At 73.4% G+C, this 226766-nt stretch carries 205 protein-coding genes, 3 tRNA genes and 1 pseudogene (2 of these 209 only partly in view); 149 read left to right on the top strand and 60 right to left on the bottom strand.

The window, feature by feature from the left end; all coding sequences use genetic code 11:
• Nucleotides 1-744, top strand: partial view of a YjiH family protein gene (locus tag ACYVAP_RS11725; protein WP_498860755.1) — the 3' portion only. It extends 642 nt beyond the left edge of the window; only the last 744 of its 1386 coding nucleotides appear in the window; its start codon lies beyond the left edge, outside the window; its stop codon occupies nt 742-744.
• Nucleotides 745-829: 85 nt separating this feature from the next.
• The gene (hutH, locus tag ACYVAP_RS11720) at nt 830-2371 is read left to right on the top strand and encodes a histidine ammonia-lyase (protein WP_498860754.1); all 1542 of its coding nucleotides are present in this window, start codon (nt 830-832) and stop codon (nt 2369-2371) included.
• A 22-nt stretch (nt 2372-2393) separates the two neighbouring features.
• Here hutH and ACYVAP_RS11715 read toward each other — a convergent pair whose 3' ends face one another.
• On the bottom strand, nt 2394-3263 hold the full coding sequence (locus tag ACYVAP_RS11715; RefSeq protein ID WP_498860753.1) for a class I SAM-dependent methyltransferase: 870 nt from the start codon (nt 3261-3263) through the stop codon (nt 2394-2396).
• Between the two features lie 40 nt (nt 3264-3303).
• On the opposite strand from ACYVAP_RS11715, the gene ACYVAP_RS11710 reads away from it, so the two are divergent.
• Entirely contained in the window at nt 3304-3888 is a 585-nt protein-coding gene (locus ACYVAP_RS11710) for a GNAT family N-acetyltransferase (RefSeq protein WP_264450892.1), read from the top strand.
• Nucleotides 3889-3945: 57 nt separating this feature from the next.
• Here ACYVAP_RS11710 and ACYVAP_RS11705 read toward each other — a convergent pair whose 3' ends face one another.
• Nucleotides 3946-6309: an excinuclease ABC subunit UvrA gene (locus ACYVAP_RS11705; protein WP_498860752.1), complete on the bottom strand. Its 2364-nt coding sequence runs from the start codon at nt 6307-6309 to the stop codon at nt 3946-3948.
• 84 nt (nt 6310-6393) lie between these two features.
• Between ACYVAP_RS11705 and ACYVAP_RS11700 the strand changes: the two genes are divergently transcribed.
• Nucleotides 6394-7836 carry an NAD(P)/FAD-dependent oxidoreductase gene (locus tag ACYVAP_RS11700; RefSeq protein WP_498860751.1) on the top strand — a complete coding sequence of 481 codons (1443 nt, stop codon included), beginning with the start codon at nt 6394-6396 and terminating at the stop codon, nt 7834-7836.
• A gap of 42 nt (nt 7837-7878) precedes the next feature.
• Here ACYVAP_RS11700 and ACYVAP_RS11695 read toward each other — a convergent pair whose 3' ends face one another.
• Entirely contained in the window at nt 7879-10167 is a 2289-nt protein-coding gene (locus tag ACYVAP_RS11695; protein ID WP_498860750.1) for an LCP family glycopolymer transferase, read from the bottom strand.
• Nucleotides 10168-10262: 95 nt separating this feature from the next.
• Between ACYVAP_RS11695 and ACYVAP_RS11690 the strand changes: the two genes are divergently transcribed.
• On the top strand, nt 10263-11723 hold the full coding sequence (locus ACYVAP_RS11690; RefSeq protein ID WP_264450035.1) for a GuaB1 family IMP dehydrogenase-related protein: 1461 nt from the start codon (nt 10263-10265) through the stop codon (nt 11721-11723).
• 59 nt (nt 11724-11782) lie between these two features.
• Nucleotides 11783-12760 carry a UDP-glucose 4-epimerase GalE gene (galE, locus tag ACYVAP_RS11685; RefSeq protein WP_264450036.1) on the top strand — a complete coding sequence of 326 codons (978 nt, stop codon included), beginning with the start codon at nt 11783-11785 and terminating at the stop codon, nt 12758-12760.
• An 85-nt stretch (nt 12761-12845) separates the two neighbouring features.
• On the opposite strand, the gene ilvA is transcribed toward galE, so the two are convergent.
• From ilvA to ACYVAP_RS11670, 3 genes are read right to left on the bottom strand one after another with little or no spacing between them, the layout of a single operon-like run.
• Nucleotides 12846-14171, bottom strand: coding sequence for a threonine ammonia-lyase IlvA (ilvA, locus tag ACYVAP_RS11680; protein WP_498860749.1), 1326 nt, complete (start codon nt 14169-14171; stop codon nt 12846-12848).
• Nucleotides 14168-14782 (bottom strand): 2-C-methyl-D-erythritol 2,4-cyclodiphosphate synthase, encoded by a 615-nt coding sequence (ispF, locus tag ACYVAP_RS11675; RefSeq protein ID WP_498860748.1) that lies wholly within the window; start codon nt 14780-14782, stop codon nt 14168-14170. Before ispF ends, ilvA begins: the two co-directional genes overlap by 4 nt.
• Nucleotides 14779-15075, bottom strand: a complete 297-nt coding sequence (locus ACYVAP_RS11670) for a PTS sugar transporter subunit IIB (RefSeq protein WP_264450039.1) — start codon at nt 15073-15075, stop codon at nt 14779-14781. Before ACYVAP_RS11670 ends, ispF begins: the two co-directional genes overlap by 4 nt.
• Before the next feature lie 112 nt (nt 15076-15187).
• Here ACYVAP_RS11670 and ACYVAP_RS11665 point away from each other — a divergent pair, with 112 nt between their 5' ends.
• Together ACYVAP_RS11665 and ACYVAP_RS11660 are read left to right on the top strand one after the other, a co-directional pair.
• Nucleotides 15188-15940 carry an IspD/TarI family cytidylyltransferase gene (locus ACYVAP_RS11665; RefSeq protein WP_259360511.1) on the top strand — a complete coding sequence of 251 codons (753 nt, stop codon included), beginning with the start codon at nt 15188-15190 and terminating at the stop codon, nt 15938-15940.
• Between the two features lie 10 nt (nt 15941-15950).
• Complete coding sequence (locus ACYVAP_RS11660; protein WP_264450040.1) at nt 15951-16262, top strand: hypothetical protein; 312 nt, start codon at nt 15951-15953, stop codon at nt 16260-16262.
• Nucleotides 16263-16296: 34 nt separating this feature from the next.
• Here the strand turns inward: ACYVAP_RS11660 and ACYVAP_RS11655 are convergent, their stop codons facing one another.
• Together ACYVAP_RS11655 and ACYVAP_RS11650 are read right to left on the bottom strand one after the other, a co-directional pair.
• Complete coding sequence (locus ACYVAP_RS11655; protein ID WP_498860747.1) at nt 16297-17028, bottom strand: 2-C-methyl-D-erythritol 4-phosphate cytidylyltransferase; 732 nt, start codon at nt 17026-17028, stop codon at nt 16297-16299.
• A 28-nt stretch (nt 17029-17056) separates the two neighbouring features.
• The gene (locus ACYVAP_RS11650) at nt 17057-17539 is read right to left on the bottom strand and encodes a CarD family transcriptional regulator (RefSeq protein ID WP_137771373.1); all 483 of its coding nucleotides are present in this window, start codon (nt 17537-17539) and stop codon (nt 17057-17059) included.
• Nucleotides 17540-17773: 234 nt separating this feature from the next.
• On the opposite strand from ACYVAP_RS11650, the gene ACYVAP_RS11645 reads away from it, so the two are divergent.
• Nucleotides 17774-18325 (top strand): hypothetical protein, encoded by a 552-nt coding sequence (locus tag ACYVAP_RS11645; protein ID WP_264450042.1) that lies wholly within the window; start codon nt 17774-17776, stop codon nt 18323-18325.
• Between the two features lie 102 nt (nt 18326-18427).
• On the opposite strand, the gene ACYVAP_RS11640 is transcribed toward ACYVAP_RS11645, so the two are convergent.
• On the bottom strand, nt 18428-19120 hold the full coding sequence (locus tag ACYVAP_RS11640; protein WP_103384793.1) for a response regulator: 693 nt from the start codon (nt 19118-19120) through the stop codon (nt 18428-18430).
• 1 nt (nt 19121) lies between these two features.
• Nucleotides 19122-20342 carry a sensor histidine kinase gene (locus tag ACYVAP_RS11635; RefSeq protein ID WP_137771370.1) on the bottom strand — a complete coding sequence of 407 codons (1221 nt, stop codon included), beginning with the start codon at nt 20340-20342 and terminating at the stop codon, nt 19122-19124.
• A gap of 194 nt (nt 20343-20536) precedes the next feature.
• Between ACYVAP_RS11635 and phoU the strand changes: the two genes are divergently transcribed.
• Complete coding sequence (phoU, locus tag ACYVAP_RS11630) at nt 20537-21217, top strand: phosphate signaling complex PhoU family protein (RefSeq protein WP_498860746.1); 681 nt, start codon at nt 20537-20539, stop codon at nt 21215-21217.
• A gap of 79 nt (nt 21218-21296) precedes the next feature.
• Here the strand turns inward: phoU and ACYVAP_RS11625 are convergent, their stop codons facing one another.
• The 8 genes from ACYVAP_RS11625 to ACYVAP_RS11590 all read right to left on the bottom strand — a co-directional run bounded on the left by ACYVAP_RS11625 (nt 21297) and on the right by ACYVAP_RS11590 (nt 29265).
• Nucleotides 21297-21662, bottom strand: coding sequence for a DUF4235 domain-containing protein (locus ACYVAP_RS11625; protein WP_137771368.1), 366 nt, complete (start codon nt 21660-21662; stop codon nt 21297-21299).
• Nucleotides 21663-21698: 36 nt separating this feature from the next.
• Nucleotides 21699-22742: an LCP family protein gene (locus ACYVAP_RS11620; RefSeq protein WP_264450051.1), complete on the bottom strand. Its 1044-nt coding sequence runs from the start codon at nt 22740-22742 to the stop codon at nt 21699-21701.
• Between the two features lie 109 nt (nt 22743-22851).
• A complete protein-coding gene (gene trmB / locus ACYVAP_RS11615; RefSeq protein ID WP_264450090.1) occupies nt 22852-23685 on the bottom strand; it encodes a tRNA (guanosine(46)-N7)-methyltransferase TrmB in 834 nt (277 codons plus the stop codon).
• A 2-nt stretch (nt 23686-23687) separates the two neighbouring features.
• Entirely contained in the window at nt 23688-24119 is a 432-nt protein-coding gene (locus tag ACYVAP_RS11610; RefSeq protein ID WP_137771366.1) for a QcrA and Rieske domain-containing protein, read from the bottom strand.
• A 38-nt stretch (nt 24120-24157) separates the two neighbouring features.
• Nucleotides 24158-24724, bottom strand: coding sequence for a peptide deformylase (gene def / locus ACYVAP_RS11605; protein ID WP_137771365.1), 567 nt, complete (start codon nt 24722-24724; stop codon nt 24158-24160).
• Nucleotides 24721-25869: a YihY/virulence factor BrkB family protein gene (locus tag ACYVAP_RS11600; protein WP_498860745.1), complete on the bottom strand. Its 1149-nt coding sequence runs from the start codon at nt 25867-25869 to the stop codon at nt 24721-24723. The genes def and ACYVAP_RS11600 overlap by 4 nt, the downstream gene beginning before the upstream one ends.
• Nucleotides 25870-25942: 73 nt before the next feature.
• Nucleotides 25943-28486, bottom strand: a complete 2544-nt coding sequence (locus ACYVAP_RS11595) for a glycoside hydrolase family 65 protein (protein WP_498860744.1) — start codon at nt 28484-28486, stop codon at nt 25943-25945.
• A complete protein-coding gene (locus ACYVAP_RS11590; RefSeq protein ID WP_498860743.1) occupies nt 28483-29265 on the bottom strand; it encodes an HAD family hydrolase in 783 nt (260 codons plus the stop codon). The genes ACYVAP_RS11595 and ACYVAP_RS11590 overlap by 4 nt, the downstream gene beginning before the upstream one ends.
• Nucleotides 29266-29455: 190 nt before the next feature.
• On the opposite strand from ACYVAP_RS11590, the gene ACYVAP_RS11585 reads away from it, so the two are divergent.
• The 6 genes from ACYVAP_RS11585 to ACYVAP_RS11560 all read left to right on the top strand — a co-directional run bounded on the left by ACYVAP_RS11585 (nt 29456) and on the right by ACYVAP_RS11560 (nt 35303).
• Entirely contained in the window at nt 29456-30229 is a 774-nt protein-coding gene (locus tag ACYVAP_RS11585; protein ID WP_498860742.1) for an SRPBCC family protein, read from the top strand.
• A gap of 79 nt (nt 30230-30308) precedes the next feature.
• A complete protein-coding gene (locus ACYVAP_RS11580) occupies nt 30309-31649 on the top strand; it encodes an MFS transporter (protein ID WP_498860741.1) in 1341 nt (446 codons plus the stop codon).
• A gap of 132 nt (nt 31650-31781) precedes the next feature.
• Nucleotides 31782-32267: a VOC family protein gene (locus ACYVAP_RS11575; RefSeq protein WP_498860740.1), complete on the top strand. Its 486-nt coding sequence runs from the start codon at nt 31782-31784 to the stop codon at nt 32265-32267.
• A 71-nt stretch (nt 32268-32338) separates the two neighbouring features.
• Nucleotides 32339-33040 carry an ABC transporter ATP-binding protein gene (locus ACYVAP_RS11570; protein ID WP_498860739.1) on the top strand — a complete coding sequence of 234 codons (702 nt, stop codon included), beginning with the start codon at nt 32339-32341 and terminating at the stop codon, nt 33038-33040.
• Entirely contained in the window at nt 33037-34548 is a 1512-nt protein-coding gene (locus tag ACYVAP_RS11565) for a hypothetical protein (RefSeq protein WP_498860738.1), read from the top strand. Before ACYVAP_RS11570 ends, ACYVAP_RS11565 begins: the two co-directional genes overlap by 4 nt.
• Nucleotides 34545-35303, top strand: coding sequence for a class I SAM-dependent methyltransferase (locus tag ACYVAP_RS11560; RefSeq protein ID WP_498860737.1), 759 nt, complete (start codon nt 34545-34547; stop codon nt 35301-35303). Before ACYVAP_RS11565 ends, ACYVAP_RS11560 begins: the two co-directional genes overlap by 4 nt.
• 21 nt (nt 35304-35324) lie before the next feature.
• On the opposite strand, the gene ACYVAP_RS11555 is transcribed toward ACYVAP_RS11560, so the two are convergent.
• Nucleotides 35325-36536 (bottom strand): aminotransferase-like domain-containing protein, encoded by a 1212-nt coding sequence (locus tag ACYVAP_RS11555; protein WP_498860736.1) that lies wholly within the window; start codon nt 36534-36536, stop codon nt 35325-35327.
• 108 nt (nt 36537-36644) lie between these two features.
• Nucleotides 36645-36715: transfer RNA gene (locus tag ACYVAP_RS11550), tRNA-Gly, on the bottom strand.
• Between the two features lie 216 nt (nt 36716-36931).
• Here ACYVAP_RS11550 and ACYVAP_RS11545 point away from each other — a divergent pair.
• The 3 genes from ACYVAP_RS11545 to ACYVAP_RS11535 all read left to right on the top strand — a co-directional run bounded on the left by ACYVAP_RS11545 (nt 36932) and on the right by ACYVAP_RS11535 (nt 39375).
• Nucleotides 36932-37005 (top strand) — tRNA-Pro (locus ACYVAP_RS11545).
• Nucleotides 37006-37096: 91 nt separating this feature from the next.
• Nucleotides 37097-38650 (top strand): trigger factor, encoded by a 1554-nt coding sequence (gene tig / locus ACYVAP_RS11540; RefSeq protein WP_498860735.1) that lies wholly within the window; start codon nt 37097-37099, stop codon nt 38648-38650.
• A gap of 134 nt (nt 38651-38784) precedes the next feature.
• Nucleotides 38785-39375, top strand: a complete 591-nt coding sequence (locus ACYVAP_RS11535; RefSeq protein WP_498860734.1) for a dihydrofolate reductase family protein — start codon at nt 38785-38787, stop codon at nt 39373-39375.
• A gap of 164 nt (nt 39376-39539) precedes the next feature.
• Here ACYVAP_RS11535 and ACYVAP_RS11530 read toward each other — a convergent pair whose 3' ends face one another.
• On the bottom strand, nt 39540-40358 hold the full coding sequence (locus tag ACYVAP_RS11530; RefSeq protein WP_498860733.1) for a C40 family peptidase: 819 nt from the start codon (nt 40356-40358) through the stop codon (nt 39540-39542).
• A 387-nt stretch (nt 40359-40745) separates the two neighbouring features.
• Here ACYVAP_RS11530 and ACYVAP_RS11525 point away from each other — a divergent pair, with 387 nt between their 5' ends.
• From ACYVAP_RS11525 to nrfD, 7 genes are all read left to right on the top strand, one after another.
• Entirely contained in the window at nt 40746-41375 is a 630-nt protein-coding gene (locus tag ACYVAP_RS11525; RefSeq protein ID WP_498860732.1) for an ATP-dependent Clp protease proteolytic subunit, read from the top strand.
• A 106-nt stretch (nt 41376-41481) separates the two neighbouring features.
• Nucleotides 41482-42111, top strand: a complete 630-nt coding sequence (locus ACYVAP_RS11520; protein ID WP_137771777.1) for an ATP-dependent Clp protease proteolytic subunit — start codon at nt 41482-41484, stop codon at nt 42109-42111.
• 160 nt (nt 42112-42271) lie between these two features.
• On the top strand, nt 42272-43648 hold the full coding sequence (gene clpX / locus ACYVAP_RS11515) for an ATP-dependent Clp protease ATP-binding subunit ClpX (RefSeq protein ID WP_498860731.1): 1377 nt from the start codon (nt 42272-42274) through the stop codon (nt 43646-43648).
• The gene (locus tag ACYVAP_RS11510) at nt 43648-44007 is read left to right on the top strand and encodes a chorismate mutase (protein ID WP_264450068.1); all 360 of its coding nucleotides are present in this window, start codon (nt 43648-43650) and stop codon (nt 44005-44007) included. Before clpX ends, ACYVAP_RS11510 begins: the two co-directional genes overlap by 1 nt.
• Before the next feature lie 75 nt (nt 44008-44082).
• Nucleotides 44083-47388, top strand: coding sequence for a formate dehydrogenase-N subunit alpha (fdnG, locus tag ACYVAP_RS11505; RefSeq protein WP_498860730.1), 3306 nt, complete (start codon nt 44083-44085; stop codon nt 47386-47388).
• Nucleotides 47385-48380 carry a 4Fe-4S dicluster domain-containing protein gene (locus ACYVAP_RS11500; protein ID WP_498860729.1) on the top strand — a complete coding sequence of 332 codons (996 nt, stop codon included), beginning with the start codon at nt 47385-47387 and terminating at the stop codon, nt 48378-48380. Before fdnG ends, ACYVAP_RS11500 begins: the two co-directional genes overlap by 4 nt.
• On the top strand, nt 48377-49555 hold the full coding sequence (gene nrfD / locus ACYVAP_RS11495) for an NrfD/PsrC family molybdoenzyme membrane anchor subunit (protein WP_498860728.1): 1179 nt from the start codon (nt 48377-48379) through the stop codon (nt 49553-49555). Before ACYVAP_RS11500 ends, nrfD begins: the two co-directional genes overlap by 4 nt.
• 36 nt (nt 49556-49591) lie before the next feature.
• Here nrfD and selD read toward each other — a convergent pair whose 3' ends face one another.
• On the bottom strand, nt 49592-50617 hold the full coding sequence (selD, locus tag ACYVAP_RS11490) for a selenide, water dikinase SelD (RefSeq protein ID WP_498860727.1): 1026 nt from the start codon (nt 50615-50617) through the stop codon (nt 49592-49594).
• A gap of 105 nt (nt 50618-50722) precedes the next feature.
• Between selD and ACYVAP_RS11485 the strand changes: the two genes are divergently transcribed.
• From ACYVAP_RS11485 to selB, 3 genes are all read left to right on the top strand, one after another.
• Nucleotides 50723-50817: transfer RNA gene (locus ACYVAP_RS11485), tRNA-Sec, on the top strand.
• 60 nt (nt 50818-50877) lie between these two features.
• The gene (gene selA, locus ACYVAP_RS11480) at nt 50878-52212 is read left to right on the top strand and encodes an L-seryl-tRNA(Sec) selenium transferase (RefSeq protein ID WP_498860726.1); all 1335 of its coding nucleotides are present in this window, start codon (nt 50878-50880) and stop codon (nt 52210-52212) included.
• Nucleotides 52212-54050, top strand: coding sequence for a selenocysteine-specific translation elongation factor (gene selB / locus ACYVAP_RS11475; RefSeq protein ID WP_498860725.1), 1839 nt, complete (start codon nt 52212-52214; stop codon nt 54048-54050). Before selA ends, selB begins: the two co-directional genes overlap by 1 nt.
• 10 nt (nt 54051-54060) lie before the next feature.
• Here selB and ACYVAP_RS11470 read toward each other — a convergent pair whose 3' ends face one another.
• A complete protein-coding gene (locus ACYVAP_RS11470; RefSeq protein ID WP_498860724.1) occupies nt 54061-54555 on the bottom strand; it encodes a hypothetical protein in 495 nt (164 codons plus the stop codon).
• 9 nt (nt 54556-54564) lie between these two features.
• Nucleotides 54565-55461, bottom strand: a pseudogene (locus ACYVAP_RS11465) (helix-turn-helix domain-containing protein).
• 223 nt (nt 55462-55684) lie between these two features.
• Between ACYVAP_RS11465 and ACYVAP_RS11460 the strand changes: the two are divergent.
• Nucleotides 55685-56944, top strand: coding sequence for a hypothetical protein (locus ACYVAP_RS11460; protein WP_498860723.1), 1260 nt, complete (start codon nt 55685-55687; stop codon nt 56942-56944).
• Between the two features lie 45 nt (nt 56945-56989).
• On the opposite strand, the gene ACYVAP_RS11455 is transcribed toward ACYVAP_RS11460, so the two are convergent.
• The 3 genes from ACYVAP_RS11455 to ACYVAP_RS11445 all read right to left on the bottom strand — a co-directional run bounded on the left by ACYVAP_RS11455 (nt 56990) and on the right by ACYVAP_RS11445 (nt 61573).
• The gene (locus ACYVAP_RS11455; protein ID WP_264450079.1) at nt 56990-57478 is read right to left on the bottom strand and encodes a PH domain-containing protein; all 489 of its coding nucleotides are present in this window, start codon (nt 57476-57478) and stop codon (nt 56990-56992) included.
• Between the two features lie 97 nt (nt 57479-57575).
• On the bottom strand, nt 57576-60242 hold the full coding sequence (gene valS, locus ACYVAP_RS11450; RefSeq protein WP_498860722.1) for a valine--tRNA ligase: 2667 nt from the start codon (nt 60240-60242) through the stop codon (nt 57576-57578).
• An 83-nt stretch (nt 60243-60325) separates the two neighbouring features.
• Nucleotides 60326-61573 (bottom strand): hypothetical protein, encoded by a 1248-nt coding sequence (locus ACYVAP_RS11445; RefSeq protein WP_498860721.1) that lies wholly within the window; start codon nt 61571-61573, stop codon nt 60326-60328.
• A 385-nt stretch (nt 61574-61958) separates the two neighbouring features.
• On the opposite strand from ACYVAP_RS11445, the gene ACYVAP_RS11440 reads away from it, so the two are divergent.
• Together ACYVAP_RS11440 and ACYVAP_RS11435 are read left to right on the top strand one after the other, a co-directional pair.
• Nucleotides 61959-62309, top strand: a complete 351-nt coding sequence (locus ACYVAP_RS11440) for a hypothetical protein (protein WP_264450082.1) — start codon at nt 61959-61961, stop codon at nt 62307-62309.
• A 65-nt stretch (nt 62310-62374) separates the two neighbouring features.
• A complete protein-coding gene (locus ACYVAP_RS11435; protein ID WP_498860720.1) occupies nt 62375-63139 on the top strand; it encodes a metallophosphoesterase family protein in 765 nt (254 codons plus the stop codon).
• 87 nt (nt 63140-63226) lie between these two features.
• Here ACYVAP_RS11435 and ACYVAP_RS11430 read toward each other — a convergent pair whose 3' ends face one another.
• From ACYVAP_RS11430 to ACYVAP_RS11405, 6 genes are all read right to left on the bottom strand, one after another.
• Nucleotides 63227-63820 (bottom strand): hypothetical protein, encoded by a 594-nt coding sequence (locus ACYVAP_RS11430; protein ID WP_498860719.1) that lies wholly within the window; start codon nt 63818-63820, stop codon nt 63227-63229.
• 70 nt (nt 63821-63890) lie between these two features.
• Entirely contained in the window at nt 63891-64976 is a 1086-nt protein-coding gene (lplAB, locus tag ACYVAP_RS11425) for a lipoate-protein ligase LplAB (RefSeq protein ID WP_498860718.1), read from the bottom strand.
• A gap of 65 nt (nt 64977-65041) precedes the next feature.
• Nucleotides 65042-66397 carry a hypothetical protein gene (locus ACYVAP_RS11420; protein WP_498860717.1) on the bottom strand — a complete coding sequence of 452 codons (1356 nt, stop codon included), beginning with the start codon at nt 66395-66397 and terminating at the stop codon, nt 65042-65044.
• 61 nt (nt 66398-66458) lie between these two features.
• Nucleotides 66459-67535: an ABC transporter ATP-binding protein gene (locus ACYVAP_RS11415; protein ID WP_498860716.1), complete on the bottom strand. Its 1077-nt coding sequence runs from the start codon at nt 67533-67535 to the stop codon at nt 66459-66461.
• 2 nt (nt 67536-67537) lie between these two features.
• A complete protein-coding gene (locus tag ACYVAP_RS11410; RefSeq protein WP_264450088.1) occupies nt 67538-68395 on the bottom strand; it encodes an ABC transporter permease in 858 nt (285 codons plus the stop codon).
• The gene (locus ACYVAP_RS11405; protein ID WP_370297010.1) at nt 68388-69191 is read right to left on the bottom strand and encodes an ABC transporter permease; all 804 of its coding nucleotides are present in this window, start codon (nt 69189-69191) and stop codon (nt 68388-68390) included. Before ACYVAP_RS11405 ends, ACYVAP_RS11410 begins: the two co-directional genes overlap by 8 nt.
• 125 nt (nt 69192-69316) lie before the next feature.
• Here ACYVAP_RS11405 and ACYVAP_RS11400 point away from each other — a divergent pair, with 125 nt between their 5' ends.
• The 9 genes from ACYVAP_RS11400 to ACYVAP_RS11360 all read left to right on the top strand — a co-directional run bounded on the left by ACYVAP_RS11400 (nt 69317) and on the right by ACYVAP_RS11360 (nt 79898).
• Nucleotides 69317-70588, top strand: a complete 1272-nt coding sequence (locus tag ACYVAP_RS11400) for a dicarboxylate/amino acid:cation symporter (protein ID WP_498860715.1) — start codon at nt 69317-69319, stop codon at nt 70586-70588.
• A gap of 117 nt (nt 70589-70705) precedes the next feature.
• Entirely contained in the window at nt 70706-72937 is a 2232-nt protein-coding gene (locus ACYVAP_RS11395; RefSeq protein WP_498860714.1) for a molybdopterin oxidoreductase family protein, read from the top strand.
• The gene (locus ACYVAP_RS11390) at nt 72934-74412 is read left to right on the top strand and encodes an FAD-dependent oxidoreductase (protein ID WP_498860713.1); all 1479 of its coding nucleotides are present in this window, start codon (nt 72934-72936) and stop codon (nt 74410-74412) included. Before ACYVAP_RS11395 ends, ACYVAP_RS11390 begins: the two co-directional genes overlap by 4 nt.
• 48 nt (nt 74413-74460) lie before the next feature.
• Nucleotides 74461-74913: an ArsR/SmtB family transcription factor gene (locus ACYVAP_RS11385; protein WP_240811147.1), complete on the top strand. Its 453-nt coding sequence runs from the start codon at nt 74461-74463 to the stop codon at nt 74911-74913.
• Nucleotides 74913-75830 carry a cation diffusion facilitator family transporter gene (locus tag ACYVAP_RS11380; protein ID WP_498860712.1) on the top strand — a complete coding sequence of 306 codons (918 nt, stop codon included), beginning with the start codon at nt 74913-74915 and terminating at the stop codon, nt 75828-75830. The genes ACYVAP_RS11385 and ACYVAP_RS11380 overlap by 1 nt, the downstream gene beginning before the upstream one ends.
• A 99-nt stretch (nt 75831-75929) precedes the next feature.
• Nucleotides 75930-76727 (top strand): SDR family oxidoreductase, encoded by a 798-nt coding sequence (locus ACYVAP_RS11375; RefSeq protein WP_498860711.1) that lies wholly within the window; start codon nt 75930-75932, stop codon nt 76725-76727.
• A 14-nt stretch (nt 76728-76741) separates the two neighbouring features.
• Nucleotides 76742-78562 carry an ABC transporter ATP-binding protein gene (locus tag ACYVAP_RS11370; RefSeq protein WP_498860937.1) on the top strand — a complete coding sequence of 607 codons (1821 nt, stop codon included), beginning with the start codon at nt 76742-76744 and terminating at the stop codon, nt 78560-78562.
• A gap of 99 nt (nt 78563-78661) precedes the next feature.
• On the top strand, nt 78662-78961 hold the full coding sequence (locus ACYVAP_RS11365) for a hypothetical protein (RefSeq protein WP_498860710.1): 300 nt from the start codon (nt 78662-78664) through the stop codon (nt 78959-78961).
• Between the two features lie 103 nt (nt 78962-79064).
• Nucleotides 79065-79898: a phosphotransferase gene (locus ACYVAP_RS11360; RefSeq protein WP_498860709.1), complete on the top strand. Its 834-nt coding sequence runs from the start codon at nt 79065-79067 to the stop codon at nt 79896-79898.
• Nucleotides 79899-80057: 159 nt separating this feature from the next.
• Here ACYVAP_RS11360 and ACYVAP_RS11355 read toward each other — a convergent pair whose 3' ends face one another.
• Nucleotides 80058-80963 (bottom strand): MurR/RpiR family transcriptional regulator, encoded by a 906-nt coding sequence (locus ACYVAP_RS11355; protein WP_498860708.1) that lies wholly within the window; start codon nt 80961-80963, stop codon nt 80058-80060.
• Nucleotides 80960-81913 carry an N-acetylmuramic acid 6-phosphate etherase gene (locus tag ACYVAP_RS11350; RefSeq protein WP_498860707.1) on the bottom strand — a complete coding sequence of 318 codons (954 nt, stop codon included), beginning with the start codon at nt 81911-81913 and terminating at the stop codon, nt 80960-80962. Before ACYVAP_RS11350 ends, ACYVAP_RS11355 begins: the two co-directional genes overlap by 4 nt.
• Before the next feature lie 349 nt (nt 81914-82262).
• On the opposite strand from ACYVAP_RS11350, the gene ACYVAP_RS11345 reads away from it, so the two are divergent.
• A complete protein-coding gene (locus ACYVAP_RS11345) occupies nt 82263-83366 on the top strand; it encodes a BadF/BadG/BcrA/BcrD ATPase family protein (RefSeq protein WP_498860706.1) in 1104 nt (367 codons plus the stop codon).
• Nucleotides 83367-83407: 41 nt separating this feature from the next.
• Here the strand turns inward: ACYVAP_RS11345 and ACYVAP_RS11340 are convergent, their stop codons facing one another.
• Both ACYVAP_RS11340 and ACYVAP_RS11335 read right to left on the bottom strand, forming a co-directional pair.
• Nucleotides 83408-83680: a 2Fe-2S iron-sulfur cluster-binding protein gene (locus ACYVAP_RS11340; protein ID WP_137771319.1), complete on the bottom strand. Its 273-nt coding sequence runs from the start codon at nt 83678-83680 to the stop codon at nt 83408-83410.
• A 124-nt stretch (nt 83681-83804) separates the two neighbouring features.
• On the bottom strand, nt 83805-84212 hold the full coding sequence (locus ACYVAP_RS11335; RefSeq protein WP_264450372.1) for a hypothetical protein: 408 nt from the start codon (nt 84210-84212) through the stop codon (nt 83805-83807).
• 179 nt (nt 84213-84391) lie between these two features.
• On the opposite strand from ACYVAP_RS11335, the gene ACYVAP_RS11330 reads away from it, so the two are divergent.
• The 5 genes from ACYVAP_RS11330 to ACYVAP_RS11310 all read left to right on the top strand — a co-directional run bounded on the left by ACYVAP_RS11330 (nt 84392) and on the right by ACYVAP_RS11310 (nt 92904).
• Nucleotides 84392-86263 (top strand): serine hydrolase domain-containing protein, encoded by a 1872-nt coding sequence (locus tag ACYVAP_RS11330; RefSeq protein ID WP_498860705.1) that lies wholly within the window; start codon nt 84392-84394, stop codon nt 86261-86263.
• 115 nt (nt 86264-86378) lie between these two features.
• Nucleotides 86379-87122: a response regulator transcription factor gene (locus tag ACYVAP_RS11325; protein WP_137771316.1), complete on the top strand. Its 744-nt coding sequence runs from the start codon at nt 86379-86381 to the stop codon at nt 87120-87122.
• Nucleotides 87119-88666 carry a sensor histidine kinase gene (locus tag ACYVAP_RS11320; protein WP_498860704.1) on the top strand — a complete coding sequence of 516 codons (1548 nt, stop codon included), beginning with the start codon at nt 87119-87121 and terminating at the stop codon, nt 88664-88666. Before ACYVAP_RS11325 ends, ACYVAP_RS11320 begins: the two co-directional genes overlap by 4 nt.
• A gap of 279 nt (nt 88667-88945) precedes the next feature.
• Nucleotides 88946-92245: an isoleucine--tRNA ligase gene (gene ileS / locus ACYVAP_RS11315; protein WP_498860703.1), complete on the top strand. Its 3300-nt coding sequence runs from the start codon at nt 88946-88948 to the stop codon at nt 92243-92245.
• 230 nt (nt 92246-92475) lie between these two features.
• Nucleotides 92476-92904: a hypothetical protein gene (locus tag ACYVAP_RS11310; RefSeq protein WP_498860702.1), complete on the top strand. Its 429-nt coding sequence runs from the start codon at nt 92476-92478 to the stop codon at nt 92902-92904.
• A gap of 82 nt (nt 92905-92986) precedes the next feature.
• Here the strand turns inward: ACYVAP_RS11310 and ACYVAP_RS11305 are convergent, their stop codons facing one another.
• The 3 genes from ACYVAP_RS11305 to ACYVAP_RS11295 are packed head-to-tail and all read right to left on the bottom strand — an operon-like array spanning nt 92987 to nt 95334.
• Nucleotides 92987-94354: a WXG100 family type VII secretion target gene (locus ACYVAP_RS11305; protein ID WP_498860701.1), complete on the bottom strand. Its 1368-nt coding sequence runs from the start codon at nt 94352-94354 to the stop codon at nt 92987-92989.
• A 6-nt stretch (nt 94355-94360) separates the two neighbouring features.
• Nucleotides 94361-94522 carry a hypothetical protein gene (locus ACYVAP_RS11300; protein ID WP_498860700.1) on the bottom strand — a complete coding sequence of 54 codons (162 nt, stop codon included), beginning with the start codon at nt 94520-94522 and terminating at the stop codon, nt 94361-94363.
• Nucleotides 94519-95334: a hypothetical protein gene (locus ACYVAP_RS11295; protein ID WP_498860699.1), complete on the bottom strand. Its 816-nt coding sequence runs from the start codon at nt 95332-95334 to the stop codon at nt 94519-94521. The genes ACYVAP_RS11300 and ACYVAP_RS11295 overlap by 4 nt, the downstream gene beginning before the upstream one ends.
• 233 nt (nt 95335-95567) lie before the next feature.
• Between ACYVAP_RS11295 and ACYVAP_RS11290 the strand changes: the two genes are divergently transcribed.
• The 5 genes from ACYVAP_RS11290 (at nt 95568) to ftsY (ending at nt 99765) form a co-directional block, all read left to right on the top strand.
• On the top strand, nt 95568-96938 hold the full coding sequence (locus ACYVAP_RS11290; RefSeq protein WP_498860698.1) for a bifunctional folylpolyglutamate synthase/dihydrofolate synthase: 1371 nt from the start codon (nt 95568-95570) through the stop codon (nt 96936-96938).
• Nucleotides 96939-96940: 2 nt separating this feature from the next.
• On the top strand, nt 96941-97396 hold the full coding sequence (locus ACYVAP_RS11285; protein ID WP_137771309.1) for a DUF4233 domain-containing protein: 456 nt from the start codon (nt 96941-96943) through the stop codon (nt 97394-97396).
• 76 nt (nt 97397-97472) lie between these two features.
• The gene (ndk, locus tag ACYVAP_RS11280) at nt 97473-97898 is read left to right on the top strand and encodes a nucleoside-diphosphate kinase (RefSeq protein ID WP_259360445.1); all 426 of its coding nucleotides are present in this window, start codon (nt 97473-97475) and stop codon (nt 97896-97898) included.
• A 114-nt stretch (nt 97899-98012) separates the two neighbouring features.
• Complete coding sequence (locus ACYVAP_RS11275) at nt 98013-98231, top strand: hypothetical protein (RefSeq protein ID WP_264450381.1); 219 nt, start codon at nt 98013-98015, stop codon at nt 98229-98231.
• A gap of 91 nt (nt 98232-98322) precedes the next feature.
• On the top strand, nt 98323-99765 hold the full coding sequence (gene ftsY / locus ACYVAP_RS11270; RefSeq protein ID WP_498860697.1) for a signal recognition particle-docking protein FtsY: 1443 nt from the start codon (nt 98323-98325) through the stop codon (nt 99763-99765).
• Between the two features lie 60 nt (nt 99766-99825).
• Here the strand turns inward: ftsY and ACYVAP_RS11265 are convergent, their stop codons facing one another.
• Nucleotides 99826-100356 (bottom strand): acetamidase/formamidase family protein, encoded by a 531-nt coding sequence (locus ACYVAP_RS11265; RefSeq protein ID WP_498860696.1) that lies wholly within the window; start codon nt 100354-100356, stop codon nt 99826-99828.
• A gap of 341 nt (nt 100357-100697) precedes the next feature.
• On the opposite strand from ACYVAP_RS11265, the gene ACYVAP_RS11260 reads away from it, so the two are divergent.
• The 4 genes from ACYVAP_RS11260 to ACYVAP_RS11245 all read left to right on the top strand — a co-directional run bounded on the left by ACYVAP_RS11260 (nt 100698) and on the right by ACYVAP_RS11245 (nt 105070).
• On the top strand, nt 100698-102062 hold the full coding sequence (locus ACYVAP_RS11260) for an ammonium transporter (RefSeq protein ID WP_137771305.1): 1365 nt from the start codon (nt 100698-100700) through the stop codon (nt 102060-102062).
• Nucleotides 102059-102397 (top strand): P-II family nitrogen regulator, encoded by a 339-nt coding sequence (locus ACYVAP_RS11255; RefSeq protein ID WP_137771304.1) that lies wholly within the window; start codon nt 102059-102061, stop codon nt 102395-102397. The genes ACYVAP_RS11260 and ACYVAP_RS11255 overlap by 4 nt, the downstream gene beginning before the upstream one ends.
• A complete protein-coding gene (locus ACYVAP_RS11250; RefSeq protein WP_498860695.1) occupies nt 102387-104732 on the top strand; it encodes a bifunctional uridylyltransferase/uridylyl-removing enzyme family protein in 2346 nt (781 codons plus the stop codon). Before ACYVAP_RS11255 ends, ACYVAP_RS11250 begins: the two co-directional genes overlap by 11 nt.
• Nucleotides 104733-104845: 113 nt before the next feature.
• The gene (locus tag ACYVAP_RS11245) at nt 104846-105070 is read left to right on the top strand and encodes a hypothetical protein (protein WP_498860694.1); all 225 of its coding nucleotides are present in this window, start codon (nt 104846-104848) and stop codon (nt 105068-105070) included.
• Nucleotides 105071-105091: 21 nt separating this feature from the next.
• Here ACYVAP_RS11245 and ACYVAP_RS11240 read toward each other — a convergent pair whose 3' ends face one another.
• On the bottom strand, nt 105092-105268 hold the full coding sequence (locus ACYVAP_RS11240) for a hypothetical protein (protein ID WP_264450386.1): 177 nt from the start codon (nt 105266-105268) through the stop codon (nt 105092-105094).
• Between the two features lie 153 nt (nt 105269-105421).
• On the opposite strand from ACYVAP_RS11240, the gene ffh reads away from it, so the two are divergent.
• From ffh to ACYVAP_RS11155, 17 genes are all read left to right on the top strand, one after another.
• On the top strand, nt 105422-107005 hold the full coding sequence (gene ffh, locus ACYVAP_RS11235) for a signal recognition particle protein (RefSeq protein WP_498860693.1): 1584 nt from the start codon (nt 105422-105424) through the stop codon (nt 107003-107005).
• A gap of 44 nt (nt 107006-107049) precedes the next feature.
• The gene (locus tag ACYVAP_RS11230; protein ID WP_498860692.1) at nt 107050-108243 is read left to right on the top strand and encodes an amidohydrolase family protein; all 1194 of its coding nucleotides are present in this window, start codon (nt 107050-107052) and stop codon (nt 108241-108243) included.
• Between the two features lie 25 nt (nt 108244-108268).
• Entirely contained in the window at nt 108269-109588 is a 1320-nt protein-coding gene (locus tag ACYVAP_RS11225; RefSeq protein ID WP_498860691.1) for an NRAMP family divalent metal transporter, read from the top strand.
• A gap of 212 nt (nt 109589-109800) precedes the next feature.
• Nucleotides 109801-110283 carry a 30S ribosomal protein S16 gene (rpsP, locus tag ACYVAP_RS11220; RefSeq protein ID WP_137771298.1) on the top strand — a complete coding sequence of 161 codons (483 nt, stop codon included), beginning with the start codon at nt 109801-109803 and terminating at the stop codon, nt 110281-110283.
• A gap of 1 nt (nt 110284) precedes the next feature.
• Nucleotides 110285-110527, top strand: coding sequence for an RNA-binding protein (locus ACYVAP_RS11215; RefSeq protein ID WP_137771297.1), 243 nt, complete (start codon nt 110285-110287; stop codon nt 110525-110527).
• A 97-nt stretch (nt 110528-110624) separates the two neighbouring features.
• Nucleotides 110625-111473 (top strand): hypothetical protein, encoded by an 849-nt coding sequence (locus ACYVAP_RS11210; protein ID WP_498860690.1) that lies wholly within the window; start codon nt 110625-110627, stop codon nt 111471-111473.
• Entirely contained in the window at nt 111470-112030 is a 561-nt protein-coding gene (gene rimM / locus ACYVAP_RS11205; RefSeq protein WP_137771295.1) for a ribosome maturation factor RimM, read from the top strand. Before ACYVAP_RS11210 ends, rimM begins: the two co-directional genes overlap by 4 nt.
• Nucleotides 112031-112033: 3 nt before the next feature.
• On the top strand, nt 112034-112804 hold the full coding sequence (gene trmD / locus ACYVAP_RS11200; protein WP_264450391.1) for a tRNA (guanosine(37)-N1)-methyltransferase TrmD: 771 nt from the start codon (nt 112034-112036) through the stop codon (nt 112802-112804).
• A 278-nt stretch (nt 112805-113082) separates the two neighbouring features.
• Nucleotides 113083-113433, top strand: a complete 351-nt coding sequence (gene rplS / locus ACYVAP_RS11195; RefSeq protein ID WP_103385149.1) for a 50S ribosomal protein L19 — start codon at nt 113083-113085, stop codon at nt 113431-113433.
• 15 nt (nt 113434-113448) lie between these two features.
• Complete coding sequence (gene lepB, locus ACYVAP_RS11190) at nt 113449-114033, top strand: signal peptidase I (RefSeq protein ID WP_264450392.1); 585 nt, start codon at nt 113449-113451, stop codon at nt 114031-114033.
• 87 nt (nt 114034-114120) lie between these two features.
• Complete coding sequence (gene lepB, locus ACYVAP_RS11185; protein WP_264450393.1) at nt 114121-114891, top strand: signal peptidase I; 771 nt, start codon at nt 114121-114123, stop codon at nt 114889-114891.
• Nucleotides 114888-115706, top strand: coding sequence for a ribonuclease HII (gene rnhB / locus ACYVAP_RS11180; protein WP_498860689.1), 819 nt, complete (start codon nt 114888-114890; stop codon nt 115704-115706). Before lepB (ACYVAP_RS11185) ends, rnhB begins: the two co-directional genes overlap by 4 nt.
• Nucleotides 115703-116005 carry a DUF2469 domain-containing protein gene (locus tag ACYVAP_RS11175; RefSeq protein ID WP_137771291.1) on the top strand — a complete coding sequence of 101 codons (303 nt, stop codon included), beginning with the start codon at nt 115703-115705 and terminating at the stop codon, nt 116003-116005. The genes rnhB and ACYVAP_RS11175 overlap by 4 nt, the downstream gene beginning before the upstream one ends.
• A 93-nt stretch (nt 116006-116098) precedes the next feature.
• Nucleotides 116099-116596 (top strand): YraN family protein, encoded by a 498-nt coding sequence (locus ACYVAP_RS11170; RefSeq protein ID WP_498860688.1) that lies wholly within the window; start codon nt 116099-116101, stop codon nt 116594-116596.
• 1 nt (nt 116597) lies between these two features.
• A complete protein-coding gene (locus ACYVAP_RS11165; RefSeq protein WP_498860687.1) occupies nt 116598-118166 on the top strand; it encodes a YifB family Mg chelatase-like AAA ATPase in 1569 nt (522 codons plus the stop codon).
• The gene (gene dprA, locus ACYVAP_RS11160) at nt 118163-119341 is read left to right on the top strand and encodes a DNA-processing protein DprA (protein ID WP_498860686.1); all 1179 of its coding nucleotides are present in this window, start codon (nt 118163-118165) and stop codon (nt 119339-119341) included. The genes ACYVAP_RS11165 and dprA overlap by 4 nt, the downstream gene beginning before the upstream one ends.
• A gap of 132 nt (nt 119342-119473) precedes the next feature.
• Entirely contained in the window at nt 119474-120499 is a 1026-nt protein-coding gene (locus ACYVAP_RS11155; protein WP_498860685.1) for a tyrosine recombinase XerC, read from the top strand.
• A gap of 75 nt (nt 120500-120574) precedes the next feature.
• Here ACYVAP_RS11155 and ACYVAP_RS11150 read toward each other — a convergent pair whose 3' ends face one another.
• The gene (locus ACYVAP_RS11150; protein ID WP_498860684.1) at nt 120575-121309 is read right to left on the bottom strand and encodes a murein hydrolase activator EnvC family protein; all 735 of its coding nucleotides are present in this window, start codon (nt 121307-121309) and stop codon (nt 120575-120577) included.
• A gap of 420 nt (nt 121310-121729) precedes the next feature.
• Here ACYVAP_RS11150 and rpsB point away from each other — a divergent pair, with 420 nt between their 5' ends.
• From rpsB to ACYVAP_RS11095, 11 genes are all read left to right on the top strand, one after another.
• Complete coding sequence (gene rpsB / locus ACYVAP_RS11145; protein WP_498860683.1) at nt 121730-122629, top strand: small ribosomal subunit protein uS2; 900 nt, start codon at nt 121730-121732, stop codon at nt 122627-122629.
• Between the two features lie 99 nt (nt 122630-122728).
• Complete coding sequence (tsf, locus tag ACYVAP_RS11140) at nt 122729-123553, top strand: translation elongation factor Ts (protein WP_498860682.1); 825 nt, start codon at nt 122729-122731, stop codon at nt 123551-123553.
• Nucleotides 123554-123668: 115 nt separating this feature from the next.
• Nucleotides 123669-124424 carry a UMP kinase gene (gene pyrH / locus ACYVAP_RS11135; RefSeq protein WP_137771283.1) on the top strand — a complete coding sequence of 252 codons (756 nt, stop codon included), beginning with the start codon at nt 123669-123671 and terminating at the stop codon, nt 124422-124424.
• 107 nt (nt 124425-124531) lie between these two features.
• Nucleotides 124532-125098 (top strand): ribosome recycling factor, encoded by a 567-nt coding sequence (gene frr / locus ACYVAP_RS11130; protein WP_137771282.1) that lies wholly within the window; start codon nt 124532-124534, stop codon nt 125096-125098.
• Between the two features lie 13 nt (nt 125099-125111).
• Nucleotides 125112-126041, top strand: a complete 930-nt coding sequence (locus ACYVAP_RS11125; protein WP_498860681.1) for a phosphatidate cytidylyltransferase — start codon at nt 125112-125114, stop codon at nt 126039-126041.
• The gene (rlmN, locus tag ACYVAP_RS11120) at nt 126038-127300 is read left to right on the top strand and encodes a 23S rRNA (adenine(2503)-C(2))-methyltransferase RlmN (RefSeq protein WP_498860680.1); all 1263 of its coding nucleotides are present in this window, start codon (nt 126038-126040) and stop codon (nt 127298-127300) included. Before ACYVAP_RS11125 ends, rlmN begins: the two co-directional genes overlap by 4 nt.
• Before the next feature lie 79 nt (nt 127301-127379).
• Nucleotides 127380-127928, top strand: a complete 549-nt coding sequence (locus ACYVAP_RS11115; RefSeq protein ID WP_498860679.1) for a DivIVA domain-containing protein — start codon at nt 127380-127382, stop codon at nt 127926-127928.
• Nucleotides 127925-129136 (top strand): 1-deoxy-D-xylulose-5-phosphate reductoisomerase, encoded by a 1212-nt coding sequence (gene dxr / locus ACYVAP_RS11110; RefSeq protein ID WP_498860678.1) that lies wholly within the window; start codon nt 127925-127927, stop codon nt 129134-129136. Before ACYVAP_RS11115 ends, dxr begins: the two co-directional genes overlap by 4 nt.
• Nucleotides 129133-130470, top strand: coding sequence for a M50 family metallopeptidase (locus ACYVAP_RS11105; RefSeq protein ID WP_264450673.1), 1338 nt, complete (start codon nt 129133-129135; stop codon nt 130468-130470). The genes dxr and ACYVAP_RS11105 overlap by 4 nt, the downstream gene beginning before the upstream one ends.
• 112 nt (nt 130471-130582) lie before the next feature.
• Nucleotides 130583-131737, top strand: a complete 1155-nt coding sequence (ispG, locus tag ACYVAP_RS11100; RefSeq protein ID WP_498860677.1) for a flavodoxin-dependent (E)-4-hydroxy-3-methylbut-2-enyl-diphosphate synthase — start codon at nt 130583-130585, stop codon at nt 131735-131737.
• An 8-nt stretch (nt 131738-131745) separates the two neighbouring features.
• Entirely contained in the window at nt 131746-132591 is an 846-nt protein-coding gene (locus tag ACYVAP_RS11095) for a GNAT family N-acetyltransferase (protein WP_498860676.1), read from the top strand.
• Between the two features lie 15 nt (nt 132592-132606).
• On the opposite strand, the gene ACYVAP_RS11090 is transcribed toward ACYVAP_RS11095, so the two are convergent.
• Nucleotides 132607-133194, bottom strand: coding sequence for a hypothetical protein (locus ACYVAP_RS11090; RefSeq protein WP_498860675.1), 588 nt, complete (start codon nt 133192-133194; stop codon nt 132607-132609).
• A gap of 81 nt (nt 133195-133275) precedes the next feature.
• Nucleotides 133276-134577 carry a glycoside hydrolase family 15 protein gene (locus ACYVAP_RS11085; protein ID WP_498860674.1) on the bottom strand — a complete coding sequence of 434 codons (1302 nt, stop codon included), beginning with the start codon at nt 134575-134577 and terminating at the stop codon, nt 133276-133278.
• 114 nt (nt 134578-134691) lie between these two features.
• On the opposite strand from ACYVAP_RS11085, the gene ACYVAP_RS11080 reads away from it, so the two are divergent.
• The gene (locus ACYVAP_RS11080) at nt 134692-136473 is read left to right on the top strand and encodes a proline--tRNA ligase (protein WP_498860673.1); all 1782 of its coding nucleotides are present in this window, start codon (nt 134692-134694) and stop codon (nt 136471-136473) included.
• Nucleotides 136474-136511: 38 nt separating this feature from the next.
• Here ACYVAP_RS11080 and ACYVAP_RS11075 read toward each other — a convergent pair whose 3' ends face one another.
• Entirely contained in the window at nt 136512-137621 is a 1110-nt protein-coding gene (locus tag ACYVAP_RS11075) for a DUF4439 domain-containing protein (RefSeq protein WP_498860672.1), read from the bottom strand.
• Nucleotides 137622-137765: 144 nt separating this feature from the next.
• Here ACYVAP_RS11075 and rimP point away from each other — a divergent pair, with 144 nt between their 5' ends.
• From rimP to truB, 7 genes are all read left to right on the top strand, one after another.
• Nucleotides 137766-138347 carry a ribosome maturation factor RimP gene (rimP, locus tag ACYVAP_RS11070; RefSeq protein ID WP_498860671.1) on the top strand — a complete coding sequence of 194 codons (582 nt, stop codon included), beginning with the start codon at nt 137766-137768 and terminating at the stop codon, nt 138345-138347.
• 1 nt (nt 138348) lies between these two features.
• Nucleotides 138349-139338, top strand: a complete 990-nt coding sequence (nusA, locus tag ACYVAP_RS11065) for a transcription termination factor NusA (protein WP_137771272.1) — start codon at nt 138349-138351, stop codon at nt 139336-139338.
• 185 nt (nt 139339-139523) lie between these two features.
• Nucleotides 139524-139823 carry a YlxR family protein gene (locus ACYVAP_RS11060; protein WP_137771271.1) on the top strand — a complete coding sequence of 100 codons (300 nt, stop codon included), beginning with the start codon at nt 139524-139526 and terminating at the stop codon, nt 139821-139823.
• Nucleotides 139824-139919: 96 nt separating this feature from the next.
• A complete protein-coding gene (gene infB / locus ACYVAP_RS11055; protein ID WP_264450662.1) occupies nt 139920-142817 on the top strand; it encodes a translation initiation factor IF-2 in 2898 nt (965 codons plus the stop codon).
• A gap of 63 nt (nt 142818-142880) precedes the next feature.
• On the top strand, nt 142881-144014 hold the full coding sequence (locus ACYVAP_RS11050; RefSeq protein WP_264450661.1) for a TRM11 family SAM-dependent methyltransferase: 1134 nt from the start codon (nt 142881-142883) through the stop codon (nt 144012-144014).
• Nucleotides 144011-144508 (top strand): ribosome-binding factor A, encoded by a 498-nt coding sequence (gene rbfA, locus ACYVAP_RS11045; protein ID WP_498860670.1) that lies wholly within the window; start codon nt 144011-144013, stop codon nt 144506-144508. The genes ACYVAP_RS11050 and rbfA overlap by 4 nt, the downstream gene beginning before the upstream one ends.
• Nucleotides 144505-145410 carry a tRNA pseudouridine synthase B gene (gene truB / locus ACYVAP_RS11040; protein WP_498860669.1) on the top strand — a complete coding sequence of 302 codons (906 nt, stop codon included), beginning with the start codon at nt 144505-144507 and terminating at the stop codon, nt 145408-145410. Before rbfA ends, truB begins: the two co-directional genes overlap by 4 nt.
• A 112-nt stretch (nt 145411-145522) precedes the next feature.
• Here the strand turns inward: truB and ACYVAP_RS11035 are convergent, their stop codons facing one another.
• The gene (locus ACYVAP_RS11035) at nt 145523-147076 is read right to left on the bottom strand and encodes a L,D-transpeptidase (RefSeq protein WP_498860668.1); all 1554 of its coding nucleotides are present in this window, start codon (nt 147074-147076) and stop codon (nt 145523-145525) included.
• 278 nt (nt 147077-147354) lie between these two features.
• Between ACYVAP_RS11035 and ACYVAP_RS11030 the strand changes: the two genes are divergently transcribed.
• The 6 genes from ACYVAP_RS11030 (at nt 147355) to ACYVAP_RS11005 (ending at nt 154017) form a co-directional block, all read left to right on the top strand.
• Nucleotides 147355-148371: a bifunctional riboflavin kinase/FAD synthetase gene (locus tag ACYVAP_RS11030; protein ID WP_264450656.1), complete on the top strand. Its 1017-nt coding sequence runs from the start codon at nt 147355-147357 to the stop codon at nt 148369-148371.
• Nucleotides 148372-148521: 150 nt separating this feature from the next.
• A complete protein-coding gene (gene rpsO, locus ACYVAP_RS11025; protein WP_137771264.1) occupies nt 148522-148791 on the top strand; it encodes a 30S ribosomal protein S15 in 270 nt (89 codons plus the stop codon).
• Nucleotides 148792-148991: 200 nt separating this feature from the next.
• Entirely contained in the window at nt 148992-151238 is a 2247-nt protein-coding gene (locus ACYVAP_RS11020; RefSeq protein WP_259360405.1) for a polyribonucleotide nucleotidyltransferase, read from the top strand.
• Between the two features lie 170 nt (nt 151239-151408).
• Entirely contained in the window at nt 151409-152746 is a 1338-nt protein-coding gene (locus ACYVAP_RS11015) for a M16 family metallopeptidase (protein ID WP_137771262.1), read from the top strand.
• 53 nt (nt 152747-152799) lie between these two features.
• Nucleotides 152800-153570: a 4-hydroxy-tetrahydrodipicolinate reductase gene (dapB, locus tag ACYVAP_RS11010; RefSeq protein WP_264450654.1), complete on the top strand. Its 771-nt coding sequence runs from the start codon at nt 152800-152802 to the stop codon at nt 153568-153570.
• Between the two features lie 21 nt (nt 153571-153591).
• On the top strand, nt 153592-154017 hold the full coding sequence (locus ACYVAP_RS11005) for a hypothetical protein (RefSeq protein WP_498860667.1): 426 nt from the start codon (nt 153592-153594) through the stop codon (nt 154015-154017).
• Between the two features lie 25 nt (nt 154018-154042).
• Here the strand turns inward: ACYVAP_RS11005 and ACYVAP_RS11000 are convergent, their stop codons facing one another.
• Nucleotides 154043-154357 carry an AzlD domain-containing protein gene (locus ACYVAP_RS11000; RefSeq protein ID WP_498860666.1) on the bottom strand — a complete coding sequence of 105 codons (315 nt, stop codon included), beginning with the start codon at nt 154355-154357 and terminating at the stop codon, nt 154043-154045.
• Nucleotides 154354-155148, bottom strand: coding sequence for an AzlC family ABC transporter permease (locus ACYVAP_RS10995; protein ID WP_498860665.1), 795 nt, complete (start codon nt 155146-155148; stop codon nt 154354-154356). Before ACYVAP_RS10995 ends, ACYVAP_RS11000 begins: the two co-directional genes overlap by 4 nt.
• A gap of 82 nt (nt 155149-155230) precedes the next feature.
• Between ACYVAP_RS10995 and ACYVAP_RS10990 the strand changes: the two genes are divergently transcribed.
• The 11 genes from ACYVAP_RS10990 to ACYVAP_RS10940 all read left to right on the top strand — a co-directional run bounded on the left by ACYVAP_RS10990 (nt 155231) and on the right by ACYVAP_RS10940 (nt 168614).
• Nucleotides 155231-155974 (top strand): HAD-IA family hydrolase, encoded by a 744-nt coding sequence (locus ACYVAP_RS10990; protein WP_498860664.1) that lies wholly within the window; start codon nt 155231-155233, stop codon nt 155972-155974.
• A gap of 78 nt (nt 155975-156052) precedes the next feature.
• A complete protein-coding gene (locus ACYVAP_RS10985) occupies nt 156053-158659 on the top strand; it encodes an asparagine synthase-related protein (protein WP_498860663.1) in 2607 nt (868 codons plus the stop codon).
• Between the two features lie 131 nt (nt 158660-158790).
• Nucleotides 158791-159729, top strand: coding sequence for a 4-hydroxy-tetrahydrodipicolinate synthase (dapA, locus tag ACYVAP_RS10980; RefSeq protein WP_264450649.1), 939 nt, complete (start codon nt 158791-158793; stop codon nt 159727-159729).
• Nucleotides 159726-161420 carry a ribonuclease J gene (locus ACYVAP_RS10975; RefSeq protein WP_264450647.1) on the top strand — a complete coding sequence of 565 codons (1695 nt, stop codon included), beginning with the start codon at nt 159726-159728 and terminating at the stop codon, nt 161418-161420. Before dapA ends, ACYVAP_RS10975 begins: the two co-directional genes overlap by 4 nt.
• Nucleotides 161421-161690: 270 nt before the next feature.
• A complete protein-coding gene (locus tag ACYVAP_RS10970; protein ID WP_498860662.1) occupies nt 161691-164501 on the top strand; it encodes an FtsK/SpoIIIE family DNA translocase in 2811 nt (936 codons plus the stop codon).
• Between the two features lie 61 nt (nt 164502-164562).
• The gene (gene pgsA / locus ACYVAP_RS10965; protein WP_498860661.1) at nt 164563-165150 is read left to right on the top strand and encodes a CDP-alcohol phosphatidyltransferase family protein; all 588 of its coding nucleotides are present in this window, start codon (nt 164563-164565) and stop codon (nt 165148-165150) included.
• A gap of 4 nt (nt 165151-165154) precedes the next feature.
• Nucleotides 165155-165667 carry a CinA family protein gene (locus tag ACYVAP_RS10960; RefSeq protein WP_137771251.1) on the top strand — a complete coding sequence of 171 codons (513 nt, stop codon included), beginning with the start codon at nt 165155-165157 and terminating at the stop codon, nt 165665-165667.
• A 272-nt stretch (nt 165668-165939) separates the two neighbouring features.
• The gene (locus ACYVAP_RS10955; protein WP_103384859.1) at nt 165940-166239 is read left to right on the top strand and encodes a helix-turn-helix domain-containing protein; all 300 of its coding nucleotides are present in this window, start codon (nt 165940-165942) and stop codon (nt 166237-166239) included.
• A gap of 1 nt (nt 166240) precedes the next feature.
• The gene (locus ACYVAP_RS10950; protein WP_137771250.1) at nt 166241-166465 is read left to right on the top strand and encodes a DUF3046 domain-containing protein; all 225 of its coding nucleotides are present in this window, start codon (nt 166241-166243) and stop codon (nt 166463-166465) included.
• 373 nt (nt 166466-166838) lie between these two features.
• A complete protein-coding gene (recA, locus tag ACYVAP_RS10945; protein WP_498860936.1) occupies nt 166839-167876 on the top strand; it encodes a recombinase RecA in 1038 nt (345 codons plus the stop codon).
• Between the two features lie 3 nt (nt 167877-167879).
• Nucleotides 167880-168614 (top strand): regulatory protein RecX, encoded by a 735-nt coding sequence (locus ACYVAP_RS10940; RefSeq protein ID WP_498860660.1) that lies wholly within the window; start codon nt 167880-167882, stop codon nt 168612-168614.
• 107 nt (nt 168615-168721) lie between these two features.
• Here ACYVAP_RS10940 and ACYVAP_RS10935 read toward each other — a convergent pair whose 3' ends face one another.
• The 4 genes from ACYVAP_RS10935 to ACYVAP_RS10920 all read right to left on the bottom strand — a co-directional run bounded on the left by ACYVAP_RS10935 (nt 168722) and on the right by ACYVAP_RS10920 (nt 172062).
• Complete coding sequence (locus ACYVAP_RS10935; RefSeq protein WP_498860659.1) at nt 168722-169588, bottom strand: amino acid ABC transporter permease; 867 nt, start codon at nt 169586-169588, stop codon at nt 168722-168724.
• Nucleotides 169585-170232 carry an amino acid ABC transporter permease gene (locus tag ACYVAP_RS10930; protein ID WP_498860658.1) on the bottom strand — a complete coding sequence of 216 codons (648 nt, stop codon included), beginning with the start codon at nt 170230-170232 and terminating at the stop codon, nt 169585-169587. The genes ACYVAP_RS10935 and ACYVAP_RS10930 overlap by 4 nt, the downstream gene beginning before the upstream one ends.
• Nucleotides 170233-170370: 138 nt before the next feature.
• Entirely contained in the window at nt 170371-171246 is an 876-nt protein-coding gene (locus tag ACYVAP_RS10925) for a glutamate ABC transporter substrate-binding protein (protein ID WP_137771245.1), read from the bottom strand.
• A 33-nt stretch (nt 171247-171279) separates the two neighbouring features.
• Complete coding sequence (locus ACYVAP_RS10920) at nt 171280-172062, bottom strand: amino acid ABC transporter ATP-binding protein (RefSeq protein WP_264451200.1); 783 nt, start codon at nt 172060-172062, stop codon at nt 171280-171282.
• A gap of 175 nt (nt 172063-172237) precedes the next feature.
• On the opposite strand from ACYVAP_RS10920, the gene miaB reads away from it, so the two are divergent.
• Nucleotides 172238-173791 carry a tRNA (N6-isopentenyl adenosine(37)-C2)-methylthiotransferase MiaB gene (gene miaB, locus ACYVAP_RS10915; RefSeq protein WP_498860935.1) on the top strand — a complete coding sequence of 518 codons (1554 nt, stop codon included), beginning with the start codon at nt 172238-172240 and terminating at the stop codon, nt 173789-173791.
• A 68-nt stretch (nt 173792-173859) separates the two neighbouring features.
• On the opposite strand, the gene ACYVAP_RS10910 is transcribed toward miaB, so the two are convergent.
• Complete coding sequence (locus ACYVAP_RS10910) at nt 173860-174345, bottom strand: YbjN domain-containing protein (protein WP_498860657.1); 486 nt, start codon at nt 174343-174345, stop codon at nt 173860-173862.
• A gap of 156 nt (nt 174346-174501) precedes the next feature.
• Here ACYVAP_RS10910 and miaA point away from each other — a divergent pair, with 156 nt between their 5' ends.
• Nucleotides 174502-175428 carry a tRNA (adenosine(37)-N6)-dimethylallyltransferase MiaA gene (gene miaA / locus ACYVAP_RS10905; protein WP_498860656.1) on the top strand — a complete coding sequence of 309 codons (927 nt, stop codon included), beginning with the start codon at nt 174502-174504 and terminating at the stop codon, nt 175426-175428.
• 9 nt (nt 175429-175437) lie between these two features.
• A complete protein-coding gene (gene dapF, locus ACYVAP_RS10900; protein ID WP_498860655.1) occupies nt 175438-176334 on the top strand; it encodes a diaminopimelate epimerase in 897 nt (298 codons plus the stop codon).
• A 40-nt stretch (nt 176335-176374) separates the two neighbouring features.
• Here dapF and ACYVAP_RS10895 read toward each other — a convergent pair whose 3' ends face one another.
• Nucleotides 176375-176989, bottom strand: coding sequence for a class I SAM-dependent methyltransferase (locus tag ACYVAP_RS10895; RefSeq protein ID WP_498860654.1), 615 nt, complete (start codon nt 176987-176989; stop codon nt 176375-176377).
• A gap of 160 nt (nt 176990-177149) precedes the next feature.
• Between ACYVAP_RS10895 and hflX the strand changes: the two genes are divergently transcribed.
• Both hflX and ACYVAP_RS10885 read left to right on the top strand, forming a co-directional pair.
• Complete coding sequence (hflX, locus tag ACYVAP_RS10890; protein ID WP_498860653.1) at nt 177150-178691, top strand: HflX GTPase family protein; 1542 nt, start codon at nt 177150-177152, stop codon at nt 178689-178691.
• Nucleotides 178692-178726: 35 nt separating this feature from the next.
• Nucleotides 178727-180742 (top strand): ATP-dependent DNA helicase, encoded by a 2016-nt coding sequence (locus ACYVAP_RS10885; RefSeq protein WP_498860652.1) that lies wholly within the window; start codon nt 178727-178729, stop codon nt 180740-180742.
• Nucleotides 180743-180871: 129 nt separating this feature from the next.
• On the opposite strand, the gene lexA is transcribed toward ACYVAP_RS10885, so the two are convergent.
• The gene (gene lexA / locus ACYVAP_RS10880; RefSeq protein WP_498860651.1) at nt 180872-181582 is read right to left on the bottom strand and encodes a LexA family protein; all 711 of its coding nucleotides are present in this window, start codon (nt 181580-181582) and stop codon (nt 180872-180874) included.
• 170 nt (nt 181583-181752) lie between these two features.
• On the opposite strand from lexA, the gene ACYVAP_RS10875 reads away from it, so the two are divergent.
• Together ACYVAP_RS10875 and nrdR are read left to right on the top strand one after the other, a co-directional pair.
• The gene (locus tag ACYVAP_RS10875) at nt 181753-182148 is read left to right on the top strand and encodes a peptidoglycan-binding protein LysM (protein WP_498860650.1); all 396 of its coding nucleotides are present in this window, start codon (nt 181753-181755) and stop codon (nt 182146-182148) included.
• 26 nt (nt 182149-182174) lie between these two features.
• Nucleotides 182175-182633 carry a transcriptional regulator NrdR gene (nrdR, locus tag ACYVAP_RS10870; protein ID WP_137771235.1) on the top strand — a complete coding sequence of 153 codons (459 nt, stop codon included), beginning with the start codon at nt 182175-182177 and terminating at the stop codon, nt 182631-182633.
• 215 nt (nt 182634-182848) lie between these two features.
• Here nrdR and ACYVAP_RS10865 read toward each other — a convergent pair whose 3' ends face one another.
• The gene (locus tag ACYVAP_RS10865) at nt 182849-185098 is read right to left on the bottom strand and encodes a HelD family protein (protein WP_498860649.1); all 2250 of its coding nucleotides are present in this window, start codon (nt 185096-185098) and stop codon (nt 182849-182851) included.
• A gap of 134 nt (nt 185099-185232) precedes the next feature.
• On the opposite strand from ACYVAP_RS10865, the gene ACYVAP_RS10860 reads away from it, so the two are divergent.
• Both ACYVAP_RS10860 and ACYVAP_RS10855 read left to right on the top strand, forming a co-directional pair.
• Nucleotides 185233-186192, top strand: a complete 960-nt coding sequence (locus tag ACYVAP_RS10860) for a proteasome assembly chaperone family protein (protein ID WP_264451209.1) — start codon at nt 185233-185235, stop codon at nt 186190-186192.
• 126 nt (nt 186193-186318) lie between these two features.
• Nucleotides 186319-186522: a cold-shock protein gene (locus tag ACYVAP_RS10855; protein WP_498860648.1), complete on the top strand. Its 204-nt coding sequence runs from the start codon at nt 186319-186321 to the stop codon at nt 186520-186522.
• A 97-nt stretch (nt 186523-186619) separates the two neighbouring features.
• Here ACYVAP_RS10855 and ACYVAP_RS10850 read toward each other — a convergent pair whose 3' ends face one another.
• Nucleotides 186620-187468: a spermidine synthase gene (locus tag ACYVAP_RS10850; RefSeq protein WP_498860647.1), complete on the bottom strand. Its 849-nt coding sequence runs from the start codon at nt 187466-187468 to the stop codon at nt 186620-186622.
• A 150-nt stretch (nt 187469-187618) separates the two neighbouring features.
• Here ACYVAP_RS10850 and ACYVAP_RS10845 point away from each other — a divergent pair, with 150 nt between their 5' ends.
• From ACYVAP_RS10845 to ACYVAP_RS10715, 27 genes are all read left to right on the top strand, one after another.
• Entirely contained in the window at nt 187619-188074 is a 456-nt protein-coding gene (locus tag ACYVAP_RS10845; RefSeq protein ID WP_498860646.1) for an SAV_6107 family HEPN domain-containing protein, read from the top strand.
• A 57-nt stretch (nt 188075-188131) separates the two neighbouring features.
• On the top strand, nt 188132-189442 hold the full coding sequence (gene dinB / locus ACYVAP_RS10840; protein WP_498860645.1) for a Y-family DNA polymerase: 1311 nt from the start codon (nt 188132-188134) through the stop codon (nt 189440-189442).
• Nucleotides 189443-189578: 136 nt separating this feature from the next.
• The gene (locus ACYVAP_RS10835) at nt 189579-189974 is read left to right on the top strand and encodes an SCO2097 family morphological protein (RefSeq protein WP_137771228.1); all 396 of its coding nucleotides are present in this window, start codon (nt 189579-189581) and stop codon (nt 189972-189974) included.
• A gap of 488 nt (nt 189975-190462) precedes the next feature.
• Nucleotides 190463-190894, top strand: a complete 432-nt coding sequence (gene mraZ / locus ACYVAP_RS10830) for a division/cell wall cluster transcriptional repressor MraZ (RefSeq protein ID WP_137771227.1) — start codon at nt 190463-190465, stop codon at nt 190892-190894.
• Nucleotides 190895-191064: 170 nt separating this feature from the next.
• Entirely contained in the window at nt 191065-192054 is a 990-nt protein-coding gene (gene rsmH / locus ACYVAP_RS10825; protein ID WP_498860644.1) for a 16S rRNA (cytosine(1402)-N(4))-methyltransferase, read from the top strand.
• Nucleotide 192055: 1 nt separating this feature from the next.
• The gene (ftsL, locus tag ACYVAP_RS10820; RefSeq protein WP_137771225.1) at nt 192056-192571 is read left to right on the top strand and encodes a cell division protein FtsL; all 516 of its coding nucleotides are present in this window, start codon (nt 192056-192058) and stop codon (nt 192569-192571) included.
• 113 nt (nt 192572-192684) lie between these two features.
• Entirely contained in the window at nt 192685-194376 is a 1692-nt protein-coding gene (locus ACYVAP_RS10815; RefSeq protein ID WP_498860934.1) for a peptidoglycan D,D-transpeptidase FtsI family protein, read from the top strand.
• The gene (locus ACYVAP_RS10810) at nt 194370-195938 is read left to right on the top strand and encodes a Mur ligase family protein (RefSeq protein ID WP_498860643.1); all 1569 of its coding nucleotides are present in this window, start codon (nt 194370-194372) and stop codon (nt 195936-195938) included. Before ACYVAP_RS10815 ends, ACYVAP_RS10810 begins: the two co-directional genes overlap by 7 nt.
• Before the next feature lie 2 nt (nt 195939-195940).
• Nucleotides 195941-197407, top strand: coding sequence for a UDP-N-acetylmuramoyl-tripeptide--D-alanyl-D-alanine ligase (locus tag ACYVAP_RS10805; protein WP_498860642.1), 1467 nt, complete (start codon nt 195941-195943; stop codon nt 197405-197407).
• The gene (gene mraY, locus ACYVAP_RS10800) at nt 197404-198504 is read left to right on the top strand and encodes a phospho-N-acetylmuramoyl-pentapeptide-transferase (RefSeq protein WP_264450427.1); all 1101 of its coding nucleotides are present in this window, start codon (nt 197404-197406) and stop codon (nt 198502-198504) included. The genes ACYVAP_RS10805 and mraY overlap by 4 nt, the downstream gene beginning before the upstream one ends.
• A complete protein-coding gene (gene murD, locus ACYVAP_RS10795) occupies nt 198501-200000 on the top strand; it encodes a Mur ligase family protein (RefSeq protein WP_498860641.1) in 1500 nt (499 codons plus the stop codon). The genes mraY and murD overlap by 4 nt, the downstream gene beginning before the upstream one ends.
• Nucleotides 199997-201376: a peptidoglycan glycosyltransferase FtsW gene (gene ftsW / locus ACYVAP_RS10790; RefSeq protein ID WP_498860640.1), complete on the top strand. Its 1380-nt coding sequence runs from the start codon at nt 199997-199999 to the stop codon at nt 201374-201376. The genes murD and ftsW overlap by 4 nt, the downstream gene beginning before the upstream one ends.
• The gene (gene murG / locus ACYVAP_RS10785; protein ID WP_498860639.1) at nt 201373-202458 is read left to right on the top strand and encodes a UDP-N-acetylglucosamine--N-acetylmuramyl-(pentapeptide) pyrophosphoryl-undecaprenol N-acetylglucosamine transferase; all 1086 of its coding nucleotides are present in this window, start codon (nt 201373-201375) and stop codon (nt 202456-202458) included. The genes ftsW and murG overlap by 4 nt, the downstream gene beginning before the upstream one ends.
• A gap of 35 nt (nt 202459-202493) precedes the next feature.
• Nucleotides 202494-203996 (top strand): UDP-N-acetylmuramate--L-alanine ligase, encoded by a 1503-nt coding sequence (gene murC / locus ACYVAP_RS10780; RefSeq protein WP_498860638.1) that lies wholly within the window; start codon nt 202494-202496, stop codon nt 203994-203996.
• Nucleotides 203997-204226: 230 nt separating this feature from the next.
• Nucleotides 204227-205219, top strand: a complete 993-nt coding sequence (locus ACYVAP_RS10775; RefSeq protein ID WP_498860637.1) for a cell division protein FtsQ/DivIB — start codon at nt 204227-204229, stop codon at nt 205217-205219.
• A gap of 176 nt (nt 205220-205395) precedes the next feature.
• Nucleotides 205396-206697, top strand: coding sequence for a cell division protein FtsZ (gene ftsZ, locus ACYVAP_RS10770; protein ID WP_137771216.1), 1302 nt, complete (start codon nt 205396-205398; stop codon nt 206695-206697).
• Nucleotides 206694-207428 (top strand): purine nucleoside phosphorylase YfiH/LACC1 family protein, encoded by a 735-nt coding sequence (gene pgeF, locus ACYVAP_RS10765; RefSeq protein ID WP_498860636.1) that lies wholly within the window; start codon nt 206694-206696, stop codon nt 207426-207428. The genes ftsZ and pgeF overlap by 4 nt, the downstream gene beginning before the upstream one ends.
• Nucleotides 207429-207595: 167 nt before the next feature.
• Nucleotides 207596-208078 (top strand): cell division protein SepF, encoded by a 483-nt coding sequence (locus ACYVAP_RS10760; protein ID WP_137771214.1) that lies wholly within the window; start codon nt 207596-207598, stop codon nt 208076-208078.
• Nucleotides 208079-208084: 6 nt separating this feature from the next.
• Nucleotides 208085-208375: a YggT family protein gene (locus ACYVAP_RS10755; RefSeq protein ID WP_137771213.1), complete on the top strand. Its 291-nt coding sequence runs from the start codon at nt 208085-208087 to the stop codon at nt 208373-208375.
• Nucleotides 208376-208457: 82 nt separating this feature from the next.
• The gene (locus ACYVAP_RS10750) at nt 208458-209180 is read left to right on the top strand and encodes a DivIVA domain-containing protein (RefSeq protein ID WP_498860635.1); all 723 of its coding nucleotides are present in this window, start codon (nt 208458-208460) and stop codon (nt 209178-209180) included.
• Nucleotides 209177-209785 carry a signal peptidase II gene (gene lspA, locus ACYVAP_RS10745; RefSeq protein WP_264450419.1) on the top strand — a complete coding sequence of 203 codons (609 nt, stop codon included), beginning with the start codon at nt 209177-209179 and terminating at the stop codon, nt 209783-209785. Before ACYVAP_RS10750 ends, lspA begins: the two co-directional genes overlap by 4 nt.
• A complete protein-coding gene (locus ACYVAP_RS10740; RefSeq protein WP_498860634.1) occupies nt 209782-210711 on the top strand; it encodes an RluA family pseudouridine synthase in 930 nt (309 codons plus the stop codon). Before lspA ends, ACYVAP_RS10740 begins: the two co-directional genes overlap by 4 nt.
• 26 nt (nt 210712-210737) lie before the next feature.
• On the top strand, nt 210738-211484 hold the full coding sequence (locus ACYVAP_RS10735; RefSeq protein WP_498860633.1) for a hypothetical protein: 747 nt from the start codon (nt 210738-210740) through the stop codon (nt 211482-211484).
• A 154-nt stretch (nt 211485-211638) separates the two neighbouring features.
• Entirely contained in the window at nt 211639-215208 is a 3570-nt protein-coding gene (dnaE, locus tag ACYVAP_RS10730) for a DNA polymerase III subunit alpha (RefSeq protein ID WP_498860632.1), read from the top strand.
• Nucleotides 215209-215221: 13 nt separating this feature from the next.
• Nucleotides 215222-216052, top strand: a complete 831-nt coding sequence (locus ACYVAP_RS10725; protein ID WP_498860631.1) for an endonuclease/exonuclease/phosphatase family protein — start codon at nt 215222-215224, stop codon at nt 216050-216052.
• 91 nt (nt 216053-216143) lie between these two features.
• Entirely contained in the window at nt 216144-217367 is a 1224-nt protein-coding gene (locus ACYVAP_RS10720; protein WP_498860630.1) for an acyl-CoA dehydrogenase family protein, read from the top strand.
• A 7-nt stretch (nt 217368-217374) separates the two neighbouring features.
• On the top strand, nt 217375-218325 hold the full coding sequence (locus ACYVAP_RS10715) for an epimerase (protein ID WP_498860629.1): 951 nt from the start codon (nt 217375-217377) through the stop codon (nt 218323-218325).
• A 90-nt stretch (nt 218326-218415) separates the two neighbouring features.
• Here the strand turns inward: ACYVAP_RS10715 and ACYVAP_RS10710 are convergent, their stop codons facing one another.
• Nucleotides 218416-219987, bottom strand: a complete 1572-nt coding sequence (locus ACYVAP_RS10710; RefSeq protein WP_498860628.1) for a flotillin family protein — start codon at nt 219985-219987, stop codon at nt 218416-218418.
• Nucleotides 219988-220168: 181 nt separating this feature from the next.
• Between ACYVAP_RS10710 and ACYVAP_RS10705 the strand changes: the two genes are divergently transcribed.
• Nucleotides 220169-221506, top strand: coding sequence for an MFS transporter (locus ACYVAP_RS10705; protein WP_498860627.1), 1338 nt, complete (start codon nt 220169-220171; stop codon nt 221504-221506).
• A gap of 129 nt (nt 221507-221635) precedes the next feature.
• Here ACYVAP_RS10705 and pgi read toward each other — a convergent pair whose 3' ends face one another.
• Entirely contained in the window at nt 221636-223336 is a 1701-nt protein-coding gene (gene pgi, locus ACYVAP_RS10700) for a glucose-6-phosphate isomerase (RefSeq protein WP_498860626.1), read from the bottom strand.
• 188 nt (nt 223337-223524) lie between these two features.
• On the opposite strand from pgi, the gene ACYVAP_RS10695 reads away from it, so the two are divergent.
• The 3 genes from ACYVAP_RS10695 to ACYVAP_RS10685 form a co-directional block, all read left to right on the top strand.
• Nucleotides 223525-225168: a peptide ABC transporter substrate-binding protein gene (locus tag ACYVAP_RS10695; protein ID WP_498860625.1), complete on the top strand. Its 1644-nt coding sequence runs from the start codon at nt 223525-223527 to the stop codon at nt 225166-225168.
• 194 nt (nt 225169-225362) lie between these two features.
• On the top strand, nt 225363-226292 hold the full coding sequence (locus ACYVAP_RS10690; RefSeq protein WP_264450431.1) for an ABC transporter permease: 930 nt from the start codon (nt 225363-225365) through the stop codon (nt 226290-226292).
• A protein-coding gene (locus tag ACYVAP_RS10685) for an ABC transporter permease (RefSeq protein WP_498860624.1) crosses the window boundary here: on the top strand, nt 226282-226766 show its 5' portion. It continues 469 nt past the right edge of the window; 485 of the gene's 954 nt are visible here — the first part of the coding sequence; its start codon is at nt 226282-226284; the stop codon falls past the right edge of the window. The genes ACYVAP_RS10690 and ACYVAP_RS10685 overlap by 11 nt, the downstream gene beginning before the upstream one ends.

Below are 226766 nucleotides of genomic sequence, written 5' to 3'. Positions count from 1 at the left end.
GACCGGGTCTACCGCGAGGGGCGCTACACGGGCCGGGAGGCCGCGATCATCGCGACCGGGTTCTCGACCGTCTCGGCGACCTTCATGGTCATCGTGGCGAGCACCCTGGACCTCATGCAGCACTGGACGCTCTACTTCCTCCTCACCTTCGCGGTCACCGCGATCACGGTGCGGATCCCCCCGCTGAGCCGGGTGGCCGACGAGCCCTTCGAGGGGGTGGAGCATCTCGCCGAGCCGGTCTCGCGGGGCAACCGACTCACGCAGGCCTGGGACGAGGCGATGCGGGCGCTCGCGATCGCCCCGGGCGTGGTCCGGGGAAGCTGGGCGACCTTCAAGGACGGCGTGCTCATGGCCGCCGCGATCGTCCCCTCGATCCTCTCGATCGGTCTCGCCGGGCTGCTGCTGGCCACGTACACCCCGGTGTTCGACCTCATCGGCTGGCTGTTCGTGCCCTTCGCCTGGCTGGTCCAGCTCCCCGAGCCGGCGCTCGCGGGGAAGGCCTTCGCCGTGGGCATCGCGGAGATGTTCCTGCCGGCGACCGTGGTCGCCGGCCACGAGTCGGAGGCGCTGCGCTTCACCGTGGGCGTCACCGCCGTCTCCCAGATCGTGTTCTTCTCCGCCCTGGTCCCCTCGATCCTCGCCACGCGGATCCCCGTGAACGTGGGCCAGCTGGTGGTGCTGTGGTTCGTCCGGGTCGTGCTGACGATCCTCATCACCGCACCGCTCGCCCACCTCCTGCTCTGAGCGGCCCCGTCCTCACACCGTCCTCACCACGGCCACCGTCCGCGGCGGTCGGCGCGGCCCGCGACCGCCGTCCGAAAGGAACCCCATGACCGACACCGTCCGTCTCTCCCGCTCCGACCTCGCCGCCGCCGAGGTGCTCGCGGTCGCCCGTCGCGGCGCCCGCGTCGAGCTCGACCCCGCCGCCCGCGAGCACGTCGCCACCGTCCGCGCGCACATCGACGCCCTCGCCGCGGGGGAGACCCCCGTGTACGGCGTCTCCACCGGGTTCGGCGCCCTCGCGGACACGTCCATCCCGCCGTCGATGCGCCACGCCCTCCAGCGCTCCCTCATCCGCTCCCACGCGGCGGGCGCCGGTCCCGAGGTCGAGACCGAGGTGGTGCGCGCTCTCATGCTGCTGCGCGCCCGCACCCTCGCCTCGGGCCGCACCGGCGTGCGGCCCGTCGTCATCGAGACCATGCTCGCGCTGCTCAACGCCGGCATCACCCCGATCGTCCACGAGTACGGCTCGCTCGGCTGCTCGGGGGACCTCGCCCCGCTGTCGCACTGCGCGATCGTGCTCATGGGGGAGGGGCGCGCCCGGGACCGCGACGGCGCGGAGCGTCCCGTCCCGGAGCTGCTCGCGGAGGCCGGGATCGCCCCCGTGCTGCTCGAGGAGAAGGAGGGCCTCGCCCTCATCAACGGGACCGACGGCATGCTCGGCATGCTCCTCATGGCCCTCGCGGACCTCGACGAGCTGGTGCGCACCGCGGATCTCACCACCGCCCTGACCGTGCAGGGCCTGCGCGGCCGGGACGGCGTCTTCCGCCCCGAGCTGCACGCGCCGCTGCGCCCGCACCCCGGGCAGGCGGCCTCCGCCGCGAACGTGCTGGCCCTGCTCGAGGGCTCGCCGATCATCGCCGACGTCGCCGCCGAGGGCTCCCGCGTCCAGGACGCCTACTCGCTGCGCTGCGCCCCGCAGGTCGCGGGAGCCGTCCGCGACACGATCGCGCACGCCCGCACCGTCGCCGAGCGGGAGCTCGCGAGCGCGATCGACAACCCCGTCGTGCTCGAGGACGGCACCGTCACCTCGAACGGCAACTTCCACGGCGCCCCCGTCGCCTACGTGCTCGACTTCCTCGCGATCGCGAGTGCGGACCTCGCCTCGATCGCCGAGCGCCGCACCGACCGGATGCTCGACAAGGCCCGCTCCCACGGGCTGCCGCCCTTCCTCGCCGACGACCCCGGCGTCGACTCGGGCTTCATGATCGCCCAGTACACGCAGGCGGCCCTGGTCTCCGAGATGAAGCGGCTCGCGGTGCCCGCGAGCGTCGACTCGATCCCCTCCTCGGCGATGCAGGAGGACCACGTCTCCATGGGCTGGCACGCGGCCCGCAAGCTCCGCACGAGCGTGGAGAACCTGCGCCGGGTGCTCGCGATCGAGCTGCTCACGGCCGCCCGGGCTGTGGACCTGCGCGCCCCGCTGCAGCCCTCGACCGCGTGCGCCGCGGTGATCAGCGCGCTCCGCGAGAACGTCGAGGGGCCGGGCCCGGACCGCTTCCTCGCCCCGGACATCGCGGCCGCGGAGGAGGGCCTGCGGGACGGCTCCCTGCTCGCCGCCGCGGAGGGGGTCGTGGGGCCGCTCGCCTGATCCCGCGCGTGGACGGTGCGGGTCAGCGCACCGTCCACGCGCTCACCCGTACCGAGAGCGTCACCTCGAGCTCGTCCGGCAGGGCGAGCGCGGCGGGGTCGACGTGGCGCGCGCTCGGGGTCATGAGCACGAGGTCCGCGGCCGCCTCCGCGCCGAGCCGCAGCGGCGCCCGCACGATGATCTCGGGGCCTGCCGTGAAGTGCGGGTCCAGGGCGGCGGCGAGCCGCTCCTCCTTGCGCGGGTCGATGCCGACCATCGCGGGCACCGTCTCCCGCAGCTCGGCGAGGTGGTCCGGTGCGGGGCGGGCCACGACGAGCCGGCCGCCCGGGCGCAGCACCCGCGCGAACTCGGGCGGGTTGCGCGGGGAGAACACGTCGAGCACGACGTCCACGGAGGCGTCGGCGAGCGGCAGGCGGGAGAACAGGTCCGCGCCGATCGCGGCGAGGCCCTCGTGGGCGCGGGCCGCGAAGCGCAGGGACCGGGTCGAGGTGTCCAGGCCGATGCCGAGGGTCCTCGGCTGCTCCGCGAGCAGGGCGGCGAGGTACCACCCGGAGCCGCAGCCCGCGTCCAGGACCGTCCGACGGGCGCTGACGGGGCTCCCGTCAGGACCGGCGCAGGCCTCCGGGGCGGCGAGGTCCAGCACGGCGTCCCGCAGCGGGCCGTAGGCGCCGGTCGCGAGGAAGCGGTCACGGGCCCGGGCCATGTCGTCGTCGTCCCCGCTCACGGGGGCAGGACCGGAGAGCAGGGACACGGAGCCGCCGCGCGCCGCGTCGAAGCGGTGGCCGCCCGCACAGCCGAGGGTGCGCTCCCGGGCGTCGAGCGGCAGGGCGCACACGGGACAGCGCAGCAGCGGCAGCGCGGCGAGCAGGGCGGCGGGGAGCGGGCGGGTCACGGGGACACGGTACGGGGTGCGCCGGCCCTACGCTGGCGCCATGACGGCACAGCGGCAGGACCACCAGGAGCGCGTGGCCCCGGAGCGGATCGCCCTGCGGCTCCTGCTCGAGGAGGACGCCGCGCGCCTCGCCCACCTCGAGACGGTGAACCGCGAGCACCTGCTCACCGGGGCCCCGGTGCGCCCCGAGGGATGGGCGACGGAGGAGGGCCAGCGGCGCATGATCCGCTCGCTGCGCACCCAGCTCGAGGCCGGGTCCACGGTCCCGCTCGTCATCACCGTGGACGACGAGGTCGTGGGCCGGCTGACCCTCAGCGGCGTGCTGCGCGGCCCCGCCCAGTGGGCGAGCCTCGGCTACTGGGTCGACGCGGGGGCGAGCGGGCGCGGCGTCGCCTCCTGCGCGGTGCGCGAGGCCGTCGACCTCGCCTTCGGCGCCCTCGACCTGCACCGCGTCGAGGCGAGCGTCGCCGTGGGCAACGCGGCCTCCGCGCGGGTCCTCGAGCGCAACGGCTTCACCCAGATCGGTCTCGCCCCGCAGTACCTCCGGCTCGGCTCGGCGGGCGGCGGCTGGGCGGACTGCCGCCTGTTCCAGCGCATCAACCCCGCCTGGCGCGGCGAGGGCTGAGCCGGCGGGACGACGGCGCCGTCGGTCACCTCGACCTCGGGCCCGTCGGCCGTCCCCTCAGGCCCCGACGTACTGCGCGAGCGCCTCCCCGGTGAGGCCCGCCCGCTCGGCGACGAGCTGCGCGGGCGTGCCCTCGAAGACGACGGTGCCGCCGTGCTGCCCGGCGCCGGGGCCCATGTCGATGATGCGGTCCGCATGCGCCATGACGGCCTGGTGGTGCTCGATGACGATCACGGACTTCCCGGCGTCCACGAGGGCGTCCAGGAGCGCGAGCAGCTGCTCGACGTCCGCCATGTGCAGTCCCGAGGTGGGCTCGTCGAGCACGTAGATCCCGCCCTTCTCGCCCATGTGGGTGGCGAGCTTGAGGCGCTGCCGCTCGCCGCCGGAGAGGGTCGTGAGCGGCTGACCGATCGTGAGGTAGCCGAGGCCCACCTGGTCCAGGTGGCCGAGGATCCGCGCCGCGGCGGGCACCTTCGCCTCCCCGTCGGAGAACAGCTCGCGCGCCTCCGCGACCGACATCTCGAGAACGTCGGCGATGCTGCGCCCGCCGAGGGTGTGCTCGAGCACGGAGGCCTGGAAGCGGCGGCCCTCGCACTCCTCGCACACGGACTCGACGGTCTCGAGGAAGCCCAGCTCGGTGTACGTGACGCCGGCGCCGTTGCAGACGGGGCAGGCGCCCTCGGAGTTCGCGGAGAACAGGGCGGGCTTGACGCCGTTCGCCTTCGCGAAGGCCTTCCGGATCGGCTCGAGCAGTCCCGTGTAGGTCGCGGGGTTCGAGCGGCGGGAGCCGCGGATCGGGGACTGGTCCACCATGACGACGTCCGCGTCGCGGGGGAGGGAGTCGTGGATGAGCGAGCTCTTGCCGGAGCCCGCGACGCCGGTGACGACCGTGAGCACGCCGAGCGGCACGTCGACGTCGACGTCGCGGAGGTTGTGGGTGCTCGCGCCGCGGATCTCGAGCACCCCGCTGGGCTCGCGCACCGTCTCCTTGAGCCGGGTGCGGGCGGCGAGGAAGCGGCCCGTGAGGGTGCCGGAGGAGCGCAGCCCCTCGACGTCCCCCTCGAACACGAGCTCGCCGCCGTCGCGGCCGGCCCGCGGGCCCAGGTCGACGACGTGGTCCGCGATCTCGATGGTCTCCGGCTTGTGCTCGACGACGAGCACCGTGTTGCCCTTGTCACGCAGCTCGAGCAGCAGCTCGTTCATGCGGGAGATGTCGTGGGGGTGCAGGCCCACGGTCGGCTCGTCGAAGACGTAGGTGACGTCGGTGAGGGCGGAGCCGATGTGCTGGACGAGCTTGGTGCGCTGCGCCTCGCCGCCGGAGAGCGTGCCGGAGGGGCGATCCAGGGAGAGGTAGCCGAGGCCGATCCCGACGAAGGCGTCGAGCAGGGCGCGGAGGTTCGCCAGCAGCGGGCCCACGCCCTCGTCGTCGAGGCCGGCGACCCAGTCGCGCAGGTCGGTGACGGGCAGGGCGGAGACGTCGGCGATGGAGACCCCGTCGATGAGGGAGGTGCGGGCGTGCTCCGCGAGCCGGGTGCCCTCGCAGTCGGGGCAGGTGATGAAGGTGACCGCGCGGTCCACGAAGGCGCGGATGTGCGGCTGCATCTGGTCGCGGTCCTTGGACAGCATGGACTTGCGGATCTTCGGGACGAGCCCCTCGTAGGTGAGGTTCACGTCCCCGATCTTCACCTTGGTGGGCTCCTTGTAGAGGAAGTCCTCGCGCTGGCGGGCCGTGAAGTCCTGGATGGGGACGTCCGGCGGCATGAACCCGGACTCGCGGATGATCCGCACGTTCCAGCCGTCGCCCGTGTAGCCGGGGATCGTGAACGGGTCCTCGGAGAGGGACTTCGTGGCGTCGTACAGCTCCGTCAGGTCGAGGTCGCTCACGTTCCCCATGCCCTCGCAGCGCGGGCACATGCCGCCCACGCGGGAGAAGTTCGCCTTCTCCGCGAGGGTCTTCCCGCCCTTCTTCACGGTGATCGCCCCGGCGGCGGAGACCGAGGGGACGTTGAAGGAGTACGCGCCGGGGCCGCCCACATGGGGCTCGGCGCGGCGGGAGAAGAGGGTGCGCAGGTAGGCGCTCGCGTCCGTGATGGTGCCGACGGTCGAGCGGGGCCCGCCGCCGAGGCGCTCCTGGTCCACGACGATCGCGGAGGTCACCCCGGAGAGCACGTCCACCTCGGGGCGCGAGGTCGAGGGCATGAAGCCCTGCACGAAGGCGCTGTAGGTCTCGTTGAGCAGGCGGCGGGACTCCGCGGCGATCGTCCCGAACACGAGCGAGCTCTTCCCGGAGCCGGAGACGCCCGTGAAGACGGTGAGGCGGCGCTTGGGGATGTCGACGTCGACCCCGCGGAGGTTGTTCTCGCGGGCCCCGACCACGCGGATCACGTCATGGGCGTCGGCGGGATGGGCGGCGGCGGTCATGAAGGCTCCTGGGTGCGGTGGGGGACGGCAGGTCGGATTCAACCAGGATCACCCCGCCGGCGCGCGGCGGACTAGCCTGGCCCGGTGAACGCGCAGACCCATTACGACATCGCCCTCATCGGCTCCGGCTCGGTGAACTCCTTCCCGGGACCGGACCTCGCGGGCCGCAGCATCGTGCAGATCGACCGCGGGGTGGGCCCGCAGGCCGTGTTCGGCGGCACCTGCCTGAACCTCGGCTGCATCCCCACGAAGATGTTCGTGCGCACCGCGGATCTCGCGCTCGCGCCGTCGGAGTCCGCCGCGCTCGGTGTGCGCGAGCGGCTCGAGGGCGTGGACTGGCCCGCGATCCGGGACCGGATCTTCGGCCGGATCGACCCGATCTCCGCGGGCGGCGAGGAGTACCGCGCCTCCCACGAGGACAACGCGAACCTCACCCTGCTGCGCGGCGAGGCCCGCTTCACGGGCCCGAAGACGCTGCGGGTCGAGCTCGCGGACGGCACCACCCGTGAGATCACCGCGGACACGATCGTCCTCGGCGCCGGCTCCCGCCCGGAGATCCCCGCGATCGACGGGCTCGTCGACGCCGCCCCGCAGACCTCCGACACGGTCATGCGGATGGACGCGCTGCCCGCCTCGATGCTGATCCTCGGCTCGGGGATCATCGCCGTCGAGTTCGCGCACGTGCTCGACGCGCTCGGCGTGGACGTCACCCTCGTCGCCCGCTCGCAGCGGGTGCTGCGCGCGGCCGACGCCGACGTCTCCGCCCGGCTCACCGAGATCCTCGGCGGCCGGATCCGGCTCGAGACCGGGCTGGACACGACCTCCGTGCGCCGCGTCGGGGCCGGTGTCGAGCTGCGCGGCACGCGCGGCCGCGAGGAGGTGGTCCTGCAGGCGGAGGACGTGCTCGTCGCGACCGGCCGGCGCCCCAACTCCGACCGGCTCGACGTGGCCGCCGGCGGGATCGGCCTCGCCGACGGCGGCCGGGTAGCGGTGGACGCCTACCAGCGGGTCCTCGACCCGGAGGGCCAGGTCCTCCCCGGGCTCTGGGCGCTCGGGGACATCTCCAGCCCCGACCAGCTCAAGCACGTCGCGAACCATCAGCTGCGGATCGTGCGGCACAACGTGCTCCACCCCGAGGAGATGCGCCGCTCCGACGAGATGCCCGTGCCCTTCGGCGTCTTCACCCATCCCCAGGTGGCGTGGGTGGGCGCGGACGAGGAGACGGCCCGCGCGGAGGCCGAGCGCTCCGGGCGCGGGATCCGCGTCGCCGTGCAGGAGTACGCCTCGATCGCCTACGGCTGGGCGATGGAGGACACCACCGGGTTCCTCAAGCTCGTCGTGGACGCGGAGTCCACGGCGATCCTCGGCGCGCAGATCATCGGGCCCGAGGCGACCTCGCTCATCCAGCTGCTCGTGCAGGCGATGAGCACGGGGCAGACGGCGCGGGACATCGCGCGCACCCAGTACTGGATCCATCCGGCGATGCCGGAGCTCGTGGAGAACGCCCTGCTCCAGGTCGCTGACTGACCCGTCCCCGTCACCGGGGAGGGCCGGGGGAGTGACCCCCTGTCAGTTCCCCTCCTCGGCCCCCGGCAGGCAGGACTTCAGCGGATCCTGCTCGATGACCGGGGCGGCGGACTCGCTCGAGGTCTCGTCCTCCGAGGAGGAGGACTCCTCCTCGGTGGGCGTCGCCTCCTCGGTCGTGGTCTCCTCCTCCTCGGAGGAGCTGGACTCCTGGTCCGGGGCGGCGCCGGTCTCCGCGGGCTCCGTGGAGCCGGCCTTCGTCTCGCCGGTCACGGACTGCGCGCCGGTGGACTGCATGGAGTCCTCGATCGAGGCCTGGGTCCACTTCTTGAGGTAGTCCCAGTCGGCGTCGTAGCTCGGGGTGACGTCCTGCGTGATCGGGTAGGACTTGAAGCCCGCGTCCTTGATCCGCAGGGCGAGCTCGGCGAAGGCGTCGATGTCCGAGGTCGGGATGTCGGTGACGATGTTGTTCTCGGTCGCGGTGACGAGCCCGGGGATCGACATGGCGAGCGTCGCGGGGTTGGACTCCTCGGTGACCACGCGCACCATGCGCTGCTGGCGGCACATGCGGTTGAAGTCGTCGGAGCCCTCACGGGAGCGGGCGTACCAGAGGGCGTGGTAGCCGTCGAGGTGCTGCTGGCCGGGCTCGATGTACCCGGTGATCGGGTACTTGCCGCCCGTGGCCTGGTTGGTGCCGCCGCCGATCGGGATGCGGCGCTCCACGACCATGTCCACGCCGCCGATCGCGTTGACCATGTCCTCGAAGCCCTGCAGGTTCACCTGCGCGTAGTAGTCGGTCTTCAGGCCCAGGGTCTCCTCGACGGCCCAGGTGGTGGCGGTGAGGCCGGGGCTGTCGTCCCCGGGGAAGAGGTCCTTGTTCTCCTCCGCCCACGCCCACACGGCGTTGATGAGGTTCTGGTTCTTCCCGTAGTAGTCGAAGCCGTCGGGGAACTTCTCGGCGGCGACGGTGCCCTCCGGGAAGCGCACCTTCTCGAGGTTGCGGGGGATGGAGAAGAGGGCCGTCTTGCCGGTCGCGGTGTCCACGGAGGCGACCATGATCGTGTCCGGTCGGGTTCCCGTGCGGTCCTGCCCGGCGTCCTGGCCGAGCATGAGGATGTTGATGCGGCCGACGCCGGCCCACGGGTCCTCGCCGTCCGCGAGGGTGGAGGAGCCCGAGCGGGAGAACACGGAGTCCGAGCCGAGCAGTCCCTGGGTCGCCCACAGCGACTGCACGCCGCAGCCGAAGGGCAGGCCGACGGCGATCACCATGACGGCCGCGAGGCCGAGCGCGACGAACCGGCGCCGGCGCTCGAGCCGCTGCGCCGTGGAGTGCGCGAGGGCGGCGAGGACGATCTGCACCATCCACACCACCATGGCGACCGCGGCGGCGACGAGCAGGGCGATGAGCACCCCGCGGTGGGTGACGAGCTTGACGCCCGTGCGCAGGGGGTCGCCGAGCAGCAGGAAGGCGGCTACGCCGAGGACGACGGCGGCGAGCACGCCGATCAGCACCCAGCCGAGCTTCCGCATCCGGGTCGTGACCAGGCCCAGGCCCGGCAGCACCGTGGTGCCGACGGTCCAGGCGGCCACGCGCCCCAGGCTCCCGCCGCGGCGGGAGGGCTCGGGGCGCTCGTCGCGCGCGCCCCGATCCGAGGGAGGCTCGTACCCGGAGCCGGAGCCGGAGCCGGAGCCCGACCCCGATCCGGAGCTCGCGGCCGCGGCGGAGCCGGCGGCGGCTGCGGGTGCGGCGACGGCGGGGTGGCCGGCGGTGGACCAGGCGTCACGCTCCTCGGCGGGGTCGGGGGAGGAGGCCGCCGCCGCGAGATCGTGCTCGGCGGCGATCGGGCGCGCCGCGCGCCGACCGTGGCCGGTGCGTCGCGCCGGGGGGACGACCGTCCCGCGGGGGCCCTCGCCGGATCCGGCGTTCCCCGCCGGCGCGGCCGACGTCGCGCCTGTGTCGGACCCTGCCGATGCTGCGGACCGGGCGCTCGGCGTCGGCGTGGAGGCTGCGGCGGGCTCCGCGGCCGCGGCGGGCCGGAGCGGCTCGGTGGCCGGCTCGACGGTCCCCGCCGGGGGAGTCAGGGGGCGGGAGGTGTCGGCGGCCCGAGCGGCGGGAGCGCTCTGCTCGTCGGCCGTGTCGGGCCGGGAAGGGTCGACGGGATCCGCGCCGCGACCGGCAGGGGCGTCCACCCAGGTGCGGGGGGACGTGCCGAACGCCTGCTCCCGGTTCTGGCGGGCGACGTCGGGAGGGAGAGGGCGGGACGAGTCGCGGCGGACCGGCTGCTGATGCCGGCCTCCACGACGATTCCTGCGCCAGGAGGCCGAATCCGTCATGCGGGCCATCCTAGGTTCTCCCTCGGCGGGACCCGGGACGCGCCTGTGAGGGGATCGTGGAGGTCACGCGGATCCGGGGTCCCTATCCTGGGCAGATGCGCCTCATCCACACCCCGTCGACGGACCTCACCTACGACGACTGCTTCTTCCTCCCCGCGCGCTCCGACGTCACCTCGCGGTTCGACGTGGACCTCGCGAGCGACGACGGCACCGGCACCACGATCCCCCTGGTCGCGGCCAACATGACCGCTGTCTCCGGCCGCCGGATGGCCGAGACGATGGCGCGTCGCGGCGGTCTCGCCGTGCTCCCGCAGGACCTCTCCGCGGAGCGCATCGACTCGATCGTCCGCTCGCTGAAGACCCGTGACCTGCTCGTCGACCACCCGCTGACGCTCACCGCGGAGGCCACCCTCGGCCAGGCCGCGTCGCTGCTGCCCAAGCGGCCCCACGGCTTCGTCGTCGTGGTGGACGGCGAGCGCCGCCCGCTCGGCGTCGTCGGCCCCGAGGAGATCGCCGGCCGGGACTCCTTCGCAGCCGTCGGCGACCAGCTCGCCGCGGACGTGCTCGTGCTCCGTCCCGCGGATCTCGAGGCGGAGCCCGCGGCGCTGCACGCCCGGATCGCCGCGACCCACCACGACGCCGCCGTCGTCGTCACCGAGGAGGGCGTGCTCCAGGGCGTGCTCACCGCGACCGGCGTGCTCCGCTCCACGATCTACCGCCCGGCGACCGACGCCGAGGGCCGCCTCCGGGTCGCGGTCGCCGTCGGCATCAACGCCGACGTCGCCTCCCGCGTCACGGACCTCGTCGCCGCCGGCACCGACGTGATCGTCCTGGACACCGCCCACGGCCACCAGGACAAGATGATCGAGGCGCTCCGCACCGCGCGCGCCGTGCTCGGCCCCTCCGAGGGGACCCCCGTCCGGCTCGTCGCCGGCAACATCGTCACCGCCGAGGGGACGCGCGAGCTCATCGAGGCCGGCGCCGACATCGTCAAGGTGGGCGTGGGCCCGGGCGCCATGTGCACGACCCGCATGATGACGGGCGTCGGCCGCCCCCAGTTCTCCGCGGTGCTCGAGTGCGCCGCCGAGGCCGCCCGCCACGGGAAGCACGTGTGGGCGGACGGCGGCGTGCGCCATCCCCGCGACGTGGCCCTCGCGCTCGCCGCGGGCGCCTCGAACGTCATGATCGGCTCCTGGTTCGCCGGGACCTTCGAGTCGCCCGGCGAGATGCGCACCGACGAGCACGGCCGCCGCTACAAGGAGAGCTTCGGCATGGCCTCCAAGCGGGCCGTCTCCCACCGCACCGCGCACGAGGACGCCTTCGCCCGGGCTCGCAAGGGCCTGTTCGAGGAGGGCATCTCGAGCTCGCGCATGTACCTCGCGGAGGGCTCCGGCAGCGTCGAGGGGCTCATCGACGAGATCACCGCCGGCGTGCGCTCCTCCTACACCTACGCCGGCGCGCGCAGCACCCCCGAGTTCCGCGAGCGCGCGGTGATCGGCCTGCAGGGCGCGGCCGGCTACGCGGAGGGCCGGCCGCTGTCCAGCTCCTGGACCTGAGTCGCGCCGGGGGTGCGGCGGGACGGTCGCTCCCCGGGTGACCCGGTAGGCTCGCGCCCATGACGACTCTCGTGATCGGTGGTGCCGGGTACATCGGGTCGCACGTGGTGCGGCTCCTCCTCGACAAGGGGGAGCGGGTGATCGTGGTCGACGACCTCTCGACCGGCTTCCGCTCCCGCACGGAGGGCGCCGAGCTGCTCGAGCTCGACGTGACCCTACCCGACGCGGTCGAGAAGCTCGCCTTCGCCCTGCGCTCCTCGGGCGCCGACTCCGTGATCCACTTCGCCGCCCACAAGCAGGTCGGCGAGTCCGTCGCGAACCCGGAGATGTACTGGCACGACAACGTGGGCGGCCTCGCCAATGTGCTCGCCGCCTGCGCGAGCGCCGAGGTGCGCGACGTGGTCTTCTCCTCCTCCGCGGCCGTCTACGGCGTGCCCGACGTCGACCTCGTCACCGAGGACCTCGCCCCGCAGCCCATCAACCCCTACGGCGCGACCAAGTACGTGGGGGAGTGGATGCTCGCCGACGCCGAGCGCGCCCACGACATGCGCACGGTCGCTCTGCGCTACTTCAACGTCGCCGGTGCCGGCTGGCCGGAGCTCGCGGACACCCAGGTCATGAACCTGGTGCCGATCATCCTCAACGCCCTCGAGAAGGGGCGCACGCCCACCGTCTTCGGCGACGACTACGACACCCCGGACGGGACCTGCATCCGCGACTACGTGCACGTGCTGGACCTCGCCCACGCCCACATCGCGGCGCTGGACTACCTGCGCGGTGAGGAGCGCCCGCACCGCGTCTTCAACGTCGGGACCGGCGAGGGCTCGAGCGTGCTCGAGGTGATCGACGCGGTCGCCCGCGTCAAGGGCATCGACATCACCCCGGAGATCGGCCCGCGCCGCGCCGGTGACCCCGCCCGCCTGATCTGCTCCGGCGACCGGATCGCGCAGCACCTGGGCTGGAAGTCCGAGCACGGGCTCGAGGACATCGTCCGCTCCGCGGTCGAGGCCCGCGCCCAGGCCGTCGACCCGTCCTGATCCCCGCACCCGCCGCGCGACGACGGCGCCGGTCCCCTCGGGGACCGGCGCCGTCGTCCGTCCCGGGCGGGCCGGGACGCGGTGATCAGGTGAGGTAGCGGTAGATCGGGTCGTGCGGGTCGATCCGCTCGATCTGCATCTGGGACGCGGCCATCCGCCCCATGAGCGGCTCGAGATCGGCGCGGGAGCCGATCTCGACGCCCACCAGGGCCGGTCCCTCCTCGCGGTTGTTGCGCTTGATGTAGTCGAACAGGACGATGTCGTCGTCCGGCCCGAGCACCCGGTCCAGGAAGCGCCGCAGCGCCCCCGGCTCCTGCGGGAAGGTCACGAGGAAGTAGTGCTTGAGCCCCTCGTGGACGAGGGAGCGCTCGACGATCTCCGTGTACCGCGAGACGTCGTTGTTGCCGCCGGAGACGACGACGATGACGTCGCCCTCCCCGTCCTCGTCCGCGGTGAGGCCGCGGACCGCCCCGGTCGCGACGGCTGCGGCGGCGAGGGCCCCGGCCGGCTCGGTGATGATCCCGTCCACCTGGTAGAGCGAGAGCATCTCGGTGCACACGGCGCCCTCGTCGACGCTCAGCAGCTCCGGCTCGATCGCCTGGACCATGCGCAGCGGCCCCGCGCCCACGCGGCGCACGGCGGCGCCGTCCACGAAGCGGTCGAGCTCGCGCAGGGTCACCGGGTGGCCGGCGCGCACGGCGGCCGCCATGGACACGGCCCCGGCGGGCTCGACGCCGACGATGCGCATGGTCGGCGTCCGCTCGCGCAGCCATGCCCCGCAGCCGCCCAGCAGACCGCCCCCGCCCACCGGCAGCACCATGGTCGACGCCTCGCGGCCGTGCTCGAGGCGCAGCTGCTCGACGGCCTCGAGGGCCACGGTGCCCTGGCCGGCCATGATCGTCGGGTGGTCGAAGGGCGGCACCGTCACGGCGCCCGTCCGCTCGGCGTCGTCCGCCGCGGCGGAGGCGGCGTCATCGAAGGTGTCCCCGGTCAGGACGAGCTCCACGAGGTCGCCGCCGATCGCGACGATCCGGTCCCGCTTCTGGCGGGGCGTGGTGCCGGGCACGTAGATGCGGCCGCGGATGCCGAGCTCGCGGCACGAGCGGGCGACGCCCTGGGCGTGGTTCCCGGCGCTCGCGGCGACGACGCCCGCGGCGCGGGACTCCTCGTCCAGCGCGGCCATGAAGAGGTGGGCGCCGCGCAGCTTGTACGAGCGCACGGACTGCAGGTCCTCGCGCTTGAGCCACACGGGGACCCCGGCGATCTCGCTGAGCCGCTCCGAGCGGTGCAGGGGCGTGCGGCGCAGCACGGGGGCGAGGGTCGCCGCGGCGGCCTCGACGTCCTCCGCGGTGAGCGGGAGGGGGCCGGCGGACTGCGCGGTCTGCTGCTCGCGGGGGGAGGGCACGGTCACGGGCGGGGCTCCTCGGGGTCGGGTCGGTCCATGGTCGGAGGGGCCGCGGCCCCGGGGACGGCAGCCGCGGCCGTCGCGGCGTGCGCGGTGGACGCGGGGACGACGGGGGCGTCGGCGGTGCCGGTGGACACCGGGACGACGAGCGCGGTCGCGATCGCCGCGACCCCCTCGCCGCGGCCGGTCAGGCCCAGGCCGTCGGTCGTGGTGCCCGAGACGGAGACCGGTGCGCCGGCGGCGGCACCCATGGCCGCCTCCGCCTCCGCGCGACGACGGGAGATCGGGGGACGGTTGCCGATCACCTGGACGGAGACGTTGCCGATCCGGAAGCCGGCGGCGGCGACGAGCCGCGCGGCCTCCGCGAGGAGTGTCGTCCCCGCCGCTCCGGCCCACTCGGGCCGATCGGTGCCGAAGTGCGCGCCGAGGTCGCCGATGCCGGCGGCGGCGAACAGCGCGTCGCAGGCGGCGTGGCACGCGACGTCCGCGTCGGAGTGGCCGACGAGACCTCGCTCACCGTCCCACCGCAGCCCGGCGATCCACAGCTCCCGGTCGGAGCCCGCGGGTGCGAGGGCGTGGACGTCCGTGCCGGTGCCCACGCGGGGCAGCGCGGTCATCGCGGGGTGCTCTCGAGACGGTCGAGGATCGCGTCGAGATCGGTGAAGGTCAGCGCGGGGTTCGTGCCGAGCAGCAGCGGCATCCCGTTGACGCGGGGGATGCCGAGGGTCGAGGGGAGGTCCACGGTGGAGACCACGACATCGGCCGTGAACCGGGGGGAGAGCAGGTCGATCACGGTGGACTGGACCACCTCCGCGTCCCCGGCGCGGTGCGCGAGGTGGTCGCGCACCTGCTGGGCGATGAGGGCGGAGGTGGCGACCCCCGCCCCGCAGACGACGGCGATCGTGAGCATGCGTGCTCCTGGTGCTCGAGGGAGGGCGAGAGGTGCCCCGGGACGATCCTCGATTCTTCCATGCCGGGCGGGGTCGGTCCACGCGGCGCCGCTCGCCGTCTACGATGCCGGGGTGAGCCAGTCCCGCCGTCACCGCCCCTCCCGCCTGCGCGGGCGGGCCGCGGGCATCGTGCTCGCCGGGGGATCCGGGACGCGGGTGGGCGCCGGCATCAACAAGGCCTTCCTGCCGCTCGCGGGACGCAGCATCGCCAGCTGGGGGCTCAACACCCTGGGATCGGTCGACGGGGTGGGACTGCTGGTCTTCGTGGTCCGGCCCGACGATCTCGAGCACGCGCGCTTCGTCGCCTCGCGGGAGAGCGCGCACCACCTCGAGATCATCACCGGCGGCGACACCCGCCAGGAGTCCGAGCTGCTGGCCCTGCGCCATCTCGCGGACCGGATCGACCACGGCGTCATCGACACGGTGCTGATCCACGACGCGGCGCGACCGCTCGTCTCCCACGGCCTGGCCGCGGCGGTGCTGCACGCGGCCCGCGAGGCCGGGGGAGCGGTGCCGGGCATCCCGGCCGAGGGGATCGCCCCGGTGGACGGCCCGGACGCCCTCGCGACGGGCGCCTTCTCCCCGGACTCCCTGCTGCGCGTGCAGACCCCGCAGGGCTTCGACGCGGCGACGATCCTGGACGCGTACGAGCAGGCGGCCCGGGACGGCTTCGTGGGCACGGACACGGCGTCCTGCGCCGAGGAGTACACGGACATCCCTGTCACCTGGGTGCGCGGCGAGGAGACCAACTTCAAGATCACCTATGCGCAGGATCTGCTCCTGGCCCAGGACGTCGTCACCGCGCTAGGTTTGAGATCCGTGTGAGGAGGGGATGATGGCCGTCGAGGAGAGCTTCCTGCGCTGCACCGCATGCGACCAGGAGGCGGAGCACGTGGTGATCTATGCCGGTCGCTTCGTCTCCGAGATCCAGTGCACCGGGTGCGGAGCGGTCACCAAGCTCGACGTGAGCGACGAGTACCTGCCGGACCTCCGCCAGCGGATCTCGAGCAAGCCCGGCCGGCTCCTGCGCCGCCTGCGCGCGGATCCCGGTGAGCTCGCGAGCACCCTGCCCGTGCGCACGCTCTCGAAGCCGGCGCGGATGGTGGAGGAGTTCCGGACGGTCTGGCGCTCGCGCCGACGGGGCTGACGGGGCGCTCGCGCCGCAGCAGGTGCCACCGCGCTCAGGCGCGACGGGCGAGACCCTGCCGCGAGGTGGTGTCGCGGGCGAGGCCCAGCGAGATCTGCGCCTGCCAGAGCGTCAGACGGTCCACGACCGCGAAGCCGTCGTGCGAGCCGTGCACGGTGCGCACGTCCCCGCCGCCGGCGAGCACGGCAAGGATCTCGTCCTCCGGGGCGTCGACACCGGTGCCGGCCGCTCCGGCCATGCGGGCCGTCGCCGCGCCGAGCGCCTCGCGGCGCAGCAGCCGGGGGCTCTGGAGGACGGCGAGGGTGCTGCGGTCGATGTTGCGCAGCCCCGCGCTCCCGGCTTCCTTGACGGAGTCCGTCATGGCGACGGTGGGCACGACGGCGTCCACGCCGTCGACGAGCGCCGCCATCACCTCCCGGTGCGCGGAGGCGGGGGTGAGGGCGCGCTCGGCGTCATGCAGGAGCAGCGCCGGCTCGTCGCACGCGTCGAGCGCGGCGAGGATCCGATCACGGCGGGAGCCGTCGCGGGGGACGAGCACCGCTCCGTGCGGGAGCGTGCCCTCGAGGCGGACGGCGATCGCCGAGGGTGCCACCACCACGGCGGGCGGCGGGCACACCTCGGCGAGTGTTCCCAGGAGCCGGTCCACGAGCCGGGAGCCGCCCAGGAGCTGCAGGGCGGGGGCAGTGGTCGCGCCCTGCTCCTCGGGGCCCGACGGGGCCACGAGGACGACGGGGCGCACCGCTGCTCCGGTGCGGGGGACGGGCACGGAGGGAGGCGGGTTCAGGGCCGCGCCTTCAGGAGGCGAGGACCTCGTCGAGGATCGACTCGGCGCTGGACTCGTCGGTCTTCTCGGCGAGGGCGAGCTCGGAGACGAGGATCTGACGGGCCTTGGCGAGCATGCGCTTCTCCCCGGCGGAGAGACCGCGGTCCTGGTCGCGGCGCCAGAGGTCGCGCACGACCTCGGCGACCTTCTTCACATCGCCGGAGGCCAGCTTCTCGACGTTCGCCTTGTAGCGGCGGGACCAGTTGGTGGGCTCCTCCGTGTACGGCAGGCGGAGGACCTCGAAGACCTCGTCGAGGCCCTTCTTGTCGACCACGTCGCGGACGCCGACCATGTCGACGTTGTCGGCCGGGACCTCGATGGTCAGGTCGCCCTGGGCGACCTTGAGCTTGAGGTAGGTGCGTTCCTCACCCTTGATGGTGCGGGTCTTCACCTCCTCGATGAGGGCTGCACCGTGGTGCGGGTAGACGACGGTCTCGCCGACGACAAAGTTCATGTGTCTGGTCCCCTTTCCGCGGAACAGTCTATCACCGACCACCTGTGCTACTCTTCGCGCGCCCATGCCTGCGAGCAGGTGAGCGTGCCCTGCTCGCCACCCGGCCCAGCACCCGGCCCAGCGCCCGACCCGGCCGGCCCGGTGCCCGGAGGGGGTGCCCGAGTGCGGTACCCTGGCAGGGCTGTCCCTGCCCCTCCCCGTCGTGCCTGCAAGTGCACCGAACAGGAGTTCCCCGTGCGTCGTCCCCGCCGACTCGTGCTCTCCGTCGCCGCCCTCGGCCTCGTCGCCGCGGCCTCCGGCTGCTCCTACTTCAACCCGGTGCAGACGCACGACTTCTACCAGGCGGCCGACGGCACGAACGCCAACCTCGAGCAGGACTCCGGCGCCCTCGCGGCGGGCGTGCGCAACGCGATCGTCGTCGTCGACGACTCCGGCAGCGCCGAGCTCCGCGGCTCCGCGGTCAACTACCTCGAGGACGACATCACCCTCGACCTCGAGGGCTCCGTCGACGGCGCCTCCGCCTTCACCGCGTCCGTCGCCGTCCCCGCCGGCGGCTCCGTCGAGCTGGGCCCGGGCGAGGGCGAGCAGGCCGTGGACATCACCGCGCTCGACGTCGCCCCCGGCGACATCATGCAGCTGACGGTCACGCTGGACGGCGAGTCCACCGAGATCTCGCTGCCCGTCACCGACACGACGCTCGCCTACTACCAGGACTCGAGCTCGGACCCCAACGGCGAGGGCGTGGCCTCGGACGGCGGCGGCGCCTCCGACGGCGGCGAGGGCTGACCAGCCCCGCACCAGGCATGACGAAGGGCCCCCGGGTGATCCCGGGGGCCCTTCGTCGTCGTCGGCCCCGTCGGTCGGCAGTCGTGCGCCGTCCCGGCGCGGTCAGGCGCCGGTGGACTCGAACTTGTAGCCCAGCCCGCGCACGGTCACGAGGTGCACGGGGTTCTTCGGGTCGTCCTCGATCTTCGCGCGCAGGCGCTTGACGTGCACGTCGAGGGTCTTCGTGTCGCCCACGTAGTTCGCCCCCCACACCCGGTCGATCAGCTGACCGCGGGTGAGGACCCGGTCGACGTTCCGCAGCAGCATCTCCAGCAGCTCGAACTCCTTCAGCGGGAGCGCGACGTCCGTGCCGTGCACCTGCACCACGTGCCGCTCCACGTCCATCATGATGTGGCCGGCGGTGAGCGTCGCGGACTCCTCGGACTCCGTGCCTTCGCTCCCGCGGCGCAGCACCGCCTTGATCCGGGCGAGCAGCTCGCGCGAGGAGTACGGCTTGGTGACGTAGTCGTCCGCGCCGAGCTCGAGGCCCAGCACCTTGTCGAACTCGTCGTCCTTCGCGGTGAGCATGATGACCGGCACGGAGGAGGTGCGGCGGATCTCGCGGCACACCTCGGTGCCGCTCATGCCCGGGAGCATGAGGTCCAGGAGCACCAGATCCGCGCCGTGCGCGGAGAAGATCCTCAGGCCGTCCGTGCCGTTGTCCGCCACGGCGACCTCGTACCCCTCCTTCCGGAGCGAGTACGAGAGGGGATCGGAGAACGACTCCTCGTCCTCGACGATCAGGATGCGCGTCATCTCAATGTCCCTTCCGTGGGTTCTGCTGGGGATCCGAGGGCCGTGACGGGGGCGTCGCCCCGCTGACGGTGACGGCGCCGGTGCGCCCCATCTCGGGGAGGCGGAGGGTGAAGGTGGAGCCCTGCCCGGCCATGGACCAGGCGGTCACCTCCCCGCCGTGGTCGGTCGCGATGTGCTTGACGATGGCCAGGCCCAGCCCGGAGCCGCCCGTCGCGCGGGACCGTGCCCGGTCCACGCGGAAGAAGCGCTCGAAGACGCGCTCCAGGTTCTCCTTGGAGATGCCCATGCCCTGGTCCTTCACCGACAGCTCGACCATGCCCTGGTCGCGCCGCACGGAGATCCCCACCCGGGTGTCCGGCTCGGAGTAGCTGATGGCGTTGGAGACGAGGTTCGACAGCGCGGTCGTGAGCATCGAGGCGGAGCCGAACACGCGCAGGCCGCCCGTGCCGCCCGTGACCACCTCGATGCGGGAGCCCAGGGCGAAGTTCCGGTTCAGCGCGACCGCCTCGGCGACGACGTCGTCGATCTCGACGGGCTCGGCGTCCGGCAGCGCGGAGGTGCCCTGCACGCGCGAGAGCTCGATGATCTCCTGGACCAGGTGGCCCAGCCGGCGGGACTCCGTCTGCATCCGCTCCGCGAAGCGGCGCACCGCATCCGGATCCTCCGCGGCGTCCTCCATCGTCTCGGCGAGCAGGGTGATCGCCCCGACCGGGGTCTTCAGCTCGTGGGACACGTTCGCCACGAAGTCGCGGCGGGTCTCCTCGACGCGCACGGCGCGGGTGAGGTCGTCGGCGAGCAGCAGCACGCCCGTCTCGCCGAGCGCACCGATGCGCACGTCGATCACGGCGTCGTCGTCCTCCTGGCCGGAGCGGCGCAGGGAGAGGCGCTCGTCGCGCCAGCCGCCCCCGCGGCCGACGTCGGCCGCGAGCTCGAGCAGCTCGGGGCTCGCGAGGCGCGGGTAGTCGTTCCCGGAGGCGCGGACGATGCCGTACGAGTAGGCCAGCGGCGAGGCGCGCAGCACGTCCCCGCTCGCGTCGAGCACGACGTACGCCGAGCGCAGGATCGTGAGGACCTCGGCGACCTGCTCGGGGAGTGTCCCGGGGGAGTCGGCCTCGGCGCGCTCGCGCTCGCGGCCCTCGGAGCGGTGCATCGCGTACATCGCGGCGCACCCGATCACGAGGCCGGTGAGACCGGCGAGCAGGAGGAGGACGGAGAGCGGCACCGGTACAGCCTATTGCCGATAGGGTGATGACTCGCTCCTGCCCCCGCACCTCGAGCGGGGCAGGGACCAGGAGTTCACCGGGACTCCGCCTCGAGTTCACCCCACGGCGATCGCTGTTCATCCGCCATTGCCAGACTCGACGGTCGGGGAACCCCCTACTTCCCGCTCGGAATCGGCATCAGGAGTGTGCACACATGCGCGAGGCGTACCAGAGCGACCTGCGTCATCTCGTCGACGACCTTCTCGACATGGCGTCCCTCGTCAGCTCCGCGCTCGAGGACGCCACCACGGCGCTGCTCGAGGGCGACCTCGGACTGGCGGAGCGCGTCATCGCCGCGGACCCCCACATCGATCAGCGCCAGTACGACCTCGACACCAAGATCGTCGAGCTGCTCGCGCGCCAGAACCCCGTGGCCGGCGACCTCCGCCTGCTCGTCTCCTCGCTGCGCATGAGCTCCTCGCTCGAGCGCATGGGCGACCTCTGCGGCCACATCGCGCTCACCGCGCGGCGCGCCCACCCCGAGCCGGCCGTCCCCGAGCAGCACCACGCCCAGATCCGCGAGATGGCGCGGCTCGCCGGCGAGGCGCTCGCCAACGCCTCGACCGTGATCGCCGAGCGCGACCTCGCCCTCGCCGCACGGGTCGAGGAGGAGGACGAGAAGATCGACGCGCTCCTCCAGGAGGTCGCGCGCGAGCTCGCCAAGGGCGGCGAGGCCTACACCAACGCGCAGATCGCGGACATGACGCTGCTCATCCGGTTCTACGAGCGGATCGGCGATCACGCCGTCTCCCTCGTGCGTCGCATCGGCTTCCTCGTCACCGGCGACTCGATCGACACCCTCAGCGGCGGCGGGACCGAGGTCTCCGAGATCTGACCGCGCCGTCACCGCATGCACGGAGCGCCCGTCCCCGGGAAGGGACGGGCGCTCCTGCATGCGGGCGAGGTCGCCGGTATCAGCCCCGGTTCGCGCGGGGGCGGCGGGAGACGACCCGCTCGGTGCCCTTCTTCGCGTACTGCTGCGCGAGCTGCTTGAAGCCCTGCAGCATGACGCCGGAGATCAGCGTCCACAGCATGACCTTCCAGACGGGCTGCTCGTCCATCGGGTCGCGGATCTCGTCGATCTCCGCCTTGCTCAGGCCGTCCTTCTTCGCCTGCTTGCGGCGGGCGGCGGTGTCCTTCTTCGAGGCGCGGTTCGCCTTGACGGTGGGGGCGTCCTCACCGAAGACCGCGCCCCACCCGGAGCGTGCGGCCCTCGATCCCACCTGCGCGGCGAGGATGCCGGCGATCGGGACGACGATCTTCACGAGCGGATTGGCCACGGGGATCCTCCTGCGGGGTCGGCGGGGTCGGCGGGGTCAGCCGTTGCTGACGTGGTCAGCGTAGTACGAGGACATGGTGTCCTCGCGCAGAGCGGTGCGGAGCAGGTCCATCGCCTCCTCGTCGGTGCCGACCACGCTCGCGCCGCCGCTGGTGGTGTAGGGGCCCGAGTTCGGCACGGCGAGGTAGTGGATGTCGCCGCTGCGGATCGAGCGCAGGGACAGGCCCAGCTCGATCATGGCGCCCGAGTCCAGGCCGTCGTCGGTCGTCATGTAGGGGGCGATCGTCGAGATCGTGTCGCGCAGCTTCGCCGGGTCGGTGAGGGTGTCCGCGCTGATGAGCTTCGAGATGATCCCCTGCAGGACCGCCTGCTGGTTGCGGTTGCGCTGGAAGTCGCCCTCGGAGAACTGCTTGCGGGCGCGGACGAAGGCGAGCGCCTCCTCGCCGTTGAGGTGCTGGGTGCCCTTGGTGTACTGGTGGCCGTCGGCCTCGAAGTCCTCGGGGACGGTCACGTCCACCCCGTCGAGGGTGTCGACGAGGCCCTGGATGCCCTCGAAGTCGATGAGCGCCACGTGGTCGATCGGCACGCCCGTGTAGTTCTCGACCGTGGTCACGGCGAGGCTCACGCCGCCGTAGGCGAGCGCGGAGTTGATGCGGCCCTTGCCGTGGCCCGGGATGTCCACGTACAGGTCGCGCGGGAAGGAGGTCACGTAGACCTCCTTGTTGTCCGCGGAGATGTGCACGAGCATCATCACGTCCGAGCGCTGGCCGCTCACGTTCTCCGCCTTCGCGTCCTCCTCGCTGCGCTTGTCCGAGCCCAGCAGCAGGAAGTTGCGGCCCTGGCCGTCCTCGGGGCGCTCGCCGTCCGAGGCGCCGCGGGAGATGGACACGGTGGTGACCTTCTCGTAGGCCGAGCGCAGCGAGTTGAGGTAGGCACCCACGGCGATGACCGCGCCGAGCACGAGCACACCGGCGAGGCCCAGCGCGATGAGCGCGAAGCGGCGGCTGCGACGGGCGCGGGGATCCGGCTCGGAGTCGTCCTCCCAGTCGGAGGGCAGCTGCAGGTCGTCGGGGGCGTTCATGAGGGCTCGCTCTCGTCCGGTGCCGAAGGGGGAGAAGATCGGATGCGGGTCGGTCCGACCTCGCAACGGCAGTCGGCGCGCTCCCTCGTCGTGGCCGCGGGATCCGCGCTCACGGCGCCGGGGTGTACGCCAGATCCCATACTAGGCGTCCGGCACGGGCGCCCTTGTTCTCGAAGCTGGTCTTCACACGACCCTCGAATCTGGGCGCCCAGCCCTTCACCGGGAGGTCCTCGGGCACGGGATCGGCGGCCTCCCCCTCGGGGCGCGGCCCGTCGGGGTGGAGGCTGCGCAGCCGGGGATCCGCGTCGAGCACCTGCCGCATGTGGTGCGCGTACTGGGCCCAGTCCGTCGCGAGGCGGAGCACGGCCCCGGGCGCGAGCAGCGGGATCATCGCGTCGAGGAACGGCGGGTTCACGAGGCGTCGCTTGTGGTGGCGGGACTTGTGCCACGGATCGGGGAAGAACACCCACAGCTCCTGCACCGACCCGGCGGGCAGCAGCGCGGGCAGCGACCGCTGGGCGTCCAGGGGGAGCAGGCGCACGTTGTCCGGCAGCCCCGCCCGCTCGATCCGGTCGAGGGTCTGGGCGAGCCCCGGCAGGTACACCTCGACCGCGAGGTGGTCCCGCTCCGGCTGCGCCGACGCGGCCGCGGCGATGTTCTCGCCGAGCCCGCTGCCCACCTCGATCACGAGCGGCGCGCGCCGCCCGAAGGTCGCCTCGAGGTCGAGCGAGGCGCCCTCCTCCGGGAGCGTGTCCCGCTCCCCGCGCGGGAGGTCCAGCACGTAGCGCCCGGCGAGGCGGTCCCAGGCGTCCTGGCGGCTCGACGAGAGCCGCGCCCCGCGGCGCACGAAGGAGACGACGTCCCGCGACGGGCGCCCGGCCGGTGCGGTGGCCTCCGCAGGAGCGTCCGCGGAGGTGGATCCCTCGCGGCCGCCGTCGGGCACGGTCACGAGGTCACGCGGCGCACCGCGCCGTCCTCGACGCTCACGGCGACCTCCGGGAGGTGCGTCGTCGCCGGGCCGCGCAGCACCTCGCCGGTGAGGGCGTCGAAGCGCGAGCCGTGGCACGGGCAGTCGAGCTCCTCGTCGTTCTGCGCCAGGGCGCAGCCGTTGTGGGTGCAGTACCCGGAGAACCCGGAGACGTCCTCCCCGTCACCGCGCACGAGCAGGACGAACGGGCGCTCCCCGCCGAAGTTCACGAGCGCCGCGCCGTTCTCGGGGACGTCGGTCAGCGGGACCGAGCCGTCCTCCTGGGCGCGGATCGGCTCGGCATCGCCGAAGCCCTCGTCCTGCGGGGCGCAGGCGGCGAGGGCGCCGAGGCCGGCGACGGAGGCGGGGAGGGCGAGCGCACGGCGGCGCGACAGGCAGGGTCGATCCATGCCCGCAGGATAGTGCGCCCGCCTGAGCGCGGAGGGGCTCAGACCTCCTCGGCGAGGCGCTCCCGCGGGTCCCAGGTGAGGATCCCGCGGGCGCGCCAGGCGCGGGCGGTGACGGCGTCGAGCGCCTCGCGGCGCCGGGCGGGGGAGAGGCGGTCCAGGTACAGGGAGCCGTCGAGGTGGTCCACCTCGTGCTGCAGGCAGCGCGCGAGCACCCCGCCCTCGTCCTCGACGACGACCTCCTGGCCGTCCAGATCCGTGCCCGTGACGCGGGCGCCGCGATGACGTGCCGTGGCGAAGCCCTCACCGGGAACCGAGAGGCAGCCCTCGAGGGTCTCCTCGTCGAGGTCGAGCGGTCCCCACCGCTCGAGCCGCGGGTTGATGACGACCCCGCGGCGCAGCTCCCCCGAGGCGTCCTTGCAGGAGTACACGAACAGCCGCCAGCGCGAGCCGACCTGGGTGGCCGCGAGTCCCGCGCCCTTCGCGGCGTCGTTGGTCTCGAACATGTCCGCGACGAGGGTGCGGAGGTCCTCGGTGACCTCGCGGACCTTCTTCGTGCGCTGCTCGAGGGCGCGGTGGCCGATGATCGTGATCGGACGGACGCTCATGCGGCGGGGTCTCCTGGTGTGCTCTGGCCGATCCCCTCACGCGGGTCCTCGGCGTCGGTGCTGGTGATGCGGTGGTGCTGGGGCGGGTTGACCGCCGTGATCGCGGTGGACTCGGCCACCCACGCCGATCTCGCGCGGGTCAGCGGCTCGCCGGTGCGGGCGGCGATCGCGACCTCCCGGCCGATCGCCTCCGCCTGCTCCGCGTCCTGGGCCAGGAAGTCGAGGGTGTGCGTCGCGTGGGGGTCCAGCACGATCGTGTGCCACGCGTCGAGGCCCGCGGCGATCTGGCGCGCCCGTAGGAACTCCGCGTCCAGCGCGGCCCCCGCGACGATGACGATGTTCGCGACCCACAGCAGCAGCAGGATGCCGATCAGGCCGTTGAGGACGGTGAGGACCTCCGCGAAGCTCGTCACGAGCGCGGCGAGGCGACCCGCCAGCAGCGCCGCGCCGAAGAGCACGAGGACGGACACCGTCGAGCCGAGCGTCATGAGCCGGTAGCGCGGCAGGCGCACGTTCGGGAACAGGTAGTAGGCCATCGACACCCCGATGACGAGCAGCACGAGCAGGATCGGCCACTTCACGAGGTTCCACGCCTCGAAGGCGAAGCGGGGGATGCCCACGATCTCGCCGAGTGCCTGCGACGCCTCGTTGCCGATCACGAGGATGCCGAGGGCCAGCAGCACGAGGGTGACGATGACGACCGTCTCCCCGAACACGATCGTGCGGAACCACAGGAAGGGGCGCCCCTCGCGGGTGTCGTACACGCGGTGCAGCGCCCGGTGGAAGGCGGCGACGCCGTTCGAGGCGCTCACCAGGGAGCCCGCGGTGCCGACGACGAGCCCGATCACCCCGCCGTTCGTCGTGGACACCGCGATGATCGCGTCGACGAACGGATCCGGGTCGAAGGTCGGGAAGATCTCCCGGATCGCGACCGCCGCGGCGTCCAGCGGCTCCTGCTCGATGCCGAGCATCGACATGAGGGACACCGCCGCGACAGCCCCGGGGAACAGCGACAGCAGCGTGTAGAAGGTCATCGTCCCCGCGACGTCCCACACCTGGATGTCGAGCAGCCGCATCCGCACCCGGTTCAGGACGTGCCAGATCGTCAGCCGCGGTCGCACGTACTCGCGCTGCTCGGCGGCCATGGTCCTCCTCCGGGGCGTGACGTGCGGGTGCGCTGGGAGCCTACGTCAGCGCGGGCCCGTGGCCGGGGAGCGCTCAGGCCTCCTCGATGATGTCGTCGGGATCGGTGTGCACCGGGTACTCCCACGGGTCCTCGGGATCGGCGGGCACCGCGGAGGTGACGATGGTGCCGTCCGCGCGCCGGTCCCCGACGCCGACGGGCGTGGCCAGCACGGCGTCGTCCAGCACCGGGCCCTGGTCCGCGAGCGGCACGGTCGCGCCGTCGGCCGTCACGCGCACGCTCTCGCCGCGCACCGTGACCTCGACCTCCTCACCCGTCTCGAGGGTGAAGGAGATCTCCTCCGGGCGCAGGCGCACCCGGAAGCGGGAGCCGCGCAGGGTGAGCGGGAAGTCCAGCCCCTCCCAGCCCTCCGGGAGGCGGGGGTCGAAGGCGAGCGCGCCGTCCTCCTGCCGCATGCCGCCGAAGCCGTGCACGAGGGCGTTCCACACCCCGCCCGCGGAGGCGATGTGCACGCCGTCGCCGGTGTTGTGGTGGAGGTTGCCGAGGTCCACGAAGAGCCCGGCGCGGAAGTAGTCCAGCGCCGCCTTCTGGTGGCCGACCTCCGCCGCGATGATCGACTGCACGACCGCGGAGAGCGAGGAGTCGCCCGTCGTGATCGGGTCGTAGTACTCGAAGTCCGCGCGCTTCTCCTCCGCGGTGAACTCGCTGCCGCGCAGGAACAGCGCGAGCACGACGTCCGCCTGCTTGAGCACCTGGAAGCGGTAGATCACGAGCGGGTGGTAGTGCAGCAGCAGCGGGAACGCCTCGTCCGGGGTCGAGGAGAGGTCCCAGACCTCACGCTCGAGGAAGGCGTCCTCCTGGAGATGGATGCCGAGGGCATCGTCCTTCGCGATGTACATGCCGTCCGCGCAGGCGTCCCACTGGTCCAGCTCCTTCTCGTCGAGCTCGAGCTCGACCGCGAGCGCCTCGTACGCCGACGCGTCCGCCTCGCGCAGCTCGCGCACGGCGCGGGCCGCCCGCCGCAGGGTGTGCCGGGCCATCACGTTCGTGAACATGTTGTTGTTGACGACGGCCGTGTACTCGTCCGGGCCGGTCACGCCGTGGATGTGGAAGATCGCGTCGCCCTGGGCGGTGACCCGCCAGAACCCGAGGTCCGCGAACATCCGCGCGGTCTCCACGAGCACCCGCACCCCGTCGCGGTGCTGGAAGTCGGTGTCCCCGGTGACGTCCACGTACTGGGCGAAGGCATAGGCGATGTCCGCGTCGATGTGGTACTGCGCGGTGCCTGCCGCGTAGTAGGCGGAGGCCTCCTCGCCGTTGATCGTGCGCCACGGGAACAGAGCGCCGCGCTGGTTCAGCTCCCGCGCGCGCTCCCGCGCCTTGGGCAGCAGGTGGGTGCGGAAGCGCAGGGCGTTGCGCGCCCAGGCGGGGGAGGTGAACGTGAGGAACGGGACCACGTACACCTCGGTGTCCCAGAAGTAGTGGCCCTCGTAGCCGGAGCCCGTGAGGCCCTTCGCCGGGATGCCCCACTGGTCCGATCGCGCCGAGGCCTGGGCGAGCTGGAACAGGCACCAGCGGGTGGCCTGCTGCTCCGCGGGCTGTCCCGGCAGCTCGACGTCGCTGCGCAGCCAGAAGTCCTCGAGGTAGCGGCGCTGGTCCGCGAACTGCGCCTCGAAGCCCTCCTCACGGATCCGGTCCAGGGTGCGCCGGCAGCGGTCGAAGAGCTCCCGGTGGGGGACCGTGCGGGAGGAGTGGTACGAGATCGCCTTGCGGACCGTGATCCTCTGGCCCGTGCCGAGGTGGGCACGGGCCACCATCCGCCCGCGGTCCGGCGTGGTCTCCAGGAAGCGGTCCACCTCGACGTCGGCGTCGATGTCGTGGTCCGCGCCCACGGCGAGGGACATGCGGCTCGAGACGGTGCGGTAGCCCAGCAGCATGCGGCGCTCGCTGTGCGTGTCCTCCTGCGGCTCGAGCACCCGGTGGGTGAAGGCGGTGGTCTGGCGCGGGTCGTCCTTGTCGGTGAGCGCGCCGCTCACGCCCTGGCCGAAGTCGTCGGCGGTGTCCTCGCGATTGATGATCTGGGAGGAGATCGCGATCGGCGCGGAGCCGTCGAGCATCTCCACCTCGAGCGTCATGAGCGCGAGGTGGCGCTGGGTGAAGGAGACCATGCGGGAGGTGCGCACCCGCACGCGCTTCCCGGCCGGGGTGCGCCACACGAGATCGCGGCGCAGCACGCCCTCGCGGAAGTCGATCCAGCGCTCGTACTCGAGCAGGTCGGCGGTGTTCAGCAGCAGCGGCTCGTCGTCCACGTACAGCTTCATCACCGTGGAGTCCGGCACCGAGACCATGGTCTGCCCGGTGCGGGCGAAGCCGAAGGCGGACTCCGCGTGGTGGATGTCCCAGGTCTCGTGGAATCCGTTGAGGAAGGTGCCGTGGGCGTGCGCGTCGCGGCCCTCCACGGGCGTGCCGCGCATGCCGAGGTAGCCGTTCGCGGTCGCGAAGAGCGTCTCCTTGAGCGCCTGGTCCCCGCCGGGACGGGACTCGACGAGTCGCCAGGTGTCCACCGGGAGGTGGGTGCGGTCCACCGGATCCGCGGGCACGGAGCGCAGGCGGCTCATCGGCCGGCCTCCGACGCGTCCGACGAGGCGGAGGGGACGAGCGCGTCGAGGTCGTCGACCACCCGGGTCGCGCCCGCGCCGCGCAGGGCCTCGCGGCCCGCCCCGCGGTCCACGCCGACGACGGCGCCGAAGCCGCCCGCGGCGCCCGCGGCGACGCCCGAGACGGCGTCCTCGTAGACGACGGCGTCGCCGACGGCGACGCCCAGCAGCTCGGCGGCGCGCACGAAGGTGTCCGGCGCGGGCTTGCCCGGCAGGCCCTCCGCCGCGGCGACCATGCCGTCGACGACGACCTCGAAGCGGTCGCCCAGCTCCGCGCCCCGCAGCACCTCCTCGGCGTTGCGGGAGGAGGAGACCACGGCGAGGCGCGCGCCGGCGGGCAGCGCGTCGAGGTAGGCGACGGTGCCCGGGTACGGGGCGACGCCCTCGGTGCGGATCAGCGCGAGCACGCGGTCGTTCTTGCGGTTGCCGAGCCCGCGCACGGTCTCCTCGCCGGGAGCCTGGTCCGCTGGGTCCTCGTCGGCGCCCTCGGGGATCGTGATCCCCCGGGAGGCGAGCAGCTCGCGCACGCCGTCGTAGCGGGGGCGGCCGTCCACGTGCGCGAAGTAGTCGCGCTCCGTGTAGGGCTCCTCGACGCCGCGGCTGCGCAGGAAGGCGTCGAACATCTCGGCCCAGGCGCGCATGTGCACCTCGGCGGTCGGGGTGATCACCCCGTCCAGGTCGAAGAGGTGAGCGGTGAAGTCGGGTTCGGGGCGGGTCTGCTCGGCGTTCACCCGGTCCATGCTAGGGGCAGTCCGCGCCGCGACGGGAGGCCGGAGCGGCTGTGCGCCGAGCTGTGACCTGCACGGCGCGGGGCCCCTGTGCGCGACGGCACGGGGTCTGTGCGGGAGGTGCGGCCGTGGGCTACTCTCGCTCCGTCCGCGCCCGCGCCACGGCGCCGGTGCGGAGCGGTGACGACTCTTCGAGGAGACCATGACGACCCTGCGGTCGCAGACCGTGACGGACGCGGTGCGACGAGCGCTCGAGATCGACGACCTGGGGGAGCAGCTGCGGCTGCGGCTCTCCCTCTCCACGGCCGTGGACCTGGCCCCGGCACGCCTCTGGCCGCTGCTCACCACCCCCGACGGCCTCGCCTCCTGGTACGGACCCGTGCAGGGGGAGCTCGGCGAGGGCGGGCGCTTCGCGCTGCCCGCCGCCGAGGGGTCCCTGCTCGCCCTCACCGGCCCCGAGCCCGTCGAGGGCAGCGTGCTCGAGGTCGAGGGCCCCCACCGCCTCGTCCTCTCCTGGGAGCGCGGGGGTCGCACCGACCTCCTGACGCTGCTGCTGGACCCCGAGGACGACGGCACCACCTCGCTCGTGCTCACGCACACCCTCGTGCGGGAGCGCGCCGACGTCGAGGAGCGCGGACCCGGCGTATGGGCCGTGGGCTGGGAGCTGATGCTGCTCGCCCTCGCGGCGGAGACCGACGGCTGGCGCAGCACCTGCCGCTCCCGTCCCGAGCGTCCCACCGGGACCTGGCTCGCGGGCGAGGGCGGCGCCGACGCCCTCGAGGCCTGGGCCGTCCGCTGGGCGGCCGAGGCGCTCGCCGCGGGGCTCGACGAGGAGCAGGTGCGGCGCGGCGAGGAGGCGACCCGCGCGTCCGTGGGTCCCGGCGGCCCTGCCGCCCCTGCCGTCCCCGGGCCGCCGGTCGCCGGCGCCGGGCGGACCGCGCTCCCGCTGACCGCCGCCCGTCGCCCCGGCGCCTGAGGAGGTCGCCGGGGAGGCGTGCGTCCCACCGGGCGGGAGATCGTTGCCCGAGCTCACGACCCGGTGACAGACTGCCCGCGTGACCGCTGCGCCCCCGCCCTCCCGATCGGCGGAGGAGCGCACCACCGCCCAGGTCATGCGCCAGCTCGTGCCGTCCGTGTACGTGCCCACGCTGCTCGAGTTCAGCGGCAACTCGGCGCTGCTGCCGGTCATCCCGCTCATGGCCCTGGCCCTCGGCTTCGACGTCCCGCAGGCGGCCGCCCTGAGCCTCGTCTTCGGGATCTTCTCGTTCCTCGGCCCGATCCCCGCGGCGCGCCTCATCTCCCGGATGGGCGCCCGCCCCGCGCTCGTGCTCACCGGTGCGCTGCTCGTCGTCTCGAACGTCGTCGCCTATCTCCTGATCACCCCGGGACTGCAGGGAGACCCTGCGCTCCGCCACCGGCTCGCGCTGATCGCCGCCCTCGTCGTCATGGCCGCCTGCTCGCAGGTGTGGACGCTGGGCCGGCAGGCCTACCTCGGCAGCGCCCTGCCGCCGGGGATGCGGGCCCGCGGCATGACCGCCTTCGGCGGCATGATCCGGATCGGCCAGGTGGTCGGTCCGCTGCTCGGCGCGATCGTGCTGGGCCTCGGGCAGGACTCCGTCGTCTTCCTGCTCTACGCCGTGACGACCGCCGCCGCGACGGTCATGGTCGGCATCTTCCTGCCCGTCGGCGACACCCGGGGGAGCGCCCGCACGATCCCGCGCGGGCGGAGCCGCAGCCCGCTGCACCGCCGGCTCGACCGCGCCGTGCTGCTGCGCATGATCTCGATCGGCTGCGGGATCGCGCCCGTGATGATCTCCCGCGTCAACCGACCGGTCATCGTGCCGCTGCTCGGCGCCTCCCTGGGCCTGGACTCGACCCTCATCTCCCTCGTGTTCGGGGCGAGCGCGGTGCTCGAGATCATCATGGTCATCCCCGCCGGGGTGCTCATGGACCGGTTCGGGCGGGCCGCGGTCGCCGTGCCCTGCGGCCTGATCATGGGGGCCGGCTACGTGCTGCTCGCGGTGCTCGCGGCCGCCCTCGAGGGGCACGGCCAGGCGGCGGCGCTGGTCGCGCTGCTCGTGCCGAGCGCCCTCATCGCCCTCGGCAACGGGCTGGGCTCCGGCATCGTCATGACCCTCGGCATCGACGTGTCCCCGGTGCACGGCCGCACCGGCTACCTCGCCTGGTGGAACACGCTCATGGGCGCGGGGCGGCTCGTCGCCCCGCTCGTCGTCTCCGGCGTCACCCTCGTCGCGCCGGTCGCCGCCGCGGGTGCCGCGACCGGGGTGCTGTGCCTCGCCGGCGGGTTCTGGCTGCTGCGGGCGCTGCCCCGCCTCACGCCCTCGGGCGGCACCCGCGCGGGCGGTGGGCGGCCCGTCGCCGCCCGTCGCGGCTGAGCCTCCCGGCGCGTCCTCTCTCCCCCTCCCGTCCGTCGCCCGGCGCCCCTACGATGAGCGCGACGCCGGCCCCGGCGCCGCCCGTCGCACGCCCGGCCCGTCGGCCCGGCCGACCGCTCCCAGGAGGACCCGATGACCGTCCAGCTCCGCGCGTACCTCAACTTCCCCGGCACCACCCGCGAGGCCCTCGAGACCTACCGCGAAATCTTCGGCGGCGAGCTCACCCTCAGCACCTTCGGCGAGTTCCACGCCGTCCCCGAGGGCCACGAGGCCGCCGGGAAGATCATGCACGCCGAGCTCACCACCGAGCATTTCGTGCTGAACGCGGCCGACGCCATCCCCGACATGCACCCCGTGACCCCCGGCGACAACGTCAACCTCGCGCTCATGGGCACCGGCGAGGAGGACCTCGCCGCGCTCACGGCGATCTTCGACCGCCTCGCGGAGGGCGGCGAGGTCGAGATGCCGCTCCAGAAGCAGATCTGGGGCGACTTCTACGGCGCGGTGGTGGACCGCTTCGCCATGCACTGGATGATCAACGTCGGCGGCGTGGGCGGAGACGGCGGGGACGCGGCCGGCGAGGAGCAGGCCGCCCCGGTCGCCGACCCCACCCGCTGAGCACCCCTCGACACCGGATCGTCGACGGAGGTCGGGTGCCGCGGGTCCGGGAGCAGGGGTTCCATGGACCCATGGCCCGCCGCTCGCGCACCCGACCCCTGCCGTCCCCTTCCGACGGCGGCGCCGTCGTGCGCGCCGAGGAGGTCGGCGCCGCGGAGGGGGAGGTCGAGCTCCTCAGCCCCGTCTCCCTCCGGGTCGACGCGGGCGAGGTGCTCGCGCTGAGGGGCCACAACGGTTCCGGGAAGACGACCCTCCTGCGCCTCCTCGCGGGACTGCGACGCCCCTCCACGGGCAGCGTCGAGGTGCTCGGCCACGCCCCCGACGACCGCGACCCCGCCCTGCGCGCCGCGCTCGCCGCGCTCATCGGCCCCCCGCAGACGGCCCGAGACCTCACCGTCCGCGAGCACCTCCGATTCCTCGGCGCGACCTGGGGCCGGGCGGCCGGCCCCGCACAGGAGGAGGCCGACGCCCTGCTCGAGGAGCTCGCGCTGACCCCGCTCGCCGCGCGCTTCCCGCACGAGCTCTCGAGCGGGCAGTCCCAGCTCCTCGCCCTCGCCCTGACCCTCGGGCGTCCCTCCCGGGTGCTGCTGCTCGACGAGCCCGAGCAGCGGCTGGATCCCGACCGTCTCACCCTCGTCGCCGACGCCCTGCGCGCACGGGCGGGGGCCGGCGCCGCGATCGTCCTCGCGAGCCACAGCGCCGCGCTCGTCGACTCCCTCACGACCGCCGAGCTCACGCTCACGGCGGCCGGCACGGTGGGCTCCGCCCGATGAGCGGTGATCTCGCCGGGGTCCGTGAGGTCTGGGCCGGTCGCTCCACCGCCCGCGGCACCTGGGCGCAGGTGGAGCTCCTCTACCTCGTCGTCATCTCGGTCCTCGTGCTCGTCGTCCCCGCCCTGGGGAGCGTCGGCGGCCTGCTCGCGCGGCCCGACGTGCTCCCGCTGCTGCTCGCCCCCGCCGCGCCCACGGTCGCCGTGCTCGCCGTGGCCGTCGCCGCGGCGGGCGCCGTGCTCGTGGGCGGCACCCGCGGTCCGGCGCTGCTGGACCCCTTCCTCACGACGACCCTCGCCGGCAGCGCGCTCCGCCGACGCACCGTGCTGAGCCGTCCCGCCGCCCGCGCCCTGCTCGTCCCGCTCGGGGCGGGCCTCCTGACCGCCGCTGTCGTGGGCACCGTGCTGCTGGAGGCCGACGTCGCCTCCGGCGCGGAGATCGCCGCGCTGCTGGTCGCCGCGACCGGCACCGGTCTGCTGCTCGGCCTGTGCTGGCTCGCCGGGGAGCTGCTGGCCCCCGCCGCGCGACCGCTGCTCGCGCTCGGAGTGCTCGCCCTCGGTCTCGTGCTCGCACTGCCGGGGCAGGCCGGACCGGCCGCCCTGATCCCCGGGCCGGTGCCGGCCGGCGCCGTCCCCTGGCCGTGGGCCCTCGGGATCGCGGCCGCGGGCCTGCTCGCCGCCGTCATCGGGTGGGCGCTGCTGGACCGCCTGCGCGGCGCGGTGCTGCTCGAGCAGTCCCTGCGCTGGGACGCCGCCCGCACGAGCGCGGACACGGGGGACCTCGCGGGCGCCGCCGCCGGCTTCCGCAGCCCGCCCCGGGCGGGGCGCCGGCTCCCCGCCGTCGGCCCCGGCCCTCTCGCGCTGGTCTATGCGCGCCGCGACGCCGTGGCGTGGCTGCGCAGCCCGGGGCGCAGCGCCCTCGGCGCGATCGGGGTGATCGCCGGCGCCGCCCTGCTCACCGCCGGGACGACCCTCGTGACGGGCCCCGCCGCGGTCATCGCCGTGCTCGTCGGCACGCTGAGCGCGTGGCTCGGCAGCGGGCCCTTCGTGGACGGGCTCCGCCATGCGGTGCACACCCTCGGCGCGCCCGCCCTGTTCGGGCAGTCCGCCCCGGTGCAGGCGGTCCTCCACCTCATCGCCCCGACGTCGCTGATGGTCCTGCTCGCGGCGGCCGGGAGCGTGCCCGTCGCGCTCCTCGACCCCCGTCCCCTCGAGCACGTCGCCCCCGCCCTGCTGCTCGCCCTCCTGCTCGTCCCGGCCCGCCTGCGGGACGCCGCGAAAGGTCCCATGCCGCTCGCCCTCACCGTCCCCCTGCCCACCGCCCAGGGGGACGCCTCCGTGCTCCCCCTGCTCGCCTGGCAGTCCGACGCGCTCCTCCTCGCCCTCGCGACCGGGGGAGCGCTCGTCCTGGCCGCCGGGCTCGGGCTCCCCGCGGCGCTCGCCGCCGCCGCGCTGATCGGAGCGCTGCTCTCCCTCATGACCGCCCTCCGGCTCCGGGCGCTGCGCGCATGAGCGCCGACGGCCACCGCGAGCCCTTCGACCTGCGCACCACGAGGAACGCCCTCGTGAGGGCCGCGGGGAGGCAGCTCGGACGCTGGAACGCCCGCCACCCGTGGGACCACAACGCCCACTTCCATCGCTGGGTCCTCGCGGGCGTCCCCGCCGGTGCCCGGCGCGTGCTCGACGTGGGCAGCGGTCGCGGCGACCTCGCCCGCGCGCTGCGAGGCGTCGCCGCCGAGGTCGAGGGCATCGACCCCGACGCCCGCATGGCCTACGCCGCCGCGAGCGCGCTGCGGGACCTCGACGGCGTGCACATCGCCCGCCGCACGCTCGCCGAGCACGCCGCGGACCCGTCCCGCCACGGCGCCTACGACGCGGTCTCGATGGTCGCCTCGCTCCACCACCAGGACCCCGTCGCCGCCTTCGCACAGGCCCGGGCCCTGCTGCGACCGGGAGGACGGCTGCTCGTGGTGAGCCTCGTACGGCCCGTCGGCCCGGCGGACCGGATCTGGGACCTCACGAACGTGCTCACCAACCCGCTGATCGGCCTCGTGAAGCACCCGCGCCCCGTGCGGGCGCTGCCGCCGGCCGATGCCGCCGGGACGGGACGGCGCGAGGACGCGATGCCGATCACGGACGCGGACTTCTCGACGGCGGAGCTGCGCGAGCTCGCCCACGAGCACCTGCCCGGAGCCCGCGTGCGCCGCCGCACGGGGTTCCGGGTGACGCTGCGGTGGACCTCGCCCGTGGAGCAGGACGCCCGCTGAACAGGCCCTGACGCGGAGGGCTCAGCGGTCGCCGTGGCGCGCGATGACCTCGCCGAGCCGGCCGATCGCCTCCGCGATCACCGCGGGGGAGTGGGTGACGAAGCTCAGCCGCATCGTCGAGCGGTCCGGGTCCTCCGCGAAGAACGACCAGCCGGGCAGGTAGGCGACGCCCGCGGCGACCGCGTCCGCGAGCATCTCCTGCGCGTCGTACCCCTCGCCGAGCGCGGCCCACAGGAACATGCCGCCCTCGGGTCGGGTCACGTGCGCGCCCGCGGGCAGCACGGGCGCGAGGGCCTCGGCGAGCGCGTCCCGCCGCTCCCGGTAGACCCCGCTGACCTTCCGCACGTGCGCGTCGAGCTCCGCCGTCTCGAGATACCGCGCGACCATCAGCTGGTCCACCACGGAGGACTGCATCGAGATCGCCGCCTTCGCGACGGCGAGCGTCTCCAGGATCGGTCCCTCGCCGCGGATCCAGCCGATCCGCACGCCCGGGCTCATGAGCTTGCTCATCGAGTTCAGCAGCAGGGTGCGCTCCGCCATACCGGGGAGCGAGGCGATCGGCGGCATGACGACGCCCGTGAAGGACAGCTCGCCGTAGGGGTCGTCCTCGATGAGGGGGACCTCGTGGCGCAGCAGCACCTCGGCGACCGCGCGACGACGCTCGAGCGGCATCGTCCGGCCCGTCGGGTTCTGGAAGGAGGGGATGAGGTACACCATCCGCGGGTGGTGCGTGCGGATCGCCTCCTCGAGCGCCGCTGGGTCCACGCCGTCGTCGTCCGTCGCGACGCCCACCATCCGCGCGCCGTGCACGGCGAAGGCCTGCACCGCCGCGAGGTAGGTGGGGGACTCCACGAGCACCACGTCACCGGGCTCGAGCAGCGCCTCCGCGACGACGAACAGCCCCTCCTGGGAGCCGGAGGTGACGCGGATCTGCGAGGCGTCGGTGGGCAGGGTGCGGGAGACGCGCCGCGCGGCCTGCTCGCGCAGCTCGGGCTCGCCCTCGCTCACCCCGTACTGCAGGGCGCGGGACCCCTGGTGGGAGAGCACCCAGTCGTAGGCGGCGGTGACGGTGCCGAGGTCGAACAGCTCCGGGTCCGGGATGCCGCCGGCGAAGGAGACCACGCCGGGTGCGGCGGCGAGGTCGAAGATGCTCTTCAGCGGCGAGGACGCCATGCCGGCGTAGCGGCCGGCGACGGGGAAGCGGAACGGGGCGGTGGTCTCGGGCACGGTCATGGTGCCCATGCTTCCACGACCCGGCGGCTGCGCCGGGCAGGGGCGGGGCCGACGTGCCGGGACGACGAAGGGCCCCGGTCGGAACCGGGGCCCTCCGATGCTGCAACGAGCGGATGACGGGAATCGAACCCGCGTAATCAGTTTGGAAGACTGAGGCTCTACCATTGAGCTACATCCGCGTGACCTGCGCCGATGCCGTGAGGCGAGGGGCAGGCCCGGGCCGCTGGACGGGCATCTCGCGATGACCCCGCTCGAGCGGCGAGGCCTATTGAACCAGATCCCGGCGCCCCCGGCCGTGCCGCGCGCCCCGACGCGGGCATGGATCTCCTCACAGCCCGGAGGGACGGCGAGCGCGGCCCCGCGCGTGAACCGGTAGTATCTGGCGGGTTGCCCTCCGGGGTGTAGCTCAGCTTGGTAGAGCACCCGCTTTGGGAGCGGGAAGTCGCAGGTTCAAATCCTGTCACCCCGACTCCGCCCGCCGGGTCGCCGCCTGCGGCCGCGCCGGGGGCGCCCGTGACAACACACGTCCTAGACCACCGATGAACAGGGAGACCTGACCAGTGAAGACCGCGTCCGAGAAGCTCGGCCCCACCCGGGTGAAGCTCACCGTCGAGGTGCCGTTCGACGAGCTGAAGCCGGCCGTCGAGGCCGCCACCGTCAAGATCGCCGACCAGGTGCAGATCCCGGGCTTCCGCAAGGGCAAGGTCCCCAGCCGTCTGATCGAGCAGCGCTTCGGCCGTCCGGCGATCCTGCAGGAGGCCGTCAACGACTCCCTGCCGGACTTCTACCAGAAGGCCGCCGCGGAGGCGGAGATCAAGCCCGTCGGCCGCCCCGAGGTCGAGGTCGTCGAGATCCCCGGCCTGGACGGCAAGGACGAGGGCGACCTCGTCTTCACCGTCGAGCAGGACGTCCGCCCCGAGTTCGATCTCCCGGAGTTCTCCTCCGTCGAGCTCGAGATCGAGGAGCCGACCGTCGACGACGACGCCGTGCAGGTGCGCCTGGACCAGCTCCGCGAGCGCTTCGGCACCCTCGTGGGCGTCGACCGTCCCGCCGCGGACCGCGACTTCGTCTCGCTCGACATGAAGGCCACCATCGAGGGCGAGGAGATCGAGTCCGTCGAGGGCGTCTCCTACCAGATCGGTGAGGGCAACATGCTCGAGGGCCTGGACGAGGCGCTCATCGGCCTCTCCTCCGGCGAGTCCACCACCTTCGTCTCGCAGCTCGCCGGTGGCGACCGCGCCGGCGAGGACGCCCAGATCTCCGTGACCGCGCAGTCCGTCAAGGTGCGCGAGCTCCCCGAGGCCGATGACGAGTTCGCCGAGCTCGCCTCCGAGTTCGACACCATCGACGAGCTCAAGGACGACCTCAAGAAGCAGGCCGAGGCGGACGCCACCGCGAACCGCGTGGGCCTCGCCCGCAACGCTCTCCTCGAGAAGCTCCTCGAGGACCTCGAGATCCCCGTGCCCGAGCAGCTGGTCGAGGACGAGATCCTGTCCCACCTGCAGAACGAGGGCAAGGAGGCGGGCGACCCGCACGCCGAGGAGATCCGCGAGGACACCGTCAAGGCGATCCGGACCCAGTTCCTGCTCGACGAGATCCACGCGACCCGCGAGGTCTCCATCGAGCAGAACGACCTCATGGACTACATGACGCAGCTCTCCGCGCAGTACGGCATCGAGCCGAACCAGCTGCTGCAGATGCTCGCCCAGTCCGGCCAGCTCGAGCAGATCTTCTCCGAGGTCCAGCGCTCCAAGGCCCTCGACGTCGCCCTCTCCGAGGTCGTCGTGAAGAACGAGAAGGGCGAGGTCCTCGACCTGGGCCTGGCGAAGGCCGAGGAGTCCGCCGAGTCCGAGGACGCCGCCGCTGCCGACGAGGCCGCTGAGGAGAAGGCGCCCGCGAAGAAGGCCCCGGCCAAGAAGGCCCCGGCCAAGAAGGCTCCCGCGAAGAAGGCCCCGGCGAAGAAGGCCGCCGCTGCCGACGCCGAGGAGCCGGCCGCCGCCGACGCCGCCGAGAAGAAGCCCGCCGCCAAGAAGGCCCCGGCCAAGAAGGCGCCCGCCAAGAAGGCTCCGGCCAAGAAGGCCGCCGAGGCGACCGAGGCCACCGAGGCCGAGTGATCACCGCTCGCTGACCCGCCGCCCGCGGGCTCCGCGAGCACAGGAACGGGCCGTCACCCTCCGGGGTGGCGGCCCGTTCCGTCGTCCCGGCGGCCGTGGCAGACTCGGGGCCCACCGCCACGAGGAGGAACGGGATGGGCACGGTCGTCTGGGGATTCACCGCATCGATCGACGGGTTCCTCGCCGCCCCCGATCACGACATGAGCTGGCTCGAGGAGATCGCCGCGCGGGAGGCCGCCGCGTCCCCGGAGCCCGACGGCCCCGATCTCACCGCGACGCTCGCGGCGCCGGTCGCGGTGATCATCTCCGGGCGCCGCGGCTACGACGCCGCCCTCGCTCAGCGGGAGACCCGCGGGGAGCTGACCTCCGAGGCGTACGGCGGGGCATGGTCGGGGACGGAGATCATCCTGACCCACCGGCCCGAGGAGCTCGCCGGGGACGACACGGTCCTGGCATGGGACTGCGACATCCGGGAGGCGCTGCGGCGGGCGCAGGAGATCGCCGGCGAGGGCGAGATCCAGATCATCAGCGCGGACATCGCGCGGCAGGCGCTCGAGGCGGGGCTCGTCGACGAGATCCAGGTGATGTGCGCGCCCGTCCTGCTGGGGGACGGGACGCGGCTGTTCGAGGTCCCGGGCGGGCGCCGCGTCGACGTGGAGCTCGTGGGCCCGATCCCCGGGGCGGAGCGGGCGTTCGGCCGCGTGTACCGACCGCTGCGCCGGTGAACCCGACGGGCGCGGGGCACAGCGGGGCATCTGCTCGCCCGTCGCTCGTTCCTGTCTCGCGCCCCTGTCCCACCGGACCCGCCCGCACGACGAAGGACCCGGCCCCCGCAGCTGCGGGGACCGGGTCCTCTCGGTGGTGATCGGCGGCGCGGTGGCCGCGCGGATCAGCGGTAGGTGACGAAGCCCTTGGGGGAGCCCCAGATGTCGCGCTCGACGACCTGCTGCTTCGAGCCGGAGGCGTCGATGATGCGGCCGTTGCCGACGTAGATGGCCACGTGGCCCGAGTAGACGACGAGGTCGCCCGGCTGGGCCTCGGACTGGGAGATCCAGCGGCCGCCGTTGCCCTGCGCGCTGCTGGAATGGGGCAGCGAGATGCCGGCAGCCTTGTAGGCGTACTGGGTCAGCCCGGAGCAGTCGAAGCCCTCGCTCGGGGAGTTGCCGGCCCAGGTGTACTGGGTGCCGATGACGGAGCGGGCGCGGTCCACGATCGAGCTGGAGGAGCTGGAGGAGCTCGAGGTGCTGGCGGAGGCGCCGGAGGTGCGGATCGACTCGCCGCCGTTGAGGGAGGCGCGGGTCTTGGGGCCCACGACGCCGTCCACGCTCAGGCCGTGCTCGCTCTGGTACTCGCGCACCGCGGCGTTGGTCTTCTTGCCGAAGACGCCGTCCTCGGCGAGGTTCGCGCCGTTGTCGTTGAGGGCGCCCTGCAGGTCCGCGACGGCGTTGCCGCGGTCACCGGAGCGCAGCTTCTGGGTGCTGGTGAGCTTCGCGGCGGAGGCCTCGGTGGGCGCGGCGGGGGACGCGGTGGCGGCGGCCGGGGCGGCCGGCGCGGCGGGGGCCGCGTTGGCGGCGGTGCCGGCGAAGGCGGTGCCGACGAGGACGGTGCCGAGGACGGCGGCGCCGCCGAGGCCGCGGGCGGCGCGGTTCGCGGAGACGAGGGGGGTGACGGCGCGGCCGGCGGCGCGGTGCGAGTTGTGCTGAGCCATGATGAGCAGTGGTTCCTTCCGACCCCGAGTGGATCGGGGGTACGTGCAGTACGTCGTGCATCCCAGGGCGGTGGCGCTCCGTGGGGGGGTGCTACCAACGTAGGGGCGGGGGACAGCCCGGGGTAGTGGGCTTGAAGCACCTCGTCCGGGTCCTTTCCCGGAGCTTTACCCGGAAACAGTCAACGTGACCGAAACGGGGGGATGCTTGACCCTCGGGAAGGGCGTGAGCCACATCCGCGGCGTCCCGTCATGGCGTCCTCACACCTGCCTCACGGGTGCCTCACGGGGTGCGGGCGAGTGTGCGCCCGCGGCGAACAGCACCCCGGAGGCACGGGGGCACCGCCTAGAGTCGATCCCATCGCACCACCCGCCACGAAGGAGACACCCGTGACCTCCCAGAGCACCGAGAACCGGCCCCGCGCCGCGGCCGGGGACTACCCCCTGGGCCTCGACGACAACGTCTACCAGCGCCTGCTGCGCGAGCGCATCGTCTGGCTGGGCTCCGAGGTCCGCGACGAGAACGCCAACGCCATCTGCGCGAAGATGCTGCTCCTCGCCGCCGAGGACCCCGAGAAGGACATCTACCTCTACATCAACAGCCCCGGCGGCTCCATCACCGCGGGCATGGCCATCTACGACACGATGCAGTTCATCCAGCCCGACGTCGTGACCGTGGCCATGGGCATGGCGGCGTCGATGGGGCAGTTCCTGCTGTCCTCCGGCACCCCCGGCAAGCGCTACGCGACCCCGCACACGCGCGTGCTCCTGCACCAGCCGCTCGGCGGCCTCGGCGGCACCGCCTCGGAGATCAAGATCCAGGCCGACCTCATCCTCTCCATGAAGCAGCAGATGGCCGAGCTGACGGCGCAGCAGACGGGCAAGTCCCTCGAGCAGGTCACCGCCGACGCCGACCGCGACCACTGGTTCACCGCGCCGGAGGCCCTCGAGTACGGCTTCATCGACCAGATCGTCACCCGCGCCGGCGACGTCACGGGCGGCGGCGGCACCGAGGGCTGATCCCCTCGGCGCCTCCTGCGTCCTCTCCGACCCACTCGACCTCACCTCATCAGGAGAACCCGTGACCTTCGATCCCCGCCTCGCCGGCTTCGCCCAGGCCGGCCCGATGCCCACCAGCCGGTACGTGCTGCCCCAGTACGAGGAGCGCACCGCCTACGGCTTCAAGCGCCAGGACCCGTACACCAAGCTCTTCGAGGACCGCATCATCTTCCTCGGCGTGCAGGTGGACGACGCCTCGGCCGACGACGTCATGGCGCAGCTGCTCGTCCTGGAGTCCCAGGACCCCGACCGTGACATCACCCTCTACATCAACAGCCCCGGCGGCTCCTTCACGGCGCTGACGGCCATCTACGACACGATGCAGTACATCAAGCCGGACATCACCACGGTGTGCCTCGGCCAGGCCGCCTCCGCGGCCGCCGTGCTGCTCGCCGCCGGCAGCCCCGGCAAGCGCCTCGCGCTGCCCAACGCCCGCATCCTCATCCACCAGCCCGCCATGGGCGGCCAGGGCGGCGGCGGTCAGGCCTCGGACATCGAGATCCAGGCCAACGAGATCCTGCGCATGCGCGAGTGGCTCGAGCAGACCCTCGCCCATCACACGGGACGCGCCGCCGAGGAGATCAGCCGCGACATCGAGCGCGACAAGATCCTCACCGCCGCGAGCGCACGCGACTACGGCCTGGTCGATCAGGTCCTCGCGAGCCGCAAGGACGTGCCGGGCCAGATCGCCCGCTGATCCGGACGCGCGGCCCCGACCTCCCCCGCGGAGGCCGGGGCCGCGCGCCTCCGTCCCCGCCCGGCCGTGCTGGGCTACCGTGGTCCAGGCGGTCCTGGCCCGCACCGGAACTTCCCCCCGAGACCCCACCGCTCCCCGTCGGGAGAGAAAGAGGACGGTCATGGCGCGCACGAGCGACGGAGCCGACGTGTTCAAGTGCTCCTTCTGCGGCAAGTCGCAGAAGCAGGTGGAGCGGCTGATCTCGGGCCCGCAGGTGTACATCTGCGAGGAATGCATCGAGCTGTGCAACGAGATCATCGCCGAGGAGATCCAGGCCGCGCAGCCCGCTCCCGAGAAGCAGGAGCCGCTGCCGTCCCCGAAGGAGATCTTCGACTTCCTCGAGCAGTTCGTGGTGGGGCAGGAGCCGGCCAAGCGCTCCCTCGCGGTCGCCGTCTACAACCACTACAAGCGGGTGCGTGCCCAGGAGGCGCAGGCCGCCGCCGGTCCCGCGCGGGCCGGCAAGGGCGGTCGCCCCGGACCCGCCGCGGTCCATGGGGAGGAGGACGGCGAGGCCGAGGCGCCGGACGAGCTCGACGGCGTCGAGGTCGCGAAGTCCAACGTGATGATCGTGGGCCCCACCGGCTGCGGCAAGACCTACCTCGCCCAGACCCTCGCCCGGATGCTCGACGTCCCCTTCGCGATGGCGGACGCGACCGCCCTCACCGAGGCCGGGTACGTGGGCGAGGACGTCGAGAACATCCTGCTCAAGCTGCTCCAGGCCGCGGACTACGACGTCGAGAAGGCGCAGCGCGGCATCATCTACATCGACGAGGTCGACAAGATCGGCCGCAAGGCGGAGAACCCGTCGATCACGCGCGACGTCTCCGGCGAGGGCGTGCAGCAGGCGCTGCTGAAGATCCTCGAGGGCACGGTCGCCGCGGTGCCGCCGCAGGGCGGCCGCAAGCACCCCCACCAGGACTTCATCCAGATCGACACGACGAACGTGCTGTTCATCGTCGCCGGCGCGTTCGCGGGCATCGAGGACATCATCGGCAACCGGATCGGTCGCCGCGGCATCGGCTTCGGCGCGGACCTCCATACCCCCATGGAGCAGGAGCAGATCTACGGCGAGCTGCTGCCGGAGGACCTTCTGAAGTTCGGGCTGATCCCCGAGTTCATCGGCCGCCTGCCCGTGATCACGAGCGTCTCGAACCTGGACCGCGAGGCCCTCATCTCGATCCTCACCGAGCCCCGCAACGCGCTCGCCCGCCAGTACCAGAAGATGTTCCGCCTGGACGGCGTGGAGCTCGACTTCGACCGCGGCGCCCTCGAGGCGATCGCGGAGAAGGCGATCGCCCGCGGCACCGGCGCCCGCGGACTGCGGGCGATCCTCGAGGAGTCGCTGCAGCCGGTCATGTTCGAGGTCCCCTCCCGGGACGACGTCGCCAAGGTGGTCATCACCGAGGGCGTCATCACCGAGGGGCGGCCCCCGCTCATGCTCACCACCTCGGAGGCCGAGCGCGACGGGGCGGGCGACCGCCGCGATCGGAGCGCCTGATGGCCGAGGCCCCCACCGCGCCGGGCGCGGACCCGGAGGACGTCGCCCGGGCGCGTGAGGTGCTCGCGCTCGAGCGGCGCAGCATCGACAACATCGACGCCGCGCTCGTGCACCTCCTCGCCGAGCGCTTCTCCCACACGCAGCGCGTGGGACGGCTGAAGGCCGAGCACGGCCTGCCGCCCGCGGATCCCAGCCGCGAGCAGGCCCAGATCGACCGTCTGCGCGCGCTCGCGGACGACGCCGGCCTCGACCCGACCTTCGCGGAGGCGTTCCTGCGCTTCATCGTCACCGAGGTCATCCGCCACCACGAGCGGATCCGCGAGGAGGAGGCGGGCGCCCCGTCGGGCGACGAGGGCTGAGCCCTCGACCGCCGATCCCCGACCGTTCCGTCGGACCGCGCCCCCGCCGGTCGCCGCGCTGTTAACATCGATCCCATGGCTCGACCTGTGCTCCTGAACTGGCCGGTGCTGCGCCAGCTGCGCGGCGCCGACCGGACGGGCCGCGGCGCCGCCGTCACCTCCCCGGCGACCCGCGCCACCACGCCCCGCACCGCCACGGCGGACGGCATGGCCGAGAGCGTCTGCCCCTACTGCGCGGTGGGCTGCAGCCAGCGGGTCTACCACCGCGACGGCAAGGTCGTGCAGATCGAGGGCAACCCCGACTCGCCGGTCTCCCGTGGCCGGCTCTGCCCCAAGGGCGCCGCGAGCGAGCAGCTCGTCAACTCCCCGTTGCGGCAGACGACGGTGCGCTACCGCGCCCCCTACTCGAGCGACTGGCAGGACCTCGACCTCGACACCGCGGTGGACATGATCGCGGACCGCTTCCTCGAGGCGCGCAGGAACCACTGGCAGGACGAGGACGAGCACGGCCATCCGTTGCGGCGGACGATGGGCATCGCGAGCCTCGGCGGCGCGACCATCGACAACGAGGAGAACTACCTCGCGAAGAAGTTCTTCACCGCCGCGGGCGCCATCCAGATGGAGAACCAGGCGCGCATATGACACTCCGCGACGGTTCCCGGTCTGGGAGCCTCGTTCGGACGCGGCGGCGCGACGCAGTCGGTGCAGGACATCGCGAACGCTGATTGCATCGTCATCGAGGGATCCAACATGGCGGAGGCGCATCCGGTCGCCTTCCAATGGGTCATGGAGGCGAAGAAGCGCGGCGCACGCGTGATCCACGTGGACCCGCGGTTCACCCGCACCTCCGCCAACGCGGACCGCCACGTGCCGATCCGCACCGGCACCGACGTCGTGCTGCTGGGCGGGCTGATCCGCCACGTGCTCGAGAACGATTTGTGGTTCGAGGAGTACGTGCGGCTGTTCACGAACGCCTCGACGATCCTCTCCGAGGAGTACGCGGACGCCGAGGACGGCGACGGCCTGTTCTCGGGCTACGACCCGGAGTCCGGCACCTACGACAACGCCACCTGGGCGTACGCGGGCGATCACGAGCAGGTGCGGCGCGGGCTGCCGGAGCGGGACGAGACCCTGCAGCACCCGCGCAGCGTGTTCCAGGTGCTGCGGCGCCACTACGCCCGGTACACCCCGGAGATGGTGGAGGCGACCTGCGGCATCTCCCCGGAGGACTTCGCCTACCTCGCGGAGTCGATCACCTCCGCCTCCGGCCGTGAGCGGACCACGTGCTTCGTCTACGCGCTCGGCTGGACCCAGCACCAGGGCGGCGCGCAGATGATCCGCACCGCGGGCGTGCTGCAGCTCCTGCTCGGGAACGTGGGCCGGCCCGGCTCCGGGATCATGGCGATGCGCGGCCACGCCACGATCCAGGGCTCCACGGACATCCCGACGCTCTACCACATCCTCCCCGGCTACCTGCCGATGCCGAAGGCCGGTCAGGACGACTTCCGGGAGTACGTCGACGCTATCGGCCACAAGGAGCAGAAGGGCTTCTGGGCGAACGCGGAGACCTACACGGTGAACCTGCTGAAGGCCTGGTGGGGTGACGCGGCGACCGCCGAGAACGACTGGGCGTACGACTACCTGCCGAAGCTGACCGGCGCCCACGGCACCTACCAGACGACGATGCGGATGCTCGAGGACGGCGTCGACGGCTTCTTCCTGCTGGGCCAGAACCCGGCGGTGGGCTCCGCGAACGGTCGCCTCCAGCGCGAGGCGATGAGCCACCTCAAGTGGCTCGTGGTGCGGGACTTCCACATGATCGAGTCGGCGACGTTCTGGAAGGACGGCCCGGAGATCGAGACCGGGGAGATGCGCACCGAGGACATCGGCACCGAGGTGTTCTTCCTGCCCGCCGCGAACCACACGGAGAAGGCCGGCTCCTTCACACAGACCCAGCGCATGGTCCAGTGGCGCGACAAGGCCGTGGACCCGCCGGGCGACGCCGGCAGCGAGCTCGACTTCCTCTACGAGCTGGGATGCCGCGTGCGCGAGAAGCTCGCCGGCTCCACCGACCCGCGGGACCGGCCGCTGCTCGACCTCACCTGGGACTACCCGACGGACGAGCACGGCGAGGTCGAGGCCGAGGCGGTGCTCGCGGAGATCAACGGCCGCCACCTCACGGGGGAGAGGGCCGGGCAGCCGCTCTCCGCCTTCGCGGAGATGACGACCGACGGCGCGACCGACGGCGGCTGCTGGATCTACGCCGGCGTCTACGCGGACGGCGTCAACCAGGCCCGTCGCCGCACCCCCGGTGCCGAGCAGGACGAGATCGCCGCGGACTGGGGCTGGGCATGGCCCGCGAACCGCCGGATCCTCTACAACCGCGCCTCCGCGGACGCCGAGGGCAGGCCGTGGAGCGAGCGCAAGAAGCTCGTGTGGTGGGACGAGGAGCAGGGCCGCTGGGTCGGGGACGACGTCCCGGACTTCCCCGCGACGAAGCGTCCCGACGATCCCGGCGAGCCGGGGAAGGGCGGCGCCGCGGCGCTGTCCGGCACCGACGCCTTCATCATGCAGGCCGACGGCCGCGGCTGGCTCTTCGCCCCGACCGGCCTGGTCGACGGCCCCCTGCCCACGCACTACGAGGCGCCCGAGTCCACGGTCCCGAACCCGCTGTACCTCCAGCAGTCCAACCCGACCCGGGTGGGATTCAAGGCCGGGGAGGACAACCTCAACTCGCCCGGCGCCCTGGGCCTCGGCGGGCGCGTCTACCCGTACGTGTTCACGACCTACCGCATCACCGAGCACCACACGGCGGGCGGCATGAGCCGCTTCCTGCCCTACCTCTCCGAGCTGCAGCCCGAGCTGTACATGGAGGTCTCCCCGGAGCTCGCCGCCGAGGTGGGCCTCGAGCCGTACGGCTGGGCGACGGTGATCTCCGCCCGCTCCGCGATCGAGACGAAGGTCCTGGTCACCGAGCGGATGACGCCCCTGCGGATCGGGGACCGCACGATCCACCAGGTGGGCCTGCCCTACCACTGGGCGCGCGGGGACCAGGCGATCGTCACGGGCGACGGGGTCAACGACCTCATCGGCATGAACCTCGACGCCAACACCCAGATCCAGAACTCCAAGAACAACGCGTGCGCGATCCGGCCGGGGCGCCGCCCGCGCGGCCCCGCGCTGCTCGAGCTCGTCGAGGAGTACCGTCGCAGGGCGGGCATCGTGGACGCCGAGCACCATGTGCTGGAGCGCCCGGAGACCCCGCGCGATGCGCAGCTCGACCCGACCGACGAGTCCGTCGCGCACCACGTGCGGGGACCGGAGGAGGCGCCCGCCGTGCCCGTCGCCCAGCCGTCCCAGCGCGAGATGAGGAACCGATGACCCCGCCGCTGCCGCCCCTGCTCGCCGGACCGGAGGGCCCCGCGGCCGATGCCGGCTGGGGCGCCGGCACGGACCGCAAGGGGTTCTTCACCGACACGTCGATCTGCATCGGCTGCAAGGCCTGCGAGGTCGCCTGCAAGGAGTGGAACCGCAACCCGGTCGACGGCGACCTCGAGATCCTCGGATCGAGCTACGACAACACGGGCGCCCTCGGCGCGAACACCTGGCGCCACGTGGCCTTCGTCGAGCAGACCAAGGACCGCATCGAGGAGGCCCGCGAGTCCGGCCGGAAGCTCGTGAGCCTCGGGATGCCGAGCATCGGCCCCAAGGAGCGCGCGGTGCCCGTCGCGGGAGCGGACACGACGCCGCCGGACACCCCCGAGTTCCGCTGGCTCATGTCCTCGGACGTGTGCAAGCACTGCACGAACGCCGGCTGCCTGGACGTGTGCCCCACGGGCGCGATCTTCCGCTCCGAGTTCGGATCAGTCGTCGTGCAGTCCGACGTCTGCAACGGCTGCGGCACCTGCGTGGGCGCCTGCCCGTTCGGCGTCATCGAGCGCCGCGACGACGGCACCGTCTCCGCGAAGGTCGACCGCGAGGAGCCCGTCCCGCACCGCGGCACGGCCAACAAGTGCACGCTCTGCTACGACCGGCTCGTCGACGGCGAGCAGCCCGCCTGCTCCGCCACCTGCCCCACCCAGTCGATCACCTTCGGCGACCGCGAGGACCTCGTCGAGGAGGCCCGGGACCGGCTCGCGCAGATGCACTCCCAGGGCCGCACCGAGGCCCGGCTCTACGGCGCGAACAGCGCCGACGGCGTGGGCGGCACCGGCTCGGTGTTCCTGCTGCTGGACGAGCCGGAGGTCTACGGCCTCCCGCCGGACCCGCAGGTCCCCACGAAGGACATGCCGATGATGCTGCGGCAGGTGGGCGTCGCCGCGCTCGGCATGGCCGCCGCGACGGCTCTCGCCTTCCTGGGGGCCCGCCGATGAGCCTCACGCCCTTCGACGCGGACCGCCCGCCCGAGCGCCCGCGCCGGCGCCGACGCCGCAATCCCGCCGCGGCCGGGAGCACCGAGGGCCGCCGTCCGCTCGACGCGGCCGGGAAGCGCCGCGGCGCGGGGGCGGATGCCGGCGACCGCGAGATGTCCCTCGTGGGCGACATGGAGTTCGAGTCCTACTACGGGCGGCCCATCGTCAAGGCGCCGCCGTGGGAGGAGCCGATCGCGCTGTACCTGTTCGTGGGCGGCGTGGCCGGCGGCTCCGGCCTGCTCGCCCTCGGCGCGCACGCGAGCGGTCGCCCCGGCCTGCGCCGTGCGGCCCGGCTCACCGCCCTCGGCGCGATCGGGGTGGGGACCCCCGCCCTGGTCGTCGACCTCGGCCGCCCGGAGCGCTTCCTCAACATGATGCGCACCGTGAAGATCACGAGCTTCATGAGCATGGGCACCTGGATCCTCTCCGCCTCCGGGGCCGTCGCGGGCGTGAGCGCCCTGATCGAGGTGGACCGCCTGAGCGGGGAGCGGCTGCCGCTGGGCCCGCTGCGCCCCGTGCTGCACTCCCTCGACACGCCGGCCGCGATCGCCCAGGCCGGGACGGGCGCCCTCCTCGCCACCTACACCGGCGGCCTGCTCGGGGACACGGCCGTGCCCACGTGGTCCGCCGGCCGGCACGACCTGCCGCTGCTGTTCGGCTCCTCGGCGACCCTCGCCTCCGCGGGCGCCGCCCTCGTCCTCGCCCCCGGTCCCGAGCTGGGGCCCGTGCGGGCCCTCGCCGCGGCGGGCGTCGCGGGGGACCTGCTGAGCATGCACCGTATGAAGGCCTCGATGCACCCGCTCGAGGCGGAGCCGCTCGAGACCGGCCGGGCGGGGCGCCGTCTGCGCTGGGCGGAGCGGCTCGCCGTGGCCGGCGGCGTGGGGGCCGTGGCCTCCGGGCTGCTGTCCGCGGGCACCGCCCCGGGGCGCTCCCGGGTCCGGACGGCCGGTCGGGTGCTCACGGCCGCGAGCGGCCTCGCCCTGCTGGGCGCCTCCGCGCTCACCCGCTTCGGGGTGCTCGAGGCGGGGCTCGAGTCGGTGAAGGATCCCCGTCGGGTGGTCGAGCCGCAGAAGGCGCGGCTCGCGGCGCGTCGGGCGGCCGGCACGTTCGACGACTCGATCACCACCGGCGCCTGAGCTCGCACCCGGTGCCGCGGCACGGCACCGGGTGGGTCAGCGGACGCGGATCCCCGAGCCCTCCACGGTCTCGCCGATCACCGGGTAGCCGGGGACCTCGCCGATGACGAGCAGCCCGCCCGAGGTCTGGGCGTCAGCGAGCAGCAGCAGGTCCTCCTCGGTGCGGCCGGCGTCGGCCGTGACATGGGGGCGCACCCAGTCGAGGTTCCGGCGGGTGCCGCCGGAGACGAAGCCGTCCCGCAGCGCCTCGGCGGCGCCGTCCACGAGCGGCACCGCAGAGCGGTCGATCACGGCGCCCACCCCGGAGGCCCGGGCCATCTTGTGCAGGTGCCCCAGGAGGCCGAAGCCCGTCACGTCCGTCGCGGCGCGCGCCCCGGCCTCGAGCGCGGCGAGCGAGGCGTCGCGGTTCAGCTGCGTCATCGTCGCGATCGCCGCCTCGAACACCTCGCCGGTGCTCTTGTGGCGGTTGTTCAGCAGGCCCACGCCGATCGGCTTGGTCAGCGTGATCGGCAGGCCGGCCTCCGCGGCGTCGTTGCGCAGCAGGCGGTCCGGGTCCCCGATGCCCGTGACGGCCATGCCGTACTTGGGCTCGGGATCGTCCACGCTGTGCCCGCCGATCACCGGGACCCCCGCCTCCTGCCCCACGGCGAGGCCGCCGCTGAGCACCTCGCGCAGCAGGTCGAAGGGGAGCACGTCCCGCGGCCAGCCCACGAGGTTGATCGCGACGACGGGGGTGCCGCCCATCGCGTAGACGTCGGAGAGCGCGTTCGCGGCGGCGATGCGGCCCCAGTCGAAGGGGTCGTCGACGACGGGGGTGAAGAAGTCCGCGGTGGAGAGCACCGCCCGGCCGCCGTCGATCCGCACCGCGGCCGCGTCGTCGCCGTCCTCGAGCCCCACGACCACCTGCTCGTAGGACTGCCCGGCGAGACCCGCGACGACCTCCTCGAGCTCGCCCGGCGGGATCTTGCACGCGCACCCGCCGCCGTGGGCCATCGTCGTCAGGCGGACGGCCGAGGCCGACGGCGCCGACGGGGCGGGGGAGGGGGCATCGCTGCTCGTCATGCCCTCGAGTCTAGCCACGGGAACCGGAGGAGGAACGGTCGGGAACGGACGATAGTCTTCCCCGGGGACGGGATCATCCGGCAGGTGCCGGCGGCTTCGTCCCAGGGAGGCGTCCGTGTCCTGGTGGGCGCCGTGGTCTTCAAAACCATCGAGCCCGAGCATCTCGGGCTGGCGGGTTCGATTCCCGTCCGCCTCCGCCAGTCCGGGCCACGTGCCCGGTCCATCCCGCCGGGTCCGGCCCGGCCGTGCGAGGAGAGTCGATGACGCAGGGGAGCGCGCCGCAGGGCGCCGAGCACGAGGACCCTCGCCGTCGGATCCCGCGCACCGACGCGCTGCTCGCGCTGCCGGACGTGGAGCGGGCCCGCGCGAGCCTCGGCGAGACGGTGATCCGCGGGATCGTGCGCGCCGCCCAGGACCGTGCCCGTGCCGGGGAGATCACCCCCGAGCAGGTGGAGGACGCGGTGCTCGGCGCGATCGGCGACCACCCCGCCGCCTCGATGCGGCCCGTCCTCAACGCCACCGGCGTCATCGTCCACACGAACCTCGGCCGGGCGCCGCTCTCGGCACCGGCCCGCGCCGCCCTGCAGGACGCCGCCGGGTACACGGACGTCGAGCTCGACCTCATGACCGGTGCACGCTCCCGCCGCGGCGCCGGAGCACGCGCGGCGCTGCTCGCCGCCTGCCCCGCCGCGGAGGATGCCCTCGTCGTCAACAACGGTGCCGCGGCGCTGCTGCTCGCGACGACCGCGCTCGCCGCCGGGCGAGAGGTGGTGTGGAGCCGCGGGGAGATCGTCGAGATCGGCGCCGGGTTCCGCCTCGCGGATCTCGTCTCCTCCGCGGGGGCGCGCGTGCGCGAGGTCGGCACCACCAACCGCACCCACGCCGCGGACTACACTGCCGCCTGCGAGGACGGGCAGGTGGGCGCGCTGCTGAAGGTCCACACGAGCAACTACCGCATCGAGGGCTTCACGAGCGAGGTCGGCGTCGCGGAGCTCGCCGGGATCGCCCACGAGCACGGCCTGCCGCTCATCGCGGACCTCGGCTCGGGGCTGCTGCGGCCCGAGTCCGTGCTGCCCGGGGAGCCCGACGCGACCGCCGCCCTCGAGTCCGGGGCCGACGTCGTCATCACGAGCGGCGACAAGCTCCTGGGCGGCCCGCAGGCCGGGATCCTGCTGGGCACCGCCGCGACCATCGCCCGCCTCGCCCGGCACCCCCTCGCCCGTGCCGTGCGGGCGGACAAGCTCGCCCTCGCCGCGCTCGAGGCGACGCTCACCGGCCCCGTGCCGCCCGTCCTCGCGGCGCTGCGCACGGACCCCGCCGCGCTGCGCCGGCGCACGGAGGCACTCGCTGCGCGGATCGGCGGGGAGCTCGTCGCGCACGACGGTCGCGTGGGCGGGGGTGGCGGCGCCGAGGTGCCGCTCCCCGGCTGGGCGATCGCCCTCGAGCCCGAGCTCGCACCCGCCCTGCGCACGGGAGAGCCGGCCGTGGTGGGCGTGCTCTCCCAGGGACGGCTGCTGCTGGACCTGCGCTGTGTGCCCGAGGACCAGGAGGACGCTATCGTGGTCGCGGTGGACGCGGCGAGGGAGCACCGCTGATGCAGGTCGTCGCGACCGCCGGGCACGTGGACCACGGCAAGTCCACGCTGGTGCGTGCGCTGACCGGCATCGAGCCGGACCGCTGGGACGAGGAGCGCCGTCGCGGGCTCACGATCGACCTCGGCTTCGCCTGGACGACCCTGCCCTCCGGCGCCGAGGTCGCCGTCGTCGACGTCCCCGGCCACGAGCGCTTCCTCGGCAACATGCTCGCGGGGATCGGTCCCGCCCCGATCGTCTGCTTCGTCGTCGCGGCGGATGCCGGCTGGCAGGCGCAGTCCTCCGACCACCGCGACGCGATCGCCGCCCTCGGCATCGACCAGGGCCTGCTCGTCGTCACCCGCAGCGACCTCGCCCCGGACCGCGTCGAGGAGGTCACCGCGCAGGCCCGCGCCGAGCTTGCCGGGACGGGCCTCGTCCACGCGCCCGCCGTCGCCGTCTCCGCCCGCACCGGCGAGGGCCTGGACGCGCTGCGCGCCGCCCTCGACGACGTGCTCGCCGCCGCCCGCCGGCCGAGGCCGGAGGCGCCCGTGCGGCTGTGGGTGGACCGCGCCTTCACCATCACCGGCGCCGGGACCGTCGTCACCGGCACCCTCAGCGGGGGCACCCTGCGCACCGACGACACGCTCGAGCTCGCCGGGACGGGCGAGCCGCGGCGCGTCCAGGTGCGCGGGCTGCAGTCCCGCGGCGGTCAGGTCCCCGAGCTGGGTCCCGTGAGCCGCGCCGCCGTGAACCTCCGCGGCGTGGACGCGGACGACGTGACCCGGGGCGACGCCCTGCTCACCCCCGGGGCGTGGACGGCGACGGAGCTCCTGGACGTGCGGGCGACCGTCCCCGGCGCCTTCGCCGACGCGCCCGGGGAGCTCGTCGCCCACGTCGGCACGGCCGCCGTCCCGGTGCGCGTGCGACCGCTCGGCGAGGACCATGCGCGCCTCACCCTCGCCCGCCCGCTGCCGCTGCGGGTGGGCGACCGGCTGGTGCTGCGCGGCACGGGGGAGCAGACCCTCCGCAGCGGCGCCCTCGTGCTCGACGTCGACCCGCCCGCCCTCACGCGCCGCGGGGACGCCGCCCGCCGGGCCGACGCGCTCGCCGCGACCGGCGACGGCGGCGACCTCGCCGCGGAGGTCGCCCGACGCGGCGCGGTGCCCTCGGCCGTCCTCACCCGTCAGGGGGTGCAGGTGCCGGCCGTGCTGCCCGAGGGGGTGCAGCGGGTGGCCGACGGCCGCGGCGGCGAGCTGCTCGCCGCGGAAGCGGCGCTGGAGGACTGGACCGCGCGGCTGCGCGATCTCGTCGAGACCGAGCACCGGGAGCACCCGCTCTCCGCCGGCCTGCCCCGGAAGGCCGCGCTCGACGCCCTGGCCCGGGAGCCCGCGCCCCGCGGTGGAGGCGCACCGCCGCTGCCGGCACCCGCGCTGCTCGACCTCCTCGTGAGGCGCGCCGGCCTCGAGGAGCAGGACGGCCGGCTCCGCGATCCGGCACGGCAGGAGGGCCTCGGCGACGCCGAGGGAGCCGTCGCCGAGCTCGAGCGGCGACTGCGTGCGGAGCCCTTCCGGGCGCCCGAGGCGGACGACCTCGCCTCCCTGCACCTGGGCTCCGAGCAGCTCGCCGCCGCGGCGCGGCAGGGCCGCCTGCTGCGCCTGCCCGGCGAGGTGATCCTGCTGCCCACGGCGGCGGCCCTCGCCATGCGCGAGCTGTCCCGGCTCGAGCAGCCCTTCACGACCTCCCAGGCGCGGCAGGCCCTCGGCACCACACGGCGGGTCGTCATCCCGCTGCTCGAGCATCTCGACGCGCGGGGCTGGACCCGTCGCCTCGACGCCGGGCACCGTCAGGTGGCCCGCTGAACGGGAGTCCTCATCTCGGGGTGTGCTCTCCGCCCCGGGCGCCCAGCCACTGCTGGTGCGCGGTGACCAGCGCATGCTGCACCGCCGAGTGATCGGGGCCGCCGCTCAGCATCGAGGGCACCGTCGCGGGCTCCCACAGCGCCCGGATGGGCACGGCCGTGCCGTCGTGCAGCAGCGCGAACGCCACGAGCCGGCGGTCCCCCGGGGTGGGCGGCGCGATCCGCTGCAGCTGCTCCCATCGCACCGACTGCTCCGCGCCCACGAAGCCCGCCCACCGGAAGCCGGCGGCGTCGATCCGCAGCCGCGAGCGCCGGGCACCCCACAGCACGAACGCCCCGCCGCCCAGGGCGAGCACGGCAGGGATCAGCAGGGCGAGGAAGCCCGGCTCGCCAAGCACGAGCGTGAGCACCACCGCGGCGATCGCGGCGCCGACGCCGATCAGCATCACCAGGGGGCCGACGACGACGTTCACGCGGGAGCCGGCGGAGCGGAAGGTCGAATCCATGGCGCCACCCTAGGTGTAGTTGGTCATGACGTTGTCGACGCCGGTGTGGAGGCGTGAGGCCGGGGGCTGGTCGCCGCAGGCGGTGTGGGGTCGATGGTAGTTGTAGTGGTGGACCCAGACGCCGATCGCGTTCCGGCGCTCGCTCTCGGAGTCGTAGGCGCGGGCGTAGAGGCATTCCTCGGCCAGGATCCGCTGGTACCGCTCGATCTTCCCGTTGTGGCGGAACGTGTAGATCGTCGTCCGCTGGTGCCTGCCGATGAACGCGCAGATCGAACGGGTAAACCCCTTCGCCGTGTGGTTCACATCGTTGTCGGTGACCAGGCGAGAGATCCTCGTGCTGCCGTGCTCGGCGAAGAACACTCGGGCGCGGTGGAAGAACCCTTTCGTCGTGACAGCTTTCTCGTCCTCGAGGGCTTCGGTGTAGCCACTGCCGTCACGGAGCTTCCCGACCTTCTTCACGTCCATGTGGGCCATGTGCCCCAGATAGCGGGCGATGATCCTCCCCGGCGTGCGGAGGTCCTCTCCATCCGGGGTGATGTCCCGGACTGGGTTCAGCCCGAGCCGGTCCAGTCAGTGCGTCACCGTCCTCACAGTGCAGCGAACTCCATGACCGTCAGCGAGCTCGCGGGCGATCCGGCGGGCGGGCCTTCTCCTGGACTGCCGCCAGGACTCGATCAACTCCACCACGTCGACGGAAAGGCGAGTGGGACGGTGGGCGGGAGCGCTCGAGCGGTCCTCCAGACCGGACGGGCCGGCAGCTCGGTAACGGGTCACCCACTTCGACAGCGTCGAGCGGGCGATGCGGAACTCGGCGGCGACGTGCACGATCAACCGGCCCCGCTCGAGGACCTGGGCGACGGCGCGCTGTCTTCCAAGTGGCGTCAACGGGGCATGACGGTGGGTCATGGAACGGGTCCCCTCCTGCGAGATGGCTGTCGAGACACCACTCATCGTTCCGGTCAGGGACCCGTTCCTTCATCCCCGACCCCGTGACCACAACGTCATGACCCGCAACACCTAGGGGAGAGCCCCCATGGGGAGTCCTCCCCATCGCCGCGGGCCGCAAACCGGCCTAGTCTCGGGAGCACGTCAGGGACAGTGGGTCAGGACAGACAGGGACGGTGCCGCGATGAGCGGGTTCCACGGTGCGGACACGGAGCAGCTGCGCGAGCAGGCGGGGGCCTGCCTGCGCGGCTCGGGCACCCTGAGGGACCTCATCGGGACCACCTCCGCGATGGTCGGCGCGGTCGAGTGGACGGGCCCCGACGCGGACGCCTTCCGCGAGCGCTGGCAGTCCGAGGTGCGCGCCCAGCTCACCGCGCGGGCCGACGCCCTCCGCGCCCGGGCGGACGAGCTGACCGCCCAGGCCGAGGAGCAGGACGGCGCCTCCGGCGACGGCGACGGCGGCGGTCCCTTCGGCAGCCCCCTGCCGTTCCCCTTCCCCTTCCCCGTCGACCTGCCGGGACCGTGCGCGGTCCCGGGGGGCAGCGAGGCCCTGGGACCCCCGTTCTTCTACGGCGACCCCGGGTACGGCACCCGCGGGCAGATGTACGGCCAACAGCGTCCGGTCGGGGAGCAGTTCACCTGGGCCGACGATCTGTTCCCGGCCCAGGAGATCAGCAACGATGCGGGCACCCTGGATGCGCATGCCGGAGTGAACTACAGCGCCGGCGCGAGTCTGACCGAGGATCCCTACGGCAACCGCACCGGTACCGTCGGTGCCCGCGGGAGCCTCGAGGCAGGCGTCGACACGCACCTGAACGGTCCCTTCGGCACCGGGATCGACGCGAGCGCGCGAGTCGGCGCCGAATCCTATGCCGAGGCCGGTGGCACCGTCGGACCGGACGGGTACTCGTTCGGGGCCAAGGCGGGATCGGGTCTGTATGCGTCGCAGAGCGCCACGGTCGACGGACCGCTCGGAACCTCGGGCACCCTGACCCAGGACTACTTCGTGGGTGCCAACGCGGATGCCTCGCGGTACGCGCACCTGACGCGCAACGAGGATGGTCAGGCCAACGGGGTGACGTTCGGAGGCGGGGCGAACGCCTTCGCGGGCGCTCAGGTCACGCAGAAGTTCGAGCAGACGGGCCCGTTCGGCTGGTTCTCCGGGTCGACGTCGATCAGCGAGAAGGCGGGGGCGGGCGCCGGGGCCTCGGGAGGGGCGACGATCTCCACGGATGAGGTCTCGGTGAACGTCGGGGGCCAGCTCGCCGTCGAGCTCGGGCTCGGGGGCACGACCAGTCTCGCCGTTCATCCGAACGCCATCGTCAACACCTTCACCCCAGGGGATTACGACCTCGACGACGCGATCTCCGACGCCTCCGGGGCCTTCGACGGCGCTCGTGATGCCGTGGGCAGCACGGTGAGCGCGATCAACCCCTTCGACTGAGCCCGAGACGGGACCCACGCTCAGCGCACCCGCGTCCTGGCGGCCTCAGCGCCTCTGGCCGTGATGCATCCACCATCCGCGGTGGGCGTCCGTGATCGCCTGAGCGGTACGGAGGTATCCGGCATCGGCGCTGTTGCCGCCCTCGCCCCCGGACATGCTCACCGCGGTGACCGGGACGACGGCGCCGTCCCGCAGGTGCAGACGGACGCTGCGCGGACCGCGGCGAGCGGTCGGGACCTCGACCCCTTGGATCGCGGAGAAGGGAACAGTGCGCGGGGCGCTCGTGAGCGTGCGCCAGGTGACGGCGTCCCCGGTGAGCTCGACCCGGCTGTGCCGTCCCGCGAGATGCAGGAGCAGCCCGGCGACCAGGCCGACCGGCACGAACAGCAGCATCAGCAGCACCGCTGCGTCCCCGCTGGTCGCCCAGAGGACCAGGGGGAGAGGGGCGAAGAGCAGCACCGCGATCAGGGCGACGAACGGGCCGATCCACATCATCATCGTCGCGGCGCCGGAGCGGAACGTCTGGGTCTGCATGAGGACGAGTCTGTCAGAGCACACGGAGCAGCACATGCCGACGGCGCCCCCTGTAGACAGGAGGCGCCGTCGGGACGCGCAGAGGTGCTGGCCCTGATCAGCCCTGGTTGCGGGGCTGCTTCACGGGCGGCTCGCCCAGCTCGGCGTCCTCGGTGCTGATCGCGTCGACGTCGCCGCCGGCGATCTCGAGCGCCTCGATGCGGCCCAGCGCCATGAGGTCGCCGCGGGCGGCCTCGAGGTGGCCGGCGGCGGCCTCCGGGGCGCGGAGGGTCACCGAGAGCACGGGCGTCTTCTGGGAGACCTTCGCGTCGGACTTCAGGCGGCGCACGACGATCGCGGCCTGGGCCACGGTGTCCAGCAGTGCGGCGTCCTGCCTCTGGGCGGCGGCGCGCAGCGGCTCGGCCACGGGCCAGGGCTGCGTGTGCACGCTGCCGCCGCGCCACCACGACCACACCTCCTCGGTCGCGAAGACGATCACGGGCGCGAACAGGCGCAGCTGCACCTCGAGCGCGATCGCGAGCGCCGCGCGGGCCGAGTCGGCACCGGCCTGGCCGGAGGGGGCGTTGCCGTGGGCACGCTCCTTGACCAGCTCGATGTAGTCGTCGCAGAACGCCCAGAAGAACGGCTCGACGAGCTCGAGCACCCGCGCGTAGTCCATGTCCTCGAAGGCGGTGGTGGACTGCTCGACGACCTCGGCGAGGTTCGCCAGCAGCGCCCGGTCCAGCGGCTCGGTGACCGCGGCCGGGTCGGCCGCGAGGGCGCCCGAGGGATCCGCGGGGGCCTCGCCGAAGCCGAGCGCGAACTTCGAGGCGTTGAGGATCTTGATCGCGAGACGGCGACCGATCTTCATCTGGCCCTCGTCGAACGCGGTGTCCACGCCCTGACGGGCACGGCCGGCCCAGTAGCGCACGCCGTCGGAGCCGTGCTGCTCGAGCAGGCCGATCGGGGTGACGACGTTGCCCTTGGACTTCGACATCTTCTTGCGGTCCGGGTCGAGGATCCAGCCGTTGATCGAGGCGTGCTTCCACGGCAGGGCGTCCTGCTGCAGGTGCGAGCGCACGATCGTCGAGAACAGCCAGGTGCGGATGATGTCGTGGCCCTGGGGGCGCAGGTCCATCGGGTACACCTTGGAGAACAGCTCCGGATCGGAGTTCCAGCCGCCCGCGAGCTGCGGGGTGAGCGAGGAGGTCGCCCAGGTGTCGAGGATGTCGGGATCCGCGACGAAGCCTCCGGCCTGGCCGCGCTGCTCCTCGGTGAAGCCCTCGGGCACGTCGATCGTGGGGTCGATCGGGAGGCGGTCGACGGACGGGGTGAGCACGGTGTCGTAGTCGGTCTCGCCGTCCGCGCCCACGCCGTACCAGACGGGGAAGGGGACGCCGAAGAAGCGCTGGCGGGAGATCAGCCAGTCGCCGGCGAGGCCCTCGACCCAGTTGCGGTAGCGGGACTCCATGTGCGCCGGGTGCCAGGTCAGCTCGCGACCGCGGGCGATGAGCTCGTCGCGCAGGCCGCCCTCGGAGCCGTCGCGGCCGCCGTTGGTGAGGTACCACTGGCGGGAGGTCACGTACTCGAGCGGCTTGTCGCCGTTCTCGTAGAACTTCACCGGGTGGGAGATCTTCTCGATCTCGCCGGTGAGGTCGCCGGACTCCGTCGCCATCTCCACGACGCGCTTCTGCGCGCTGAACACGGTGAGACCGGCGAGCTCGGCGTAGTTCGCCTGCCCCTCGGGGGTGGTGATCCACGGGGCCTCGGGCAGGAAGCGGCCGTCGCGGCCGATCACCGAACGGGTGGGCAGCTCGAGCTCGCGCCACCAGGTGACGTCGTTCGCGTCGCCGAAGGTGCAGATCATCGCGATGCCGGCGCCCTTGTCGGGCTGGGCGAGGGGATGGGCGAGCACGGGCACCTCGACGCCGAACAGCGGCGAGGTGACGGTCGTGCCGAACAGGCCCTGGTAGCGCTCGTCGTCGGGGTGGGCGACGAGGGCCACGCACGCGGGCAGCAGCTCGGGTCGGGTGGTCGCGATGACGACCTTCTTCCCGGAGCCGTCCGTGCGGGTGAAGCCGAGGCGGTGGTACGCGCCGTCGCGGTCGCGGTCCTCCTGCTCGGCCTGGGCGACGGCGGTGCGGTAGGTGACGTCCCACATCGTGGGGGCCTCGGACTGGTAGGCCTGGCCGGCGGCGAGGTTCTCGAGGAACGCGCGCTGGCTCGTGGCGCGGGAGTGCGCGTTGATGGTCTGGTAGCCGTGCTTCCAGTCCACCGAGAGGCCCAGGGTGCGGAAGACGTCCTCGAAGGACTTCTCGTCGATCTCGGTGAGGCGCTCGCACAGCTCGATGAAGTTGCGGCGGGAGATCGGCAGCTGGTTCGCGGCCTTCGCGGACTTGTTGTCGCCGCCCTCCTGCGGGGGCGTGAAGTCCGGGTCGTAGGGCAGCGACGGGTCGCAGCGCACCCCGTAGTAGTTCTGCACGCGGCGCTCGGTGGGCAGGCCGTTGTCGTCCCAGCCCAGCGGGTAGAAGATGTTCTTCCCGCGCATGCGCTGGTAGCGGACGATCATGTCCGCCTGCGAGTAGCCGAACACGTGGCCCACGTGCAGGGAGCCCGAGGCCGTGGGCGGCGGGGTGTCGACGCTGAACACCTGGTCGCGGGTGGTCTCCGGATCGAAGGCGTAGAGCTTCTGCTCGCTCCATACGCCGTCCCACTTCTCCTCGAGCCCCTCGAGGGAGGGCCGATCGGGGATGGCGGCGGGCTGGCGTGGTGCGGTATCGGTCATGGGGGCCATTGTTCCAGGCCCGCGCCCGCACGCAACGTCGATCCCGCTCCCTGGAGCGTCGGGTGCGCCACGCCCGGGCCGGGTTAGCGATCCCGGCGCCCGAGGCGGAAGAACCCGAAACTGATGGCGAGATGTGCAAGCGTCGCCACACCGAACCCGGCAGTCCACGCCCAATCCTCGTTCGTCGATCTCGATTCGTCGACGATGCTCCCGTCGGTGGCGATGACGGCTATCTCCAGTGCGAACATGGCGGCGAAGACGCCGGTGACGACCAGGGCCAGCGCCCCGAACCCGAATGCCCATGAGCGCGGGATGCTCTCCGACGGGTCCGCACCGTTGAGCAGCGCCCAGAAGTACCTCCAGAATCCGAAGGGCGCGAGCTCCTCACGGCCAGGCGCCGAGGGCGTCCGATCGAGTGCACCGATCGCCTCGGGAGGCACCCCGAGGACGTCCACGAGAGTCGCGAGCGGATCACCGGGGACGTCGTCCGAACGGAACAGGGCGCGGAGCCGCGCCGAATCGACGGGGCGGTCCCGACTCAACCGCGCGAACTCCTCGGTGATCTCGTCCCGAACCTCCCACCCGCTCAGGGCAGGCTCGGTCCACGACGAGCTCCAGACCATCGAGGCGAGCATGCGAGATCGATGGAAGACCATGGCGCCGCTGGTCGCTCCCTCACCGCGCCACAGGAGGAGCACCCGCCGCCTGCGGTGTCCGAGGTTTCCTGCCTGGAGCGCCGTCCCGACGATGATCGCGAGCTCGTCGGATGTCTCGGCGTCGGTGGTGGGCTGCAGAAGGGACCAGCCGTCGTCGAGGGCGGAGAGCTCCACGGGGACGAGAGTCGCCGTGGCCAAGGACCCCGCTGCACGCATCCGCTTCTCGGGGATCTGCGCCAGGACGACGGCCGTGCGGGGCTGCGGCGGGTCGATGTCCGGGAGACCGACCGCGGATCCCAGATCCTGTGCGAGGTCGTCGGGGTCGGGGCGAGCCGCGATCCGGGAGATGAGCACGTCAAGATGGTCGGGGCTCAGCTCCAACACATCGGTGAGTGCATCGACGATCGTCGGTGGCACGGTCAATTCGTCCGTGCGAGGAATCTCTGACGCCGGGACCCATCTCAGCGCGGTCGATCGTGAGTCTGTCCTGACGACCAGCGTGACCTCGACGTCCAGATCGAGGAGGATCGATGGGAGGTTCGGGGGAAGGGCGTCCTCGTCCTCCACGACTGCCGCCGTCCACCCGCGCTCTGAGCCCGGCGACACCGATGCGGTCGGATCCTCCGCGAGGAGCCGGAGCACATCAGCGTGCGGAAGGCGGATGAGAGCGAGCACCGACGGATACTAAGCGAACACGCCCATCAGAGCGCCGAAGGGGCCCGGCCCACGGGGGCTCGGGCTGGAGGAGACGGAGGGAGAGACGGGAATGCGTACGGAGATGACGCGGCGCGAACGCGAAGCGGCCGAGCAGACGGACTCAGACCTGAAGCTGGTCGCCCGCGAGATCGCGCCGTTCATGCGGTCCCGGGGCTTCGCGAAGGCGGGGCCCGTCACCTGGCGCCGTGATCGCCCGGAGCTCCAGAGCCGGCTCTCCCTCAGAGCAGGCACTCCTGCGCAGGGCCCTTTCGCCAAGATCAGCGGCACAGTCCACGTCGAGCTCGTCGCCTCGCCCCCGGGGCCACGGTTCCGGGAGAGCATCATCCGCACGCATCCCGAGATCATGAGCCGCGACGACGCGTACCTGATCCGTGACGCCGACGATCGAACCGCCCTCCTCGAGGATCTGACGACCCAGCTCGTCCCCTGGCTCCTCCACTACGACTCCTTCGACGCGATGTGGAGAGCGCTTCTCCACGGCGAGCCGCCTGCTGCTGGGGGAGGGCGCAGCGAGGGCGGGAAGAGACGTTCCTGGGCCTTCCGCGCGCTCGAGATCGCTTGCTTCGACGTGGACGATCCGAGGTACGTCGACGAGGCCATCGAGTACTGCAACACGGAAGGATTCGTGTTCGACCTCGACCGGTTCGACGGGCCCATGGCAACGATCGGTGCACGGGTCGCCACCCGTCGGTGACACCGGTCTCCTCACCTCGAGCTGACGCCCTGCCCGCGTCTGTCGCCCCGCCGTACCGTGGGCGCATGGCCCTCACCCGCATCGCCCTGGTCTCCGACGTGCACGGCAACCTCACCGCCTACGAGGCGGTCCTCGCTGACATCGCCTCCCGTGGCGTCACCCGGGTGATCAACCTCGGCGACGTCGTCGGGAAGGGCCCGCGCGGCGCGGCCTGCACGGACCTCACCCGGGAGCGCTGCGAGGCGACGGTGCGCGGGAACTGGGAGGTGTTCGTCGCGAGCCCCGAGGCGCCGGAGGGGGAGGGGCCCGCGTGGTGGCACGGCGAGCTCGGTGCGGAGCGGCGCGACTGGCTGCTGGGCCTCCCGGGCAGCCTCGACCTGCGGCTCTCGGGCCGGATCGTGCGGCTCGTGCACGCCTCGCCGATCGACGAGTTCACCCGGGTGCACCGCGACCCGGACCCGGAGACCTTCGCGATGATGTTCGAGCCGACGCCGTTCACCGGGGACGGCCCGTCGGCGGACGTGCTCGTCTACGGCGACATCCACGACGCCTTCCTCGAGATGCAGGGGGAGCGGACGCTCGTCAACGTCGGCAGCGTCGGCAACCCGCTCGACGGCCCCGTCCCCTCGTACGTGATCCTCGAGGGGGACGACGGGGCCGACGGGGCCGTACCGTTCGGCGTGCAGTTCGTGCGCGTCCCCTACGACGTCGAGGCCGAGATCGCCGTCGCCCACGAGCGGGTCATGCCCGCCGCGGAGGCCTGGGAGATCGAGCTGCGCACGGGGATCTACCGCGGGCGGCACGCGGCGCTCGGACTCACGGCCGCCTGATCCTCGCGAGCCCGCTCGTCCTGCGCTGTCGGCGGCGACCCCTCCGGAGTCTTCGCCGGTCGGGTGCCCACGGGACGCCGGCGGAGCTCAGTCGCCGACGACGTGCAGCGCCTCCGCCCCGTCGCCCGGGGTGGGGAAGCTCGGGCTCAGCGGCACGGCGGCGGCCGGCACGGTGGTGCCGTCGTGGTCGAGAACACGCAGCGTCGGCCCCCATGCCAGGGCGCCGGTCGCCATCACGACCGCCTCGCCGTCGGGTCCCATGAACAGCGCGAACGTCGCGGGGAGGTCCTCGTCGAGGGGCTCGGGTGCGGTCCGGGCGAGAGCGGCGGCGTCGGCGTGGCGGAGCCAGAACGACGAGTCGCAGGGCCAGCACGTGACCCCGGCAGGGGTGGACAAGCTCTGCGGGTTGAGGAGGACATCGGCGCCGCCGCGGACGCAGTTCCGCGCGTCCTCCGCGGTGAGGCCCGCCTCCCGCAGGGCGCACAGCGCCCCGTCGAGATGGCGGAGGTAGAGGTGCGCACCGTTCTCGACGAGGTCACCCGGTGCCAGGTCCCCGTAGGCATCGCCGGGTGAGGCGTGCGTCGAGGCATCGGCGGTCAGACCGGCGAAGGAGTCGGGCGAGAGACCGCGGCTCAGCTCGTAGGTGCGGGACCCGCGCGGGAGAAACCTCCGAGCGCTCACGTGCACCTCTCCTGTCGGTCGAGCGCACCCCGTGCAGGGTGCGTGGTGGCCCGGTGCAGCCGCCCGCGCCTCAGGGTATCCGCGTGGTCCACTCCGCGGTGCCGAACTTGGTGCGCACCAGCTCGCGGGCCGCCTCGAGCTCCGCCTCGGTGTACGCGGAGTCCGTCGTCGCGTAGCGGGAGCGGAAGACGTCCAGGAAGCCCGCGATGATCTCGTCGCGCGGCAGGCCCGTCTGCGAGCGGATCGGGTCCACGCGCTTGTTCGCGCTCTTCGTGCCCTTGTCGGAGAGCTTCTCCCGGCCGATCCGCAGCACCTCGCCCATCTTCTTCGCGTCGATGTCGTAGCTCATGGTCACGTGGTGCAGCAGCACGCCGCCCGCGAAGCGGCGCTGAGCGGCGCCGCCGATCTTGCCCTGCTCCGAGGCGATGTCGTTGAGCGGGACGTAGCGGGCCTTCACCCCGATCTCCGCGAGCGCCGCCATCACCCAGTCGTCGAGATAGGCGTAGGCCTGCTCGAAGCTGAGGCCCTCGACGAGCGAGGTGGGGACCACGAGCGAGTAGGTGATGCAGTTGCCCTGCTCCATGAACATGGCGCCGCCGCCGGTGATGCGCCGCACCACGTCGATGCCGTGGCGGGCGGCGCCCTCCGCGTCGATCTCGTTGCGCAGCGACTGGTAGGAGCCGATCACCACGCACGCCTCGTCCCAGTCCCAGATCCGGAACAGGGGCGCCCGGCGACCCGCGGCGACCTCGTGGGGGAGCACCTCGTCGAGGGCGACGTGCATCGCCGGCGGCAGCACCTGCGGGCCGATGACGTCGAAGGTGAGGTCGTCCCAGGAGCTCGCCTGGCCCAGGGCGCGGCGGGCGGCGATCGCGACCGCCTCCGCGTCGAAGCCGATCATCTGCACGCCGCCGGGCAGCGCCTCGAGGCGGGTGGTGATCGCGGCGGTCGCCGCGGGGGAGGAGACGTCCGCGGGCAGGCCCACGAGCGCCGCGTCGATCTCCTCGAGCGCATGGTCCGGCTCGAGGAAGAAGTCACCGAACACGTGGGCGGAGGCGATCCTGCCCTCGTCGATGGTGAGGTCCACCGAGACGAGCTTCCCGCCGCGGACCTTGTACTCCCCGTGCCGCACCGCGGCCCCTGCGCTCTCCGTCATGGCACCATCCTGGCGCACCGGGGCGGCAGGTGGCGGCGTGAGATCGCCGACGGCTGCGCGGATCCTCAGCCGCGCAGGTCCCGCAGGGGGATCGTCAGCGAGCGCAGGGCCCGGTGGACCTCCCACACGAAGTCGGAGGTGGACTGACCCTTCCCGGGGGCGACCGCGTAGGACTCGGGTGCCAGCTCCGCGGTCGCCTCGCGGGTCACGCGCGGCACGAGGGAGGTCCACGGCGCGGCGCCGCCCACCGAGATCCGGTAGAGCACCTCCGGGTCGCCGTCGGCCTCGACGAGCCGCAGGGCGAGGGTCGTCGAGGTGAGCGCCGGCTGTCGGCGGGCGGGAGCGAGGGCGAAGCCGCGCTCGGCGAGCAGGGTCGGATGGAACAGGGCCCACAGCAGCAGGCGGGCACCCTCCACCTCGGGGGAGACGGCCGTGCCGATCAGCTCCGGGGGGTCCGGGAGCAGGGACGGATCGGCCCGCCAGGCGGCGGCGTCACGGGCGAGCGCGTCGAGCCGCTCGTCGGCCTGCGCGATCTCCGCAGGATCCTCGAGGGAGCCGATGCCGAGCGGGATCGGGGTGCGGGTGCCGCGGCGGGCGTGCACGAGGGTGCCGCGATCCGCCTCGCCCAGCTCGAGCCCGGCGCGGGCGCGGGTCACGCCGGCCTGGAGGTGCGCGCCCACCTGGCCGCGGCGGGTGGAGAAGCGGGGCGAGGTGTTCAGCAGCTCGCGGCTCGCGCGGCGCAGCAGCTCGAGGTGGCCGTGGAGCTCCTCCGCGACCCGCGGGGAGGTGAGCAGGGCGCGGGCGTCGAGCGGGTACTGGACCACGGGCGAGCCGGCGTTCTCCCCGATCTCGCCGATCGTCTCCCAGAGGTCCTTGTGGCCGGGATCGGCCTTCGCGAGCTTCCTCCCGATGCGGCTCCAGGTGGAGACCACGATCGCGGGCACCGCGGGGGTGGTCGCCTCGAGCTGGGCGGTGGCCTCCGCGGCGGTGCGGCGCTGGGCGTCAGCGTCGTGGCTGCGCACGATGCTGACGATCGCGTCCTGCGGGTCCGGGCCCAGCGCGGCGGCGATGCGCACGAGGCGCGCGGTGCTCAGCGGCGACTGCACGCGCACGGCGACGCCGAGGCGGGCCGCGTCCTCCGCGGCGCCGTCCTCGGGCAGGAGGTCCGCGACGAGGTCGGGGGAGGAGCGGCGGGGGCGGGGGTCCGCGACGATCGCGCCGGTCTCCCGCTCGCTGCGCGCGATCGTGCGCAGGAACGCCTCCCGGCTGCGCGGCGCCATGAGCACGAACTCGAGCATGTGGCTCAGCATGAGCTCCACATGGGCGGTGTGGTCGCGGTGGGAGGCGAGGTCCGGGGAGGAGACGGCCTTGTCCACGGCATAGGTCGTCATCTGGCCGACGGTCGCATACGAGCGGGCCATGGTCCTCCTTCAGGGGGCGCGGGCGGGGAGTCGTCCATCATCGCACCACCCGGGGTGTCCCCTATGCCCGGTCCGGCCCCTGGTCGGGCTCGTCCCCCCGCCCCGCCCCGCGGGCGGGTTCCTTCCCCCGCGCGTACACCTGCCGCACGAGGTCCTCGATCGCGGGCTCGGTGAGGGCGAGGTCCCGGATGCCCGCCTGCGCACCGATCGCCTCGAGCAGCGCGGGCACGGTCAGCGCCGTGCCCGAGAAGCGGATGCGGTGGCGGATCCCCTCGGCCTCGACGGCGTCGGTCGCGGCCCCGGCGGGCAGGGCCAGGGTCTCCCTCGGCTCGGCGAGGTCCACGATCAGCTCGCGCGGGGAGTCGAGGTGCTCGCGGAACGCGGTGATCGTGCCGTCGAAGGCGACGCTGCCGTGGTTGACGACCGCGATCCGCTCGCACAGCCGCTCCACGTCGCCCATGTCGTGGGTCGTGAGGAAGAGCGTGGTGCCGCGCTCGGCGCGGTCCTCCTGCAGGAAGCGGCGCAGTCCCTCCTTGGAGACCATGTCCAGCCCGATCGTCGGCTCGTCGAGCACCACGAGGGCGGGGGAGTGCAGCAGCGCGGCGGCGACCTCGCCGCGCATCCGCTGGCCCAGCGACAGCTGGCGCACGGGCCGGTCCAGGAACTCCTCGAGGCCCAGGCCCTCCACGAGCCGCTCGAGCCGCCGCTCCCGCGCCGAGTCGGTCAGGCGGTGCATCGCGGCGAGGATCCGGTAGGACTCGCGCAGCGGCAGGTCCCACCACAGCTGTGAGCGCTGGCCGAAGACGACGCCGATCTCCCGCGCCAGGTGCCGCCGCTCGGGGACCGGCTCGCGGCCCAGCACGCTCACGCTCCCGGAGGTGGGGCGCAGGATGCCGGTCATCATCTTGATCGTCGTCGACTTGCCTGCGCCGTTCGCGCCGACGAAGCCGACGGCCTCCCCGCGCCGCACGGTGAGGGTGAGGTCGTCCACGGCGCGCACGGTGCGCCGCTCACGGCGCAGGGAGCCGGGGCGACGGGAGCGCACGGCGAAGTCGCGGCGCAGGGCGTCCAGGACGACAGCCGGGGCGTCGCCGGCCGCGGCGGGGGAGTCGGTGGTCGAGGTGGGGGACGTGGTCATGGTCAGCCTCCGGCTCCGGTGTAGCGGCGCACCCCGGCGCGCCAGAGCAGCGACGCGAGGGTCCAGGTGAGGATCGCCGCCGGCACCCCGAGCCATCCCGACCATGCCGGGATGAGGGTGGGGCCCGGCAGGTCCAGCAGGGTCAGGGTGGGGGCGTAGGCGATGAGGGTCGCGGGGACGACGAAGGTGAAGAAGGCCCGCAGCGGCAGCGGGAACACGGCGCCCGGGTTCGTCGCGACGTAGTTGCCGCCGTAGGTGAAGGCGTTGGCGAACTCACGGCCGTCGACGAGCCAGAACTGCATCGCCCCCGCCGTCGTCAGCAGCGCCGCGAACACGGCCGCCCCGGCGAGCGGCGCGGTGACGGCGAGCAGCAGGGTCAGCGGCGTGGGCGAGAACCCGGCGACCACGAGCGCGATCACGTAGGTGGACAGGCCCACCAGGATCCTGCCCAGGCGCCGCAGGGAGAGGTCCATGCTCGAGATCTGCAGCAGCACGGGCAGCGGCCGGATCAGCAGCGTCTCGAGCTTCCCCGAGCGCACCATGGTGGAGAGCCCGTCGATCTCCCCGAAGAAGAGGTCCGCGAGGCCGAAGGCGAGGGCGCCGAGACCGTACACGACCGCCACCTGGGTGAGGGTCATCCCGCCGAGCACCCCGACCTGCGAGAGGATCACCCACAGCTCGAGGAACTCGGTGCCCACCACGAGCATCTGGCCGAGGACGTCCGCGACGAAGCTCGTGCGGAACGAGGCCTGCGAGCGGATCCGGGACGCGTAGAGCAGGCCCATGACGCGGGGCAGGGAGAGCGGCCGCTCCGCGCGTGCGGCGGAGGCGGCGGGAGTGCTGCGGGCGTGATCAGCCACCCTGCACCTCCAGGGAGCGCACGCCGATGCGCAGCATGAGCACGGCGGCGACCGTGAGCACGAGCGCCCAGGCCGTCTGCTCGCCCAGCAGCGCGAGCGCCTCGATCGGCGGGATCCGGCCGGAGAGCGCGTCGATCGGGGTCTGCACCATCGAGGGGAACGGGGTCGCGCGGGCGATCGCGGCGAGCCAGTCCGGGAACCAGGCGATCGGGATGAGGAAGCCGGAGAGCAGGTTCATCACCGCCATGTAGACGACGCTCAGCCCGCGCGTCTCGACGAGCCAGAAGGAGGCGAGGTTGATCATCGCGTCCCCGAGGAAGGCGACGGTGATCGCGAGCAGCAGGCAGGCGGCGCCCACGAGGTAGGAGAGCGGGTCGCTCGGCAGGGCGAGCCCCGTGAGCACGGCGCCGACGAGCATCGGCGGGATGCCGCGGGCGAGCAGCAGGAACCCGGCGCGGCCCAGCTTCTGCGCGTAGAACATGCCGAGCAGGTGGGTGGGGCGCAGGAGGTCCACGGCCACGTCGCCCTGGTGCACGCGCTGGGAGATCTCGCGGGTGCCGAAGGCCTCGATGGGGGCGAGCAGGGCCTGCCCGAGCCACACATAGGTCGCGGCCTGGAGGGCGTCGTAGCCGCGCAGCTCCCCGCCCGCGGCGTGGATCGCGGCGAGCAGGATCGAGGCGCGGATCAGCCCGAAGACCGAGTTGGTGAACACTCCCGCGGCCGTCGCCATGCGGTAGGTGGAGTACTGCCGGAAGGAGGCGCGGGCGACACTCCAGTAGGCAGACACTCGCGGCATAGTACGCAGTCGTGGCGCCGGTCACAAGGGGCGTCGCCGTCGGATCCGCGGATTCTCCTGCGGCGCGCTCCCGCCCCCGCCTACCCTGACCCGGTCCCCACCCCCGCACGGAACCGGATCCCCGCATGACCTCCTCCGTCCCCGCGCCCGCACCCCTCGGCGCGCCCGACGCCCCCGCCGGCCCTGCCCGCCGCAGCCGGTTCGGCCTGCTCCCGCGCATCCTGCTCGCGATCGTCCTGGGCGTGCTCCTGGGCCTCGTGATGCCCGAGGCGATCGCCCGCGTCTTCACGACCTTCAACGGGATCTTCTCGAGCTTCCTGGGCTTCCTCATCCCGCTGATCATCGTGGGGCTCGTGACCCCGGCGATCGCGGAGCTCGGCCGCGGCGCAGGGAAGATGCTCGCCGCGACCACGGGCATCGCCTACCTCTCCACGATCCTCGCGGGCGGCTTCGCCCTCACCGTCGCGCTGCTCGTGCTGCCGCGCATGCTCGACGGGGTCAGCGTCGGCTCCCTCGACAACCCCGAGGACTCCGCGATCGCCCCGTACTTCGAGATCGGGATCCCCCCGGTCTTCGACGTCATGACCGCGCTCGTGCTGAGCTTCTGCCTCGGCATCGGGCTGACGGTCGTGCGGCCCGGCGCGCTGCAGGAGTCCTTCGTGCAGCTGCGGGACATCGTCGTGAGGACCATCGAGGTGGCGCTCATCCCGCTGCTGCCGATCTACATCTTCGGCATGTTCCTGGGGCTGACCATGAACGGCCAGATCTGGATCGTCATCGGCACCTTCCTCGCGGTCATCGTGCTCGTGTTCGCGATGACGATCCTCGTGCTGCTCGCCCAGTACGGCGTCGCGGGCCTCGCGACCGGCCAGAACCCGCTGCGCATGCTCGCCCGGATGGCGCCCGCCTACGCGACCGCGCTCGGCACGAGCTCCTCCGCTGCGACGATCCCCGTGACGCTCGAGTGCACGAAGCGCAACGGCGTGCCCGCGGCGATCGCGGACTTCGTCGTGCCCCTGTGCGCGACGATCCACCTCGCCGGCTCCACGCTGAAGATCACGACCTTCTCGGTGGCGATCATGATCATCACCGGCATGGACCTGAACCTGCCGGTGCTCATCGGGTTCGTGTTCATGCTGGGCGTCGTCATGATCGCGGCGCCGGGCGTGCCGGGCGGGGCGATCATGGCGGCCGCCGGGATCCTCTCCTCGATGCTGGGCTTCGGGGAGGCCGCGGTGGGGCTCATGATCGCGAGCTACATCGCGATCGACTCCTTCGGCACGGCGACGAACGTGACCGGCGACGGCGCGATCGCCGCGGTCATGGGGCGCCTGTCCCGCGGCCGCGTCTCGGGGGACCTCTCGGTCGACGAGGGCCCGCACGTCCAGGGCGTCTGAGCGCGGCGGCGGCCCGGACGGCGAGATCGCCGGGCCTCCGTGACCGGATCGTGACCCGGCGTCCCGGGCGGTGACCCGGGGCCGACGCCACCCCGCCCCGCCGCGCACGCTCGGCCCATGCCGAGCACTCCGAGCGCCCCCGCGGGCTCCGTCCCCGCGGGCACCACTCCTGAAGGCAGCGGCTCGTCGGGGACGGCGACGCACTGCCCCTACTGCGCGCTCCAGTGCGCGCAGACGCTCACCCCCACCGCCGGAGGCGGTGCCGACGACGCGTCCGTGCTCACCGTCGAGGGCCGTGACTTCCCCACCAACCAGGGCGGCCTGTGCCGCAAGGGGTGGACCTCCGCAGAGGTCCTCACCGCCCCCGACCGGCTCACCGCCCCGCAGATGCGCGGTGCGGACGGCGAGCTGCGCGAGGTGAGCTGGGACGCGGCCCTCGACCACGTCGCGACCCACCTGCGCGAGCAGCGGGAGCGCCGCGGGGCGGACGCCGTCGCCGTGTTCGGCGGCGGCGGGCTCACCAACGAGAAGGCCTACGCGCTGGGCAAGTTCACGCGGGTCGTCCTCGGCTCACGGCTCATCGACTACAACGGCCGCTTCTGCATGTCCGCCGCGGCGACCGCCTCCAACCGCTCCTTGGGCCTGGACCGCGGGCTGCCCTTCCCGCTCCCGGACCTCGCCGGAGCGGACTGCGTGCTGCTGCTCGGATCGAACCTCGCCGCGACCATGCCGCCCTTCGTCCAGCACCTCGAGGGCGTGCGCTCCCGCGGCGGCCTCGTCGTCACGGACCCGCGCGGATCGGCGACCGCGGCGCTGACCGCGGAGGGCGCCGGCGTGCACCTCGCCCCGGTGCCCGGAACGGACCTCGTGGTACTCCTGGCCCTCCTCCACGTGGTGCTCGCGGAGGACCTCGTGGACCACGAGTACCTCGCCGCGCGCACCACGGGCCTCGAGGCGCTGCGGGCGAGCGCCGCCGCCTGGTGGCCCGAGCGCGCGGAGGCGGTGTGCGGCGTCCCCGCTCGGCGGCTGCGGCAGGTCGCGCGGATGCTCGCCGACGCCTCCCCGTCCCGCGGCGGCCGCGGCGCCTACGTGCTCACGGGCCGCGGGGTCGAGCAGTCCACCCAGGGCACCGCGACCGTCACCGCCGCGATCGACCTCGCCCTGCTGCTGGGCCTCGTGGGCCGTCGCGGCTCCGGCTACGGGCCGCTCACCGGCCAGGGCAACGGGCAGGGCGGCCGCGAGCACGGGCTCAAGGCGGATCAGCTGCCCGGCTACCGGAAGATCACCGACCCGGAGGACCGCGCGCACGTCGCCGCCGTCTGGGGCGTGGACCCGGAGTCCCTGCCCGGCCCGGGGGTCCCCGCCGTCGAGCTGCTCGGCATGCTCAGCGCGACGGGCGGCCCCTCCGCGCTGATCGTGTGCGGGGCGAACCCCGTCGTCTCCGCGCCGGACGTCTCCCGGGTGCGGGAGCGGCTCGCCGCGCTCGACCTGCTCGTCGTCATGGACACCGTCCCGTCCGAGACGGCGCTGCTGGCCGACGTCCTTCTCCCCGTCACCCAGTGGGCGGAGGAGGAGGGCACGATGACGAACCTCGAGGGCCGCGTGATCCGCCGCCGCCGGGCGCGGGAGGCCCCGGGCGGGGCGCGCAGCGAGCTGTGGATCCTCCGCGAGCTCGCCGCGCGGCTCGGCGTGCCGACCGGCTTCCCGGCCGAGGCCTCCGCCGTGTTCGACGAGCTCGCCCGGGCCTCCGCGGGCGGCCGCGCCGACTACTCCGGCCTGAGCCATGAGCGGCTGGACCGCGAGGGGTCGATGCACTGGCCCGTCCCCGGCCCGGACCATCCGGGGACGCCGCACGCGCTGCTCGACGGCTTCCCGACGGCCGACGGCCGTGCTAGCCTGCTCCCGGTGACCCATGAGGACCCGGCCGATCCGCTCCGGGCCGATGCCCCGCTGCACCTGGTCACGGGGCGCCTGCTCGAGCAGTACCAGTCCGGGGCGCAGACCCGCCGGGTGCCCTCCCTGCTCGCCGCGCGGCCCGCGGCCTTCGCCCAGATGCACCCCCTGCTCGCGGACCTCCTCGGCATCGAGAACGGCGAGGAGGTGCTGCTGCGCACCCGCAGCGGCGAGCTGCGGGTGCCGGCGGAGGTCACCGAGGAGATCCGGCCGGACACCGTCTTCATGCCCTTCCACTACCCCGGCGAGGGGAGCGCGAACCTGCTCACGGGCAGCGCGACCGATCCGCTCTCCGGCATGCCCGGCTTCAAGGTGACGGCGCTGGAGGTGCTCCCCGCGCCCCGGCCCGTCCCCGTCCCCGATGTGGTCACCGTCCAGCAGAGGAGCATCGTATGAGGATCGTCGTGATCGGCCACGGCATGGTCGGATCCCGGGTCGCCGCGGATCTCGCGGCGGCGGATCCGCAGGCGCGCCTGACGGTGCTCGGCCAGGAGGACCACGACCCGTACAACCGGGTCCAGCTCTCCTCGGTGGTCGCCGGGAAGGCGGATCCCGCCGCGCTCGCCCTCGAGCAGGTGGGGCCGGAGCGGGCGCGCGTGCTGCGCGGCGTGCGGGCCGTGCGCATCGACCGGGCCTCGCACCTGGTCCACGACGAGCTCGGGGAGGCGCATCCCTACGACCGTCTGGTGCTCGCGACGGGCTCCGCGGCGCGGATCCCCGACGTCCCCGGGCTGCGCGCGCCCGGGGGCGCCGCGGAGGAGTCGCCGCTCGTGGACGGCGTGAGCCCGCTGAAGGACCTCGACGACGCGGAGCGGATCCTCCGACGCTGCGAGGGCGGCGGCGAGGTCGTCGTCCTCGGCGCGGGCGTGCTCGGCATCGAGGTCGCCACGGGACTCGCCGGCCGCGGTGCGCGGGTGACCCTCGTCCATCACCGTGAGCGGCTCATGGAGCGGCAGCTGGACCGCGACGCCTCGGAGATCGTGCACGGCGCGCTCGAGTCGCTCGGCATCACGGTGGTCACCTCGGCGAGCGCGACGCGCGTCGACGCGCCGGAGGGCCGTCTCGAGACGGTGCACCTCTCCGACGGCTCGGCGCGGCCCGCGGACCTCCTCGTGCTGTGCACGGGCACGGTGCCGCAGACGGCGCTCGCCGAGGCCGCGGGCCTCGAGTGCGGGGCGGGGGTCCTGGTGGGGGAGGACCTCTCCTGCACGCGGGACGCGGACGTCTTCGCGATCGGCGACTGCGCCCAGCCGCCCGAGGGGGCGAGCGGGCTCGTCGCCCAGGGCTGGGAGCAGGCGCGCCGGCTCGTCGAGTCCTGGAGGCCGCGGGAGGAGGAGGCGCGGGCACCCGCGCCGCCGCGCGGGACGGGCGGGGACCTGGTGCGTGTCAAGGCGGTGGGCCTCGCGCTCGTGACCATGGGCCGCATCGAGCGGCCGGGACCCGGCCTGCACGCCCCGCGGTCCGTGCGGCTCGCGGATCCCTCGGGCGGCCGCTTCACCGAGGTGGTCGTGCACGAGGGGCGCCTCGTCGCGGCGACGATCGTGGGCGACGAGGACGCCGCGGCGGAGCTCAGCGCCGCGTTCACCCTGCGGACGCCGGTCCCGCGGGACCCGGTGCACCTGCTCGCCCGGCCGCTCGCCGCACGGGCCGCGGCCCCGGCGGCCTCCGCGGCGGACATGGCGGAGGACGACGTCCTGTGCCAGTGCAACGGCGTCACCAAGGGGACCGTCTGCGCGGCGCTCGCGGGCGGCTGCGGGAGCACGGCGGAGGTCTCGCGGGCCACGCGCGCGGGCACCGGCTGCGGCACCTGCCGCTCCCGGATCCAGGAGCTGCTGGACGCCTCCCGCGATCGGGAGCCCGCCCCCGTGTGAGCAAAGCCCCTCTTGCCCTCGCGGGAGGGCGACTCCTACCCTTGACGTATGAACGTCTCGTCAGATGATCAGGTGACGGTGGTCGACCCCGGCTCCGCCGTCGGCCCCGATCCTGAGGTCGTCGACGCCGTGGACTCCGACGCCGTGGACCCTGACGCCGTCGGGCACGCCCGCGCGCACCTGCCGGCGCCCGCCGCGGTCGCGGACGTCGCGGACGTCCTCTCCCTCCTCGGCGAGCCGCACCGGCTCACGCTCCTGCTCGCCCTGCGCGGCGGGGAGCTGTGCGTCCACGACCTCGCCCTCACGGCCGGCCAGTCCGAGTCCGCGACCTCGCACGCCCTGAAGCTGCTGCGCGCCCACCGCATCGTGACCCCACGCCGCGAGGGGCGCCGCATGTACTACCGGCTCGAGGACCCGCACGTCCTCGAGCTGCTGGACCTCGCCCTCACCCACACGGCGCACTCGCCGCTGCGCCATCCCGAGCGCGGGGAGGGAGCCTGATGGGACACAGCCATTCCCACGGCGGAGGTGCGGAGGCGCTGAGCGCCGGCGGCCGCCACCGCTCCCGCCTCGCGATCGCCCTGGTGCTGATCGGCGGCTTCTTCGTCGTCGAGCTCGTCACCGCCCTGCTCACCGGATCGCTCTCGCTGCTCTCCGACGCCGGTCACATGGCCGCGGACGTCCTCACCCTCGCCGCCGCGCTCGGCGCCGCGACCGTCGCCGGCCGCGGGGACCGCAGCGGGCGCCGCAGCTTCGGCCTCTACCGGATCGAGGTCTTCGCCTCCCTCTTCGCCGTGCTCGTCATGCTCGCCGTCGCCGCCTGGGTGCTCATCGAGGCGATCGGGCGGCTCGGGACCGCACCGGGGATCGGCACCACCGGCATGCTCGTCGTCGGCGTGCTGGGACTCGCCGTGAACCTCGTGGTCATGCGGATCCTCTCCGGCGGCGCGCGCGAGAGCCTCGCCGTCAAGGGCGCCTACCTCGAGGTCCTCGCGGACACCGTCGGCTCGATCGGCGTCGTCGTCGCCGGTGTGCTCGTCGCGCTCACCGGCAGCGCCCTCGCGGACACCGTCGTCGCCCTCGCGATCGGCGCCTTCGTCGCCGTGCGCGCCGTGATGCTGGGCCGCGAGGTGCTCGGCGTGCTCGCCCAGGAGTCGCCACGCCACCTCGACCCCGCGGCGGTGCAGGCGGATCTCGCCGCCCTGGACGGCGTCACCGAGGTGCACGACCTGCACCTGTGGACCCTCACCTCCGGCATGGACGTCGCGACCGCCCACCTCCGGGTCGAGGAGCGGGCGGACGCCCACGGCGTGCTCGACGCCGCCCAGGAGCTGCTCCGCACCCGCCACGGTCTCGAGCACTGCACGCTCCAGATCGAGCCGGAGGCCCACCGCACCGACGAGGAGTCCGCGTGGTGACCCGTCCGCCCGCCGCCCGGTCCGCTGTCCCGCCCGCACGTCCCCGCGCCGCCGGGACGCCGGCGCCGCGCACCGCCCCTGCGACGTAGGCTCGGCGCCATGACCTCCGCCGCTGCCGCAGACCGCCCCGCCCCGTCCTCCGCGCCCCTGACCGCCGTCGTCACCGGCGCCTCCTCCGGCATCGGCCGCGCGACCGCCGCCCGCCTCGTCGCCGACGGCTGGCGCGTGCTCGCGATCGCCCGCCGCGAGGAGCGCCTCGCCGCCCTCGCGGAGGAGACCGGGTGCGAGGTGCTCGCCGTGGACGTCACCTCCGACGACTCCGTCGCCGACCTCGCCGCCCGCGTCGAGGAGCTCTTCGGCGGCACGCTCAACGCCGTCGTCCACGTCGCCGGCGGCGCCCTCGGCGTCGAGCCCGCCGCGGAGGCGGACCTCGAGAAGTGGCAGGGCATGTACGAGACCAACGTGCTCGGCGCCGTGCGCGTGACCCGCGCCCTGCTGCCCGCCGTGCGCCGCAGCGGCCGCGGCGACCTCCTCTTCCTCACCTCCGTCGCCGGGCACGAGGCCTATCCCGGCGGCTCCGGCTACAACGCCGCGAAGGCCGGGGAGCACATGCTCGCCGCCGCCCTCCGGCTCGAGCTGAACGGGGAGCCGATCCGCGTCATCGAGATCGCCCCCGGCATGGTCCGCACCGAGGAGTTCTCCCTCGTGCGGCTCGGTGACCAGGGGAAGGCCGACGCCGTCTACGACGGGGTCGAGAACCCGCTCACCGCCGAGGACTGCGCGGACGTCCTCTCCTACGCGCTGAACGCCCCGCACCACGTGAACCTCGACCTCGTGACCGTGCGTCCCCTCGCCCAGGCGGCCGCCCACCGCGTGGCCCGGCACCAGGGGCTGTGACGGTCCACCCCGGCATGGGCGGGCCCGGCACGGGCGGCGGCGGAGGCGGTCGCGGGGGCCCCGAGCTGCGCCTCGCCCCCGGGCAGAAGGCGGACGTCCGACGGGTGCTCTCCCTGTTCCGGCCCTACCGTCGGACCCTTCTCGCGGTGCTCGCGCTCATCGCCCTCGGCGCCGCCGCCGGCGTGGTCTCCCCGTTCCTCGTGCGGGAGATCGTCGACGTCGCCCTGCCCGATCGCCGCGAGGACCTCCTGCTGTACGCCGTCGGCGGGCTGATCGCCGTCACGATCGTCTCGAGCGCCCTCGGCGTCACCCAGGCGATGCTCTCCACCCGCGTCGGGCAGTCGGTCATGCACGACCTGCGCGTCGCCGTCTACGGTCACCTGCAGCGGATGGGTCTCGGCTTCTTCACCCGCACCCGCACCGGCGAGATCCAGTCCCGGATCTTCTCCGACATCGGCTCCATGCAGGCCGTCGTCACGAACGTCATGACCCAGATCGTCTCGAGCGGCGCCGGGATCCTCATGGCGGTCGTCGCGATGCTCGCCCTGGACTGGCGGCTCACGCTCTTCTCGCTCATCGCGCTGCCGTTCGCCGTATGGATGAACCGCCGCGTGGGATCGCGCCGCCGCGTGATCGTCAAGCAGCGTCAGGAGAAGGCCGCGGACCTCTCCGCCGGGATCCAGGAGTCCCTCTCCGTCTCCGGCATCCTGCTGGGGCTCACGATGGGCCGCACCCGCGCGCTCGTGGACGCCTTCACCGCGGACTCCCGCGGCCTCGCGGACCTCGAGGTGCGCTCCGAGATGGCGGGTCGCTGGCACATGGCCGTCTTCACGACCCTCATGGCCCTGTTCCCGGCGCTCACCTATCTCCTCGGCGGGCACCTGCTGCTCGCCGGCGGCGGCGTCACGATCGGCACCCTCGTCGCCTTCATCGCCCTCCAGTCGAGCCTGTTCCCCCAGGTGAACGGCATGCTCCGGGTCGCCGCGCAGGTGAACTCCTCGCTCGCCCTGTTCACCCGGGTCTTCGAGTACCTCGATGCACCGCTCACCGTGGTCGACGCCCCCGGCGCGATCGCCCTGGACCCCGCGCAGGTGCGCGGCGAGATCCGCCTCGAGCACGTCGACTTCACCTACCCCGGGGCGGAGTCCCCGTCCCTGCACGACATCGACCTCACGATCCCCGCGGGCCGGCACACGGCGCTCGTGGGCACGACCGGCTCCGGGAAGACCTCCACCGGCTACCTGCTCGCGCGGCTCTACGACCCGAGCGGCGGGCGGATCACCCTGGACGGCCACGACCTGCGCGAGCTGACCCGCGAGTCGCTCGCCGCGAGCCTCGGCGTCGTCACCCAGGAGACCTATCTGCTGCACGCGAGCATCGCGGAGAACCTGCGCTTCGCCCGCCCCGGCGCGAGCGACGCCGAGCTCGTCGCCGCCTGCGAGATCGCCCAGATCCACGAGCACATCTCCTCCCTGCCGGATGGCTACGCGACCGTGGTGGGGGAGCGCGGCTACCGCTTCTCCGGCGGCGAGAAGCAGCGCCTCGCCCTGGCCCGCACGATCCTGCGGGACCCGCCGGTGCTGCTCCTGGACGAGGCGACCTCCGCGCTGGACACCGCGACCGAGCGCGCCATGTCCGGGGCGCTGGACGCCGTCTCCCGCGGCCGCACCGTCATCTCGATCGCCCACCGGCTCTCCACGATCCGCGACGCGGACCAGATCGTCGTCCTCTCCCACGGCCGGATCGTCGAGCGCGGCACCTACGCGGAGCTGCTCGCCGCGGGCGGCGCCTTCGCGGAGCTCGCTGCGCGGGACACGGACCCCGCGGAGAGCTGAGGAGGCGGGGCGCGCCTCGCCGGACGTACGACGAAAGGATGACGGCTTCTCCTCCGGCGAGGGGATGACCGGGGCGGCGGGGACGAGGAGGATCGGGTCATGTCGCCCGTCCCCGAGCCTCCCGGCCCGAGGAACCCTGCCGTCGACGAGGACACCATGACCACGCTCACGCACCACCAGGACCCGGACCTCCGCGAGGGGGAGACCCTCACCCGCGGCGGCCGCCGAGCCATGGGCCGTCCGCTGCTCTTCGCCGCCCTGCTCTGCGTCGCCTCGCTCGTCGTGCTGGGGCTGCTCGTCGCCGGGCCGGCGCTGCCGCTCGCGGCCGCGATGCCCGTCGCCGCCGGCGCCGCGGTGCTCGTGATCCTCGCCTGGGCGCTCGCCGGTCCCCGCCTCTGACGACGCGGCCGCCGGCGGCGTCGCCGTCGACAGCTCTGGCGTCGTCGACGCCACCTCCGACGTCACCTCTAGGGGCGTGCCGGGCCCCGACTACGCTCCCGGTATGGAACCGGAGATCCCGCTCGCGGGCGGGAACGCCAGCGCAGGCGTCATGCGGGTGGGGGACACCGTCCGCAAGCCCTGGACCCCGCACTCGCCGGGGGTGCTCGCGCTCATGGGCACGCTGCGGGACCGCGGCGTGGACCTGCCGGCGCCGCTCGGGCAGGACGAGCAGGGCCGCATGGTGACCGAGTACGTGCCCGGCGCCCTCGCGATGGACTCCCCGCCGCTGAGCCGCCCGCAGCTCGCCGAGGTCGGGGCCATGGTGCGCCTCATCCACGACGCCTGCGCCGGGCTGAGCGCCCAGGAGCTGGGCCTTGGGCCGGCCCTCATCCCCGTCGCCGACGCGGACCTCGTCTGCCACGGGGACCTCACCCCCTGGAACCTCGTGCTCGGGCCGCGGTGGGTCTTCATCGACTGGGACGGCGCCGGCCTGAGCACCCGCGCCTGGGACCTCGCCTACTCCGCGCAGGCCTTCACGCTCAACGACGTCACCGCCGATCCGCACCGCGCCGCCGAGGACCTCCGCGCCTTCGTGCTCGGCGTCGATGACGGCGTCGACGGGGCCGACGGGACGGCAGGACTGGGACACGAGGCCGGCGCGGCCGACGGGACCACCGGGCGGGGCTACGGTGCCGATGCCGCGCTGCGGGCCGAGCTCGCGGCCCTGCTCCCGCGCCGGGCGCAGGCGATGCACGACCACCTCGAGCGCGCCCACCGCAGCGGCTGGGAGCCATGGGGGTCGATGTACCTCGAGGGCCACGGCGAGCACTGGGCATGCGTGGCCGCGCACCTCGAGCGGCACGCGGAGATCTGGCGCGACGCGCTCCGCTCCTGAGCCGGGTCCGCGTCGCCACCGGAGCCCAGGGGCCATCGGCACCCCAGAGGCGATGGGCACCTCAGGAACAATGGGCACCTCAGGGAGCATGCCGGGCCGATCATGCTCCCTGACGCGCCAATACTTCGCCGTGGGCCGTGAGCACCGACGGGGCCCGGTTCAGCGGCGGCGGCCGCCGCGGTCCAGGCGGCGCGCCGCGATCGCCTCGCGGGTCCGCTCGAGCGCCCTGCCCGCCTCCTCGTGGTGCCGCTGCGCGACCGTCACGAAGATGATGTCCACGAGGGTCAGCTGCGCGAGGCGGGAGGCCGTCGCGCCGGAGCGGAAGGGCGACTCCTGGGCCGCGGTGAGCAGCGCATGGTCCGCGAGGGAGACGAGCGGGGAGCCGGCGGTGTTGCTCAGCGCGACCGTCCGCGCCCCCGCCTCCTGCGCGATCCGCAGCGCGTCGACGACGTCGATCGTGTCGCCGCCGTGGGAGATGCCCACGGCGACGTCCCCCTCGCCGAGCAGCGAGGCGGCGGGCAGGCCCTCGTGGGCGTCGCTGTAGGCGGCCGCCCACAGGCCGATCCGGGAGAGCTTCTGCTGGAGGTCCGTGGCGGCGAAGGCGGAGGCCCCCACCCCGAAGGTCGCGACCCGGCGAGCGGAGGAGAGCAGCTCCGTGATCGCGGCGAGCTCGCCGGTGTCGACGCGCTCGCAGGTCTCGGTCACGGCGCGGGAGTCCGCGAAGGCGATCTTGGCGATCACCTGGTCCAGGGAGTCGGAGGGGTCGATGTCGCGGTGGAGTTCCGCGGATCCCCCGTTCGAGGCGTCGCGGCCGGAGGCGTAGGCGAGGTCCGCGCGCAGGGCGAAGCGCAGCTCCCGGTAGCCGGAGAAGCCGAGGTCCCGGGCGAGGCGCACGACGGAGGCGGGGGAGGAGTCCGCGGCCTCGGCGAGACGGTCGATGGACAGCTCCGCGGCGGCCGCGGGATCGGCGAGCATGACGTCGGCGATGCGGCGCAGCGCCCCCTGCATGCCCGGGGCTATCGCGCGCAGCGTCGTGAGCACCTGCTCGTGCCCGGCGGCGGTCATCGGCGCGCCTCCGTCAGCAGCGCGACCGCGGCGCGGATCCCGGCCGGGTCGCCCGCCCGCGAGGGATCGGGGGGCCGGGCCGCGGCGGCGTCCCGGGCGGCGGGGACATCGGCTCCCGCGAGCAGGGCGACGAGGGCGACCCGGATCGAGCCCTCCGACTCCTCGAGCACGCGGGCGGCGTGCTCGGGTGCCGCGCCGCTCGCCTGCACGAGCATGCGGACGCTGCGGGCGCGCAGCTTCTCGTTGCTCGCGCGCATGTCGATCATGAGGTTCGAGTAGGTCTTCCCGAGCCGGACCATCGTCGCGGTGGAGAGGGCGTTCAGCAGCAGCTTCTGCGCGGTCCCGGCCTTCATGCGGGTGGAGCCGGTGACGACCTCGGGGCCGACGTCGGCGAGCAGGGTGTGATCGGCGAGCTCGGCGAGCGGGGCCTGAGGATTCGCGGCGATCAGGGCGGTGACCAGTCCCTTCTCCCGGGCGGCGGTGAGCGCTCCGCCCACGTAGGGCGTGCGACCGGAGGCGGCGAGCCCGATCACGACGTCGTGGGGGCCGCACCGTTCGCGCACGAGCGCGGCGCCGTCCTCGGCGGAGTCCTCGGCGCCCTCGCCGGCGACGACCATCGCGCGCGGGCCGCCTGCGAGGTGCGCGGTGAAGTGGTCGGGGCCCGCGTTGAAGGTGGGCGGGAGCTCGGCGGCGTCGAGCACGGCGAGACGCCCCGAGGTGCCCGCGCCCACGTAGTGCACGGTGCCGCCGGCGGCGATCGCGGCCACGCAGTCCTCGACGAGCGCGGCGAGCGGCGCGGAGAGCGACTGCACGGCGGTGATCACGGCGGCGTCCGCCTCGAGGATCCTCGCGGTGAGCTCGGCGGCCGGCAGCGTGTCGAGGTCCTCGGTCGCCGGATTGCGCTCCTCGGTGGGGGAGGCGAGGTCCAGCAGCGACTGCCATGCGCTCATCGCCGGTCTCCTTCCGTCGCGCGCACCGGGACGGGGCGCCGCTGCGTGGTCGTGCCGCCCATCATCGCGCGTCGCTCATCATCGTGTGCCGGTCGTGCGGGGCGCGCGCTGTCCACGGGACGGTGCAGGGGCGGCCGTGCGGGGAGACAGGGCGGCCGCCGGTGCGGCTCCCCGGGGCGGACGATCCTTCATGATGGTCACCTCCGGGACGGGGTGCGGCGCGCACGCGTGGCCGGCGACGGGACCGCCACCGTGCGGAAAGAACTTTCGGATGAAAGACTTCGCAGGAAAATAGCATGCGGGATCGGGGATCTCCAGGAGACACCCCGGCCATGGACGAGGAGGCGCGATGGGCGGCGGGACGAGCCGGGGGAGCACGCTGCTGCTCGGGGCGGATGTCGGTGGGACCCACGCCCGCCTGCGGGTCCACCTCCTCGACTCCTCCACCGGGGAGGCGGGGGAGGAGCTCCTGCGCCGGGAGGGTCCCGGGGCGAACCCCGGCTCCGCCTCCCCCGGGGCGCTCGAGGCGCTGCTGGACCTCGTCGCCGCCGCGCTCGGCGAGGGCTCCGCCCTCCTCGCCGGGGCGGATCCCGACGGCGCCGCCCCGAGCGGCTCCGGTCCATCGCGGGCCGAGGGTGCAGGACCTGCGGTGCGCGCGGTGGTCGTGCTCGGCATCGCCGGGGCCGGGCCGGCCCGGCACGGGTGGGTCGAGCGCGCGGTGCGGGAGGGGCTCGGGCAGCGGCTCGCCGCCCGTTCCCCGGCGCCGTGTGATCGGGATCTGCTGGACCCGGCCGACGTGCACGTCGTCGACGACATGGTCACGGCCTTCGCCGCGGGCGGGACCGGCGGGGACGGCCTGCTCCTGCTCGCCGGCACGGGCGCCGCGGCGGTGCGCTTCGCGGGCCACCGCCCCGTGGAGCGGTCCGACGGGATGGGCTGGCTGCTCGGGGACGCGGGCTCCGCGGTGTGGATCGGCCGGGAGGTGCTGCGTGCGGCGGCCGCGGACCTCGACCGGCGCGGCCCCTCCACGATGCTGTCGGCGGCGGTGCTCGGGGAGCTCGGACTCCCCGCGCCGGGGGAGCCGGGGGAGGGGGACGTGCGCCAGGCGATGATCGCGGCCGTCGACCCGCTCGCCCCGGCCGCCTGGGGACGCTTCGCACCGCTCGCGAGCGATGCGGCGGCCGCCGGTGACGCCGTCGCGGCGAGGATCCTCGATGGGGCCGCGGAGGCGCTGCTCGGCACGCTCGACGCGGTGCGGGACCCCGGAGCAGGAGTCGGAGGGGCCGTCGTCGTGACGGGATCCGTGCTCGAGCGCAGCGCGTCGGTCCGCGCAGGCGTCCGGGCCGGTCTCGAGGTCCGGGGGCTCAGGATGGTGCGGGGTGCTGAGCCCGTCCACGGGGCGCTCCGGCTCGCGGCCGAGCATGCCGCCCGCTCGGCGGGCCCGGCCCGCTGATCGCGCTCCCCGCAGGATGACCGGCGGGGTTCAGCGAAGGATCAGACGTCGATCTCGATCTCGCCCACGCCACGGGAGACGCACGTGGTCATCTGGGTGTCGTGCTCGTCGTCCATGAGGAACTCGTCGAGGTGCTCGACCTCGCCGGAGACCAGCGGCACGACGCAGGTGCCGCACACGCCGCCCTCGCACGAGTAGTCCATCGAGATGCCGGCGTCGAGGAGCGCCTGGAGCAGGGATTGGCCCTCGGCGACCTCGACAGTGACCCCCGACTTCAGGCACTTGGCGGTGAAGGGCTCTCCGAACAGCGACATCCTCGCTCCTTGATGGTCGATCCGGGCCCCGGCCGATGCCGGGCGCCGTCGCACCAGCATCCCACGCACGACCCCTGCGTCGCAGGTGAGGATCACCTCACCCGCGGCGCCGCGCAGCGGCGGGTCAGGCCTCGAGCTCCTGCTCGCGCTGCGTCACGGCGACCTCGGGCGCGGCATCGACCCAGGCGGCCGCGCGCACGGGATGGGGGGCCTCCGCCGAGGCGGAGGGCGGCGAGGAGGCGAGCGTGCTCGGCTCGAGGGCCAGGGCGGCCGGCCCGAAGGTCATCACGAGCAGCGCGGCGGCGCCCAGCGAGGCGGCGCCGGCGCCGAGGGCGGCGCGGGCGAGGGTCGACATCGACCGTCCCGTCGGCTGCACGACCTCGGCGAGCGGTGCCTCGACGGCGGCGGCCACGGGCTGCGCGTGCGCACCGCCGGAGTGCGCACCCGCCGCGCGGGCGAGCGCGCGGGAGCTCGCGGGCATGTGGGCGGGAGACGGGCGGAGCGGGGGGTCGGGCTCGCGCGGACTGCTCATCGGGACCTCCGGTGATCGGGGCGACGAGGCGGCTGCCCCGTCGACGTGGACCATCCGACCGTCGCGACCTGTGGGGGCGCTGTGCGAGGAGGGCCGGTTCCCTGAGAGCGGGCCGCCCCGGCCAGGGTTGCGGGTGTGACGGTTGCCACATGGCGGGCTCCGCCCTACGGTGGGCGGGCATGACCTCCTCCTTCCCCCGTCGCACGGGCCTCATGGCCGCCGCCCTCGCCGCAGGGCTCGCCTCGCCCGTCCCCGCCCTCGCGATGGGTGATCCCTCGCCGCCCAAGCCGAGCCCGCGGGCCGCCGCCGCGGCCGCCGTGCCCGCCTGGGACCGCGGGCGGCGCCCCGCCGGTCGTCACCCGTGGGACCGACGACCCGGGCACCCCCTGCATCCCTCCTCACCGCGCGCCGCCGGCCTCGACGAGGCGTGGATCGAGGAGGTCCCGGAGATCCTGCGGGCCGCGATCGCCCAGGACCCGCCGCGCTTCGCCGGGGCGAGCGTGCTGGTCGCCGTCGGCGGCGGCATCGTCCTCGAGCACGCGGAGGGTGACGCCCTGCGCTGGGCGGACGCCACCACGCAGCTCCCGGAGACCGAGCGGATCCCCGTCCGCACGGACACGATCTTCGACCTCGCCTCCCTCTCGAAGCTGTTCACGGCGACCGCCGTGCTCCAGCTCGTCGAGCAGGGCCGCGTCTCCCTCGAGGACCCGGTGGCCCGGCACGTGCCCCGCTTCGGCGAGAACGGCAAGCAGCAGATCCTCGTGCGCCACCTCCTCACCCACACCGGCGGGCTGCCCGCCTTCCTGCCGCTGTACAGCGACTGGCCGGACGAGGCCGCGCGCTGGGACGCCGCGCTCACCGCGACCCCGACCGCGGCCCCGGAGGAGGGCTACCTCTACAGCGACCTGGGCCTCATCGCGCTCGGTCGGATGGTCGAGGAGCTCAGCGGGCAGCGCCTGGACGCGTACGTGCACGACCACATCACCGCGCCGCTCGGCATGACGGACACGATGTACACGCCGGACGCCTCCCTGCGCCCCCGCATCGCCGCGACCGAGTACCAGGAGTTCTACGGCGAGCTCGTGCACGGCCGCGTCCACGACGAGAACGCCTACGCCTTGGGCGGCGTCGCGGGCCACGCGGGAGTCTTCTCCACCGCGAAGGACGTCGCGGTCTTCGCGAGCATGCTGCTGGGCGGCGGCAAGCACCGCGGCGCCCGCGTGCTCGAGCGGGCCACCGTCCAGGACATGTTCACCGACCGCATCGCGGGGATCACCGGGGAGGGCGGGGCACGGCGCGGCCTTGGCCCGGAGCTCACCGCCTGGGCCTACCACTCCGGGCTCACGAGCCCCTTCAGCGGTGCCCACACCGGCTTCACCGGCACCTCGCTCGTGATCGACCCGCTCACCGACACCGTCATCGTGCTCCTCACCAACGCCGTGCACCCCACCCGCGAGTGGTCCAGCACCAACGCCGTGCGCCGCGAGGTCTCGACCGCCGTCGCCCGTGCCCACGGCATCCTGCCGGCGGAGGCCGGATGGCTCGCCGGCCAGGAGGACACCCGCACCGCGACGCTCACCGCCTCCGCCGACCTCCCGTCGGCGGGGGAGGAGCCCGCGCGGCTCGAGGTCGAGCTCTTCGCCCACCTCGAGACCGCCTACGACACCATGCGCATCGAGGCCAGCGCCGACGGCGGCGCCACCTGGGCGCCCCTCGCCGGTGCGCTCGAGCGCCGCGACCGCGACCGGGGCCGGCCCGTGGAGGACCTCGTCGAGGAGCGGATCGAGCTCCCGGACGGCGTCGTCACCGGCTGGGGCGGCCGCCTCACCTGGCGCGGCGGATTCGACCTCGTCGACGCCGGCGGCGCCGCGCTCGCCGGGGAGGTGCAGGTGCGCGCCGCCGTCACGACCGACAAGGCCGTCCGCGGTCTCGGCGCGCTCGTCGGCCGGATCGCGATCACGCGGGGAGGGGAGACGCTGCTGGACACCGACCGCGAGGCGGATGCCGCCGCCGTCAGCGCGGACGGCTGGGAGCGGGTCGGGCGGAGCTGACGCCTGTGCGCGCGCTGTGGGGACCGCCAGCGGTCGCTGTGACCTGGTGGGTCGGCGGTGTCCCGGGCGCGATCGCCGATTAGTCTCGGAGCAGCATCCCGCCAGGAGGTCCCCCGTGCCCGACAACGCCCTCGCCGCCCTCGCCGCGCTCCCGCGCCTCGAGCACCCCGACGGCAGCCCCGTCCGCGTGCTCGTCGTCGAGGACGAGCCCACTATCGCCGATCTCCTGCGCTTCCCGCTGCAGATGACCGGCTGGGACGTGCACCTCTCGGGGGACGGCCTCGACGCCGTGCGCCAGGCCCGCGAGCTGCGGCCGGACGTCCTCGTCCTGGACCGCATGCTCCCCGGGATCGACGGGGTCGAGGTGCTGCGCCGCGTGCGCGCCCTGCACCCGGACATCCCGGCGCTCATGCTCACCGCGATGGACGCCCCCACGGACCGCATCGAGGGTCTCGCCGCCGGGGCGGACGACTACGTCACCAAGCCATTCACGATCGAGGAGGTGCTGCTGCGCCTGCACCGCCTCGTGCAGCGCTCCGGCGTCGTCGCCCAGGGGGCGGAGGAGCTCGTCGTCGGCGACCTCGTCATGAACGTCGACACCCACGAGGTGACCCGCGGCGGGGAGGTCGTCCCGCTGACCGCGACCCAGTACCAGCTGCTGCAGTACCTCATGGAGAACCCGCAGCGCGTGCTCTCCAAGGCGCAGATCCTCGAGGCGGTGTGGAACTACGACTTCGGCGGCCAGGCGAACATCGTCGAGCTGTACATCTCCTACCTGCGCAAGCGGATCGACGCCGGCCGGGAGCCGATGATCCACACGGTGCGCGGCGCCGGGTACGTCCTCAAGCCCGCCGGATGAGGCGCCGCCCGCTGACCCTGCGAGCGCGGCTCCTCGCCCTGCTCGCCGCGACGGTCGCCGTGGTGTGCCTCGCGATCGGGGTGATCGCCCACGTCTCCGTGCGCGGCCAGCTCTACGACGAGCTCGACGGCCAGCTCGAGCGCGCCGCCTCCCGAGCGCTGGTCCGCGAGGGCGTGGTCACCACCCCGCAGGACGGACCGGACCCCTCCGGTCTGCCCTCCGCGCCGACGGGCGGGGACCCCGGCAGCGGCGAGTACGAGCTGACCGTCGCCCTGAAGGACGGCGAGGTCACCTCCGCCACCTGGCGCGACCAGTCCGGGGACCTGAAGGACCTGGGTGCGGAGGACCTCGCCACGCTGCGCACGGCCCTCGCGGACCTCGACCCCGCCCCGATCGGCTCGACCGGGCACGACGGGCGCACCACCGTGACCCTGAGCATCGGGACCTACCGGGTGCTGCTCACCGACGGCGGCTCCGGGGCCGGAGGCTCCGACGACGGCGGCGCCGGCACGGGAGGATCCGGTGCCGGCGCGGACGCCACCGCGATCGCGACCGGGCTCCCCGTGGACCCCGTCCGCGAGACTCTGCTGCGCCTGGACCTCACCCTCCTGATCGCCACCCTCGCCGCGCTCGCCGCCGCGGGGATCGGCGGCTCCGCCCTCGTGCGCCGCACACTGCGCCCGCTCGACGGTGTGGCCCGGCTCGCGGGGGACGTCGCCCGCACCCCGCTGGACCGCGGCAGCGTGACCCTCACCGAGCGGGTCCCCGAGCGCTACGCCGTGCCCGGCACCGAGGTGGGGGAGGTGGGCCGCGCCCTGAACCACCTGCTGGACAACGTCGAGGGCGCGATCGACACCCGCCACCGCAGCGAGGAGCGCATGCGCCGCTTCGTCGCGGACGCCTCCCACGAGCTGCGCACCCCGCTCACCGCGATCCGCGGCTACACGCAGATGCTGCGGCTCACGGAGGACCTCACCGAGCAGGGCGGGCGCTCCGTGGACCGTCTCGACGCGCAGTCCGCGCGCATGACCTCGCTCGTCGAGGACCTCCTGCTGCTCGCCCGGCTCGAGGAGGACGCCCCGCGCCAGCACGAGGAGGTCGACCTCGGCGAGATCGCGCTCGAGAGCGTCATGGACGCCCGTGCGACGGCCCGCGAGCACCGCGTCGACGTCCACGTGCCCGACGCCCCCGTCACCGTCCGGGGCGATGCCCGCCAGCTCACGCAGGTGATCGTCAACCTGCTCTCCAACGCCCGCAAGCACACCCCCGCCGGCACCCACGTCTCCGTGCGGCTCCGGGTCGAGGGGGAGCGGGCGGTGCTCGAGGTCGAGGACGACGGCCCCGGGATCGACCCCGAGATCCTGCCGGACGTCTTCTCCCGTTTCACCCGCGCCGATCGCGCCCGCTCCGGGAGCGAGAACACGACGGGCCTGGGCCTGTCGATCGTCCGCGCGATCGCCGAGGCGCACGGCGGCACGGTCGAGGTCGCCTCCCGGCCCGGCCGCACCGTGTTCACCCTGTCTCTTCCGCTCGGCGCGGGATGACCGTGCGCGGCGCCGCGCGTACACTGTCGCGCATCGGCACCGACCCGGCCATCACCGGAGAGCCGCGGGAAGAACAGCGCACCGGCCCCGTGCCGCGCGCCCAGTAGAACCCGCCGGGACCAGCCCGTCACAGCTGAGGAACAAGGGGGCGCCCCGCACCGGCACGGCCGGCGAGGGACGCCAACCGAGGTGGTACCGCGCCACCGGCCCCGCGCCGGGAGCGTCCTCGGGCAGCAGATGTCCCGCCGCCGTCCCCTGTGCTTCCTCGGAGGTCCCCCCATGGTCTACCCGGTCTCCGGCGACCCGCTCGTCCCCTCGCCGAACCTGCCCGCCCTGGAGAACGCGATCCAGGAGTTCTGGCGCACCGACGACACCTTCCGCGCCTCGATCGCGCGGCGCGAGGGCGCCGAGGAGTTCGTCTTCTACGACGGCCCGCCCTTCGCCAACGGCCTTCCGCACTACGGGCACCTGCTCACGGGCTTCGTCAAGGACGTCATCCCGCGCTTCCGCACCATGGACGGCTACAAGGTCGACCGCCGGTTCGGCTGGGACACCCACGGTCTCCCCGCCGAGCTCGAGGCCATGCGCGAGCTGGGCATGACGGAGAAGGCGGAGATCGAGGAGATGGGCGTCCAGGCGTTCAACAACGCGGCGCGCTCCTCCGTCCTGAAGTACACGAAGGAGTGGGAGGACTACGTCACCCGCCAGGCCCGCTGGGTCGACTTCGAGAACGACTACAAGACCCTCGACGTCTCCTTCATGGAGTCCGTGCTGTGGGCCTTCAAGACCCTCCACGACAAGGGCCGCGCCTACGAGGGCTACTACGTGCTGCCCTACTGCTGGAACGACCAGACGCCGCTCAGCTCCCACGAGCTGCGCATGGACGACGACGTCTACCAGGACCGTCAGGACCAGACCGTCACCGTCACCTTCCCCTTCACCGGTCAGAAGGCGGAGGAGCTCGGTCTCGCCGGCGTCAAGGCCCTCGCGTGGACGACGACCCCGTGGACGCTGCCCACGAACTTCTCCCTCGCCGTGGGCCCCGAGCTCGACTACGCGGTGCTGCCCGCCGGTCCGCTCGGCGCGGCCGACGGCACCGCCGCGGGGGAGGGCCGCTTCCTGCTCGCCGCGGCGCTCGTCGGCGCGCACGCCAAGGAGCTCGGCTACGCCGACGCCGAGGAGGCCGTCGCCGCGATCGAGCCGCGCACCTACCGCGGCGGCGAGCTCGAGCACATGGCCTACGAGCCGCTGTGGACCGTCTACTCCGAGAACCGCGAGCAGTGGGGCACGCAGAACGCGTGGATCGTCACCGTCGCGGACTACGTCTCCACGGACGACGGCACCGGCGTGGTCCACCAGGCCACCGCCTACGGTGAGGTCGACCAGCAGGTCAACGCCGAGTACGGCATCCCCGTCATCGTCTCCGTGGACGACGGCGCCCAGTTCCTGGACTACTTCCGCGGCACCGCCCTCGACGAGATCGCGGGGCTGCAGGTGTTCGAGGCGAACCGCCCGATCATCCGCATCCTGCAGCGGCAGGGGCGGCTGCTGCGCGAGCAGTCCTACGTGCATTCCTACCCGCACTGCTGGCGCTGCCGGAAGCCGCTCATCTACAAGGCCGTCAGCTCCTGGTATGTGAAGGTCGCCGATCAGCGCGAGCGCATGCTCGAGCTGAACGAGCAGATCGACTGGGTGCCCGGAAACGTCAAGCACGGCCAGTTCGGCAAGTGGCTCGAGGGCGCCCGCGACTGGGCGATCTCCCGCAACCGCTACTTCGGCTCGCCGATCCCGGTGTGGAAGAGCGACGACCCGAACCACCCGCGCGTCGAGGTGTACGGCTCCCTCGCGGAGCTCGAGGAGGCCTTCGGGACCCTTCCGCGGGACGAGCACGGCGAGGTGAACCTCCACCGCCCCTACATCGACGAGCTCACCCGCCCGAACCCGGACGACCCGACGGGCCGCTCCACCATGCGCCGCATCCCCGAGGTGTTCGACGTCTGGTTCGACTCCGGGTCGATGCCCTTCGCGCAGGTGCACTACCCCTTCGAGAACACCGAGTGGTTCGAGTCCCACAACCCGGCGGACTTCATCGTCGAGTACATCGGGCAGACCCGCGGCTGGTTCTACATGATGCACGTGCTCTCCACGGCGCTGTTCGACCGCCCGGCGTTCACCTCGGTGATCTGCCACGGCATCGTGCTGGGCGAGGACGGGCAGAAGATGTCCAAGTCCCTGCGCAACTACCCCGACGTGCGCGAGATGTTCGAGACCTACGGGGCCGACGCGATGCGCTGGTTCCTCATGTCCTCGCCGATCCTGCGCGGCGGCAACCTCGTGGTCGATGAGCCGAAGATCCGTGAGGCCACCCGCCAGGTGGTGCTCCCGTTGTGGAACGTCTGGTACTTCCTGGCCCTCTACGCGAACGCGGCGGGGGAGAAGGACGCCGAGGGCCGGCCCACCGGGTACACCGGCCGGGAGCGGTACGAGTCCGACGACGTCATGGACCGCTACCTGCTCTCCCGCACCGGTGACCTCGTGCGGGGCGTGCGCACGTCCCTGCGGGAGCTCGCGATCGCGGACGCCGCCGAGCAGATCCAGGACCACCTGGACATGCTCACCAACTGGTACGTGCGCCGCTCGCGCGACCGGTTCTGGGAGGGTGACGAGCAGGCGATCGACGTGCTCTCCACGTGCCTGGAGACCCTGCTGCGGGTCGCCGCGCCGCTGCTGCCGATGGTCACCGAGGAGATCTGGAAGCAGCTCACCGGCGGCCGCTCCGTGCACCTCACTGACTGGCCGGACGACGCCCTCTTCCCGCGGGACGAGGCGCTCGTGGCGCAGATGGACGACGTCCGCGCGATCGCGAGCGCCGGCAACGCGGTGCGCAAGAAGGAGGGCCTGCGGGCTCGCCTCCCGCTCGCGGAGCTCACGGTGGTCCACCAGGATCCCGCGTCCCTCGAGGCGTTCACCGAGATCCTCGCCGACGAGCTCAACGTCAAGTCCGTGCGGCTGCTCGACGCCTCCGGCGACGAGGCCCGCGAGATGGGCGTGGAGCAGCGGCTGAGCGTCAACGCCCGTGCGGCCGGGCCGCGGCTCGGCAAGCAGGTGCAGGTCGTCATCAAGGGCGCGAAGAGCGGTGACTGGTCCCAGGCGGAGGACGGCACCGTCACCTCCGGTGGTATCGACCTGGTCGAGGGCGAGTACACCCTGGACCTCGTCGCGGGCTCCGGCTCCGCGACGCAGGGTCGGGCGATCGGCGTGCTCCGCGGCGGCGACTTCCTCGTGCTCGACACCGAGGTCACGCCGGAGCTCGAGGCGGAGGGCATCGCGCGCGACGTGGTCCGTGCGATCCAGCAGGCGCGCCGCGAGGCGGGGCTCGACGTCTCCGACCGCATCGCCCTCACGGTCGCCGGGGACGAAGCGGTCGTCGCCGCGGTCTCCGCGCACCGCGACCTGGTGGCCGGCGAGGTGCTCGCGACGCAGCTCGAGGTGCCCGCCGATCCTGCCGCGGGCGCCCATGCCGCGACCGAGAAGGTCGCGGGCGGCACGGTGACCGTGTCGGTGGCGCACCTGTCCTGAGCGACGGTCCCCGAGCGCCCCGCGCCGCACCCCGAGGGGCTGCGCGCGGGGCCCTCCCGTTCCGGGGGCTCTCCGCTCGGCGTCCTCCCGGCCGTCGCGGGCCGCCGGGCGGAGACCTCGTGCGCGGCGGACCCGCCGGGCAGCGCGGTCGTCCACATCCTCGGGCCGGCCGCGCGCGCAGCGGGCCGGGGGATGCGATGCTCGCTCCAGGACCTGACGAGGAGGCGATGATGGTGGCACGACGCGGACTCCTGGGCGGCGCCGCCACGGCGGCGGCGCTGCTGCTGAGCGGATGCGGCCTGGGGAAGGGCTCGCTCGAGAAGGCGCTGAACCGCGCCGCCGAGGACGTCGACGGCGTGACCTCCGCCGGCCTCGAGGTCGGCTTCGAGGCTGAGTTCCGCCGGTACGTGCGCGGGAGCGTCGCGACCTCCGCCGCGTCCTCCAAGGAGGCGCTCGAGGTCTACGGCGCGGTGATGACGGCGATCGTCGCCGCGGCCTACGAGCACAGCGGTCGCGAGGAGCAGCGCGACCGGCAGGCGGGGGAGATCACCCTGCTCGACGCCGCCGGGACCGAGTACGACATGTGGGACCTGCGCCCGGAGCTCGAGGCCGAGCGCGGGCGGCTCGACGGGGTGCTCCTCTCCGACTTCGAGGGCTGAGCGCCCGCGGCCACCTGCGCACCGACCGTGCCCCCGGCGCCGTGCACGGCTCCGGGCACGCGCCCCGTGCCGCCCGCCGTCGTCACGGCTCCGCGCGTCCCACCGTCACGACCTGGGAGGAGAGCACCTCCGTCCCCTCGCCGAGGTACATGCCGGTGAGGTCCCGCTGCAGCGCGGAGAGCGTGGGATCGCCCGCGGTCGCCCGTCCCACGCTGCCGGCGTAGCCCTGATCGGAGTCGCGCCCGGGCCCGACGCTGTCGTGGTTCCGCTCGAGCACCGGCACCGGGTTCCAGCTCGTGCCCGGATACGGGTCCAACGTCACCTCGTGACGGTTCGGTGCGGTGAGGTGGCCGCCGTCGACCTGCAGCCCTCCGAGGTCCGTCTCCGCGATGAGGTCGCCGCCGAACCCGCCCGCGCCGAGCGAGGCCTCATGGCCCACGTTCACGCTCTGCGTGCCGGCCTGCGCGGGGACGACGGTCTGGATCGGGGAGCCGACGGAGAAGGTGTGCGTGACGTCGTAGCTGCCGGGCGCCCCGCTCGCGCTGTTGAACGTGGGATCGGCGGCCAGATGGCTCGCGATGATCCCGCCCTGGGAGTGGCCGACGATCATGACCTCGGCCCCGTCCGGCACCTGCGCCGCGGTCAGCGCCGCCCGCACGTCGTCCATTGCGGCCGGGTCCTGCCCCGCGACGAGGCGCAGGTTCGATCCCCAGTCGCGGGAGTTGCCCTGGCCGCCGTAGGCGGCGGGGACCTCGGTGATCCCGGATCCCTCGGTGGGCGGGACCTGCACGAGATAGACGCTCTCGCCCCCGTCGGCCGGCCGGATCCGCTGGATCCCGATCTGCCCGGCCTCGACGGCGGCCGCGCCGCCCGGCCGCAGGGCGTCGTTCGCGACGACGAGGTCCTGCAGGGTCTGCGGTCCCTGCGCGGGCAGCGGCTCGCTGCGGACGTCCGTGACGATGCCGCCGGGGCGGTCGTCGAGGAACGGGGTGTCCTGCCCGGTCGCGGCCTCGTAGAGCCCGACCCCGGCGGATCCCGCGGTGAGCAGGGAGGCGGCGCCCAGCTCGGCGAGGGTGGGCACGTGCTCGCCGGTCACCCAGTCCTCGAGGATCCCGCCCAGGTGGTCGGCGTCCCGCTGGAACTGCGCGATGCCCTCGGTGCGCACCCCGAGCGCGTCGAGCCCGCCCTCGAGCAGGTCGATCCCGGCATCGAGCCCGAGCCCCAGCGCATCGGAGGCGGCACCGGCGAGGTCCGCGAGGCGACCGTCCTCCTCACCCGTGCCCGGACCGTCCGCCCGGGGACCGGGTGCGCCCGGTGACCGGGGTGCGTCCCCGCCGGGCAGCCCGGCGTCGCCGCGGGAGGCGGCGTCCTGGGCTTCGGCCTCCGCGAGCGAGCAGAGCGACCGCGCCGAGAGCTGCTCGCCGAGGTCGCGCAGGCGCGTCGTGACCACGTGCTCCTAGCGCTCGCGGAAGGCGTGGGCGTCCTCGCCCTCCCAGGCGACGGCGAGCACGGTCGCGTCGAGCCGGAGGCGGAGCTGCTCGACCTGGGCGGAGGAGTCCTGCAGGTGCCGGGCATGGTCGCGCACCTGCGCGGTGTCCATGCCGCAGAACGCGCTCATCGCTGCTCGCCCGGGCCCGGGGCGGCCGTCGCGGCGGCGGCGAAGCGCACGCCCTCCTCGATGACGGCCAGCAGGCTGCCCGCCACGTCCCCGTCGCCCACGGGGAGGACCGGGCCGAGAGGAGCGTCGCTCGCGTCGGTGCGGTACAGGCCGTGCTCTCCGCGCACCCACAGCCGCGACCAGCTGACCGGCCCCGCGAGGGCGCGGTGGCGCGGGTCGTGCAGCGTGAGGGAGGCCGCGAGCCGCGGGCCCCGCGCGGTGAGCGCGTCCCGCAGCGGGGAGGGGAGGCCCTCGAGGGCGCCGAAGGCCGCCTCCGGGGACGCCCCACGGGCGAGGGACTCCCGGGCGCTCGCGACCTGCTCATCGGTCAGGCGCAGCGCCTCCGCCTCGCGTCCCACCTCCTGCCGGGCCACCGACGGGGCGATCCCCGCCCGGTCGAGAAGGGCGTTGATCCGCGCGGGGAGCGCCTCGAGAGCTGCCTGCTCCAGGAGCGCGGGCCCCGCGCCGTGCGACAGCTCGAGCGTGATCCGCTGCGGGGCGAGCGCGACCCGCATCCGGTGCGTGCCCTCACGATCCGTCACGGCGAGCACGAACAGGGCCCGTGCGGTCAGCTGCGCGGTGATCAGCGCGAGCTCCTCGGGCGAGCCGGGGCCGGCGGTCGCCCCGCTCGGTGCCGTGCCCGGGGACGCCGGGGCATGCTCGCCGCGACGGTCCAGCAGGGCCCGGTACACGGGGTGGAGATCCTCCGGAGGGACGCCGCCGGCGACCGCCCGGGCGGCGGCCTCCTCGAGCGTGACCTGCAGCTGGCTCATCGTGCGCCTCCTCGCTCCCGACCCGGGCGGTCCCGGGTGCTGTGCTCCCGGTCGAGGCTACGGTCGCGCCCGCCGCCGACCCATGGGGAGAACTCCCCGTGTGGACGCAGGGGCGATGGGGAGGAACGGCCGCGGGGTCCGCCTCGTCACACGGCCGCTCCCGCACCGCCGGCGGCCGGGGCCGCCCTCGTAGACTGGCCGGCGTCCCGCTCAGCCGTCGAAGGAGCCCCTCCGTGCCCCCGAAGTCCCATCGGGTCCTCTCGCCCGAGCTGCGCGAGGTCTACGCCGCGCTCCTCCGGCGCGCCCCCGAGAACCGCATCGAGCCGGACCTCTCCCGCATCCGGAGGGTCATGGAGCTCATGGGGGACCCGCAGCGCTCCTACCGCACCGTGCGCATCGCCGGGACGAACGGCAAGACCACGACCGCGCGGATCCTCGAACGGATCCTCCGCGAGGCGGGGCTGCGCACGGGCCGCACCACGAGCCCGCACCTGCACTCCCCGGCGGAGCGGATCGCGATCGACGGCGAGGCGATCGACGACGAGGGCTTCGTCCAGGCCTACGAGGACGTCCTGCCCTTCGCGCTGATCGTCGACGAGGAGTCCGCCGCGGCGGGCGGCCCCCCGCTGACCTTCTTCGAGTACCTCACCGCCATGGCGTTCCAGGCCTTCGCCTCCGCCCCCGTGGACGTGGCCGTCGTCGAGACGGGCCTCGGCGGGACCTGGGACGCGACCGGTGTCGCGGATCCGGACGTCGCCGTGATCACCCCGATCGGCCTGGACCACCAGGAGTACCTGGGGGACACGATCGAGCTGATCGCGGGGGAGAAGGCCGGGATCCTCACCGAGCGCGCCATCGCCGTGCTCGGGGCGCAGGTCGAGCCCGAGGCCATGGACGTGCTGCGCGAGCGGGTCACGGAGCTCGGCGCGGAGGCCGCCGTGCAGGACGAGCAGATCGGCGTCATCGCCCGCACCCCGGGCGTGGGCGGCCAGATGCTCACGATCCAGGGGATCGCGGGTCGCTACGAGGAGGTGTTCCTGTCGCTGCTCGGCGAGCACCAGGCGAGCAACGCGCTGCTCGCGGTCGCCGCCGCGGAGGCGCTGCTGGGCGGGGGCACGATCCCGCTGGACGGCGAGATGCTCTCCGCCGCGCTCTCGACGGTGACCTCGCCGGGTCGCGCCGAGGTCGTGCGGCAGTCGCCGACCATGATCGTCGACGCCGCCCACAACCCCGCGGGCGCGGAGACCCTCGTCGCGACCGTCCGCGAGAACTTCCGCTTCACCCGCACCGTCGGCATCGTCGGCATCCTCCAGGAGAAGGACGCCGAGCAGATCCTCGCCGTGCTCGAGCCGCTCCTGGACCAGGTCGTCGTGACGGCGTCCTCCTCCCCGCGCGCCATCCCGGCCGACGTCCTCGCCGACCTCGCCCGGGACGTGTTCGACGACGAGGACCGGGTCGTCGAGACCGCGAGCCTGCCCGACGCGATCCAGATCGCGGTGGACCTCTCCGAGCAGGAGGGCGACCAGTTCGGCGGCGTCGTCGTCGCCGGGTCGGTGACCCTCGCCGCCGAGGTCCGCGAGCTGCTCGGCGCGGAGGGGGAGTGACCATGGCCGATCGCACCGCCGGCGCGCCCCGCCGCTCCCCGCTCGCCGCGCTCGCGCCCTCGGGGCGCGCGCACGGCGCCCAGCGCATGTTCGCCGCGACGACACTCACCGTCGAGGCGGTCGTCGTGTTCTTCGCCGTCCTCGTCGCGCACCAGCTGGTGCCGGACGAGCGCGCCCTCACCTGGACCTGGGGCCTGCTCACCGTGCTCGCGCTCGTCGCCTGCGGCGGCCTGCTGCGGCGCGGCGCGTGGCCCTACCTGGTGGGCGTCGCGCTGCAGGTGCCCGTCATCCTGCTGGGGCTCCAGGTGGGGCTGATGTGGGTGGTCGGCACCTTCTTCGCCCTGCTCTACGTCTACGGCCTGTTCGCGGGGCACCGCTTCGACGCGGAGAAGGACGCCGTGGACGCCCGGGTCCTCGCCGAGCGCGGGGCCGACGGCGCCGAGGACGCCGACCGCTGAGCTCCGTCCCCTCGGCGCCCGGCGTCGGGGGAGGGGCGTCGGCCGTCCCGGTCCGCGTCGCCGGTACCCTGGTGCCATGACCGCACAGCGCACCCTCGTCCTGCTCAAGCCCGACGCCGTCCAGCGCAGCCTGCGCGGGGAGATCATCCGCCGCATCGAGGCGAAGGGCTACGACATCGTCGCACTCGCCCAGCGCACCGCCACCGCCGAGGAGCTCGCCGCCCACTACGCCGAGCACGAGGGCAAGCCCTTCTACCCCGGCCTCGTGGAGTACATGGGCGCCGCCCCGCTCGTCGCCCTCGTCGTCGAGGGCGTCGAGGTCATCGCGGGCTTCCGCTCCCTCGCCGGGGCGACCAACCCCACCGCCGCCGCCCCGGGGACCATCCGCGGCGACCTCGCCCGCGAGCAGGACCTCCCCGTCATCCAGAACCTCGTGCACGGCTCCGACTCCGAGGAGTCCGCCGCTCGCGAGATCGGCATCTGGTTCCCCGAGCTGGGCTGATCCGCCCCGGCCCGGGCGCTCCGGCGCCCACCGAGCGATGAGAACTCCGTCGCACTGCGCCGCGCCCGCCCGGATCTCCCGGTCACGGGCGGGCTCGGCGTGCACAATGTGGGAATGACCATGACGCTGGTGACCGTCGTCTTCCTCCTGGTCGCCCTGGTGGTGGCCCTGGTGATCCTCGCCGTCGTCGCGCTGCCCAACCTGCGCGGTGACCGCGACGGGGATCCTGCCGCGTATTTCCAGGCGAGCGCGGAGCGCCGCTCCGCCGCGCGTCACAGCTCGCGCACCTCCCGCACGGACGTCTCCGGACGCTCGGAGACCGCGGATTCCTGATCCCGGGTCCGGGACGCCTCCCGGGGACCGCCGCCTAGACTGGCCGCTGGCCCGCCGCTTCGACCGGCTTCCCCGACCTCGGAGGTGACCCGTGGATCCGAACGACATCCTCGCCCTGATCGCCGGAGGCGGTGGCGTCTTCCTGGTGATCGGCGCCGGCGCCTGGGCCGTGCTGCGCGGCCGGGGCGGCAAGAGCCCCGATGCCGGCACGGACGACCAGCAGGGCCCCGAGGGCACCGGCTCGACCGGGGCACCGACCGCCACGAAGGAGCGCCCCGCGGCGCCCACCTGGGCGGACACGCTCTCCGCGCAGGCCGAGCCCGTGGCGCCGCCCGCCGAGGACACTGCCGCCGCCCCCACCGAGGACGCCCCGACCGCCGGGGCGCCCGAGCAGGCCGCCGCACCGGCGGAGGCCGACGGGACGCGGGCCGACGAGCCCACCGGCGCGGAGGCCGCGACGACCGCCGTCGAGCCCGATGCCGCGGAGCCCTCCGCGCAGGAGCCGGCCGAGGAGGCCGCCCCGGTCGAGGACGTCGCCGGCACCCCCACCACCGAGCGCCCGTCGGTCGCGGTCATCGAGACCCCCGAGGCCCCGCAGGACCGCATGGTCCGCCTCCGCGAACGGCTCTCCCGCTCCGGCTCGATCGGCCGCGGCATCCTCGGGCTGCTCACCCGCTCCACCGTCGACGAGTCCACCTGGGACGAGATCGAGGAGACGCTGCTGCTCGCGGACCTCGGCCCCGACGCGACCGACGAGCTGCTCGCGAACCTCCGTCGCCGCATCCAGGTGCTCGGCACCGAGGACCCGGCCGCCGTGCGCGAGGTGCTCCGCGAGGAGCTCGTGGGCCTCGTGGACCCCCAGCTGGACCGCCGGATCGCCGCGACCGTGCGCACCGCGCCGGACGGCGAGCCCGTCCCCTCCGTCATCCTCATGGTCGGCGTCAACGGCACCGGCAAGACCACGACCGTCGGCAAGCTCGCCCGCGTGCTCGTGGCCGCGGAGCGCAGCGTCGTCCTCGGCGCGGCGGACACCTTCCGCGCCGCCGCCGCGGACCAGCTCGCCACCTGGGGTTCCCGCGTGGGGGTGGACACCGTGCGCTCGGACAAGGACGGCGCCGATCCCGCCGCCGTCGCCTTCGACGCCGTGAAGCAGGGCATCGACCAGGGCGTCGACGTCGTCATCATCGACACCGCGGGGCGCCTGCAGAACAAGAAGGGCCTCATGGACGAGCTCGGCAAGGTGCGCCGGGTCGCGGAGAAGGGCCTGCACGGCGACCAGGTCGCCGAGGTCCTGCTCGTCATCGACGCCACCACCGGGCAGAACGGCATGCAGCAGGCGCGCGTGTTCTCCGAGGCCGTGAACATCACCGGCATCGTCCTCACCAAGCTCGACGGCACCGCGAAGGGCGGCATCGTCGTCAACGTGCAGCGCGAGCTCGGCGTGCCCGTGAAGATGGTGGGCCTCGGCGAGGGGATGGACGACCTCACCCCCTTCGACACCTACTCCTTCGTGGACGCCCTGCTGGGCGACTGAGCCACGGGCCCGGCGAGGACCGGTGCGCACCGCAGGGTGCGCACCGGTCCTCGCGGCCGTTCAGGAGAAGTGCGCCTTCGGGATCATGCCGTGCACGCCCACGGTGCGGTCCACGACCTGCGAGAGCGTGAAGTCCGCGGCGGCGGAGAGGTACGCGTAGGCGGTCGCCCGGTCCATGCCGCGATCCTGCTCGAGGAGTTCCGGGGCGTTGACGACGGCGGTGCGCATGGCGACGTCCAGGTCGCTGCCCTGGCCGTCGGCGCTCCCGTCGGGGTCGGAGAGCCCGATCGGGATCCAGGCGTCCGCGGTCTCCGCGAAGGGGTAGCGGTGCGAGACCGAGGGCGCGTCCCCGGCCCCCTTCTTGCACACGGTCAGGCGGAAGGTGCCCCGCAGCGAGCCCTCCATGGCCGTGAGGGCGACCTCGACGTCGCCCATCGCGTGATGCGGGTCGCCCACGGAGAACAGGGCCCCCTCCGTGTGCACGGGCAGGGAGAAGGTGGAGCCGTCGCCGAGCAGGCGGATGTCGATGGTCCCGCCGCCCCAGTCAGTGGGGTCGGACCGGTCCCGGGCATGGGTGCCCAGCGGCGGCATGATCTGCTCCGCGGTGATGCCCTCAGGGGCGCCGCCGTCCCTCGTGGAGCCGAGTGCCCCGTGCCGGGGCGGCTCGAGACCACGCCGTAGGGCACGCGCGGCGTCGTCTCGAGCGTCTCGATCCTGAGCACGTCGCCCTGAGCGCGGCGGCGGGCTCGGAGGGCAGGTGGTGGGCGCCCGCGATCCCACGGAGCGGATCGTCGGATCACGGAATGATCACGCCGCCCTCTCGGCATAGGCGAATCTCGGCAGTGCTCACACCATGAGACACACGACCGATCCGGTCGGACGGTCCGTGCGCAGGCGCGCCGGCACCGCCCACTGAACAATCTGGAGCCGACATGGAGTCCTTCACCCTCGACACGGGGGCGACCGCGTGGATCCTCGTCAGTGCCGCCCTGGTGCTGCTGATGACCCCCGGTCTCTCCCTGTTCTACGGAGGCATGGTGCGAGCGCGCACCGTCCTCAACATGATGCTGATGTCCTTCGGGGCGATGGCCGTCGTCGCGATCGCCTGGGTCCTCGGCGGCTACTCGATCGCCTTCGGCAGCGACATCGGCGGGCTCTTCGGCAACCCGCTCGAGTTCCTCGGCCTCTCCGGCACCGACGAGCAGTCGATCCTCGCCGGGAGCGGCGTGCCCTTCCTCGTCGCCGCCGGGTTCCAGATGACCTTCGCGATCATCTCCACCGCGCTGATCTCCGGCGCGATCGCCGATCGCGTCAAGTTCGGCACCTGGATGGTCTTCGCCCTCGTGTGGGTGCTCGTCGTGTACGCACCCCTCGCGCACATGGTGTGGGGCGGCGGCCTGCTCGGCGCCGACGGCATCTTCGCCTCGATCGCGGAGCCCGTCGACTTCGCCGGCGGCACCGTGGTCCACATCAACGCCGGCATGGCGGGCCTCGTCCTCGCGATCGTCGTCGGTGCCCGCAAGGGCTTCGGCAAGGAGCCGATGAAGCCCCACAACCTGCCGCTCGTCATGCTCGGCGCCGCGCTTCTGTGGTTCGGCTGGTTCGGCTTCAACGCCGGCTCCGCCGGCACGGCCGACGGCACCGCGGGCCTCGCCTGGGTCAACACGACCGTGGCGACCGCGGGCGCCATGCTCGGCTGGGCGCTCATCGAGAAGATCCGCGACCGCCACGTGACGAGCCTCGGCATGGCCTCGGGCGTCGTCGCCGGTCTGGTCGCGATCACCCCGGCGGCCGCCGCGCTGAACCCGGTCACCTCGATCGTCCTGGGTCTCGTCGCCGGCATCGCCTGCGCCCTCGCCGTGGGCCTGAAGTACCGCTTCGGCATCGACGACTCGCTCGACGTCGTGGGCGTCCACCTCGTGGGCGGCCTCGTGGGCACCGTGCTCATCGGCGTCCTCGCCTCCGACGGCGGCCTGATCTTCGGCGGCGGCGTGAGCCTGCTGCTGGTGCAGATCCTCGTCGCGGCCTCCGCGCTCGTCTTCTCCGGCGTGCTCACCCTGGTGATCGCCCTGGCCCTGAAGTACACGATGGGCTGGAGGATCTCCGAGGCCGACGAGGCCGCCGGCATCGACATCACCCACCATGCGGAGTCCGGATACGATCTGGGCAGCTCGCTGATCACCCGGCGTGACCGCATCGCCCCGGCACCGGCGGCCCCCGCCGCGCCGACTGGCTCGGCGCCCACCCCGTCGACCACCGAGGACCCGCAGCCCGCCACCGCAGGAGACGCCCGATGAAGCTCATCACCGCCATCATCCAGCCGCACGCCCTGCAGGCGGTCACCGACTCCCTGCGCGAGTACGGGGTCAGCGGTCTGACCATCACGGAGGTCGCCGGATGGGGCCGCCAGGGCGGTCACACCGAGGTCTACCGCGGCGCGGAGTACACGATCGACACCATCCCGAAGGTGAAGGTCGAGGTGCTCGCCGATCCGGCCGACGAGAAGGACATCATCGACCTCGTCGTCGCCTCCTCCCGCACCGGCCGCATCGGCGACGGGAAGGTGTGGACCACCGAGGTCGGCACCGTCGTCCGCGTCCGCACCGGTGAGCGGGACGCGGATGCCCTCTGAGGAGCTCCCCGGCCGCCGGCTGACCCAGGTCCTCCACGCCGGCTTCGCGGATCCCACCGCCGGCCCCCAGCGCAGGCTCGATCAGGCGTCGCTCGTCGACTCCTGGCTGATCGAGCTCTGGCAGGGGGCCGGCGCCCCCGCGTCCGGCGCGGCGCTCGCGGCGATCGGCTCGCTGGGTCGGCGCGACCTGGGCCCCGGCAGCGACCTGGACCTCGTGCTCCTCGTGGACACCGAGGTGATGAGCGCCGAGGAGTCCGCCCGGCTCGCGAGCGCCCTGTGGTACCCGATCTGGGACTCCGGCACCTCGCTCGACCATGCGATGCGCAGCCCGCTCGAGTGCGAGCAGGTGGCCCGTGAGGACCTCCGCGCCGCGATCTCCCTGCTGGACCTGCGGCTCGTCGCGGGGCAGGCGGAGCTCGTGGACGACGCCGCGCACCGCGTGCGCGGGCAGTGGCGGCGCGGGGCCCGACGCCGCATCGGTGAGCTCGTGGACCTCGCCCACGACCGCTCCGACCGGTACGGCCCCCTCGCCCACTCCACGGAGCCGAACCTCAAGTCAGATCGCGGCGGCCTACGGGACGTGACCGTGATCCGCGCGATCGCGGAGAGCTGGCTCGCGGACCACGACCACGCGGTGGTCGACTCCGCCGCCCGGGTCCTGCTCGACGCCCGGGACGCGCTGCAGGCCGTCACCGGGAAGTCCGGGACGCGACTGGGCCGCGCGGACCAGGACGCGGTCGCCGCGCTGACCGGCCACGCCACCGCGGACGACCACCTCGCGGTGCTCGCCGAGGCCGCCCGCGCGGTGAGCTGGGAGCTGCACCGCACGATCCGCGCCGCGGAGGCGGCCGTCGCCCCCGGCGGCTCCTCGACCCGCGGTCAGGGCTCCGAGCGCCGGCCCGCGATCACGCGCGTGGGCAACGGTGTGATCGTGCAGGCGGGGGAGATCTCCGTGGACCCGCGCGGCACCGACCCGCTGCGGGACCTCGCCGCGGTCCGTCACGCCGCGACCACGGGCCTGCCGCTCGCGGACGCGACCCTGGACCGCATCGCCCAGAGCCCCGAGCGTCCACTCTCCGCCACCCAGCGGGACGTGTTCGTCGATGCCCTCGCAGGGGAGCACATCGCCGACGTCTACGAGGCCCTCGACGTCAAGGGCATCTTCGAGCGCTGGGTGCCGGGCTGGCACGACGTGCGCAACCGCCCGCAGCGCTCCGCGGTGCACCGCTTCACCGTGGACCGCCACCAGATCGAGACGGTCAAGGAGGTCCAGCGCTTCCTGCCGAAGGTCGCCCGACCGGACCTCCTGCTCATCACCGCGCTCGTCCACGACCTCGGCAAGCGGGCCGACGCCCGCGACCATGCCGCGGAGGGCGCACCGCTCGCGGAGGCCGCCGCCCGTCACCTCGGCTTCGACGAGACGGACACGCGCACCATCACGACCCTCGTGCGCGAGCACCTGACCCTCGTGGCGCTCGCGACGGGCCGCGACCTCGCCGATCCGGCGACGCTCCAGGACCTGCTGACGAAGATCCGCTTCGACCCGACGATCCTCGAGCTGCTCCGCGCGCTCACCGAGGCGGACGCCATCGCGGCCGGCCCCGCCGCCTGGTCCACCTGGCGCTCGACCCTCGTCGACCACCTCACGGACCTCGCCCGGGACGCCCTCACGGGCAGCTCTCCCGCCCCGCGCCTGCTGCTCACGCCGCAGCGCTCGGTGCAGGAGGCGGTGCGTGCCTCCGTGGAGCGCAGCGGCAGCGCGCAGGTGCTGTACCCGGCGCCCACCGAGGACGAGCCGATCTCGCAGATCTGCCTGGGCGCGCCCGACGGTGCCGGCGTGTTCGCGGCCATGGCGCGTGTGCTCGCCCGCCAGCGGATCGACGTGCGCAGCGCCGTCGTCGTCACGATGAACGGGATCGCGGTGAACACCTGGTGGGTCTCCGGCACGCAGGAGGACCTCCCGCACCCCACCGTGCTGCGCCAGGCGCTGGATCGGGAGCTCAAGCACCGCGACCGGGCGGACGCCCGCGTGCTCGAGCTGCCGCCCGCCCCGCCGCCCCGCACCACGGACGACACGCCCGTCGTCACCCTGCTGCCGGGCGCCTCGAGCGAGGCGACCGTCGTGCAGGTCAACGCCCGCAACCGTCCGAGCCTGCTCGCGGACGTCGCGGAGACGATCACGGTGCACCGCCTGCAGCTGCGCAGCGCGCACGTGATGACGCTGGGTCAGCGCGCGATCGACGTGCTCTACCTGACCGACGAGCGGGGTCGCGCGCTGGACGCGCCGACCGTCGGCCGCATCATCGCCGGCCTCATGGACGCCGCCGCGACCTGATCGGGCTCCCGTCCCCGGGGGTAGGGTGCCGGCCATACGGGCGGCGCCGCCCCGGGGACCGGGCCGGCGTCGCAGGGCCCGGCACCGTGCGGGGCCCGGAAGGGGAGGGCGCCATGCAGGAGCAGGAGAGCCGGAGGCCCCGGCTGCGGCGCGCACCGTCGCTGCCCGAGGTGTTCCCGGGGCAGAACGAGCGGGCCGACGGCATCGAGATCGCCCACGAGTCCGGGGCGACGGAGCACGTCGACCCGACGGCGGGATCGTCGTTCCTGGACAGCGGGACGATCACGCTCACCCCGTCGGCGTCCGACGAGGGAGACGCGCCGGTCGAGCAGACCTGATCGATTCCGGCCGGCGGCCGTTCAGCGGGAGGAGCCTGCGGGCACGGAGTACCCGAAGGTCGGATGGGCGGCGCCCCAGGCGGCGCTGCGGCACACGGACTCCTTCGTGAGCGCCGCCGCCCGTCCCGTCAGGGCCGTGCGCCGCTGCGAGTCGTCGGCGTGCACCGGCTGCTCGAGGTCCTGCGTCCCCATCGTCATGTGCACGATCCTAGGATCCGGTGCGCCCGTCGCGGCGCGGCCCGGTGCGAGGGCGCTCCTGTGTCCCTCGACTCCGCGAGCGCCGTGCGCCTCGGTCTCCCCGGGCGTGGCCACTACACTGGGGCGGTCCACACGACCTAGGGGAAGCTCTTCGTGTTCAACAACCTCTCCGATCGCATCACCGCCAGCCTCAAGGGGCTGCGCGGTCACGGCCGTCTCACCGAGGCCGACGTCGACAAGACCGTCCGCGAGATCCGCCGCGCCCTGCTGGACGCCGACGTCGCCGTCCCGGTGGTGCGCGAGTTCACCGCCCGGGTGCGCGAGCGCGCGCTGGGCGAGGAGGTCTCCAAGGCCCTCAACCCGGCGCAGCAGGTCGTCAAGATCGTCAACGACGAGCTGGTGCAGATCCTCGGCGGCGCCACCGGCGAGCTCCACTTCGCCAAGAACCCGCCCACCGTGATCATGCTCGCGGGCCTCCAGGGCGCCGGCAAGACGACCCTCGCGGGCAAGCTCGCCCGCTGGATGAAGTCCGAGGGCCACACGCCGATGCTCGTCGCGGCGGACCTCCAGCGACCCAACGCCGTCAACCAGCTGCAGATCGTCGGCGAGCGGGCCGGCGTGCCGGTGTTCGCGCCGGAGCCCGGCAACGGCGTGGGCAACCCCGTGCTCGTCGCCATGAATGGCGTCTCCACAGCCCAGTTCCAGCAGCACGACGTCGTCATCGTCGACACCGCGGGCCGCCTCGGCATCGACGAGGAGATGATGCAGCAGGCGCGGGACATCCGCGACGCCGTCAACCCGCACGAGACCCTGTTCGTCGTCGACGCGATGATCGGCCAGGACGCGGCCCGCGTGGCCGAGGCGTTCCGCGACGGCGTCGGCTTCTCCGGCGTGGTCATCTCCAAGCTCGACGGCGACGCCCGCGGCGGTGCGGCGCTCTCGATCACCGGGGTCACCGAGCGGCCGATCCTCTTCGCCTCCACCGGTGAGGGCCTCGAGGACTTCGAGCGCTTCCACCCGGACCGCATGGCCAACCGCATCCTCGACATGGGCGACGTGCTCACCCTCATCGAGCAGGCGGAGAAGAGCTTCGACCAGGCGGAGGCCGAGAAGGCCGCGAAGAAGCTCGCGAGCGGCGAGGACTTCACCCTCGACGACTTCCTGTCCCAGATGCAGCAGATCAAGAACATGGGCAGCATCAAGAAGATGCTGGGCATGCTGCCGAACATGGGCCAGTACCGCGAGGCGCTGGACAGCTTCGACGAGCGCGAGGTGGACCGCATCGAGGCGATGATCCGCTCGATGACCCCTGCGGAGCGCAACGACCCCAAGATCATCAACGGCTCGCGCCGCAACCGCATCGCCAAGGGCTCCGGCACCACCGTGCAGGCCGTCAACCAGCTCCTCGAGCGGTTCAAGCAGGCCCAGCAGATGATGCGCACCATGGGCAAGGGCATGGCCGGCGGCGGCATGCCGGGGATGCCCGGCGGCCCCGGCATGGGCATGGGCAAGAAGTCCCGCGGCAAGCAGCAGGCGCCCAAGCAGGCCAAGAAGGCCAAGTCGAAGAACCCGGCGAAGGCCGCGCGCGAGCAGGCCGAGGCCGCGAAGAAGGCGAGGTCCGGTGAGGGCCAGGGCGGATCCGCCTTCGGCGGCGGCGCCCCGTCCGGCCAGGACGTGGCGGACTTCGATCCCAGCCAGCTCCCGCCGGAGATGCAGAAGCTGCTCGGCGGCCGCTGAGCCCGTCGGCGCCTCCGGGCGGCGGGAGTCGATAGCCTCGGGGCATGCGCACCGAAGCACGCTCCGCCCACGCCGCCCGTGAGGCCTTCGCCGCCGGGCTCCGCCCCGGCACGGAGAGCCCGTCCTATGCCCGGCAGGCAGAGGACCATGAGGTCCTCCACCTCACCGGCCCGGTCCTGACCGGCCCCGATCAGGAGATCGGCGGCGCCTGGGTCGTCGGAGGCAGGATCCACCACGAGCGCCCCGAGCTGCCCGCCGGGACGGAGATCCGGGAGATCGACGGCGTCGTCGTGCCCGGCCTCGCGGACCTGCACTGCCACATCGGCATCAGCGACGAGGGCACTGCCACGAGCCTCGACGAGGCCAGGGCGCAGGCCCGCACCGATCGCGACACCGGGGTGCTGCTGATCCGCGACGCCGGATCGATCACCGACACTGCACCCCTGCAGGGGGAGACGGACCTCCCGCGGATCATCCGCGCCGGCCGGCACGTGGCCCGCACCCGCCGCTACCTCATCGGCTACGCCCACGAGGTGGACCCCGAGGACCTGCCCGCGACGGTCGCCGCCGAGGCGGAGCGCGGCGACGGCTGGGTGAAGCTCGTGGGGGACTGGATCGACCGAGGCGTGGGGGACCTGACGCCCACCTGGTCCGGGGAGGACTTCCGGGCCGCCGCCGAGGCCGCGCACGCCCACGGCGCCCGCATCACCACCCACACCTTCGACGAGGAGACGCTCCCGCTCGTCCTCGACGCCGGCTTCGACTGCCTCGAGCACGCGACCGGCCTCACCGCGGGGACGATCGTCCGCGCCGCCGCGGCCGGCGTCCCGGTCGTCACCACGCTCGTGAACGTCGACGCGTTCGAGACCTACGCGAGCCAGGGCGAGCGGAAGTTCCCCGCCTACGCCGCCCACATGCGGCGCCTGCGCGCGGCCCGTCACGAGCGCACCCGCGACGCGCACGACGCCGGAGTGCAGCTGCTGACCGGCACCGACGCCGGGGGAGTGCTCGGCCACGGCATCATCCACGACGAGCTCGACGCGCTCGCCGGGTGCGGGCTGGACGCCGCCGCGATCCTCGACGCGGCCACCTGGGCGCCGCGCGACTACCTGGGCGTGCCCGGCCTCGAGGACGGCGCCCCCGCGGACCTGCTCGTGCTGCCCGGCGACCCGCGCACCGACCACCGGGTGCTGCGCGAGCGCCGCCACGTCGTCCTCGCAGGTCGCGTCGTGGCCTGAGGTCGGGGCACGGTAACGTGCAGGGATGCACTCCGACGACGCAGCGCACCCCGGCACGACCGCCGGAGGGACCGACACCGCCCCACCGCCCCGCTGGAAGCTCATCGGCCCCGGCCTGGTGGTCGCCGCGACCGGGATCGGCGCCGGCGACCTCGTCGCGACCCTCGTCGCGGGCTCCCGCTACGGCTACGCCCTGCTGTGGGCGGCCGTCGCGGGCGTGATCATCAAGATCGTGCTCGTCGAGGGCGCGGGCCGCTGGACCCTCGCCACCGGGCACACGATCTTCGAGGGCTGGCGGCGCGTGGGCCGCTGGACCTCCTGGTACTTCGGGCCCTACATCATGGTCTGGGGCTTCGTGTACGGGGCGACCGCCATGAGCGCCTCGGCGCTGCCGCTCGCGGCGCTCGTGCCGCAGCTGCCGGTGCTCGGGGACGTCGGCTGGATCGCCGACATGCCCTTCATCGTCTACGCGATCCTCTCGGGCCTGATCGGCGCCGCGCTCGTCTGGATGGGCCGCTACCACCGGCTCGAGAAGCTCGTCGCGGTGCTCGTCGGCATCATGTTCCTCACCGTCGTCGGCGCCGCCGTCGTGACCCTGCCGAACATCCCGCAGATCATCGGCGGGCTCGTCCCGCGCATCCCCGACGGAGGCCTGCTCTACACGCTCTCCATCGCTGGCGGCGTGGGCGGGACGATCACGCTCGCCGCCTACGGCTACTGGCTCGCGGAGAAGGGCTGGTCCACGCCCCGCTGGATGAAGGTCATGCGGATCGACAACGCGATGGCCTACGTCATCTCCGGCGTCTTCGTCGTCGCCATGCTGATCGTGGGCGCCGAGCTGCTGTACTCCTCCGGCGTCGCGATCGACGAGGGCGACCGCGGTCTGCTCGACCTCTCCGACGTGCTCGCCGCGCGCTACGGCACCGCCTTCAGCTGGGTGTTCCTGCTGGGGTTCTGGGCCTCGTCGTTCTCCTCCGTGCTCGGCGTCTGGAACGGCGTGTCGATCATGTTCGCGGACTTCTGGGGCCACGTGCGCGGCAAGGAGGAGGGGCATCCGGACCGGCAGATCGGCGGGCGCTACTACCGCTTCTACATCCTCTGGCTCACCTTCCCGCCGATGCTCCTGCTGCTGCTCGGCAAGCCGGTGCAGGTGATCGTCGCCTACGGCGTGCTGGGCTCGTTCTTCATGCCCTTCCTCGCGATCACGCTGCTCGTGCTCATGAACTCCCGGCACATGCCCGCGGCCTGGCGCAACCGCCCGCTGGGGAACATCGTCCTCGGCGTCGTGACGCTGCTGTTCGTGGTGCTCGGCGTCAACCAGCTCGTCGATGCGATCGCCGGTTGACCGGGTGCGGGGGAGCGGCGGAGCGCTGTGCCCCGCCGCACATCCCTCCCGGGTGGAACCGGTCGGGGGCGAGCTGGCATAATCACTCCCTGTATGCGCCGCGACCGGCCCTCTACCCGTCGCGGCACAGCACCCCGAGCACCGTCAGCGCCCGCATACCCCACAGGCAGCGGCGGGACTCACCCGAACATCCTGAAGGAGAGTCCACACACGTGGCTGTCAAGATCCGTCTGAAGCGCATGGGCAAGATCCGTGCACCGTTCTACCGCGTCGTGGTGGCCGATTCGCGCAAGAAGCGCGACGGTGCCGTGATCGAGGAGATCGGCAAGTACCACCCCACCGAGAACCCCTCGTTCATCGAGATCCAGTCCGAGCGTGCGCTCTACTGGCTCGGCGTGGGCGCGCAGCCCACCGAGCAGGTCGCCGCGCTGCTGAAGATCACCGGCGACTGGCAGAAGTTCAAGGGTGAGGGCGACGCCGCCGGCACCCTGAAGACCGCCGAGGCGAAGAAGTCCGCCGAGGAGCTCATCGCCGAGGCCGACAAGGCCGCCTCCACGTCCCGTGAGGGCGCGAAGAAGGCCAAGGCCGAGGCCGAGGCCCCCGCGGCCGCCGACGAGGTCGAGGCCGGCTCCGAGGAGGCCCCCGCCGAGGGTGAGTCCACCGAGGACGCCGCGGCCGCCGCCGACGAGGCCTGAGATGAGCTCTCGCGCCGAAGCCCTCGACCATCTGGTCCGCGGGATCGTCGACAGCCCCGACGAGGTCCAGGTGACCGAGAAGTCCACCCGTCGCGGTCCGCTGCTCGAGGTGCGGGTCGGCCCCGCCGACCTCGGTCGCGTGATCGGGCGCTCGGGCCGCACCGCCCGGGCCCTGCGCACCGTCACGGCGGCGCTGTCGGACGATGACGTGCGTGTGGACATCGTCGACGTCGACCGGCGCTGAGGTGCCTCACCCCTCTCACGAGAGCGGCATGGCCGGGTCCGCCCGGCGATGCCGCTCTCGTGCGTTGCCCGGCCCGAGGGCCTCGCTCTCCCGGACGGTGACGGGGACGCTCGCCGTCCTCACCGCGGCCGCGCTGATCTCCGGCTGTGACCCCGTCGGCGCGACCGGCGGCTCCGACGCCGGGGCCGGGAGCACCGGTCCCTCCACGGACCCGTCCCGCACCGCCGCGTGCACGCGCTTCTTCGGGGACGCCGATTACCACGAGGCCCCGGCCTGGCGCGTTCTCGAGGGCGCCGCCGCGATCACCTCCACCGATGACGGCCCCTCCGACGGCAGCCCGGCGACCGCCGTCGCGAGCGGGGTCGAGACCGCCTTCGCCGACGCCCCGGAGGACACCCGCGAGGCCGCGGCCGACGTCGCGACCTGGCTGCGCACCGCTCCCGCCCCGGGGGAGCACGCCGACCTCGACGCCTTCGCGGTCACCTGGCAGGGTCTCGCCGAGTCCTGCACCCCCGACTCCGCCGCGGCCACCTGGGCCGCCGGCCACGGCCAGCAGGGCGCCAAGCCCGCGGCGCTCGTCTGCGCGGAGGTCTTCACGGCCCCCAGCACGCTGAGCGTCTTCGCGGACCGCGAGCAGGTCGCCCTGCACCTGACGTCGATCGCCGGCGCCTCCCCGCAGGCCGTTCCCACGAGCGCCGCGACCGAGGTCGCCGAGGCCTCCGACCTGCTCACCGCGCAGAGCGTCGCCGTGGACGATCCCGCGGTCGCCGCCGCGCTGCGCGAGGTGCGCACCCCCTTCCAGGACGCGCTGCAGGGAGACCTCGACTCGCCCGGGCTCCACGACCCCCTCACCGAGCTCGGCGCGGCCTGCACCGCGGCCGGCTACGACGTCCCCGACCCGCTCGCGGGCACGGACCCCGACCCTTCCGACGGAGGAACCGCATGAGCACCCGAGAGGTCATCGTCGCGACGATCGCCCGCGCCCACGGACTGCGCGGGGAGGTGGGGCTGATCCTGCGCACCGACGTTCCCGAGGAGCGCATCGTCCCCGGCGCCGTCTTCACCGCGGTGACCGCGGGAGGGGAGCGCACGCTCACCGTGGCCTCGGTGCGCAGCCAGCAGGACCGCTGGTACGTGCGCTTCGACGAGGTCGCCGACCGCACCGACGCCGAGTCGCTGCGCGGCGTCGAGCTCCCGATGACCGTCGACGAGGAGGTCGAGGCGGAGGAGGACCCCGACGCCTGGTACCCCGATCAGCTGACGGGCCTCGCGGTGCGCCACGTGGACGGTCGCGAGCTGGGCACCGTCGTCGACGTCCAGCACTACCCGGCCCAGGACCTGCTCGTGGTGCGCACCCCTCAGCGCGCCCGCGTGCAGCTGCCGCTCGTCGAGGAGCTCGTGCCGGAGGTCGACCTCGAGTCCGGTGTGGTGATCGCCGACCCCCCGGGCGGCCTCTTCGAGGAGCTGCCCGCCGACGTCGACGACGAAGCCGGTCGGGGCTGACCCGTGCGCATCGACGTCCTCACGCTCTTCCCGGAGTACCTCGCCCCGCTCGAGCTCTCGCTGATCGGGAAGGCCCGTCGCGAGGGGATCGTGGACCTCCACGTCCACCAGCTGCGGGACTTCACGCACGACCGCCACCGCACCGTGGACGACACGCCGCTCGGCGGCGGCGCCGGCATGGTCATGAAGCCCGAGCCGTGGGCGGAGGCCTTCGCGGCCGTGCAGGCCGCGGGCCGCGCGGAGCTGGGCGAGCAGGCACGCCCGCTGGTCGTCTTCCCGAACCCGGCCGGGGCGCCCTTCGCGCAGGCCACCGCCCAGGAGTGGTCGGGGCGGGACTGGATCGTCTTCGCCTGCGGGCGCTACGAGGGCATCGACGAGCGCGTCTACGAGCATCTCGCGGACGCCGGCGTCGAGGTGGCCCTTGCGAGCCTCGGCGACTACGTCCTCAACGGCGGCGAGGTCGCGGTGCTCGCGATCACCGAGGCGATCGTGCGCCTGGTGCCGGGCGTCGTCGGCAACGCGGAGAGCCTCGTCGAGGAGTCCCACTCGGAGGGCCTGCTCGAGTACCCGCTGTACACCCGCCCGGCCTCCTGGACGGATCCCGACGGCACCCTCCGCGAGGCGCCGGAGATCCTGCTCTCGGGGGACCACGGCCGCATCGCCGCCTGGCGGCGCGAGCAGTCCCTCGCCCGCACCGCGCAGCGCCGGCCGGACCTCCTCGAGGCGTCCGAGCGGCGCGGCGACGCCGGGGCCGTGACCAAGCCGACACGGTGACCGCCCGCTGACCAGCGTGATCGGCGGGCCCGATGCTTGCCGCGGCCCGTGTGCGCTGGCACAATGGGTCATCGTGCGTGTCGCGCGCCCCCCTGCCTCAGGGGAGGGGCGCAGGAAGCGGCCGGGCAGGTCCGTGGCGATGGGAGTCGCCGCCAGAGGCCCAGCACACCGGCACGAGGGGTCCGCCCCTCGCCGGATCGATGGTTCATCACGGTCCCCCGTCCCGGGAGACCCGCGAACATGCTGTCCGACCTGAGGCGGAGGGCTGGAGAAGAACGATGCAGAAGCTCGACGAGCTCGACAAGGCGTCCCTGCGCGAGGACATCCCCGCGTTCCGCGCCGGTGACAACGTCAAGGTCCACGTGAAGGTCATCGAGGGCAACCGCTCCCGTGTCCAGGTCTTCCAGGGCTACGTCATCGGCCGCCAGGGCCACGGCGTGGGCGAGACCTTCCGGGTCCGCAAGATCTCCTTCGGCGTCGGCGTGGAGCGCGTGTTCCCCGTGCACGCCCCGACCATCGAGAAGATCGAGGTCGTCACCCGCGGCGACGTGCGCCGCGCGAAGCTGTACTACCTGCGCAAGCTCACCGGCAAGAAGGCCCGCATCAAGGAGAAGCGCGAGCACTCCTGAGCCACGGCTCTCCCGGTGACCGATCAGGTCCACGACGGACGGCGGCGATCCCACCTCACGGTGGCGGTCGCCGCCGTCCTCGTCGTGCTGCTCCTGCTCGGCGCCCTGCTGGTGCGCCAGTTCGTGGCCCAGCCGTTCACGGTGCCCTCGGCCTCGATGGAGCCCGCCCTGCAGCCCGGTGACCTGATCCTCGCGGACCGCTCGGACCGCGGCACCGCCGAGCGCGGCCAGGTCGTGGTGTTCGACGGCTCCGGCTACTTCGGGACCGACGGCGCCGGGGCGAGCGGCCGCTTCTGGGTGAAGCGGGTGATCGCCGTGGGCGGTGACCGCGTCACCTGCTGCACGGACGCCGGGGCGATCACGGTGAACGGGGAGGCGCTCGAGGAGCCGTACCTCCCCGCGGGCACCGTCCCGAGCGAGATCCCCTTCGACCTCGAGGTGCCCCAGGGGCGCATGTTCGTGCTCGGCGACAACCGGGGCGATTCCACGGATTCGCGGAACCTGCTCGGCGCGCCCGGCGGCGGGATGATCCCGGTCTCGCGGGTCGTGGGGAGCGTCGACGCGATCGCCTGGCCGCTCTCGCGCCGCGGCTCGCTCTGACCGGGACGAGCGGGCCGACCAGGTCCGGCGGGGTCGCTCGCCGTGGCGCGGCGGGGCCATGCAGGAACCGCGGCTAGGATCGCGGTGATGAACGAGCCCGATGACCCCCGCAGCGACGTGACCTCCCCGGAGGCGCACGGCGACGCCGAGCACTCCCACCGTGCCGGCGCCCCGCGGGCGGCCCGCAATCGCCGACGGATGCCGCTCTGGCTCGACATGGTCGTCACCATGGCGGTCGCACTGGTCATCGCGGTGCTCGTGAAGACCTTCCTGATCCAGCCGTTCTACATCCCGTCCGAGTCGATGAGCCCCACCCTCGAGACGAACGACAAGATCCTCGTCTCCAAGCTCACCCCCGGGGTCTTCGACCTCCAGCGAGGCGACGTCGTCGTCTTCGCGGACCCGGGGAACTGGGTCGAGGGGGACGCGACGGAGGACCCCACCCCGCGGGTGCGTCTGATGATGCTGCTGAGCCTCGTGGGCCTCGCACCGGATCCGTCCCAGGACCACCTCGTCAAGCGCCTCATCGGCCTCCCGGGCGACCACGTCGTCTGCGAGTCCGCGGACTCGCAGCTCGAGGTGAACGGCGTCGCCCTCGACGAGCCCTACATCAACCCGGCGACCACCGCCTGCCAGGGCGCCTTCGACGTCACGGTGCCCGAGGGGAAGGTGTGGGTCATGGGCGACAACCGGCACGCCTCCGCCGATTCGGCCTGGCACGAGATCCAGGGCGAGGACGGCTTCGTCCCCCTCGACGACGTCACCGGCACCGCCGAGGTCGTCTTCTGGCCCGCGAGCCGCTGGACGGGTCTGAACGACGGCCACGACGCCTTCTCCGACGTCCCCGACCAGCCGTGAGCCCGGCCGGCCCGGCCGCCGTCCCCACTCTCGACGTCGAGCGCGCCCTCGCCGCCGCCTGCGGCCCGGGGGAGCGGATCGTCGTCGGCATCGACGAGGTGGGCCGCGGCGCCCTCGCGGGCCCCGTGACCCTCGGCGCCTGCGCCGTGCGCGCCGTGGACGGCGAGATCACGCCGCTGCCCGCAGGGGTCCGCGACTCCAAGCGCCTCACCGCGCGTCGCCGCGAGGCGCTCGTGGAGCCGATCCGCGAGAGCGCCCTCGCCGTCGCGACCGGCTGGGCGAGCGCCGCGGAGATCGACGAGGCGGGCATCATGACGGCCCTCACCCGGGCGGCGCTGCGAGCGCTGGACGGCCTCGAGCTCCCCGACGGCGCACGGATCGACGCGATCCTGCTCGACGGCGACGCCGACGTGCTCACCCCCGCGCTCATCTCCCGCGGCGGGCACGTCCCCCGGGTCGCGCTGCAGGTCAGCGCCGACCGCGACTGCGCGAGCGTCGCCGCGGCGAGCGTCGTCGCGAAGGTCGCGCGGGACGCCCACATGGTCGCGCTGGACGAGGAGCTGCCCGCCTACGGCTGGGCGGGGAACAAGGGCTACGGCTCCGCCGCCCACCGGGAGGCGATCGACGCCCTCGGTGCGAGTGACCACCACCGCCGTAGCTGGCGCCTGGGCTCCGCGCCGAAGCCCGCCCGGTCACCTGCCCCCGCTCCGGTCCGGTCGTCGGCGCGCGTCCAGGCTCCGGTGAGGCAGGTCCCTCTCACTGGCGTACTGTGGGACGACCCTGATCCCGGGACCGGCGTGGAGGAGCGAGAGTGAACAGTCAGGACCTCGAGAACTACGAGTCGGATCTCGAGCTTCAGCTCTTCCGGGAGTACCGCGACGTCGTCAGCCTCTTCACCTACGTGGTCGAGACGGAGCGCCGCTTCTACCTCGCCAACCAGGTGGATCTGCAGGTGCGCTCCGCGGGCGGCGAGGTCTTCTACGAGCTGCGCCTCGCGGACGTCTGGGTGTGGGACATCTACCGCTCCCACCGCTTCGTGCGGTCCGTGCGCGTGGTGACCTTCAAGGACGTGAACATCGAGGAGCTGTCCAAGCCGGACATCTCGCTGCCCTGACGCGGCATCCGATCGTTCCTCCCCAACGGCCCTCCGTCCCCAGTCCGGGATCCGAGCGGGCGCGGGATCCGCGCACCGCACAGGCTGTCCCGCATGAACAGCGCCACCGCCGCCGGCGGACCCCGGACCGAGGCCCCCTCCCATACCGCAGGGCGACCACCGACCGCGCAGGGGCCCGCTCCTGCCCTCGTCCCGCCGCCCCTGCCGCCGCGTCCTCCCCGCCCCCTGCGCTCCCTCTCCACGGCGGAGCTCGGCCGCCGCGGGGAGGACATCGCCGCTGAGCGTCTCGAGGCCGAGGGATGGCTCGTCGTGGAGCGGAACCTGCGCCTCGGCCGGCGCGGCGAGCTCGACATCATCGCCCTGGACGGGGACACCCTCGTCTTCGTCGAGGTGAAGACGCGCCGCAGCTTCGTCACCGGGGTCCCGCAGGCCGCGGTCACCCCGGACAAGCTCGCCCGGCTGCGCCGCCTGGTCGGCACCTATCTGATGGAGCGCTCGACCCCGCATCGCGACGTGCGCATCGATGTGATCGCCGTGCACGTGCACCTCGACGGCACGGTGCTCGTCGAGCACCTGCGGGCGGTCGGCTGAGATGGGCCAGGCGCGCACGCTCTCGGTCGCGCTCACGGGGCTCGAGGGGACGCTCGTCGAGATCGAGGCCGACGTCTCCCCGGGGCTCCCCGCCTTCTCCCTCGTGGGACTGCCCGGGCCCTCGACGCTGCAGGCCCGTGAGCGGGTGCGGGCCGCCTCCGCGCGCAGCGGGATCCACCTCGCCCAGCGCCGGCTGACGGTCAACATGACCCCCGCCTGGATCCCCAAGCACGGATCGGGCTTCGACCTCGCGATCGCGATCGCCCTCGTCGCCGCGCAGGGCGACCTGCCCTCCCGGGGCATCGAGCGCACCGTCCACCTCGGCGAGCTGGGTCTCGACGGCCGGCTGCGGCCCGTCCCCGGTGTGCTCCCCGCACTCGTCGCCGCCCGCGGCCTCGGGATCGACCGTGCCGTGGTGCCGCTGGAGAACCTCGCCGAGGCCCGCCTCGTGGACGGCATCTCGGTGGACGCCGCCGGGGACCTCGCGACGGTCCTGCACCGCTGGGGCGCCCGGATCGCCCCGGGGCCCGACCCCGCGGACCGTCCGGGCGCGGGCGGGGGAGACGACGCCGGCGCCGGGGACGGGACGGACGCCGACGGCACCGGCCCCCGCTCCACCCTGGACTTCCGCGACGTGCTCGGGCAGGAGCAGGCCCGCTTCGCCGCCGAGGTCGCCGCCGCGGGCGGCCATCACCTGCTGCTCACCGGGCCGCCCGGAGCGGGGAAGACGATGATCGCCGCCCGGATCCCCGGGATCCTCCCCGACCTCGATACCGAGGACTCCCTCGCGGTCTCCGCCATCCACTCCGTCTGCGGGCGCTTCGACGCGCGCCTGGGGCTGCGACGGCGCCCGCCGTTCGAGAGCCCCCACCACACCGCCACGGCCGCCGCCGTGGTGGGAGGCGGATCGGGGATCGCCCTGCCGGGTGCGATCTCCCGCGCCCACGCCGGCGTGCTCCTGCTCGACGAGGCGCCGGAGTTCCCGGCGCGGGTGCTCGAGGCGCTGCGGGAGCCGCTCGAGACCGGTGACATCACGCTCCACCGATCGGGCGGCACCGCCCGCTATCCCGCGCGCTTCCAGCTCGTGCTCGCCGCGAACCCGTGCCCCTGTGGCATGTCGTACGGGCGCGGGGAGGCCTGCGACTGCTCGCCCCTCCAGCGCCGCCGATACCTCCACCGCCTCTCGGGCCCGATCATGGACCGCATCGACATGCGCCTCGACGTCCCGCCCGTGGACGTGCACCGCCTCGACGGCGCGGCGGGGGAGTCCTCCGCCGCGATCGCGCACCGGGTCGCGGCCGCCCGCGAGCGCCAGCGACGGCGCTTCGCCGACAGGCCCTGGCACCTGAACTGCCAGATCCCCGGGCCGGACCTGCGCCGGGACCTCGCCCCGGAGCCCTCCCAGTCGCGGCTGCTCGACCACGCCCTCGCCCAGGGACGGCTCTCTCTGCGCGGCCACGACCGCGTGCTGCGGCTCGCCTGGACCCTCGCGGATCTCGCCGGCGCCGAGAGGCCCGAGGCCGAGCACGTCGGCACCGCCCTCACCCTGCGCGACGAGGACCGACGATGAGCGCCCCCTCCCCGGACCTCCTGGCCCGCGTCACCTGGTCCCTCATCGCCGAGCCCCTCGACGAGGTCGCCCTCGCGCTGCGCCGGCACTGCGGGCCGGTCGACGCCCTCGCCCTGGCCCGCACCGGGACCGCCCGGGAGCTCCTGCGCCGCACCGGGACAGAGCCGAGACCGGGTGCCGAGCGCGCGGCGACGGAGGCGCTCTCCCGCTGGCGGCACCGGCTGAGCTCGCTCGACGTCGGCGCGGTGCTCGCCGACGCGGGCCGGCGCCGCCTGCGGGTGCTCACCCCCGAGGCCCCCGATTGGCCCGGGCAGCGGCTCGCGGACCTCGCGCACGAGCAGCCGTCCTGCCTGTGGCTGCGCGGGGACGGCGACCTCGGCGAGCTGCTGGGACGCCCCGTCGCGGCGATCGTGGGCTCCCGCGCCTCGACCCGCTATGGGGAGGACGTCGCGACCTCGTTCGCCGCCGGTCTCGCGGCGAGGGGTGCGGCCGTCCTCTCCGGCGGCGCCTACGGGATCGACGCCGCCGCGCACCGCGGAGCGCTCCATGCGACCGGCGGCGCGACGGCGGCGGTGCTCGCGGGCGGGCTGGACCGCCTGTACCCGCGGGGCAACAGCGACCTGCTCGAGCGGATCGCCGCGCGCCACGTCCTGATCTCCGAGGCGCCGCCGGGTACGGCACCCACGCGTTGGCGGTTCCTCGCCCGCAACCGCCTCATCGCGGCGCTCGCGGACGCGACCGTGGTGGTCGAGGCGTCCTGGCGCTCGGGGGCGCTCTCCACCGCGCGCCGGGCCGATTCCCTGCGCCGCGTGGTCGCGGCCGTGCCCGGACCGGTGACCTCCGCGGCGAGCGCCGGCTGCCACCGGCTGCTGCGGGAGAGCGACGCGGTGCTCGTGACCGAGGTGCAGGACGTCCTCGAGCTGCTGCCCGGCGGGGACCCCGCGGGGGAGGGCGGCTTCGCGGTGCAGGACCCGCTGGACCTGCTCGAACCCGCGGACCGCCGGGTCCTCGACGCGGTGCCGCCCCGCTCCTCGCTCGACGTGGCCGGCATCGTCCGCGAGGTCGCGCTCCCCGAGCCGCAGGTGGCCGGAGCGATCGCGAGGCTCGAGCTCCTGGGCCACGTGGAGCACGCCGGGGACCGGATCCGGCGCCCCCGGCCGGAGCGGCGGGGGTAGGGCATGGCCCGGACGCCGCCTCCGTCGGGGAGCGTCCGCGGCGCCGGCCGCGGAACGGGACGACCGGGTCGCCGGAGACGCCACAGGAGCGGGGTGCCGGCCCCGGCAGGGCACGTGGGGGACACTGGAGCCATGTCCGCCACCCGCGAGGAGCATCCCGAGGACCTCCGCGTCCTCGAGGCCTTCGCCGACCACCTCCAGCTCGAGCGCGGCCGCTCCGAGCACACCGTGCGCGCGTACCGGCGCGAGGCGGCGGATCTCCTCGCCCATCTGCGCGAGGTCGAGCGGATCGACCTCGCGGGCATCGACATCATGGCGCTGCGCTCCTGGCTCTCCGCCCGCGCGGAGACCGGGGCGAGCCCCTCGACGCTCGCCCGCTCCGCCGCCGCCGCACGCACCTTCTGCACCTGGCTCGCCGCCTCGGGGCGGACCCCGCACGACGTCGGGTCCCGACTCCGCGCCCCGCAGCGGGGCCGGCACCTGCCCACGGTGCTCTCCGCCCAGCAGGCCGGGCGCCTGCTCGACGACACAGAGCATCCCGAGCCCTCCGGGCGCTCCCAGCCCCGCGAGCATCCCGGGCACTCCGAGCGCGGAGAGGCGACGGAGACCCCGGAGACCCCGGCGACCCCGGACCCGACGGAGCGGGCGCTCGCGCTGCGCGACGCTGCCGTGCTCGAGCTCCTCTACTCCTCCGGACTGCGCGTCTCGGAGCTCGTGGCGCTGGACCGGCGCGGCATCGACCGTGATCGCGGCACGGTGCGCGTCCGCGGCAAGGGGGACAAGGAGCGGGTGGTGCCCGTCGGGCGACCCGCGCTCGCCGCCATCGCCCTCTGGGAGCAGGAGGGGCGCCCCGTGCTCGCGGCCGGACCGGGCCGATCGGGGGAGGCGCTCTTCCTCGGCGCCCGGGGGGCACGGCTCGGGGATCGCGCCGTGCGCACGATCGTGGACCGCTCTGCGAGGGCTGCCGGGATCGACAAGCGGATCAGCCCGCACACGCTCCGCCACAGCGCTGCCACGCATCTGGTGGAGGGCGGTGCGGACCTGCGCAGCGTCCAGGACTTCCTGGGCCACTCCTCCCTGCAGACCACGCAGATCTACACGCACGTCAGCGCCGAGCGGCTCCGGCGCACCGTCGAGCAGGCCCACCCCCGGGCGTGATCCGGGGCCGATCGCGTGCCCCGGGCGGAGTGGGCGCCGGCCGCACGAGGGGCGGGCGTCGGTAGCGGTGCCGTGTCAGTCCGCGGTCGCCGCGCGGCCACCGGCGCGCACCGACGACCCTCCTGGAACAGGGGCCACCCGTGTCGACGAGGGCCCGGCGGCGGCGAGCGCATCCCTGCTGAGCAGGGGAGCGGGCCCCGCCCCGGCGCCGCCCGAGCCGCCCCCGTCCCAGCGCACGAGCACGCTCGGCCCGCGCATCCCGAGCAGCAGCAGCGGGTCGAGGTACTCCTCCCCGCGTCGCGCCCCGAGGTGCAGGCAGGTCGACGGGGCGCAGTGCGACAGTGCACCGTCGACCGCCTCGATCGTCCCGAGCGTCGACCCCGCCCCCACCGCGTCGCCGGCGGAGACCGTCGCCGCCACGGGCTCGTAGGTGGACAGCAGCCCGTCGGCATGGCGCACCGAGACCACGTTCCGTCCGGCGACCTTCCCCGCGAAGTGCACGGTGCCCGCCTCCACGGCATGGACCTCGGCCCCTGCCGGGACGCCGACGTCGATACCGCGGTGGCCGCTTCCGTAGCGGTGCTCCGGGGCCTCGAAGGCGCGCAGCACGGGGTGCGGAGGGGCGACGGGCCAGCGCCATCGGCTCGTCCCCTCCGCGCCGGCCCCGGGCTCGGGGAGCGCGAGGAGGGTGAGCGCGACGAGCGCGACCACCACGAGGAGCCGCCGCAGCACAGGCGGGGGCGCCGGCCGGGAGAGAGGCCGGAGGGGAGGCAGCGGCGGGTGTGGGGAGGGCAGGCGTGACGGGGGCATGCCGCCATCGAAGCGGGCCGGGGCGCATCGCGGTCCCCGGGGAGCCCGGCGGTGGACGGTGCGCGCCGGGGGAGGAGAGACCGGCCGTCCCTCCCCGGGGCATGCGCATCCACCGCCGCCACGTGACGCAGGACGCGCCATGCGGTGCCTCGGCGTCGGATAGACTGGTCCCAGCATCCGGTCCGTCCGGATGACTTCGCGTGCCCACCAGGGCCCGCCGGCCGACGGTCCTCGATCGTCCTCGGAGCCGCTGATCCCCGGATCGGTGACCGGGGCGGGACGAGGCGGCCGGTGACCCGGGCACCAGGCCCCGCACCACCCGGTCGCGGGGAACAACCGAGAATGCAGGTCCTGCGCGAGGACCACGGATGCCCCGACAGGTACGCCGTGCGAGCCCAGGGCCAGAAGAGGACACCGATCATGGCAGTCGTCACCATGCGCCAGCTCCTGGAGAGCGGCGTGCACTTCGGGCACCAGACCCGTCGTTGGAACCCCAAGATGCGCCGCTTCATCTTCACGGAGCGCAACGGCATCTACATCGTCGACCTCATGCAGACCCTGTCGTACATCGACAAGGCCTACGAGTTCGTGCGCCAGACCGTCGCCCACGGCGGCACCGTGCTGTTCGTCGGCACCAAGAAGCAGGCCCAGGAGTCCATCCAGGAGCAGGCCACCCGCGTGGGCATGCCCTACGTGAACCAGCGCTGGCTGGGCGGCATGCTCACCAACCTGCAGACCGTCTCCCAGCGGGTCAACCGCCTCAAGGAGCTCGAGCAGATCGACTTCGACGATGTGGCCTCCTCCGGCCGCACCAAGAAGGAGCTGCTGATGATGCGCCGCGAGAAGGAGAAGCTCGAGAAGACCCTCGGCGGCATCCGCGACATGGGCAAGGCGCCGAGCGCCGTGTGGGTCGTGGACACCAACAAGGAGCACCTGGCCGTCGACGAGGCGCAGAAGCTCAACATCCCCGTCGTCGCGATCCTGGACACCAACTGCGATCCCGACGAGGTCGCGTACCCGATCCCGGGCAACGACGACGCGATCCGCTCCGTCACCCTGCTGACCCGCGTCATCGCCGATGCCGTGGCCGCCGGCCTGCAGGAGCGTCACGCGAAGTCCACCGGCGGCGAGAAGAACGTCTCCGCCGTCGACGCCGAGCCGCTGGCCGAGTGGGAGCGCGAGCTCCTGGCCCAGTCCGAGGTCCAGCAGCAGGATGCCCCGGCCGAGAAGTCGGTCGAGGCCGAGGCGCCCGCCGCCGAGACCGCGGAGGCCCCGGCCGCCGAGGCCGCCGAGTCCACCGAGGCTCCCGCCGCCGAGTGATCCGGCGGGGACGGGGGCGCCACCCGGCGCCCCCGTCCCCCTCCGGGCGCTCCGCCCGGCCCCTCCCCTCACCACGCACCTCCCACCAGGAAGAGGACCATGGCTAACTACACGGCAGCCGACATCAAGGAGATCCGCGAGTCCACCGGCGCGGGCATGCTCGACGTCAAGAAGGCTCTGGACGAGGCCGATGGCGACAAGGCCAAGGCCGTCGAGCTCATCCGCATCAAGGGTCTCAAGGGCATCGCCAAGCGCGAGGGCCGCACCGCCTCCGAGGGCCTCATCGCCGTCGACGTGCGCGACACCGAGGGCGGCCAGACCGGCACCCTCGTCGAGATCAACTCCGAGACCGACTTCGTGGCGAAGAACGACAAGTTCGTCGCCCTCGGCGACGAGGCCGTGGCCGCCGCCGTCGAGTCCGGCGCCTCCGAGCCGGCCGAGCTGGCGGAGACCCCCTTCGGCGAGGCGCTCACGAACGCCGGCGCCACGATGGGCGAGAAGATCGAGGTGCGCCGCATCGGCCGCGTCTCCGGCGAGGTCGTCTCCTCGTACATGCACCGCACGAACAAGGACCTGCCCCCGCAGGTCGGCGTCCTCGTCGCGACCGACAAGGCCGGCGCCGAGGTGGCGCGCGACGTGGCGATGCACATTGCCGCGTACTCCCCGACCTACCTCACGCGCGACGAGGTCCCTGCGGACGTCGTCGAGAACGAGCGTCGCATCGCCCAGGAGACCGCCGAGAACGAGGGCAAGCCCGAGAAGGCGATCCCCAAGATCGTCGAGGGTCGCCTCAACGGCTACTACAAGGAGAACGTCCTGCTCGACCAGGCGTTCGCCAAGGACCCGAAGCAGACGGTCGGCAAGGTCGTCGAGGCCGTCGGCGGCACCGTCACCGGTTTCGTCCGCTTCCGCGTCGGCAGCTGACACCCTGCATCACCCGGCGCGCGTGAGCGTGCCCACCCGCGAGCGGCCCCGCACCATCAGTGCGGGGCCGCTCCGGTATCCTCGCCCAGGACCCAGTGCGCGCGGAAGGATCGTCATGACCCAGACCATCACCTCCACCCTCCCCGTCCTCCCGAGGAAGCAGGGGGGACGCCGCGTCCTCCTCAAGCTCTCCGGCGAGGCGTTCGGCGGCGGGAAGGTCGGCGTCGATCCCGACGTCATCTCCAGGATCGCAGCAGAGATCGCCGAGGGCGTCGCCCAGGGCGTCGAGTGCGCGATCGTCGTCGGCGGCGGGAACTTCTTCCGCGGCGCCGAGCTCTCCCAGCGCGGCATGGACCGCCAGCGCGCCGACTACATGGGCATGCTCGGCACCGTCATGAACTGCCTCGCGCTCCAGGACTTCCTCGAGCAGAAGGGCGTCACCACGCGCGTCCAGACCGCCATCACGATGGGCCAGGTCGCGGAGCCCTACCTGCCGCTGCGCGCCGTGCGCCACCTCGAGAAGGGCCGCGTCGTCATCTTCGGCGCCGGGGCCGGCATGCCCTACTTCTCCACCGACACCGTCGCCGTCCAGCGTGCGCTCGAGATCGGCTGCCAGGAGGTGCTGATGGCGAAGAACGGCGTCGACGGCGTCTACACCGCGGATCCGCGCACCGACCCGAGCGCGACCAAGCTCTCCGCCATCACCTACAACGAGGCCCTGCAGAAGGGTCTCAAGGTCGTCGACGCCACCGCCTTCAGCCTGTGCATGGACAACAGCCAGCCGATGATGGTGTTCGGCCTGGACGCCCCCGGCAACATCACCCGGGCCATGCTCGGCGAGCGCATCGGCACGGTCGTCACCGGCGACTGACCCCGCGTTCCCGGCTTCCCACCGGGTCGTCCCCGCGCGCACCGGCGCATGCGGGACAATGGACCTGATCCACGAGCAGATTCTGAGCAGAACGAGGACACAACGACATGAGCGACGACATCCCCGGCATCCTCAAGGACGCCGAGTCCAAGATGAGCAAGTCCATCGAGGTGACCAAGGACGAGTTCACCGCGATCCGCACCGGGCGGGCGACGGCCGCCATGTTCCAGGGCATCGACGTCGAGTACTACGGCGCGCCGACGCCGCTGAACCAGCTCGCCTCCCTGCAGTTCCCCGAGGCGCGCACCGTCATCGTCACCCCGTACGACAAGACCGCCACGACCGCGGTGGAGACGGCGCTGCGCGAGTCCGATCTCGGCGTGAACCCCACGAACAACGGTGACAACCTCCGCGTCGTCCTGCCCGCCCTCACCGAGGAGCGCCGCCGCGACTACATCAAGCTCGCGAAGAACAAGGCGGAGGACGGCCGCGTCGCCATCCGCGGTTCGCGCGGCAACGCGAAGAAGGCCATCGAGAAGCTGGTCAAGGACAAGGAGATCGGCGAGGACGAGGGCACGCGCGCCGAGAAGGAGCTCGAGGCGCTGACCAAGAAGCACATCGAGCAGATCGACGAGGCGCTCGCCGCCAAGGAGACGGAGCTCGCGACGGTCTGACCGTCCTCCTGCGATGACTGCGACCGCTGTGCCCGCGGGCCGACCGGCCGCCCCGATGACCCTCGGGGCGGCCGTCGCCGTGCCCGGCGAGGGGAGCGGCGGGGGAGCGGTGAGCGAGGAGGAGGCGCCGAAGCGGCGCGGACCGGGCCGCAACCTCCCGGCCGCGATCGCCGTCGGCCTCGTGCTCGTCGCCGTCGTGCTCGTGAGCCTCTTCGTCGTCCCGCAGGCCTTCCCGGTGCTCGTCGGTATCGCGATGGTCCTCGCGGGGCTCGAGCTCGTGCGCGCGCTCGGCGAGGGCGGCCTGCGGGTCCCACCGGTGCCCCTGCTCGTGGGGATCGCCGGGATCGTCGTCTCGACCGTGGTGCTCGGACCGGAGGGGCTGCTCATCGCGACGGCCGCGGCGGTCTGCGTGATCATCCTGTGGCGCGTCACGGAGTCCATGGGGCTCTCCGCGCTGCGGGACGTCACCGGCGGCGTGTTCGCCCTCGCCTGGGTCGCCTTCCTCGGCTCCTTCATCCTCCTGCTCCACGACCGCGAGGGCGGGGCGGTCCTCGTCCTGCTCGCGATCTTCGTCCCCGTCGGCAACGACGTGGGCGGCTACATCTCCGGCGTGCTCTTCGGCTCGCACCCCATGGCGCCGAGCATCAGCCCCAAGAAGAGCTGGGAGGGATTCGCGGGCTCGCTCGTGCTCGGCACGGGCATCGCGATCGGCATCTCGGTCCTCGCCCTGGACCTCGACTGGTGGATCGGCGCCGTGCTCGGCGTGGTCCTCGTCGTGATCTCCACCTGCGGCGACCTCGCCGAGTCCCTCCTCAAGCGCGACCTGGGCATCAAGGACATGGGCCACCTGCTCCCCGGCCACGGCGGCGTGCTGGACCGCATCGACTCGATCCTCCTCGCCGCTCCCACCACGTTCATCCTGCTGGAGGTCCTCCTGCCATGACCAGTCCGTCCTCCGCCGCCCCCGGCGGCAACCCGGACCTCTCCCGCGAGGCCGTCCCCGGCCAGGCGATCGCGCTCGCGCCGGGGCAGCTGCAGCTGCGCCCCACGCGCCGCGGCAAGCCGCCGGCCCACCTCGCGGACCTCACCCTCGCCGAGCGCGTCGAGGCGGTGAAGGAGATGGGTCTCCCGGGCTTCCGGGCGAAGCAGCTCTCCGTGCACTACTTCGAGCACTTCACGACCGACCCCGAGGACCTCACGGACATCCCCAAGGACCTCCGCGAGCGCCTCGTGGAGCGCTTCTTCCCGACGCTGCTGGAGCCGGTCTCCCGGCAGTCCGCGGATCACGGAGCGACCCAGAAGTTCCTGTGGAAGCTGTTCGACGGCTCCCTGGTGGAGTCCGTGCTCATGCGCTACAGCGACCGGGTCACGCTGTGCATCTCCTCCGAGGCCGGCTGCGGCATGAACTGCCCCTTCTGCGCGACCGGGCAGATGGGTCTGACCCGCAACCTCTCCGCCGCGGAGATCCTCGAGCAGGTCCGGGTGGCGAACATGCTGCTCGCGAGCGGCGAGCTGCCGGGCGGCCCGGGCCGCGTCTCGAACATCGTCTTCATGGGCATGGGGGAGCCGCTCGCGAACTACCGCCCCGTCGCGACGACCTGCAAGCGGCTGAACGCGCCCGCGCCGGAGGGCTTCGGCATCGGCGCCCGCCACATCACCGTCTCCACCGTCGGCCTCGCGCCGGCCGTGCGGAAGCTGATCAAGGAGGAGATCCCGGTGACCCTCGCCGTCTCCCTCCACGCCCCGGACGACGAGCTGCGCAACGAGCTCGTCCCGATCAACACGCGCTTCGACGTCGACGAGATCCTCGACGCGGCCTTCGAGTACTTCGAGGCGACCGGCCGGCGGGTGAGCATCGAGTACGCCCTCATCCGGGACATCAACGACCAGGCGCACCGGGCCCAGCTGCTCGCGGACCGCCTGATCGCGCACGGCGGCGCCCACTGGATCCACGTGAACCCGATCCCGCTGAACCCCGTGAAGGGGTCGAAGTGGACGGCCTCGGACCCGCGGGACGAGAAGCGCTTCGTGGAGATCCTGCGGGAGAACGGGATCTCGGCGACGATCCGCGACACCCGCGGCAGCGACATCGACGGCGCCTGCGGCCAGCTCGCCGCCGAGGTCATCGAGACCGACGAGCACCGCGCGGACCGCGAGGCCCGCGTCGCCCGCGTCGAGGCCGTCGCCTCCCAGGCGGAGTGACCGCCGCGCCGCCTCCCAGGCGGCCCCCGGCCCCGCCGCTACAGTGGGGCACCGACAGCACCGAGGAAGGACCCATCTGGTGAGCACATCGTTCGAGCGCGTCTCGCGGTTCAGCGTCGGGTACGACATGCACGAGGTCGACGAGTTCCTGGCCCGTGCCCGCACCGCCTACGAGGGCCGCGAGGCCGGCTTCGACGGGGCGGACATCACCTCCGCGAGCTTCGGCACCGAGCGCGGCGGCTACGACATGCGCGTCGTCGACGAGGCGCTGGACCGTCTCTCCGATGCCTTCGCCCTGCAGGCCCGTGACGATGCGATCGCGGAGAAGGGCGAGGAGTCCTGGATCGCGGAGCTCACCGAGCGTGCGGAGGTCCTCAAGGAGCGCCTCGAGCGTCCCGCCGGGGAGCGCTTCGCCCCGGGGGCCGACGGCGAGGCCGCGTACGACCGGGCCGACGTCGACGCCCTCTGCGACCAGCTCGTCGCGTACTTCACCGAGGGGCACCCGATGAGCGTGGACGACGTGCGCCGCGCCGCCTTCCGTCGCCGCCGCGGCGCGGACGGCTACCGCGAGGCCGTCGTCGACGTGTACCTCGACCACGTCGCGGACGTGATGGCCTCCGTGCCGTGACCTCCGCCCCGTCACGCCGGCTCGTCCTGCTCGGCTCGACCGGCTCGATCGGCACGCAGACCCTCGACGTCGTCTCCCGCTACCCGGGCACGGCCCGCGTCCACGGCCTCGCCGTCGGCGGATCCCGCCCGGAGCTCGTGGCCGAGCAGGTCCTCGCGCACCGCCCGGAGCGGGTCGTCGTCGCCGATGTCGTACAGCTGGACGCGGTCGCCGCGGCCGTGTCCTCCGCGTGCACCGCGGAGGGGTTCCCCGCCCCGCACCTGGACGCCGGGCAGGAGCAGGTGACCGCCCTCGCGGGCGCGCTCGGCGACGGGGACGTGGTCCTCAACGCCGTGACCGGATCGGTGGGCCTGCTGCCCACCCTCGCCGCGCTCGACTCCGGCGCGCGGCTCGCCCTCGCGAACAAGGAGTCGCTCGTCGTGGGCGGCCCCCTCGTCACGCGCGCCGCGGCCCCCGGGCAGATCCTCCCCGTGGACTCCGAGCACACCGCGATCGCGCAGGCCCTCGCGGGCGTGCGACCCGACCAGGTGGGCCGGCTCGTCGTCACCGCCTCCGGCGGCCCCTTCCGCGGCCGCACGCGGGCCGAGCTCGCCGACGTCACCCCCGATCAGGCGCTCGCCCATCCCACCTGGGCGATGGGGCGCGTGATCACCACGAACTCCGCGACGCTCGTGAACAAGGCGCTCGAGGTGATCGAGGCCTGCTTCCTCTTCGACCTGCCCGAGGACCGCGTCGACGTCGTCGTGCACCCGCAGTCGATCGTGCACTCCATGGCGACCCTCGTGGACGGCTCCACGATCGCGCAGGCGAGCCCCCCGGACATGCGCCACGCGATCGGCTGGGCCCTCGCGCATCCCGAGAAGCTGCCCGGCCTCGCGGCGCCGCTCGACTTCACGGCGGCGCAGTCCTGGACCTTCGAGCCGGTGGACGAGGAGACCTTCCCCGCGATCCGGATCGCCCGCGGCGCCCACCGCGAGGGCGGCGGTGCGATGGCCGTGCTGAACGCCGCCAACGAGGAGGCCGTCGACGCCTTCTTCGAGGGTCGGCTCGGCTTCCTCGGCATCGTCGACCTCGTGGCCGACGTCCTCGCCCGCCCGGACCGTCCCCGCGCCGATCTCGCCGGCGGCGCCGCCGCGCTGCTCGAGGTCGAGGCCTGGGCCCGCCGCGCCGCGCAGGAGCAGATCACGCTCGCGGGGTCCGCCTCGTGAGCGTACTGCTCTTCGTGCTGGGCATCGTGCTGGTCGCCCTCGGCCTCGGGGTGTCGATCGCGCTCCACGAGCTCGGCCACCTCCTGCCCGCCAAGCGCTTCGGCGTCAAGGTCACGCAGTACATGATCGGCTTCGGCCCCACGGTCCGCTCCTGGCGCCGCGGGGAGACCGAGTACGGCCTCAAGGCGATCCCGCTCGGCGGCTACATCCGCATGATCGGCATGTACCCGCCGCACAAGGGGGAGCCCGAGGGCACCGTCCGCGAGGACTCCACCGGCATGTTCCAGCAGCTCGCGGACGAGGCCAAGGAGTACGAGTCCTCCCAGTACGGCCCCGAGGACGCGCACCGCACCTTCGTCGCCCTCAGCGTGCCCCGCAAGCTCGTGGTGATGCTCGGCGGGCCGGTCATGAACCTGCTCATCGCGACCGTGCTCATGACGGTCCTCGCCTGCGGGATCGGCATGCCGGAGGTCACGCCCCGGGTGCAGTCCGTCTCGCAGTGCGTGCTGCCGGCGGACGCCGCGGCCGACGCCTCCTGCGCCGGCGAGCAGGAGGCCCCGGCGATGGCCGCGGGCATCCGCCCCGGGGACGAGATCCTCCGGATCGACGGCGCCGAGATCTCCACCTGGGACGACGTCACCGCCGCGGTGCGCGCCGCGGGCGGCCGCGAGATCGACGTGGTCGTCGAGCGGGACGGGGAGCGCCTGGACCTCACGGCGACCCCGATCCTCGACGACCGCCCCGTCTACGCGGCGGACGGCAGCGCGGAGACCGACGAGAACGGTGACTACGTCACCGAGGAGGTCGGCTTCCTCGGGGTCTCCGGCACCCCGGCGCTCGTGCGGCAGTCCCCGCTCGAGGTGCCCGGCATGGTGGGCAGCGCCTTCGTCGGCACGGCGAAGGTCGTCGTGACCCTCCCGGTGCGCCTGTACGACGTCGCCGTCGCGGCCTTCGGCTCCGGGGAGCGGGACCCGAACGGCCCCGTCGGCGTCGTCGGCGTCTCCCGTCTCGCGGGGGAGATCGTCGCGGCCGACGAGCCCGGCTTCGCCCTCCAGCAGAAGGTCGCCTCGCTGATCTCCATGCTCGCCTCGCTGAACATGGCCCTGTTCGTGTTCAACCTGGTGCCGCTGCTGCCCCTGGACGGCGGGCACGTGCTGGGCGCGCTCATCGAGGGCGTGCGCCGTGCGTTCGCCCGGCTGCGCGGCCGTCCGGACCCGGGCCCCGTGGACATGTCGCGGATGCTGCCGCTCACCAACGCGGTCGCCCTGCTGTTCATCGGGATGACGGTGCTGCTGATCTACGCGGACGTCGTCAACCCGATCACGCTGTTCTGAGGCGGGGCCGACGCGATGTCGGCTGTGCGCGGGGCCACGCGCCGCGTGGGGGAGTGGTGGAGGTGTCGCACCTCGCCTCCCCCTCGGGGCGCGGTGGGGCGATAATGGAGCGGTGACTTCCGTGAGCCTCGGCATCCCCTCCGTCAAGACGCCCCCGCCGGTCCTCGCCCCCCGGCGGAGGACCCGCAAGGTCAAGCTGGGCGACATCTTCGTGGGCGGCGACGCGCCGATCACGGTGCAGTCGATGACGACGACCCCCACCCACGACATCAACGCGACGCTCCAGCAGATCGCGGAGCTGACCGCGGCGGGCTGCGACATCGTCCGCGTCGCGTGCCCCCGGCAGGAGGACGCCGACGCGCTCGTCGCGATCGCCGCGAAGTCCCCGATCCCCGTCATCGCGGACATCCACTTCCAGCCCAAGTACGTCTTCGCCGCGATCGAGGCGGGCTGCGCGGGGGTCCGCGTGAACCCCGGCAACATCCGCCGCTTCGACGACCAGATCAAGGACATCGCGAAGGCCGCGAAGGATCACGGCACGGCGCTGCGCATCGGCGTGAACGCCGGCTCGATCGACCCCCGCATGATGAAGGGCGACCGCGTCACCCCGGAGGCGCTCGTGGCCTCCGCGAAGTGGGAGGCCTCGCTGTTCGAGGAGCACGACTTCCACGACTTCGGCATCTCCGTGAAGCACAACGACCCGGTGATCATGGTCGAGGCCTACCGGCAGCTCTCCGCGGAGGGCGACTGGCCGCTCCACCTCGGCGTCACCGAGGCCGGCCCCGCCTTCCAGGGCACCATCAAGTCCTCCGTCGCCTTCGGCATCCTGCTCGGCGAGGGCATCGGCGACACGATCCGCGTGTCCCTCTCCGCCCCGCCGGTGGAGGAGGTCAAGGTCGGCAACCAGATCCTGCAGTCGCTGAACCTCAAGCCGCGCAAGCTCGACATCGTCTCCTGCCCCTCGTGCGGCCGCGCCCAGGTGGACGTGTACACGCTCGCCGAGGAGGTCACCGAGGGTCTCAAGCACCTCGAGGTCCCGCTGCGCGTCGCCGTGATGGGCTGCGTCGTCAACGGACCGGGCGAGGCGCGCGAGGCGGATCTCGGCGTCGCCTCCGGCAACGGCAAGGGCCAGATCTTCGTCAAGGGAGAGGTCATCAAGACCGTGCCCGAGGCGGAGATCGTCGAGACCCTGCTCGCGGAGGCGAACCGCATCGCCGCCGAGATGGGCGAGGGCGCCGAGGGCGCACCGTCCGTCTCCGTGGGCTGAGGCCACCGGTGTTCCGCCGCGGGGGCCGCGTGCGCCCGCTGCGGGGCGCGGCGGTCGAGCCCGCCCTCTCCCTGGCCCTCGAGGACCCCGTCCTCAACACCCTGGGCGGCGCACGCCTCGCGGAGCTCGCCCGCGCCGGCAGCACCGCCGCCGAGTTCTCGCTGCTGGGCGAGGACGACGCCCCCGAGGGCCTGCTCTGGCACGGGGTGAACCTCTCGCCGCTCGGGGCGGGTCCCGAGGCGCTCGAGGAGTTCGGCCGCCATCTCGCGGGCCGCTCCCGGCGCTCGAGCTCCGTGGTGGGTCCGCGGCGTGCCGTCGAGGCGATGTGGGCGCCGATGGCGCCCACCTGGGCGGGCCAGGTGCGGGAGTACCGCTGGAGCCAGCCGCTGCTCGTCGCGGACGAGACGCCCGCGGCCCTCGCGGACGTCGGCCTGCGCCGCGCGCGCCCGGGGGAGGAGTCCGCCGTGTTCCCCGCCGCGGTCGCGATGTTCCGCGAGGAGGTGGGCGCCGATCCCACGCGCGGTGACGGCGGCCGCTCCTACGGGAACCGGGTCACCGAGCTCATCCGCGCGGGCCGCACGTATGTCGTGATGCACGACGGCCTGGTGCTGTTCAAGGCCGACGTCGGCGCGATCTTCGGTCCCGTCGCCCAGGTGCACGGCGTGTGGGTGCGACCGGGGCACCGCAGCCGCGGCCTGGGGCGGGCGGCGATGGCGCAGCTCGTCTCGCAGGTGCGCGCGGACCTCGCCCCGCAGGTCTCCCTCTACGTGAACGACTTCAACGAGCCCGCGCGCCGTGCCTATGCGGCGGCCGGGTTCCACGAGGCCGGGGAGCTCTCCACGATCCTGTTCTGAGCGGTGAGCGCCTCCTCACCGGGTGCCGAGCCCCGTCCGGGGCCGGGAGCCGCGGTCGGCGACGAGGAACACGACGCCGTAGGCGAGCGTGCACGCGGCGAGCGAGAGCCCCGCGAGGGCACGCGCCGCGGCCGCGTCGAGGGCGCCGGTCGTGGCGAGCAGCAGGGCGCAGCCCGCGCCCGCGGCGCCGAGGGCCGTGGTGAGCAGGTGCAGGCGGGAGCGCTGGACCAGCAGGAACAGGGCGAAGTGTGCCGCGACGACGAGTGCGACGGCGGGCATCACCAGCTCGCCGCGTCCGGCGCGGGCGAGCAGCAGGACCACCCCGGCGATCACGACGACCTCGATGAGCGCGAAGAGCCCGACGACCGGGCCGGGGACGCCCCCGGGCCCGGCGCGCCCTGGAGTCCCCGCCGGCGGGTCCTGGCGCCCGCGCCGGCCGGTCCCCAGCACGGCGGCCAGCGCGACGCCGGCCCCGGCGAGCAGGCCGAGTGCGGAGAGGACGGGAGATGCCTGCCATGCGTTCGTGGACCAGGCACAGGTCATGACGCCCATGAACAGCGCCATCGACAGGAGCGGGGTCGCGGGCGAGGGATCGGTGCGCATGCCCTCAGCCTCGCCGGGAGAGCGCGCCTCCCGCCGTGGGTGCCGTCATGACGGCACCGTGACAACGGTCAGGGTCGGAGGTCAGCCCTCGCGCAGCGCGTCGATCGTGAGGATCGTGTTCGCGGCCGTCCAGGCGAGCGGGGCGACGGCCGCGGGGCGCCCGTCGAAGAGCACCTTCTCGCTGAGCGAGCCGGCGTCGGTGCGGTGCTGGGCGAGCCAGGTCAGGAGCGCCCCCGCCTCGTCGTCGGCGCCGGAGCGGGCGAGGCCCAGGGCGAGCAGGCTCGTGGACGGGGTCCAGCTGATCCCGTCCTGCTTCCAGCGCGCACCGGGGGCGATGCCGCCGGCCGGGCGGCGGAGCACGTCCCCGAGGCGCGTGAGGTCCGCGGCGGGGACGACGTCCGCGGCGCCGAGCGCCGCCGGCAGGGCGAGGGCGGAGTCGGCGCCCCCGCGCCGGGCGTAGCGCTGGTACCCGGCGGGACCGAACTCCTCGTGCAGCAGCGCGCCGAAGGCCTCCGCGGCCTCGGCGTCCCCGCTCTCACCGGTCACGGCCGCGGCGGCCTGCCAGCCGGCGAGGGTCGTCGCCATCAGGGCGAGCGTCACCGAGCGCTCGCGCAGCTCCCAGTAGTCGGGGGAGACGGGCGGCAGCTGCTCGCCGTGGCCGGTGCCCGAGCGCAGCAGCTCCCGCGAGCGGGTGACGAGGCGCTCGAGCCCTCCGGCGGCGGTCGCGCGCCGCTCGGGGGTGGGCAGCGCCTCCAGGACCTCCGCCACCGCCCAGAGGACGAGCCCGGTCCCGTCGAACTGCGGGGGCCGGTCGTCCGGGGCGCGGCCCGTGTCGAGGTCGTAGCGGGCCTCGAACCAGCTCCCCTCCCGCTGCAGGGACTGCAGGTGGGCGAGGATGCCGAGCGCCTCGTCGTGCAGCCCCGCACGGGCGAGGGCGACCGCGCAGAAGGCGCCGTCGCGCGGCCACAGGTAGCGCCAGCTGCGCGACCATCCGGCGACCGGGGCCGGGGCGTCGTCACCCAGCACCCAGAGGTCCGCGAGGGCGGAGGCGGCGAGCTCGGCGTGCGCCGCGGGCACCGTGTCCAGCCAGGGCCGGGCCGTCGCCATGAACGCGGCGGCGCGGCGGGCGGGGGCGGCGGTCTCGGGGACGGAGGCGAGCAGCCGGGTGCCCGGTCGCAGCCGGGAGGCGGGGATCGAGGAGTCGCCGCCCACCAGGTGGCGGCGGCCGTCGGCGGCGATCGCGACGCTCGCCGAGAGCAGCGGCGCCTCGGAGCGGGGATCCTCACGCAGGACCGCGACCCCGCCGGCGAGCGCTCCCGCCCCGAGCAGCCCGCCGCCCAGGAGTAGCGACCGGCGGGCAGGCCGGGAGGAGGGGACCTCCATGGCATGCACCTCCCTGCTCGTCGCGCGTGCGCACCAGCGTACGTGTGCGCCCTTACCATGGTCCCGGTGCCCGCGCGAGAGCCGGCCGCCCCCTCACGTCCGAAAGGCCCCTCCATGATCCGCATGTCCTCCTCGTTCGTCCGCACCCTGCGCGAGGACCCGTCGGATGCCGAGGTCGCGAGCCACAAGCTGCTGGTGCGCGCCGGGTACATCCGCCGCTCCGCCCCGGGTGTGTACACCTGGCTCCCGCTGGGCCTGAAGGTGATGCGCAAGGTCGAGCAGATCGTGCGCGAGGAGCAGGACGCGATCGGAGCCCAGGAGCTGCTGTTCTCCGCGCTGCAGCCCCGCGAGCCCTATGAGGCAACCGGTCGCTGGGAGGAGTACGGGCCCACGCTGTTCCGTCTCCAGGACCGCAAGGGCGCGGACTACCTCCTCGCCCCCACCCACGAGGAGATGTTCGCCCTCGCGGTGAAGGACCTGTTCAGCTCCTACAAGGACCTTCCGGTCATGCTCTACCAGGTCCAGCACAAGTACCGCGACGAGGCGCGCCCCCGAGCCGGGCTGCTGCGCGTGCGCGAGTTCGTCATGAAGGACGCCTACTCCTTCGACGTCGACGACGCCGGTCTCGACGCCTCCTACGACCGTCAGCGCCAGGCGTACCAGCGGACCTTCTCCCGCCTCGGCCTGCCCGTCGTCATCTGCCAGGCGGACGCGGGCGCCATGGGCGGCTCCCGCTCCGAGGAGTTCCTCCACCCCACACCCGTCGGCGAGGACACCTTCGTGGTGACCGACGGCGGCTACGCCGCGAACGTCGAGGCCGTGACGACCGTGGCACCGGCGCCGCTGTCCGCGGAGGAGATCGCCGCGCTGCCCGCCGCCCATGTCGAGGAGACCCCCGGCGCCTCGACCATCGCGGCGCTCACCGACTTCTCCAACGCGACCTACCCCGGTGGCGGCTACGTCGCGGAGGACGGCAGCTGGACCCGCTACGAGATGCTCAAGCACCTCGTCTACCTGCTCACGCATCCCGACGGCAGCACCGAGCCGCTCGTCATCGCGCTGCCCGGTGATCGCGAGATCGACGAGAAGCGCCTCGAGGTCGCGGTCGCCCCGGCGGTCGCCGCTCCCTTCACGGAGGAGGACTTCGCCCGTCACCCCGTGCTCGCCAAGGGGTACATCGGCCCGGCGGGCCTGGGCCTGGAGTCGGCGTCGAAGATCCGTTACGTCGTGGACCCGCGGGTCTCCGAGGGGACGCGCTGGGTCGCCGGCGCGGGCGAGGCCGGCAAGCACGTCTACGACCTCGTCTTCGGCCGGGACTTCACGGCCGACGGCACGATCGAGGCGGCCGAGGTGCGCGACGGCGACCCCGCGCCCGACGGCTCCGGTCCGCTGCGCCTGACCCGCGGCATGGAGATGGGCCACATCTTCCAGCTGGGCCGCAAGTACGCCGAGGCGCTCGACGTCAAGGTCCTCGACGTGAACGGCAAGGCCGTCACGGTCACGATGGGTTCCTACGGGATCGGTGTGACCCGTGCGGTCGCCGCGATCGCCGAGCTGCACCACGACGACAAGGGCCTCGCCTGGCCGCGCTCTGTCGCACCGATGGACGTGCACGTGCTCGCGACCGGCAAGGACGAGGCGATCTTCGCGAAGGCCGCGGAGCTCGCGGAGCAGCTCGAGGCCGCCGGCTACGACGTGCTCTACGACGACCGTCCCAAGGTCTCCCCGGGCGTGAAGTTCAAGGACGCCGAGCTCATCGGGATCCCCGCGACAGTTGTCGTGGGCCGCGGGCTGGCGGAGGGCGTCGTCGAGGTCCGCGACCGCGTCGCCGGATCCGTCCAGGAGGTCGCGCCGGAGGCAGTCGTCGAGACGGTGCGCGGGCTCGCCGACGCCTGATCCCACGGACACGGGACAGCGCACGGGGCGCCGACGGCTCAGCCGTCGGCGCCCCGCTGCGTGATGTCCAGGGAGGGCAGCGGATCCATCGCGCCGGTGAGCGGGGCGAGCACGCCCGCCTCCGCGAGCGCGGCCGCGATCCCGAGCGGGCGCCGCGCGAACGGCGCGGCCCCGGTCAGCGCGAGGTGGGCGTCGAGCAGCGCGACGGCGACCTGCGCGGGGAGCTTCGCCGCGGTGTCGTCGTCGAGGGGCTCGACGGGGAGGACGTACACCGCCTTCCGCTCCACCACGGGGGCGCCGTCCTCCTCGGCGGCCGCGGCGAGGGCCGCGGCCCGGTCCCGGTGCAGCGTGCTCGCCTCCTCGTGCGCGGTGCGCTCCTCGTCCGCGGTGCGCGCCGCGAGGACCTCGTGCACGTATCCGGCGTACCACTCCTGGTCCTGCGCCGCCTCGATCGTGAGGTGGTAGTCGGACTCGGCGCCGATGGACGGCGGGTCGGTCTCGGGCACGGTCCGGGTGGGGACGATCTCCTCCGTCGCGGGCAGCGCGGCGACCTCGCCCGCTCCGCTCGCCGCGGCGAGCCGCAGCGCCGCCCAGTGCACGTGCGCGCCGATGGCGGCGACGGGCCGGGCGAGGGAGCCGGAGACCTGACGTGCGGCGGCGGTGCACAGCACCCGCAGATCGGACAGCGCCGCGACGAGGGCGGCGGCGTCGGCGGCGGGGGAGGCGGAGGGGGAGACCGTCGCCGTCGGGGAGCCGGCGGCCTCGGCGCTCGCGGCGTCCTCGAGCTCCGCGCCGGTGCGCAGGGAGTCACGCTGTGCGGGCAGGACGCCCACGAGCTCGGAGAGCACCTCGGCGGTCGCCGCGTCGGTCCCCGGATCCGTCGCCTCCGCCACGGCCCGGGCCCCGGCGAGGCAGGTCTCGAGGGAGGCGAGCAGGTCCTCGCGGTAGAGGTCGTCGATGCCGGGAGGGGGAGGGGTGTAGGGGGCCGGCCCGCCCAGGCGCACCGTGCCGCAGCCCGCGAGCGCGAGCAGCCCGGTCGACGCCCCGGCCACGAGCACGGCGCGGCGACCAGGCCGCGGAGCCGGTCGGCGGTGGGCGGACGGATCCCGGCGGCCGGGGTCACGAGGATCGGGGAGCAGGTGGGGCACGGGAGGATTGTCGCACCGGAGCCCTCCCGGGGCGCGCTCAGGGCGGTGGGCCACTATCCTGGGACGGTCCTCGCCGGCACCCCGGCGCCCGGACCCCACGCCCCGCTCCGCGCGGGCGCCATACGCAGGAGGAGAAGAGCGCCGATGAGCACCCTCGACCCGTATCCGGCCCTGCGGGAGGCCGCCGAGCGTCTGCTCGCGGACCACGATCTCGTGCTCGAGGACATCGAGGTGCGGCCCCGCTCCGGGATGCCGGAGATCCGCATCGTCGTCGACCTCCCCGAGGACCGCTCGGGCAGCGTGGACCTCGACGCCGTCGCGCTCGTCTCGAGGGAGCTCAGCGCCCTGGTCGACGAGGACGACGCGCTGCTGGGCCCCGATCCCGCGCTGCTCGAGGTGACGACCCCCGGCGTGGACCGCCCGCTCACCGCCGCCCGCCACTTCCGTCGTGCCCGCGGCCGCCTCGTCGAGCTGCGCACCGTGCAGGGTGAGGAGCACCGGGCCCGGATCCTCGCCGTGACCGAGGCCGAGGCGGTGCTCCTGCGCCCGGAGGCGGGCCGCGACGACCGCGGCCGGCCCCGCAAGCTGCCCGCCGGCACCCCAGACCGCCTCGAGATCCCCGTGGCCGACGTCGAGTCGGCGCGGGTGCAGATCGAGTTCGACCCGCCCGCCGATCTCGAGCAGCTGCTCGCCGAGGCCGGCCCCACCGCACCGAAGGAGAGTTGAGATGGACATCGACATGGGGGCGCTGCGCGCGCTCGAGCGCGAGCGCGAGATCAGCCTGCCCGTGCTGCTGGACGCCATCCGCTCCGCGCTCCACGCCGCCTACCTCCACACCGACCACCCGGTGCGGGACTCCGAGGTGCTGATCGACGAGCGCACCGGTGAGGTCGCCGTCATCGCCCGCGAGCGCGACGCCGAGGGCAACGTCCTCGAGGAGTGGGACGACACCCCGGAGAACTTCGGCCGCGTCGCCGCCTCCACCGCGCGCCAGGTGATCTTCCAGCGCATCCGCGACCTCGAGGACGACGCCGTGCTGGGCACCTACGCCGATCGCGAGGACGACATCGTCTCCGGCATCATCCAGCAGGGCCGCGACCCGCGGATGGTGCTCGTGGACCTCGGCGAGGTCGAGGCGGTGCTCCCGCCGCACGAGCGCGTCCCCGGGGAGGACTACTCCCACGGCAAGCGCCTGCGCGCGTACGTCACCGAGGCCCGTCGCGGCCCCAAGGGTCCCCAGATCACGCTCTCGCGCTCCCACCCGAACCTCGTGCGGCGGCTGTTCGCCCTCGAGGTCCCCGAGGTCGCCGACGGCTCCGTCGAGATCGCCGGGATCGCCCGCGAGGCGGGGCACCGCACCAAGATGGCGGTCCGAGCGACCGTGCCGGGACTGAACGCCAAGGGCGCCTGCATCGGCCCGATGGGCGCCCGCGTGCGCGCCGTGATGAGCGAGCTCAGCGGCGAGAAGATCGACATCGTCGACTACTCGGAGGACCCGACCACCTACGTCGCCAACGCGCTCTCGCCCTCGAAGGTCACGAGCGTCGTCGTGGTCGACGAGGTCGGTCGGGCGGTCCGCGCGACGGTCCCCGCGACCCAGTTCTCGCTCGCGATCGGCAAGGACGGACAGAACGCGCGTCTGGCGGCGAAGCTGACCGGCTGGAAGATCGACATCCACCCCGACGGCCCGGCCCCCGCGGAGGACGCGGGCGCCTGACCGGCGCACGGGCCCGGCGGGCCCGTGCGCGGGGTGGTGTGTCGCACGACTCCCCGGTGCCCGGCGCCCCGGGCGTGTCCGCTACACTGGACCAGCTGTCCTTCCAGGATTCCTGGCTGGTCCGTGCCCTCCGGGGAGGCGGATCGTCACCGGGGAGGGCGCTCGGAACGGAGAGGGAGGGACCGATGGCTGGCCCTTCGCCCCACCGTCCCGAGCGCACGTGCATCGGCTGTCGTGAGACGGCCCCGCGCGATCAGCTGATGCGTCTGGTCCGGGAGCCCGCTCCCGATGGGACCGCACCGCAGATCCGGCTCGACCCCCGCAAGGTCGCCCCGGGTCGCGGGGCCTGGCTCCATCCCGATGCGTCGTGCCTCGACCTCGCCCTGCGACGGGGCGGCCTCGCCCGGTCCTTCCGCGGCGCGGTGCGCACCGATCAGCTGCTCGGGGATCTCGAGGCTTTCGAGCCCACCATCCAGTGGAAGTAGAAGAACCCATGGACATCCGATGAGTACTCACTCATGAGCACCCTCTGGAATTAATGGTCCGAGCCCTTCTGTCGGCCGGACCGAGACAGGAGAAAAGTGGCTAAGGTCCGCGTCCACGAGCTCGCCAAGGAGCTCGGACAGCCCAGCAAGGTCGTCCTGCAGAAGCTGCAGGACATGGGCGAATTCGTCCGTTCCGCCTCGTCGACCATCGAGGCACCCGTCGCCCGTCGTCTGCGCGGGGAGTTCCCCGCCGGCTCCGGCGACTCCACCGCGTCGGCCCCGGCGCCGTCCGCCAAGCCCTCCGGCGCCCCGAAGCCCGGCGGAGCCCCCAAGCCCGGTGCCAAGAGCGCCCCGAAGCCGGGTGCCGCCCCGGCGCCCGCCGCCGAGCAGAAGCCTGCCGCCGAGGCCGCACCGGCCGAGCAGTCGGCTCCCGCCGCCGAGGCCCCTGCCGCGTCGGCCCCCTCCGCCGGTGCCGAGCGCCCCGCCGCGAAGCCCGCCGGAGCCCCGAAGCCGGGCGCCCCGCGCCCCGCGCCGAAGGACGAGCGCCCCGCCGCGAAGGAGGAGCGTCCCTCCGGCGCCCCGAAGCCCGGCGGTGAGCGTCCCGCGCCGCGTCCGGGCGGTGCCCGTCCCGGCAACAACCCGTTCGCCAGCTCGCAGGGCATGCCCCGTCCCGGTCGCAAGCCGGGCGGTGCCGGTGCCGGCGGCCGCGGCCCCCGCGAGGGCGGCGGCGCGCGTCCGGGCAACAACCCCTTCGCGAGCTCGCAGGGCATGCCCCGTCCGGGCGGCCCGCGTCCCGCGCAGCGTGACGGCCAGGGTCAGGGCCAGGGCGCGCAGCGTCCCGGCGGTCCCCGTCCGGGCGGTCCCCGTCCCGGCGGCCCGCGTCCGGGCATGCCCACGCCCGGCGTCATGAACCAGCACGCCCACGGCGGTCTCCAGGACGCCGCGAAGGGCGCCGACGGTCGTGGCCCCCGCGGCGCACGTCCCGGCGGCGGCCCCGGTGCCCGCCCCGGCGGCGGTCCCGGCGGCGGTGGCGGCCCCCGCGGCGGCCGCGGCGGTCGCGGCAGCACCCAGGGCGCCTTCGGGCGCGGCGGCAAGCCCGCCCGCTCGCGCAAGTCGAAGCGCGCGAAGCGCCAGGAATGGGAGCAGCAGCAGGCTCCCGCCCCGGGCGGCGTCTCGCTGCCCCGCGGCAACGGTGCGACCATCCGGCTGCGCCGCGGCGCCTCGCTGTCCGATTTCGCGGACCGCATCGACGTCAACCCCGCATCGCTGATCACCGTGCTCTTCGCGATGGGCGAGATGGCCACGGCCACCCAGTCCCTCGACGAGGACACCTTCGGCCTGCTGGGCGAGGAGCTCGGCTACAAGATCGAGATCGTCTCCCCGGAGGACGAGGAGCGCGAGCTGCTCGAGCAGTTCGACATCGATCTCGACGCGGAGCTCGCGGACGAGGACGACGAGGACCGCCTCCCGCGGCCCCCGGTCGTCACCGTCATGGGCCACGTCGACCACGGCAAGACCCGACTGCTGGACACGATCCGGTCCTCGAAGGTGGCCGCGGGCGAGGCCGGCGGCATCACCCAGCACATCGGTGCGTACCAGGTCGCGGTCGAGCACGAGGGCGCCGAGCGCGCGATCACGTTCATCGACACCCCGGGCCACGAGGCGTTCACCGCCATGCGTGCCCGCGGCGCCGAGGTCACCGACATCGCGATCCTCGTGGTCGCCGCGGATGACGGCGTGATGCCCCAGACCATCGAGGCGCTCAACCACGCCCAGGCGGCGAACGTGCCGATCGTGGTCGCGGTCAACAAGATCGACAAGCCGGACTCCAACCCGGACAAGATCCGTCAGCAGCTGACCGAGTACAACCTGATCGCCGAGGAGTACGGCGGCGACACGATGTTCGTCGACGTCTCCGCTCGCGAGAACCTCAACATCGACAAGCTGCTCGAGGCCGTCCTGCTCACCGCGGACGCGTCCCTCGACCTGCGGGCGAACCCCGACAAGGACGCCCGCGGCGTGTCGATCGAGGCGAACCTGGACCGCGGTCGCGGTCCGGTCGCGACGGTGCTGGTGCGGCAGGGCACGCTCCGCGTGGGCGATGCGATCGTCTGCGGTATCGGCCACGGCCGTGTGCGCGCCATGCTCGACGAGGACGGCACCCCGGTCGAGGAGGCGGGTCCGTCCCGTCCTGTCCAGGTGCTCGGTCTGACGTCGGTCCCCGGCGCCGGTGACAACTTCCTGGTCGCGGCCGACGAGCGCACCGCTCGTCAGATCGCGGAGAAGCGCGAGGCGGCCAAGCGCGCCGCGTCGCTCTCCAAGGTGCGCAAGCGCATCAGCCTCGAGGACATCACGCAGCACATGGCCGACGGCAAGATCGAGACCCTCAACCTCATCCTCAAGGGTGACGCCGCGGGTGCGGTCGAGGCGCTCGAGGAGTCGCTGCTGGGCATCGACGTGGGCGAGGAGGTGCAGCTGCGCATCATCGATCGCGGCGTCGGCGCCATCACGATGAACAACATCAACCTGGCCGTCGCCTCGGATGCCGTCATCATCGGCTACAACGTGCGCGCCGAGGGTCAGAACGCGGAGTACGCCGACCGCGAGGGCGTGGAGATCAAGTACTACTCGGTCATCTACAACGCCATCGACGAGATCGAGCAGGCCCTCAAGGGCATGCTCAAGCCGGAGTACGAGGAGGTCGAGCTCGGCTCGGCGGAGATCCGCGAGATCTTCCGCTCCTCGAAGTTCGGCAACATCGCCGGCTCGATCGTCCGCAGCGGCATCATCCGCCGCGGGGCGAAGGCCCGCATCACCCGTGGTGGTGTGGTCGTCTCGGAGAACATCGAGATCGCCGGTCTGCGTCGCTTCAAGGACGACGTCACCGAGGTGCGCGACGGGTACGAGTGCGGTATCAACCTGGGCTCGTACAACGATCTGCAGCTCGAGGACGTCATCACGACCTACGAGATGCAGGAGAAGCCCCGCAGCTGATCGTCGAGGGTCCGGGTGCCGCATCAGCGGCACCCGGACCTCCCGATCAGGAGGTGACCCGAGATGACCCGATCCCTCCTGGCGCTGCGCGCCCCCTCCGCGAACCGCGTCTACACCTCCGCCGCCGGGCCCCTCGTGCTCGCCGAGGCCCGCTGGGTCCTCGGTGCGCACCTGGGGTCCGGCGTCGCCGTGCGCGAGCGCCCGGTGGGTGGGATACCCGCCCTCGAGGTGTCCCTGACCGGTGGTGATGCGGACGCCGCGCGCGAGCTCCCCGCCCTGCTCTCCACGCTCTCCGCGACCTACGGGCTGTTCGAGCTCGTGGGGGACGAGCCGGGGGGTTCGGAGGAGCCGCTGCTCCGTCCGCTCGCGGTGCCCTCGACCCTGCGTCACCGGGACGACCTCGAGACCATCCTGAAGTACCCCGGCAAGACCAACGAGCAGTTCACCGCCCTGCTCGTGAACCTCGCCGCCGCGCTCTCCACGCGTCGCGCCGGACTGCGCGACGGCAGCCTGCGGCTGCTCGACCCGATGGCCGGCCGCGGCACCACCCTGAACCGTGCGCTGCGGCTCGGGCTCAGCCCCGTCGGCGCGGAGATCGACCGCAAGGACGTCGACGCCTACCGGGCGTTCCTCTCCACCTACCTGCGCACCCACCGCTACAAGCACACGGTCGCCGCGAGCCGGCTCAGCGTGCGCGGCGAGCAGCTCGGCACCCGCGTGGACGTCGAGCTCGCGGAGGACAAGCGCGTCCAGCGCGAGACCGGCGGCCAGCGCCTCACGCTGCTGGGCTGCGACACCCGACGCCTCGGCGAGCTGCTGCCTGACGCCTCGATCGACGCGCTCGTCGCCGATCTGCCCTACGGCGTCCAGCACGGATCCCGCTCCGCCGGCGGCTGGGACCGCTCCCCGCTGACGGTGCTCGAGGAGGTCGCGCCCCGCTGGCGCGCCCTGCTGCGCGACGGCGCCGGGGTGGCGCTCGCGGTGAACCGGCATACGCTGGACCACGCCGGCGCCTCCCGCGCGCTCGAGGCGGCCGGCCTGCGCCTGATCAGCCACGACGGAGCGTTCCGCCACCGCGTGGACCAGTCCATCGACCGCGACGTCCTGCTCGCGGTGCCCACGACCCACCCGCGGCTCGAGGAGCTCACCGCCCTCGGCGCCGCGACGGATACCCGTCCCCAGGAGGACCCCTCATGACCGAGAACCCCCGCGTGCGGCGCCTCGCCCACCGCATCCAGCAGATCGTCGCCACCCAGCTCGACACGAAGGTCAAGGACCCGCGCCTGGGGACCGTGACCGTCACCGACGTCCGCGTGACCGGGGACCTCCAGCACGCGACGGTCTTCTACACCGTGTACGGGACCGACGAGGAGCGCGAGGGCACCGCCGCCGCCCTCGAGAGCGCGAAGGGCATGCTGCGCCGCGAGGTGGGCCGCGAGACCGGCGTGCGCCTCACCCCGACCCTCGAGTTCATCCTCGACGCGATCCCGGAGAACGCCCGCTCCATCGAGGACCTCCTCGTGACCGCCCGCACCCGGGACGAGGACCTCGCCCGCACGAAGGAGGGCGCCGCCTTCGCCGGCGAGGAGGACCCCTACCGGACCCCTCGTGAGGACGTCGAGGATGACCTCGAGGACGACTCCGTGGAGCTCGACGCCGATGACGAGGTGCGCGGGGGCACCACCGCGTGAGCGGTCCCCACGGCATCCTCCTGGTCGACAAGGCGCCGGACCGCACGAGCCATGACGTCGTGGCCCGCGTCCGCTGGCTGCTCGGCACGAAGAAGGTCGGCCACGCCGGCACGCTGGACCCGATGGCCACGGGCGTGCTCGTGCTCGGCGTCGGCCAGGGCACCCGCCTGCTGACGTACCTCGTGGGTCTGGACAAGACCTACACCGCGACGATCCGGCTGGGCCGCGCGACGACCACCGACGACCGTGAGGGCGAGGAGCTCGGCGAGGTCGTCCCCGCCGCCCGCCTCACCGAGGCCCAGGTCGAGGCGGCGCTGGTCCCGCTGCGCGGGGAGATTCAGCAGGTGCCCTCGACCGTCTCCGCGATCAAGGTCGACGGGAAGCGCGCCTACGCCCGCGCCCGCGCGGGGGAGGACGTGCAGCTCGCCGCGCGCGGCGTCCGCATCTCCCGCTTCGAGGTGCTCGGGCGTCGTGAGGAGGGCCCGCACCTCGACCTCGACGTCGTGGTCAGCTGCTCCTCGGGCACGTACGTGCGTGCCCTGGCCAGGGACCTCGGCGCCGCCCTCGGCGTCGGCGGCCACCTCACGGCGCTGCGGCGCACCGCGGTCGGCCCCTTCGGAGTGGACGAGGGTCTGCATGTCCCCGCCCGCGGCGAGGGCGACGACGTGGAGCTCCCGCTGCGGGGCCTCGGGGCGACCGCAGCGGCGGTCCTCCCGACGATCACGGTCGACGAGTCCGGCGCGTCGGACCTCGCCGTCGGCCGCCCCCTCCCCGGCGCGGAGGGCACCTCCGAGCGGCCCGTCGCGGCCCTCGACGCGGCCGGCGCCCTGTGCGCCGTGGTCCGCGCCGAGAAGGGCCGCTGGAAGCCGCTGCTCGTCGTCCCCATCGACGCCCGGAGCTGAGCGGAGCCCGGCGCCGCTCGGCCCGCCGTCGCTCGCTCCGTCCCCGCCGCACGCACAGCGCCCCCGACCGGATCACCGGACGGGGGCGCTGCGCATGCGGGGGAGGGGATGGTCAGCGATGGACCTCGACCCGGGTGCCCATGCCGCCCCAGTCGTAGAGCCACTTCGCATCGGACACCGGCAGGTTGATGCAGCCGTGCGAGCCGGAGTAGCCGAAGGAGGAGCGCCAGGGCGCGCCGTGAAAGGCGTAGCCGCCGTGGAAGTACTGCACCCAGGGGACGTCCTCGGTGTAGTAGTACTTCTCGTGGCCCACCGGGTAGCGGGAGGCGTTGGTCATGTCCTGCTTCTCGTAGGTCAGGTAGACCTCGAACGAGCCCTCGACGGTCTCGTAGCCGGACTTGCCGTCGACCATCGAGCGCGGGCCCCACACGGGGGTGTCGCCGACGTAGGCGGTCACGGTCTTGTCGGAGAGGTTCACGTCGATCCACTTCTCGCCGGTCGGCGTGGCGTTCTCCTCCTCCTTCTCCTCGGAGTCCTCGGAGGTGGCCTTGTCCTTGTCGTCCTTGTCGTCCTTGTCGTCCTTGGTCTTGTCCTCGTCATCCTCGGCGGGGGCGTCGACCTTCTGGATCTCGGCGGCGACGGACTTCGTCTCGAAGGTTCCCTCGAAGGGGCTCGTGCCCTGGAGGGAGGAGATGAGCTGGTCCGCGACGGCGTCGGTGTTCGTGATCTCGACGCCGTCCTGCTTCTCGGCGACGACCTTCACGGTCTTGCCGGACTCGTCGACCTGCTCGATGCCGTCCTTCTTCTCCTTGGTCCGCTTCTCGGCGCGCTCGGCGACCCAGTCGCGCACGGCGTCCTCGTCGACGGAGACCTCGAGGGCGGATCCGGCCTCGTCGGCGGCGACCGAGAGCCAGCTGCTCCGGCGCTCCTTCGAGATCTCGAGGACCTCGCCGTCGGCGTCCTTGATGACCATCGACTGGTCCAGGAGCGAGGCGATCTCGCCCACGGTCTTCTCCGCCTCGTCGGTGGTGATCGCGGGGGCGATCTCCTCGATGGGCTGCTCGACGGTGAAGGACTCGAGGGAGGCGGCCTTCTCGGTGACGGTGTCGACGAGGGCCGTCGGGTCGACGCCCTGGCCGGCGGTGCCGGGCACCGCGTTCCAGGTGCCGGCGTCCTCGTCGTACTCGACCTTCGCGTCGACCGGCTGGGTGCGGTCCGCGGGGACGAGCCCCTTCGCGACCTCGGCGGCCTTCTTCTGGTCGACGTCCACGACCGGCGTCACGGCGTGCTCGCCGGACCAGGTCGAGGCGACGACGTCGGGGAGTGCCCGGTCGCGGTCGAGCGCGGAGGCGGCGGTGGCGTCGGCGTCCACGCTCACGCCGAGATCGGCGAGGGAGACGTCCTTGCTGTTCTCGCCGGCGTCGATCGTGACGGTGACGTCGTCGGCCTTCCCCGCCACGAGGGCGGCGATCTCCTCGGCGCTCTTGCCGGAGACGTCCTGGCCGAGCACCGTGGTGCCGGGCAGCGCCTTGCCGTCGAACTGCTTGGCGTACGCCAGCGCGCCGCCCGCGAGGATCACCGCGAGCACCGCGAGGATCGCGAGCAGCACGAGGGCCACGCGCCGGCGGCCGTGGCGGCCCGTGGCCGTGTCGGTCACGTTCGTCATGGTCATCGTTCCGTTCCCGGGCGGCGTCGGTGCCGCACCGCGCGCTCGCGCGGAGGCGACGGGGAGAGCCCCATACCACCCTTTCCTGTCCACGATAGCCGAGCCCGGTACCCCGGGGTCCTGCAGGACTCTCCGATGTTCGTCACAGGGAGGTCACATCGCGGCCGCGCGGCCGCCCGCGGGCCGGGAGCACCGGGGTTACAGTGGCCCACGGCGCCCGGGAGCCCCCGCGCCACCGCCGTGGGCCGCGCGCCCTGCCCGGAAGGATCCGCTGCCCCGTGACCCCCACGCCCATCTGGCACTCCCCGGCGGAGGTGCCCGCGGACCTCGGCCCGACGGCGGTCTCGATCGGCAACTACGACGGCGTCCACCGCGGCCACCGCGCCGTGCTCGACCAGCTCGTGCGCCATGCCGAGGCGCGCGACCTCGCCCCCGTGGCCCTCACCTTCTGGCCCCACCCCCGCCACGTCATGACCGGCGTCGCGGAGCCGCCCCTGCTCACGGGCCACGCGGACCGCGACCGCCTGCTCCTGCTCGCCGGGGTCGCGGGCGTCCTGGACCTCGAGTACACCCTCGAGTTCGCTCAGCACAGCCCCGAGGACTTCGTGCGCACCTTCCTCGTCGAGGGGCTCGGCGCCCGCTGCGTCGTGCTCGGCGAGGACGCCCTCTTCGGCAAGGGGAACTCGGGGACCATCCACACGATGCGCGCGCTCGGCGAGGAGCTCGGCTTCGAGGTCGTCACCGTCGCGGACGTCGGCCCCGAGGGAGAGGGGAGCGGCCGTATCTCCTCCTCCGCGATCCGCGCGGACCTCCTGCGGGGCGACGTCGCCGCCGCCGCGGAGATGCTCGGCCGCCGCCACACGGTGACCGACACGGTCCACCACGGCTTCCAGCGCGGCCGGGAGCTCGGCTTCCCCACCGCGAACCTCGGCCCGCACCCCGCGGGACTCGTCCCGGCCGACGGCGTCTACGCGGGCCGGCTGACCGTCCTCGAGCAGGACCCCCGCCACGAGGGCTGCCCGCCGCTCGCGGGCGCGCCCGCGACGATCTCGATCGGCACGAACCCCACGTTCACCGTGGACGGCGCACCCCAGCGGGTCGTCGAGGCCTACGTGCACGGCGACCACACGCTGGACCTCTACGGGGACACCGTTCGGCTCGAGTTCGTGGACTACCAGCGGCCCACGCTGCGCTTCGAGTCCGTGGACGCGCTCGTGGTCCAGATGCACGAGGACGTCGAGGTGACCCGCCGCACTCTCGAGGTCGACGCCTCCCGGCCGGAGAGCGCCGGCTGATACCCTGGCCATGCCGTGACATCGGCCGCGGAGAGCAGTCCGCACCCCCTCGCAGCACCCTTCCCGGGAGAGCCGCGCGCGGGCAGGACGCTCGCACAGAGAGCCCGGGTCAGCAGGACCCGCGGCGCCGCGCAACGACCAGGGAGAGCTATGGCATTCGACACCGCCACCAAGCAGCAGATCATCGCGGAGTACGGCACCTCGGAGGGTGACACCGGCTCGCCCGAGGTCCAGATCGCGCTGCTCACCCACCGCATCACCTACCTGACCGAGCACCTCAAGTCGCACAAGCACGACCACCACACGCGTCGTGGCCTGATGCTGCTCGTCGGCCAGCGCAAGCGACTCCTGAAGTACCTCCAGGGCGTCGACATCGAGCGGTACCGCGCGCTGATCCAGCGCCTCGGCATCCGCCGCTGATCCTCACCGCCGCTCGCCCTCCGGGGCGGGCGGCGGTTCGATGTGCCCGCACTTCGGCGGGCACCGGAACCCCGCCCCCGACCAGGTTCGGTCCTCGGCAGTGACCTGCGGAGCGGATCCCCGCGATCCGATCCCGCGCGTGACTGACGATGGCCGCACCGGCAGGGGCACCACCGAACACAAGGAGATACCTCATGGCCATGGAAGGCCCTGACATCACCGCGACCACCGCGGTCATCGACAACGGCTCGTTCGGCCGTCGCGAGGTCCGCTTCGAGACCGGCCGCCTCGCCCAGCAGGCCGCCGGCGCCGTCGCCGTCTACCTCGACGACGACACGATGGTCTTCTCGGCCACCGCCGTGTCGAACAAGCCCAAGGACCAGTTCGACTTCTTCCCCCTCACCGTCGACGTCGAGGAGCGGATGTACGCCGCGGGCCGCATCCCCGGCTCCTTCTTCCGTCGTGAGGGCCGCCCCGGCACCGACGCGATCCTCGCCGCGCGCCTCACGGACCGCCCGCTGCGCCCCGCCTTCGTCAAGGGCCTGCGCAACGAGGTCCAGGTCGTCCTCACGGTCATGGCCTGCGCCCCCGACGACGCGTACGACGTGGTGGGCATCAACGGCGCCTCCGCCTCCACCCAGATCTCCGGCCTGCCCTTCTCCGGCCCGATCGGCGCCGTGCGCATCGCGCTCATGCCGACCGCCCAGGGCGGCCAGTGGGTCGCGTTCCCGACCTTCGCCCAGCTCGACGAGGCCGTCTTCTCGATGGTCGTCGCCGGTCGCATCGTCGGCGACGACGTCGCGATCATGATGGTCGAGGCCGAGGCCACCGACAACTCCTGGAGCCTCATCAAGGAGCAGGGCGCGATCGCCCCCACCGAGGAGGTCGTGGCCGAGGGCCTCGAGGCCTCCAAGGTCTTCATCCGCAGCCTCTGCGAGGCGCAGATCGAGCTCGCCCGCACCGCCGCCAAGCCGGTCCGCGAGTTCCCCCTCTTCCTGGACTACCAGGAGGACGCCTACGGCATCGTCGAGGGCGCCGTCTCCGAGCGTCTCGCCGCGGTCATGCAGATCGCCGCGAAGACCGAGCGCGAGGAGAAGACCGAGGAGCTGCTCGCCGCGGCCCTCGAGGAGCTCGCCGGCGAGGGCAAGCCGCTCGCCGGCCGCGAGAAGGAGGTCTCCGGTGCCTACCGCGCCCTGACCAAGAAGCTCGTGCGCCAGAAGATCCTCACCGACGGTGTGCGCATCGACGGCCGTGGGCTGCGGGACATCCGCCAGCTCTCCGCCGAGGTCGAGGTGCTCCCGCGCGTGCACGGCTCCGCCCTGTTCCAGCGCGGCGAGACCCAGATCCTGGGCGTCACCACGCTGAACATGCTCAAGATGGAGCAGCAGATCGACTCCCTCGGGCCGGTCGACCGCAAGCGTTACATCCACCACTACAACTTCCCGCCGTACTCCACCGGCGAGACCGGCCGCGTCGGCTCCCCGAAGCGCCGCGAGATCGGCCACGGCATGCTCGCCGAGCGCGCCCTGGTGCCGGTGCTCCCGGGCCGCGAGGAGTTCCCCTACGCGATCCGCCAGGTGTCCGAGGCGCTCGGCTCCAACGGCTCCACCTCGATGGGCTCCGTGTGCGCCTCGACGCTCGCGCTGCTCAACGCCGGTGTGCCGCTCAAGGCCCCCGTCGCCGGCATCGCCATGGGCCTGGTCTCCGACCAGGTCGCGGGCGAGACCAAGTACGCCGCCCTCACCGACATCCTCGGTGCGGAGGACGCCTTCGGGGACATGGACTTCAAGGTCGCCGGCACCTCGGAGTTCGTCACCGCGATCCAGCTGGACACCAAGCTCGACGGCATCCCGGCCTCCGTGCTCGCCGCCGCGCTGTCCCAGGCCCGCGAGGCGCGCCTGCACATCCTCGGTGTCCTCGCCGAGGCGATCGACACCCCGGACGAGATGTCGCCGCACGCCCCGCGCGTGCTCGCCGTCACCATCCCGGTGGACAAGATCGGCGCGGTCATCGGCCCGAAGGGCCAGATGATCAACCAGATCCAGGACGACACGGGCGCGGACATCACGATCGAGGACGACGGCACCGTCTACATCGGCGCGACCGACGGCCCCTCGGCCGAGGCGGCCCGCTCCGCGGTCAACGCCATCGCGAACCCGCAGGTCCCCGAGGTCGGCGAGCGCTACCTCGGCACCGTGGTGCGCGTGGTGGACTTCGGCGCCTTCGTGTCCCTCACCCCGGGCAAGGACGGGCTGCTGCATGTCACCCAGCTGCGCAAGCTGAACGACGGCAAGCGCGTGGACAGCGTCGAGGACGTCGTCAAGGTCGGCCAGAAGATCGAGGTCGAGATCCGCGAGATCGACGCGCGCGGCAAGATCAGCCTCGCCGTGGTCGAGGACGACGCCCCGGAGTCCTCCGAGGCGCCGGCGGAGACCCCCGCCGAGTGATCCCCTCGGGGGAGCGGTGACCCGGAGCGATCCGGCCACCGCCCCTCCGCCGCCGAGGGCGGCACTCCGCACGGGGTGCCGCCCTCGGCGCGTCCGCGCCCGGCACGCGGCGCGTCCGCTGTGAGCGAGGACTCGGACGTGACCCCCTGCGGGCGTGGAACAATCGATCGATGCCTCTCGACCTCGCCTTCGACGACCCCGCGTCCGACGTCCTGCTCGACCCCGCCGCCGGGGTGCGCCGCAGCGTCCTCCCCGGCGGTGTGCGGCTGCTGACCCAGACCGACCGCTCCGTGCGCAGCGCGACCGTGGGCCTCTGGTTGCCCGTCGGGTCCCGCGACGAGCGACCCGAGCACGCCGGCTCCACGCACGTCCTCGAGCACCTGCTGTTCAAGGGCACCTCCCGTCGCAGCGCCCTCGACATCGCCGCCGCCTTCGACGAGGTGGGCGGCGACTCCAACGCCGTCACCGCGAAGGAGCACACCCTCTACTACGGGCGCGTGCGCTCCGCGGACCTCCCCATGGCCGTCGACGTCCTCACCGACATGATCACCTCGAGCCTGCTCGAGGAGGAGGCGCTCGCGACCGAGCGCGAGGTGATCCTCGAGGAGCTCGCGATGGCGGAGGACGACCCGCAGGACGTCGGCTACGAGACCTTCCTCGCCGACGTCCTCGGCCCCGACACCCCGATCGGGCGCCCCGTCGGCGGCACCGCGGAGACCGTCACCGCGCTCGGCATCGAGCAGGTGCGCACCCACTTCCGCGAGCACTACCGCCCCGAGAACCTCGTGGTCACCGCCGTCGGCGACCTCGACCACCACGAGCTGGCCGCGTGGATCACCCAGGGCCTGCGCCGCGGCGGCTGGGACCTCGCGGAGGGCGCGCTGCCCCGCCGTCGCCCGCGCCAGGACGCGGCCCTCGCGGGCGGTCCCGCCCTCGGCGCGGGGGAGGTCGCCGCGCTCGCCCCGCACCGTCTGGACCGTCCCGCCGAGCAGAACCACATCTACCTCGGCGGCACCGGGATCAGCGCGGTCGACGAGGACCGTCATGCGCTGTCCGTGCTCATGTCCGTCCTCGGAGGCGGCATGTCCTCGCGGCTCTTCCAGAACATCCGGGAGCAGCGGGGGCTCGCCTACTCCGTCTACTCCTTCAGCGCCGGGTACCGCGACGCGGGCCTGTTCGGCCTGTACGCCGCCTGCCGCCCCGCGCGCACCGCGCAGGTCGTCGAGCTGCTCGCGGCCGAGCTCGCCACGATGGGGGAGCGGGGCGTGGACGAGGACGAGATGCGCCGCGCGCTCGGGCAGATCACCGGGTCCTTCGCGCTCGGCCTCGAGGACACGAGCAGCCGCATGGGCCGGCTCGGCACGATCGAGCTCGTGCACGGCCGCTACTCGGGCGTCGACGAGACGCTCGCCCGGATCGGCCGGGTCACCGCAGCGGAGGTCCAGGAGCTCGCCGCGCGCCTCTCCGCCTCGTTCTCCACGCGGGTCGACGTCGGCCCCGCCGCCTGATCCCCACCACCCGCCCCCTGTCGACCGCCCCGCTTCCGCACGAAGGAGCCCTCATGCCCGGCACCCCCGCCTCCCGTCCCCTCCGCGTCGCCGTCCTCGGCGCCTCCGGCCGCATGGGCTCGGAGGCCTGCCGCGCCGTCGACGGCGCCGAGGACCTCGAGCTCGTCGCCCGGATCGGCCGCGGGGACGACCTCTCCGCCGTCGTCGACGCCGGGGCGCAGGTCGCCGTGGACCTCACGGTCCCCGCCGTGACCGCGCAGAACGTCGACTTCCTCGTCGAGCACGGGATCCATGCGGTGGTCGGCACGACCGGCTGGGACGACGAGTCCCGCGGTGCCCTGCGCCGCCGCCTCGAGGGGGCGCCCGGGGTGGGCGTGCTCATCGCCCCGAACTTCGCGATCGGCGCGGTCCTCACCGCGCGCTTCGCCGAGATCGCCGCCCGCTACTACGAGAGCGCGGAGATCATCGAGATGCACCACCCGGACAAGCTCGACGCGCCGTCGGGCACCGCGGTGCACACGGCCGCGGCGATCGCCCGCGGCCGCGCCGCCGCGGGACTCGGCCCCGTTCCGGACGCGACCGAGAAGGATCCGCAGGGTGCGCGCGGCGCGGTCGTCGACGGTGTCCACGTGCACGCGGTGCGCCAGCGCGGGCTCGTCGCGCACGAGGTCGTCCAGTTCGGCGGGGTGGGGGAGCAGCTGGTGCTGCGCCACGACTCCTTCGACCGGGTCAGCTTCATGTCCGGGGTGCTGCTGGGCGTCCGCGAGGTCGGATCGCGGCCCGGTCTCACGGTGGGCCTGGACGGCTACCTGGACCTGGGCTGAGGGCGAGGGGGGAGCGCAGCGATGCGTCAGAAGCTGATGGTGGCGGCGCTGGTCCTCATCACCGCCGCGTACGCCTGGGGCCTCGGCTGGATCGCCTGGGGGTTCTGGAGGGCGGGTGGTGGGATCGGGATCGGTCTCGCCCTCGCGGTGCTCGTGCTGCTCGTCCTCACGGTGTGGGTGACTTGGCGGGAGGTGCTGTTCGGCCTCGAGGCCGGGGGCCTCGCGCGGCGCTACGCCGGCACCGCCGTCGAGCACGAGGAGCCGCGCGAGGAGTTCGAGGCCGCGCGCGCCCACCTCGAGTCCGCCCCCGGCGCGGAGGAGGACTGGCGGGGCTGGTTCCGCCTGGCCCTCGCCTACGACGCCCTCCGCGACCGCAGGCAGGCCCGCGCCGCGACCCGCCGCGCGATCCGGCTGGCGCGCGAGGAGCGGGCGGGCGCCCGGTCCTAGCCCCGCAGCCCCCGGCGCGGCCGGCTCAGCCGATCCCCGCGGTCCGCAGCAGGGCGGTGACGGCCGCGGCGCCGATCACCACCGCGAGGAACGGGGCGCGCAGGATCAGCAGCACCACTGCCGCGGCGAGACCGGCGAGACGCGCGTCGAGCACGATCGCGGTGCCGGAGGTCGCGACCTGCACGGCGACGAGCGCTCCGAGCAGCGCGATCGGCAGCAGGGTCGTGATCCGGGCGATCCGCGGCCGCTCGAGGAGCTCGGGCGGCACCTGGTAGCCGATCCACTTCTGCACGAAGGCGCCGATCGAGGCGGCGATCACGCCGATCCAGAGCATGCTCATCGGGTCCCCTCCTCGAGGTGCTGCTGCTCGGCGCCCCGGGACCGTGTCCGCACCCGCATCCCGGCGGCGACCGCGACGAGGGCCGCGGCGAGCACGGGCAGGCCGGCGGGCAGCACCGGAGTGGTGAGCAGGGCGACGAAGGCGGCGGCGACGGCGATCGCCACGGCCTCGCGCCGCCGGAGGCGCGGCCACAGCAGCGCGAGGAAGGCCGCGGCCGCCGCCGCGTCCAGCCCCCAGGCCCCCGGATCGGCGATGTGCTGCCCGGCGATGGCCCCCACGAGCGTGAACAGGTTCCAGAACACGTAGACCGCGATGCCTGCGGCCCAGAATCCCGCGCGGACGCCCGCGGGGGTGCGCCCGGTCGCCGCGGCCGCCGCGGACTCGTCGATCGTCAGCTGCGCCCGGGCGAGGCCCCGGAGACCGCCGCGGGGGAGGTCCCGGGTGAGGACCAGGCCGTAGAGCGTGTTGCGCACGCCGAGCAGGAGCGCGGCGAGCGCGGCCCCGATCGCCGAGCCTCCGCCGCCCACGACGCCCACGAAGGCGAACTGGCTGCCGCCCGTGAACATGACCGCCGAGAGCACCATCGCCTGCCACAGGTCCAGCCCGGAGGCGGTCGCGAGCGCGCCGAAGGAGAGCCCGTAGAGGCCGGTGGCCACGCCGATCGAGAGTCCGGTGCGGCGCGCCCTCGCGACCTCCGCGGCCTCGTCGGCCACCTCCGGACCGCCCTCCGGACCGAGGCCGCGCGCGGCGTCGCCGGACACGGGCTCGAGCGGGGACGGATCGGGGCGCATGATGCATCCCACTGTACGATCACCTGCACCGATGCGGGCGCGGCGTCCGCGGCCGGGAGTCGCTCCGTGAGACCGTGGACGCATGACCTCCCCCTCCTCCGCCCCGGGCCCCGCCGCCTCCGAGCCGTCCTCCCGGGAGGACGCGCTGCCGCTGGTCGCGGATGCCCTCCTGCTCGACATGGACGGCACCCTCATCGACTCGGGCCCCTCCGTGGAGCGCGCCTGGGGGACCCTGCTGGCGGAGCTCGACGCCCCGCGCCCCTTCGACCACACGATGCACGGGCGGCCCGCACGGCAGATCCTCTCCGAGCTGCTCCCGGAGCTGGACGCGGAGCAGATCGACGCCGCGCACCGCCGCATCGAGGAGCTCGAGATCGCCGACGTCGCCGGGATCGTCACGCTCCCCGGCACCCGCCGCGTGCTCGAGGAGCTCGAGGCCGCCGCGGAGCAGCTCGGCCGGCCCACCTGGACGATCGTCACCTCCTGCACGCGCCCGCTCTTCGAGGCGCGCTGGGCGCGCACCGACCTGCCCGTCCCCGCCCACCTCGTCACGGCGGACCAGGTCACCCGGGGCAAACCGGATCCGGAGCCGTTCCTGCTCGGCGCCCGCCGGCTCGGCGTCCCGGGGGAGCGGACGATCGTCGTGGAGGACTCGGCCGGTGGCCTCACCGCGGGCCGCGCGGCGGGTGCGCTGACGGTGGCGCTGACCACCACGACCCCGGCGGATTCCCTCTCCCCGCTCGCCGATGCCCTCGTGACCTCCCTCGACGACCTCGAGGTGACCGTCGTCGAGGGCACGCTGCGCCTCGGGCGGCGCGGGGCCTGAGGGTCCGTCGTTGATAAGCTCGAGCGGCCGATCGCGGTGCCTCCGCGCTCCGGTCGTCCCCCACGGAAGGACTCGTCCATGAGCGGAATCTCCGGCAGCCACGGATCCGGCGCCGACCACGACGCGATCGCCGCACGCCTCGGAGCGGCGCTCGCGGCACCTGCCGGGGGAGAGGTCGTCGACCGCTCCGTGCCCGGCGGCGCGCTGACCCTCGTGGGGCCCGGCATCGGCGGCGCGCGGAGCGAGGCGATCGGCCGCGTGCTGCTGGCCGACGGCCTCACGGACGCCGCCGCCGCCGCGCTGCTGGACTCGCTGGGCGACGACCTCGCCGGCCTCGACCTCGCCGCGATCGAGCAGCCCTACGCCCTCGCGCTCCACGACGAGGCCACCGGCACGCTCCTGCTCGCGCGCGACGGGCTCGGACGCGCACCGCTGTACTGGTGGACGGATGCCGCGCAGGAGCACCTGCTGTTCGCCTCCCGGATCGACGCGCTGCTGGACGCCGGGCCCGTGCCCGCGCGACCCGACGAGCGCACGATCCACCGCTTCCTCCTCGACGGCGTCGCGGACACCGACGAGCGCACCTTCGTCGAGGGGATCCACCGCCTGCTGCCGGGGCAGGTGCTGCGTCACGGGCCGGACGGGCTCTCGCTCTCCGAGGCCGCCCCGCTCGCCGAGGAGCTCCAGGGGATCGCCGCCGCCCCGGGCCGACCTCTCGACGACGCGGCCGTCGCCGAGGCGTCGAGCCTGCTCGCCGCTTCCGTGCGCCGCGCCGCGACCGCCGGGGACGCGATCGCCCTGACCGGGGACCTCGGCTCGCTCGCCGTCGCGGCCGCCGCCCCCGAGGGCGTCCGCGCGGTCGCCGCGACGCGCCCGAGCGGCTCCGTGCCCTCCGCCGTCACCGCGCTGCACGCCGCCTGCGGCCGTGACATGGAGCTGATCACCGCCCGGGACTCCCAGGACGACCTGCTCGCGGACCTCGACGAGCTCACGGCCGCCCTCGGCGAGCCGGTGCCCTCCGCCCGCGCGCACACCGCCCTCACCCTTGCCCGCTCCGCCCGCGAGGCCGGCGCCGGCGCGCTCGTGGACGGCGTCGGCGCGGAGCAGCTGCTCCCCTCGAGCGCCGCCCACCAGGTGTCCGGCCTGCGCCGGCTCCGCGCCGGCCGCCGGATCGGTGACCTCGCCCAGGGCGCCCTCGCCTCCCGCGGCGCGCTCCTCGGCGCCGCCCGGGGCGCCCTCGCCCCGCGGGCCGAGGTGCCCACCGAGGCCCTGCTCGCGAACGCCTTCGTCGCCTCCCACCGCAGCGAGCGGCGCGCCGCTCCCGCGAGCCTCCGCGCGGCCCTCGTCGAGGAGGTGCTGCACGGCGACCTCCCGGTGGCCCTGCGCGCCTCGCGCGCGGCCGCCGACCACGAGGGTCTGCGCAGCGCCTCGCCGCTCGTCGACGCCGGACTGCTGCGACTGCTCGCCTCCCTCGACGACGCGTCCCTGCTGCGCGCCGCGCGCGACGGCTCCCTGCTGCGCTCGGTGCTCTCTGGGCTCGCTCCCGGGGCCGATCTCCCCGCCCGGCCCGAGGCCGCCGTCCTGGACGAGCACGCCTGGATCGTCCGCCATGCCGACGACGTGCGCGAGATCCTCGCCTCCGAGTCCTTCGCCGCGCGGCCGTACGTGGACGCGCGCAGCGTGCTCGCCTTCTTCGAGGACGTCGCCGCCCACCCCGAGCACCACCGCAGCGAGCAGATCTGGCGACTCCTCTCCCTCGAGCTGTGGCTGCGCGCCGTCATCGACCCGCGCACCGCAGCGGGGACCGAGGAGCAGGCCGACCCCGAGACCGCGGGGGAGGAGCTCGACCCCGACGCGATCGAGGCCGCCAAGGCCGATCACGAGCCGAACCCCGGCAAGCGCCTCGACCTCGTCTCCGAGACCGACGGGCACACCTGGCGCCGACTGCCCCTGCAGACGGAGCTCGTGGGCCGCGGCGACGACCTCGACGCGATCGTGCGCGAGCGGGTGGAGCGCTTCGCCGCGTCGGTGCCCGCCGGGACGGTCCCCGAGGGTGCCCCCTGGTACTACGTGATCAGCGAGAAGATCGTCGCGATCACCCAGGGCCGGTCCTGGTACACCTGGGAGATCCACCCGCGCCCCTCGGCGAAGGTGCTCAGCCGCTTCGTGACGCGCACCCCGGCCGGCATCGGCCTCGGTGACCCCACCACGATGGAGCTCGCGATCCGCGAGGTCGGTCTCCCGCGGGTGCTCATGGCCTCCGCGGCGGGCGCCGCCGGCAAGCTGCTGCGCCGCCGCGGCGTGTTCTACGAGGTCGTCGGTGACAACGTGCGGGCCATCGACGGCCCCACGCCGTACTCCGCCTTCCCCTCGAACGTCTCCGCGAAGCTCCCGCCGAAGGACCCCGACGTGGTCGCGGCGCGGCTCTCCGCGGCGATCCGCGCCGCGGACATCCCCGCGGCCCTGCGCGAGAGCTTCCGCGGCACGGTCGTCATGGACGCCAACGACATCGGCCGCAACGTGCTGGGCAGCGACGTGTCCACACCGAAGGCGGACCTCGAGGCGACCTTCGCGGACAACCCGCTGGGCCAGGGCCGACAGCGCACACCGATGGCGATCCTCGTGGACCGGGGCAAGCAGCCCGGCGATGGGACCGCGCCCGCTCCCGCCGCGCCGAGGGGCTGAGCGCCCACCGCTGGACTAGGCTCGGGCAGCAGCGCCCGCCCCGCACCGATCGACATCCGCGCCGGACGCACGCCCGGCGCCCACCGCCACCTCTGACCGGCCCCGCCGGCCGCCCCTCCCGGGAGGAGACCATGACCACCTCCGACACGCGCCCCGCCCGCCCCTTCGGCGCCGTGGGCACCGCGATGGTGACCCCCTTCAGCGCGGACGGCCGCGCCCTGGACCTCGACGCCGCGTCCGCCCTCGCCGCGCACCTCGTCGAGCACGGCCACGACCAGATCGTCGTCTCCGGCACCACGGGCGAGTCGCCGACCGTCTCCGACCGGGAGAAGATCGAGCTGGCGAAGGCCGTGCGCGCGGCCGTCGGCCCGGAGGTCAGCATCGTCGCCGGGGTCGGCAGCAACGACACCGTCCACTCGATCGAGCTCGCGCGGGCCCATGCGGACCTCGGCCTCGACGGGCTTCTCGTGGTCTCCCCGTACTACTCCAAGCCCTCCCAGGCCGGCATCCTCGCGCACGTGCGCGCCGTCGCGGACGCGACGGACCTGCCGGTCATGCTGTACGACATCCCCGGTCGCACCGGGGTCCCCTTCTCCCGCGACACCCTCCTCGCCCTCGGCGAGCACGAGCGGATCGTCGCGGTCAAGGACGCCAAGGGCGATCTGCTCGAGGCGTCCCTGGTGATGGCGCAGACCGGCCTCGCCTACTACTCGGGCGAGGACGCGCTGAACCTCCCGTGGCTCGCCATCGGCGCCGCGGGCATCGTCTCCGTCGTCGGCCAGGTGGCCGGTGACCTCGAGCGGGCGATGATCGACGCCGTGGACCGCGGCGACATCGTCGCGGCCCGGGCGGCGAGCACGTCCCTCGCCCCGCTGGTCGAGGCGATCATGACCCGCATGCCGGGCGTCGTCGCCGCGAAGCATGCCCTGCACCTGCAGGGCGTCCTGCCCCATGCCGCCCTGCGCGGCCCCCATGTCCCCGCCGACGACGACCAGGTGCGCGCCCTGGCCGCTGCCCTCGACGCCGCCGTCGGCATCCCCCCACTGGATCCCTCTCGGAGGCCCGAATGAGCACTGCCTACTCCCACCGGCTGAACCAGCCGCCCAAGCTGAAGAAGGACACCATGCGGGTCATCCCGCTCGGTGGCCTGGGCGACGTCGGCCGCAACATGACCGTCTTCGAGTACCAGGGGCGGCTGCTCGTGGTCGACTGCGGCGTCCTCTTCCCCGAGGACGCCCAGCCCGGTGTGGACCTGATCCTCCCGGACTTCGACGTCATCTCCGACCGTCTCGACGACATCTCCGCGATCATCCTCACCCACGGGCACGAGGACCACATCGGCGCGGTCCCCTATCTCCTGCGGCAGAAGCCGGACATCCCTCTCGTGGGCAGCCAGCTCACGCTCGCCTTCATCGAGGCGAAGCTCAAGGAGCACCGCATCACGCCCTACACCTTCGCGGTGAAGGAGGGGCAGAAGGAGTCCTTCGGCCCCTTCGACTGCGAGTTCGTGGCCGTGAACCACTCGATCCCGGACGCGCTCGCGGTGCACATCGCGACCGGCGCCGGCACCGTGCTGCACACGGGCGACTTCAAGATGGACCAGCTGCCGCTCGACGGCCGCATCACCGACCTGCGCGCCTTCGCGCGGCTCGGCGAGGCCGGGGTGGACCTGTTCATGACGGACTCCACGAACGCGGAGGTCCCCGGGTTCACGCTCGGCGAGCAGGAGATCGGCCCGGTCCTGAACCAGATCTTCGGGCGTGCACGGCAGAAGATCGTCGTCGCCTCCTTCTCGAGCCATGTCCATCGTGTGCAGCAGGTGCTCGACGCCGCCGCCGCGCACGGCCGCAAGGTCGCCTTCGTGGGCCGCTCGATGGTGCGCAACATGGGCATCGCCGCGGACATGGGCTACCTCGACGTCCCGGACAACACGCTCGTGGACGTCCGCAAGATCGACAACCTGCCCGACGACAAGGTCGTGCTCATGTGCACCGGCTCGCAGGGCGAGCCGATGGCCGCCCTCGGCCGGATCGCGAACCGCGACCACCGTGTGAGCGTGGGCCCGGGCGACGTCGTCGTCCTCGCCTCCTCGCTCATCCCGGGCAACGAGAACGCGGTGTTCCGCATCATCAACGGCCTCATGGCGCTCGGCGCCGAGGTCGTGCACAAGAGCAACGCGAAGGTCCACACCTCGGGCCACGCGAGCGCGGGCGAGCTGCTGTACTGCTACAACATCGTGCGGCCGAAGAACGTCATGCCGGTCCACGGCGAGGTGCGCCACCTCATCGCGAACGGGCGGATCGCCGAGTCGACGGGCGTCGCCCCCGAGCGCGTGATCCTCGCGAAGGACGGCCACGTCGTCGACCTCAAGGACGGCGTCGCGAAGGTCGTGGGCGAGGTGCCCAACGGCTACGTCTACGTCGACGGCTCGAGCGTGGGCGAGATCTCCGAGGCCGATCTCAAGGACCGTCGCATCCTCGGCGACGAGGGCTTCATCTCCCTGTTCGCGGTCGTCAACTCCGAGACGGGCGCGCTCATCGCGGGCCCGGAGATCCACGCGCGCGGCGTGGCGGAGGACGACGAGGTCTTCGAGCGGATCCGCCCGGAGATCGTCAAGGCCCTCGAGCAGGCCGTCGCGGACCAGACCAACCGTCGTGACACGCATCAGCTGCAGCAGGTCATGCGCCGGGTCGTGGGCCGCTACGTCTCGCAGCGGCTGCGCCGCAAGCCGATGATCATCCCGATCGTGGTCGAAGCCTGATCGACGTACTGCGAGGTACGAGCGGTAGGAGATCAGGCAGGTCGAGCAGAGCGTAGGAGGTCGACGGGTCCGCTCTGCTGCGGCCCCGTCGGTGATGTCACCGCCCCGCCCTCCCGGGTCCCGGGAGGGTGGGGCGGTAGTCTGTGAGGCATGGCGACACGTACGTCTTCCCCCGCACGTGCGTCGAAAGGCTCCTCGCGGACCGCATCCGCCGGCACGTCCCGGACGTCCGGCGCCGCGGCCTCCGACCCCTCGACGCTTCCCCTGCCGGTGCGCGCAGTGCGCTCCGGCTACCTCGGCACGGCCCGGATGGTCGGCGGCGTGGTCCGCTCGATCGGCGTGGCCCGCTGGGAGGTGCCGCCGGAGCTCCGCCGTGACGGCTACGCCCTGGTGCTCCTGCTCATCGCGGTGCTCGTCGCCGTCGTCGAGTGGTGGAGCGCCGAGGGCCCCGTCCTCGGCGCCGTGCACACGGTCGTCGCGGGCACCTTCGGCATCGCCTCGATGGTGATCCCGCTGCTGGCGCTCGGCTGGTCGCTGCGCATGTTCCGCCGCCCGGACCACGTCCGCGCGAACACGCGCATCGTGCTCGGTGTCGCCCTGCTGCTCACGGCGATCGCCGCGATCTCCGCGGTCTCGGCGCGGCTGCCCGCCCCGGCGGACGGCGTCGACGCCCTCGCCCGCGGCGGCGGCGTGCTCGGCTACCTGGCCGCGGCGCCGCTCATCGCGCTGCTGCCGCCGGTCGCGGTCGTCGTCCTGTACTCCGTGCTCATCTTCTTCGGCGTGCTCGTCCTCACGGCGACGCCGGTCGAGGCGATCCCCTCGCGCCTGCGCGGGGTCTACGACGTGCTCGTCGGCCGCAGCGCCGAGGAGGACGAGGAGCGCGCCGCCTTCGGCCTGCGCCCCCGCCGCGTCGATCCGGAGGTCCACGAGCAGCCCACGACCGCGCAGGCCGCGGGCCGCACGCGCCGCCGCTCCCGCAAGGAGAAGGACGCCGAGGAGCAGGCGCGGATCGAGGCCGAGCGCGACCACGACGGCTTCGGCTACGCGGGCGACGAGGCCTTCGAGCAGGGCGTCGCCGAGGAGAAGGCCGCCGCCGGCAGCAGGCGCAAGCGCCGCGGCGGCAAGGCCCCGAAGGACTCCACCGAGGTCTTCGACGTGGTCGAGGAGGAGAACCAGCGCACGAAGTCGTTCCCGAGCGGCAGCGCCGACGACGGGGCCCCTCGGGCCGGGGAGTCCGGCCGCAAGGTCCCCACGAGCGCTGCGGAGAAGGTCGCCGCCGCGGCGGCCGCGCCGGTCGCCCCGGCGCGCTCGGCCACGGCGGAGGCTCCGGAGGCCCAGGAGCCCGACCTCGTGCACCCGCCGATGGGTGATCTGCCCCGGGCGGGGGAGCAGCTCGAGCTCGCCGGCGACATCGTCTACACGCTCCCCGAGTCGACCTTCCTGCTCGAGGGCCCGCCCCACAAGACGCGCTCCGAGGCGAACGACCACGTCGTCGCCGCGCTCGGCGAGGTCTTCGAGCAGTTCAACGTCAACGCCGAGGTCGTGGGCTTCACCCGCGGTCCGACGGTCACGCGCTACGAGGTGGAGCTCGCCCCGGGCACCAAGGTCGAGAAGGTCACGGCCCTCGACAAGAACATCTCCTACGCCGTCGCCAGCGCCGACGTCCGCATCCTCTCGCCGATCCCCGGCAAGAAGGCCATCGGCATCGAGATCCCCAATGCGGACCGCGAGACGGTCGCGCTCGGCGACGTGCTGCGCAGCCAGGTCGCCCACCGCAACGAGCACCCGCTCGTGATGGGCGTCGGCAAGGACGTCGAGGGCGGCTACGTGGTCGCGAACCTCGCGAAGATGCCCCACCTGCTCGTCGCGGGCGCCACCGGCGCCGGCAAGTCGAGCTTCGTGAACTCCATGATCACCTCGATCCTCATGCGCGCCACGCCGGAGGAGGTCCGGATGGTGCTCGTGGACCCCAAGCGCGTGGAGCTCACGATCTACGAGGGCATCCCGCACCTCATCACCCCGATCATCACGAACCCGAAGAAGGCCGCGGAGGCCCTCGAGTGGGTCGTGCGGGAGATGGACGCGCGCTACGACGACCTCGCGGCGTTCGGGTACAAGCACATCGACGACTTCAACAAGGCCGTCCGCTCCGGGGAGCTCACCGTGCCCCCGGGCAGCGAGCGCAAGATCGCGCCGTACCCGTACCTGCTGGTCGTGGTCGACGAGCTCGCGGACCTCATGATGGTCGCCCCGCGGGACGTGGAGGCGTCGATCCAGCGGATCACGCAGCTCGCGCGCGCCGCCGGCATCCACCTGATCCTCGCGACCCAGCGTCCGTCGGTGGACGTCGTCACCGGCATCATCAAGGCGAACGTGCCCAGCCGGCTCGCCTTCGCGACCTCGTCGCTGCAGGACTCCCGCGTCATCCTGGACACCCCGGGTGCGGAGAAGCTCATCGGTCAGGGCGACGCCCTGTTCCACCCGATGGGCAAGTCCAAGCCGATGCGCGTCCAGGGCGCGTGGGTCAACGAGTCGGAGATCCACAAGGTCGTCGACCACGTCAAGAACCAGATGAAGCCGACGTACCGCGAGGACGTCGTCGTCGCGACGACGAAGAAGAAGGTCGACGACGACATCGGCGACGATCTCGAGGTGCTGCTGCAGGCGGCGGAGCTCGTGGTCACCACGCAGTTCGGCTCGACCTCCATGCTCCAGCGCAAGATGCGGGTGGGCTTCGCGAAGGCGGGCCGGCTCATGGATCTGCTCGAGTCCCGCGAGATCGTGGGCCCGTCGGAGGGCTCCAAGGCGCGTGACGTGCTCGTGCACCCGGACGATCTCGCCGGCGCGCTCGCCCGCATCCGCGGCGAGGACGAGCCCTCCGCGGCCGGCGGGGGCTCCGAGCCCTACGACGACGGCGCCGCCGAGGTCGGGACCGAGGAGCCGGGTCGCGCCGGCGAGGGCGGTGGGGACCGCTACGGCTCGGACCCGCTCTCGCACGAGGACGCGGACGTCGCGACCGACTACTACGACGACGCGGACGACTCCGAGACCGAGGACGCCTGGCAGCTGACCGGCCGCTGAGCATCCTCCCGTCCCTCCTGTCCCACCCCACCCGCCCGCACCTCGACCTCCCGGAGCAGCCATGACCACCCCCGCCGCGCCCGTCCCGCTGTGGAACATCGCCAACATCCTCACGATGGTGCGGTGCGTGATGGTGCCCGTCTTCGTCGTGGTCGCCGCGCTCTACCCCGAGTCGGTGGGCGGCCGCTCGCTCGCGGCGGCGATCTTCGTGGTCGCGATGATCACCGACTTCCTGGACGGGTACCTCGCCCGGAGCCGGAACCTCATCACGGACTTCGGCAAGATCGTGGACCCGATCGCGGACAAGGCGATGACCGGCGCCGCCTTCGTCATGCTGTCGGTCTGGGACTACGTCCCGTGGTGGATGACGATCCTGATCCTGGTGCGCGAGTTCGGCATCACGATCATGCGCTTCACGATCCTCAAGTACGGGGCGCTCCCCGCGAACATGGCGGGCAAGGCGAAGACGATGATGCAGTCCATCGCGATCACCTTCTGCCTGCTGCCCTTCGAGCTGCTGTGGTCGCCCTCCCGCTGGATCGGGCTCACGCTCGTGACGATCGCCTTCGTGCTGACGATCTGGTCGGGTCTGGTGAACCTCAAGGACGGCCTGCGCCTGCGCCGCGAGGCGCTCGAGAGCGGGGCCTGATCCCATGTCGACGCCTCGCACGGACGCCGGGTCGGTTCCCGGTGCGGACGTCATCGCGGTCATCGATGCGGCGCGCGCCCAGGGCGTGCAGCTCGCCACGGCGGAGTCGCTCACCGCGGGGGCGGTCGTCGCCCGGCTGGTGGACGTGCCGGGTGCGAGCGCGGTCGTCGCCGGGGGAGCGGCCACCTACTCCTACGCGGCGAAGTCGCGGGTGCTCGCCGTGGACCCGGCGGAGCTCTCCGCCCGCGGCGCCGTCAGCGCGGAGGTCGCGCGGGAGATGGCGGCGGGAGCGCTCGAGCTCTTCGCCGCTGATCTCGCCGTCGCGACCACCGGTGTGGCCGGCCCGGGCGCGGACGAGCGCGGGGTCGGGGCGGGGACCGTGTGGATCGGTCTGGCGCGTCGCGGCTCCGCACCGGTGGCGGAGCTGGTGATGCTCGACGGAGATCGGCCGACGGTGCGCGCCGCGGCGGTGGACGCCGCGATCGCCGCTCTCGCGGGGGCGCTCGGCCTGGGCTGACCGTTCGTCCGGACCCGCCGCGCGCCCGATCGACCCCGATCCGGCACGACCGCTCCGCGGGCGCCGATGTCACGATCGTCCACATGCAGGGGTATTCCCAGGGGGCGTGGGAGCTCGCCCACTACACTCTGGGGAACACTCGACGGGGCAGCGACGTTGTGGAGATCGTGATGACTTCCATGACACCGATGACCCCGATCGCCCGGACCGCTTCCGCGAAGCCGGCTCCGGGAGTGCTGACCGTGCATGACGCGAAGAAGGGAGGCAAGGCCATGGTCCTGTTCCGCCAGGAGCTCGGGGACGTCCTCCGCGACGCCCGCCGCTCCCAGGGTCGCACCCTGCGACAGGTGTCCTCCGATGCCCGGGTCTCGCTGGGCTACCTCAGCGAGATCGAGCGCGGGCAGAAGGAGGCCTCGAGCGAGCTGCTGCACTCGGTGACCGACGCGCTCGGCCTCCCGCTGTCCTTCGTGCTGCGTGAGGTCTCCGACCGCATCGCGGTGGCCGAGGGGGTCGCGGTGCCGGACACGGTCCCCGCCGAGCTCTCCGACGAGCCGCTGGTCGGCGCCCACTGAGGTGCGGCGCAGCGAGTTCGCCGAGCTGGCCGATCACGTGTTCGGGCCGACGTTGGCGCGCACCTACACCCGGGACCTCGTGCTCGAGGAGGTCGGCGGTCTGACCGCCGAGCAGGCCCTCGAGGCGGGGCGTCCCGTGCGCGCGGTCTGGACCGCGCTGTGCGATGCGATGGACGTGCCCGAGGGCTCCCGCTGGGAGGTGCCGCCGGCGGTCCGCCGGCGCTGAGCGGCAGGAGCGGCGCGGCACCGTCCTCCCGCTCCTCGGCGCCGCACCGGCACGGGGAGCGGCCCGGTCCCGCCGTGAGCGCGGGGACCCACCCGGCGACACGCCGCCGCCGCTGTTCGCTTCGAACGAGTGTTCGGGTATCGTGAGGCCCGACGGTTCCCGCCACCGTCGTCGTTCCTCCCCATGGCACCTCGGTCCACAGGTCGCCACGAGGGGCACGGCGTTTGTCCGGCGGCCCGCCTACTGTGGCCGCAACGGTCACGCCGCCGGCCCCCGGCCACTCGGAAGGAAAGCCCCCATGGCAGTTCAGAAGTCCGCACCGAAGTCCGCATCCAAGGATCGCGGCACCTCCCTCGACAACGCCCTCGCACAGATCGACCGTCAGTTCGGCAAGGGCTCGATCATGCGCCTGGGCGACGACACCCGCCCTCCGGTCGAGGTCATCCCGACCGGCGCGGTCGCGCTGGACGCCGCCCTCGGCATCGGCGGCCTGCCCCGTGGTCGCATCGTGGAGATCTACGGCCCGGAGTCCTCGGGCAAGACGACCGTGGCGCTCCATGCGGTCGCGAACGCCCAGCGCAACGGCGGCATCGCCGCCTTCATCGACGCCGAGCACGCCCTGGACCCGGAGTACGCGAAGAAGCTCGGCGTGGACACCGACGCCCTGCTCGTCTCCCAGCCGGACACGGGTGAGCAGGCCCTCGAGATCACGGACATGCTGATCCGCTCCGGCGCCCTCGACATCGTGGTCATCGACTCCGTCGCGGCGCTCGTGCCGAAGGCGGAGATCGAGGGCGAGATGGGCGACTCGCACGTCGGCCTCCAGGCCCGCCTCATGTCCCAGGCGCTGCGCAAGCTCACCGGCGCGCTCGCCGCCTCCGGCACCACCGCGATCTTCATCAACCAGCTCCGCGAGAAGATCGGCGTGTTCTTCGGCAGCCCGGAGACCACCACGGGCGGCAAGGCGCTGAAGTTCTACGCCTCGGTGCGCATGGACATTCGCCGCATCGAGACCCTCAAGCAGGGCCAGGACGCGGTCGGCAACCGCACGCGCGTCAAGGTCGTGAAGAACAAGATGGCCCCGCCCTTCAAGCAGGCCGAGTTCGACATCCTCTACGGCGAGGGCATCTCCCGCGAGGGCGGGCTCATCGACCTCGGTGTGGAGCACGGCGTGGTCCGCAAGTCCGGCGCCTGGTTCACCTACGAGGGTGATCAGCTGGGCCAGGGCAAGGAGAACGCCCGCCAGTTCCTCAAGGACAACACGGACCTCGCCGCGGAGATCGAGGAGAAGATCCTGCGCACGCTGGGCGTGGGCAAGTACGCGACGGAGCAGGCTCCCGCGGAGGATCTGGACGCGGAGCTCCCCGGCGAGGGCGACTTCCTCGACGAGGACGTCCCCGCCGCCATCTGATCGATGCCCCTGTCCACCGAGCACGACGGGCACGGCGCCCCGGAGCAGCAGGATCCGCGCGGGTCCGCTCCTGGCGACGTGCCCGTCGCGCTGTCCCCGGCCGGCGCGCCGGCGCGTGAGCGCTCGGCGGTCCAGGAACGGCTGGCGCGTCGCACGCAGGAGATCCTCGAGCGCCCCCGGCCCGAGCAGGATCCCGACCGCGCCGAGCGCGAGAAGGCGGTCATGCGCGAGTGCCGGTACCTCATGCGGCTGCTGGCCACGCGCCGCCGCTCCCGCGGGGAGATGCTCGAGCGCCTTGAGCGCCGTGAGGTCCCCGGGTCCGTCGCGCACGAGGTGATGGCCCGCATCGAGCGGGCGGACCTCGTGGACGACCGCGACTTCGCCCACGAATGGGTGCGTCAGCGACGGGAGCTGCGCAGCCTGGGGGACCGGGCCCTGCGACGGGAGCTCGAGCAGCGCCACGTCGACGGGGAGCTCATCGAGGAGGCGCTCCGCGCCGGCGGCGCGGGCCGAGGTCCCGAGGGGGACCCGGTGAGCGGCGAGGAGGAGCGCTGTCGGGAGCTCGTGCGCTCCCGGCTCGGGGAGCGGGATCTCGAGCGGCTCGCCGCCGATCGCGACGGCAGCCAGCGACGACGCCTGTCCCGCCGGCTCGATGCCCTGCTCACCCGCAAGGGCTACCCGGGGGACCTCGCCGTGCAGGTCATCTCGAGCGAGCTGCGCCGCGCCTCCGGCCGCTGAGCCCGCCGTGCCCGCGGGGCAAGCCGGCCGCTGAACCCGCGGAGCACCGGACCCGCGGGGCCCGCTGATCCTGCGGAGCGGCTACTGGAGTCCCGGATGCCGCCGGCTCAGGCCTCGACGGTCGGCGTGCCCACCACGACGGGCGCACGGCGCCGCCGGCCGCTGCGTCGCTGCGCCCACACCGCGAGCCGCGAGAGCAGCACGTTCAGCGACACGTACACCGCCGCGCCCACGGTGAGCAGGGGCAGCAGGTACGAGGCGTTCGTGAGGGCGTCGGCCACCCGGCTGATCGACCGCAGCAGCTCCGCGTAGGAGACGATGTAGCCCAGCGAGGAGTCCTTGACGAGCACCACACCCTGCGCGATGAGGGAGGGCAGCATCATCCGCACCGCCTGCGGCAGCTGCACGTCACGGTAGGTGAGGGCGGGCCCCATGCCGAGGGACTCCGCGGCCTCCGTCTGCCCTCGGGGAAGGGCGGCGATGCCGGCGCGCAGGATCTCGGCGAAGACCGCCGCGTTGTACATGACCAGACCGAAGACGACCGCCATGAGCGGCGTCGAGCCGGGGATCACGAGGATCGCGAAGAACATCATGAGCACCACGGGCAGTCCGCGGCACACCTCGATGACGCCGATCGCGAGCCAGCGCACCGGGAGCAGGCGTGAGGTGCGCAGGGACACGAGCACCACGGCGAGCACGGCGGCGAGCGGGAGGGCGATGACCGCGGCGAGCAGGGTGGCTCCGAGGCCACGGAACACCGCCTGCCACACGTGCTTCGTCTCGTAGCCGGCGAAGTTCATCGGCACGTCCCACAGCACGCGCCAGCGGTCGTCGAACACGCCGTTCGCGGCGAGGCGGGAGACGGCGACCGCGGCCGCGGCGAGGACCACCACGGTGAGCACCACCGAGATGATGCGGCTGCGCCGGCGCTCGGCGGGGCCGGCGACGTCGTACAGGACGGGTCCGCTGCTCATCGGGCGAACGCCACCTTCCGTTCGATGCCCGCGGCGAGACGCCCCAGGGGGATGCAGATGATCAGGTAGCACAGGGCGACGCCCGCGAGGATGCCCAGCACGTCACCGGAGTGGACGTTGGTCAGGCGCCGGGACATGGCGAACAGCTCGAGCACGCTGAAGGCTCCCGCGACGGAGGTGTTCTTCACGAGGGCGATGAACACGTTGATGAGCGGCGGGATCGCGGTGCGGAAGGCCTGCGGGAGCACGACGATCGCGAGGTTCTGACCGAAGGACATGCCGAGCGAGCGGGCCGCCTCCGCCTGGCCGACCCCGACCGAGTTGATGCCCGAGCGCACCGCCTCCGCGACGAAGGCGGAGGTGTAGGAGCTCAGCGCGATGATCGCCGCCGCCTTGTACTCGAGCGTGAAGCCCATCGACGGGGTCACGAAGACGTAGAAGAAGAAGACGATCGTGAGCGGGGTGTTTCGCAGGAACTCCGTGTAGAGCGTCGCGACGGTGCGCAGGGGCAGGTAGGGGGAGACGCGGAGGCCCGCGACGACCGTGCCGACGACGAGCGCGATCGCACCGGAGACGGCGGCGAGCATCAGCGTGGTGCTGAACGCCTGCCACAGCAGGTCGTGCTCGAGCAGGAGGCTGCGCATGCGGGGGCTCCTCGGGGCGGGAAGGGGCGCCGGTCAGGTCACGAGGACCGGGCCGGCGCCCGGGACGATGGCGGTGAGGAGGGGGTGACGCGGGCGGGCGCCGGCGCCGGGCGGGCGCGCGGGGCCGCCCGGGCGGCCTCAGTAGCGGTCGATCTCCGGCGGGTCCGGGGTGGGCAGCACCGCGCCGGCGGTCTCCTCCCAGGCCTTGGCCCAGCTGCCGTCGTCGTAGGCGGCCTGGAGGGTGTCGTTGACGAAGGTGCGGAAGTCGTCGTCGCCCTTCTTCAGGCCGATGCCGTAGGGCTCCTCGGTGAAGGTGGCGCCGTCACCCACGAGCTTGAGCTCCTCCTTGTTCGCGGCGACGAAGCCCGCGAGGATCACGTTGTCCGTGGTGACGGCGTCGACCTGGCCGTTGGTGAGCGCCGTGACGCAGTTGGAGTAGGTGTCGAAGGTCGAGAGCTCCGCCTCGGGGTGGTTGTCGGTCATGTACTGCGCGGGGGTGGAGCCCTCCACGGAGGCGACCTTCTTTCCCTCGAGGGTGTCCTCGCCGGTGATGTCCTCGTTGTCCTTCGTGACCATGAGCGCCTGGCCGGCCACGTAGTAGGGGCCCGCGAAGTCCACGACCTCCTTGCGGGTGTCGTTGATCGTGTAGGTCGCGACGACGAGGTCGACCTTGCCGTTCTCGATGAAGGGCTCGCGGTTCGCGGAGACCGTCTCGACCCATTCGATGGACTTCTTCTCGATGCCGAGGGCGGCGGCGATCAGCGTGCCGATCTCGACGTCGAAGCCGGCGGGGGTGCCGTCCGGCCCGGCCTGCCCGAACAGCGGCTGGTCGAACTTGGTGCCGATGGTGATCTTGCCGGCGTCGGCGAGCTTCTTCATGGTCGAGCCGTCGGCGAAGGTGGCGTCCTCGGCGACCGCGGGCTCGTCGGAGGAGGACCCGCCGCAGGCGGCGAGGGCGATCGCGGCGGCGAGTCCGGCGCCGCCGGTGAGGAGGAGTCGTCGGCTGGTGGTCATGGCATGCTCCTTGGCGGTCGGGAGGGGGGGTAATCAGTGCTGCAGGATCTTCGCGAGGAAGTCCTGGGCGCGCTCGGTGCGGGGCTGGGCGAAGAACTCCTCCGGCGGGGCGACCTCGAGGATCCGCCCGGCGTCCATGAAGACGACGCGATCTGCGGTGCGGCGGGCGAAGCCCATCTCGTGGGTCACGACGATCATGGTCATGCCGTCCTTCGCGAGCCCCGTCATGACCTCGATGACCTCGTTGATCATCTCGGGGTCGAGGGCGGAGGTGGGCTCGTCGAAGAGCATGACCTTGGGGGCCATGGCGAGGGATCGGGCGATCGCGACGCGCTGCTGCTGGCCGCCGGAGAGCTGGGCGGGGAGCTTCTGCGCCTGGTCGGCGACGCCCACGCGCTCCAGCAGCTCCATGGCCCGCGCCTCCGCCTCCTTGCGGGGCACCTTCTTCACCTTGATCGGGGCGACGGTGACGTTCTCGAGCACCGTCTTGTGGGCGAAGAGGTTGAAGGACTGGAACACCATGCCGACCTCGGAGCGCAGCCGCGCGAGGCCGGGGCCGGAGGTGGGCAGCGGCTCGCCGTCGATGCGGATCTCGCCCTCGTCGATCGTCTCGAGCCGGTTGATGGTGCGGCACAGCGTCGACTTGCCCGAGCCGGAGGGGCCGAGCACCACGACCACCTCGCCGGCGGCGACGCTCAGGTCGACGTCCTTCAGCACGTGGAGGTCGCCGAAGTGCTTCTGGACGCCCTCCATCGCGACGAGGGGGCGTGCGCCCGGGCTCCCGGCAGGCGGGAGCGCGGATGTGGTCTGGGTCATGTCCTGCACCGTAGACCGCTCCGCGGAGGGCCGCCGGGCGGACCGGGGACCGTCACCCCATCGTGACCTGCGCCGGCCCCGGCCGCGGGCGTGATCTCCCTCCGAACCCGCCCGTCGGCGCGCCGTCGACCCGCGCCGGGCGCCCCGCCCGCCGTACCCTGGGACCACCATGAGCATGCAGCAGATCGACCCGGCGCCGCGCGGCACCTATCAGGTGCGCACCTTCGGCTGCCAGATGAACGTCCACGACTCCGAGCGCCTGACCGGGCTCCTCGAGGAGGCCGGCTACGCGGCCGCTCCCGCCGATGCCGACGCCCAGCGCGGGGAGGTCGACGTCGTCGTCTTCAACACCTGCGCGGTGCGCGAGAACGCGGACAACAAGCTCTACGGCAACCTCGGCGCGCTGCGCCCCGCGAAGCGCGCGAACCCCCGCATGCGGATCGCCGTGGGCGGCTGCCTCGCCCAGAAGGACCGCTCGAGCATCGTGGACCGCGCCCCCTGGGTGGACGTCGTCTTCGGCACCCACAACATCGGTGCCCTGCCCACGCTGCTGGACCGTGCCGCGCACCGCCGCGAGGCGCAGGTGGAGATCCTCGAGTCCCTCGACGTCTTCCCCTCGACCCTGCCCACGCGCCGCGAGTCCTCCTACGCCGCCTGGGTCTCGATCTCCGTGGGCTGCAACAACACCTGCACCTTCTGCATCGTCCCCTCGCTGCGCGGCACCGAGAAGGACCGCCGGCCCGGGGACGTGCTCGCCGAGGTGCGCGACGTCGTCGAGGCGGGTGCCGTCGAGGTGACCCTCCTGGGGCAGAACGTGAACTCCTACGGCGTCGAGTTCGGGGACCGAGGCGCCTTCGCGAAGCTCCTGCGCGCGTGCGGGGACGTCGAGGGCCTCGAGCGGGTCCGCTTCACCTCGCCCCATCCGGCGATGTTCACCGACGACGTCATCGACGCGATGGCGGAGACCCCCAACGTCATGCCGCAGCTGCACATGCCGCTGCAGTCCGGCTCCGACGACGTCCTGCGCCGCATGCGCCGCTCCTACCGCAGCCGGAGATTCCTCGGGATCCTCGAGCGGGTCCGGGACCGCATCCCGGAGGCCGCCATCACGACGGACATCATCGTCGGCTTCCCCGGGGAGACGGAGGAGGACTTCGCGCGCACCCTCGAGGTCGTCGAGGAGAGCCGCTTCGCGAGCGCCTTCACCTTCCAGTACTCGATCCGCCCCGGGACGCCCGCCGCGACCATGGAGGACCAGGTCCCCAAGGAGGTCGTCCAGGAGCGCTACGAGCGTCTCGTCGCTCTCCAGGACCGCATCACCTTCGAGGAGAACCGCACCCGCGAGGGCAAGGTCGTCGAGGTGCTCGTCGCCGAGGGCGAGGGGGACCGCGACGCGGAGACCCATCGCCTCTCCGGCCGCTCCCGCGACCATCGGCTCGTGCACCTCGCGCTGCCGTCGGACCTCCCCGAGGCGCAGCGCCCGCGCCCCGGGGACATGGTCACGACGACGATCACCCGCGCGGCGCCCTTCTACCTGCTCGCGGACTCCGCCCTCGAGGCCCCGCTCGCGCAGCTGACCCCGGAGCAGTTCTCGGTGCGCCGCACCCGCTCGGGGGACCTCTGGGAGCAGGGCGCCCTGGGGCTCGACGCGACCTGCGGCACGGGCCACGGCGGCGGGGGAGCGGGCGGGCCGGTCACCCTGGGCATGCCCTCCCTGCGCCGCGGCTGACGCCACCCCGGACGTGAGGACGGCCGGCACCCCGCGGGGTGCCGGCCGTCGTCATGCGTGGTGCGGGATCAGCCGTCGAGGTCGTCGAGCTCGGCGCCGAGGCGGTCCTCGAGGCTGTGGAAGAAGGCGATGACGGTGCTCAGCCCGCAGGTGAGCGCGCTGTCGACCTGGGCGTCGAGGGCGCCGGCGCGGAAGTCCGCGGCGAGCTCGCCGTAGACGCCGAGCAGGCCCTCGGACTCACGCCGCACGTAGACCTTGGGCCACACGCGGTTCATGTTCCACTCGTTGCAGAGCTTGATCATCTGCACCTTGCGGGACATGTCCACGCTGTGGTTCCAGCGCCCGCGGGTCTGCAGGACGCCGTGGTCCTCGCCGCTGAGCATGAACTGGAAGCGGTAGTCGTCGAAGCGCGCCCGGAGGATCTCGGGATGCGCCTCGTCCTCCACATAGGCGTAGCCGTGGCGGGTCAGCGCCTGCTGCACCCGCTGCAGGGACATCGGCGTCAGGCCCTCGGTCGAGTCCGCCAGCAGGCGGTCCTCGTTCGCGGTAGTCACGTGCACCTCGGTGGTCTCGCTCGGGAACGGTGGAGCCCCGGTGCCGGGGCGGGCCTCACCCTACCCCGTCCCCCGGGAGAAGGCCCGGCCGCCCGACGTGATCCCGCTGACCCCTCGGCGAGCTCGCCCTCGGACCCGGCGGATAGGGTGCTCGCCATGGAGAACGCCCCGCTGATCGCGATCGTCGGCGCGACCGCGACGGGCAAGTCCGACCTCGCGATCGCGCTCGCCCGGCACCTGGACGGCGAGGTCGTCAACGCTGACGCCCTGCAGCTGTACCGCGGCATGGACATCGGCACCGCGAAGGTCCCCCCGGCGGAGCGGCTCGGTGTGCCCCATCACCAGCTCGACGTGCTCGACGTGACGGAGGAGGCGAGCGTCTCCGCGTACCAGGCCGCCGCCCGGGCGGACCTCGCGGCGATCCGTGACCGGGGGCGGGTGCCGATCATCGTGGGCGGCTCCGGTCTCTACGTGCGCGCCGTCCTCGACGACCTCGAGTTCCCGCCCACCGATCCGGAGGTCCGCGCCCGCTGGGAGCGCCGCGCGGAGGAGATCGGCGCCCCGGCCCTCCACGAGGAGCTCGCCCGACGGGACCCCGGGGCGGCGAGCAGCATCGGTCCCGGGGACGTGCGGAGGATCGTGCGGGCCCTCGAGGTGGGCGAGCTCACCGGACGTCCCTTCGCCGCCTTCCTCCCACGGCCCCTGCACCGGGACCCCTCGACGGTGCAGATCGGGCTGCGGCAGGATCGCGGCGCGCTGCACGAGCGGATCGCGCGGAGGGTGGACGGCATGCTCGCGGCGGGGCTGCTCGAGGAGGTCGCCGCGCTGCGCGAGCTCGGCCTGGACCGCGGGGTCACGGCGCGGCGCGCGATCGGCTACGAGCAGGGGCTCGCCGTGCTCGACGGGACGATGACCATCGAGCAGGCGCGGGAGTCCACGGTGGTCGGCACGCGGCGGCTCGTGCGCAAGCAGGACACCTGGTTCCACCGCGACGCACGGGTGCGCTGGATCGACGGTGCCGATCCGGCGGCGGGGCGAGCGCTGGATCACGTGCTCGAGGACGCCCTCGCCGCGCTGGCCTAGGCTCGGACCATGAGCACTCCTGCGCCGCACGGACGGTCCACCCCCGCGGGTCCGCCCCTCCCCGAGGGGCTCCGCTTCTCCAAGGGCCACGGCACCCGCAACGACTTCGTGCTGCTGGACGACCCCGAGGGCGCGATCGACCTGGACGCGGCCGCGGTCGCGGCCCTCGCGGACCGGCGCTCCGGGGTGGGCGGCGACGGCGTGATCCGCGCGGTGCGCACGCGCGCGGCCGGGGTCGACGCCCCCGCGGACGCCCCCGAGTGGTTCATGGACTACCGCAACGCCGACGGCTCGATCGCCGAGATGTGCGGCAACGGGGTGCGCGTGGTCGCGGCATTCCTGCGCCGCGAGGGGCACGTGCGCGAGGACCGCTTCCCGCTCTGGACCCGCGCGGGCGTGCGCACCGTCGAGGTGCTCGCCGACCCGACGCCGGAGGATCCCGCCTGGCGCGTGCGCGTCGGCATGGGCGAGGCGGGGATCTCCCGGACGGGCCGCACGGTCCACGTCGCGGGCCACGACCTCGAGGTCACCGACGTCGACATGGGCAATCCGCATGCCGTCGCGTTCCTCCCCGAGGGCGTCGCCCTCGAGGACCTCGACCTCACGCGCCGCCCGGGTCTCTCCCCGGAGCCGGAGCACGGCGCGAACATCGAGCTCGTGGTCACGCGCGGAGAGCGGCACGTGGCGATGCGGGTCCACGAGCGCGGGGTGGGGGAGACCGAGTCCTGCGGGACGGGCGTCGCCGCCACGGCGGTCGCGGCCGCCCTCCGCGCGGGGGACGACTCCCGCCTGCCCTGGCGGGTCGACGTGCCCGGCGGCACCCTCGAGGTGGGCTGGACAGATCAGGGCGAGGTCACGCTCGCCGGCGCCGCCGAGATCGTCGCCGACGGCACCCTGCGCCTCTGAGCCCCGCCGGCCCGGGGCGACCGGGTCTCCCCGAGCCGCCTCAGCGGGCGGGCCCCACCTCGAGGACCCGGAAGCCCTTGGCGCTCGCGACCTTGGCGACCTCGCGCTCGGGCAGCTGCTCGCCGAGCCAGCGGGCCAGCGGGTCCGCGCCGAGGTTCTTCCCCACCACCATCGCCGCGGTGCCCTCGGGGGTGAGGCGGCCGATCCACGTCAGCAGCAGCGCGTGGAGGGCCTCCTTGCCGATCCGGATCGGCGGGTTCGACCAGATCGCGTCGAGGGTGAGGCCGTCGGGGACCTCCTCGGGCGCGATGACGCGCACGTTCCCCAGCCCGAGGCTCGCCGCGTTCTCCGCCGTGAGGTCGCGGGCGCGCTCCGAGACGTCGACCGCCCACACCTCGGCGTCCGGGTGCAGCAGCGCCGCCGTGAGCGTGATCGGGCCCCAGCCGCAGCCGAGGTCCAGCAGCCGGGCGCCGGGCGGCACGGGGGTGATCTCGTCGAGCCGCGCGAGCATCACCGCCGTGGCCTTGTCCAGGCCGTGCCCGCTGAACACGGAGGAGCTCGAGACCAGGTGCCGCTCCTCGCCGGCGAGGCTCACCCGCAGCGGGAAGCGGGTGTCCTCGGTCGAGGGGGAGGGGGAGAAGTAGTGCTCGTCCACCCCGGCAGGATACGGAGGCCCGCGCCGGCGTGCGGCGAGCTCGGCTCCGGGGCGGGTGCGCCGTGGGCAAAATCCCTCGACCCCGGCGCAGAGGCGTGGGATTCTGGTGCGACCCGGTGCCGCCGGGCCCCTGTCGTCCCCCATGAGGAGATCCCTGAACGTGCCCATCGCCTTCCATCCCGATTCCGAGCCCGACACCGACGTCGTGCCGAGCAGCGCCCCGGGAGCAGAAGCCGCCGAGAGCACGATCCCGGGCTCCCGCACCCGTGACCCGCTGACCGAGCGCATCCTCGCCCGCGGCGACGCCTCCGTCTCGTCGGTCACCTACGACTCCACGACCGACGGGGACCAGCTCGACCTCGCCGACCGCCATGCCCTGCGCCGCGTCGCCGGGCTGCGCACCGACATCGAGGACGTCACCGAGGTCGAGTACCGCCAGCTGCGCCTCGAGCGCGTGGTCCTCGCGGGCCTCTACACCTCCGGCGACCTGGCGGAGGCGGAGAACAGCCTGCGCGAGCTCGCCGCGCTCGCCGAGACGGCGGGCTCCGAGGTGCTCGAGGGCGTCATGCAGCGCCGGGCCCATCCCGATCCCGCGACCTTCCTGGGCCGCGGCAAGGCCGCCGAGCTCGCCGAGGTCGTCACCGAGGTCGGCGCGGACACGGTCATCGCCGACGGCGAGCTGGCCCCCAGCCAGCGCCGCGCCCTCGAGGACATCGTCAAGGTGAAGGTCGTGGACCGCACCGCGCTGATCCTCGACATCTTCGCCCAGCACGCCAAGTCCCGCGAGGGCAAGGCGCAGGTGGAGCTCGCGCAGCTCGAGTACCTGCTGCCGCGGCTGCGCGGCTGGGGCGACTCCATGTCGCGTCAGGCCGGTGGGCGCGTCGCCGCGGGCGGCGCGGGCATGGGCTCGCGCGGCCCCGGCGAGACGAAGATCGAGCTGGACCGCCGTCGCATCCGCGACCGCATGTCCAAGCTGCGCCGTGAGATCAAGGCCATGGCCCCGGGGCGCGAGGCGCAGCGCGCGGACCGCCACCGCAACCTCGTCCCCTCGGTCGCGATCGCCGGCTACACCAACGCCGGGAAGTCCTCCCTGCTCAACCGGCTCACCGGGGCGGGCGTGCTCGTCGAGAACGCGCTGTTCGCGACGCTGGACCCGACGGTCCGGCGCACCCGGACCCCGGACGGCCGCGAGTACACCTATGCGGACACGGTGGGCTTCGTGCGGCACCTGCCCACGCAGCTCATCGAGGCCTTCCGCTCGACGCTCGAGGAGGTCGGCGATGCGGACCTCCTGCTCCACGTCGTCGACGCGTCCCACCCGGACCCGGAGGGCCAGATCCGCGCCGTGCGCACCGTGCTCGGCGAGATCGAGGGCTTCGACGTGCCCGAGATCGTCGTGCTCAACAAGGCCGACATCGCGGCCCCGGAGACCCTCGCCCGGATCCGCTCCCAGGTGGGGCTCTCCGCGGTGGTCTCCGCCCGCACGGGCGCCGGCATCGAGGAGCTGCGCGAGCTCATCGCGGAGCACCTGCCCCGTCCCGCCGTCGAGGTGGACCTCGTGGTGCCCTACTCGCGGGGCGACCTGATCTCGCGGGCGCACGACACGGGGGAGGTGCTGGGTGAGGAGCATCTCGCCGAGGGCACCCACCTGCACGCCCGTGTCGACGAGGCGCTCGCCGCGGAGCTGCGCGGCGCGGCCTGAGCCGGAGCGCGGGGGCGCGCGGATACCCTGATCCGATGACCGCAGCCCCCGCCTCCGAGGCGTCCGTCGCCTCCCTGTCCACCCTGATGGAGGCGGCCGTCGGGGCCATCGGCGGCAGCCCCCGTGAGGGGCAGTCCGCGATGGCGGAGGCCGTCGACACGGCCATGCGGGGACAGCGCCATCTGCTCGTCCAGGCGGGCACCGGCACCGGCAAGTCCCTCGCCTATCTGGTCCCCGCCCTGCGGCACGCCGTGACCTCGGGGCGCCCGGTCGTCGTCTCCACGGCGACGATCGCTCTGCAGACCCAGCTCATCCGCAAGGACCTCCCGCGGATCGTCGACGCGCTCGCCCCGCACCTCCCGCGCACGCCCACCTTCGCCCTGCTCAAGGGGCGCGGGAACTACCTGTGCCGGCACAAGATGGACGGCGGCTACCCCGTCGAGGATCCCGGCTCCCTCTTCTCCGAGGCCGCGGTGGATCCCGCTTCCGGCGCGAGCGAACGGCTCGGGGACCAGGTGCGGCGACTGCGCGCCTGGGCGGAGGAGACGGAGACGGGTGACCGCGACAGCCTCGAGGACCCGGTCTCCGACCGCGCCTGGCGTCAGGTCTCCGTGCTCGGCAACCAGTGCCTCGGCCAGACCTGCCCGATGGTCGGGTCCTGCTTCGCCGAGCGCAGCCGCGAGATCGCGAAGGAGGTCGACGTCATCGTCACGAACCATGCGCTGCTCGCGATCGACGCCTTCGACGGCCACGGGATCATCCCCGAGCACGACGTGGTCGTCTTCGACGAGGCCCACGACCTCACCTCCCGCGTCACCGGCGCCGTCACCGAGGTGCTCGTGCCCGGCATGGTGCGCGGGACCGTGCGCGACCTCCGGGGCCTGGGCATGGCCGCGACCGCGCTCGACGACGCCGGCGACGAGCTGCGCGAGGCCCTCGCGCTCGTCCCCGACGGGCGGGTGATCGGGGACCTCCCGGAGCGCCTCGCCGATGCGATCGAGCAGCTGCGCGTCCAGGCCCGCACCGCCCACACCGACGCCAAGGACGCGGGGGACGAGGGCGTCGTCGGCACGGCCGGCGCGCGCAAGGCGGTGCGCTCGAGCCTGCAGGAGATCATCGACGTCTGCGAGCGTCTCCTGGGCCCGGCGGAGGACGACGTCGTCTCCGTCTCCCACTCGCCCGTCACCGGGCGCTCGAGCGTGCAGGTGGCGCCGCTGAGCGTCGCGCTCGCGATGCGCGGGGCGATCCTCGAGCACCGCACGGCCGTGCTCGCCTCCGCGACCCTCGCCCTGGGCGGCCGCTTCGAGCCGCCCGCAGGGGAGGTGGGGCTCGCGCGCGCGGCCCGCACCGGGGTGGACGAGGTCCCCTCCCGGGAGGACCACGGCGCCTGGGCGGGCCTCGACGTGGGAAGCCCGTTCGCCTACCGCCGCCAGGGCATCCTCTACACGGCCGCGCATCTGCCGCGGCCGGGCCGCGAGGGGCCGAGCATCGAGATGCTCGACCATCTGACCGAGCTCGTGGAGGCCTCCCACGGCGGTGCGCTGTGCCTGTTCTCCTCCCGCCGGGGCGCGGAGCTCGCCGCGGAGCACGTGCGCGCCCGGCTCGACCTCCCCATCGGCGTGCAGGGGGAGGACTCGATGGGGAACCTCGTGCGGGACTTCCGGGAGGACCCGGACACGAGCCTCTTCGGCACCCTCACCCTGTGGCAGGGCGTGGACGTCCCCGGTCAGGCCTGCCGCCTGGTGACGATCGACCGCATCCCGTTCCCGCGCCCGGACGATCCGCTGACGGCTGCGCGCCAGGAGCGCGTGGACCAGCGGGGGAGCAGCGGCTTCATGGCGGTCTCCGTGCAGCATGCGGCGCTGCTCATGGCGCAGGGCGCCGGCCGTCTGATCCGCACGCAGGAGGACCGCGGCATGGTCGCCGTGCTCGACCCGCGGCTGGCGACGGCCCGATACGGGCAGGTGCTGCGGGCGGCGATGCCTCCGCTGTGGCCCACCCAGGACCCGCGCGTCGCGGTCGACGCGCTGAAGCGGCTCAGCGCGTCCTGAGCCTCGCGGTACGACGGCCCCGTGGCGTGCCGGACGATGGGCCCAGCGGGTACTGAACCGGAGGGGCCTGAGCCGGCTGGGACTCGGCCGGCGGAAGCCCGGGCGGTGGGGTCTGGGCCCAGCGCGACCTCAGACCGCGCGGAGGACGGCGACGACCTTGCCGAGGATCTCGGCGGCGTCGCCGAGGATCGGCGTGAAGGCCGGGTTGTGCGGCATGAGCCAGATGTGGCCGTCCCGCTGGGCGAACGTCTTGACGGTCGCCTCGCCGTCGATCATCGCGGCGACGATCTCGCCCTTCTCCGCCGTGGGCTGCGAGCGGACGACGACCCAGTCGCCGTCGCAGATCGCCGCGTCGATCATCGACTCGCCGACCACCTGCAGCAGGAAGAGGTCGCCGTCGCCGACGAGCCGCTCGGGGAGCGTGAAGACGTCCTCGACCTGCTCCTGCGCGGTGATGGGGACGCCTGCGGCGATCCGCCCCACGAGCGGCACGGGCACGGAGGGGCCGGCCATGACGTCGGAGGGATCGACCTCCTGCTCGGGGGTGCCGTCCTCCCCGGGCATGACGACCTCCATCGCGCGCGGGCTGCGCGGGTCGCGGCGCAGGAAGCCCTTGCGCTCGAGCACCTGGAGCTGGTGGGAGACCGAGGAGGAGGAGGTGAGCCCCACGGCGTCGCCGATCTCCCGGATGGTGGGCGGGTAGCCGCGCGAGCGCAGGGACGCGGTGATGGTCTCCAGCACGAGCCGCTGGCGACGGGAGAGCGTGGCCGTGGCCTCGGACGGCGACTCGTCGCGCAGGCGGCGGAGCGGCGCGGGTCGGGACGGGATGTTCGGCGACATCGGGCGGTCCTCCTGGCTTCGTCTGTCTGACCCTCGCGGTTCGGTGGTCGTGTCACCCAGGGTAGGTCGGCCGGGAGCGAACTCCAAACATGTGTTCGAGTTTTCTCTTGCGTGTCGCGAAGGTCTGCCCTAGAGTCGCACAGAGATTCGATCGAACAGGAGTTCGTAAGATGCACACTCGTCAGGCCACCGTCACCGCCCTTCCCCTGCGTGGCGCCTCCGCCGTCGCCCGCCCTGCTCGTGCAGGTGTTCGACTGGAGGTCACCCGTCGGGGCCGCATGCTCGTCACCGCGATCGCCTTCCTCCTCGGGCTGGCCGTCGCCGCCCTCGCCCTGCTCGTCCTCGACGTCCCCTCCGCCCTCGCGGGTGACGGGGCCGACGGCGAGCGGACGGTCACCGTGTCCGCCGGCGACGACCTCTGGTCCTACGCCGATCTCTACGCCCCCGAGGGCATGAGCGACGCCGACTTCGTCACCGAGGTCCGCGCGCTCAACGAGCTCCCCACCCCGCGCCTCACGCAGGGCCAGGAGATCGTGCTGCCCGCCGCGGATCCCGCCGGGCGCTGATCCCCCGGGCCAGGTACCCTGGCCCGATGCACTGCCCGTACTGCCGTCATCCCGATTCGAGGGTCGTCGACTCGCGCACGTCCGACGACGGCGGCACGATCCGGCGTCGGCGCCAGTGCCCCCAGTGCTCCCGCCGCTTCTCCACCACGGAGACGGCCTCGCTCTCCGTGCTCAAGCGATCCGGGGTGAGCGAGCCCTTCAGCCGGGCGAAGGTCATCTCCGGCGTGCGCAAGGCCTGCCAGGGTCGTCCCGTCTCCGACGATCAGCTCGCCGTCCTCGCGCAGCGCGTCGAGGAGGACATCCGTGGATCGGGCCAGGCGGAGATCGACGCCCACGGCGTCGGGCTCGCGATCCTGCAGCCGCTCCAGGAGCTGGACCTCGTGGCCTACCTCCGCTTCGCAAGCGTGTACCAGGGGTTCGAGTCCCTCGACGACTTCGAGGCGGCGATCCGTCGGCTTCGCGACGAAGGTCCGGCCTCGTCCTGAGACTCGTCCACCATGTGGTGGATTGTGGTCAGGAGACTCCCAGGGTGTGCGTAAGATAGCCCCCGTGCGCTCGCGCGGCGCACATCTGATCGGCGGTCGTGGAGGGGAAGCCACGGCCGCCGATCTCTGTCCGCGGGCCTGCCCCGAGCGGCGCTCGTCGACGGCCCTCGAGGCGCCGGGACGCCGGGCGCCGAGGCCCACCGGGCGCGGGGGGCTCAGGCGCCGACGCCCTCCGGCAGGTCCCGGGCGTGCACCACGCCCAGATGGGTCGTGGGCCGGGTCATCGCGACATAGAGGTCGCCGGCGCCGTGCTGCTCCACGAGCTCCGCCGGCTCCACGACGACCACCGCATCGAACTCGAGGCCCTTCGCGTCCTGCGCGCTCATCACCGCGATCTCGTCGTCGACACCGGAGGAGCCGAGTCCGATCCGTCCCTGTCCGGACACCGCGCCCTGCTCCTGGAGCGCGCGGGCCACCTCGCCGATCCGCTCCGGAGCCGTGATCACCGCGGTCCGGCCGGTCCGGCCGTCGCGCCAGGACAGGACCGCGCGGGCGGCGCCCGCGGCGAGCTCGTCCGGTCCCACCCTGAGGATCTCGGGGTCGCTCTCGCCCTCGCGCACCGAGCTCACCGTCGTGACCGGCAGGTCGTGGGCGGCCGCCATGGCGAGGGCCCGCTCCATGATCCGGGCCGGCGTGCGGTAGTTGACCGTGAGGCTCTCGACCTGGAGGCGGTCCTGGACATAAGGGGAGAGCGCGGCGGACCAGGAGGAGGTCCCGCCCGCGGAGGAGGTCTGCGCGACGTCGCCCACGACGGTGAACGACTTCGTCGGGCAGCGGCGCATGAGGGCGCGCCAGCTCATGGGGGAGTGCTCCTGCGCCTCGTCGACCACGACGTGGCCGTAGGTCCACGAGCGCTCGGAGGAGGCGCGCTCGGCGAGGGAGCGCCCGTCGCGGACCCGCGTGACCTGGTCGGCGAGGTCCTCGGCGCGGACGATCCCCGAGCTGTCCACGTTCTCGAGCACGCGCCGGGCGTATTCGACGTCCGCCGCACGCCGGGAGGCGGCCTCCTGGGCACGGGCCTCGTCGGGCGCGGAGTCCTCCCCGAGGAGCTCGGCGACCTCGTCGAGCAGCGGCACGTCCTCGACCGTCCAGGGCTCGTCCTTGCCGCGCACGAGCAGATGCACGTGATCGGCAAGGGAGCGCGGGGCGGCCTCCTGGAGGCGATCGGGCCGCGAGAGCAGGATCCGCAGGAAGCCCTGCGGCGAGTAGGGGAGCCAGGCGAGGTTCAGCGCCCGGCGCACGTCGGGATCGCTCCGCAGATCGGCGAGGAGGTCGCCGCGGTCCTCGGGGACGACGGTGCGGCCCTCGGCGGCGAGCGCCTTCTCGTAGCGGGCGACGAGCCGGTTCAGCGCGGCGCGCACGAAGACCGCGCGCGCGGCGTTGTGGGGCTTGTGGCCCGAGCGTGCCTCGCGCCGGGCGCCGCGCACGTCGTCCCGGCTGAGCACGAGCTCGGTCCCGTCGATGCGAAGGCGCACGTCCTCCGCGGGGATGCGCTGGCGCTGCTTGACCGCACGGGAGAGCAGCTCGGCCATGTCGGCGTGCCCCTTGACCCGCGCCACGGGGTCCGGATCGTGCAGCGTCGTCTCGACGCCCGGGTACAGGGTCCCCGGCGTGGTCATCACGACGCCGGACTCGCCGAGGCTCGGCAGCACGCGCTCGATGTAGCGCAGGAACCCCTGGGTGGGGGCCATGATCAGCACGCCCGTGTGCTCGAGGCGGCGTCGGTGGGTGTAGAGTAGGTAGGCGGCGCGGTGCAGCGCCACGGCGGTCTTGCCGGTGCCCGGCCCGCCCTGGACCACGAGCACGCCGCGGTTCTCGGAGCGGATGATGCGGTCCTGCTCGGCCTGGATGGTCGCGACGATGTCGCCCATGCGGCCGGTGCGGCGCTCGGAGACCGCGGCGAGCAGGGCGCCCTCGCCCTGCAGGACCACGTCGTCCCCCTCGGCGAGCACCGTCGGGTCCAGGACGTCGTCCTCCAGGCCGGTGATCGTGCGGCCGCGGCTGATGAGGTGGCGCCGCAGGCGCACCCCCTGCCGGTCGGCGCTGGTGGCCTGGTAGAAGGGGGCCGCGGCGGGGGCGCGCCAGTCCACGAGCATCTGCTCGCGCTCCGCGGTGAACAGGCCGATGCGGCCGATGTACCGCCGGGCGTGCTCCTCGGTGTCGAGCCGCCCGAAGACCACGCCGTGGGACACCGAGCGCAGCAGTGCGAGACGGTCCTCGTACAGCGCCATGAAGGAGTCCCGCTCGGAGCGGTTCTGATGGGTGGAGGCGTGCTGGGACGCCTGGATGCTCTCGAGGTTGCCCTCGACCTGGATGATGAGCTCGTCGAGCCGTGCGTAGAGTCGATCGGCGTGCGTCTGCTCACGCGCGATCTCGCGACGGATCTGCTCCTCGGCGTCGTCCACGGACCTGCTCCCCCTGACGTTTCCACTCCTGCCGGCCGCCGACCGAGGACATCGGGCCGGCGAAGCGCGGTGGTCCATTATGGTGGACGCGCCTGGGTGCGCGCGCCACCCGTCGGCCCGGGAGGAGGGGACAGATGCGGGATCCTCGGGATCTGTATTCGTTCGAGGCCTCGGAGCTGCTCGAGGCGGTGCCCCGTGAGGGCCTCACGCTCGTCCATGCGCTGCCCGGCATGGTCGACGCCGGGAACGCCTGTCGCATCGCGGCGACGTATCTCCGCGACGAGCTGCGCCACGTCCGGCTCGTGAGCTTCGACGTCGACGAGCTGCTGGACTATCGCGGCTCCCGCCCGCAGGCGGTCTTCGACGGGGTCTCCTTCCAGCGGGTCGAGATCCCCGAGCTCACGCTCTCGCTCATGTACGACGACTCGGACCGGCCGTTCCTGCTCCTGGACGGGCCCGAGCCCGATCTCCAGTGGAAGCGGCTCGCCCAGGCGATCGTGGACCTCGTGGAGTTCTTCGGCGTGCGCCGGGTGGTGGGGATGCAGGCCGTCCCCATGGCGGTGCCGCACACCCGCCCCATCGGTCTGTTCGCGCACGCGAACGATCCCGAGCTGCTCGGCGGGCGGGACCGTCGCCCGCCCGAGGGGTCCCTGCGGCCCGAGGAGGGCACGGAGATCGTGGTGCCCGCCGGCTTCGGCGCGCTGCTCGAGGTCGAGCTGGGCCGCGCCGGTCATCCGGCGATGGGCTACGCGGCCCAGGTGCCGCACTACCTGGCCCGCACGGACTTCCCCGCGGGGGCGCTCGCGCTGCTGCGTCGCGTCTCCGGCGGGGCCGGGCTGGACCTGCCGCTCGTGGCGCTGGGAGACCTCACGGACGCCGCGGGTGCGGCCCTCGAGAGCACGCTCGAGCACAACGCCGAGGTGGGACAGGTCGTCAGCGCCCTGGAGGAGCAGTACGACGCGGACCGTGACGAGGAGGGGTCGCCGCTCGCGACGACGGTCGACATGCCGACCGCGGACGAGATCGGTGACCACTTCGAGCGCTTCCTCGCGGATCGTGACGGCGACGGACGGGACACCCCGCCGTCGCTGTGATCGCCCCGGCCCCTCGAGCTCGGGACCGCATGTGAACGGCGCCACCTCCGTGCCAGAATGGTCGCTCCGCAGCAACGGCGTCGCACGGGCGACCGCCGCAGGACGCACACGAGGAGAAGGACAGGTATGGCACAGGGCTCGGTCAAGTGGTTCAACGCCGAGACGGGCTACGGGTTCATCGAGATCGACGGCGGCGGCGCCGACGTCTTCGTGCATCACAACCAGATCGACATGGACGGCTACCGCTCGCTGGACGAGGGGCAGCGTGTCGAGTTCGAGGTCGCCCAGGGTGACAAGGGCCCGCAGGCCGAGCAGGTCCGTCCTCTCTGAACCCGCGCGTCCCCGGACGCCCGCGAGGGCCGGTACGGAGCATCGCTCCGCGCCGGCCCTTGTCATGTCCCGGACCGGGCGTCGCGGAGGCCGGTGATCAGTGCTCGAGGACGCGTCCGGAGCGGCGCAGTGCGGTGACCTGCTCGGGCCGCGCGAGGCGCACCGAGACGGCATCGGAGCGGAGCGCGCGGTCCAGTCCGTCGGGGAGCGGGTGCGCGCTCGCGAGGAGCACCGCGTTCCCCCGGCGCTTCCCGCTGAGGTGGGCGGGCTCGGCGATGACGCCCACGTGCTCGAACACGGTGGAGAGCGTCGCGACCTCGTCCGCCAGGAGCCCGGTCCCGGGGGCGGCCGCGCAGTTCGCGAGATAGAGCCCGCCCTCGCGGAGCACGCGGTCGGCGTGCTCGGCCGCCCCGCGGGAGACGAGGGAGTCCGGGGTGCGGTCGCCGGCGAAGACGTCGCGCACGAGCACGTCGAAGCGGTCCTCGCGCCAGTCCGCGAGCGCGACGGCCGCGTCGTCGACCCGGATGCGCAGCTGCGGGGAGCGGGGGAGGTCGAACCAGGTGCGCACGTGCTCGGCGAGCAGTGCGTCGAGCTCCACGACGATCTGCCGGGACCGTGGGCACAGGGCCGCGATCGCCCGGGGAAGGGAGCAGCCCCCGCCCCCGAGGTGCGCGAGCTGCGGGGCGTCGTCGTCCGAGGCGTCGAGGTGGAGGTCGATCGCGAGGAGCATCCACCGCATGTACTCGAAGACGAGGTGTCGGGGGTCGGGATGCAGATGCGAGGAGGGCACCCCGTTGACCTCGAGGAGCACGGAGCCGTCGCTCTCCTGCTCGAGCCGCACGACGCCGGTGGAGACGGGGACGACCTCGCCGAGGGTGCCGAGATGGGGGAAGGGGCTCGAGCCGGCGGAGGAGGCGCCGGAGCGGCGTCGGGCACGTGGGGGCATCACCCCACTCTAGGAGGCGGCGACCGGATCGTTCCTCCCCATCGTCCCGTCGTCCCCATGCCGACGGCAGGAGGCTCGTCCGTCGCACCCCCTTCGTAGCGTGGGGGACATCCCGGGAGCGCCCCGGGGGAACGACGGCAGGAGGAGCGGATGACCGGCAGCACCACGACCCCGCGGGGCGGCGCACGGCGCGGCCCCCTCCACCGCTTCGACGAGGACCAGGCGGATCTCGAGCGTGCGCGCCAGCTGCTCAGCGCGGCGCGGGAGCGCGAGGTCACGGATCCTCGGGGAGCCTTCGAGCTCGTCCACCGCGCCGCGCTGCGCGGCGCCGGGATCCTCGTGGCCCGCGCGAACCGCGAGCGCCGCCGCAAGCTGCCGCTGAACGTGTGGGCGGCGCTCGAGCGGATGGGGCCCGCCGAGCGCGACCGCGCGCTCTCGCTGGTGCCCCTCGTCGCGGAGAGGATGCGGCTGGACCGCGACCCCCGGGCGATGCCGGAGCCCGAGCTCCTGTCGAGGCATCTCCAGGACACCGCCGCGCATCTCGAGGTGGTGGGGGAGATCCTCCTCGAGGATCTCCCGGGCTCCCTCACGGCGCTCGCCGGCTGAGCGGTCCAGCGCGCTACAGTGCGCGGGCGGGATCGAGCACACGAGTCAGGAGCAGTGATGAGCGCGCAGCACGGCGAGGTCACGCCCGGCCGTGCCCATGAGCCCGAACGGCCCGAGCGGTCCGAGTCGCCCGAGCCCCTCGAGCAGCCCGGCATCCTCCACCTCGACATGGACGCCTTCTTCGCCTCGGTCGAGGTGCGCGACGCCCCGGAGCTGGCCGGGCTGCCGGTGGTCGTGGGCGGGGAGGGGCGTCGCGGCGTGGTCGCGGCGGCGAGCTATCCGGCGCGCGAGCGGGGGATCCGCTCCGCGATGCCGATGGCGACCGCCCGGCGCCTGGCGCCGGACCTCGTGATCGTGCCGCCGCGGATCGGCGTGTACCGCGAGATCTCCGCCCAGGTGATGGGCATCCTCGGCGACGTCGTCGCGGACGTCGAGCAGATCAGCGTCGACGAGGCCTTCCTCGACGTCCGCCCGGCGCGGCGTCTCTTCGGGCCGCCGGAGCGGATCGGCGCCCTGCTGCGGGAGCGGATCCGCTCGGAGCTCGGCCTGCCCAGCTCCGTGGGCGGCTCCGTCTCCCGCGCCGTCGCGAAGATCGCCTCCGCGCGGGCGAAGCCGGACGGCATGCTGATCGTCCCCGCGGCCCGGACGGCGGAGTTCCTCGCCCCGCTGCCGGTCTCCGTCATCTCGGGGGTCGGTCCGCGGGCCGTGCAGGGGCTCGAGCGCCTCGGCGTCCGCACGATCGGTCAGCTGCGGGAGCTGCCGCCCGCGGCGCTCTCGCGAGTGCTCGGCCCGCAGGCCCCGCACGTCGCCCGGCTCGCGGACGGCACCGACCGCACCGGTCTGGGGCGCCGGGTGCGCGACAGGTCGCTCGGCACCGAGCGCACCTGGGACGAGGATCTCGTGGACCCCGTCGACATCCGACGCCGGATCACCGTCATGGCGGACGAGGTCGCCCGCCAGCTCCGTGCCGGCGGCTTCGTCGCCCGCACGGTGACGCTCAAGCTCCGCGGGCCGGACGGCACGACCCTCACCCGCTCCTCCACCCTCGCCCAGCCCACCTCGAGCGGCGAGCGGCTGAGGGAGCACGTCGTCGCCCTGTGGGAGCGGGAGCGGGCCGGCATGCCGAGGGTCCGGCTGGCCGGTGTGCGCGCCTCCCATCTGGAGCCCGCCGGGACCGCCGGGAGGCAGGCCGAGCTCGTCGGCCGCACGACGGGATGGACGGATCTGGAGGCCGCGATGGATCGGGCGCGGGACCGCTTCGGCAGCGGCTCGCTCTCCCGAGGATCGACGCTGCCCGGTGCGGCGCCGGCGCCGACGCCCCCGCCGCCTGTGCCCGATGAGAGCCCGAACGCCCTCGAGTTCCCATAAGGCGCATGCCCGTCCTAGAATGGGACGACCGCCGACGGAGGCGCACGGGACCGGCCATCCGGCCGGGACGAGGACGTTCTCCGGGACGACGGGGACGCCCCAGGGCGTGACAGGACGGGGACGAAGGAGCGGGACCATGCCGCTGTCGGAGCACGAGCAGAAGATGCTCGAGGAGATGGAGCGCCAGCTCTTCGCCGATGACCCGCGCCTCGCGCGGGCCTTCTCATCGGGACGCGCTCGGCGCCGGAGCGGCCGGCGGATCGCCGTCGGCCTGGCCGGTGTGGTCGTGGGCCTCGTGGTCCTGGTCCTCGCGGTGGCCCTTCCCGCCGTCTGGCTCGGGGTCCTCGCCTTCCTGATCATGCTCGCCGGAGCGGTGTACGCGGTGACGACCCCCGCGCGCCGCGGCGGGGACGAGTCCGGCGACGGCGCGACCCCGGCCTCGCCTCCCTCCCCGGGGGACCGCAACGGCCGCTTCATGAACCGCATGGAGCAGCGCTGGGAGAAGCGCTCCGGGGACGACCCCCGCCGCTGAGCCCCACCCGCGCCGGTCCTCCCGGGACGGCGCCCCACGCGGCCGCGTCCGGCCGTCGCCGGCCCACGCCGGGCGATGACCCGTCCGGCCTCCTGACCCACCGCTGACACGCCCCGGCTCCCAGGAGCCGGGGCGTCGTCATGCCCGGCGCCGATCAGGCTCCTCCCAGGTCCCCACTTCGCTCCACCGGAGCCCTCCACCTCCCTCCACTTGCCGCCCTTGGACCGGGCGCATGCCGATGACCTGCGCCAACGCAGCGGCGAGCGTGGGGGAGTGCTGCCGGGAGCGGCGCCCCGACCGTCCGTGCGGCGCGCGCGGCGCGATTTCCCTCCACTTCACACCCCACCCTGTGACCTGCAGTGACAGGCCGAATCGGCAGCGAAAAGGACCGTTCGCTGGCGGAGGGTGGGGGGTAGTGGGGTAAAGTGGAGGGCGTAGGGAGGAGAACGGTTCGGCTCACGAGTCCAGGCAGCTGAAGGAGGTCCGAGATGTTCCTCGGGACCTTCACGCCCAAGCTCGATGAGAAGGGCCGCTTGATCTTCCCCGCGAAGTTCCGTGACGACCTCGCCGGAGGACTGGTCATGACTCGCGGTCAGGAGCACTGCATCGCCGTGTACCCGATCGGGGAGTTCCGCCAGAAGCTCGAGGAGGCCCGTCGGGCGCCCACCACCGATCGGCGCACCCGCGACTACCTGCGAGTGCTGCTGTCCGGAGCGGAGGACGTCATCCCGGACAAGCAGGGCCGCATCACCATCCCGGGCCATCTGCGCACCTACGCGGAGCTGGACCGGGAATGCGCGGTGATCGGTGCGCTCGACCGGCTCGAGATCTGGTCCCTCCCGGCGTGGGAGACCTACCTCGAGCAGAAGGAGGAGGGCTTCGCGCAGACCGCGGAAGAGGTGGTTCCCGGCCTGTTCTGAGGTGGCCCCACGGACCTCCGTCCTGCGAGACCTCTCGTCGTTCCCGCCCCGAAACAACTTCCCCGGTGGCGGGTCGGGAACGACGGGGCATCTGGCCGGACGGCCTCCGGGCCCACGCATCAGCCGGCAGTCAGCACGAGAGACACGAGAGCATGAAGGGGAGGGCAGCCATGGACAGCCACAGCGCGCCGGCCGACGACCGCCACGTCCCCGTCCTCCTGGACACCTGTGTCGAGCTCCTCGCCCCCGCGCTCGCCGTCGACGGCGCCGTGCACGTCGACGCGACCCTCGGCATGGCCGGCCACGCGATCGCCGTCCTCGACGCCGCACCCGGCGCGCGGCTCGTCGGCATCGACCGCGACCCGCAGGCGCTCGAGCTGGCCCGCGAGCGGATCGCACGGGCCGGGCACGCCGAGCGGGCGACCCTCGTCCACGCGACCTACGACGAGATCCCGGCGGTCCTCGCCGACCTCGGCATCCCCGCGGTGCAGGGCGTGATCATGGACCTCGGACTCTCGAGCTTCCAGATCGACACCGCCGAGCGCGGCTTCTCCTACGCGGCGGACGCCCCGCTGGACATGCGGATGGACACCTCCTCCGACGGCCCCACCGCCGCGGACCTCCTCGCGGAGCTGCCCGAGGCGGAGATCGCCCGGATCCTCCACGAGCTGGGTGACGAGCGGTTCGGCCGTCGGATCGCCCGTCGGATCGTCGAGCAGCGGGAGACCGCGCCGCTCACCCGCAGCAGCGAGCTCGTGGCCCTGCTCGAGAAGGCGATCCCGGCGGCATCGAAGGCGAGCGGCGGCCATCCCGCCAAGCGCACCTTCCAGGCGCTGCGGATCGCCGTGAACGAGGAGCTCGAGATCCTCACCCGCGCGATCGACGGGGCCCTCGACTCCCTCGCCGTGGGCGGCCGGATCGTCGTGGAGTCCTACCACTCGGGGGAGGACCGCCTCGTGAAGACGGCGTTCGGCCGTCGGACCCGCTCGAGCGCGCCCCCCGGGTTCCCGGTCGAGCTCGACGAGCACAAGCCCACCTTCTCCCCGCTGGTCCGCGGCGCCCTCCAGGCCGACGAGACCGAGCGGGAGCACAACTCCCGCGCCGCCAGCGTCCGGCTGCGCGCCCTCACCCGCACCCGTCCCGACCACGGAGCACACTGACATGGCAAGCACCACCGCCGTCCGCGCCGCCGCGGTCCGACCCGCCCGCACCGCACCCCGCCCCGCGTCCGCCCCGCGCCCGCGGCTGACGATCCTCTCGAGGCCCCGCACCGCCGGCAGCCCGCTGCCGTTCACGGCGCTGTGCACGCTCATCGTCGTGGCGACCCTCGCGACGCTGCTCTACCTCAACATCCAGATGTCGGACACGAGCTACGAGATCACCCGCCTGCAGTCGCAGTCGCAGAGCCTCACGCAGGAGAAGCAGGCGCTCGCCGAGACGAACGAGCGCCTGGGCACCCCGCAGGAGCTCGAGCGGCAGGCCCGCGAGCTCGGCATGGTCCCCGTGAGCGAGCCCGCCTACATCGACCTCTCCACGGGGAAGGTGCTCGGGGAGAGCACGCCGACCGCGGGTGACGCGGCCGTCGCCGACACGCCGTCCGCCTCCTCCGCGGTGCCCCCCGCCGAGATCTACGATCAGCCCAGCAGCTATCACGGCATGGGCAACGAGGGGGACTGATCGTGGCCACGTCCCGTCGGACCGATCGACGCACGCGGACGTCCCGACCGCGCCTTCCCGCGGCCCAGGTGGGCACACCGGCCGTCCGGCACCGCCTCGTGCTCAGCATGATCATGGTGGCGGTGCTGGCGCTGTCCGGCCGCCTGCTGTGGGTGCAGGGCCTCGACGCGAGCGCGCGGGCCCAGGAGGCCATCGACGCCCGCACCACGACCCGCACCATCCCCGCGCTGCGCGGTGACATCACCGACCGCGACGGCACCGTCCTCGCGAGCTCGGTGGAGCGCTTCGACCTCTGGGTCAACCAGCGTCAGGTGAGCACCTATCAGAAGGACGACAAGGAGGCCGTGGCCGCCGGTGACACCGGCGTGAAGGCCGCCGCCGCGGATCTCGCCCCGGTGCTCGGCTGGACCGTCGAGGACACCGAGAAGGCGCTCACGGGGGACAAGGGCTTCAAGTACCTCCAGAAGAACGTCGAGCCGGCCGTGCGCAACGCCGTCATCGCGCTCAAGATCCCGGGCCTCGGCGCGGACCGCGTCGCGGACCGCCTCTACCCGGCGGGCTCCGTGGGCGGCAACGTGCTCGGCTTCGTCGGCGCGGACGGCGCCCCGCTCGCCGGCGCGGAGCTCTCCTACGACGACCTGCTCGCCGGCACCAACGGCAAGACGACCTACGAGCGCGGCGCGGGCGGCCAGATCATCCCCACCGCGACGCAGTCCACCACCGCCGCCGTGGACGGCTCCGACCTGGTGCTCACCCTGGACCGTGACCTCCAGTGGAAGGCGCAGGAGATCATCGCCTCCGCGGTGGACAAGTGGGGCGCGACCGCCGGCAGCATCGTCATCCTCGACGCCCACACCGGCGAGGTGCTGACCCTCGCCGAGGCGCCCACCTATGATCCCAACAGTCCCGAGGCGGACTCCTACCTGGGCAATCGCACGGTCTCGGACGTCTACGAGCCGGGCTCCACGGGCAAGCTGTTCACCCTCGCCGCCGCCCTCGAGGAGGGCACGGTCGACATGGACAGCCAGTACACCGTGCCCTACACGATGTCCTTCAACGGGGAGCGCATCAAGGACTCGCACTCCCACCCCACCCAGAAGCTGACGCTCGCGGGCGTGCTCAAGAACAGCTCGAACGTGGGCACCGTGCAGGTCTCCGAGACGCTCTCCGACCAGACCCGCTACGACTACCTCAAGGCCTTCGGCCTGGGGGAGGCGACGGGCGTCGGGCTGCCCGGCGAGTCGAAGGGCATCGTCCACGACCCCTCGAAGTGGACCGGCCGCACCAAGTACACGACCGCCTTCGGTCAGGGCTACGCCGTGACCGCGCTCCAGATGGTCTCCGCGATCAGCACCTTCGCCAACGACGGCGTGCGCGTGCAGCCGCAGATCGTCAAGGGCGTGAAGGAGGAGGACGGCAGCGTGCGCTCCCTCGGCGAGCCCACGCAGACCCGCGTCGTCTCCTCGGAGACCTCCCAGAAGATCCTCGAGCTCATGGACAACAACGTCGTGGACGACGGCAAGACCAACGGCGACGTGCCCGGCTACGCCGTCGCCGCGAAGTCCGGCACCGCCCAGGTGCCCGGGGAGGACGGCGGGATCACCTACACCGCCTCCTTCATCGGCACCGCTCCCGCCGACGATCCCGACATCGTCATCGGTGTGACCCTGTTCGGGCTGAACTCCTTCATCTCCGGCACCACGGCGGCCGCCCCCGCCTTCTCGGAGATCATGGCCTACACGCTGCAGAACCAGGGGATCGCGCCGACGGGCAAGCCCGGCCGCGAGCTGGAGAACGAGTGGTGAGCGCCCCCGCCCCCGAGCCCGCCCGCCCCCGCAGCCCTCGCGGTCTCGGCGCCCCGGAGCTCGCCCGCGCCCTCCACGCCGCTCTGCCGGCGGAGGCCGAGGGGAGCGTCCTCACCGGCGTCACCCTCGACTCCCGCTCCGTGCAGCCCGGTGACCTCTACTGCGCCCTGCCCGGCGCCGTGACCCACGGGGCGCGCTTCGCCGCCCAGGCCGTGGCCGCCGGCGCGCTGCTCGCGCTCACCGACCCCACCGGCGCCGAGGACTGCGCCCGGGCCGCCCTGCCCGCGCTCGTGGTCGACGACCCCCGCCGCGACACGGCCCGCGCCGCCGCGCTCGTGCTCGGCGACCCGGCCGAGCAGCTGGGCACCATCGGCGTGACCGGCACGAACGGCAAGACCTCCGTCACCACGATCCTCACCGGCGCACTCCGCCACCTGGGCCGCAGCGCCGGGGTCGTCGGCACCTCCGGCACGAGCTACCGCGACGCCCGCGGCGGGGACCACACGATCGGCACCGTCCGCACGACGCCCGAGGCCCCCGAGCTCCACGGCCTCCTCGCCCGGATGGTCGAGGACGGCGTCGAGGTGGCCGCGATGGAGATCTCCTCCCATGCGATGGTGCTGCACCGCGCGGACGGCGTGGTGCTCGACGCGGCCGGCTTCACGAACCTCAGCCAGGACCACCTGGACTTCCATCCCACGATGGAGGACTACTTCGCCGCGAAGGCGATGCTGTTCACCCCCGAACACGCCCGCCTCGGCGTGGTGTGCGTGGACGACGACTGGGGCCGCCGCCTCGCGGACTCGGCCCCGATCCCGGTGACGACCTACTCGGCGACGGGCAGGCCGGCGGACCACCAGGTGCGGGACATCCGCGCCGACGGCTTCGGCAGCGAGTTCACCGTCGTCTCCGCGGAGGGGGAGCGCACGCTCCGCGCGGCCCTGCCCGGCGTGCACTACGTCGCCAACACCCTCGCCGCCTCGCTGCTGCTCGAGGCCGTCGGGATCGCCGGCCCGGAGGTCGACGCCGCCCTCGCGGAGGCCGGCACCGTCCCCGGGCGCATGGAGCTCGTCGCCGAGCGGCCCGTGCGCGGGGTCGTCGACTACTCGCACACCCCCGACGCGCTCGAGAAGGCCCTCGAGACCCTCCGCACCGTCCCCGGCACGCGGCGCCTGATCGCCGTGATGGGCGCCGGCGGGGACCGTGACCGCGGCAAGCGCCCGCTCATGGGCGAGGTCGCCGCCCGACTGGCCGACGTGGTGATCATCACCGACGACAACCCCCGCTCGGAGGACCCCGCGGCGATCCGCGGCGAGGTCGCCGGCGGCGTCCCCGCCTCGACGAGTGCGCAGGTCCACGAGGTGGACGGCCGCGGTGAGGCGATCGCCCTCGCGGCGCGCCTCGCGGACGTGGGCGACACCATCCTCGTGGCCGGCAAGGGGGCGGAGTCCGGTCAGACGATCGGCGGTATCGTCCATCCGTTCGACGATCGTGCCGTGCTGCGCGACGCCCTCGCCGCTCGAGGCGCGTCGACGCGGACGGACCAGGACGGAGAAGGCTGAGCATGCTCGAGACCACCTCCCGCGACATCGCGGGCATCACCGGGGGCCGCCTCGTGGGCGGGGCCACCGGCGAGGAGACGGTCACCGGCGAGGCCCGGATCGACTCCCGCGAGGTCGCCGCCGGCGACCTCTTCGCCGCCTTCGACGGCGAGCACGTCGACGGCCACGGCTTCCTCTCCCGTGCGCATGCCGCCGGCGCCGCGCTCTCCCTCGTCTCCCGGGAGACCGACGGCGAGCAGTCCGTGCCTGCCGTGCTCGTCCCGGACGTCGGCGAGGCGCTCTCGGCCCTCGCCCGCGCCCAGCTCGAGCGCGCCCGCGCCGAGCGCGAGGACCTCGTGGTGCTCGCGGTCACCGGCAGCGCCGGCAAGACCAGCACCAAGGACCTCCTGCGCCGTGTGCTCGGGACCGCCGGGGAGGTCGTCGCGACCCATGCGAGCCTCAACAACGAGCTGGGCCTGCCGCTCACGGTGCTCCGACTCACCCCGACCACGCGCTTCCTCGTGCTCGAGATGGGCGCGCGCGGCATCGGCCACCTCACGCACCTCACCGGGATCGCCCGGCCCGACGTCTCTCTCGTGCTGAACGTGGGCAGCGCCCACCTCGGCGAGTTCGGCGGGGTCGAGAACATCGCCGTCGCCAAGGGCGAGCTCGTCGAGGCCCTCGCGCCCGAGGGGCGCGCCGTGCTGAACGCCGAGGACCCGCGCGTCGCCGCCATGGCCGCCCGCAGCCAGGCCCCCGTGACCACCTGGGGCTTCGCCTCCGGTGACGTGCGCGGCGCCGCGCTCGGCCTCGACGAGGACGCCCGCATCAAGTTCACCCTCGAGGTCCCGGAGGGGCTCACCCGCCTGGACGGCTCGACCGTCCCCGCCGGGTCCTTCCCGGTCCGGCCCGACCTCCTCGGCGAGCACCAGGCCGCGAACGTCCTCGCCGCGCTCACCGGCGCGCTCGTCGCCGGCGCCGATCCGGCCGCGGCGACCGCCGCCCTCGAGGGCGCGCGCCTGGACTCCGGCCAGCGCATGGAGGTCCATCGCGCCGGCGGGGCCATGATCATCGACGACGCCTACAACGCGAACCCCGACTCCATGCGGCAGGCGCTCAAGACGCTCGCGCACCTCGGTCGCGGGCACCGCACGATCGCCGTCCTCGGCGAGATGCTCGAGCTCGGCCCGGACGGCGTGCGCCTGCACGACGAGATCGGCCGGCTCGTGGTGCGCCTGAACATCAGCCAGCTGTACGTGGTGGGGGACGGCGCCGCCGCGATCCATCACGGCGCGAGCCTCGAGGGCAGCTTCGGCGGGGAGTCCGAGTACCTGGACACGGTCGAGGAGGCCATCGCTGTGCTAGAACGGGAGGTGGCGCCCGGTGACGTGGTGCTGCTGAAGTCGTCCCGGGACGCCGGCCTGCGCCGGATCACCCCGCCCCTGCTCGAGCACCTCGCGCAGCCCGTCCACGGAGGAGTCCAGGAATGATCGCGATCATCATCGCGGGGGCCCTCGGTCTGGCGCTCTCCGGCCTCGGCACCCCGCTGTACATCAAGCTGCTCGTCAAGCGCGGCTACGGCCAGTTCATCCGTGACGACGGCCCCACCTCGCACGCCACGAAGCGCGGCACCCCCACGATGGGCGGCGTGGCGATCATCCTCGCGACGCTGCTCGCCTACGGAATCACCCACCTCGTGCTGTGGACCAGCCCCTCCATCACCGTCGGCCTCGTGCTGCTGCTCATGGTGGGCCTCGGGATCGTCGGCTTCCTCGACGACTACATCAAGATCTCCCGCCAGCGGAGCCTGGGCCTCACCGCCCGCGCGAAGCTCATCGGCCAGTTCGTCGTCGCGACCGGCTTCGCGGTGCTCGCGCTGCTGTTCGCGGACTCCGACGGCAACGCCCCCGCCTCCTCGGCGATCTCCTTCGTCCGGGACATCCCCTGGCTGGACCTCGCCTTCGGCGGCACCGTCGTCGGCTTCATCCTCTTCGCGATCTGGGCGAACTTCCTGGTCGCGGCCTGGTCCAACGGGGTGAACCTCACCGACGGCCTCGACGGCCTCGCGAGCGGCGCGACGATCCTGTTCACCGCCGCGTACCTCATCATCTCGTTCTGGCAGTGGCGCCAGGTGTGCAACGTCGACCTCGAGGCCGGCGGCCTCGTGCACTGCTACGGCGCCCGCGACCCGCTCGACACGGCGGTGCTGTGCGCGGCGATCATCGGCGCCCTCGTCGGCTTCCTGTGGTGGAACACCTCGCCCGCGAAGATCTTCATGGGCGACACCGGCTCCCTCGCCCTGGGGGGCGCCCTCGCCGGCCTGACGATCGTCACCCGCACCGAGATCCTCGGCGCGATCATCGGCGGTCTCTTCGTCATCATCTCGCTGTCCGTGATCATCCAGGTCACGAGCTTCAAGCTCACCGGGAAGCGCGTGTTCCGGATGGCACCGCTGCAGCACCACTTCGAGCTCAAGGGCTGGAACGAGGTGACGATCGTGGTCCGCTTCTGGATCGTGGCCGGCATCCTCGCGGGCGTGGGCCTCGGGATCTTCTACCTCGACGCGCTGCCGGGGCTCGCCTCGTGACCGCCCTGCCCGCCGTCGAAGACCGCCCCTGGCCCGGACTCGACATCAGCGGCGTGCGCGTGCTCGTCGCCGGCTTCGGGGTCTCCGGCTACGCGGTCGCGGACCAGACCATGCAGCGCGGCGCCCAGGTGCTCGTCGTGGACGGGAAGGACACCGAGGAGGTGCGCGAGCGCGCCCGCATCCTCGAGGTCCTCGGCGTCGAGGTGCGCCTCGGCGCGGAGCACACCACGGCGCTGCCCGCCGATCGCGAGATCGACCTCGTCGTCACCTCACCCGGCTGGCGCCCCGAGCAGCCGCTGCTCGCCGCGGCCGCCGCGGCCGGCATCCCCGTGTGGAGCGAGATCGAGCTCGCCCGCCGCATGCAGGCGGCGGACGGCCCCGCATGGCTCGGCATCACCGGCACCAACGGCAAGACCACCACGGTCACGATGCTCGAGTCGATCCTCCGGGCGGCCGGGCTGCGCGCGGTCGCCTGCGGGAACGTGGGACTCCCGGTCATCGAGGCGGCGCTGGACCCCGAGGGCTTCGACGTGCTCGCCCTCGAGCTCTCGAGCTTCCAGCTGCACTGGACGGAGCACCTCGACTGCGAGGCCGCGACGATCCTCAACGTGAGCGACGACCACCTCGACTGGCACGGCGGCGCGGAGGGCTACGCCCGCGCCAAGGGCCGCATCTACGACCAGGTGCGCACCGCCTGCGTGTACTCCGTCGCCGATCCCGTGACGCTGCAGCTCGTGGAGGACGCGGACGTCGTCGACGGCGCCCGCGCGATCGGCGTGACCCTCGGCGCCCCCGGGCCCTCGGAGCTCGGTGTCGTCGACGGGCTGCTCGTGGATCGCGCCTTCGTGGAGAACCGACGCACCCATGCCGCGGAGCTCGCCTCCCTCGAGGATCTCGCGCACCTGGGCGCGCACGGCGCACCGCCGCACGTGGTGCTCGACGCCCTGCACGCCGCGGCCCTCGCGCGCGCCCACGGGGTGCCCGCCCACGCCGTGCGCGACGGCCTGCGCGCCTACCGCCTGGGCCGACACCGCGCGGAGACGATCGCCCGGGTCGACGACGTGGTCTACGTCGACGACACGAAGGCGACGAACCCTGCGGCGGCGCAGGCCTCCCTCGCCGCCGCCGAGCGGATCGTCTGGATCGCGGGCGGCGACACCAAGGGGGCCGACGTCGACGCGCTCGTGTCCCGCGCCGCATCGCGGCTCGTGGGCGCGGTGCTGCTGGGCCGTGACGCGACCCCCTTCCTCGAGGCCCTCGCCCGACACGCGCCCGAGGTCCCCGTGGTCCGCGTCGAGGCGGGTGACACTGGAGCCGTCGCCGCTCGCGAGCGCCTCATGGAGGAGGCGGTGGGACACGCCCATCGCCTCGCCTCCGCCGGGGACGTCGTGCTGCTGGCGCCCGCCGCCGCCTCCATCGACCAGTTCCGTGACTACGCGGAGCGGGGGGATCTCTTCGCGGCGGCCGTGTCCCGACTGCCAGGAGAGCACCGATGACCATGCAGGAGTCACGTCGCTCCACGCGGGTCGTGCGCCCCGACGAGGAGCAGCCGCTCGGCAGCATCGGCTCCCGCGTCAAGGAGGGCGTGGGCAGCTGGCTGAAGTCCCCGGCCCTCGACTTCTACGGCCTGATCGTGGTGGGCGCGCTGCTCATCGGGGTGGGCCTCGTGATGGTGCTGTCCTCCTCGGCCGTCATCAACATCTCCAAGGGACTGTCCGGCTACGCGGGACTGTTCCGCCAGGGCACCTTCGCGATCCTCGGACTCGTGGTGCTCGTGGTGGCCGCGCTGCTCCCGCCCTCCTTCTTCCGGCGGGCGGCCTGGCCGCTGCTGTTCCTGGGCCTCGTGCTGCAGTCGCTCGTGCACACGCCGCTCGGCATCGGCAAGGACGGCAACACGAACTGGATCCTCATCGGCGGGCAGACCCTCCAGCCCTCGGAGTTCCTCAAGCTCGCCCTCGCCGTGTGGCTCGGCGCGGTGCTCTCGACCAAGCAGAAGCTGCTGAACCAGCCCTTCCACCTCGCGATCCCGATGGTGCCCGGCGTGATCGCCGCCCTGGGGCTCGTGCTCTCCGGCCACGACCTGGGCACCGCCCTGGTCATGGCGATGCTCGTCGCCGGCGCCGTCTGGGTCTCCGGGGCGCCGCGGCGCTGGTTCGCCCTCGCCGCGGGCCTGGGCCTCGTCGGCGTGCTCGCGCTGACGTTCACGAGCGCGAACCGCATGCACCGCATCGGCAACTGGCTCACCGGCACCTGCGAGAACGACAGCTGCTACCAGTCCGACCAGGGCCTCGCCGCCCTCGCGGGAGGCGGCTGGTGGGGCGTCGGCATCGGCGAGTCCCGCCAGAAGTGGGGCCTGCTCCCCGCCGCGCAGGACGACTACATCTTCGCGATCATCGGCGAGGAGCTGGGCCTGATCGGCACGCTCGGCGTGCTCGCGCTGTTCACCGCGCTCGCCCTGTTCATGTTCCGCATGATCACCCGCATCGACGACCGCTTCCAGCAGGTCACCGTGGCCGGCATCAGCTGCTGGCTGCTCGGCCAGGCCTTCGTCAACATGATGGTGGTGACCGGACTGCTGCCCGTGCTGGGTGTGCCGCTGCCGTTCATCTCCTCGGGCGGCTCCGCCCTCATCGCCTCCATGGCCGCGCTCGGCGTGCTGATCTCCTTCGCCCGCCGCGAGCCCGGGGCGGCCGAGGCGATCAGCGCCCGGATCGGCGTGGTGCGCCGCTCCACGAGCGTGCTCCCCGCCCCGCGTGATGCGAGCGCGGGCAGCTCGCGCCGCGGCCGCCGCGGCGCGGGCCGCCGCGGGTTCGCCCGCACCTCCCGCTCCGATGCGGGCTCCCGTCCCCGACCCCGGAAGGGCTCCCGATGACCCGCGCACCCCGCGTGCTCCTCGCCGGCGGCGGCAGCGCCGGCCACGTCTCCCCGCTGCTCGCGACCGCCGCGCAGATCGCCGAGCAGAGCCCGGAGACCGAGATCCTCGTCCTCGGCACGGCCGACGGCCTCGAGGCGGATCTCGTCCCCGCCGCGGGCCTCGAGCTCGCCACGATCGAGAAGGTGCCCTTCCCGCGCCGCCCGAACGGCGCCGCGCTGCGCTTCCCCGGCCGCTTCTCCGGCACCCTCCGGCGCGTCCGCGCGCTCATGGAGGAGCGGGGGACGGACGTCGTCGTCGGGTTCGGCGGCTACGTCTGCCCGCCCGCCTACCTCGCGGCCGCCCGCTCGCGGGTGCCGCTCGTCGTGCACGAGGCGAACCGCAGACCGGGCCTCGCGAACCGCCTGGGCGCCCGTCGCGCCGCCGCCGTGCTCACCGCCTTCCCCGGATCGACCCTGCCCGGCGCCCGCCGCATCGGCATGCCCATGCGCGAGGGCATCGCCCACCTGGACCGCGCCGCGCACCGCGCCGGGGCGCGGGAGCGGCTGGGCCTGGACCCCGAGCGCCCCGCCCTGCTCGTCACGGGTGGTTCCCTCGGCGCCCAGCGGCTGAACGAGCAGGTCGCCGCCGCCGCGCAGGACGTGCTCGACGCGGGCGCGCAGATCCTCCACGTGACCGGCAGGGGCAAGACCGCCTGCGTCCGGGAGCGGCCCGGCTACCGCGTCCTCGAGTACGTCTCCGCGATGGAGGACGCCTACGCCGCCGTGGACCTCGCCCTCACCCGCTCCGGGGCGGGCACCGTCAGCGAGCTCACGGCCGTGGGCCTGCCCTCGGTGCTCGTGCCGCTGCCGATCGGCAACGGCGAGCAGGCGCTCAACGGCGAGGACGTCGTCGCCGCCGGCGGCGCGCTCATGGTCCCCGACGCTCAGCTCGATGCCGCGTACCTGCGTGACCAGGTGCTGCCCCTGCTCCTGGACCAGGACCGGCTCTCGACGATGGCGGATGCCGCGCGCGGATTCGGCATCACCGATGCCGCCGAGGTGCTGGCGGAGATCGTGATCAGCGCCGCACGCCGCGCCTGAGCGGCGGCCCGCGCGGCGCGGATTACGGTGGGTCCATGACCTCCGCGGCCCCTTCCCCTCGCACCGTCCTGCGCCCCGGGGCGGTGATCTCCCAGCCGGCATGGCCGGAGGGTGAGGTCCGCTCCGTGCACGTCGTGAGGATCGGTGGGGCGGGGATGTCCGCCGTCGCCCGGCTCGCCCTCGAGGCGGGGCTCGCGGTGAGCGGCTCCGACTCCCAGGACGGCCAGTTCATCGCGCCGCTGCGCGAGGCCGGGGCACGCATCGGCATCGGCTTCGACGCCGAGCTCATCGCACCGGACTGCGACCTCGTCATCGTCTCCACCGCCGTGCGGGCGGACAATCCCGAGATCATCGCCGCCCACGAGCGCGGCATCGCCGTGATCCATCGCGCGGCGGGCCTCGCCGGTCTGCTCGACTCCCGGGACGTCGTCGCGATCGCCGGCACCCACGGGAAGACCTCGACCACGGGCCTCGCCGTCAGCGCCCTGCGCGGCGCGGGCCACGATCCCGCCTGGGCGCTCGGCGCGGCGGTGCCGGACCTGGGCCGCAACGCGGGCTTCGCGGCGGATCCGGCGACCGGTGCGAGCGCGGGGGAGTCCCTCGCGGTCGTCGAGGCCGACGAGTCCGACGGCTCCTTCCTCGCCTTCCGCCCGCGGGCGCTCGTCGTGACGAACCTCGAGGCCGATCATCTCGACTTCCACGGCGACGAGGAGACCCTGATCGCCGCCTTCGACGCCGTGACCGAGCAGATCGTCGAAGGCGGCGCGCTCGTGGTGTGCGGCGACGACCCGGGCGCTCGCGCGCTCGGGGAGCGCGCCGCAGCCCGCGGCACGCGGGTGCTCTCCTACGGCACCGCCGCGGGGTCCGACTGGCGCATCGTCACGGAGACGCCGGGGGAGCGCGGCGCCCGCGCCGAGGTGGAGAGCCCGCGGGGCCCGCTGCTGCTGGACCTCGCCGTCGCCGGGCACCACAACGTGCTCAACGCCGTGGGCGCCCTCGCGGCCGCCGCCGAGGCGGACCCGGAGTCGCCGCTCCCGCAGCTCGCCGCCGGGCTCGGCACCTTCACGGGTGCGTCCCGCCGCTTCGACGTCGCCGGGACCGTCGCCGGCGTGACCGTCGTCGACGACTACGCCCACCATCCCCGCGAGGTCGCCGCGACGCTCGCCGCCGCCCGCGGCATCGTCGAGGGCGCCGGGCACGGGGGCCGGGTGCTCGCCGTCTTCCAGCCGCATCTGTACTCCCGCACCCGCAGCTTCGCCGGGGACTTCGCCGCCGCCCTCGGCGCCGCGGACCTCGCCTGGGTGCTGCCCGTCTACGGCGCCCGCGAGGATCCCGTCCCGGGGATCGACCAGCGCACGATCACCGACCTCGCCCCGGCCGGGACGCTCACGCCGCTGGAGGCTCGCGAGGAGGCCGCCGGGCAGGTCGCCGGCGCGGCCCGCGAGGGCGACCTCGTCCTCATGCTCGGCGCGGGCGACGTGGTCGAGCTGACCTCCGGCGTGCTCGCCGCCCTCGAGCAGAGCGCGCAGGAGCGCTGATGGCCCGACGTCCCTCGGCCCCGCGACCCGCCGCGCCGCGCACTCCGGCCTCGCGGTCCGGGGCTTCGCGTCCCGCCGCGCCCGGTGCTGAGTCCCCGCGTCCTGGGACGCCGCGACCCTCGTCCTCGACGGCGCCGTCGGCCCCGTCCCCGTCGGCCTCGCGCACGTCCGCCGCATCGGCGACCTCGGCGGCCTCGCCCGCGGAGCCCGCGGGCACGGACCGTCCGGTCGTGAGGACCGCGGGCGACGCACGCTCCACGACCGGGGCCTCCCGCCCCGGGCGGGCCCGACGCTCGCCGTCCGGCACGAGCCGTCGGCCCTCGGGCGGTCCCTCCTCGTCGCGGCCCGCGGCCCGCGCCGGCGGGTCCGATGATGCCGCCGCTCCTGCACCCCGCGGAGGGGGACGGGCCGTCGGCCGGCCCCGCACGGAGGACCGCACCGCGACGTCGGAGCAGACCACCCGGCAGTCCGGCCGCGCCGGCGGCGTGATCCAGGCGGCGGACCGCTTCCGCGACCTCGTCCGCGCGCGGCCCTGGCGTCGCCGGCGTCGCGCGATCCTCGTGACCGCCGCGATCGTCGTGGCGCTGCTCGTGATCGCGCTCGTCGCGGCCGTGACGCTGCCGGCGCTCTCCGTGCGGCAGGTGCAGGTCGAGGGCCTCGGCTACGTGCAGGAGTCGGCCGTCGACGAGGCGGTCGAGCCCTTCCGGGGTGACAGCGTGCTGCTGCTCGGCACCGGCGCCGTGGAGTCCGCGGTGGAGGAGGTGCCCGGGGTCGCGACCGCCGAGGTGCACCGCTCCTGGCCGGACGGCATGAGCATCACCGTCACCGAGCGCACGGCGATCGCGAGCGTCACCCAGCAGGACGGCGCGACCGTGCTGCTCGACGCCGAGGGGACCGAGCTGCCCGAGGGGGCGGGGGAGGGCGCCTCGCCCGTCCCGCTCACGGTCGCGGCCGACGCCGCCGATCCCGACGGCGCGCAGGCGGCGATGATCGACGTCCTCGCCCAGATGCCGAGCTCGCTGCGCAAGGGCATGACCGGGATGACGGCCTCCTCCCCGAGCGACGTCTCCTTCACGCTCGAGCTCGAGGACGGCGGCACGAAGACGATCGTGTGGGGCGATGCGGCGGACGCCGATCTCAAGGCGGACGTCGTCCGGGCGCTGCTCGCCGAGCCCGGATCCGAGATCGACGTGTCCTCGCCGGTCGCCCCGGTGACCCGCTGACGTGAGACTCGTCCGTTCCCGCGCACGACACGCGGGTGCGGTCGTTGCGCCGGGACGGGAGGGTCCCTAGCGTCGAAGGGACGGAGAGGCGCCCCGATCCTCGAACCTCAGGTGGAGGTTGAGGGTTGAGGGTTCGGCCCTCTCGGCAGGCGAACGACAAAGAGCAAGGACCAAACGTGGCCGGAACCCAGATCTCCCTCGCAGTCATCAAGGTCGTCGGTGTCGGCGGCGGCGGCGTGAACGCCGTCAACCGCATGATCGAATCCGGCCTCAAGGGCGTCGAGTTCATCGCCATCAACACCGATGCGCAGGCCCTCCTCATGTCCGATGCGGACGTCAAGCTCGACGTCGGCAAGGAGATCACGCGCGGCCTCGGCGCCGGCGCGGACCCGGAGGTCGGCAAGAAGGCCGCCGAGGACCACGCCGAGGAGATCGAGGAGGTCCTCCGCGGGGCCGACATGGTCTTCGTGACGGCCGGCGAGGGCGGCGGCACCGGCACCGGCGGCGCCCCCGTCGTCGCGAGCATCGCCCGCAGCCTCGGCGCGCTGACCATCGGCGTGGTCACCCGCCCCTTCACCTTCGAGGGCCGCCGCCGCGCGACCCAGGCCGAGTCGGGCATCGCGGCCCTCCAGGCCGAGGTCGACACGCTCATCGTGATCCCCAACGACCGCCTGCTGTCGATCGCCGACAAGGCCGTCTCGATGCTCGACGCCTTCAAGAGCGCGGACCAGGTCCTGCTCTCCGGTGTCCAGGGCATCACGGACCTCATCACCACGCCGGGTCTGATCAACCTCGACTTCGCGGACGTCAAGTCCGTCATGCAGGGCGCCGGCAGCGCCCTCATGGGCATCGGCTCCGCCCGCGGCGAGGACCGTGCGCTGCAGGCCGCCGAGCTCGCGGTCTCGAGCCCCCTGCTCGAGGCCTCGATCGACGGCGCCTACGGCGTGCTGCTCTCCATCCAGGGCGGCAGTGACCTCGGCCTCTACGAGGTCTCCGAGGCCGCCCGCCTGGTGCAGGAAGCCGCGCACCCGGACGCCAACATCATCTTCGGCTCCGTCATCGACGACGCCCTGGGCGACGAGGTCCGCGTGACCGTCATCGCCGCCGGCTTCGAGAGCGGCGGCCCGCGCCCCCGCCAGGAGTCCGCTCCCGTGGTCGCGCGCCCCGCTCCCCGTCAGGAGAAGGCCCCCGCGCCGCGCCCCGCGGTCACCGAGAGCCGCAGCGCGGCCCCGGCGGCCGGCGGCACCGGCACCGGGGCGTGGAACGCCCCGCAGCAGACCTTCACGCCCTCGGCCCGCTCCGCCTCGGAGCCCGAGACGGAGCAGTTCGACCCGGCCGAGGTCGAGGAGCAGGACGCCGTGCAGAGCAGCGAGCCCTCGCCCGCGCAGCCGGTCGCGCCGCAGCCCGCGCGCCCGCCGCGCATCGAGGAGCCGCCGGCGGACGACGACGACCTCGACCTCCCGTCCTTCCTGAAGTGACGACACCCCTCACGGCACGGGCCCCGCGACTTCGCGGGGCCCGTTCCCTGTTCACGGGGCGCGCGGGCGGGGTGAGCGGCGGCGACTTCGCCGGCCTCAACCTCGCCCGGCACGTGGGGGACGCCGAGGCGGACGTCGAGCGCAACCGTGCGCTGCTCGCCGCCGAGGTGGGACTGCCGCTCGCCTTCGTCGACCAGGTGCACTCACCGGACGTCCACGTCCTGCCCGCCTCCGGCCCGGTGCCGGTCGTCACGGCCGACGCCCTCGTGACCGACCGCCGCGACGTGGCGCTCGCGATCATGGTGGCGGACTGCCTGCCGGTGCTGCTCGTCGATCCCGACGCCGGGGTGATCGGCGCCGCCCACGCGGGCCGCCGCGGCCTCCTGGACGGCGTCCTGCAGGAGACCGTCCGCGCGATGGCCTCGCTCGGGGCCGTGCCCGCCTGGATCGGGGCGGCGATCGGCCCGTCGATCTGCGGGGCGTGCTACGAGGTCCCCGCCGCCATGCGCGAGGAGTCCGCGGCGCAGCTCCCCGAGCTCGCCGCGACGACGTCCTGGGGCACGCCGTCCCTCGACCTCACGGCCGGCGCGGTCGCCGCGCTCGTGGGCACCGGCGTCCCCGCCGCCGCCATCGAGGACCGGCACCCCTGCACCCTGGAGGACGAGGACTTCTTCTCCTACCGGCGCAGCGCCCGGACCGGGCGCCTCGCGGGCGTCATCGCCCGGGCGTGAGCACACGGGTGTGAGCACGAGCGCATGTCGCGGCTCGCGGCGACACGCCGTGCAGGTGCGCCGTGCCGGGAGGGCCCTGCGGTACGTTCGTCGCACAGGGCCCCCGCGCACTCCCCGTGCTTCCCCGGGGTCCAGGTCAGCGTGAACAACGAAGTGGGAGAACAGCCATGGGAACCTGGCGCAACGCCATGGTCGCACTCGGCCTCGCCAACGAGGTCGACGACGAGTACTACGAGGACGAGCGGGACGCCCGCGACGAGGCCGCACAGCCCCGCCGCACCGAGCGCACCCCCGAGCCTGCCCCCGCCCGGGAGGCCCAGGTCACCCCGATCCGTCAGCGGTCCGTCGTGACCGTGGCGCCTTCCGTGGAGGAGTCGATGCACCGCATCACCACGATCCACCCGCGTTCCTACAACGACGCGAAGGCCATCGGCGAGTCCTTCCGCGACGGCGTCCCCGTCATCGTGAACCTCTCCGACATGCAGGACGGCGACGCGAAGCGCATGGTCGACTTCTCCGCCGGTCTCGTGTTCGGCCTGCGCGGCACCATCGAGCGCGTGACGTCCAAGGTCTTCCTGCTCTCCCCGGAGTTCGTGGAGGTCGATGGCGACACCACGCCCGACGAGGGCAGCTTCTACAACCAGAGCTGACCCTCGATGGCCGTGATCGCAGGAGTGCTGTACATCGCACTCCTGCTCTACATGATCGTGCTCGTGGCGCGCCTGGTCCTGGAATGGATCCAGGCGTACTCGCGCGACTTCCGGCCGACCGGCCTCGTGCTGGTGCTGTTCGAGGTGGTGTACACGCTGACCGACCCTCCCGTGAAGGGTCTTCGCCGCCTCATCCCGCCCATCCGGCTCGGGGCGGTCTCCCTGGACCTCAGCCTCATGATCGTGCTCCTCGTGGGCTGGATCCTGCTGGGAGTCCTGGGACGCGTCGCGGTCTGACCGCGACGCCCTGCACGATCCGCTACTCTGTCCAGCAGCGCGCAAGCGCGTTCGGACCCAGACTGCAACGAGAAGGTGACCCATGGCTCTGATGCCCGATGACCTGCTGAACAAGCGGTTCACCCCGGTGCGGTTCTCCGAGGGCTACGACATGGACGAGGTGGACAACTTCCTCGACAATGACATCCTGCCGCGCCTGCAGGAGCTCATCGACGAGAACAGCCGGCTGACCAAGGAGCTCGAGGAGGCGCACAACCGCGTCGCCGAGCTCGAGTCCGCCCAGGCAGCCTCCACCGAGGTCCCGGCCGAGCAGGCCGAGGAGACCGCCGCCCCCGTCGCAGCCGTCGCGGAGACCCCCGAGGTCGACGAGACCGCCCCGCAGACGGTCGTGGACGAGGCCCCCTCGACCACCGAGACCGTCGCCGCCGAGCAGCCAGCGCCCGTGGTCGAGCAGCCCGCGGAGGCCCCGGCCGCCGCCGCCCCGGCGCCGACCGACGCCGCGGGCATCATCGCCCTCGCGAACCGCCTGCACGACGAGTACGTCAAGAACGGTGAGGACGAGCGCGACCGCCTCATCGCCGAGGCCAACGACGAGCACAAGCGCATCGTCGGCGAGGCCGAGGAGAAGTCGGCGAGCACCCTCGCGGCGCTCGAGAAGACCAAGGCGGATCTGGAGAAGTCGATCGAGGGTCTGCGCACCTTCGAGCGCGACTACCGCAACCGCCTGCGGAACTACCTCGAGAACCAGCTCCGCGACCTCGACACCGACGAGACGCAGGACAAGCAGGCGAACTTCGGCCTGTGAGCCAGCCCGCCTCCTCCTCGACGAGCGCCGGACCCGTGGGGTCCGGCGCTCGTCGCCGTGCGGGCCTCCCGCTGCCCGCAGTGCTCGCGATCGTCGTGCTGCTCGGCGCCGTGATCCTCGTGCTCGACCAGCTCTCGAAGAACTGGGCCGTCGCGAACCTGCCGCTCCTGGAGCCGCAGCCGTTCCTCGGTGAGCTCCTCCAGCTGACGCTGCTGTACAACACCGGCGCCGCCTGGGGCATGGGCGCGGAGATCACCCCCGTGGTCACCGTCCTGCAGATGGGCATCGCCGCCGGCGTCGTGGTCTTCGCCGTGAAGGCGGTGCGCTCGCCCTGGTACGCGATCGCCCTCGCCCTGATCCTCGGCGGGGCCCTCGGCAACATCCACGACCGCCTGCTGCGCGAGCCCGGCCCCTTCCACGGCGGCGTCGTCGACTTCCTCGAGCTGCCCCACTGGCCCGTCTTCAACGTCGCCGACATGGGCGTGGTGGGCGGCGCGGTGCTCGTCGTGCTGCTCGGCGTCCTCGGCGTCGCGACCGACCCCGGCGCCACGGACCGCGAGGACCACACGACCGAGGCCCCCGCGCCCGAGGAGGGCGAGGCGTGAGCAGCGAGCGCACGCTCCTGGTCCCGGACGGTCTCGCCGGCGACCGCGTGGACGCGGGGCTCTCCCGGATGCTGGGGCTCTCCCGCACCCGCGCCGCGGACCTCATCGACGCCGGCCACGTGGAGATCGACGGCAGCGCCGTCGCCTCCCGATCCGTGCGCCTCGAGCCCGGCATGATGCTCTTCGTGCACCTGCCGGACGAGGCGCCCGCCGTCGCGGTGCGCCCGCAGATCGCCCCCGGCATGAGCCTCGTCCACCAGGACGAGGACCTCGTCGTCGTCGACAAGCCTGTGGGCGTCGCCGCGCACCCGAGCGCCGGCTGGTCCGGCCCCACCGTGCTCGGGCACCTCGCCGCCGCCGGCGTCTCCATCCGCACGAGCGGCGACGCGGAGCGCCAGGGGATCGTCAGCCGTCTCGACGTGGGCACGAGCGGCCTCATGGTCGTCGCCCGCACCGAGCGCGCCTACACGACGCTCAAGGACGCCTTCCGGGCCCGTGAGGTCGGCAAGGTCTACCACGCGGTCTGCCAGGGCCGCCCGGATCGCGGCGCGGGCACGATCGAGGCGCCGATCGGGCGCTCCCCGCACCACGACTACAAGTTCGCGGTGCGCCAGGACGGCAAGCACTCGGTCACCCACTACTCGACGCTCGAGGAGCTCTCCGGCGCGACGCTGCTGCGGGTGAAGCTCGAGACCGGCCGCACGCACCAGATCCGCGTGCACATGGCCGCCCTGCACCACCCGCTCGTGGGGGACCCGCTCTACGGCGCCGATCCGACGCTCGCCGAGCGGGTGGGACTGCGGCGTCAGTGGCTGCACGCCATGGAGCTGACCTTCGTGCACCCCGTCTCCCGGGAGCAGGTCACCTTCTCCTCGCAGTACCCGAGCGATCTCCAGCACGCGCTCGACGCCCTGCGCGACGCCTGAGCCGCCCGGCCGGATACGGTCGACCCATGAGCCCCGCGAGCGAGAACCCGCAGCGCCCCTCCCGCGAACGCGCCCTCGAGCGGGCGGCGTTCCCCTGGTCCCGGGTGGCCGGTGTGCTGGGCCTGGACCCGGAGGAGGCGGAGCTCGCGCTCCGCGACGAGGACCGCACGCGTGAGGCGGTGCTCGCCGCGAGCCGCGCCCACCTCGCCGCGGACGACGACCGCCGGGCGGGCCGCGTGCCGGACACCGCCATCGCCGCCCATCCGGACTTCCCGACCGGGATGGGCATGAGCCTCATCGGCGCCGGCGTGCTGTGGGAGGTCACGGACCTCGTGCCGCAGATCGCCCTGCGCGTCGCGAAGGACCATCACGAGGACGGCGACGAGGAGCTCGCCGCGAGCTTCGCGGCGATGGTGGCCGAGTTCGCCCGGCCCCCGGAGGACGACGCCATCGCCTGGGCGGCGCAGTCGCTGCTCGTGGACGTGTTCACCCGCGCCGGCAGCCCCGACCGGGCGGACGCCCTCGCCCGGGACCTCGCCGCGCACGCCGTGCCCCTGGACCTGTGGCGGGACGACGACCCCGCCCTCCCGGACGACTCCCTGGCCTGGCACGGCGGCGCCTTCGTCGAGGGCATGCCGCCCCGCCGCGACGGTCGCGCCCTCACCTTCGAGGAGGCCGCCGACTACGTCGACTCCCTGCTCACGGACAGCCTGCGCGAGCGCGAGGCCGAGGGCGACGGTGCCGGGGACGGCCCGGGCGAGCGCCCGGCCTGATCCCCGTCCCGGCCCGTCGGACGCCGCCCCCAGGAGCCGCCGCCGAACGCCCCGCGGGCCCCGGGGATTCCCCTGCGGGCCGACCCGCCGGGGTGACCTCCGTGACCCCCGTCGCGCGGCACGTCGGGGCCGCGGGATGACTACGCTGGAGCGCATGGCTTCCGCGGGTAACGACGATTTCGTCCATCTCCACGTCCACACCGACTACTCCCTCCTGGACGGGGCGGCGAAGATCGACAAGCTCGTCGCCGAGGCCGCCCACCAGGGGCAGAGCGCGGTCGCGATCACCGACCACGGGTACCTCTTCGGCGCCTACGAGTTCTACCGTGCGGCGACGAACGCCGGGGTGAAGCCGATCATCGGCGTCGAGGCGTACGTGACGCCCGGGACCAGCCGGCACGACCGCACGCGCGTGCAGTGGGGGACCAAGGAGCAGCAGCTCGCCGGCGACGACGTCTCCGCGCGCGGCGCCTACACGCACATGACCCTGCTGTCGAGGTCGACCGAGGGCATGCACAACCTCTTCCGCCTGGGCTCCGCCGCCTCCCTCGACGGCCAGATGGGCAAGTGGCCGCGCATGGACCGCGAGATCCTCGCGAAGTACGCGCCGGGCCTCATCGCGACCTCCGGCTGCCCCTCCGGCGAGGTGCAGACCCGGCTCCGCCTGGGACAGGTCGACGAGGCCATCAAGGCCGCCGGCGAGTTCCAGGACATGTTCGGCAAGGAGAACTACTTCATCGAGCTCATGGACCACGGGCTCGACATCGAGCGGCGGGTCACGAAGGGCCTGCTCGAGGTGTCGAAGGCCGTGGGTGCCCCGCTCGTCGCGACCAACGACCTCCATTACGTCACCGAGCAGGACGCGACCATCCAGGACGTGCTGCTGTGCATCAACTCCGGGTCCAAGCTCACCGACCCGGACCGCTTCAAGTTCGACGGCTCCGGCTACTTCCTGAAGTCCGCCCAGCAGATGCGCGAGCTGTTCCGCGAGTTCCCCGAGGCGTGCGACAACACGCTGCGGATCGCCGAGATGTGCGACGTCGCCTTCACGACGACCGCCGAGGGCGCGAACTACATGCCGCACTTCCCGACCCCCGGCGGCGAGGACGAGGACTCCTGGTTCGTCAAGCAGGTCCAGGACGGCCTCGAGTACCGCTATCCCGCCGGCATCCCCGACAACGTCCAGCAGCGCGCGGACTACGAGGTCGGGATCATCCTCCAGATGGGTTTCCCGGGCTACTTCCTCGTCGTCTCCGACTACATCAAGTGGGCCAAGGAGCAGGGGATCCGCGTGGGACCGGGCCGAGGCTCGGGCGCCGGCTCGATGGTCGCCTACGCCATGCGCATCACCGACCTCGACCCGATCGAGCACGGCCTGCTCTTCGAGCGGTTCCTCAACCCCGACCGCGTCTCCATGCCCGACTTCGACGTCGACTTCGATGATCGCCGCCGCGGCGAGGTCATCGACTACGTCGAGCAGAAGTACGGCGACGACAAGGTCGCCCAGGTGGTCACCTACGGCGTCATGAAGACGAAGAACTCCCTCAAGGACGCCGCCCGCGTCCTGGACTATCCCTTCGCCGTCGGCGACCGGATCACGAAGGCGCTGCCGCCGGCCGTGATGGGCAAGGACATCCCGATCAAGGGGATCTTCGACCCCGAGCACAAGCGCTACGCGGAGGCGACCGAGTTCCGCCGCCTCCACGACGAGGACCCGGACGTCCAGAAGGTCGTCGGGATCGCGAAGGGCGTCGAGGGCCTGACCCGCGGCTGGGGCGTCCACGCCTGCGCGGTCATCATGTCCAGCCACACCCTCACCGACATCATCCCGATGATGCGCCGCCCCTCCGACGGCCAGATCATCACCCAGTTCGAGTACCCGACCTGCGAGACGCTCGGCCTGCTGAAGATGGACTTCCTGGGGCTGCGCAACCTCACGGTGCTCTCCGACGCGGTGCAGAACATCGAGCGCAACGGCAAGGAGCCCGTCGACCTCGAGCAGCTGCCCTTCGACGACCCCGCCACCTACGACCTGCTCCAGCGCGGCGACACGCTCGGCGTGTTCCAGCTGGACGGCAGCGGCATGCGCACCCTGCTGCGGCAGATGAAGCCTGACAAGTTCGGCGACATCACCGCCGTCTCGGCGCTCTACCGCCCGGGCCCGATGGGCATGGGCTCGCACACGAACTACGCGCTGCGCAAGAACGGCCTGCAGCCGATCACGCCGATCCACCCGGAGCTCGAGGAGCCGCTCGCGGAGATCCTCGGCGAGACCTACGGCGTGCTCGTCTACCAGGAGCAGGTCATGCAGACCGCGCAGAAGGTCGCGGGCTACAGCCTCGGCGAGGCGGACATCCTCCGCCGCGCCATGGGCAAGAAGAAGAAGGCTGAGCTGGACAAGCAGTACGTCTCCTTCGAGGCCGGTATGAAGGAGCACGGCTACTCCGACGCCGCCGTCGCCGCGCTCTGGGAGACCCTGCTGCCCTTCGCGGACTACGCGTTCAACAAGTCCCACTCCGCCGCCTACGGCGTGGTCTCCTACTGGACCGGGTACCTCAAGGCGAACTACCCGACCGAGTACATGGCCGCGCTGCTCACCTCCACGCAGGAGAACCGCGACCGGCTCGGCCTGTACCTGGGCGACTGCCGCCACCGCGGGATCACGGTGCTGCCGCCCGACGTCAACGAGTCGGACCTGTACTTCTCCGCCGTCGGCGACGACATCCGCTTCGGCCTCTCCGCGATCCGCAACGTGGGCGCGAACGTCGTGGAGGAGATCATCAGGGCCCGCGAGGAGAAGGGCGCCTTCACCTCCTTCACCGACTTCCTCGACAAGGTGCCGCTCAGCGTCTGCAACAAGCGCACGATCGAGTCGCTCATCAAGGGCGGCGCCTTCGACTCGCTGGGCCACAACCGCCGCTCCCTCGTGCTCATCCACGAGGACGCCGTGGACTCCGTGGTCGACGTCAAGCGCAAGGAGGCCCAGGGCCAGTACGACCTCTTCGCGGACATGCTCGGCGGGGGCGGGGCCGACGACGGCATGGCCACCGGCTCCGCCGCGACCCTCACGATCCCCGAGCTGCCCGAGTGGGACCGCAAGGAGAAGCTCGCCTTCGAGCGGAACATGCTGGGCCTGTACGTCTCCGACCACCCGCTGTACGGCCTCGAGCACGTGATCGCGCAGAACTCCTCGATTGCGATCAGCGCCCTCGCGGACGACGGCGCGGTCGAGGACGGCACGATGGTCACGATCGCAGGGCTCATCACGACCCTGCAGCGCAAGACCACCAAGAAGGGCGACATGTGGGCGATCGCCACCGTCGAGGACCTCGAGGGCGCGATCGACTGTCTCATGTTCCCCTCGACGTACATGACCGTCGCCTCCGAGCTCGCCGAGGACCTCGTCGTCTCGATGAAGGGCCGGGTGGACACCTCCAAGGGCATGCCCGAGCTGCGCGTCATGGAGATGACGATCCCCGAGGTGGGCTCCGGCCCGGACGGCCCCGTCACGCTCGTCCTGCCGGCGATGCGCGCGACCTCGAAGGTCGCCGAGGGCATCCGCGGGGTGCTCGAGGACAACCCGGGCTCGAGCGAGGTGCACCTGCGGCTCCAGGAGCCGGGCCGCACGACGCTCATGCAGCTGGACAAGCGGCTCTCGGTGACGCCCTCGCCCGCGCTGTACGCCTCGCTCAAGGCGCTGCTGGGCCCCGGCTGCCTGATGTGACCGGGGCAGCGCCGTGCGCGTCGCGACCTTCAACATCCACCACGGGGCGGACGCCCGCGGTCGCCTCGACCTGACCCGCACGGTCGCGGCGATCGCCGCGACCGGTGCGGATCTCGTCGCCCTCCAGGAGGTCGACGTCCGCTTCGGCGTGCGCTCCCGGGACCAGGATCAGGCGTCGCTGCTGGGCGAGGCGCTCGGCATGGACGTGCGCTTCGGGCCCGCGATGGTGCGCGGGGAGGGCGACGGCTACGGCCTCGCCCTCCTGAGCCGCGCCCCGATCGGGGAGGCGGTCATGCATGTGCTGCCCGGGGCGTCGGGGCCCCGGCCGCTGCGGGAGCCCCGCGGTGTGCTCGACGCGCGGGTGGAGCTGCCGGGGGAGGGGTCGGTGCGGGTGCTCGTCACCCATCTCGACCACGACCACTGGTCCCATCGCGACGCCCAGGTGCGGGAGATCCTGCGCCTCGTCGCGGAGGACGCGGGCCCCGTCGTGCTCCTGGGGGACCTCAACGCCGACCCCTCCGCCCCCGAGCTCGCGGGCCTGCGGCTGCGCGGCTTCCGCGACGCCGCGATCGAGGCGGCGCGGGAGCGCCGGCGGGGGACGATCGCTCGCGCCCCGGACCGGACGGCGCCGGGCGGCGCCCTGTCACGCGCGGCGCGGGCCCTGTCCCTCGCCCGCGCCGTGGTCCCGCACGGGCCCGTGCGCGCGACCTGGCCGGTGCGCGTCCCGCTGCGCCGGCTCGACGCGATCTGGCTGCGCGGCCCCGTCCGGGCCCGGGAGCTGCGCGTGGTGAGGAGCGCCGCGTCCGACCACCGCCTCCTCGTCGCCCACCTCGACCTCGGCTGAGCCGCGCGGGCCCGTGGGAGGCGGGGGTGACCTGCAGGAAGAACGGCCCCGGAGCGCGCCGGTGCGGGGCCCGTCGGCCTACGGTAGGAGCATGAGCCTCGAGACCGATCTGCTGCCCGACGACCTGCTGGCGACGATCCGCGAGCGTGCGGCGGTGCACGACCGGGAGAACACCTTCCCCGAGGAGGACCTCGCGGACCTCCGCGGGCGCGGCTACCTGCGCCTGCTGGTGCCCGAGGAGCTCGGCGGGCTCGGCGCGAGCCTGCTCGGGGCGACCCGCGTGCAGCGCCGGCTCGCGCAGGCCGCGCCCGCCACCGCCCTCGCCATGAACATGCACCTCGTCGTCACCGGCGCCGCGTTGCATGCCCACCGCCTCGGCGTCACGGCGGTGCGCGCCGTGCTCGAGGAGGCCGCGGCGGGGGAGCTGCACGCCTTCGGGATCTCCGAGGCCGGCAACGAGGCGATGCTCTTCGACTCCTCGACCCACGCGGTGCCGGACGGCGAGGGCGGCTTCCGTCTCACCGGCACCAAGATCTTCACGTCCCTCGCCCCGGTCTGGGACCGGCTCGTGGTCCACGGGCGGATCGCCGCGACCTCGGAGAGCGACCCGCGGCTCGTGCTCGGCGTCCTCGAGCGCACGGGCGCCGTCGAGGTGCTCGAGGACTGGGACACCCACGGCATGCGGGCCTCCCAGTCCCGCACCACGCGACTCCACGATGCGCCGCTGAGCGCCGCCCGTGTGCTCACGCAGACGCCCGTCGGCCCCCACGGTGACCCCTTCGTCATGGGGATCTTCGGCGCCTTCGAGCTGCTGCTCGCCGCGGTGTACACGGGCCTCGCGGAGCGGGCCGTCGAGCTCGGCGCGGGGATCGCGACGAGCCGCCGCAGCGTGACCCGGGGGATCCTCCACGCCGACGACCCGGACGTGCGCCGCCGCCTCGCCCGCGCGGCGATCGCCCTGGACGGCTCGGTGCTCCAGATCGAGAAGCTCGCCGCGGATCTCGACGCGCTCGGCACGGGGGAACGGGGAGCGGGCACCACCGACCACGGCCCGCGCTGGTTCCTGCAGTTCTCCGGCGTGAAGTCCCGCTCCACCGAGGCCGCGATCGCGGCCGTGGACGAGGTGCTGCGCGCGAGCGGCGGCGCGCACTTCTTCCGGCGCAGCGAGCTCGAGCGGCTCTCTCGCGATGTGCGCGCGGGCATGTACCACCCCTCGGACGAGGAGTCCGTGCAGTCCTCCTACGCGAAGGCTCTGCTCGGCGAGATCGGCGACGCGGAGCGGGCGGGCGCCGAGCGCCCGGGCGCGCAGGGCTGAGCCGACCGTGCGCATCGTGATCGCCGGCGGCTCCGGCAGCCTGGGGAGGGCGCTCGTCCCGTCGCTCCTCGCCGACGGCCACGAGGTCGTCGTGCTCACCCGCTCCGCGAGGGGAGCCGGCCGGGCGCCGCGTCGCACCGACGCCCGGGTGCGGTACGTGCACTGGGACGCCCGGAGCGCCGGGCGGTGGGAGCGCGAGCTCGACGGCGGGGACGTCGGGCTCGTGAACCTCGCGGGACGCCTCGTGGACGCGCGTCCCACCCCCGCGGCGATCGCTGACCTCACCCGCTCCCGGGTGGACGCGACGCGGGCGCTCGTGGAGGCGTCCACGCGGTGCGAGCGGCCGATCCGCCGCTGGGTCCAGGCCTCCACGACCGCGATCTGGTCTGACGCCGGTGAGGCGCGGCTCGACGAGACGAGCCCGATCCCCGTGGGCCTCCCGCAGATGACCGGGGTCGCCGAGCGCTGGGAGCAGGCGCTCGCCGGGCACCGCAGCGAGCACACGCACGTGCTGCGCACGAGCATCGTGCTCGAGGCGGGAACCCCTGCCCTGGACCGCCTGCTGATGCTTGCCCGCCGGGGTCTCGGCGGGCCGGTGGCCGGCGGCCGGCAGTGGGTGAGCTGGATCCATGTCGAGGACTGGGTGCGAATCGTGCGGTGCGCCCTCGGCCTCGCCGAGCCCACGCTGCCGGACGGCGTGATCGTCGCCTCGGCGCCGAACCCGGTGCGGAACGCGGAGCTGATGAGCACGCTCCGGCGCAGCGCCGGGGGAGCGGGCCGGCTCCTCGCGCTGCCCACCCCGGAGCCGGTGCTGCGGCTCGGGGCGCTGCTGCTGCGCACCGACCCCGCGCTCGGGCTCACCGGCCGTCACGCGACCTCGCGGGTCCTCGACGAGGCCGGGTTCACCTTCCACCACCCGACGCTCGGGGAGGCGGTGCCGGCGCTGCTCGGGCGCTGATCAGGGCGCGCCCTGGTCACCCCGGCGCAGGACGACGGCGCGCCCCGGCCCCTCGCAGGAGGGACCGGGGCGCGCCGTGCGGTGGGGAGGTCAGTCCTCCGAGGAGGCGTCCTCCTCGATCGGGGCCGACGGGGCCGACGGGGCCGACACGGCAGGAGCCGGGGCGGAGGAGCTCTCGGCCTCGGCACGCACCGCACGGCCGCCCTCGGAGGCCCGCTGGAGGGTCTCGCCGAAGTCGATCCCGGTGGTGGAGCTGACCATGTCGAGCACCTGCGCGAGGCCCACGGAGATGTTCTGCCCGATCTTCGCCTCACCGTCCGTGGAGAACACGGAGAGCTTGTCGATGTTCGAGTAGGGCTTCGCGAGCTCACCGGCGACCGTCGGCAGCACCTCGAGCACCTGCGCGAGCACGGCGGCGTCGTTGAACTGCTTGTACGCCTCGGCGCGGGCGCGCGTGGTCTCCGCCTCGGCGTCGCCCTTGGCGCGGATGGACGCGCCCTCGGCCTCGCCCTGGGCGCGCAGGGAGTCGGCGCTCGCCTGACCCTCGAGGCGCACGGCCTCGGCGTCCTTCGAGCGGCGCTGCAGCTCGACCTCGGCCTCGGCGCGGCCGCGGGCCTCGATCGCGTGGGCCTCCGCGTCGGCGGAGACCTTGCGGGACTCGGCGCGGTTGCGCTCGTCCGTCAGCTGCGCCTCGGACTCGGCGATGCGCGCGTACTTCTTCGAGTCCGCGTCCTGCTGCTCGGCGTAGCGCTTGGCCTCGGCCGGCTTGTGGACCTCGGCGACGAGCTGCTTCTCGCGCAGGTCGTTGTTGCGGACCGCGATGAGCTCCTCCTGCTCGATGATCTTCTGCTGCTGGGCGGCGCGGGCGAGCGGGCCGGCGGCGTCGGCGACGGCCTGGCGGGCGTCGGTCTGCTCCTTGATCTCGGCCTGGCGGAGGTCGAAGGCCTGCTTGGACTCCGCCTCCTGCTGGAGGTTGAGGTTCTTGGCCTGGGTGGACTCACGGTTCGCGTCGGACTCGGCGATCGCGGCGCGCTTGGCGACGAGCGCGGCCTCGGGCCGTCCCCAGTCGCGGAGGTAGGAGCCGTCGTCCTCGACCGCTGAGATCTGGAAGGTGTCGATGACCAGTCCCTGGTTGTTCATCGAGTGCTCGGCCTCGGCCTGCACCTGGCTCGCGAAGGAGGCGCGGTCGCGGATGATCTGCTCGACCGTCAGGGTGCCGACGACGGCGCGCAGGGTGCCGGAGAGGATCTCCTGGGTGTAGTGGTCGATCTGCTGCTGCTGATCGAGGAAGCGCTGCGAGGCCTTGCGGACGTCGTCCACGTTGCCGCCCACCTTCACCTGGGCGACGCCGCGCAGGCGGAGGAAGATGCCGTTCATCGAGTAGCCCTCGACCTCGACGGGGATCTGGCGCGAGCTGAGGCTCAGCACGAAGGCGCGGTCGACGATGGGGCGCACGATCGCGCGGCCGCCGATGACGACGCGGGCGCCGCCGGACTCGAGGTCGATGTCCCCGGTGGGGGTGGCCTTCGCGCCGCGGCCGGTGATGATGAGCGCCTCGTTCGGCGCGGCGATGCGGTAGCTGCGCAGCAGCACGAGCAGCAGGATGAGCAGCACGACGATCACGACGGCTGCGATGCCGATGATCGGCACCAATGCTTCCATGGGGTCCCCCTCCAGCGATGGCACAGCGCGGCCCCGGGCACGCGCTGTCGGTCCCGGTGATCCTCCCAGGTGGGGGAGGCGAGCGGCGAGCGCTGTCCGAGGTCGGGACCCACCCGTGACCCGGGTCCAGGATGCGGATGGCATGTCCCGGATGGTGAGACCCGGGCGTATCGTCGCGCGGGTGAGTACGACAAGCACCTCCTCCGCGCCGGCAGCGGCGCCCGCGAACACCCGAGGGCGGGTGATCGGGGCCTCGATGATCGGCACGACCATCGAGTTCTTCGACTTCTACGCCTACGCGACCGCCGCCTCGCTCGTGTTCCCGGCCCTGTTCTTCCCCAAGCAGGACGCCACCACGCAGCTGCTGAGCTCCTTCGCCATCTTCGGCGTCGCCTTCTTCGCCCGGCCCATCGGCTCGATCATCTTCGGGCACTTCGGCGACCGGATCGGCCGCAAGAAGACCCTCGTCGCGAGCCTGCTCGTCATGGGCATCGCGACCTTCCTCATCGGCCTGCTGCCCTCCGCCTCGACGCCCGGCTTCGCCGTCGTCGCCCCGACCATCCTCGTGCTGCTGCGCTTCTGCCAGGGCATCGGCCTGGGCGGCGAGTGGTCCGGCGCCGCGCTGCTCGCGACCGAGAACGCCCCCGAGGGCAAGCGCGCCCTCTACGGCACCTTCCCCCAGCTCGGCGCCCCGATCGGCTTCATCCTCTCCAACGTGCTGTTCGTGGTCCTCAGCCTCACGCTCGACGAGGCGCAGTTCGCCTCCTGGGGCTGGCGGATCCCGTTCCTGCTCTCCGCGGTGCTGGTCGTCGTGGGCCTCTGGGTGCGCCTGAAGCTCATGGAGACCCCGGCCTTCCAGAAGGTCCTCGACGAGCAGCGCGTCGCGACCGTGCCGCTCGCCCGCGTCTTCACGACCGCCTGGCGCCCGCTCATCGCGGCGACCCTCGCGATGGTCGCGACCTACGTCCTCTTCTACATGATGACGGCCTTCCTCACCGTCGTCGGCACCACCCCGGCCGATGCCGCGGTGCCGGGCCTCGGCTACGAGCGGGCGGGCTTCCTCACCCGGCTCATCATCGGCGTCGTGTTCTTCGGGATCTTCACCCTGGTCTCCGGGCCGATGGCGGACCGCCTGGGTCGCCGTCGCCACCTCATCGGCGTGACGATCGGGATCGGCGTCTACGGCTTCCTCGTGCAGCCGCTGCTGCACGCGGGCGACGCCGGCGTCATGGCGACCCTCATCATCGGCTTCTCGCTCATGGGCCTGACCTTCGGTCCCATGGCGTCCTTCCTGCCGGAGATGTTCAAGGCCGACGTCCGCTACACGGGCAGCGCCATCAGCTACAACATGGCCTCGGTGATCGGTGCGGCGCCCGCGCCGTACGCGCTCATCGCCCTGTGGGGCAAGGGTGGCGGCGACCTCTGGCTCGTGGGCGGCTACCTCACCCTCGCCGCGCTCATCACGCTGATCTCGATCACGATCGGCAAGGAGACCAAGGACGTCGACTTCCTCCAGTGAGCGGACGCCCTCCGGCGAGGGCCCTGCGCCACCGACGCCGACGGGGCGCCGTCACCGGGAAGCTCCCGGCGACGGCGCCCCGTCGTCATGATGTGCGGCTGTGCCGCTCTGCCGCTGTGAGCGCTCCGCTCAGGCGCGGTGCTCGCGGTAGTAGCGGATGAGCCCCGCGGTGGAGGCGTCCTCCGCGGCGATCGCGGACTCGTCACCCGCGACCGCGGGGGCGAGGCCCTTGGCGAGCTGCTTGCCGAGCTCCACGCCCCACTGGTCGAAGGAGTTGATGCCCCACACGGCGCCCTGCACGAAGGTGATGTGCTCGTACAGCGCGATGAGCTGCCCCAGCACGGACGGGGTCAGCGCGGGCGCCATGATCGACGTCGTCGGGCGGTCGCCGGAGAACTCGCGGGCCGCGACGAGCGCACCCTCGGTGCCCTCCGCGCGGACCTCGTCGGCCGTCTTGCCGAAGGCGAGGGCCTTGGTCTGCGCGAAGAAGTTCGCGAGGAACAGCTCGTGCACGTCCTGCTCGCCGTCCTTGAGCGGGCGGGCCGGGGTCGCGAAGGCGATGAAGTCCGCCGGGATGATCCGGGTGCCCTGGTGGATCAGCTGATAGAAGGCGTGCTGGCCGTTGGTGCCGGGCTCGCCCCAGAAGACCTCGCCGGTCTCGGTGACGACGGTCGAGCCGTCCCAGCGCACCGACTTGCCGTTGGACTCCATCGTCAGCTGCTGGAGGTAGGCGGGGAAGCGATGCAGGTACTGGGAGTAGGGGAGCACCGCGTGGGTCTCCGCCTCGAGGAAGTTCACGTTCCACACGTTCAGCAGGCCCATGAGCAGCGGCACGTTCTGCGCCGCCGGGGCGGTCGCGAAGTGCTCGTCCATCGCGTGGAAGCCGGCGAGGAGCTCCTCGAAGACCTCCGGGCCCAGCACCGTCGAGAGCACGGTGCCGATCGCGGAGTCCACGGAGTAGCGGCCGCCCACCCAGCTCCAGAACCCGAAGGCGTTCTCCGGGTCGATGCCGAACTCGGCGACCTTGTCGAGCGCCGTGGAGACGGCCACGAAGTGCTTCGCGACGGCCTCCTGCTCCTGCTCCGCCGTGAGGCCCTTCGCGCGGAGGCCGTCGAGCAGCCAGGTGCGCACGAGGCGTGCGTTGGTGATCGTCTCGAGGGTCGTGAAGGTCTTCGAGGCGACGATGACGAGCGTCGTCTCGGGGTCGAGGTCCGCGGTGGTCTCGTAGGCGTCGGTCGGGTCGATGTTCGAGATGAAGCGGGCGGCGAGGCCCTCCTGCGCGTAGGGCTTCAGCGCCTCGTAGACCATGACGGGGCCCAAGTCCGAGCCGCCGATGCCGATGTTCACGACCGTCTCGATGCGCTTGCCGGTCGCGCCGGTCCACTCGCCGGAGCGGACCTTGGTCGCGAAGTCCGCGATGCGGCCCAGCACCTCGTGCACGTCGTGGTCGACGTCCTGCCCGTCGACCACGAGGGCGGGGGAGGCCCCGGCGGGGCGGCGCAGCGCGGTGTGCAGCACCGCGCGGTCCTCGGTGGTGTTGATGTGGGCGCCCGCGAACATCGCGTCGCGGCGCGCGAGCACGCCGGTCTGCTCGGCGAGCTGGAGGAGGAGGTCCACGGTCTCGGCGGTGACGAGGTTCTTGGAGAGGTCGACGTGGAGGTCGGCCGCGTCGTGGGTGAAGCGCTCGGCGCGCTGCGGGTCCTCGGCGAACCACTCGCGCAGGGAGCCGCTGATCTCGGCGTCGTGCGCCTCGAGCGCCTCCCACGCGGGGGTGGTGGTGGGATCGACCGGCGCGGTGGCGCCGCTGACAGGGGCATCAGGAGAAGTCATGTCCCCATTCTCCACCCGCAGCGCGCGAGCGGGTGCGTGCGCGCCCTGTGTTCCTGGGAACCGTCCTGGGGTATCCGAGACCGAAGCGTTACCGCCGGGTGGACGAAGGTTGACAACCGCTGGTGCACACTGGACGTCACGGCGCCCGGTGTAGTCGGCGCCACACACAGCACCCCCAGGAGATCCATATGGCCCTTTCGCGCCGCTCCATGATGCTCGGCACCGCTGCCACCGGCGTCGCCGCAGCCACGCTCGCCGCCTGCACCGGCGGCTCCTCCGGCTCCGGCTCCGACGGCGGGTCCGGCTCCGGCGAGGTCGTCTACGCCAACGGCACCGAGCCCGAGAACCCGCTGATCCCGACCAACACGAGCGAGGTCGGCGGCGGCCGCGTCATCACCTCCGTGTTCGCGGGCCTCGTGTACTACACGGCGGATGCGAAGGTCGAGAACGACCTCGCCGAGTCGATCGAGTCCGACGACAACCAGACCTGGACGATCAAGATCAAGCCGGACCTCAAGTTCTCCGACGGCACCCCGCTCACCGCGAAGTCCTTCGTCGACGCCTGGAACTTCGGCGCGAACACCGCGAACGGCCAGAAGTCGCAGAGCTTCTTCGAGCCCATCGAGGGCTTCGACAAGGTCAGCGCCGAGGACGCCACCGCGGACCTCACCCTCTCCGGCCTCGAGGCGACCGACGACACGACGATCACCGTCAAGCTCGTCTCCGCCCAGTCCGACTTCCCGAACCGCCTGGGCTACTCGGCCTACTCGCCGATGCCCGAGTCCGCGTTCGACGACATCGAGGCCTACGGCGAGAAGCCCGTCTCCAACGGCCCCTACATGGTCGACTCCTGGACCCACGACCAGGAGATCGTCGTGGTGCCCAACGAGAACTACACCGGTGCGCGCAAGGCGAAGAACGCCGGCATCACCTTCACGATCTACGACTCCGACGAGACGATGTACAACGACCTCGAGTCGGGCAACGTCGACGTCGTGGACCAGATCCCGACCTCCGCGCTGTCGACCTTCGAGGACACCCTCGGCGATCGTGCGGTCAACGAGCCGGGCGCGGTCTTCCAGTCCTTCACGATCGCGCAGAACGACCCGAACTTCTCGGGCGACGCCGGCAAGATCCGTCGCAAGGCGATCTCCCGCGCGATCGACCGCAAGACGATCTGCGACAAGCTGTTCTACGGCACCCGCACCCCCGCCACCGACTTCATCGCCCCGGTGATCACCGGCGGCGGCGCGACCGACATCCCCGGCGCCGAGGTCCTCGAGTTCGACGCCGCCGAGGCGAAGAAGCTCTGGGCCGAGGCCGAGGCGATCCAGAAGTTCGACGGCGAGTTCACGCTCAGCTACAACGCCGACGGTCCCCACAAGGACTGGGTCGAGGCCGTGTGCAACAGCATCGCCGAGAACCTCGGCATCACCGCGAAGCCGCAGCCGTTCCCGGCCTTCGGCGACTTCCGTGAGCAGATCACCAACCGCGAGCTGAAGGGCGCCTTCCGCTCCGGCTGGCAGGCGGACTACCCCTCCGCCTACAACTTCCTCGGCCCGATCTACTCCTCCGCCGCGGCGGACGGCAAGGGCTCGAACGACGGCGACTACAAGAACCCCGAGTTCGACCAGCTGCTCGCCGAGGGCCTCGCGGCCGCCGACGAGGACGCCGCGATCGAGAAGTACAAGGCGGCCGAGGCGATCCTCATGGAGGACCTGCCGGCGATCCCGCTGTGGTACCAGAACACCTTCGGCGGCTACTCGGAGGCCGTCTCCGGTGTCGAGTACGGCTGGGACACGGTCCCGCTGTACTACGAGATCACCAAGTGATCCACGCCGGCGCGACCACGCGCTGAGCCCCCGGGGCGGCGGACGGCGAGAGCCGACCGCCGCCCCGGACGCCGTGCGCCCCGACCGGGGTGGCGCCGGCCATCCTGGGAGCGGCCGCGAGGCGCCCCGGTGTTATCGTCCCGGGTTCGACGGCCCCCGTCGTCAGCCCTCTACTTCGACCTGAGGTGACCGCAGTGCTCTGGTACATCGGGCGGCGACTGCTGCAGATGATCCCTGTCTTCCTCGGTGCGACCCTGCTGATCTACGTCATGGCGTTCTACGCCGGCGGCGATCCGATCCAGGCGATCATGGGTGACAAGCCCCTCTCGCAGGCCGTGCAGGCAAAGCTCCGAGCCCAGTACAACCTGGACAAGCCGCTCATCATGCAGTGGCTGATCTACGTGGGGAACGTCCTCCGGGGTGACTTCGGGGTGGGCTTCAACGGCCGCCCGAACATCGACCGGATCTCCGCCGCCTTCCCGGTCACCTTCCGGCTCGCCCTCATCGCCGTGGTCTTCGAGACCGTCTTCGGCATCGTCGCCGGCGTCGTCTCCGGTCTCCGCAAGGGCACCTGGATCGACACGACGCTGCTGATGATCTCGCTGCTCGTGATCGCCGTGCCGACCTTCGTCATCGGCTTCGTCTCCCAGTTCGTGCTCGGCGTGAAGCTCGGCGTCGTCCCCGTCAACGTGGGCAGAGACGCGAGCTTCCAGAACCTGCTGCTGCCAGGGTTCGTGCTCGGCATCGTCTCCTTCGCCTACGTGCTGCGCCTGACGCGCACCTCGATCTCCGACGTCGTGAGCGCGGACCACGTGCGCACGGCGACCGCGAAGGGCCTCTCCCGCGGCGGCGTGATCTCCAAGCACATCCTGCGCAACTCGCTGATCCCCGTCATCACCTTCATCGGCGCGGACCTCGGCGCCCTCATGGGCGGGGCGATCGTCACCGAGAAGATCTTCAACATCAACGGCGTGGGCTCCGTCCTGTACCAGGCGATCAACAAGTCCGAGGCTCCGATGATCGTCTCCGTGGTCACGATCATGGTGATGATCTTCCTGCTCACCAACCTGATCGTGGACCTGCTCTACGCCGTGCTCGACCCGAGGATCCGCTATGCGAAGTGACGCCCCCCGTTCCCTGCGCCCCGCGGCGGCGCCCGTCGTCGCCGACCTCTCCGAGACGCCGCTGCAGGAGGTCGACGCGGTCGACACCACGACCGCCCCGCGCTCGATGTGGGCGGAGGCCGCCCATCACCTGGTGCGCAACCCCGTGTTCGTGATCTCCGCGGTCCTGATCGTCCTGCTGCTGGTGGTGGCGGCCGTCCCGAGCCTGTTCACCTCCTATCAGCCCACCGCCGCGGACCTCGCCCACAACAACCAGCCGCCCGGGGACGGGCACCTGCTGGGGACGACGGTCCAGGGCTACGACGTGTGGAGCCGCATCATCTACGGCACCCGCACCTCGCTCACCGTCGGCTTCGTCGCGATGATCCTCTCGACGATCATCGGTGTCGCGATCGGCGCCTTCGCGGGCTACGTGGGCGGCTGGATCGACGAGGTGCTCTCGCGCATCACCGAGATCTTCTTCGCCCTCCCGCT

It is taken from the genome of Brachybacterium horti (assembly GCF_054777615.1).
Note: the sequence above shows the minus strand (reverse complement) of the source record. Positions and strands in the feature narration are given on the sequence as shown.

What these genes read in the sequence shown, in the direction of transcription:
- hutH (WP_498860754.1), top strand. Translation starts at nt 830, where the DNA reads ATGACCGACACCGTCCGTCTCTCCCGCTCCGACCTCGCCGCCGCCGAG.
- ACYVAP_RS11710 (WP_264450892.1), top strand. Translation starts at nt 3,304, where the DNA reads ATGACGGCACAGCGGCAGGACCACCAGGAGCGCGTGGCCCCGGAGCGG.
- ACYVAP_RS11705 (WP_498860752.1), bottom strand. Translation starts at nt 6,309, where the DNA reads ATGACCGCCGCCGCCCATCCCGCCGACGCCCATGACGTGATCCGCGTG.
- ACYVAP_RS11695 (WP_498860750.1), bottom strand. Translation starts at nt 10,167, where the DNA reads ATGACGGATTCGGCCTCCTGGCGCAGGAATCGTCGTGGAGGCCGGCAT.
- ACYVAP_RS11690 (WP_264450035.1), top strand. Translation starts at nt 10,263, where the DNA reads ATGCGCCTCATCCACACCCCGTCGACGGACCTCACCTACGACGACTGC.
- galE (WP_264450036.1), top strand. Translation starts at nt 11,783, where the DNA reads ATGACGACTCTCGTGATCGGTGGTGCCGGGTACATCGGGTCGCACGTG.
- ispF (WP_498860748.1), bottom strand. Translation starts at nt 14,782, where the DNA reads ATGACCGCGCTGCCCCGCGTGGGCACCGGCACGGACGTCCACGCCCTC.
- ACYVAP_RS11670 (WP_264450039.1), bottom strand. Translation starts at nt 15,075, where the DNA reads ATGCTCACGATCGCCGTCGTCTGCGGGGCGGGGGTCGCCACCTCCGCC.
- ACYVAP_RS11660 (WP_264450040.1), top strand. Translation starts at nt 15,951, where the DNA reads ATGGCCGTCGAGGAGAGCTTCCTGCGCTGCACCGCATGCGACCAGGAG.
- ACYVAP_RS11650 (WP_137771373.1), bottom strand. Translation starts at nt 17,539, where the DNA reads ATGAACTTTGTCGTCGGCGAGACCGTCGTCTACCCGCACCACGGTGCA.
- ACYVAP_RS11640 (WP_103384793.1), bottom strand. Translation starts at nt 19,120, where the DNA reads ATGACGCGCATCCTGATCGTCGAGGACGAGGAGTCGTTCTCCGATCCC.
- phoU (WP_498860746.1), top strand. Translation starts at nt 20,537, where the DNA reads ATGCGCGAGGCGTACCAGAGCGACCTGCGTCATCTCGTCGACGACCTT.
- ACYVAP_RS11620 (WP_264450051.1), bottom strand. Translation starts at nt 22,742, where the DNA reads ATGAACGCCCCCGACGACCTGCAGCTGCCCTCCGACTGGGAGGACGAC.
- ACYVAP_RS11610 (WP_137771366.1), bottom strand. Translation starts at nt 24,119, where the DNA reads ATGGATCGACCCTGCCTGTCGCGCCGCCGTGCGCTCGCCCTCCCCGCC.
- def (WP_137771365.1), bottom strand. Translation starts at nt 24,724, where the DNA reads ATGAGCGTCCGTCCGATCACGATCATCGGCCACCGCGCCCTCGAGCAG.
- ACYVAP_RS11600 (WP_498860745.1), bottom strand. Translation starts at nt 25,869, where the DNA reads ATGGCCGCCGAGCAGCGCGAGTACGTGCGACCGCGGCTGACGATCTGG.
- ACYVAP_RS11595 (WP_498860744.1), bottom strand. Translation starts at nt 28,486, where the DNA reads ATGAGCCGCCTGCGCTCCGTGCCCGCGGATCCGGTGGACCGCACCCAC.
- ACYVAP_RS11590 (WP_498860743.1), bottom strand. Translation starts at nt 29,265, where the DNA reads ATGGACCGGGTGAACGCCGAGCAGACCCGCCCCGAACCCGACTTCACC.
- ACYVAP_RS11585 (WP_498860742.1), top strand. Translation starts at nt 29,456, where the DNA reads ATGACGACCCTGCGGTCGCAGACCGTGACGGACGCGGTGCGACGAGCG.
- ACYVAP_RS11575 (WP_498860740.1), top strand. Translation starts at nt 31,782, where the DNA reads ATGACCGTCCAGCTCCGCGCGTACCTCAACTTCCCCGGCACCACCCGC.
- ACYVAP_RS11570 (WP_498860739.1), top strand. Translation starts at nt 32,339, where the DNA reads ATGGCCCGCCGCTCGCGCACCCGACCCCTGCCGTCCCCTTCCGACGGC.
- ACYVAP_RS11565 (WP_498860738.1), top strand. Translation starts at nt 33,037, where the DNA reads ATGAGCGGTGATCTCGCCGGGGTCCGTGAGGTCTGGGCCGGTCGCTCC.
- ACYVAP_RS11560 (WP_498860737.1), top strand. Translation starts at nt 34,545, where the DNA reads ATGAGCGCCGACGGCCACCGCGAGCCCTTCGACCTGCGCACCACGAGG.
- ACYVAP_RS11555 (WP_498860736.1), bottom strand. Translation starts at nt 36,536, where the DNA reads ATGACCGTGCCCGAGACCACCGCCCCGTTCCGCTTCCCCGTCGCCGGC.
- ACYVAP_RS11535 (WP_498860734.1), top strand. Translation starts at nt 38,785, where the DNA reads ATGGGCACGGTCGTCTGGGGATTCACCGCATCGATCGACGGGTTCCTC.
- ACYVAP_RS11530 (WP_498860733.1), bottom strand. Translation starts at nt 40,358, where the DNA reads ATGGCTCAGCACAACTCGCACCGCGCCGCCGGCCGCGCCGTCACCCCC.
- ACYVAP_RS11520 (WP_137771777.1), top strand. Translation starts at nt 41,482, where the DNA reads ATGCCCACCAGCCGGTACGTGCTGCCCCAGTACGAGGAGCGCACCGCC.
- clpX (WP_498860731.1), top strand. Translation starts at nt 42,272, where the DNA reads ATGGCGCGCACGAGCGACGGAGCCGACGTGTTCAAGTGCTCCTTCTGC.
- ACYVAP_RS11510 (WP_264450068.1), top strand. Translation starts at nt 43,648, where the DNA reads ATGGCCGAGGCCCCCACCGCGCCGGGCGCGGACCCGGAGGACGTCGCC.
- ACYVAP_RS11500 (WP_498860729.1), top strand. Translation starts at nt 47,385, where the DNA reads ATGACCCCGCCGCTGCCGCCCCTGCTCGCCGGACCGGAGGGCCCCGCG.
- nrfD (WP_498860728.1), top strand. Translation starts at nt 48,377, where the DNA reads ATGAGCCTCACGCCCTTCGACGCGGACCGCCCGCCCGAGCGCCCGCGC.
- selD (WP_498860727.1), bottom strand. Translation starts at nt 50,617, where the DNA reads ATGACGAGCAGCGATGCCCCCTCCCCCGCCCCGTCGGCGCCGTCGGCC.
- selA (WP_498860726.1), top strand. Translation starts at nt 50,878, where the DNA reads ATGACGCAGGGGAGCGCGCCGCAGGGCGCCGAGCACGAGGACCCTCGC.
- selB (WP_498860725.1), top strand. Translation starts at nt 52,212, where the DNA reads ATGCAGGTCGTCGCGACCGCCGGGCACGTGGACCACGGCAAGTCCACG.
- ACYVAP_RS11470 (WP_498860724.1), bottom strand. Translation starts at nt 54,555, where the DNA reads ATGGATTCGACCTTCCGCTCCGCCGGCTCCCGCGTGAACGTCGTCGTC.
- ACYVAP_RS11460 (WP_498860723.1), top strand. Translation starts at nt 55,685, where the DNA reads ATGAGCGGGTTCCACGGTGCGGACACGGAGCAGCTGCGCGAGCAGGCG.
- ACYVAP_RS11455 (WP_264450079.1), bottom strand. Translation starts at nt 57,478, where the DNA reads ATGCAGACCCAGACGTTCCGCTCCGGCGCCGCGACGATGATGATGTGG.
- valS (WP_498860722.1), bottom strand. Translation starts at nt 60,242, where the DNA reads ATGACCGATACCGCACCACGCCAGCCCGCCGCCATCCCCGATCGGCCC.
- ACYVAP_RS11440 (WP_264450082.1), top strand. Translation starts at nt 61,959, where the DNA reads ATGAGCCGCGACGACGCGTACCTGATCCGTGACGCCGACGATCGAACC.
- ACYVAP_RS11435 (WP_498860720.1), top strand. Translation starts at nt 62,375, where the DNA reads ATGGCCCTCACCCGCATCGCCCTGGTCTCCGACGTGCACGGCAACCTC.
- lplAB (WP_498860718.1), bottom strand. Translation starts at nt 64,976, where the DNA reads ATGACGGAGAGCGCAGGGGCCGCGGTGCGGCACGGGGAGTACAAGGTC.
- ACYVAP_RS11420 (WP_498860717.1), bottom strand. Translation starts at nt 66,397, where the DNA reads ATGGCCCGCTCGTATGCGACCGTCGGCCAGATGACGACCTATGCCGTG.
- ACYVAP_RS11415 (WP_498860716.1), bottom strand. Translation starts at nt 67,535, where the DNA reads ATGACCACGTCCCCCACCTCGACCACCGACTCCCCCGCCGCGGCCGGC.
- ACYVAP_RS11405 (WP_370297010.1), bottom strand. Translation starts at nt 69,191, where the DNA reads ATGCCGCGAGTGTCTGCCTACTGGAGTGTCGCCCGCGCCTCCTTCCGG.
- ACYVAP_RS11400 (WP_498860715.1), top strand. Translation starts at nt 69,317, where the DNA reads ATGACCTCCTCCGTCCCCGCGCCCGCACCCCTCGGCGCGCCCGACGCC.
- ACYVAP_RS11395 (WP_498860714.1), top strand. Translation starts at nt 70,706, where the DNA reads ATGCCGAGCACTCCGAGCGCCCCCGCGGGCTCCGTCCCCGCGGGCACC.
- ACYVAP_RS11390 (WP_498860713.1), top strand. Translation starts at nt 72,934, where the DNA reads ATGAGGATCGTCGTGATCGGCCACGGCATGGTCGGATCCCGGGTCGCC.
- ACYVAP_RS11385 (WP_240811147.1), top strand. Translation starts at nt 74,461, where the DNA reads ATGAACGTCTCGTCAGATGATCAGGTGACGGTGGTCGACCCCGGCTCC.
- ACYVAP_RS11380 (WP_498860712.1), top strand. Translation starts at nt 74,913, where the DNA reads ATGGGACACAGCCATTCCCACGGCGGAGGTGCGGAGGCGCTGAGCGCC.
- ACYVAP_RS11375 (WP_498860711.1), top strand. Translation starts at nt 75,930, where the DNA reads ATGACCTCCGCCGCTGCCGCAGACCGCCCCGCCCCGTCCTCCGCGCCC.
- ACYVAP_RS11370 (WP_498860937.1), top strand. Translation starts at nt 76,742, where the DNA reads ATGGGCGGGCCCGGCACGGGCGGCGGCGGAGGCGGTCGCGGGGGCCCC.
- ACYVAP_RS11365 (WP_498860710.1), top strand. Translation starts at nt 78,662, where the DNA reads ATGTCGCCCGTCCCCGAGCCTCCCGGCCCGAGGAACCCTGCCGTCGAC.
- ACYVAP_RS11360 (WP_498860709.1), top strand. Translation starts at nt 79,065, where the DNA reads ATGGAACCGGAGATCCCGCTCGCGGGCGGGAACGCCAGCGCAGGCGTC.
- ACYVAP_RS11355 (WP_498860708.1), bottom strand. Translation starts at nt 80,963, where the DNA reads ATGACCGCCGCCGGGCACGAGCAGGTGCTCACGACGCTGCGCGCGATA.
- ACYVAP_RS11350 (WP_498860707.1), bottom strand. Translation starts at nt 81,913, where the DNA reads ATGAGCGCATGGCAGTCGCTGCTGGACCTCGCCTCCCCCACCGAGGAG.
- ACYVAP_RS11345 (WP_498860706.1), top strand. Translation starts at nt 82,263, where the DNA reads ATGGGCGGCGGGACGAGCCGGGGGAGCACGCTGCTGCTCGGGGCGGAT.
- ACYVAP_RS11340 (WP_137771319.1), bottom strand. Translation starts at nt 83,680, where the DNA reads ATGTCGCTGTTCGGAGAGCCCTTCACCGCCAAGTGCCTGAAGTCGGGG.
- ACYVAP_RS11335 (WP_264450372.1), bottom strand. Translation starts at nt 84,212, where the DNA reads ATGAGCAGTCCGCGCGAGCCCGACCCCCCGCTCCGCCCGTCTCCCGCC.
- ACYVAP_RS11330 (WP_498860705.1), top strand. Translation starts at nt 84,392, where the DNA reads ATGACCTCCTCCTTCCCCCGTCGCACGGGCCTCATGGCCGCCGCCCTC.
- ACYVAP_RS11320 (WP_498860704.1), top strand. Translation starts at nt 87,119, where the DNA reads ATGAGGCGCCGCCCGCTGACCCTGCGAGCGCGGCTCCTCGCCCTGCTC.
- ileS (WP_498860703.1), top strand. Translation starts at nt 88,946, where the DNA reads ATGGTCTACCCGGTCTCCGGCGACCCGCTCGTCCCCTCGCCGAACCTG.
- ACYVAP_RS11310 (WP_498860702.1), top strand. Translation starts at nt 92,476, where the DNA reads ATGGTGGCACGACGCGGACTCCTGGGCGGCGCCGCCACGGCGGCGGCG.
- ACYVAP_RS11300 (WP_498860700.1), bottom strand. Translation starts at nt 94,522, where the DNA reads ATGAGCGCGTTCTGCGGCATGGACACCGCGCAGGTGCGCGACCATGCC.
- ACYVAP_RS11295 (WP_498860699.1), bottom strand. Translation starts at nt 95,334, where the DNA reads ATGAGCCAGCTGCAGGTCACGCTCGAGGAGGCCGCCGCCCGGGCGGTC.
- ACYVAP_RS11285 (WP_137771309.1), top strand. Translation starts at nt 96,941, where the DNA reads ATGGCCGATCGCACCGCCGGCGCGCCCCGCCGCTCCCCGCTCGCCGCG.
- ndk (WP_259360445.1), top strand. Translation starts at nt 97,473, where the DNA reads ATGACCGCACAGCGCACCCTCGTCCTGCTCAAGCCCGACGCCGTCCAG.
- ACYVAP_RS11275 (WP_264450381.1), top strand. Translation starts at nt 98,013, where the DNA reads ATGACCATGACGCTGGTGACCGTCGTCTTCCTCCTGGTCGCCCTGGTG.
- ACYVAP_RS11265 (WP_498860696.1), bottom strand. Translation starts at nt 100,356, where the DNA reads ATGCCGCCGCTGGGCACCCATGCCCGGGACCGGTCCGACCCCACTGAC.
- ACYVAP_RS11260 (WP_137771305.1), top strand. Translation starts at nt 100,698, where the DNA reads ATGGAGTCCTTCACCCTCGACACGGGGGCGACCGCGTGGATCCTCGTC.
- ACYVAP_RS11255 (WP_137771304.1), top strand. Translation starts at nt 102,059, where the DNA reads ATGAAGCTCATCACCGCCATCATCCAGCCGCACGCCCTGCAGGCGGTC.
- ACYVAP_RS11250 (WP_498860695.1), top strand. Translation starts at nt 102,387, where the DNA reads ATGCCCTCTGAGGAGCTCCCCGGCCGCCGGCTGACCCAGGTCCTCCAC.
- ACYVAP_RS11245 (WP_498860694.1), top strand. Translation starts at nt 104,846, where the DNA reads ATGCAGGAGCAGGAGAGCCGGAGGCCCCGGCTGCGGCGCGCACCGTCG.
- ACYVAP_RS11240 (WP_264450386.1), bottom strand. Translation starts at nt 105,268, where the DNA reads ATGACGATGGGGACGCAGGACCTCGAGCAGCCGGTGCACGCCGACGAC.
- ACYVAP_RS11230 (WP_498860692.1), top strand. Translation starts at nt 107,050, where the DNA reads ATGCGCACCGAAGCACGCTCCGCCCACGCCGCCCGTGAGGCCTTCGCC.
- ACYVAP_RS11225 (WP_498860691.1), top strand. Translation starts at nt 108,269, where the DNA reads ATGCACTCCGACGACGCAGCGCACCCCGGCACGACCGCCGGAGGGACC.
- ACYVAP_RS11215 (WP_137771297.1), top strand. Translation starts at nt 110,285, where the DNA reads ATGAGCTCTCGCGCCGAAGCCCTCGACCATCTGGTCCGCGGGATCGTC.
- rimM (WP_137771295.1), top strand. Translation starts at nt 111,470, where the DNA reads ATGAGCACCCGAGAGGTCATCGTCGCGACGATCGCCCGCGCCCACGGA.
- rplS (WP_103385149.1), top strand. Translation starts at nt 113,083, where the DNA reads ATGCAGAAGCTCGACGAGCTCGACAAGGCGTCCCTGCGCGAGGACATC.
- lepB (WP_264450393.1), top strand. Translation starts at nt 114,121, where the DNA reads ATGAACGAGCCCGATGACCCCCGCAGCGACGTGACCTCCCCGGAGGCG.
- ACYVAP_RS11170 (WP_498860688.1), top strand. Translation starts at nt 116,099, where the DNA reads ATGAACAGCGCCACCGCCGCCGGCGGACCCCGGACCGAGGCCCCCTCC.
- ACYVAP_RS11165 (WP_498860687.1), top strand. Translation starts at nt 116,598, where the DNA reads ATGGGCCAGGCGCGCACGCTCTCGGTCGCGCTCACGGGGCTCGAGGGG.
- dprA (WP_498860686.1), top strand. Translation starts at nt 118,163, where the DNA reads ATGAGCGCCCCCTCCCCGGACCTCCTGGCCCGCGTCACCTGGTCCCTC.
- ACYVAP_RS11155 (WP_498860685.1), top strand. Translation starts at nt 119,474, where the DNA reads ATGTCCGCCACCCGCGAGGAGCATCCCGAGGACCTCCGCGTCCTCGAG.
- ACYVAP_RS11150 (WP_498860684.1), bottom strand. Translation starts at nt 121,309, where the DNA reads ATGCCCCCGTCACGCCTGCCCTCCCCACACCCGCCGCTGCCTCCCCTC.
- rpsB (WP_498860683.1), top strand. Translation starts at nt 121,730, where the DNA reads ATGGCAGTCGTCACCATGCGCCAGCTCCTGGAGAGCGGCGTGCACTTC.
- tsf (WP_498860682.1), top strand. Translation starts at nt 122,729, where the DNA reads ATGGCTAACTACACGGCAGCCGACATCAAGGAGATCCGCGAGTCCACC.
- pyrH (WP_137771283.1), top strand. Translation starts at nt 123,669, where the DNA reads ATGACCCAGACCATCACCTCCACCCTCCCCGTCCTCCCGAGGAAGCAG.
- frr (WP_137771282.1), top strand. Translation starts at nt 124,532, where the DNA reads ATGAGCGACGACATCCCCGGCATCCTCAAGGACGCCGAGTCCAAGATG.
- ACYVAP_RS11125 (WP_498860681.1), top strand. Translation starts at nt 125,112, where the DNA reads ATGACTGCGACCGCTGTGCCCGCGGGCCGACCGGCCGCCCCGATGACC.
- rlmN (WP_498860680.1), top strand. Translation starts at nt 126,038, where the DNA reads ATGACCAGTCCGTCCTCCGCCGCCCCCGGCGGCAACCCGGACCTCTCC.
- ACYVAP_RS11090 (WP_498860675.1), bottom strand. Translation starts at nt 133,194, where the DNA reads ATGCGCACCGATCCCTCGCCCGCGACCCCGCTCCTGTCGATGGCGCTG.
- ACYVAP_RS11085 (WP_498860674.1), bottom strand. Translation starts at nt 134,577, where the DNA reads ATGGAGGTCCCCTCCTCCCGGCCTGCCCGCCGGTCGCTACTCCTGGGC.
- ACYVAP_RS11080 (WP_498860673.1), top strand. Translation starts at nt 134,692, where the DNA reads ATGATCCGCATGTCCTCCTCGTTCGTCCGCACCCTGCGCGAGGACCCG.
- rimP (WP_498860671.1), top strand. Translation starts at nt 137,766, where the DNA reads ATGAGCACCCTCGACCCGTATCCGGCCCTGCGGGAGGCCGCCGAGCGT.
- nusA (WP_137771272.1), top strand. Translation starts at nt 138,349, where the DNA reads ATGGACATCGACATGGGGGCGCTGCGCGCGCTCGAGCGCGAGCGCGAG.
- ACYVAP_RS11060 (WP_137771271.1), top strand. Translation starts at nt 139,524, where the DNA reads ATGGCTGGCCCTTCGCCCCACCGTCCCGAGCGCACGTGCATCGGCTGT.
- ACYVAP_RS11050 (WP_264450661.1), top strand. Translation starts at nt 142,881, where the DNA reads ATGACCCGATCCCTCCTGGCGCTGCGCGCCCCCTCCGCGAACCGCGTC.
- rbfA (WP_498860670.1), top strand. Translation starts at nt 144,011, where the DNA reads ATGACCGAGAACCCCCGCGTGCGGCGCCTCGCCCACCGCATCCAGCAG.
- ACYVAP_RS11035 (WP_498860668.1), bottom strand. Translation starts at nt 147,076, where the DNA reads ATGACGAACGTGACCGACACGGCCACGGGCCGCCACGGCCGCCGGCGC.
- rpsO (WP_137771264.1), top strand. Translation starts at nt 148,522, where the DNA reads ATGGCATTCGACACCGCCACCAAGCAGCAGATCATCGCGGAGTACGGC.
- ACYVAP_RS11020 (WP_259360405.1), top strand. Translation starts at nt 148,992, where the DNA reads ATGGAAGGCCCTGACATCACCGCGACCACCGCGGTCATCGACAACGGC.
- ACYVAP_RS11015 (WP_137771262.1), top strand. Translation starts at nt 151,409, where the DNA reads ATGCCTCTCGACCTCGCCTTCGACGACCCCGCGTCCGACGTCCTGCTC.
- dapB (WP_264450654.1), top strand. Translation starts at nt 152,800, where the DNA reads ATGCCCGGCACCCCCGCCTCCCGTCCCCTCCGCGTCGCCGTCCTCGGC.
- ACYVAP_RS11005 (WP_498860667.1), top strand. Translation starts at nt 153,592, where the DNA reads ATGCGTCAGAAGCTGATGGTGGCGGCGCTGGTCCTCATCACCGCCGCG.
- ACYVAP_RS11000 (WP_498860666.1), bottom strand. Translation starts at nt 154,357, where the DNA reads ATGAGCATGCTCTGGATCGGCGTGATCGCCGCCTCGATCGGCGCCTTC.
- ACYVAP_RS10995 (WP_498860665.1), bottom strand. Translation starts at nt 155,148, where the DNA reads ATGCGCCCCGATCCGTCCCCGCTCGAGCCCGTGTCCGGCGACGCCGCG.
- ACYVAP_RS10990 (WP_498860664.1), top strand. Translation starts at nt 155,231, where the DNA reads ATGACCTCCCCCTCCTCCGCCCCGGGCCCCGCCGCCTCCGAGCCGTCC.
- ACYVAP_RS10985 (WP_498860663.1), top strand. Translation starts at nt 156,053, where the DNA reads ATGAGCGGAATCTCCGGCAGCCACGGATCCGGCGCCGACCACGACGCG.
- dapA (WP_264450649.1), top strand. Translation starts at nt 158,791, where the DNA reads ATGACCACCTCCGACACGCGCCCCGCCCGCCCCTTCGGCGCCGTGGGC.
- ACYVAP_RS10975 (WP_264450647.1), top strand. Translation starts at nt 159,726, where the DNA reads ATGAGCACTGCCTACTCCCACCGGCTGAACCAGCCGCCCAAGCTGAAG.
- pgsA (WP_498860661.1), top strand. Translation starts at nt 164,563, where the DNA reads ATGACCACCCCCGCCGCGCCCGTCCCGCTGTGGAACATCGCCAACATC.
- ACYVAP_RS10960 (WP_137771251.1), top strand. Translation starts at nt 165,155, where the DNA reads ATGTCGACGCCTCGCACGGACGCCGGGTCGGTTCCCGGTGCGGACGTC.
- ACYVAP_RS10955 (WP_103384859.1), top strand. Translation starts at nt 165,940, where the DNA reads ATGGTCCTGTTCCGCCAGGAGCTCGGGGACGTCCTCCGCGACGCCCGC.
- ACYVAP_RS10940 (WP_498860660.1), top strand. Translation starts at nt 167,880, where the DNA reads ATGCCCCTGTCCACCGAGCACGACGGGCACGGCGCCCCGGAGCAGCAG.
- ACYVAP_RS10935 (WP_498860659.1), bottom strand. Translation starts at nt 169,588, where the DNA reads ATGAGCAGCGGACCCGTCCTGTACGACGTCGCCGGCCCCGCCGAGCGC.
- ACYVAP_RS10930 (WP_498860658.1), bottom strand. Translation starts at nt 170,232, where the DNA reads ATGCGCAGCCTCCTGCTCGAGCACGACCTGCTGTGGCAGGCGTTCAGC.
- ACYVAP_RS10925 (WP_137771245.1), bottom strand. Translation starts at nt 171,246, where the DNA reads ATGACCACCAGCCGACGACTCCTCCTCACCGGCGGCGCCGGACTCGCC.
- ACYVAP_RS10920 (WP_264451200.1), bottom strand. Translation starts at nt 172,062, where the DNA reads ATGACCCAGACCACATCCGCGCTCCCGCCTGCCGGGAGCCCGGGCGCA.
- miaB (WP_498860935.1), top strand. Translation starts at nt 172,238, where the DNA reads ATGCAGCAGATCGACCCGGCGCCGCGCGGCACCTATCAGGTGCGCACC.
- miaA (WP_498860656.1), top strand. Translation starts at nt 174,502, where the DNA reads ATGGAGAACGCCCCGCTGATCGCGATCGTCGGCGCGACCGCGACGGGC.
- dapF (WP_498860655.1), top strand. Translation starts at nt 175,438, where the DNA reads ATGAGCACTCCTGCGCCGCACGGACGGTCCACCCCCGCGGGTCCGCCC.
- ACYVAP_RS10885 (WP_498860652.1), top strand. Translation starts at nt 178,727, where the DNA reads ATGACCGCAGCCCCCGCCTCCGAGGCGTCCGTCGCCTCCCTGTCCACC.
- lexA (WP_498860651.1), bottom strand. Translation starts at nt 181,582, where the DNA reads ATGTCGCCGAACATCCCGTCCCGACCCGCGCCGCTCCGCCGCCTGCGC.
- ACYVAP_RS10875 (WP_498860650.1), top strand. Translation starts at nt 181,753, where the DNA reads ATGCACACTCGTCAGGCCACCGTCACCGCCCTTCCCCTGCGTGGCGCC.
- nrdR (WP_137771235.1), top strand. Translation starts at nt 182,175, where the DNA reads ATGCACTGCCCGTACTGCCGTCATCCCGATTCGAGGGTCGTCGACTCG.
- ACYVAP_RS10860 (WP_264451209.1), top strand. Translation starts at nt 185,233, where the DNA reads ATGCGGGATCCTCGGGATCTGTATTCGTTCGAGGCCTCGGAGCTGCTC.
- ACYVAP_RS10855 (WP_498860648.1), top strand. Translation starts at nt 186,319, where the DNA reads ATGGCACAGGGCTCGGTCAAGTGGTTCAACGCCGAGACGGGCTACGGG.
- ACYVAP_RS10850 (WP_498860647.1), bottom strand. Translation starts at nt 187,468, where the DNA reads ATGCCCCCACGTGCCCGACGCCGCTCCGGCGCCTCCTCCGCCGGCTCG.
- ACYVAP_RS10845 (WP_498860646.1), top strand. Translation starts at nt 187,619, where the DNA reads ATGACCGGCAGCACCACGACCCCGCGGGGCGGCGCACGGCGCGGCCCC.
- dinB (WP_498860645.1), top strand. Translation starts at nt 188,132, where the DNA reads ATGAGCGCGCAGCACGGCGAGGTCACGCCCGGCCGTGCCCATGAGCCC.
- ACYVAP_RS10835 (WP_137771228.1), top strand. Translation starts at nt 189,579, where the DNA reads ATGCCGCTGTCGGAGCACGAGCAGAAGATGCTCGAGGAGATGGAGCGC.
- mraZ (WP_137771227.1), top strand. Translation starts at nt 190,463, where the DNA reads ATGTTCCTCGGGACCTTCACGCCCAAGCTCGATGAGAAGGGCCGCTTG.
- rsmH (WP_498860644.1), top strand. Translation starts at nt 191,065, where the DNA reads ATGGACAGCCACAGCGCGCCGGCCGACGACCGCCACGTCCCCGTCCTC.
- ftsL (WP_137771225.1), top strand. Translation starts at nt 192,056, where the DNA reads ATGGCAAGCACCACCGCCGTCCGCGCCGCCGCGGTCCGACCCGCCCGC.
- ACYVAP_RS10815 (WP_498860934.1), top strand. Translation starts at nt 192,685, where the DNA reads ATGGTGGCGGTGCTGGCGCTGTCCGGCCGCCTGCTGTGGGTGCAGGGC.
- ACYVAP_RS10805 (WP_498860642.1), top strand. Translation starts at nt 195,941, where the DNA reads ATGCTCGAGACCACCTCCCGCGACATCGCGGGCATCACCGGGGGCCGC.
- mraY (WP_264450427.1), top strand. Translation starts at nt 197,404, where the DNA reads ATGATCGCGATCATCATCGCGGGGGCCCTCGGTCTGGCGCTCTCCGGC.
- ftsW (WP_498860640.1), top strand. Translation starts at nt 199,997, where the DNA reads ATGACCATGCAGGAGTCACGTCGCTCCACGCGGGTCGTGCGCCCCGAC.
- murG (WP_498860639.1), top strand. Translation starts at nt 201,373, where the DNA reads ATGACCCGCGCACCCCGCGTGCTCCTCGCCGGCGGCGGCAGCGCCGGC.
- murC (WP_498860638.1), top strand. Translation starts at nt 202,494, where the DNA reads ATGACCTCCGCGGCCCCTTCCCCTCGCACCGTCCTGCGCCCCGGGGCG.
- ACYVAP_RS10760 (WP_137771214.1), top strand. Translation starts at nt 207,596, where the DNA reads ATGGGAACCTGGCGCAACGCCATGGTCGCACTCGGCCTCGCCAACGAG.
- ACYVAP_RS10755 (WP_137771213.1), top strand. Translation starts at nt 208,085, where the DNA reads ATGGCCGTGATCGCAGGAGTGCTGTACATCGCACTCCTGCTCTACATG.
- ACYVAP_RS10750 (WP_498860635.1), top strand. Translation starts at nt 208,458, where the DNA reads ATGGCTCTGATGCCCGATGACCTGCTGAACAAGCGGTTCACCCCGGTG.
- ACYVAP_RS10735 (WP_498860633.1), top strand. Translation starts at nt 210,738, where the DNA reads ATGAGCCCCGCGAGCGAGAACCCGCAGCGCCCCTCCCGCGAACGCGCC.
- dnaE (WP_498860632.1), top strand. Translation starts at nt 211,639, where the DNA reads ATGGCTTCCGCGGGTAACGACGATTTCGTCCATCTCCACGTCCACACC.
- ACYVAP_RS10720 (WP_498860630.1), top strand. Translation starts at nt 216,144, where the DNA reads ATGAGCCTCGAGACCGATCTGCTGCCCGACGACCTGCTGGCGACGATC.
- ACYVAP_RS10710 (WP_498860628.1), bottom strand. Translation starts at nt 219,987, where the DNA reads ATGGAAGCATTGGTGCCGATCATCGGCATCGCAGCCGTCGTGATCGTC.
- pgi (WP_498860626.1), bottom strand. Translation starts at nt 223,336, where the DNA reads ATGACTTCTCCTGATGCCCCTGTCAGCGGCGCCACCGCGCCGGTCGAT.
- ACYVAP_RS10695 (WP_498860625.1), top strand. Translation starts at nt 223,525, where the DNA reads ATGGCCCTTTCGCGCCGCTCCATGATGCTCGGCACCGCTGCCACCGGC.